The organism is Corallococcus sp. M7 (genome assembly GCF_054512695.1).
Genome location: NZ_CM137252.1, coordinates 1,940,094 through 2,168,645 on the forward strand (window position 1 = coordinate 1,940,094; position 228,552 = coordinate 2,168,645).

At 70.6% G+C, this 228,552-nt stretch carries 190 protein-coding genes and 1 pseudogene (2 of these 191 running past the window's edge); 90 read left to right on the forward strand and 101 right to left on the reverse strand.

Features of this window, described 5'->3' with window-relative positions:
- Positions 1–472 carry the final stretch of a lamin tail domain-containing protein gene (locus ACX114_RS08130; RefSeq protein WP_459296348.1) on the forward strand. 1,250 nt of this gene lie to the left of the window's left edge, so the window shows 472 of its 1,722 coding nt (coding positions 1,251–1,722); its start codon lies off the left edge, out of view; its stop codon occupies positions 470–472.
- Between the two features lie 100 nt (positions 473–572).
- Positions 573–1,193, forward strand: coding sequence for a glutathione S-transferase family protein (locus tag ACX114_RS08135; protein ID WP_459296350.1), 621 nt, complete (start codon positions 573–575; stop codon positions 1,191–1,193).
- 59 nt (positions 1,194–1,252) lie between these two features.
- On the opposite strand, the gene ACX114_RS08140 is transcribed toward ACX114_RS08135, so the two are convergent.
- Positions 1,253–3,001, reverse strand: coding sequence for a S28 family serine protease (locus ACX114_RS08140; RefSeq protein WP_459296352.1), 1,749 nt, complete (start codon positions 2,999–3,001; stop codon positions 1,253–1,255).
- A gap of 143 nt (positions 3,002–3,144) precedes the next feature.
- Between ACX114_RS08140 and ACX114_RS08145 the strand changes: the two genes are divergently transcribed.
- Positions 3,145–5,331 (forward strand): dipeptidyl-peptidase 3 family protein, encoded by a 2,187-nt coding sequence (locus ACX114_RS08145; RefSeq protein WP_459296354.1) that lies wholly within the window; start codon positions 3,145–3,147, stop codon positions 5,329–5,331.
- Positions 5,332–5,335: 4 nt separating this feature from the next.
- On the opposite strand, the gene ACX114_RS08150 is transcribed toward ACX114_RS08145, so the two are convergent.
- Entirely contained in the window at positions 5,336–6,511 is a 1,176-nt protein-coding gene (locus tag ACX114_RS08150) for an AI-2E family transporter (RefSeq protein ID WP_459296356.1), read from the reverse strand.
- A gap of 137 nt (positions 6,512–6,648) precedes the next feature.
- Here ACX114_RS08150 and ACX114_RS08155 point away from each other — a divergent pair, with 137 nt between their 5' ends.
- Entirely contained in the window at positions 6,649–7,065 is a 417-nt protein-coding gene (locus tag ACX114_RS08155) for a DoxX family protein (RefSeq protein ID WP_206798810.1), read from the forward strand.
- A 10-nt stretch (positions 7,066–7,075) separates the two neighbouring features.
- On the opposite strand, the gene ACX114_RS08160 is transcribed toward ACX114_RS08155, so the two are convergent.
- Positions 7,076–8,365 carry a threonine/serine exporter family protein gene (locus tag ACX114_RS08160; protein ID WP_459296359.1) on the reverse strand — a complete coding sequence of 430 codons (1,290 nt, stop codon included), beginning with the start codon at positions 8,363–8,365 and terminating at the stop codon, positions 7,076–7,078.
- 136 nt (positions 8,366–8,501) lie between these two features.
- Here ACX114_RS08160 and ACX114_RS08165 point away from each other — a divergent pair, with 136 nt between their 5' ends.
- Positions 8,502–9,305: a pseudouridine synthase gene (locus ACX114_RS08165; RefSeq protein WP_459296361.1), complete on the forward strand. Its 804-nt coding sequence runs from the start codon at positions 8,502–8,504 to the stop codon at positions 9,303–9,305.
- Here ACX114_RS08165 and ACX114_RS08170 read toward each other — a convergent pair.
- The 9 genes and pseudogenes from ACX114_RS08170 to ACX114_RS08210 all read right to left on the reverse strand — a co-directional run bounded on the left by ACX114_RS08170 (position 9,302) and on the right by ACX114_RS08210 (position 23,023).
- Positions 9,302–11,332, reverse strand: coding sequence for a protein kinase domain-containing protein (locus ACX114_RS08170; RefSeq protein ID WP_459296363.1), 2,031 nt, complete (start codon positions 11,330–11,332; stop codon positions 9,302–9,304). The two genes, ACX114_RS08165 and ACX114_RS08170, sit on opposite strands and share 4 nt — an antisense overlap.
- Before the next feature lie 27 nt (positions 11,333–11,359).
- Positions 11,360–13,306 carry a serine/threonine protein kinase gene (locus tag ACX114_RS08175; protein ID WP_459296365.1) on the reverse strand — a complete coding sequence of 649 codons (1,947 nt, stop codon included), beginning with the start codon at positions 13,304–13,306 and terminating at the stop codon, positions 11,360–11,362.
- A 56-nt stretch (positions 13,307–13,362) separates the two neighbouring features.
- On the reverse strand, positions 13,363–14,049 hold the full coding sequence (locus ACX114_RS08180) for a hypothetical protein (RefSeq protein ID WP_459296367.1): 687 nt from the start codon (positions 14,047–14,049) through the stop codon (positions 13,363–13,365).
- A gap of 193 nt (positions 14,050–14,242) precedes the next feature.
- Positions 14,243–15,241, reverse strand: a pseudogene (locus ACX114_RS08185) (serine/threonine protein kinase); the annotation flags it as partial.
- Positions 15,242–15,342: 101 nt separating this feature from the next.
- Positions 15,343–17,241, reverse strand: coding sequence for a protein kinase domain-containing protein (locus ACX114_RS08190; RefSeq protein WP_459296369.1), 1,899 nt, complete (start codon positions 17,239–17,241; stop codon positions 15,343–15,345).
- A gap of 86 nt (positions 17,242–17,327) precedes the next feature.
- Positions 17,328–19,286 (reverse strand): serine/threonine-protein kinase, encoded by a 1,959-nt coding sequence (locus ACX114_RS08195; protein ID WP_459296371.1) that lies wholly within the window; start codon positions 19,284–19,286, stop codon positions 17,328–17,330.
- A gap of 93 nt (positions 19,287–19,379) precedes the next feature.
- The gene (locus ACX114_RS08200; protein ID WP_459296373.1) at positions 19,380–20,282 is read right to left on the reverse strand and encodes a glycoside hydrolase family protein; all 903 of its coding nucleotides are present in this window, start codon (positions 20,280–20,282) and stop codon (positions 19,380–19,382) included.
- A 48-nt stretch (positions 20,283–20,330) separates the two neighbouring features.
- Positions 20,331–21,401, reverse strand: a complete 1,071-nt coding sequence (locus ACX114_RS08205; RefSeq protein ID WP_459296375.1) for an MBL fold metallo-hydrolase — start codon at positions 21,399–21,401, stop codon at positions 20,331–20,333.
- A 77-nt stretch (positions 21,402–21,478) separates the two neighbouring features.
- Positions 21,479–23,023, reverse strand: coding sequence for an ELWxxDGT repeat protein (locus ACX114_RS08210; protein ID WP_459296377.1), 1,545 nt, complete (start codon positions 23,021–23,023; stop codon positions 21,479–21,481).
- Positions 23,024–23,173: 150 nt separating this feature from the next.
- On the opposite strand from ACX114_RS08210, the gene ACX114_RS08215 reads away from it, so the two are divergent.
- On the forward strand, positions 23,174–24,544 hold the full coding sequence (locus ACX114_RS08215; protein WP_459300091.1) for a TAXI family TRAP transporter solute-binding subunit: 1,371 nt from the start codon (positions 23,174–23,176) through the stop codon (positions 24,542–24,544).
- 46 nt (positions 24,545–24,590) lie between these two features.
- Here the strand turns inward: ACX114_RS08215 and ACX114_RS08220 are convergent, their stop codons facing one another.
- Positions 24,591–24,929, reverse strand: a complete 339-nt coding sequence (locus ACX114_RS08220) for a TerB family tellurite resistance protein (protein ID WP_459296379.1) — start codon at positions 24,927–24,929, stop codon at positions 24,591–24,593.
- A 177-nt stretch (positions 24,930–25,106) separates the two neighbouring features.
- On the opposite strand from ACX114_RS08220, the gene ACX114_RS08225 reads away from it, so the two are divergent.
- Both ACX114_RS08225 and ACX114_RS08230 read left to right on the forward strand, forming a co-directional pair.
- The gene (locus tag ACX114_RS08225) at positions 25,107–26,201 is read left to right on the forward strand and encodes a helix-turn-helix transcriptional regulator (protein ID WP_459296381.1); all 1,095 of its coding nucleotides are present in this window, start codon (positions 25,107–25,109) and stop codon (positions 26,199–26,201) included.
- Positions 26,202–26,294: 93 nt separating this feature from the next.
- On the forward strand, positions 26,295–27,365 hold the full coding sequence (locus tag ACX114_RS08230; RefSeq protein WP_459296383.1) for a helix-turn-helix transcriptional regulator: 1,071 nt from the start codon (positions 26,295–26,297) through the stop codon (positions 27,363–27,365).
- 9 nt (positions 27,366–27,374) lie between these two features.
- Here ACX114_RS08230 and ACX114_RS08235 read toward each other — a convergent pair whose 3' ends face one another.
- A complete protein-coding gene (locus tag ACX114_RS08235) occupies positions 27,375–27,926 on the reverse strand; it encodes a hypothetical protein (RefSeq protein WP_459296385.1) in 552 nt (183 codons plus the stop codon).
- Between the two features lie 281 nt (positions 27,927–28,207).
- Here ACX114_RS08235 and ACX114_RS08240 point away from each other — a divergent pair, with 281 nt between their 5' ends.
- Entirely contained in the window at positions 28,208–29,284 is a 1,077-nt protein-coding gene (locus tag ACX114_RS08240) for a response regulator transcription factor (protein ID WP_459296387.1), read from the forward strand.
- On the opposite strand, the gene ACX114_RS08245 is transcribed toward ACX114_RS08240, so the two are convergent.
- Both ACX114_RS08245 and ACX114_RS08250 read right to left on the reverse strand, forming a co-directional pair.
- Positions 29,276–30,157: an alpha/beta hydrolase gene (locus ACX114_RS08245; protein WP_459296389.1), complete on the reverse strand. Its 882-nt coding sequence runs from the start codon at positions 30,155–30,157 to the stop codon at positions 29,276–29,278. The genes ACX114_RS08240 and ACX114_RS08245 overlap by 9 nt on opposite strands.
- A gap of 2 nt (positions 30,158–30,159) precedes the next feature.
- On the reverse strand, positions 30,160–31,122 hold the full coding sequence (locus tag ACX114_RS08250) for a TIGR01777 family oxidoreductase (RefSeq protein WP_459296391.1): 963 nt from the start codon (positions 31,120–31,122) through the stop codon (positions 30,160–30,162).
- Positions 31,123–31,402: 280 nt separating this feature from the next.
- Here ACX114_RS08250 and ACX114_RS08255 point away from each other — a divergent pair, with 280 nt between their 5' ends.
- Both ACX114_RS08255 and ACX114_RS08260 read left to right on the forward strand, forming a co-directional pair.
- Positions 31,403–32,227 carry an endonuclease I family protein gene (locus tag ACX114_RS08255; RefSeq protein ID WP_459296393.1) on the forward strand — a complete coding sequence of 275 codons (825 nt, stop codon included), beginning with the start codon at positions 31,403–31,405 and terminating at the stop codon, positions 32,225–32,227.
- 9 nt (positions 32,228–32,236) lie between these two features.
- On the forward strand, positions 32,237–32,887 hold the full coding sequence (locus ACX114_RS08260) for a hypothetical protein (RefSeq protein WP_459296395.1): 651 nt from the start codon (positions 32,237–32,239) through the stop codon (positions 32,885–32,887).
- Positions 32,888–32,891: 4 nt separating this feature from the next.
- Here ACX114_RS08260 and ACX114_RS08265 read toward each other — a convergent pair whose 3' ends face one another.
- From ACX114_RS08265 to ACX114_RS08295, 7 genes are all read right to left on the reverse strand, one after another.
- A complete protein-coding gene (locus ACX114_RS08265; RefSeq protein ID WP_459296397.1) occupies positions 32,892–33,497 on the reverse strand; it encodes a hypothetical protein in 606 nt (201 codons plus the stop codon).
- Positions 33,494–34,528 carry an SHOCT-like domain-containing protein gene (locus ACX114_RS08270; protein ID WP_459296399.1) on the reverse strand — a complete coding sequence of 345 codons (1,035 nt, stop codon included), beginning with the start codon at positions 34,526–34,528 and terminating at the stop codon, positions 33,494–33,496. Before ACX114_RS08270 ends, ACX114_RS08265 begins: the two co-directional genes overlap by 4 nt.
- A gap of 6 nt (positions 34,529–34,534) precedes the next feature.
- Entirely contained in the window at positions 34,535–34,966 is a 432-nt protein-coding gene (locus ACX114_RS08275; protein WP_459296401.1) for a DUF2089 family protein, read from the reverse strand.
- Positions 34,967–35,012: 46 nt separating this feature from the next.
- A complete protein-coding gene (locus tag ACX114_RS08280; protein ID WP_459296403.1) occupies positions 35,013–35,753 on the reverse strand; it encodes a YqjF family protein in 741 nt (246 codons plus the stop codon).
- 85 nt (positions 35,754–35,838) lie between these two features.
- Positions 35,839–36,987 (reverse strand): acyltransferase family protein, encoded by a 1,149-nt coding sequence (locus ACX114_RS08285; RefSeq protein ID WP_459300093.1) that lies wholly within the window; start codon positions 36,985–36,987, stop codon positions 35,839–35,841.
- A gap of 46 nt (positions 36,988–37,033) precedes the next feature.
- Positions 37,034–38,854 carry a fatty acyl-AMP ligase gene (locus ACX114_RS08290; RefSeq protein WP_459296405.1) on the reverse strand — a complete coding sequence of 607 codons (1,821 nt, stop codon included), beginning with the start codon at positions 38,852–38,854 and terminating at the stop codon, positions 37,034–37,036.
- A 7-nt stretch (positions 38,855–38,861) separates the two neighbouring features.
- Positions 38,862–39,479, reverse strand: coding sequence for an outer membrane beta-barrel protein (locus tag ACX114_RS08295; protein ID WP_459296407.1), 618 nt, complete (start codon positions 39,477–39,479; stop codon positions 38,862–38,864).
- Positions 39,480–39,729: 250 nt separating this feature from the next.
- On the opposite strand from ACX114_RS08295, the gene ACX114_RS08300 reads away from it, so the two are divergent.
- Both ACX114_RS08300 and ACX114_RS08305 read left to right on the forward strand, forming a co-directional pair.
- Positions 39,730–41,064, forward strand: a complete 1,335-nt coding sequence (locus ACX114_RS08300) for an amidohydrolase (RefSeq protein ID WP_459296408.1) — start codon at positions 39,730–39,732, stop codon at positions 41,062–41,064.
- Between the two features lie 112 nt (positions 41,065–41,176).
- A complete protein-coding gene (locus ACX114_RS08305; RefSeq protein WP_459296410.1) occupies positions 41,177–41,662 on the forward strand; it encodes a hypothetical protein in 486 nt (161 codons plus the stop codon).
- 11 nt (positions 41,663–41,673) lie between these two features.
- On the opposite strand, the gene ACX114_RS08310 is transcribed toward ACX114_RS08305, so the two are convergent.
- A complete protein-coding gene (locus ACX114_RS08310; RefSeq protein ID WP_459296412.1) occupies positions 41,674–42,132 on the reverse strand; it encodes a YaiI/YqxD family protein in 459 nt (152 codons plus the stop codon).
- Positions 42,133–42,330: 198 nt separating this feature from the next.
- Here ACX114_RS08310 and ACX114_RS08315 point away from each other — a divergent pair, with 198 nt between their 5' ends.
- From ACX114_RS08315 to ACX114_RS08375, 13 genes are all read left to right on the forward strand, one after another.
- Entirely contained in the window at positions 42,331–44,256 is a 1,926-nt protein-coding gene (locus tag ACX114_RS08315) for a LodA/GoxA family CTQ-dependent oxidase (protein WP_459296414.1), read from the forward strand.
- A gap of 3 nt (positions 44,257–44,259) precedes the next feature.
- Entirely contained in the window at positions 44,260–45,426 is a 1,167-nt protein-coding gene (locus ACX114_RS08320) for an NAD(P)/FAD-dependent oxidoreductase (protein WP_459296416.1), read from the forward strand.
- Positions 45,423–48,488, forward strand: a complete 3,066-nt coding sequence (locus tag ACX114_RS08325) for a hypothetical protein (RefSeq protein WP_459296418.1) — start codon at positions 45,423–45,425, stop codon at positions 48,486–48,488. The genes ACX114_RS08320 and ACX114_RS08325 overlap by 4 nt, the downstream gene beginning before the upstream one ends.
- A 49-nt stretch (positions 48,489–48,537) precedes the next feature.
- Complete coding sequence (locus ACX114_RS08330; protein WP_459296420.1) at positions 48,538–49,917, forward strand: hypothetical protein; 1,380 nt, start codon at positions 48,538–48,540, stop codon at positions 49,915–49,917.
- A 125-nt stretch (positions 49,918–50,042) separates the two neighbouring features.
- Positions 50,043–50,393, forward strand: a complete 351-nt coding sequence (locus tag ACX114_RS08335; protein ID WP_459296422.1) for a hypothetical protein — start codon at positions 50,043–50,045, stop codon at positions 50,391–50,393.
- A gap of 52 nt (positions 50,394–50,445) precedes the next feature.
- Positions 50,446–51,420, forward strand: a complete 975-nt coding sequence (locus ACX114_RS08340; RefSeq protein ID WP_459296424.1) for a metallophosphoesterase — start codon at positions 50,446–50,448, stop codon at positions 51,418–51,420.
- Positions 51,421–51,571: 151 nt separating this feature from the next.
- Positions 51,572–51,718, forward strand: coding sequence for a hypothetical protein (locus ACX114_RS08345; protein WP_459296426.1), 147 nt, complete (start codon positions 51,572–51,574; stop codon positions 51,716–51,718).
- 136 nt (positions 51,719–51,854) lie between these two features.
- Positions 51,855–53,846 (forward strand): TonB-dependent receptor plug domain-containing protein, encoded by a 1,992-nt coding sequence (locus tag ACX114_RS08350; protein WP_459296428.1) that lies wholly within the window; start codon positions 51,855–51,857, stop codon positions 53,844–53,846.
- 31 nt (positions 53,847–53,877) lie between these two features.
- Entirely contained in the window at positions 53,878–54,537 is a 660-nt protein-coding gene (locus ACX114_RS08355) for an HmuY family protein (protein ID WP_459296430.1), read from the forward strand.
- Complete coding sequence (locus ACX114_RS08360; RefSeq protein WP_459300095.1) at positions 54,537–55,619, forward strand: hemin-degrading factor; 1,083 nt, start codon at positions 54,537–54,539, stop codon at positions 55,617–55,619. The genes ACX114_RS08355 and ACX114_RS08360 overlap by 1 nt, the downstream gene beginning before the upstream one ends.
- Positions 55,616–56,497, forward strand: a complete 882-nt coding sequence (locus ACX114_RS08365; protein ID WP_459296432.1) for a heme/hemin ABC transporter substrate-binding protein — start codon at positions 55,616–55,618, stop codon at positions 56,495–56,497. Before ACX114_RS08360 ends, ACX114_RS08365 begins: the two co-directional genes overlap by 4 nt.
- Positions 56,494–57,579 carry a FecCD family ABC transporter permease gene (locus tag ACX114_RS08370; RefSeq protein ID WP_459296434.1) on the forward strand — a complete coding sequence of 362 codons (1,086 nt, stop codon included), beginning with the start codon at positions 56,494–56,496 and terminating at the stop codon, positions 57,577–57,579. The genes ACX114_RS08365 and ACX114_RS08370 overlap by 4 nt, the downstream gene beginning before the upstream one ends.
- Positions 57,580–57,739: 160 nt before the next feature.
- Positions 57,740–58,543, forward strand: coding sequence for a heme ABC transporter ATP-binding protein (locus ACX114_RS08375; RefSeq protein WP_459296436.1), 804 nt, complete (start codon positions 57,740–57,742; stop codon positions 58,541–58,543).
- A gap of 96 nt (positions 58,544–58,639) precedes the next feature.
- Here the strand turns inward: ACX114_RS08375 and ACX114_RS08380 are convergent, their stop codons facing one another.
- A complete protein-coding gene (locus ACX114_RS08380) occupies positions 58,640–59,311 on the reverse strand; it encodes a TetR/AcrR family transcriptional regulator (RefSeq protein WP_459296438.1) in 672 nt (223 codons plus the stop codon).
- Between the two features lie 70 nt (positions 59,312–59,381).
- Here ACX114_RS08380 and ACX114_RS08385 point away from each other — a divergent pair, with 70 nt between their 5' ends.
- Positions 59,382–60,266 carry an SDR family NAD(P)-dependent oxidoreductase gene (locus ACX114_RS08385; RefSeq protein ID WP_459296440.1) on the forward strand — a complete coding sequence of 295 codons (885 nt, stop codon included), beginning with the start codon at positions 59,382–59,384 and terminating at the stop codon, positions 60,264–60,266.
- Between the two features lie 17 nt (positions 60,267–60,283).
- On the opposite strand, the gene ACX114_RS08390 is transcribed toward ACX114_RS08385, so the two are convergent.
- Both ACX114_RS08390 and ACX114_RS08395 read right to left on the reverse strand, forming a co-directional pair.
- Positions 60,284–61,114 carry an alpha/beta hydrolase gene (locus ACX114_RS08390; RefSeq protein WP_459296442.1) on the reverse strand — a complete coding sequence of 277 codons (831 nt, stop codon included), beginning with the start codon at positions 61,112–61,114 and terminating at the stop codon, positions 60,284–60,286.
- A 38-nt stretch (positions 61,115–61,152) separates the two neighbouring features.
- Positions 61,153–61,872, reverse strand: a complete 720-nt coding sequence (locus ACX114_RS08395) for a spermine/spermidine synthase domain-containing protein (RefSeq protein WP_459296444.1) — start codon at positions 61,870–61,872, stop codon at positions 61,153–61,155.
- Positions 61,873–61,963: 91 nt separating this feature from the next.
- Between ACX114_RS08395 and ACX114_RS08400 the strand changes: the two genes are divergently transcribed.
- The gene (locus tag ACX114_RS08400; protein ID WP_459296446.1) at positions 61,964–62,701 is read left to right on the forward strand and encodes a tetratricopeptide repeat protein; all 738 of its coding nucleotides are present in this window, start codon (positions 61,964–61,966) and stop codon (positions 62,699–62,701) included.
- 39 nt (positions 62,702–62,740) lie between these two features.
- Here the strand turns inward: ACX114_RS08400 and ACX114_RS08405 are convergent, their stop codons facing one another.
- From ACX114_RS08405 to ACX114_RS08465, 13 genes are all read right to left on the reverse strand, one after another.
- Positions 62,741–63,925, reverse strand: coding sequence for an MFS transporter (locus ACX114_RS08405; protein ID WP_459296448.1), 1,185 nt, complete (start codon positions 63,923–63,925; stop codon positions 62,741–62,743).
- Between the two features lie 44 nt (positions 63,926–63,969).
- Complete coding sequence (locus ACX114_RS08410; RefSeq protein ID WP_459296450.1) at positions 63,970–64,431, reverse strand: carbonic anhydrase; 462 nt, start codon at positions 64,429–64,431, stop codon at positions 63,970–63,972.
- A gap of 79 nt (positions 64,432–64,510) precedes the next feature.
- On the reverse strand, positions 64,511–64,684 hold the full coding sequence (locus tag ACX114_RS08415) for a hypothetical protein (RefSeq protein ID WP_014394505.1): 174 nt from the start codon (positions 64,682–64,684) through the stop codon (positions 64,511–64,513).
- Between the two features lie 97 nt (positions 64,685–64,781).
- Positions 64,782–65,375: an RBBP9/YdeN family alpha/beta hydrolase gene (locus tag ACX114_RS08420; RefSeq protein ID WP_459296452.1), complete on the reverse strand. Its 594-nt coding sequence runs from the start codon at positions 65,373–65,375 to the stop codon at positions 64,782–64,784.
- Between the two features lie 4 nt (positions 65,376–65,379).
- Entirely contained in the window at positions 65,380–66,204 is an 825-nt protein-coding gene (locus tag ACX114_RS08425; RefSeq protein WP_459296454.1) for an aminotransferase class IV, read from the reverse strand.
- A gap of 69 nt (positions 66,205–66,273) precedes the next feature.
- Positions 66,274–68,691: a PAS domain-containing sensor histidine kinase gene (locus ACX114_RS08430; RefSeq protein ID WP_459296456.1), complete on the reverse strand. Its 2,418-nt coding sequence runs from the start codon at positions 68,689–68,691 to the stop codon at positions 66,274–66,276.
- A gap of 147 nt (positions 68,692–68,838) precedes the next feature.
- Positions 68,839–69,129, reverse strand: a complete 291-nt coding sequence (locus tag ACX114_RS08435; protein WP_459296458.1) for a hypothetical protein — start codon at positions 69,127–69,129, stop codon at positions 68,839–68,841.
- A 125-nt stretch (positions 69,130–69,254) separates the two neighbouring features.
- Complete coding sequence (locus tag ACX114_RS08440; RefSeq protein WP_459296460.1) at positions 69,255–72,590, reverse strand: ATP-binding protein; 3,336 nt, start codon at positions 72,588–72,590, stop codon at positions 69,255–69,257.
- Between the two features lie 21 nt (positions 72,591–72,611).
- Positions 72,612–73,595, reverse strand: coding sequence for a hypothetical protein (locus ACX114_RS08445; protein WP_459296462.1), 984 nt, complete (start codon positions 73,593–73,595; stop codon positions 72,612–72,614).
- A gap of 1 nt (position 73,596) precedes the next feature.
- On the reverse strand, positions 73,597–74,793 hold the full coding sequence (locus ACX114_RS08450) for a DUF559 domain-containing protein (RefSeq protein ID WP_459296464.1): 1,197 nt from the start codon (positions 74,791–74,793) through the stop codon (positions 73,597–73,599).
- A gap of 129 nt (positions 74,794–74,922) precedes the next feature.
- Positions 74,923–76,161 (reverse strand): MFS transporter, encoded by a 1,239-nt coding sequence (locus ACX114_RS08455; RefSeq protein ID WP_459296466.1) that lies wholly within the window; start codon positions 76,159–76,161, stop codon positions 74,923–74,925.
- Positions 76,151–77,092, reverse strand: coding sequence for an NAD-dependent epimerase/dehydratase family protein (locus ACX114_RS08460; RefSeq protein ID WP_459296468.1), 942 nt, complete (start codon positions 77,090–77,092; stop codon positions 76,151–76,153). The genes ACX114_RS08455 and ACX114_RS08460 overlap by 11 nt, the downstream gene beginning before the upstream one ends.
- Positions 77,089–77,916 carry a lysophospholipid acyltransferase family protein gene (locus tag ACX114_RS08465; protein ID WP_459296470.1) on the reverse strand — a complete coding sequence of 276 codons (828 nt, stop codon included), beginning with the start codon at positions 77,914–77,916 and terminating at the stop codon, positions 77,089–77,091. The genes ACX114_RS08460 and ACX114_RS08465 overlap by 4 nt, the downstream gene beginning before the upstream one ends.
- A gap of 94 nt (positions 77,917–78,010) precedes the next feature.
- Between ACX114_RS08465 and ACX114_RS08470 the strand changes: the two genes are divergently transcribed.
- Entirely contained in the window at positions 78,011–78,628 is a 618-nt protein-coding gene (locus ACX114_RS08470; protein WP_459296472.1) for a hypothetical protein, read from the forward strand.
- Positions 78,629–78,639: 11 nt separating this feature from the next.
- Here the strand turns inward: ACX114_RS08470 and ACX114_RS08475 are convergent, their stop codons facing one another.
- On the reverse strand, positions 78,640–79,029 hold the full coding sequence (locus tag ACX114_RS08475; protein WP_459296474.1) for a VOC family protein: 390 nt from the start codon (positions 79,027–79,029) through the stop codon (positions 78,640–78,642).
- A 241-nt stretch (positions 79,030–79,270) separates the two neighbouring features.
- Here ACX114_RS08475 and ACX114_RS08480 point away from each other — a divergent pair, with 241 nt between their 5' ends.
- Complete coding sequence (locus ACX114_RS08480) at positions 79,271–80,392, forward strand: catalase family protein (RefSeq protein ID WP_459296476.1); 1,122 nt, start codon at positions 79,271–79,273, stop codon at positions 80,390–80,392.
- A gap of 48 nt (positions 80,393–80,440) precedes the next feature.
- On the opposite strand, the gene ACX114_RS08485 is transcribed toward ACX114_RS08480, so the two are convergent.
- From ACX114_RS08485 to ACX114_RS08505, 5 genes are all read right to left on the reverse strand, one after another.
- Entirely contained in the window at positions 80,441–80,929 is a 489-nt protein-coding gene (locus ACX114_RS08485) for an SRPBCC family protein (RefSeq protein WP_459296478.1), read from the reverse strand.
- Between the two features lie 101 nt (positions 80,930–81,030).
- Positions 81,031–81,384, reverse strand: coding sequence for a hypothetical protein (locus tag ACX114_RS08490; protein ID WP_459296480.1), 354 nt, complete (start codon positions 81,382–81,384; stop codon positions 81,031–81,033).
- Positions 81,385–81,508: 124 nt separating this feature from the next.
- The gene (locus ACX114_RS08495; protein WP_459296482.1) at positions 81,509–82,384 is read right to left on the reverse strand and encodes a 4-hydroxy-3-methylbut-2-enyl diphosphate reductase; all 876 of its coding nucleotides are present in this window, start codon (positions 82,382–82,384) and stop codon (positions 81,509–81,511) included.
- 90 nt (positions 82,385–82,474) lie between these two features.
- Positions 82,475–84,382: a M56 family metallopeptidase gene (locus ACX114_RS08500; RefSeq protein ID WP_459296484.1), complete on the reverse strand. Its 1,908-nt coding sequence runs from the start codon at positions 84,380–84,382 to the stop codon at positions 82,475–82,477.
- Positions 84,379–84,765, reverse strand: coding sequence for a BlaI/MecI/CopY family transcriptional regulator (locus ACX114_RS08505; protein WP_014394523.1), 387 nt, complete (start codon positions 84,763–84,765; stop codon positions 84,379–84,381). Before ACX114_RS08505 ends, ACX114_RS08500 begins: the two co-directional genes overlap by 4 nt.
- A gap of 237 nt (positions 84,766–85,002) precedes the next feature.
- Here ACX114_RS08505 and ACX114_RS08510 point away from each other — a divergent pair, with 237 nt between their 5' ends.
- From ACX114_RS08510 to ACX114_RS08525, 4 genes are all read left to right on the forward strand, one after another.
- Positions 85,003–86,142 (forward strand): CgeB family protein, encoded by a 1,140-nt coding sequence (locus ACX114_RS08510; protein ID WP_459296486.1) that lies wholly within the window; start codon positions 85,003–85,005, stop codon positions 86,140–86,142.
- Positions 86,139–87,209, forward strand: a complete 1,071-nt coding sequence (locus ACX114_RS08515; protein WP_459296488.1) for a CgeB family protein — start codon at positions 86,139–86,141, stop codon at positions 87,207–87,209. Before ACX114_RS08510 ends, ACX114_RS08515 begins: the two co-directional genes overlap by 4 nt.
- Before the next feature lie 57 nt (positions 87,210–87,266).
- Positions 87,267–87,641 (forward strand): DUF3253 domain-containing protein, encoded by a 375-nt coding sequence (locus tag ACX114_RS08520; protein WP_459296490.1) that lies wholly within the window; start codon positions 87,267–87,269, stop codon positions 87,639–87,641.
- A 90-nt stretch (positions 87,642–87,731) separates the two neighbouring features.
- Positions 87,732–88,994, forward strand: coding sequence for a saccharopine dehydrogenase family protein (locus tag ACX114_RS08525; protein ID WP_459296492.1), 1,263 nt, complete (start codon positions 87,732–87,734; stop codon positions 88,992–88,994).
- A 16-nt stretch (positions 88,995–89,010) separates the two neighbouring features.
- Here the strand turns inward: ACX114_RS08525 and ACX114_RS08530 are convergent, their stop codons facing one another.
- A complete protein-coding gene (locus ACX114_RS08530) occupies positions 89,011–90,198 on the reverse strand; it encodes a bifunctional methionine sulfoxide reductase B/A protein (RefSeq protein ID WP_459296494.1) in 1,188 nt (395 codons plus the stop codon).
- Between the two features lie 193 nt (positions 90,199–90,391).
- On the opposite strand from ACX114_RS08530, the gene ACX114_RS08535 reads away from it, so the two are divergent.
- Positions 90,392–90,727, forward strand: a complete 336-nt coding sequence (locus ACX114_RS08535) for a hypothetical protein (RefSeq protein ID WP_459296496.1) — start codon at positions 90,392–90,394, stop codon at positions 90,725–90,727.
- Between the two features lie 186 nt (positions 90,728–90,913).
- Here the strand turns inward: ACX114_RS08535 and ACX114_RS08540 are convergent, their stop codons facing one another.
- The gene (locus tag ACX114_RS08540; RefSeq protein ID WP_459296498.1) at positions 90,914–92,419 is read right to left on the reverse strand and encodes an FG-GAP-like repeat-containing protein; all 1,506 of its coding nucleotides are present in this window, start codon (positions 92,417–92,419) and stop codon (positions 90,914–90,916) included.
- A 209-nt stretch (positions 92,420–92,628) separates the two neighbouring features.
- Here ACX114_RS08540 and ACX114_RS08545 point away from each other — a divergent pair, with 209 nt between their 5' ends.
- Together ACX114_RS08545 and ACX114_RS08550 are read left to right on the forward strand one after the other, a co-directional pair.
- Positions 92,629–93,471, forward strand: a complete 843-nt coding sequence (locus tag ACX114_RS08545) for a class I SAM-dependent methyltransferase (protein WP_459296500.1) — start codon at positions 92,629–92,631, stop codon at positions 93,469–93,471.
- 41 nt (positions 93,472–93,512) lie between these two features.
- The gene (locus tag ACX114_RS08550; RefSeq protein ID WP_459296502.1) at positions 93,513–93,797 is read left to right on the forward strand and encodes a hypothetical protein; all 285 of its coding nucleotides are present in this window, start codon (positions 93,513–93,515) and stop codon (positions 93,795–93,797) included.
- On the opposite strand, the gene ACX114_RS08555 is transcribed toward ACX114_RS08550, so the two are convergent.
- The 9 genes from ACX114_RS08555 to ACX114_RS08595 all read right to left on the reverse strand — a co-directional run bounded on the left by ACX114_RS08555 (position 93,785) and on the right by ACX114_RS08595 (position 103,552).
- Positions 93,785–94,855 carry a FadR/GntR family transcriptional regulator gene (locus tag ACX114_RS08555; RefSeq protein WP_459296504.1) on the reverse strand — a complete coding sequence of 357 codons (1,071 nt, stop codon included), beginning with the start codon at positions 94,853–94,855 and terminating at the stop codon, positions 93,785–93,787. The two genes, ACX114_RS08550 and ACX114_RS08555, sit on opposite strands and share 13 nt — an antisense overlap.
- A gap of 208 nt (positions 94,856–95,063) precedes the next feature.
- Positions 95,064–96,602, reverse strand: a complete 1,539-nt coding sequence (locus ACX114_RS08560; RefSeq protein WP_459296506.1) for a DUF1501 domain-containing protein — start codon at positions 96,600–96,602, stop codon at positions 95,064–95,066.
- 12 nt (positions 96,603–96,614) lie between these two features.
- A complete protein-coding gene (locus ACX114_RS08565; protein ID WP_459296508.1) occupies positions 96,615–97,274 on the reverse strand; it encodes a hypothetical protein in 660 nt (219 codons plus the stop codon).
- A complete protein-coding gene (locus ACX114_RS08570; protein WP_459296510.1) occupies positions 97,264–98,691 on the reverse strand; it encodes a hypothetical protein in 1,428 nt (475 codons plus the stop codon). Before ACX114_RS08570 ends, ACX114_RS08565 begins: the two co-directional genes overlap by 11 nt.
- Before the next feature lie 119 nt (positions 98,692–98,810).
- Complete coding sequence (locus ACX114_RS08575) at positions 98,811–99,188, reverse strand: hypothetical protein (protein WP_459296512.1); 378 nt, start codon at positions 99,186–99,188, stop codon at positions 98,811–98,813.
- 70 nt (positions 99,189–99,258) lie between these two features.
- Complete coding sequence (locus ACX114_RS08580) at positions 99,259–100,524, reverse strand: AAA family ATPase (protein WP_459296514.1); 1,266 nt, start codon at positions 100,522–100,524, stop codon at positions 99,259–99,261.
- Between the two features lie 75 nt (positions 100,525–100,599).
- A complete protein-coding gene (locus ACX114_RS08585) occupies positions 100,600–101,478 on the reverse strand; it encodes a glycoside hydrolase family 16 protein (protein WP_459296516.1) in 879 nt (292 codons plus the stop codon).
- Positions 101,479–102,225 carry a Type 1 glutamine amidotransferase-like domain-containing protein gene (locus ACX114_RS08590; protein ID WP_459296518.1) on the reverse strand — a complete coding sequence of 249 codons (747 nt, stop codon included), beginning with the start codon at positions 102,223–102,225 and terminating at the stop codon, positions 101,479–101,481.
- 10 nt (positions 102,226–102,235) lie between these two features.
- On the reverse strand, positions 102,236–103,552 hold the full coding sequence (locus tag ACX114_RS08595) for a family 16 glycosylhydrolase (RefSeq protein WP_459296520.1): 1,317 nt from the start codon (positions 103,550–103,552) through the stop codon (positions 102,236–102,238).
- Between the two features lie 90 nt (positions 103,553–103,642).
- Between ACX114_RS08595 and ACX114_RS08600 the strand changes: the two genes are divergently transcribed.
- Both ACX114_RS08600 and ACX114_RS08605 read left to right on the forward strand, forming a co-directional pair.
- Positions 103,643–106,228 carry a LamG domain-containing protein gene (locus tag ACX114_RS08600; protein WP_459296522.1) on the forward strand — a complete coding sequence of 862 codons (2,586 nt, stop codon included), beginning with the start codon at positions 103,643–103,645 and terminating at the stop codon, positions 106,226–106,228.
- Positions 106,229–106,460: 232 nt separating this feature from the next.
- A complete protein-coding gene (locus ACX114_RS08605) occupies positions 106,461–108,587 on the forward strand; it encodes an RCC1 domain-containing protein (protein WP_459296524.1) in 2,127 nt (708 codons plus the stop codon).
- A gap of 65 nt (positions 108,588–108,652) precedes the next feature.
- Here ACX114_RS08605 and ACX114_RS08610 read toward each other — a convergent pair whose 3' ends face one another.
- From ACX114_RS08610 to ACX114_RS08620, 3 genes are all read right to left on the reverse strand, one after another.
- A complete protein-coding gene (locus tag ACX114_RS08610; RefSeq protein WP_459296526.1) occupies positions 108,653–109,954 on the reverse strand; it encodes an MgtC/SapB family protein in 1,302 nt (433 codons plus the stop codon).
- Between the two features lie 131 nt (positions 109,955–110,085).
- Positions 110,086–111,321 carry an acetyl-CoA C-acetyltransferase gene (locus ACX114_RS08615; RefSeq protein ID WP_459296528.1) on the reverse strand — a complete coding sequence of 412 codons (1,236 nt, stop codon included), beginning with the start codon at positions 111,319–111,321 and terminating at the stop codon, positions 110,086–110,088.
- 81 nt (positions 111,322–111,402) lie between these two features.
- Positions 111,403–111,852 (reverse strand): OsmC family protein, encoded by a 450-nt coding sequence (locus ACX114_RS08620; RefSeq protein WP_459296530.1) that lies wholly within the window; start codon positions 111,850–111,852, stop codon positions 111,403–111,405.
- A gap of 182 nt (positions 111,853–112,034) precedes the next feature.
- Between ACX114_RS08620 and ACX114_RS08625 the strand changes: the two genes are divergently transcribed.
- Positions 112,035–113,384 (forward strand): MFS transporter, encoded by a 1,350-nt coding sequence (locus ACX114_RS08625; RefSeq protein WP_459296532.1) that lies wholly within the window; start codon positions 112,035–112,037, stop codon positions 113,382–113,384.
- Between the two features lie 5 nt (positions 113,385–113,389).
- Here the strand turns inward: ACX114_RS08625 and ACX114_RS08630 are convergent, their stop codons facing one another.
- From ACX114_RS08630 to ACX114_RS08645, 4 genes are all read right to left on the reverse strand, one after another.
- The gene (locus ACX114_RS08630; protein ID WP_459296535.1) at positions 113,390–114,892 is read right to left on the reverse strand and encodes an FHA domain-containing protein; all 1,503 of its coding nucleotides are present in this window, start codon (positions 114,890–114,892) and stop codon (positions 113,390–113,392) included.
- 2 nt (positions 114,893–114,894) lie between these two features.
- Positions 114,895–117,198, reverse strand: coding sequence for a thioredoxin domain-containing protein (locus ACX114_RS08635; protein WP_459296537.1), 2,304 nt, complete (start codon positions 117,196–117,198; stop codon positions 114,895–114,897).
- Positions 117,199–117,318: 120 nt separating this feature from the next.
- Entirely contained in the window at positions 117,319–117,696 is a 378-nt protein-coding gene (locus ACX114_RS08640; protein WP_459296539.1) for a hypothetical protein, read from the reverse strand.
- A gap of 3 nt (positions 117,697–117,699) precedes the next feature.
- Positions 117,700–118,035: a hypothetical protein gene (locus ACX114_RS08645; protein ID WP_459296541.1), complete on the reverse strand. Its 336-nt coding sequence runs from the start codon at positions 118,033–118,035 to the stop codon at positions 117,700–117,702.
- Between the two features lie 101 nt (positions 118,036–118,136).
- On the opposite strand from ACX114_RS08645, the gene ACX114_RS08650 reads away from it, so the two are divergent.
- Positions 118,137–118,913 carry an RNA ligase family protein gene (locus ACX114_RS08650; RefSeq protein WP_459296543.1) on the forward strand — a complete coding sequence of 259 codons (777 nt, stop codon included), beginning with the start codon at positions 118,137–118,139 and terminating at the stop codon, positions 118,911–118,913.
- A 56-nt stretch (positions 118,914–118,969) separates the two neighbouring features.
- Here the strand turns inward: ACX114_RS08650 and ACX114_RS08655 are convergent, their stop codons facing one another.
- Positions 118,970–121,294 (reverse strand): hypothetical protein, encoded by a 2,325-nt coding sequence (locus ACX114_RS08655; RefSeq protein ID WP_459296545.1) that lies wholly within the window; start codon positions 121,292–121,294, stop codon positions 118,970–118,972.
- On the opposite strand from ACX114_RS08655, the gene ACX114_RS08660 reads away from it, so the two are divergent.
- From ACX114_RS08660 to ACX114_RS08675, 4 genes are all read left to right on the forward strand, one after another.
- Complete coding sequence (locus ACX114_RS08660; RefSeq protein WP_459296547.1) at positions 121,287–121,772, forward strand: hypothetical protein; 486 nt, start codon at positions 121,287–121,289, stop codon at positions 121,770–121,772. The genes ACX114_RS08655 and ACX114_RS08660 overlap by 8 nt on opposite strands.
- Before the next feature lie 156 nt (positions 121,773–121,928).
- Complete coding sequence (locus ACX114_RS08665; protein ID WP_459296549.1) at positions 121,929–124,733, forward strand: protein kinase domain-containing protein; 2,805 nt, start codon at positions 121,929–121,931, stop codon at positions 124,731–124,733.
- Positions 124,734–124,868: 135 nt separating this feature from the next.
- Positions 124,869–126,131 (forward strand): sigma 54-interacting transcriptional regulator, encoded by a 1,263-nt coding sequence (locus ACX114_RS08670; RefSeq protein ID WP_459300097.1) that lies wholly within the window; start codon positions 124,869–124,871, stop codon positions 126,129–126,131.
- A gap of 59 nt (positions 126,132–126,190) precedes the next feature.
- Positions 126,191–127,126 carry a cysteine peptidase family C39 domain-containing protein gene (locus ACX114_RS08675; RefSeq protein ID WP_459296551.1) on the forward strand — a complete coding sequence of 312 codons (936 nt, stop codon included), beginning with the start codon at positions 126,191–126,193 and terminating at the stop codon, positions 127,124–127,126.
- Between the two features lie 60 nt (positions 127,127–127,186).
- On the opposite strand, the gene ACX114_RS08680 is transcribed toward ACX114_RS08675, so the two are convergent.
- The 3 genes from ACX114_RS08680 to ACX114_RS08690 all read right to left on the reverse strand — a co-directional run bounded on the left by ACX114_RS08680 (position 127,187) and on the right by ACX114_RS08690 (position 130,096).
- Complete coding sequence (locus ACX114_RS08680; protein WP_459296553.1) at positions 127,187–128,461, reverse strand: hypothetical protein; 1,275 nt, start codon at positions 128,459–128,461, stop codon at positions 127,187–127,189.
- A 25-nt stretch (positions 128,462–128,486) separates the two neighbouring features.
- On the reverse strand, positions 128,487–129,542 hold the full coding sequence (locus tag ACX114_RS08685; protein ID WP_459296555.1) for a hypothetical protein: 1,056 nt from the start codon (positions 129,540–129,542) through the stop codon (positions 128,487–128,489).
- A 284-nt stretch (positions 129,543–129,826) separates the two neighbouring features.
- On the reverse strand, positions 129,827–130,096 hold the full coding sequence (locus tag ACX114_RS08690; RefSeq protein ID WP_014394573.1) for a GlsB/YeaQ/YmgE family stress response membrane protein: 270 nt from the start codon (positions 130,094–130,096) through the stop codon (positions 129,827–129,829).
- A gap of 233 nt (positions 130,097–130,329) precedes the next feature.
- On the opposite strand from ACX114_RS08690, the gene ACX114_RS08695 reads away from it, so the two are divergent.
- Positions 130,330–131,202, forward strand: a complete 873-nt coding sequence (locus ACX114_RS08695) for a hypothetical protein (protein ID WP_459296557.1) — start codon at positions 130,330–130,332, stop codon at positions 131,200–131,202.
- 11 nt (positions 131,203–131,213) lie between these two features.
- Here the strand turns inward: ACX114_RS08695 and ACX114_RS08700 are convergent, their stop codons facing one another.
- The gene (locus tag ACX114_RS08700) at positions 131,214–132,104 is read right to left on the reverse strand and encodes a hypothetical protein (protein ID WP_459296559.1); all 891 of its coding nucleotides are present in this window, start codon (positions 132,102–132,104) and stop codon (positions 131,214–131,216) included.
- A gap of 139 nt (positions 132,105–132,243) precedes the next feature.
- Between ACX114_RS08700 and ACX114_RS08705 the strand changes: the two genes are divergently transcribed.
- Genes ACX114_RS08705 through ACX114_RS08715 form a run of 3 tightly spaced genes read left to right on the forward strand, consistent with a single transcriptional unit; the run spans position 132,244 to position 134,081 of the window.
- A complete protein-coding gene (locus ACX114_RS08705) occupies positions 132,244–132,609 on the forward strand; it encodes a group I truncated hemoglobin (RefSeq protein WP_459296561.1) in 366 nt (121 codons plus the stop codon).
- Positions 132,610–132,631: 22 nt separating this feature from the next.
- Complete coding sequence (locus tag ACX114_RS08710; RefSeq protein WP_459296563.1) at positions 132,632–133,627, forward strand: 2Fe-2S iron-sulfur cluster-binding protein; 996 nt, start codon at positions 132,632–132,634, stop codon at positions 133,625–133,627.
- Between the two features lies 1 nt (position 133,628).
- Positions 133,629–134,081 (forward strand): RrF2 family transcriptional regulator, encoded by a 453-nt coding sequence (locus tag ACX114_RS08715; RefSeq protein ID WP_459296565.1) that lies wholly within the window; start codon positions 133,629–133,631, stop codon positions 134,079–134,081.
- A 73-nt stretch (positions 134,082–134,154) separates the two neighbouring features.
- On the opposite strand, the gene ACX114_RS08720 is transcribed toward ACX114_RS08715, so the two are convergent.
- The 3 genes from ACX114_RS08720 to ACX114_RS08730 all read right to left on the reverse strand — a co-directional run bounded on the left by ACX114_RS08720 (position 134,155) and on the right by ACX114_RS08730 (position 137,941).
- On the reverse strand, positions 134,155–135,867 hold the full coding sequence (locus ACX114_RS08720; RefSeq protein ID WP_459296567.1) for a phospholipase D-like domain-containing protein: 1,713 nt from the start codon (positions 135,865–135,867) through the stop codon (positions 134,155–134,157).
- Between the two features lie 208 nt (positions 135,868–136,075).
- Positions 136,076–137,122, reverse strand: a complete 1,047-nt coding sequence (locus ACX114_RS08725) for a hypothetical protein (protein WP_459296569.1) — start codon at positions 137,120–137,122, stop codon at positions 136,076–136,078.
- 78 nt (positions 137,123–137,200) lie between these two features.
- Positions 137,201–137,941 carry an SDR family NAD(P)-dependent oxidoreductase gene (locus ACX114_RS08730; RefSeq protein WP_459296571.1) on the reverse strand — a complete coding sequence of 247 codons (741 nt, stop codon included), beginning with the start codon at positions 137,939–137,941 and terminating at the stop codon, positions 137,201–137,203.
- Between the two features lie 84 nt (positions 137,942–138,025).
- Between ACX114_RS08730 and ACX114_RS08735 the strand changes: the two genes are divergently transcribed.
- On the forward strand, positions 138,026–138,421 hold the full coding sequence (locus tag ACX114_RS08735) for a winged helix-turn-helix transcriptional regulator (protein WP_459296573.1): 396 nt from the start codon (positions 138,026–138,028) through the stop codon (positions 138,419–138,421).
- A 70-nt stretch (positions 138,422–138,491) separates the two neighbouring features.
- Here the strand turns inward: ACX114_RS08735 and ACX114_RS08740 are convergent, their stop codons facing one another.
- Positions 138,492–142,847: a carbohydrate binding domain-containing protein gene (locus tag ACX114_RS08740; protein WP_459296575.1), complete on the reverse strand. Its 4,356-nt coding sequence runs from the start codon at positions 142,845–142,847 to the stop codon at positions 138,492–138,494.
- Between the two features lie 179 nt (positions 142,848–143,026).
- Between ACX114_RS08740 and ACX114_RS08745 the strand changes: the two genes are divergently transcribed.
- From ACX114_RS08745 to ACX114_RS08755, 3 genes are all read left to right on the forward strand, one after another.
- Positions 143,027–146,098, forward strand: coding sequence for an aminotransferase class I/II-fold pyridoxal phosphate-dependent enzyme (locus ACX114_RS08745; protein ID WP_459296577.1), 3,072 nt, complete (start codon positions 143,027–143,029; stop codon positions 146,096–146,098).
- Positions 146,099–146,923: 825 nt separating this feature from the next.
- A complete protein-coding gene (locus ACX114_RS08750; protein WP_459296579.1) occupies positions 146,924–148,222 on the forward strand; it encodes an acetamidase/formamidase family protein in 1,299 nt (432 codons plus the stop codon).
- Between the two features lie 139 nt (positions 148,223–148,361).
- A complete protein-coding gene (locus ACX114_RS08755; RefSeq protein ID WP_459296581.1) occupies positions 148,362–148,937 on the forward strand; it encodes an SRPBCC family protein in 576 nt (191 codons plus the stop codon).
- Between the two features lie 10 nt (positions 148,938–148,947).
- Here ACX114_RS08755 and ACX114_RS08760 read toward each other — a convergent pair whose 3' ends face one another.
- The 4 genes from ACX114_RS08760 to ACX114_RS08775 form a co-directional block, all read right to left on the reverse strand.
- Positions 148,948–150,168, reverse strand: a complete 1,221-nt coding sequence (locus ACX114_RS08760; RefSeq protein ID WP_459296583.1) for a serine hydrolase domain-containing protein — start codon at positions 150,166–150,168, stop codon at positions 148,948–148,950.
- A 39-nt stretch (positions 150,169–150,207) separates the two neighbouring features.
- Complete coding sequence (locus ACX114_RS08765; RefSeq protein WP_459296585.1) at positions 150,208–150,837, reverse strand: 2OG-Fe(II) oxygenase; 630 nt, start codon at positions 150,835–150,837, stop codon at positions 150,208–150,210.
- Between the two features lie 73 nt (positions 150,838–150,910).
- Positions 150,911–151,849 (reverse strand): ATP-grasp domain-containing protein, encoded by a 939-nt coding sequence (locus ACX114_RS08770; RefSeq protein ID WP_459296587.1) that lies wholly within the window; start codon positions 151,847–151,849, stop codon positions 150,911–150,913.
- 28 nt (positions 151,850–151,877) lie between these two features.
- Positions 151,878–152,684: a hypothetical protein gene (locus tag ACX114_RS08775; RefSeq protein WP_459296589.1), complete on the reverse strand. Its 807-nt coding sequence runs from the start codon at positions 152,682–152,684 to the stop codon at positions 151,878–151,880.
- A 158-nt stretch (positions 152,685–152,842) separates the two neighbouring features.
- Here ACX114_RS08775 and ACX114_RS08780 point away from each other — a divergent pair, with 158 nt between their 5' ends.
- Entirely contained in the window at positions 152,843–154,186 is a 1,344-nt protein-coding gene (locus ACX114_RS08780) for an erythromycin esterase family protein (protein WP_459296591.1), read from the forward strand.
- Between the two features lie 32 nt (positions 154,187–154,218).
- Here ACX114_RS08780 and ACX114_RS08785 read toward each other — a convergent pair whose 3' ends face one another.
- Positions 154,219–154,686, reverse strand: coding sequence for a DUF6496 domain-containing protein (locus tag ACX114_RS08785; RefSeq protein WP_459296593.1), 468 nt, complete (start codon positions 154,684–154,686; stop codon positions 154,219–154,221).
- A gap of 89 nt (positions 154,687–154,775) precedes the next feature.
- On the opposite strand from ACX114_RS08785, the gene ACX114_RS08790 reads away from it, so the two are divergent.
- Positions 154,776–156,869, forward strand: a complete 2,094-nt coding sequence (locus ACX114_RS08790) for a WD40 repeat domain-containing protein (protein ID WP_459296595.1) — start codon at positions 154,776–154,778, stop codon at positions 156,867–156,869.
- On the opposite strand, the gene ACX114_RS08795 is transcribed toward ACX114_RS08790, so the two are convergent.
- Together ACX114_RS08795 and ACX114_RS08800 are read right to left on the reverse strand one after the other, a co-directional pair.
- Positions 156,844–157,959: a hypothetical protein gene (locus ACX114_RS08795; RefSeq protein ID WP_459296597.1), complete on the reverse strand. Its 1,116-nt coding sequence runs from the start codon at positions 157,957–157,959 to the stop codon at positions 156,844–156,846. The genes ACX114_RS08790 and ACX114_RS08795 overlap by 26 nt on opposite strands.
- A 4-nt stretch (positions 157,960–157,963) precedes the next feature.
- The gene (locus ACX114_RS08800) at positions 157,964–158,452 is read right to left on the reverse strand and encodes an Mpo1-like protein (protein WP_459296598.1); all 489 of its coding nucleotides are present in this window, start codon (positions 158,450–158,452) and stop codon (positions 157,964–157,966) included.
- A 140-nt stretch (positions 158,453–158,592) separates the two neighbouring features.
- On the opposite strand from ACX114_RS08800, the gene ACX114_RS08805 reads away from it, so the two are divergent.
- The gene (locus ACX114_RS08805; protein WP_459296599.1) at positions 158,593–159,465 is read left to right on the forward strand and encodes an SDR family NAD(P)-dependent oxidoreductase; all 873 of its coding nucleotides are present in this window, start codon (positions 158,593–158,595) and stop codon (positions 159,463–159,465) included.
- Positions 159,466–159,474: 9 nt separating this feature from the next.
- Here ACX114_RS08805 and ACX114_RS08810 read toward each other — a convergent pair whose 3' ends face one another.
- The 4 genes from ACX114_RS08810 to ACX114_RS08825 form a co-directional block, all read right to left on the reverse strand.
- The gene (locus ACX114_RS08810; RefSeq protein ID WP_459296601.1) at positions 159,475–160,395 is read right to left on the reverse strand and encodes a hypothetical protein; all 921 of its coding nucleotides are present in this window, start codon (positions 160,393–160,395) and stop codon (positions 159,475–159,477) included.
- A gap of 13 nt (positions 160,396–160,408) precedes the next feature.
- Positions 160,409–161,038, reverse strand: coding sequence for a hypothetical protein (locus ACX114_RS08815; RefSeq protein ID WP_459296603.1), 630 nt, complete (start codon positions 161,036–161,038; stop codon positions 160,409–160,411).
- A 12-nt stretch (positions 161,039–161,050) separates the two neighbouring features.
- Positions 161,051–164,656 carry an annexin gene (locus ACX114_RS08820; protein WP_459296605.1) on the reverse strand — a complete coding sequence of 1,202 codons (3,606 nt, stop codon included), beginning with the start codon at positions 164,654–164,656 and terminating at the stop codon, positions 161,051–161,053.
- A gap of 164 nt (positions 164,657–164,820) precedes the next feature.
- Positions 164,821–165,681: a hypothetical protein gene (locus ACX114_RS08825; protein ID WP_459296607.1), complete on the reverse strand. Its 861-nt coding sequence runs from the start codon at positions 165,679–165,681 to the stop codon at positions 164,821–164,823.
- 252 nt (positions 165,682–165,933) lie between these two features.
- On the opposite strand from ACX114_RS08825, the gene ACX114_RS08830 reads away from it, so the two are divergent.
- Together ACX114_RS08830 and ACX114_RS08835 are read left to right on the forward strand one after the other, a co-directional pair.
- A complete protein-coding gene (locus ACX114_RS08830; protein ID WP_459296608.1) occupies positions 165,934–166,698 on the forward strand; it encodes a DUF6585 family protein in 765 nt (254 codons plus the stop codon).
- Between the two features lie 21 nt (positions 166,699–166,719).
- Positions 166,720–167,217, forward strand: coding sequence for a hypothetical protein (locus ACX114_RS08835; RefSeq protein WP_459296610.1), 498 nt, complete (start codon positions 166,720–166,722; stop codon positions 167,215–167,217).
- 21 nt (positions 167,218–167,238) lie between these two features.
- Here ACX114_RS08835 and ACX114_RS08840 read toward each other — a convergent pair whose 3' ends face one another.
- On the reverse strand, positions 167,239–168,528 hold the full coding sequence (locus ACX114_RS08840; protein ID WP_459296612.1) for a universal stress protein: 1,290 nt from the start codon (positions 168,526–168,528) through the stop codon (positions 167,239–167,241).
- A 424-nt stretch (positions 168,529–168,952) separates the two neighbouring features.
- Here ACX114_RS08840 and ACX114_RS08845 point away from each other — a divergent pair, with 424 nt between their 5' ends.
- The 3 genes from ACX114_RS08845 to ACX114_RS08855 are packed head-to-tail and all read left to right on the forward strand — an operon-like array spanning position 168,953 to position 173,973.
- Positions 168,953–171,421: a cation-translocating P-type ATPase gene (locus tag ACX114_RS08845; RefSeq protein WP_459296614.1), complete on the forward strand. Its 2,469-nt coding sequence runs from the start codon at positions 168,953–168,955 to the stop codon at positions 171,419–171,421.
- A 42-nt stretch (positions 171,422–171,463) separates the two neighbouring features.
- Complete coding sequence (locus ACX114_RS08850; protein WP_459296616.1) at positions 171,464–172,501, forward strand: NAD(P)-dependent alcohol dehydrogenase; 1,038 nt, start codon at positions 171,464–171,466, stop codon at positions 172,499–172,501.
- 53 nt (positions 172,502–172,554) lie between these two features.
- Positions 172,555–173,973, forward strand: coding sequence for an MBL fold metallo-hydrolase RNA specificity domain-containing protein (locus ACX114_RS08855; protein ID WP_459296618.1), 1,419 nt, complete (start codon positions 172,555–172,557; stop codon positions 173,971–173,973).
- A 27-nt stretch (positions 173,974–174,000) separates the two neighbouring features.
- Here the strand turns inward: ACX114_RS08855 and ACX114_RS08860 are convergent, their stop codons facing one another.
- On the reverse strand, positions 174,001–175,017 hold the full coding sequence (locus ACX114_RS08860; RefSeq protein ID WP_459296620.1) for a 2-hydroxyacid dehydrogenase: 1,017 nt from the start codon (positions 175,015–175,017) through the stop codon (positions 174,001–174,003).
- 264 nt (positions 175,018–175,281) lie between these two features.
- On the opposite strand from ACX114_RS08860, the gene ACX114_RS08865 reads away from it, so the two are divergent.
- Genes ACX114_RS08865 through ACX114_RS08895 form a run of 7 tightly spaced genes read left to right on the forward strand, consistent with a single transcriptional unit; the run spans position 175,282 to position 181,463 of the window.
- A complete protein-coding gene (locus ACX114_RS08865) occupies positions 175,282–175,620 on the forward strand; it encodes a TraR/DksA family transcriptional regulator (protein ID WP_459296622.1) in 339 nt (112 codons plus the stop codon).
- On the forward strand, positions 175,617–176,663 hold the full coding sequence (locus ACX114_RS08870; protein WP_459296624.1) for a hypothetical protein: 1,047 nt from the start codon (positions 175,617–175,619) through the stop codon (positions 176,661–176,663). Before ACX114_RS08865 ends, ACX114_RS08870 begins: the two co-directional genes overlap by 4 nt.
- 22 nt (positions 176,664–176,685) lie before the next feature.
- Positions 176,686–176,982: a TraR/DksA family transcriptional regulator gene (locus ACX114_RS08875; protein ID WP_459296626.1), complete on the forward strand. Its 297-nt coding sequence runs from the start codon at positions 176,686–176,688 to the stop codon at positions 176,980–176,982.
- Positions 176,983–177,014: 32 nt separating this feature from the next.
- A complete protein-coding gene (locus tag ACX114_RS08880; protein WP_459296628.1) occupies positions 177,015–178,403 on the forward strand; it encodes a sigma-54-dependent transcriptional regulator in 1,389 nt (462 codons plus the stop codon).
- 56 nt (positions 178,404–178,459) lie between these two features.
- Positions 178,460–179,644, forward strand: coding sequence for a protoglobin domain-containing protein (locus ACX114_RS08885; RefSeq protein ID WP_459300099.1), 1,185 nt, complete (start codon positions 178,460–178,462; stop codon positions 179,642–179,644).
- Complete coding sequence (locus ACX114_RS08890) at positions 179,644–180,345, forward strand: response regulator (RefSeq protein WP_459296630.1); 702 nt, start codon at positions 179,644–179,646, stop codon at positions 180,343–180,345. The genes ACX114_RS08885 and ACX114_RS08890 overlap by 1 nt, the downstream gene beginning before the upstream one ends.
- The gene (locus ACX114_RS08895) at positions 180,342–181,463 is read left to right on the forward strand and encodes a sensor histidine kinase (RefSeq protein WP_459296632.1); all 1,122 of its coding nucleotides are present in this window, start codon (positions 180,342–180,344) and stop codon (positions 181,461–181,463) included. Before ACX114_RS08890 ends, ACX114_RS08895 begins: the two co-directional genes overlap by 4 nt.
- Before the next feature lie 6 nt (positions 181,464–181,469).
- Here the strand turns inward: ACX114_RS08895 and ACX114_RS08900 are convergent, their stop codons facing one another.
- Positions 181,470–181,994 (reverse strand): hypothetical protein, encoded by a 525-nt coding sequence (locus ACX114_RS08900; RefSeq protein WP_459296634.1) that lies wholly within the window; start codon positions 181,992–181,994, stop codon positions 181,470–181,472.
- Positions 181,995–182,079: 85 nt separating this feature from the next.
- A complete protein-coding gene (locus ACX114_RS08905; protein WP_459296636.1) occupies positions 182,080–182,997 on the reverse strand; it encodes a lytic transglycosylase domain-containing protein in 918 nt (305 codons plus the stop codon).
- Positions 182,998–183,240: 243 nt separating this feature from the next.
- On the opposite strand from ACX114_RS08905, the gene ACX114_RS08910 reads away from it, so the two are divergent.
- Together ACX114_RS08910 and ACX114_RS08915 are read left to right on the forward strand one after the other, a co-directional pair.
- Entirely contained in the window at positions 183,241–184,197 is a 957-nt protein-coding gene (locus ACX114_RS08910) for an alpha/beta fold hydrolase (protein WP_459300101.1), read from the forward strand.
- A 148-nt stretch (positions 184,198–184,345) separates the two neighbouring features.
- Entirely contained in the window at positions 184,346–185,254 is a 909-nt protein-coding gene (locus tag ACX114_RS08915) for a carboxylesterase family protein (protein ID WP_459296638.1), read from the forward strand.
- A 160-nt stretch (positions 185,255–185,414) separates the two neighbouring features.
- Here the strand turns inward: ACX114_RS08915 and ACX114_RS08920 are convergent, their stop codons facing one another.
- Positions 185,415–186,152: an SDR family oxidoreductase gene (locus ACX114_RS08920; RefSeq protein WP_459296640.1), complete on the reverse strand. Its 738-nt coding sequence runs from the start codon at positions 186,150–186,152 to the stop codon at positions 185,415–185,417.
- A gap of 152 nt (positions 186,153–186,304) precedes the next feature.
- On the opposite strand from ACX114_RS08920, the gene ACX114_RS08925 reads away from it, so the two are divergent.
- A complete protein-coding gene (locus tag ACX114_RS08925; RefSeq protein WP_459296642.1) occupies positions 186,305–187,147 on the forward strand; it encodes a helix-turn-helix transcriptional regulator in 843 nt (280 codons plus the stop codon).
- A gap of 29 nt (positions 187,148–187,176) precedes the next feature.
- Here ACX114_RS08925 and ACX114_RS08930 read toward each other — a convergent pair whose 3' ends face one another.
- Both ACX114_RS08930 and ACX114_RS08935 read right to left on the reverse strand, forming a co-directional pair.
- Positions 187,177–187,566 (reverse strand): VOC family protein, encoded by a 390-nt coding sequence (locus ACX114_RS08930; protein WP_459296644.1) that lies wholly within the window; start codon positions 187,564–187,566, stop codon positions 187,177–187,179.
- A gap of 5 nt (positions 187,567–187,571) precedes the next feature.
- Positions 187,572–189,686 carry a M3 family metallopeptidase gene (locus ACX114_RS08935; RefSeq protein WP_459296646.1) on the reverse strand — a complete coding sequence of 705 codons (2,115 nt, stop codon included), beginning with the start codon at positions 189,684–189,686 and terminating at the stop codon, positions 187,572–187,574.
- A 64-nt stretch (positions 189,687–189,750) separates the two neighbouring features.
- Here ACX114_RS08935 and ACX114_RS08940 point away from each other — a divergent pair, with 64 nt between their 5' ends.
- The 6 genes from ACX114_RS08940 (at position 189,751) to ACX114_RS08965 (ending at position 197,786) form a co-directional block, all read left to right on the forward strand.
- A complete protein-coding gene (locus ACX114_RS08940; RefSeq protein ID WP_459296648.1) occupies positions 189,751–190,218 on the forward strand; it encodes an Lrp/AsnC family transcriptional regulator in 468 nt (155 codons plus the stop codon).
- 89 nt (positions 190,219–190,307) lie between these two features.
- Complete coding sequence (locus ACX114_RS08945; protein WP_459296650.1) at positions 190,308–191,612, forward strand: phytoene desaturase family protein; 1,305 nt, start codon at positions 190,308–190,310, stop codon at positions 191,610–191,612.
- 166 nt (positions 191,613–191,778) lie between these two features.
- Complete coding sequence (locus ACX114_RS08950) at positions 191,779–192,738, forward strand: sigma-70 family RNA polymerase sigma factor (protein WP_459296652.1); 960 nt, start codon at positions 191,779–191,781, stop codon at positions 192,736–192,738.
- 86 nt (positions 192,739–192,824) lie between these two features.
- A complete protein-coding gene (locus tag ACX114_RS08955) occupies positions 192,825–194,219 on the forward strand; it encodes a hypothetical protein (RefSeq protein WP_459296654.1) in 1,395 nt (464 codons plus the stop codon).
- 106 nt (positions 194,220–194,325) lie between these two features.
- Positions 194,326–196,599 (forward strand): MMPL family transporter, encoded by a 2,274-nt coding sequence (locus tag ACX114_RS08960; protein WP_459296656.1) that lies wholly within the window; start codon positions 194,326–194,328, stop codon positions 196,597–196,599.
- Positions 196,596–197,786: a glycosyltransferase gene (locus ACX114_RS08965; protein WP_459296658.1), complete on the forward strand. Its 1,191-nt coding sequence runs from the start codon at positions 196,596–196,598 to the stop codon at positions 197,784–197,786. Before ACX114_RS08960 ends, ACX114_RS08965 begins: the two co-directional genes overlap by 4 nt.
- On the opposite strand, the gene ACX114_RS08970 is transcribed toward ACX114_RS08965, so the two are convergent.
- Positions 197,726–199,135, reverse strand: a complete 1,410-nt coding sequence (locus ACX114_RS08970; protein WP_459296660.1) for an FAD-dependent monooxygenase — start codon at positions 199,133–199,135, stop codon at positions 197,726–197,728. The two genes, ACX114_RS08965 and ACX114_RS08970, sit on opposite strands and share 61 nt — an antisense overlap.
- An 86-nt stretch (positions 199,136–199,221) precedes the next feature.
- On the opposite strand from ACX114_RS08970, the gene ACX114_RS08975 reads away from it, so the two are divergent.
- A complete protein-coding gene (locus ACX114_RS08975; RefSeq protein ID WP_459296662.1) occupies positions 199,222–200,268 on the forward strand; it encodes a phytoene/squalene synthase family protein in 1,047 nt (348 codons plus the stop codon).
- Positions 200,268–202,229 (forward strand): 2,3-oxidosqualene cyclase, encoded by a 1,962-nt coding sequence (locus tag ACX114_RS08980; RefSeq protein ID WP_459296664.1) that lies wholly within the window; start codon positions 200,268–200,270, stop codon positions 202,227–202,229. The genes ACX114_RS08975 and ACX114_RS08980 overlap by 1 nt, the downstream gene beginning before the upstream one ends.
- Here the strand turns inward: ACX114_RS08980 and ACX114_RS08985 are convergent.
- Complete coding sequence (locus tag ACX114_RS08985) at positions 202,219–202,812, reverse strand: hypothetical protein (RefSeq protein ID WP_459296666.1); 594 nt, start codon at positions 202,810–202,812, stop codon at positions 202,219–202,221. The genes ACX114_RS08980 and ACX114_RS08985 overlap by 11 nt on opposite strands.
- A gap of 320 nt (positions 202,813–203,132) precedes the next feature.
- On the opposite strand from ACX114_RS08985, the gene ACX114_RS08990 reads away from it, so the two are divergent.
- On the forward strand, positions 203,133–203,930 hold the full coding sequence (locus tag ACX114_RS08990) for a LytR/AlgR family response regulator transcription factor (protein WP_459296668.1): 798 nt from the start codon (positions 203,133–203,135) through the stop codon (positions 203,928–203,930).
- Positions 203,931–203,955: 25 nt separating this feature from the next.
- Here ACX114_RS08990 and ACX114_RS08995 read toward each other — a convergent pair whose 3' ends face one another.
- On the reverse strand, positions 203,956–204,462 hold the full coding sequence (locus ACX114_RS08995; RefSeq protein WP_459296670.1) for a DUF1993 domain-containing protein: 507 nt from the start codon (positions 204,460–204,462) through the stop codon (positions 203,956–203,958).
- Positions 204,463–204,644: 182 nt separating this feature from the next.
- Between ACX114_RS08995 and ACX114_RS09000 the strand changes: the two genes are divergently transcribed.
- A complete protein-coding gene (locus tag ACX114_RS09000) occupies positions 204,645–206,378 on the forward strand; it encodes a serine hydrolase (RefSeq protein ID WP_459296672.1) in 1,734 nt (577 codons plus the stop codon).
- A 9-nt stretch (positions 206,379–206,387) separates the two neighbouring features.
- On the opposite strand, the gene ACX114_RS09005 is transcribed toward ACX114_RS09000, so the two are convergent.
- A complete protein-coding gene (locus ACX114_RS09005; protein ID WP_459296674.1) occupies positions 206,388–207,812 on the reverse strand; it encodes an RtcB family protein in 1,425 nt (474 codons plus the stop codon).
- Between the two features lie 213 nt (positions 207,813–208,025).
- On the opposite strand from ACX114_RS09005, the gene ACX114_RS09010 reads away from it, so the two are divergent.
- The 5 genes from ACX114_RS09010 (at position 208,026) to ACX114_RS09030 (ending at position 213,776) form a co-directional block, all read left to right on the forward strand.
- Positions 208,026–208,457, forward strand: a complete 432-nt coding sequence (locus ACX114_RS09010) for a hypothetical protein (RefSeq protein WP_459296676.1) — start codon at positions 208,026–208,028, stop codon at positions 208,455–208,457.
- Positions 208,454–208,915, forward strand: coding sequence for a MarR family winged helix-turn-helix transcriptional regulator (locus ACX114_RS09015; protein ID WP_459296678.1), 462 nt, complete (start codon positions 208,454–208,456; stop codon positions 208,913–208,915). The genes ACX114_RS09010 and ACX114_RS09015 overlap by 4 nt, the downstream gene beginning before the upstream one ends.
- A gap of 83 nt (positions 208,916–208,998) precedes the next feature.
- Entirely contained in the window at positions 208,999–210,831 is a 1,833-nt protein-coding gene (locus ACX114_RS09020) for a bifunctional metallophosphatase/5'-nucleotidase (protein ID WP_459300103.1), read from the forward strand.
- An 88-nt stretch (positions 210,832–210,919) separates the two neighbouring features.
- Positions 210,920–212,401, forward strand: coding sequence for an aspartate ammonia-lyase (locus ACX114_RS09025; protein WP_459296680.1), 1,482 nt, complete (start codon positions 210,920–210,922; stop codon positions 212,399–212,401).
- A 31-nt stretch (positions 212,402–212,432) separates the two neighbouring features.
- Positions 212,433–213,776 (forward strand): DUF2254 domain-containing protein, encoded by a 1,344-nt coding sequence (locus ACX114_RS09030; RefSeq protein WP_459296682.1) that lies wholly within the window; start codon positions 212,433–212,435, stop codon positions 213,774–213,776.
- An 11-nt stretch (positions 213,777–213,787) separates the two neighbouring features.
- On the opposite strand, the gene ACX114_RS09035 is transcribed toward ACX114_RS09030, so the two are convergent.
- Positions 213,788–215,344 carry a leucyl aminopeptidase gene (locus tag ACX114_RS09035; protein WP_459296684.1) on the reverse strand — a complete coding sequence of 519 codons (1,557 nt, stop codon included), beginning with the start codon at positions 215,342–215,344 and terminating at the stop codon, positions 213,788–213,790.
- A 147-nt stretch (positions 215,345–215,491) separates the two neighbouring features.
- On the opposite strand from ACX114_RS09035, the gene ACX114_RS09040 reads away from it, so the two are divergent.
- On the forward strand, positions 215,492–216,055 hold the full coding sequence (locus ACX114_RS09040) for a hypothetical protein (protein ID WP_459296686.1): 564 nt from the start codon (positions 215,492–215,494) through the stop codon (positions 216,053–216,055).
- A 12-nt stretch (positions 216,056–216,067) separates the two neighbouring features.
- On the opposite strand, the gene ACX114_RS09045 is transcribed toward ACX114_RS09040, so the two are convergent.
- The 4 genes from ACX114_RS09045 to ACX114_RS09060 form a co-directional block, all read right to left on the reverse strand.
- A complete protein-coding gene (locus tag ACX114_RS09045) occupies positions 216,068–217,054 on the reverse strand; it encodes a type II asparaginase (RefSeq protein ID WP_459296688.1) in 987 nt (328 codons plus the stop codon).
- 16 nt (positions 217,055–217,070) lie between these two features.
- A complete protein-coding gene (locus ACX114_RS09050; protein WP_459296690.1) occupies positions 217,071–218,660 on the reverse strand; it encodes an AbgT family transporter in 1,590 nt (529 codons plus the stop codon).
- 25 nt (positions 218,661–218,685) lie between these two features.
- Entirely contained in the window at positions 218,686–219,507 is an 822-nt protein-coding gene (locus ACX114_RS09055) for a DUF481 domain-containing protein (RefSeq protein WP_459296692.1), read from the reverse strand.
- Positions 219,508–219,712: 205 nt separating this feature from the next.
- Positions 219,713–220,804, reverse strand: a complete 1,092-nt coding sequence (locus ACX114_RS09060; protein ID WP_459296694.1) for an SGNH/GDSL hydrolase family protein — start codon at positions 220,802–220,804, stop codon at positions 219,713–219,715.
- A gap of 147 nt (positions 220,805–220,951) precedes the next feature.
- Between ACX114_RS09060 and ACX114_RS09065 the strand changes: the two genes are divergently transcribed.
- The 3 genes from ACX114_RS09065 (at position 220,952) to ACX114_RS09075 (ending at position 227,903) form a co-directional block, all read left to right on the forward strand.
- Positions 220,952–223,441 (forward strand): RCC1 domain-containing protein, encoded by a 2,490-nt coding sequence (locus ACX114_RS09065; protein ID WP_459296696.1) that lies wholly within the window; start codon positions 220,952–220,954, stop codon positions 223,439–223,441.
- A gap of 270 nt (positions 223,442–223,711) precedes the next feature.
- Positions 223,712–225,739 (forward strand): WD40 repeat domain-containing protein, encoded by a 2,028-nt coding sequence (locus ACX114_RS09070; RefSeq protein ID WP_459296698.1) that lies wholly within the window; start codon positions 223,712–223,714, stop codon positions 225,737–225,739.
- Positions 225,740–225,794: 55 nt separating this feature from the next.
- On the forward strand, positions 225,795–227,903 hold the full coding sequence (locus ACX114_RS09075) for a WD40 repeat domain-containing protein (protein WP_459296700.1): 2,109 nt from the start codon (positions 225,795–225,797) through the stop codon (positions 227,901–227,903).
- Here ACX114_RS09075 and ACX114_RS09080 read toward each other — a convergent pair.
- On the reverse strand, positions 227,900–228,552 hold the 3' portion of the coding sequence (locus ACX114_RS09080) for a hypothetical protein (protein ID WP_459296702.1). The gene runs 592 nt beyond the window's last position; 653 of the gene's 1,245 nt are visible here — the last part of the coding sequence; its start codon lies beyond the right edge, outside the window; the stop codon is at positions 227,900–227,902. The genes ACX114_RS09075 and ACX114_RS09080 overlap by 4 nt on opposite strands.

Here is a 228,552-nt window from a genome sequence, read left to right on the forward strand (position 1 = left end):
CACGGGCAACGTGTTCATCAACGAGGTGCTCATCAACGAGCCGGGCTCGGACGTGAACGGCGAGTTCGTGGAGCTGGTCAACAGCGGCACGGCGGCGGTGGACCTGAGCGGCTGGACGGTGTCGGACGGCACGGCCGTGCGTCACACCTTCGCCAGCGGCACCACGGTGGCGGCGGGCAAGGCGGTGGTGGTATTCGGCGGCGCGTCCGGCATCCCCTCCGGTACGCCAGGCGCGGTGGCCGCGTCCACGGGCCAGCTGGTCCTGGGCAACAGCGGTGACACCGTCACGGTGAAGAACAGCTCCGGCACGGTGGTGGACACGGCCACGTTCGCCTCGTCGCTCGCGGGCACGGACGGCGTGTCCGCCAACCGCAGCCCGGATGCGTCCTCCACGGGCGGCTTCGTGCTGCACACGGGCGTGTCCAGCCTGAGCAGCTCTCCGGGCAAGCGCGCCAGCGGCACCGCGTTCTAGTCCTGAACACCGCTCCTCCGGACGACGCTGTTCCGGAGGAGCGACCTGGGAGAGTGTGCCCCGGAACGTCCTGCTTCCGGACGCGAGGAGCCCTCCCATCATGCTGAAGGTCCATCACCTCTCTGAGTCCCGCTCGCAGCGCATCCTCTGGCTCCTGGAGGAGCTGGGGCTGGACTACGAGGTCGTCCGCTACGAGCGAGACCCGAAGACGGGCTTCGCCCCGCCGGAGCTCAAGGCCGTCCACCCGCTGGGCAAGTCGCCGCTGGTGGAGGACGGGGGCCGGGTGCTGGCGGAGTCCGGCGCCATCATCGAGTCGCTGATCCGCAAGTACGGCCAGGGCCGGCTGTCGCCCGCGCCGGAGGACCTGGACCGGTACACGCACTTCCTGCACTACGCGGAAGGCTCCGCGATGCTGCCCATCGTGCAGCTGCTCTACGTGAAGCGGCTGGGTGACGCCGCTGCGCCCATCAAGCCGCGCATCGACTCCGAGCTGAAGAACCACCTGAGCTACCTGGAAGGGGAGCTCCAGGGCCGCGAGTACCTGGTGGGCAGCGCGCTGACGGGCGCGGACATCCAGCTCTCCTTCGTGCTGGAGGCCGCGAAGTCCTTCCGGCTCTTGGCGGAGCTGCCGAACCTCACGGCCTACCTCGACCGGCTTCACGCGCGCCCCGCGTACCAGCGGGCGCTGGAGCGGGGCGGGCCGTACAAGATGGGCCGCTGAAAAGACGACGGGCCGCCCCGGTGCATCCGGGACGGCCCGTGCCCTGTCCGACGGTCGGACTAGTTTCGCGCCGCCTCACGCAGGTGGGGCGGCACGTGGGGCCCGAAAGCGGGCGGCTCCTCCGACTGCACGAACTTCGGGGCGCGCTTCAGCGGCGAGATGCCCATCCAGCGGTTGAGGGTGGCCTTCGCCTCCGCCTGCTGGGGCGCCGGGAGCTGGCTGATGCGCGCGTTGTGGTTCCCGCCTTCCACCGTGTACAGGTAGGAGTCCTGCGAGTTGCCCAGCACGTAGGCCGCCGCCGTCCACGGATCGTAGCTGCCGTAGATGAACATCAGGCGCTGCCCCTGCGAGGACACCCAGTCCTGGATGTCCGGCATGGCCTCGGGACGGAACACGAACGGGATGCCGGGGGGCGAGTACACCTCGCCGGTGTCGGTGTCCGGGAAGTGGATGAGCGCGCCCAGGTGCTTGTCATAGGGCTGGGGCCAGCCCAGCTCCGCCGCGGCCTGGTAGTAGTAGGCGGCGTACGGGGCGAGACCGGAGTCCGCGAACGAGCCCATTCCCACCTCGTAGTCCATCGCGTCGAACAGCTGCTGATCCGTGGCGGTGGTGGGGGGGATGTTCCGATTGCAGTTCGCCGCGGAGTCGTACTGCCAGAAGGCGAAATAGGTCTCGATGGCGGCGTGCTCCAGCGCCAGCTCGAAGCCGAGCTGCGAGTACGTCAGCGCAGGTTGCTGCTCCTGCGCGTAGGACTTCAGGAGCGTGAGCATGTTGTCCCGGCGCGAGAGCACTTCACGCTGGAAGGCCCACAGCCGCTCGCGGCACGCGAGCTGCGCGTCGCCGCCCACGGTGTCCTGGAACGTCACGAAGCGCTCGTCGTTGCGCTTCGCGATGGGCGCCACGTACGCCACGGTGGCGTCCACGTCGTTCGGATGGAAGCGGCGGAAGAACACGACCGTCTCGCCGCCCTTGCTGCCGCCGGTGGACACCCACTTGCCGGTGTAGATGGGCTTGAGCGCCTGGGTGATGCGGTGGAAGTCATCCGCGGACTGGCGGATGGTGAGCTGGCTCCAGTCCGCGGGCGACGGGATGCTCGGAGGGAAGAAGCGGTGCTCCACGGCGACCTGGTTGGCGGCCAGGAGCTGCGCGGGCTCCGAGCGGCCGGTGCCGGTGGAGACGTTGTAGCCGCTGGTGGAGAGCACCATGGGGCTGGTGTCCGCCTTGTGCATCAGCGTCAGGCGCTGCTCGAAGCGCTGGCACTCCGGGTGGGCGTGGTCCGCCGGCTGGTTGTAGCGCAGGACGAAGTGCCGGTAGCCCGCGGGGACACTGCCGCCGGTCCGGTCCTGGTCCACGGTGATGCCCGGGATGGCCTCCAGCCGGGTCCGGATGTCCAGCGACGTGTTCTGGATGATGCTCAGGTCCGGGGGCGTGTCGACCCAGCCGCTCGGAGTGCACGCCGCCGTGCCACCGTCGGTGCCCGCATCGGCCTCGGTGCCCGCGTCCGCGCCGGTGCCCGCGTCCGTGCCAGCATCCACATCGGAGCCCGCATCGGCCTCGATGCCCGCATCGGCCTCGGTGCCTGCGTCCGCGTCCGTGCCCGCATCGGAGCCTGCATCGGCCTCCGTGCCCGCATCGGTGTTGGCGCCCGCGTCCGAGCCGCCATCCACGGTCTGGGTGCCGCTGTCGGGGCGTGGGTCGTCCGGCCCGTCATCGCCACAGGCGACCGGTCCTCCAAGCAGGGCGAGCAGGGGAAGAGCCAACAACAGACGGGGGAATCGAGCAGCGCGGGCCATCGGGGTCTCCAGCAAGAGGCGCCATCCTAGGGCAGGAGCCCCACACGGCGCCTCCCGCCCCATGCTCTGTCCAGCCCCGGAGGCCCGGTCGGCTGACCGCTTGAGTCCACCCCGCGCGCGGGGTAGCCACGTCCCGTCACGTCTCCTTGGAGCCCTCCATGAAGCCCCTGCTGCTGGCCGCCGTCCTCGCCGCCGCGCCCGCCACCCCGCAGAAGTCCCCGGCGCCTGACGCCGGCCTCGCGCAGGCCGCGCAGCCCTCCCTCACCGTGCCCGGAGGCAAGTTCCTCCGCGCCCGCTCCGGCAACACCGCCGTCGCCCAGATGTTCGCGCCGGGCATCGCGGAGCTGTCCCTGGCGGAGAAGCGCGTGGCGTGGCCCCTGACGCTCGCGGCGCACGCGGGCGAGGACATCGCGTTGGATCAGCTCGGCTGGAAGCTGGTGCCCGCGAAGCAGCTCCTGGAAGGCGTCTGGCTCTTCGGCCGCGACGCGCAGAGCGCCGCGTCCGGCTTCGACGGGAAGCTGGCGGACTACCTGCTGCGCTTCTACGGGCACGGCGGCAACCACGACAGCACCACCGGCCAGAAGTTCGTCCCGGCCTTCACCGCGGAGCAGCTCGCGGCCGGTGCCTCCCGCGCCCTCAAGGCCGGCGCACCCTGGACGGTGAAGGACGAGGCCGCGCTCCAGGCCTGGCTCCAGGACCTGACGCCCACGCTCTTCGACGCGAGCTTCGAGCCGCAGCTCACGTCCAAGGCTCCACCGCCGGGCCAGGACATCCTCACCGCGTCCTCCAACACCGCCTATGGCCCCGGCGTGACGGAGAAGGACCTGGTGGGCTTCAAGGAGAAGTACCCGCTCAACTCGCGCGTGGTGAAGCAGGACGGAAAGCTCGTGGAGCAGGTGTTCCGCGCGGGCACGCCGGACGGCAAGGTGAAGCCGGGGCTGTACGCGAAGGAGCTCTCGCGCGTCATCGCGCACCTCCAGGAGGCGATGAAGTCCGCCGAGCCCGCGCAGAAGGCCGCGCTGGGCAAGCTGGTGCGCTACTTCCAGACGGGCAGCCCCAAGGACTGGGACGCGTACAACATCGCGTGGCTCAAGGTGGACCCGAAGGTGGACGCCAACCTGGGCTTCATCGAGACCTACGTCGACCCTCGCGGTCACAAGGGCCAGTGGGAGGGGCTGGTCAACTACCGCGACACGGCGGAGAACCAGATCATGGTGCTCATGGGCCAGAAGGCCCAGTACTTCGAGGACCGGCTGCCCTGGCCGGAGAAGTACCGCCGCAAGAAGGTGTCGCTGCCGGTGGCCAAGGCCATCAACCTCATCACGTCCAACCCGGAGCCGCCCGCGGGCATCAACCTGCCCAACGAGCAGCACATCCGGGAGAAGTACGGCAGCAAGAGCGTGATGATCACCAACGTCATGGACGCCGCCTCCGCCGTGACGCGGCTGCCCCTGGCGCTGGAGTTCTCCCGCACGGCGGAGGACCGCGAGCAGGCCCAGAAGTACTCCGTCACCGCGCGCAAGTGGCTGGTGGCCTTCCATGAGGTGCTGGGCCACGCCTCCGGCCAGGTGGATCCGAAGCTCAAGGGCCAGTCCCCGTCCGTCTTCCTCAAGGAGTACGACAACACGCTGGAGGAGGCGAGAGCGGACCTGGTCGCGCTGTGGCACGCGTTCGACCCGGCGCTCGCGGAGCTGTCGCCGGACCACGAGGCCATCGCGAAGCAGATGTACCGGGACTTCCTGGTGGAGGGGCTCACCAACCTGCGCCGCGTGGAAGAAGGCAACGCCTTCGAGGAGGACCACCAGCGCGGCCACCACATGACGGTGACGTTCCTGGAGGAGAAGGGCGCGGTGAAACAGGTAACGGAGAACGGCCGCACGTACCTGGTGGTTCCGGACTACGCGAAGATGCGCGAGGCCGTGGGCGAGCTGCTCTCCAAGCTGATGGTCATCAAGGCCACTGGCGACTACGAGGGCATCCGCGCGCTGGTGCAGGAGAAGGGCATCCACTTCGACCCGAAGCTGCGCGACGAGGTCGCCCGCCGGGTGAAGGCCGTGGACGTGCCCACGGTGCTGCTGCTCAATTCGCCGCGCGTGGTGCCGGTGCTCGACGCGAAGGGGGCGCTGGTGGACCTGAAGGAGGACACCACCCAGGCCTTCGTGGATCAGCACCTGGAGCGCAGCCTGCTGGGCCGGCTGTCTCCCGCGGAGGCCAGCCGCGTCGCCGCGAAGGTGGCGGGCTCGCCGGACGCGGTGCGCGAGGCCTTCAAGGAGCTGGGACCGGATACGGCTCCGGCGCCGACCCCCGCGAAGAAGGGTGCGGCGCCGGTGAAGTCCACGCCCTGAGCTGTCAGTGGTTGGACGGCGTGTCGGAGTCCGCGATGGGCGTGCCGGACTCCGTGGTGAGCACGACGCGCTGGGAGCCCGGCGGCAGGGGGCCTCCCGGCGTGGCCGGGTCGCCCATCCGTCCGTTGGGCCGGCCGTAGTCGCGCTCGTAGATGCGCACCACGGAGAGGAAGAAGGCGACGATGAGGGGCCCCAGCAAGAGGCCCACCGCGCCGAACGCCGCCAGGCCGCCCAGGAGGGCGAAGAAGACGATGGCGCCGTGCTGGTTCATGCCCTTCCGGGCCAGGAGCGGCTTGACGACGTTGTCCACGAGCCCCACCACGACGACGCCCCAGATGGTCAGGAAGAGGGCCGACCAGGGGTGGCCGCTGAGGAACATCAGGCCCGCGGTGAAGAGCACCACCACCGCGGCGCCCACCGCGGGGATGAGGGCGAGGAAGAAGGTGAGGCCCGCGAAGAACAGCGGCGCGGGCACCCCCACGATGAGGAAGCCGATGAGCGCGGCCGCCGCCTGGACGCCCGCGGTGGCGATGGTGGAGACGAGCACCGACACGGAGGTGCTCTTGAACTCGCGCAACAGCTCCCGCGTCTGGCCGCGCCTCAGCGGTGACACGCTCTCGAACCACTGCACCAGGCGCGCGCCGTCGGTGAGGAAGAAGAAGAGCGCGATGAGCATCATCGTCAGCTGGAGGATGAGGGTGCCCGTGGCAGCCACCGCTCCCGTCACGGCCTTGGCGGCGGTGCCACCCTGGGTCGTCACCTGCTCCTGGAGCTTCTGGTCCAGTTGCTCCTGCTCCAGCGGGAGCCGCTCGATGAGCTTGCTCACCGGCCCCTGGATGCCGCTGGGGAGCTTCTCCATCAGGCCCGTCATCCCGTCCTTCTGCACGGCCTCCGTCACGAAGCGCGCTCCCTCGGACACCTCCGCGACGACGAAGGCGGTGAGGCCGCCCAGGGGCAGGAGCAGCGCCAGCAGGATGCCGCCGACGATGAGACCCGCCGACACGTTGCCGTGGCCTCGCAGCCGCTTCCGGAGCCGGGTTTGCAGGCCGTGGAACGCGCCCGCCAGCACCGCCGCCAGGAAGAACGCCTCCGCGAAGGGCCGGATGACCAGGCACAACAGGACGATGGACAGCAGGATGAGACCCACGAAGACGCGGCGCGCTACCTGATCGGAGGCCATGGCCTTGCGAAGTTAGGGAGCCGGACCTGTCGGCGGGAGCCTGCCCGGCCGGATTGTCTTTGGAACATTCCCCCTGGCCCGGCCGCCTGCCTGCTCACGGAGCTTGGGAGCGGCGGAGGGGGCGCTAGAGTGCGCGCATGCCGCCTTTTGACTCCGCCCGCTTCACGCTCTGGCTCCCGCAACTGCTGTGCGCCGCCTTCCTGGCCATCCTCTTCCTCCAATCCGGCCTGGACAAGGTCGTGGACTGGAAGGGGAACCTGGGGTGGCTGACCGGCCACTTCTCCAAGTCGCCCCTGAAGGGCGTGGTGACCCCGATGCTGGCGGTCATCACCCTGATGGAGCTGGCGGCCGGAGCGCTGAGCGGGGCGGGCGCGGTGGCGCTGCTGGTGAACGGCAACCCGTTCCTCGCGTACCTGGGCGCGGTGCTCTCCGCGCTGTCGCTGCTGGCGCTCTTCTTCGGTCAGCGCATGGCGAAGGAGTACGCGGGCGCGGCGGTGCTGGTGCCGTACTTCATCGTCGCGCTCGCGGGCGTGTACCTGATGCGGCTGGCCTGAGGCCGGCCCGTCAGAGCACCTTGCGCGAAGGCATGATGGCGTTGGCGGACAGCAGTCCCGCCGCCAGCGCCACCGCGACCATCAGCATGGAGAAGGCCGTGTCCACGCCGGCCACCACGTCGCGCTCCAGCAGCGACGCCAGGCTGCGGAAGCCCACGCTGCCGGGGACGAGCAGCATCAGCCCCGGCACCACGGTGGTGACGGCGGGCCGGTTGCGCAGCCGCGCCAGCGCGTTGCTCCCCATGCCCAACAGCAGCGCGCCCGCGAAGGCGCCCAGCTGAGGCCCCAGGAGCAGCGCTCCCAGCCGCGCGCCCATGAACGCGGCGGCGCCGGCCAGGGCAATCCATCCCCAGTCCCGAGGCCGGGCGCGGAAGAGCACCGCGATGGCGAAGCCCGCCACCACGAGCGCGACGATGGCGACCCCCGGGGGAAGCACGGTGGGCAGGGACGGCGTGGGCATGGGCACGGGAGGCAGCACCGTGGCCACGCGGCTGCCCAGGGCCGCGCCGAAGCCCAGCTGGAGGAACACCAGCGCGGCGTGGGTGAGGCGCGACGTGCCGGAGATGAGGTTGCGCGTGGCGACCTCGTTGACCGCGATGGTGAGCGTGAGGCCGGGCAACAGGACGATGAGGCCCGCGAGCGTGGCCACCTCGCCGTGCAGCGGGCCGAAGAAGTGGGCCGCGATGCCCGCGAACGCGGCGGACAGCACGGCCGCCACGGGCTCCAGCACGCGGGCGGTGGTGGGCTGCTTGCGCGTCAGCAGGTCCAGCGCGCCAATGGCCAGGCTGCTGAAGCCGGCGACGCCCATCTCCTTCCAGCCGCCGCCGAACAGCAGCGCCGCGGAGGCGCCCGCCAGCATCCAGCAGAGCAGTTGCAGGGCGGGACCGTAGCGCGGCGGCCGGGCGAGGATGGACTCCACGCGGGTGGCGCCCTCCGTCGGCGTGAGGCGTCCCTGGATGACATCGTCCGCGAGCAGGTCCAGGAGGATGAGGCGCTCCAGGTCGAAGTCGCCGGGCTCCACGCGGATGAGGCTGGTGCGCAGGTCCTCGGGGGGGCCGAAGGACGCGAAGATGGAGGTGGGCGTGGAGAAGAAGCGGGCCTCCAGGCCCAGCCGCTCGCTCACCCGCATCATCAGGCCCTCCAGGCGATGGGCGGGCGTGCCGTGGCGGTGCAGCGCCTGGCCCAGGCGCAGCACGAAGGCCACCGCGGGGCCGGGCGGCGGGGGCGCGAGGGAGGCGACGAGCTCGGGCGGGGCTTCAGCGATTTCGGAGGGACGCGTGGACACGGCGGGCGCGCACATGCGCAGACCCGACCGGGGGAGTCAAACGACGTGGAGTCTCCCTGCAAGCCCCCCTGCTCGTACCTATGTCCAGGGTGTTCGGGGAAATCCCCGGGTGTGACGCATCTGATACAGCGGGCGGCACACGGGAGGACGCATGGCGCGCAAGCAACGGACGCCCAGATGGCTGGAGGCCGCGAGGCGCAGGGGACCGGAGACCCCGGCGGGGCCGAACGCGGACTGGCTGGCGCGAGCGTTGGGCCGGGCCGGCGTCCTGCCCCGGACCGGGGCCGAGCAGGCGATCCGCGACGGCCGCGTGGAGGTGGACGGCCGGGTGGAGCGCGAGCCGTTCGCGCCGGTGGGGGAGGGGACGCGGGTGCGCGTGGACGGCGTGGAGCGCGCGCTCACGCGCCAGGTGCGCGTGCTGATGTTCCACAAGCCCGCGGGGCCGGTGGTGCACGGGTCGGATCCCGAAGGCGTGGGCACGGTCTTCGAAAGACTGCGCGCGGTGCTGCCGCCGGAGCTTCAAGGCTTCGAGTGGTACGCGGTGGGCCGGTTGGACCGGGACACCACGGGGCTCCTGCTCTTCACCAACGACGAGCGGCTGGTGCGGCACGCGACGGCGCCGGAGACGCACCTGCCCAAGCGGTACGTGGCGCGCGTGGAGGGGCAGCCCCCGGAAGCGGCGCTGACGAGGCTGCGAGAGGGATTGACGCTGGAGGACGGCCCCACGCGCCCGGCGGAGGCCGTGCTCCGCGCGCCCGACGTGGTGGCGCTCACGCTCACGGAAGGACGGCACCACCAGGTGAAGCGGATGCTCGCGGCGGTGGGGCACCCGGTGCTCGCGCTGCACCGTGAGGCGGTGGGCCGGGTGGCGCTGGACGTGGCGGAAGGGGCGTGGCGCGAGCTGACGGAGGTGGAGGTGGCGGAGGGGTTGGGGTTCCAGCCCGGTGCGGCCTAGAAGCCGAGGTTCTTGATCCGCTCCCTCGCCTTCGCCGGGTTCGCCATGTTCCTGGGGGACATCAGCATGTACCGGTCGTGGGCCCTCTTGGCCTTGGCCTTGTTGCCGATCAGGGTATAGGCGGTCTCCAGACCCAGCCAGGCTCGCCGGATGCCGGGGTCCTTCCAGGTGACGGCCTCCAGGAGCTTCACGGCCTCCCGGTGGTCCTTGGACGTGCCCGGCTTGAGCTTGATGAGCGTCAGGCCCAGCTCGAGCTTCGCTTCCAGCGAGTCCGGCTTCATGGCCACCGCGTTCCGGTAGGTGGTGACGGCCTCCGGGTACTTCTCGTCGCGGAAGGCCGTGCGGCCGGTCTCCATCATGTCGGCGAAGGTCTCCGGCTTCACGATGCGACCCGAAGACGACGAGAGGGCCTTCGCGTCGTCCAGGACCTGCACCACCTTCGCGCGGCTGGGATGCGTATCGGGGGCGTACTCCAGGAAGCGCTGGTAGTGCGTCACACTGGTGCGGCTGTCATGGAGTCGCGCGTACAGCATCCCAAGCAGCAGCTGGCATTCCGCTTCCTGGGGGAATTGCTTCGCGCACTGGTGCGCCAGGTCCACGGCGTCCTGGAGCGCACCCTGCTGCACGCGCGCCTGGACGCGGTCCTGGTAGCTGGCCAGCGACAGGGGCGCTTCCGGAAGCGGTGCCACCGTGAGGGGCGCGCTGCCTATCGTCTGGGGGACCGCGAGCGGCCGTGCATCATTGGGAAGGGGTTGAACCGCGCTGGAGGGACGCTCGATGGGGCGCGGGGCTCCAGGGTGCTCCGGCGGCACGGAGGAGGAGAAGAACCACAGGAGGCTGGCCCCGAGCGCCACGCCCGTGGTGCTCAATCCCACCATCCACTTGCGCGATGTCGCGGGAGCGAGCGCGGCCGGGGCCTCATTCTCTTCCACGATTTCGACGCTGGAGGATTCGGGCAGGGGAATCCGGCCGGTGTGGAGCAGCGGCCTGGGGCGCGGGGGCTTCTTCGCGAGCGCCGGTTCCTGCTCGCGCCAGGACTCCAGCTCCTCCTGGAAGGAGTCCGGGACGGACAGCTCGCGGCCGTGCGATTGCAAGTCCTGACGAAACAGCATCCGCAGCAGGTGCGCGAGGCTCAGCGAGGAGACACGCGGGTGGTTCGCGTACAGGAAGCCCGCGAGGGCCTCCGCGAAGGCGTGGCTGGATTCGAAGCGCTCGGACCGGTCCGGGTGCAGGGCCTTGAGGACGATGCGCTGGAGCGCCGCTGGAAGGTCCGGCCGTGACTCACTCAGCTGCGGAAGCTCGCCGTTCGCGATGCGCATCATCACGACCTGGGGTGGTCCCTCCAGGGGAAGCTTTCCGCAGAGCAGTTCGTACAACACGACGCCGGTGGCCCAGATGTCCGTGCGCGCATCCACGTCCTCGCCACGCGCCTGCTCCGGGGAGAAGAAGAGGTACTTGCCCTTCACCACGCCGGGCTCGGTCTTGAGGTCCCGGATGAGCTGGGCCTTGGCGATGCCGAAGTCGACGATCTTGACCTGGCCCTCGTAGCTGATGAGGACGTTGTCCGGGGAGATGTCGCGGTGGACGATGCCCAGCGGCTGGCCACTGCTGTCCGTGCGCGTATGGGCGTAGTGCAGGCCCCGGCACATCTCCATGGCGATGAAGACGGCGATGGGGACGGGCAGGGCGCCCATGCCGCTCTTCATCGCGCGCTTGAGGAAGCGGTGGAGCGGCTGGCCGTCCACGAACTCCATGGCGAGGAAGTACCCACCGTCCACCCGGCCGAAGTCGAAGACCTGGGCGACGTTGCCGTGGGACAGCGTGGCGGAGATGCGCGCCTCGCTGATGAACATGGAGATGAAGGCCTCGTCGTTGGCGTACTCCGGGAGGACCTTCTTGATGAGCACGGGCTTGGTGACGCCCGCATCGCCTACCAATTGGGCGCGCCACGTCTCCGCCATGCCGCCCTGGCCCAGCCAGGACACCAGCTCATACCGCCCGAAGGTGTCGCCTGCCTGGAGTGCCATGGGTCGGGCATCCTAGTCGCAGAACCTTTATTGGGTCATTTCGCTGACGTGCGCCCTGGCGGGATGGTCCTCGGATGCAAGCGTCAGGAACCGCAGATAGTGTTCGCGGCTCTGCTTGCGTTTGTACATCCGGTCGTAGGTGTCGCCCAGGATGAGATGGCATTCCGCATTCTGGGGGTCGAGCAGGACGCACATCCGCGCTGGGCCCAGCGCTTCCTCCCTGCGCTTTCGCTTGGAGAGTTCGGCGGCCTTCTTGTGGAAGAGCTTGCTCCACGCAAGGTCACTGCGCCCGGGTGCCGCGGGAGCGGGAGGGGCCGTCCCGGGCGGCTCCTCGAGCACCTGCAACAGCAGGAGCGCCACGTCGACTGGATTGGGTTCGAAGTCCGATGAATACAGCAGATCGATGATGCGACTGCGATGGGGGTCGCCTTCGGGAGACAGCCGCACGAAGGCTTCGTAGTGGTCGGCGCTGGCTTGCAGATTCCGGAACCTGGCCTCGACCACGCTCAGGAACAGATGGCATTGCGGCGCCTGCGGGTACCGGGCCACGCAGTCATTGGCGACGAGCCGCGCGCTATTGAAGTCCTCCTGCCTGATGAAGCCGTGGAGCTTCACCAGGAAGTCATTGATGGTGGGGGAGGCGGTGCTCGCGGCGGTCGCCGTGGGGCTGGCCGTGGCGGGAGGAGGGGGGACCGCGCGCGTGGGTGCTGGCACTTCCCGGACAGGCTGCGGAATGTTCCTGGCAGCAGGGGGAAGGGGCTGGACCTCCGGGGCATTCGCGTTCGACAGGAGCCAGAAGGACGCGCCGAGCCCCAGGAGTGTTGCCAGGGCCAGCGGGTAGAGAAGCGGACGTGGCACCTGCTGGAGGGGAGCGGGGGTCTCCGAGCCAGACGGATGGGGTTCAAGGCGTGAAGCGCGCGGCTCGCCTGGCGCGGTGGTGCCCCGCGTGCGAGGCGCCCTGGTTGGCGGAGGCGCGCGCCAGGCGCTCATCTCCTCCAGGAAGGAGTGCGGTACCGCCAGCTCCCGGCCCTCCTGGGACAACTCCGCCTTGAAGAGGGAGCGCAGCAGGTGCGCGATGGTCATCGCGGAGAAGCGCGGGAAGTTCGAGTAGAGGAACCCCGCCAGCGCATCCCCGAACTCATGACTGGACTCGAAGCGCATCTCCCGGGTCGGCGCGAGCGCCCGGAGGAGGAGTTCATTCAAGGCGTCCGGCAGGTCGGGCCTCAAGACGTTGGGCGCCGGGAACTCGCCGCGTCCGATCCGCATCATCACCGCGGGGGGCGGGCCTTCCACCGGCAGCTTCCCGCAGAGCAACTCATACAGCACGACCCCCGTGGCCCAGACGTCCGTGCGTGCGTCCACGTCCTCTCCGCGCGCCTGCTCCGGAGAGAAGAAGAGGTATTTGCCCTTCACCACGCCCGGCGCCGTCTTGAAGCCCCGGATGAGCTGCGCCTTGGCGATGCCGAAGTCGACGATCTTGACCTGGCCCTCGTAGCCCAGCAGCACGTTGTCCGGAGAGATGTCGCGGTGGACGATGCCCAGCGGCTTGCCGCTGCTGTCCGTGCGCGTGTGCGCGTAGTGCAGGCCCCGGCACATCTCCATCGCGATGAAGACCGCGATGGGAATCGGCAGGGCGCTCATGCCCTGTTTCGTGGCCCGCTTGAGGACGCGGTGCAGCGGCTGGCCATCCACGAACTCCATGGCCAGGAAGTACTCCCCGTCCACGCGGCCGAAGTCGAAGACCTGGGCGATGTTGCCGTGCGACAGCGTGGCGGAGATGCGCGCCTCGTTGATGAACATGGAGATGAAGGCCTCGTCGTCCGCGTACTCGGGGAGGACCTTCTTGATGAGCACGGGCTTCGTCACGCCCGCGTCGCCTACCAACTGGGCGCGCCACGTCTCCGCCATGCCGCCCCGGCCCAGCCAGGACACCAGCTCATACCTTCCGAAGACGTCGCCCGCTTGGAGTGCCATGGCCTGGTGCTCTTGTGTCCAGCTTCGACTGAAGGTTGAGTCGTTGGGGTGAGGGCCTATTGGGTGCTGTTCTTCAGGATCTCGATGACGCGGTCTCTCTTGGGATAGCCATCAGGAGTCAGCGCCACGAATGTTTCATAATGTTGTTCACTCCTCTTGAACTCCTTGAGCTTCGCGTAGAGCACGCCGAGCATGAGGTGGCATTCAGGAATCTTGGGGTCGCCGTCCACGCAGGCTTGTGCCACCTCCAAGGCGTCGTGAGTGCGGCCTTGCTTGTTGAGGTTGTTGACGGTGATCTGTATCTCGTTGATGTTCTTCGAGAGGGTGGAGGGGCTTGTCGGGCGGTCCGCTGGGAGCGGGGACGGCTGCTTTGGGCGTATGTCAGAAGGCGTGTTGGCGTTGGCGAGTTTTGCTTGAATGAGCTGGAGCGCGTTCTGGCAGCTTTGATTCTTGGGGTATGTTTCAAGGCAGCGCGTGGCTGCCGCTTGCGCGTCGGCGAGCCTGTTGTCCGCCAGGGAGTGGTGGATGAAGAGCAGCATGGCTCTGACCGCGGAGGCTTCTTTTTCCAAGGCGGCGGTCGGCACATCTGCATTGGCGGCCTGCACCGTCGGTTCAGGGCCTTCCTGCGTGTTGGTGGACGGGCCGGGATTGGCTCCGGTGACTGCAAAAGGTTGCTGGATGGGCGTGGGAGGTGGTGCCCCCGCGGTGGTCCCGGTCGAATGTGTATCCAACAAGAGCCACATGCACGCGCCCACGGTCAGCAGTCCTCCCGCGCTCAACCCATAGAGCAGAGGGCGCGAAGGGCCAGGAGCCGGCACGATGGACCGGGGTTGGGTCGTCGCCGTGACGGGTGATGGGGAGGTCGCCCGGATGCGCCGGGTCTGGCGCTGGGTCGATGGCGGCGGCGTCACCTCTTCATCCGGCGAGGTCCTGTACGCGCCAGGCCTTCAACTCCTCCAGGAACGAACCCGGCACGGACATCTCCCGGCCTTCCTGCGCCAGGTCCCCCCGGAAGAGCACCCGCAGCAGGTGCGCGATGGTCAAGGAGGAGAAGCGCGGGAAGTTCGAATAGAGGAAGCCCGCCAGTGCATCTCCGAAGGCGTGGCTGGATTCGAAGCGCAGCTCCCGGTCCGGAGTCAGCGCCTTCATCAGGATGTTGTTCAACTCCTGCGGCAGGTCCGGCCGGAGCACGCTCGGCGAGGGAATCTCCCCTCGCGCCACGCGCATCATCACCACGTGTGGAGGACCCTCCACCGGCAGCTTCCCGCAGAGCAGTTCATACAGCACGACGCCCGTGGCCCAGACATCCGTGCGCGCGTCCACGTCCTCTCCGCGCGCCTGCTCCGGAGAGAAGAAGAGGTACTTGCCCTTCACCACCCCCGGCGCCGTCTTGAAGCCCCGGATGAGCTGCGCCTTGGCGATGCCGAAGTCGACGATCTTGACCTGGCCTTCGTAGCCCAGCAGCACGTTGTCCGGAGAGATGTCCCGGTGGACGATGCCCAGCGGCCGGCCGCTGTTGTCCAGGCGGGTGTGCGCGTAGTGCAGCCCCCGGCACATCTCCATCGCGATGAAGACGGCGATGGGAATCGGCAGGGCGCCCAGGTCGCTCTTCATCGCGCGCTTGAGCACGCGGTGCAGCGGCTGGCCATCCACGAACTCCATGGCCAGGAAGTACTCCCCGTCCACGCGGCCGAAGTCGAAGACCTGCGCGACGTTGCCATGGGACAGCGTGGCGGAGATGCGCGCCTCGCTGATGAACATGGAGATGAAGGCTTCGTCGTTGGCGTACTCCGGGAGGACCTTCTTGATGAGCACGGGCTTGGTGACGCCCGCGTCGCCCACCAGCTGCGCGCGCCACGTCTCCGCCATGCCGCCCCGGCCCAGCCAGGACACCAGCTCGTACCGCCCGAAGACGTCGCCCGCTTGGAGTGCCATGGGGCAGACATTCTAAACCCAGATTCCAGGGATGGCAGAATCGAGCCTGTCTTTCTCCTGCCTGGCCGCTTGGGATGTCAGCGAGTGGAAAGGCTGACCACTCAATTCGCGCTGCTGGTCTGCCCGAGCAGCTCGACGACCTTCGCCCGGCGCGGGTGGTCCGCGGGCGCGAGCTTCAGGAAGGTCTCGTAGTGCTGCGTGCTCTCCCGTGGATGGTTGAGCTTCGCGTGCACGGCCCCGAGCATGAGATGGCACTCCGGCATGTCGGGGTTGTTCGCCGCGCAGTCGTTGGCTGCTTCCAGCGCCGCGTCGTAGTCCTTGCTCTGGAGCAGGCCGGAGACCTTCTGCTGGACCTCCTGCTGCTTCGTCTTCACGAGCGAGGACACCTTCTGCTGCACCTCCTGCCGCTTGGAGTCGATCAGCCCGAAGACGCCCTTCTTGGGCGCGGGCGCGCTCTCCGGAGCGGCGGGAGGCGGTTCCTGGATGGCGCTGGCCGCGACGACCGTGGGCTGCTCCTGCTCCACGACCGGAACGGGCGTTGGCTCCTGGGCCTGGACGTGTTGGGTCGCGCGGACGAGCCTGGACGACTTCCGGGTGGCGGGCACGGGGCGCGCGGGTTCTGGCTCGGCGGGACTCACGGCCGCAACCTCCGCCACGGCCTCCGGTTCCTGCACCGGACTCGGGGCGGGGGGTTCGGGCTCGACCTTCGGGGCGGGGGCTTCGACCGCGACCGTCTGGGGCACGGGAACGGGAACGAGCTGCGTGACGGGCTCTTGCGAACGGGAGCCCATGAAGAACCAGAGGCAGGCCCCGGCCACGGCCAGGCCTCCTGCCGCGCTCGCGGCGTAGAGCCCCTTGCGCGAGGGCCCCGACGGAACCGTGGGCGCATCTGGCTGCGTCGTCTCCGTGGGGGGCGGAGGCTTCGCGACGGCGCGCGCCATCCGCCGGGTCTGGACCTGCGCCGGCGGTGGGGCATCCAGGAGCTTCGCCAGCGCGGGCTCGCCCCACCTCCTCGCCTCGTCGTGAAAGGCCGCGGGCACGGGCAACTCGCGGCCCTCGTGCGTCAGGTCCGCACGGAACAGCACCCGCAGCAGGTTCGCGAGACTCAGCGAGGAGAAGCGCGGGGAGTGGTCATGGAGGAAATCCGCCAGCGCATCCCCGAAGGCATGGCTGGATTCGAAGCGCTGCTCCCGGTCCGGAGCCAGCGCCTTCATCACCAGCGCATTCAGCGCGTCGGGCAGGTCCTGCCGGAACGTCGTTGGGGCGGGGATCTGTCCATGGGCGATCTTCATCATCACCGTCTGCGGTGGCCCCTCCACCGGCAGCTTCGCGCACAGCAACTCGTACAGCACGACACCGGTGGCCCAGACGTCCGTGCGCGCATCCACTTCCTCTCCGCGCGCCTGCTCCGGGGAGAAGAAGAGGTACTTGCCCTTCACCACGCCGGGCTCCGTCTTGAAGCCGCGCAGCAACTGCGCCTTGGCGATGCCGAAGTCGACGATCTTGACCTGGCCCTCGTAGCTGACGAGCACGTTGTCCGGGGAGATGTCGCGGTGGACGATGCCCAGCGGCTTGCCGCTGCCGTCCGTGCGCGAATGCGCGTAGTGCAGGCCCCGGCACATCTCCATCGCGATGAAGACCGCGACCGGGATGGGCAGGGTCCCCAGGCCTGCCTTCTTCGCGCGCTTGAGCACCTTGTCGAGCGGCTTGCCGTCGACGAACTCCATGGCGAGGAAGTACTCGTCCTCCACCTGCCCGAAGTCGAAGACCTGGGCGACGTTGCCATGGGACAGCGTGGCGGAGATGCGCGCCTCGCTGATGAACATGGAGATGAAGGCCTCGTCGTCCGCGTACTCCGGGAGGACCTTCTTGATCAGCACGGACTTGGTGACACCGGCGGCGCCGACGAGCTGGGCGCGCCACGTCTCCGCCATGCCGCCCCGACCCAACCAGGACACCAACTCATACCGTCCGAAGGTATCTCCGGCTTGCAGTTCCATATGGGGCGCGCATCCTATACGGGAACCGGGAAACCCCGAATGCGGCCTCCCTGCCTGCCCCTCTCACGAGCGTCCCGTGTGGTTTCTCAAGGGGCGGTCGCCCGCAGCTCCACGAGCTTCCGCAAGACGGAGGGGCGCCGGGGATGATCCGCGGGCGCGAACGTCAGGAAACGCTCGTAGCTGCGCGTGCTCTCCGGGACCTGGTTCATCTTCGCCAGGACGTCCCCCTGTAGCAGGTGACACTCGGGCTCGCGAGGCAGCCGTGCCACGCATTGGCTCGCGGCGTCGAGCGCTTCCTTCAGCTGTCCTCGCGTCAGGTGCATCAGGACGGCGCTTCGGGCGGACTCCAGGTCCGCTTCGTTGGCGGGCGTGGACTCCAGCGGCTTGCGCAAGGGCAGGGCCGCCAGGCGCTCCGAGACCGCGCCTCGCCGGAGGTCCGTGGTGGGCGTGTTCTGCAAGAAGGCCCGGTAGTGGAGCGCGCTCTTGTCGAAGGCACGGAGCCGCTCGTAGGTGAGCCCCGCCGCCAGCCGGCAGTCCGCGTTGTCCGGCACGGCGTCCACGCAGGTCTGGACCAGCTTCGCCGCCCGGGTCAGCTCCTTGTTGCTCTTGTTCAGGCGATACACATCATCGAGCAGGGAGCGCACCTGGGACTCACTCCACGCAATGGCTGCCGGAGGCGAGGGTGGAGGCTCCGGCGTCACTCCCGCATCCACCTCCGCGGGCTCCTCCGGTGCGGGGGCTGGATCCGATGGAGTCACCACCACGGGAGTCACGGGGGCGCTTTCCGCTCGCGGGACTTCCGGTGCGTGCCGGAGCCGGGTCCACCAGATGCCTCCTCCCAGCGCAAGCAGCGCCGCGCTCCCCACCGCGAGCCCCACCCAGGGCACGCGGGAGCGGCGGACCGGCGCGATCTCGGCCGTGGGCACATCCGGCGCCTCCTCCTCCTGGGACTCGCGCGTGACGACGACCGGCGCGGGGGCCGGGCGGGGCGTCTGGATGGCCCGGAGGTGGGGGACCGTGGGGAGCTGATCCTGCGTCACGGGGTTCCGCCAGGCCTTGAGCTCCGCAAGGAAGTCGTCGGGAACCGCCAGCTCCCGGCCTTCGTTCAGCAGGTCTCCCCGGAACAGCACCCGCAGCAGGTGCGCCAGGCTCAACGACGAGAAGCGCGGATGATTCGCATACAGGAACCCCGCCAGCGCATCCCCGAACGCGTGGCTGGTGGCGAAGCGCTGCGCGGGGTCCGGGTTCAGCGCCTGGAGGACGATGCGGTTGAGCGCCTCCGGCAGGTCCGGCCGCAGCTGGCTCAACGGTGGAATCTCGCCGTGAGCAATCTTCATCATCACGACATGCGGCGGACCCTCCACGGGCAGCTGGCCGCACAGCAACTCATACAGCACGACGCCGGTGGCCCAGACGTCCGTGCGCGCATCCACCTCCTCGCCGCGTGCCTGCTCCGGGGAGAAGAAGAGGTACTTGCCCTTCACGACTCCCGGCGCGGTCTTGAAGCCCCGCTGTAGCTGCGCCTTGGCGATGCCGAAGTCGACGATCTTGACCTGGCCCTCGTAGCTGACGAGCACGTTGTCTGGAGAGATATCCCGGTGGACGATGCCCAGCGGCTTGCCGCTGCTGTCCGTGCGCGTGTGCGCGTAGTGCAGGCCCCGGCACATCTCCATCGCGATGAAGACCGCCACCGGGATGGGGAGCGCGGGCAGCCCACTCTTCATCGCGCGCTTGAGCACCTTGTCGAGCGGCTTGCCGTCGACGAACTCCATGGCGAGGAAGTACTCGCCCTCCACCTGCCCGAAGTCGAAGACCTGCGCGACGTTGCCGTGGGACAGCGTGGCGGAGATGCGCGCCTCGCTGATGAACATGGAGATGAAGGCCTCATCATCCGCGTACTCGGGGAGGACCTTCTTGATCAGCACCGGCTTCGTCACGCCCGCCGCGCCCACCAACTGGGCATGCCACGTCTCCGCCATGCCGCCCCGGCCCAGCCAGGACACCAGCTCATACCTTCCGAAGGTGTCCCCCGCGTCGAGCGCCATGAGACGTCTACCTTAGCCCCAGAATCCTGGGACCACCGAATAGACGTCTTCGCGTCTGTCCAACCCTGTGTGTAGGTTGGAACCTCACCCCGGTCAGGGTGATGTCTTGGCGGTCCCGGCGGCGAGCGTGACGTACAGGCGGCCCAGCTCGGTCAGCTCTCCCGAGGCGCCCAGCAGGTTGATGGAGGGGATTTCGTTGTTGCGCCCGGAGAACCACGCGTAGCGCTCGATGGCGGGCTCCGACTCCAGGTAGCCAATGGCATCCACCATGTACTGCTTCTGCACGTCCACGGTGATTTCGTTGTGCGGCCGGTCGCCGCAGGCGAACTCCGTCAGCCAGAGGGGCTTGTTGTACTTCTTGAACTGCCCCACGTACCACTTGAGCGCGCTCAGGTCGCACGCGTACCAGTGGATGGCAATGGCATCCACCTGACAGTTCGCGCAGGCCTTGAAGAAGGCATCCAGGTACACCACCGGGTCGTTGAAGGTGACGCCGTCCTCCGACACGCAGTCGCCGCAGTAGTTCACCGCCGGGGACACCAGCTCGAGCCCCTTGCGGCGGGCCACCTCCTCCAGCACGGGCCAGAGCGCCGCGGCCTGGCGGGGTGTCTTGTTCGCCTGTGATTTGAAGTTGGGCTCGTTGAACCCCAGCAGGTACTGCGCGCCCGCGGGAATCTCCGACTCGAGCTGGGCCACCGTGGGCGTTCCGCCCCAGGCCATGGGCACGAAGGAGACCTTCTCCGAAACGTAGACACTGGCCGCGCCGCTCTCCGGCTTGGGCGACCAGTTGTACCACCAGCTCATCCCCGGGGAGAGCGCCTTCAGGTCCTCCGCCGAGTGATAGCCATACCCGAGGCCCCGCTTCGCGCTCTTCGTCACGCCAGGGGCCGGATCATCCGTCTTGGAGGGCTCTCCGGCCGCGGGGTCGCAAGCCACGATTGGCGACAGCAGGACGGCCAGGGACAGCGCGACGGGGAGCCGGAGGAGGTGGCGCATGGCCAGGGACTCTACGCCCGGGTGTCGGGTGAGCGTCGAGTCCTGGCGTCACGGTGCGAGCCGGGGCACGAGGCGCGGCTCGCCCACCTCGCGCCACCACGGCGTCACGCCCTCCACGCGCGAGGGCTCCAGGCTCCGGCCCAGGCCCGGCGTGAAGAGACGCACCTGCTGCTCCGTGGCCAGCTTCACCAACGTCTCCACGGGCTCGTCCCATGCGTGCAGCGCCAGGTTGAAGGTGCCCCAGTGCACCGGCATCAGCGTGCCGCCGCCCAGCATCGCGTGCGCCTTGAGCGCGTTCTCCGGGCCCAGGTGGATGGCGCCCCAGCTCGGGTGGAACGCGCCCACCTCCAGCATCACCAGGTCGAAGGGGCCGCAGCGTCGGCCAATCTCCTCGAACTCCGTCGTGAGGCCGGTGTCACCGCTGAAGAACAGCCGGTGCTTGTCCGTGGTGAGCACCCACGACGCCCACAGCGTCTTGTTGCGGTCGCCCAGGCCGCGGCCGGAGAAGTGCTGCGAGGGCGTGGCGCGAAACGCCACCGGGCCCACGCGGTGCTCCTCCCACCAGTCCAGCTCGGTGATCAGCTCCGGCGCCACGCCGAAGGACTCCAGGTGGCGGCCCACGCCCAGCGCGGTGACGAAGGGCACGCGCCGCTTCGCCAGGGACTGGATGGTGCCGCGGCACAGGTGGTCGAAGTGGTCGTGCGACACCAGCACCGCGTCCAGGTCCGGCAGCGCCTCCAGCGGCACGGGCGTGGCGTGGAAGCGCTTGGGGCCCGCGAAGGAGACGGGCGAGGCCCGGTCGCCGAAGACGGGGTCGGTCAGCACGCGCGCCCCGTCCACCTCCAGCAGCATCGTGCTGTGGCCCAGCCAGGTGACGCGCAGGCCGGTGTCCGGCGCGCGGGCCCAGGTGCCGCGCGGATCCTCCACCGGCAGCGGCGCGGGCGGCGTGCGCTGCGTGCCGCCGAAGAAGTACTCGCCCAGCAGGGGCAGCGCGTTCCCCTGGAGGCCGGCCCCCACGGGGGCGGTGTTTCGGAAGCCGTGACCCTCGAACTGACGGGAGGCCCGGCTGCGTTCGAGGCGGAGTCCCGCGCTGCGCGCGCTGTCGCTGACGGTGGGCATGAGGCGGTTACTAACACCCACGCCTCCGCCCGGCACGGCCACCCGCCTGGAGCCCAGGCGGGGAGGCCCACCCGCGCCTACTGTGCGTCTTCCGGCGCCACGCAGGTGTTGCTGAGGGTGCTGGACCAGAGCTGCGCGTTCAGCGTTTCGTCATAGGCGCTGAAGTAGACGCGGCTGCCCAGGCGGAAGAACTCGCGCGGGTAGGAGGAGCCTCCCTGCGCCGGCGCGGCGATGTCCTTGAGGCGGCGCGTCCCGGCCCCCGTGCCGTTGGTCACCCAGGGCTCGATGCCCGCCGTGGTCTCATAGGCGCTGAAGAAGACCAGGTTGTCCGCCACCGCTTGCACCGGCGAGCTGTACTCGTCCGACAGGCTGAGCGGCCGGCGCAGCAGCGTGGTGCCTCCGGCGGTGCCGTTCGTCACCCACAGCTGCGTGTCGCGCGGCGCGGGGCCGTTACTGCCAATGGCCACGGAGAAGTACAGCCTGCTGCCCCCCGGCACCTGGCTCACGGCGTCGATGGATGGGAACGCCGAGCCCTGCGAAGCGTAGTCATTGGGCAGGGTGACCACCGGCTCCGGGTTTCCACCCGTGAGCGGCACGCGGTAGACGACCATGTACTGGGTGCTGAAGGACGTGGTCGTGACGTACGCGTACGGGCCCAGCGCGCCCAGCACGCGCATGGAGCGCGTGGAGCCGAAGGACGCCAGCCGCAGCGTGCCGCCCGCCGTGCCGTCCGTCTTCCACAGCTCCTGCAGGCCGCTGGACTCATCCAGCTTGAAGAGGGTGAGCGCGCCGATGGTGCGCACGTCGTTCGGGTACGTGTCGGGGCCCGCGTCCAGCCGCTTCAGCTGGTAGGTGCCCGCGGCGGTGCCATCCGTGCGCCACAGGGAGGTGGCGCCCTGGAGCTCGCGCACGAAGAACAGCAGCGCGTTGCCCTGCTTCGCGTCCAGGTAGCTCACGTCCACGGTGGTGCCGAAGTCGCGCACGCGCACCGTGCCCACGGCGGTGCCGTCCGACCGCCACAGCTCATAGCGCGTGGCGGACGAAGTGGCGTCGTACGTCTCCTTGAAGAAGACCAGCGTGGAGCCGGCCGCCGTCAGGTGCGTCAGGTACGAGTCCTCCACGCCCGGCGTCAGGTCCTTCACCAGCCGGGTGTTGGCCGTCGTCCCGTCGCTCACCCACAGCTCCGCGCCGTGCGTGGCGTCCGGCGCCTGGAAGAAGAGCTGCGCCGGGGTGGCGGTGAGCTGCGACAACAGCGGCGTCCCCGTGCCCGCCGTCGCCGGGAAGGCCTTCACCTCCGTGGTGCCCGCGTCCGTGCCGGTGCTGCGCCACAGGCCCCGGCGGCCATCCTCGAAGTTCACCGCGAAGTGCAGCGCCCCCTTGAAGTCCACGAAGCTGCCCGGCCCCAACGCGAAGCGCGGGATGCCCAGCTCCGAGGGCGGCAGGAGGGTCTTCACCCGCTGGGTGCCCGCGGCGGTGGGCAGGCAGAGGGCCTCCGCTGTCACCTCGGGGGCCGAGGTGGGTTCTTGTGCGAGTTCCGCCTCCGTCTGCTCCTCGGGAAGCGCCCCGCCGCAGCCCACCCCCACCACCAGCAAGGACAACACCCACCCGCCGCGCCAACCCATGCCACACCCCTTCAAAAAGGCCTGGGAGGGAGGGTGTGTCGCGCAAGGGGTTGCGCCAAGTGCCCCCGGGTCGTGACGTGCTCGCTTGCCTGGACCGACGCGGTGTACGGCGGGGCCGCGCACGGCGTGGTCGCTATACTGCGCGGCCTCATGAAGACGGACACGTTGAAGGCGCAGCTCAAGCGCACGTTGCGGCGGGACCTATGGATCGCCGTCGCTCCCGCGACGCTGCTCATCGCGGTGGCGTTCGCGGTGACGTTCTATTTCGTCAAACCCGCGCCGCCGAAGACCCTGGTGATGGCGCTGGCGCCGGAAGAGGGCGGCTTCAACTACATGGCGAAGCGCTACCAGAAGTTCCTCGCGCAGCACGGGGTGACGCTGGAGTTGCGCAACACGAAGGGCTCCGTGGGCAGCGTGGCGCTGCTCGGCGCGGAGGACAGCGGGGTGGACATCGCCTTCGCGCAGAGCGGCACCACCGGCGGCAAGGGACAGGAGGCGCCGGAGCACGTGGCGTCGCTGGGGAGCCTCTCCTACGTGCCGCTGTGGGTCTTCTACCGGGGCGAGCCCGTGGACGACGTGCGCGGCCTCCAGGGCAAGCGCATCGCGGTGGGGCCCGAGGAGAGCGGCACGCGCGCGCTGGCGATGACGCTGCTCCAGGCGAACAAGGTGGACGCGGCGCCCACGGAGCTGCTGCCGCTGGACCGGGACGCGGCCATCGACGCGCTGACGCAGGGCAAGGTGGACGCGGTGTTCCTGGTGTCGCCGGCGGAGTCGCCGCGCATCCAGAAGCTGGCCGCGGTGAAGGACGTGCGGCTCCTGAGCTTCAATCGCGCGGAGGCGTACACGCGCCGCTACCCGTACCTGTCGCGTCACGTGCTGCCGCAGGGCGTGTTCGACTTCGCGAAGAACGTGCCGGACCAGGACGTGGTGCTGCTCGCGCCCAACGCGCTCCTGCTGGCGAAGGACTCACTGCACCCGGCGCTCGCCTATCTCCTGATGCGCGCGGCCAGTGAAATCAGTGGCACGGCGGGCCTCCTGGACAAGACGGGCGAGTTCCCCGCGCCGCTCGCGGCGGGCTTCCCGCTGAGCAGCGAGGCGAAGCGCTACTACGCGACGGGCGTTCCGCTCTTGCAGCGCTACCTGCCGTTCTGGGCGGCGAACCTGGTGGACCGGCTGTGGGTGATGCTGGTGCCCATCATCGCGGTGGTGGTGCCGCTGGGGCGCGCGGTGCCCGCGGTGTTCCTGTGGCGGGTGCGCTCGCGCATCCACCGGTGGTACGCGCGGCTGAAGGAGATTGAGATCCAGCTGGAGGAGGACCCGGACCAGGAGATGCTCCAGGACATGCTCAAGCGGCTGGAGGAGGCCGAGCGCGAGGTGAACCGCATCGCCGTGCCGCTCGCCTACGCGGAGAACCTGTACTTCTTCCGCGAGCACGTGGACGTCGTGCGCCGCCGGCTCACCCGCAGGCTGACGGGCGCGCCCGAGCACAAGGACGGGCACCCGCTGCACGTGACGGCGTGACGTGAAGCGCGGTGGCCCGGGCCGCCGGGCCGCCAGCGGAGGGACTTCAGGGGGCGATGCCGAGCAGCTCGCGGATCTGCCGGATCATGGCGATCTCCGATTCGTCCAGGTGGCCGTCGCCGACGACGAGGGCATGGACCGCGTCGAGCACGGCCTTGGGGTCCTGGCGCAGGACGCTCAGGTTCGGTGGCGGGAGCGGCTGGCCTTCGTGGAGGCAGCGGGTGATGGCGCTGAGCTCCGTCAGGGGCACGCTGAAGCCGCGGGCGGTCTCGATGATGGCGTCGATCTCCTCGCGGGTGACGCGGTCGTCGCTGGTGGCCACCTGGAGCAGGAGCTTGATGACCTCGATGTGGAACAGGGCTTCAGGGGGCAGCGGGGCGGCCATGTGGGGTGCGTCCTCCAAGGATGTCCAGGCTGACCTGCCAGGGGGGGAGCCGTCCAGCCCGACGTCACCGCCTCGTCGGGGAGCGGAAAGGCGGGCGGGTGGGGGAGGGGCTTCCAAAGCCAGGGCCCGTCCGTGCCATGCTCGGGATGGATGGCATTGCCGGGGGAGGCATTCCGCATGGGCAGGGCCTTGCGATTCACGTCACGTGAGGAGTCGATTCAGCGCGAGCTGCTGACGGACCTGATCGACGTGGGCAGTTACAAGGACATCCACGACGTCCTGGAGACGCGCGTCCTCCAGTTGTGCAAGGCGGACCACTTCGCGCTGGGTTGCGCCAACCTGGATGGCTCCGTGGGGCTCCAGTGGACGAGCCGCACGACGATGCCGCTGCTCAAGCATTACTCCGAATGGGTGACGCAGGACTTCGTCTTCCAGGCCACCATCGCGCAGCCCAACCGCGTGCTGAACACGGCGCAGATGCTCCGGGGGCAGAAGCTGGACGCCATGGAGACCCGTCAGCGCAGCGTGGAGGCGGGGCTGGACCTGCGGCACGTGATGGCGACGCTGCTCATTGAAGAGCAGCAGGGGCTCAAGGGCGGGCTCGCGGTGTACAGCGAGGCCGCGCGGCCCTTCCCGGCGCGCAGCCAGCAGCTGTTGCAGCAATTGGTGCCCGCCATCCACCGCGCGGTCGGCCGGGTGCAGAAGCTCCATGCACAGGGATTGGAGCTGGACCTGCTCAAGGCCGGCGCCGTGGAGTCCGGGGCGCTGCTGGTATTGACGCCCTGGGGCCGGGAGATGGTCCGCACGAACGCGGCCACGCGGCTGTTGGAGAAGTGGTTCACGCGCTCGGAGTTGACGCCGCAGGGGATTCCCCAGGCGTGGGTGAAGCGCGTGGAAGCGTTGTCGCGCGTGAAGGGGATGTTCCCTCCGGAGCTGCTCAGGGATGAGATGGAGGAGGACGGCGAGCAATTGCAGGTGACGTTCTCCCTGTCCACCATCCTCTGGGCGGGCAATCCCCTGTGGCAGGTGCGCATCGTCGAGCGTCCACACTGGCTGCGCGAGGACTGGCTGCGATTGCTGTCGCCCCAGGAGCGGAAGGTGGCGGATGGCCTCTACCTGGGCCTGTCGAACGAGGACATCGCGCGCCAGATGCAGAAGTCGGTGCAGACGGTGAAGGATCAAGTGAAGGCCATCTACCGGAAGACCGGGACGCAGAGCCGGGGCCGGGACCGGGCCCGCATGAAGTTCCTCACCGAGGGCCGTCGCGCGTAGCCGTCGGCCACGCCCGACATCCCTCTTTAGGGGGATGGGCCCTGTTTCCCCCCTCGTAATACTTGATGGGTATTGCAAACGGGGGTCGTACCCATGGGCAAGGCACGGAAGTTCCTGTCGCGTGAGCAGGCGTTGGTCGCTGAGTTGAAGGAAGCACTGGGCAACGCCCGGACGCTGGAGGACGTCTACGAGGCCCTCTCCCGGGCGCTCCTCTCGCTCTGCGAGGCGGACCACCTCGCGGTGGGCTGCGCGAATCCGGATGGGACGGCGGGGTTGCAGTGGAGGACGGACACCGTCCACCCCCTCCTCAAGGATTACGCGGAGTGGGTGCAGGAGGATTTCGTCTTCCGCGCCACGGTGGTGCAGCCCAACCTGGTGCTCAGCGACGTCCAGATGCTGCGGGGGCAGCCGCTGGTGGAGACGGAGACCTTCCGGCGCAGCGAGGGCGCGGGGCTGAAGCTCAAGCGCGTGCTGGCGTCGCTCCTCTTCACGGAGCAGGACCTGAAGGGCGGCATCGCGATGTACCGCGAGTCCTCCCGGCCCTTCACGCTCCGGGCGCAGTGGTTCCTCCAGCAGATCATCCCGTACATCTCCCGCGCGGTGGCCCGGCTCCAGGAGCTCTACGCCATCCGCTTCGAGCGGGATTTGCTCAAGGCCATCGCGATGGGGGCGAGTCCGGTGCTGGTGCTCAACAGCCTGGGGCGGAAGGTGGTGGACACGGGGCCGGCCATTCCGCTGCTGGAGCGGTGGTTTCCGTCGCATGAATTGAGTGACGGGGTGCCCCGCGCCTGGGCGGAGCGGGTGAGGGCGCTGGCGCGCTTCGACGTCGCGGCGGATCCGCGGCTGGAGTCCCTCACGCTGGAGCGCGGCGCGGACCGGCTGGACGTGACGTTCAGTCCCTCCGCCGTCAACTGGGGAGGCCGCACCCTGTGGCAGGTGCGGATGCACGAGCGGGTTCACTGGCTGCGCCCGGACTGGAAGGAGAAGCTCACCGCGCAGGAGTCACGCGTGGCGGACTGTCTTCACGAGGGACTGGCGAACAAGGAGATCTCCTCCCGGCTCGGGTGCTCCGTGGAGACGGTGAAGGTCCACATCAAGTCGTTGTTCGAGAAGACCGGCATCCACAGCCGCGGGGAGTTCGTCGCCAAGGGCCGCCGTGAGTAGCGACCATTCTCAGGCGGAGCGCCGTCCGGGCTGCTTCCGGGGGAACGCCATCATCATCCGGCGCGGGGGGGACCGCCGGATGCGCAGCGGCGTCGCTGGAGCCGGACGTGGCCGCGGGTTGGCCAGAGGCATCGTCCTGGTGGACGGGACCGCCCCGAGCAACTCGCGGAGCTGACGCTGCATGGCCAGACCCGACGCGTTCTTCCGGCCGCCACGGAAGAGCAACATCTGGATGGCCTGGAGGACGACGGCGGGCGCCGTGCGCAGCATGCCCAGGTTCGGTGGGGGCAGGGGCCAGCGCTCGCGGACGCACCGGCAGAGGATGGTGATGTCCAGCTCGGCCACGCCCAGCGTCCGCGCCGTGGCGACCCCGTGGGCGAGTTCCACCGGGTCCACGTCATTGTCGCGGGTGATGAACTGGAACAGCGTCTTGACGACCTCGACGTTCAGCTTCGCTTCCGAAGGCGCGGTGGGGGGCGTCCGGGGCTCCGCGCTGATGGTCAGAGGCAACGCCTCGTCGTGTGGCGCCTGCTGCTCCAGGACCTCCTCCACCATGCTCATCAAGTCCACCATCTGGACAACCCCCGTTTCCTTTCGCTCCGCACACGGCAATACGTCGCGGGTCTCAAGGGGGGCTTGTTGAGAGGAATTGATCGTGGATCGCCTTGAGGGCGCTTTCCAGGAATTGGAGCATGTCTGTCCAATCCCTGGATGGATTGGGGCTCCACGCGCGACCGGCATGCCCCATGGCTTCTGGCAACCCCTCGTTGGAGGGGGTGGGGCCGGGTCCCGGTCATGTCATTCTTGAGGAGTAGAGAAACGCGGGGATGGAGGTACCCACCATGGGCATGGCCTTGACGTTCACGTCACGCGAGCTGCGGCTCATCCGGGAAATGGAGAAACGCCTTCGTAATGTCAGGACCTTCGAGGACATCTATGCCGCCATCCAGGAAGTCATGGTGCGCGTCTGCCGGGCGGATCACCTCGCGGTGGGGTTCACCCGCGCGGATGGCTCGCCGGGGTTGGAGTGGATCGCGCCGACCGTTCAGCCCCTGCTCGCGGGGTACTCGGCGTGGGCGTTCCGGTGCTTCGTGTTCCAGTACACGCTGGCCCGGCCCAATAAAGCCGCGAGGGAGCCGCGGATGCTGGCGGGACGCTCCCTGGACAGCACGGAGACCTACGAGCGCAGCCGGGCGGCTGGCTTGAAGCTGAGGCACGTTCTGGCCAGCCTGCTCTTCGAGACCCGGCAGAAGTTCCAGGGCGGCATCGCGATGTACAAGGACTCCGCCCGGTCCTTTTCAGAGCGCGATGAGGCGCTCCTCGAAGCGTTCATTCCGCTCATCAACGACGCGGTGTCCACCGTCCAATTCATCGAGGCCTACCGTTTCAAGGGGGACCTCCTGACGGCGCTGTCGATGGAGTCGTGGCCTGGAATGGTCCTGAACGCCATGGGACGCCGCATCGAGGAGACGGGCACCGCCCGGGCCATGGTGGACCAGTGGTTCACCCCCAACGAGCTCTGCCATGACGTGCCCAAGGAGTGGGTGGATTACGTGAAGTGGCTCTCGAGTCTGGACGGGCTCCTGCTCCCCCTCGAGAGACCCCTCGACAAGAAGCGCGGCCTCGACACCTTAAAGGTGAGCTTCAAGGCTTCCACGGTCCTGCGCCAGGGATGCACGCTGTGGGAGGTCCGTCTCCGCGAGGAGCTGCACTGGATGAATCCGGAGTGGGTCCCGCGGTTGTCTGACCGGCAGCTGGAGGTGGCGGACCTGCTGAACGACGGGGCGAGCGATGCGGACATCGCACGTGAGCTCAAGCTCTCCCTTCACACGGTGAAGGAGCACACAAAAGAGATCTACAAGAGGACCGGCGCCGACGGTCGTCTGGACCTCGTCACCCGGGGACAGCGCTCAGAGTGAGCGGCCGAAGAAGTCGCGCAGGTGGCGGGCGTAGCCTTCGGGGTCCTTCTGGGGGTACTCGCCGTGCCCCGCTTGGGGCACCAGCCACAGCTCGCGGGGCTCGCAGGCGGCGCGGTAGAGGCGGCCGTCCAGCTTCTGGGGGCCGTCCGGGTCTCTGCCGCCGTTGATGAGCAGCAGTGGCCGGCCTTCCAGGCGGCACATGCCGTCCACGGGCCGCACCGCGTCCACGTCGATGCCGGACCGGCGCAGCCCCCACAACACCGCCCAGGTGCTCAGGCCGTAGTGGGAGCCCATGTCCTTCGCCAGGTCCGGGAATGCTCCCGCCGCCCCCACCGCCTTCACCCGCGCGTCCTCCTGCGCCACCAGCAGGGCCGTCGTCCCGCCCATGGAGAACCCGAACAGGCCCACGCGTCCCGGGGTGACGCCCGGTCTTGCCCGCACGAAGGCCAGGGCCGCGCGCACGTCCTCGCGCTCGCTGTCGCCCCAGCCAATCGCGTCGCCTTCGCTCTCACCCTGGCCGTGCAAGTCGAAGAGCAGCACGCCGTGCCCCGCCTCCGACAGCACCTTCGCTTCGAAGAGCATGCGCGTGCGGTTGTCCGCGAAGCCGTGCACCAGCACCACCGCCGTCCCGTCGCGCGACGGGACGTACCACCCCTGGAGCTTCCGCCCCGCGGCCTCGAAGGACACATCCTCCATGCCCGGCAGCGCGTCCGGGCCGGAGGGCCGCGTCACCGGGATGCGCGCCGGGTGCACCAGCCCCTGGGCCGTGCGCAGGCCTCGCGCCGCCGTGAACCCGCCCGTGCCCAGCGCGCCCAGGGCGAGCCCCAGCGCGGCGATGCGACCCCAGCGGACGCGGTACTTCTTCGTGGACACGGTCAGCTCCGGACGGGGCCGCTCCCCGCGCGCCAGCGCTCGACGAGGTTCGTCACGGCGGTCCCCCAGTCGGGGTACTCGAAGGTGAAGCCCGCGTCCAGCAGCCGCCCGGGCACCACGCGGCGGCTCTTGAGCAGCAGCTCCGTGTCCGTGCGCATGAAGAACGCGCCCACTTCCAGCATCCACTTCGCCGCCGGCAGCCCCACGCTCACGTGCGCCGCCTCGCGCAGCTTCGCCATCAGCTCCCGCTGGGGCAGCGGGTTCGGCGCGGCCAGGTTCACCGGCCCGTCCAGGTCGTCGCGCTCCAGCAGCAGCAGCACCGCGCGCACGAAGTCCTGGTGGTGGATCCATGACACGTACTGCCGCCCGCTGCCCGCGGGGCCGCCCAGCCCCCGGCGCGTCAGGCCCAGGAGCACGTCGAAGATGCCCTCCCTGTCCGGGCTCATCACCATCGCGGTGCGCAGCGCCACCTTGCGCGTGTGGGGCGTGTCGGCTTCCGTCAGCGTGCGCTCCCAGGCCTGCGCGATGTCGATGCTGCGCTTCCAGTACGCGGGCACCCCTGGCTCGTTCCCGCCAATGATGCCGGTGGCCTCGTCGTTGGGCGCGTCCAGCCGGTGCGCGTACAGCGTCGCGGTGCTCATCTGCAGCCACACGCGCGGCGGCTTCGCGGCCTGCTGGATGGCCTGGCCCACCACCCGCGTGGAGTCCACCCGCGAGTCCATCATCTGGCGCAGGTTCTCCTCCGTGTAGCGGCAGTTCACGCTGCGCCCCGCCAGGTTGATGACCGCGTCGGCGCCATCCACCTCCTTCGCCCAGTCACCCAGGGTGCGCCCATCCCAGGACACCGTGCGCGCCTCCCCTCGGCCTCCCCGGCTGATGAGGACCACGTCATCCCCCCGCGCGGTGAACGCCCGCGCCAGCAGGGCACCCACCTGTCCCGTGCCACCCGGAATCACGACCTTCATGGACGAAACCCCCTCATGTGGTGCGACACCCGGAGGCATAGCGCGCGCCCCGTCCCGGCCGCCCGGCTCCCGCGAAAGGGCCCCCGGGCCGTCCTGGTGCCGCCGATGAGCCCCGCTTTTCCCCGGCTCCGGAGCCCGGCGCTGGGGCATTTCCCGGGATGTCCCGGGTCAGGCGGAAGAAACCAACCGGCTCGGAGGGAAAATGCGCTGCGTCACGCAACCGGGCCCGGGTCCGGACGACAATGCGTCATCCCCCCACCTCGAAGCCCGAGGGTCCGTCATGATCATCCCGTCCCGCCCGCTCTCCGCGACCCGCCCCTCGACGAACTCCGCGTCGGCCCCGGCCAACACGGCGCGTATCACCCCGAAGGCGTTCTCGTCGGTCTCCACGTTCGAGGCCGGCCCGACGGCGAAGAAGACCCAGACGACGCCGACGCCGGTTCCCGCGCCGCAGGTGCCGGTGGAGGACGTGCCGCCCAAGTCGGATCCTCGCTACGACGGCCTGAAGGACCAGGCGCTGATCAACGCGCTGCATGACGCGGTCAGCAAGCACAAGGACCTGGGCTACAACCAGGCGCGGAAGATCATCTTCACCACGCTCGACAACCACGACGGCAAGGTGAAGTGCGTCTACACGGGCAAGGAAGTGCAGACGAACAAGATTCCCAACAGCAACGTGATGAACACCGAGCACACCTGGCCCCAGTCCAAGGGCGCCACGGGCGCGGCGAAGGCGGACCTGCACCACCTGTTCCCCACGGACAGCAAGGCCAACTCCATCCGTGGCAACTGGCCCTTCGGCACGGTGAAGAACGTGAAGTGGGAGGAGAACGGCTCCAAGTTCGGCACCGACGAGAAGGGCCGCACCGTCTTCGAGCCGCCCGACGAGCACAAGGGCAACGTGGCGCGCGCGCTGTTCTACTTCTCCACCGTCTACAACAAGCACATCCCCGCGGACGACGAGTCCGTGCTCAAGCAGTGGAACCAGCTGGACAAGGTGGACGCGGCGGAAGTCGCGCGCAACGACGCCATCGAGACCTACCAGCAGAACCGCAACCCCTTCGTGGACGACGCGTCGCTGGCCGACCGCATCGCGGACTTCTAGAGTCCGGGCATGTCCCGTCCGCTCGCGCCCTTGTGGGCGCTCGTCCCTGGCCGCACCGGTGTCCCCCTGATGAAGGTGGGGGGCACGCCCGAGGCGCCGGGGCCCCTGGAGTGGCCCGCCTGCGCGATGTGCGGCGGGCCCCAGCGCTTCCTCTTCCAGTTGCCGCACGTCGAAGGACGACTGGACCTGGCGCCGCACGCGTCGGTCCACGTCTTCCAGTGCGAGAACCCCGACACGGTCTGCTTCCGGTGGGATCCGGAGGAGGGCGCCAACGCGGCGGTGCCGGTGAAGGCCGGCGCGCCGTCGGTGAGCGCGCCGCCGTCGCCGGTGAAGCCGTACGCGGAATGGACGCTCGGCTTCGAGCCCGCCACCGAGGACACCGAGGCCCTGTCGGTGGACGTCAACGAGGCCACCGAGGAGCAGCTCCAGGCGCTGGACCGCGCGCAGGCGGAGGCGCCAGAGAGCAAGGTGGGCGGCGTGCCCGGGTGGCTCAACGGCGAGGCCACGCCGGAGTGCTGTGACGCGCCCATGCGCTTCGTCGCGCAGCTGGCCGCGATGCCGTTCGGCCTGGACTTCGGAGACAACGGCCGGGGCTACCTCTTCCGCTGCACCCGGGAGGACTGCGTGCGCCCCTTCCGCTTCCTCACGCAGGGCGCCTGAAGCTTCAGGGCGAGGTCAGGTCCTTCAGGCGCTTCGCCATCAGCGTCGTGGAGTCCTCCAGCCACTGGATGCAGAGCTCCGGGTTCACGAAGATGCCCTGGGCCACTGCGTCGAGGAACACCGGCGGCACCCAGGCGATGAGGTAGTCCGCCGACTGGGTGGGGGATTCCGGATCCTCGCGGAACATGCCGACCCAGGTGTCCCACGGGGGAAGGTTGTCCACGTCGAAGTAGCCCCGGGTCGCCAGCTCCGCCGCACCGTCGCAGGTGTTGTCCTCAGGGAAGTAGACGATCAGCCGGCCCCCTTGAAGACGTCCGCCCTCGCGCGGTGGCAGGGCCCGCGGCGGCCTGCCCCGCAGGGCGTGGCGCCGCTCGCTGATGACCCGCTCCATCATCTGGAAGCGGTCGCCATCCACCATCAACCGGGGCTGGAAGCCGGGCGTGCGCAGGCAGAGGGCCGGCGTGTCCGGATCCGCTCGGGGGGCGCACCAATGGAGGGTCTCCTCAAGCACATCGAGGAGGGCCTCCCGCCCCCAGGAGCCATCCGGCACGTCGTACAGCAGGCGCGAGGGCCCGGGCTCACGTCCCGGGGGGCGGGGGATGATCCTCACCGCTGCATCGCCTTGAGCAGCTTGTGGGCGTCCTCCGCGCTGAGCTTGCCGGCTTCCACCAGGTCCAGCACGCGGCGCATCTCCTCGTCGGGGATGCCACGGGCCTGCTGCGGCGGCGGAGGCGGCTGGGGCGGCTGCGGCCGGTGGTGGTGCCGGGTGCCCGGGCCCGCCCAGGGCGGCGCGCCCCAGGAGTTCGCCCAGGCGTGGGCCCACTGGTTCGCGTGACGCTCGGCGCGGCGCTGCCAGCGCTCCGCCTGACGCTGCCAGCGCAGCGCGTCCTCCTCCCAGGCTTCCGCGTCCTCGCCGCGTGAACGGCCCGACTCGCGGATGCGCACCGAGCCCAGCTCCGTCTCCAACAGGATGGTCGTGGCCGCCTGGGGGTTGGTCGGGTAGCGCGTCTGCGTGGAGCCCAGCGACGTATGGGCGGAGATGTTCACGTCCAGCCCGGGCACCAGGCGCAGCTCCACCGCGCCCACCTGCGTCCCGATGCGGTGCTCGCCCACGTCCAGCGCGTCCACGTCCAGCTTCACCGCGCCCGCGGCGGCGTGGACGTGGAGGGTGCCACCCACGCGCTCGCCGATGATGCGGCCCGCGCCCGTGCGCAGCGTCAGCTTGCCGTGCACGTCGCGCAGGCTCGCCGTGCCCGCGTCGGTGTTCAGCTCCAGCTCGCAGTCCTTCAGCCCGGCGATGCGCACCGCGCCCGCGTCCAGCAGGAGCTTCGCGCGCACGTCGGGCGGCACGAACAGCTCCGCCTGTCCGCCGTGGCGCCAGAAGAGAGAGAGGAAGCCGGCCTCGCGCGGCACCAGCTCCACCTTCGTCACCCGGCCGTGCTCCTGGATGCGCGCCTCCACCCGGCCGTGCGTCACCAGGTAGGGCTTCTCTCCCTCCGGCAGCGGCGACACCACGAGCGTGGCGGCGGGAGCATGCAGCACCAGCTCCGCGTGCTGTCCCCACGGAATCGCGTGGCGCTGGGTGCCGTCGCGAGAAGAAGACGAGGCGTCAGAGGACGGCGTGGCTTCAGGATCCATCATGGGTGGTTACTCCCGTGCCTTCTTGAGACGTTGAGCGGCCTCGTCCGCGTCGATGAGCCCGGCCGCGAGGTCATCGAGAATCTGCGCCCGGCGCGGAGCGCCACGCTCCCGGGGCGGGGGCGGCGGCGCGGGAGGCGTGGGCGGAGTCGGGACTCCGGGCGCCTGGCCCAGGGCCTCCACCACGTCGTCCAGCCGCGCCACCACCGTCGGATAGGAGAGGCCCAGCACCTGCTCCACGTCCTTGATCTTCCCCCGGCACGCCATGAACACGCGCACGAACGCGAGCTGCTCCGGCGACAGCTGCTGCACCCAGCCCGTCGTGAAGCGCCCCTCCACCGCGGACGCGCACCCGTCGCAGCGCACCCGTTCGATGACGGTGCCGCCTCCACAGACGGGGCAGCGGGTGGGTACAGGCCAGGTGGACTTGGAGGTCGTCATGGTGGGTTCTTCAGAAAATCAATTTCGGGTTTGAGAATATTGATTTCTACGGGCTTGGCAAGGGCAGGAGTTCATTTCCAGGAAAGACGGACACTTCCGAGCCGGTGGCCACGAAGGCGGAGTGGGGCGTGCCCCGGAGGCACTCGGAGAAGGCGGGGCCATAGAAGCGGGCCACGTCGCAGTCGAAGGCGGTCTCCCGGGCTCGCCAGACGGTCCAGCGCGGGTGCTCCACGCGGTACTCGGCGCAGCCGCCGTCGCGCTGGGCGGTGTAGCCCCAGTAGTGCTCGGTGATGAACTCCTCCTGGGAGCCGGGGGCGCTCTCGGCCGGCGTGCCGAGCGTCCGGGCCGACAACTGGTGCCAGCGGCCGTGGGACTTCCAGGCGTACTCGACGTGGCCGGGCGCGCCGGTGTCCGCGCCGTCCATGTTCACGGCGTGGCGCATGGGGTGCGCGACGTAGGGCTCGTTGTAGAGGACGCGCGCCACGGTGGCGATGGCGAGCCGGGGCACGATTTCGCGCACGAACACCACGCCGCGCCGCCAGCCCTCGGGGCCCAGGCGGCGCACGTAGAAGCGCAGGTTCACCTCATCGAAGTCCCGGTGGAACGGCACCGCGAGCCCCCGCACGCGCGTGTCGAGGAAGCGGAAGCCGACCATGCTCGCGAACGTGCGGCCCTGCCACGCGTCGAGCTCCGTGCCACGGGGGACGAGGGGCCGCAGCACCGCCGGATCCACCTCGTAGTTGAGCATCAGCAGGTACTTCCACGTCGCCGTCAGGAAGGGGCGCATGCGCGAGGTCTAGCGCGCACGCGACGCCCGGGCCCAGGCCCGTCCCCTTGCGCGGCTTCTGTCGCGCAGAAGCGCGAGCCGCCGTTCAGGGGACGGAGGGCTGCGCCTGGGGCTTCCTGGCAGCGAGCCCCCGCTCCAGCCGCTCCCGCCACTTCAGCGCGGGCCGCTCCACGCCATGGTGCAGCGCGAGCGAGGCGAGCAGCACCGCCACGGCGCCGCCCAGCAACGTGACGACGTGGAACGCGTCCATGCCATGGGGTGCCAGCGCGTCCCGCACGCAGTGCTGCACGGCCTTGTGCGTGAGGTAGACGGTGAAGCTCAGCACTGCGAAGGCCTTCACGCCCGGGATGCGAGCACAGACGCGCGAGGCCGAGGGGCCCGCCAGGGCCATCAACAGCGCCGCGAAGCCCAGCGCGGCCAAGGGGAACGCCAGCAGGACATAGGGGAGGTAACGGTAGTGCTCCTCGTTGATGTAGAGCACGCCGCCCAGGCACGCGAGCCCCATGACGGCCATCCCCCATGCGCGGGCACCGCGAGTCCAGCGCTCCCAGGCCCGTGGCCGGAAGACGCGCAGGGCCGCGAGCAGCACGCCGCACGTCAGCCCGTCGAGCCGCGCGTACGTCGGGTAGTAGAGCAGCGTGTCGTATCCGCGCCAGCCCGGGTCGCCCGCTCCGAGCGTGGAGAAGTGCTGCTGCCACAGCGCACCGCGCAGGAGCATGCCTCCGCCCATCACGGCCACGGCGAGCGCGATGAGGGACGGCGCGCGAAGGCGTCCACGCAGCGCGAGCACGGTGAGCGGCAGCACCAGGTAGAAGTGCTCCTCCACGCACAGCGACCACGCGTGGGAGAAGCCATTTAGGCGCAGGCCGAAGTTCTGCGTGAAGGTGAGGAAGCGCCACGCGGGCGTCTCCAGGGGCCGCTCGGTCCAGGCCGGCACGAAGAGGTAGAGGCCCAGCACGACGAGGAAGGACGGGAGGATGCGCAGCGAGCGCCGCAGGTAGAAGCGCCGCAGCGACGGCGTCTCACCGCGCGACACCGGCTCCAGGAGCTGCGAGCCGATGAGGAAGCCGCTGAGCACGAAGAACAGCTCCACGCCCGTCCAGCCGAAGTTGGCGAACGTCTGGTAGGCCTCGTGCCCCTGGGGGCGGGGGTAGTGGAAGACGACGACGACGAGGATGGCCAGGCACCGGAGCAGGTCCAGGCCGGCCAGATGGCGCGGTTCGGTGGCGTTCAGCGAAGTCGGCTTTCAGCGGGGGGGATGCCCCCGATGCTAGCCGGGTTCAGGGCGTATGGGCATCCAGGTCCTCCACCCTCGCTCCCAGGCGCGCCGGCACTCTTGCCAGGACCCGGAACTCCCGTGCTGAACGCTCGGGGTGCGCGTCCGCGCCGTTCAGCGCGGTCGTGCACCAGGCGTGCAGCTCGCGCAGCGCTCCGGCGAGGAAGGCCTCCCGCGTGGCCCTGCGCTGCACCTTGCCGCTGGACGTCTTGGGCAGGCTCCCGGGCTCGATGAGCACCACCGCTCGGGGCCTCACCTCGTGCACCGTCGCCAGACGTCCTCGGATGGCGCCCAGCACCGGCGTCACCTCGCCGTCCCACCTGCGTGCATCCACCTCCTGCACCACGACGAGGTGCTCCTCGCCCTCCACCTCCACGCCGAAGGCCACCCCACAGCCGGGTCTGAGCGCGGGGTGGCTCTCCTCCACCACCGTCTCCAGGTCCTGCGGGTACAGGTTGCGGCCTCGCACGATGATCAGGTCCTTCTCCCGCCCCGTGACGTACAGCTCGCCGTCGTCCAGGAAGCCCAGGTCCCCGGTCCGCAGGTAGGACCCGTCTCCCTGCGCGGTCCTGGCCTGGAACACCCTCGCGGACTCCTCCTCGCGCCTCCAGTAGCCCTTCGCCACGCTGGGCCCCTTCACCCAGACCTCGCCCACTTCTCCCTCTGGGAGTACGCGGCCGGTGTCCGGCGCCACGATGCGCAGGGATTGATCCGGCAGCGTCGCTCCGCTGCCCACCAGCGTCCGGGCCGCTCCAATGGGAGCCCGCGCGCTGCCCGCCTCCAGCGCGGCGGCGTCCACGTCTCGCAGGAGGGGCACTGCCTCCTTCGCTCCACCGGAGACGATGAGCGTCCCTTCCGCCAGGCCGTAGCACGGGTAGAAGGCCTCGCGCCGGAAGCCATGCGGTCCGAAGGCCTCCGTGAAGCGGGTCAGCGTGTCCGGGCGGATGGGCTCCGCGCCGCAGAACGCCACCTCCCAACGGCTCAGGTCCAGGCCCTCCCGTTCCGCGGGCGGGATGCGCCGCACGCACAGGTCGAACGCGAAGTTGGGCCCGCCGCTGATGGTGCCTCCGAAGCGGGTGAGCGCCTCCAGCCATGCACGAGGCCGCTTGAGGAATGTCAGCGGCGACATCAGCGCGGTGTGGAAGCCCTGCGCCAGCGGCACCAGCACGCCGCCAATGAGCCCCATGTCGTGGTACGGCGGCAGCCAGATGACCCCCACGCTGTCGTCGTGCGTCTGGAACGCACGGCGGATGGCCCCCAGGTTGTGCATCAGGTTGCCGTGGCTGAGCATCACGCCCCGCGGCGTCGCCGTGCTGCCGGACGTGTACTGGAGGAAGGCCAGCGTGTCGGCCGTCACGTCCGGCCGCTTCCAGGCCGCCGCGCCGCCTTCCTCCAGCGCGTCCGTCGCCACCCACTTCAGCGCTCGCAATTCTGGCGCGTCCGTGAAGAGCAGCTCCGCCATGGACAGGATGAAGGACGTGGTCAGCACCACCGCGGCTCCGGAGTCCGCGATGAGCGCGCGCAGGCGGGGCAGGGTGCGCTCCAGCCGCGAGGGGTCTGGCGGATACGCCGGCACCGCCACCAGCCCCGAACACACGCAGCCGAAGAAGCCGCGGAGGTAGTCCGCGCCGGGGGGATAGAGCAGGACCGCCCGCTCCCCTCCGGCCGCGAGCGACTGGAGCGCGGCGGCGATGCGGTGCGCGCTCGATGCCAGCGCGCCCCGGGTGAGCGTCACCTCCGCGTCGTCCTCCAGGAAGGTGTAGAGGCGTGGATCCGCGGGACGGCGGCTTCGCTCGTCGAGGAGGTCGATCAGCGTGACGGACATGCGCACCTCAATAGCTGCCGCCAATCATCAGCATGCCCGCGTAGCGGCCATCCCCCCCGCCAATGTCCTGCGTGGGCGAGAAGTCCTGTCCGAAGAGGAAGCTGTAGGTGCCGCGCACCTCGGCCGTGAGCTGGGGATTGAACTTGTAGCGCACCCCCGCTCCCACGGGCGCGTAGCCTCCGGTGTCGTCGAAGAACCGGAAGAAGTTGCCCTCGCGCACCGAGTAGCGCTCGACGCCGATGCCGCCGAGCACATAGGGCTGCGCCCGGGTGTGGGTGAAGCCGACCGTGAGCGCCGCCTGCGCTCCGTTCCGCACGATGTCCGGGGTGCCGAAGAACGAGCCGTTCGCGACGGACAGGTTGCTCACGCCGCCGCTGTAGCCCAGCTCCACGCCCAGGTAGTCATTGGCGCGGTAGCCCACGAGGACGCCATACGACGGCCCTGGATCCAGGTTGGGCGCGAGCTTGCCCGTGTAGCCCTCCACGCCCACTCCGAGGAGGAAGTAGGGGCCCTGCCAATCCACCCGGTCCACCCGCATGGGCGCGTCCGACGGTGGATCCTGGGCCCTGGCGGCGCCACCCGTCAGTCCCGCCAGGCAGAGCCCCAACGCGATGCTTCGCCTCATGACCGCTCCCTCCATGTGTCTCCTGCGCAGCCAGAAGGTGACCTCCGGGGGAGGGGCGGACAACGAACGGACAGGCGGTACCCCGGAGGCCCACGGCGCCCCGGAGGGTGGGGGAGGCGGCGCACAAGGCCGGGCCCCTGGCCGCTTCCCTGCCTGGCCCCTGTGAACCGCCGCGCGCGGCTTCCACCTTGAGCCGTACCCGGGCGCCCGTGGCACCTCCTCCTTGCGTCCGGGCCGGGAGCACTCCGCCATGCACGACGCCGCCCCCTCCCCGTCCGTCGCGGGTCTGTCCTCTCCTTCAGACATCCGTGCCCGCGCCCGGCGCGTCCTCGCGCACCTGGACGCGGTGCTGCCGGACGTGGACGCGCTCTACCGGGACCTGCACGAACATCCGGAGCTGTCCGGCGAGGAAGCGCGCACGGCCGCCGAGGTGGCGCGCCGGTTGGAGGCGGAAGGTTACGAGGTGAGCCGGGACGTAGGCGGCCACGGCGTGGTGGGCCTGCTGCGCAATGGCGACGGGCCCACGGTGCTCCTTCGCGGGGACATGGACGCGCTGCCCGTGGAGGAGAAGACGGGGCTGCCCTACGCGAGCCGCGTGCGGACAGAAGACGGCGAGCCGGTGATGCACGCGTGCGGGCATGACGTCCACACCGCGTGCCTGGTGGGCACGGCGGCGATGCTGGCGCGCTCGCGCGACGCGTGGCGCGGCACGGTGATGGTGGTGGGGCAGCCGGCGGAGGAGACCCTCCAGGGCGCGAAGGCGATGCTGGACGCCGGGCTCTACTCGCGCTTCGGCACGCCGGACGCGGTGCTGGGGCAGCACACGGCGCCGCTGCCGGTGGGCACCTTCATGCACCGCGAGGGCGTGACGATGATGGGCTCCGCGCACGTGCGCCTGCGCCTCTTCGGCCGGGGCGCGCATGGAGCGCAGCCGGAGCTGTCCGTGGACCCCGTGGTGCTGGGGGCCAGCGTGGTGATGCGCCTGCAGACCATCGTGTCGCGCGCGCTGTCGCCGCTGGAGCCCGCGGTGGTGACGGTGGGGTCCTTCCAGTCGGGGACTCGCGCCAACGTGATTCCAGACGAGGCCGTGCTGGAGCTGACGGTGCGCACGGAGGACGACGCGGTGCAGGCGCGGGTGCTCGCCGCCATCGAGCGCATCGCGAAGGGCGAGGCCGCGGCGGCGGGCGCGCCGAGGCCTCCCCTGGTGGAGGTGCTCAACCGCGGGCCGGTGAACCGCAACGACCCGGAGCTCATCCGCCGCGTCCGGGACGCGCACGCGGAGTGGTTCGGCCACGCCGCGCTGGTGCCCGGGGTGCTCGCCAGCGCGAGCGAGGACTTCCCCTTCTTCGCCCAGGGGCCGGAGCATCCGGTGCCCATCGCGTACTGGTTCATGGGCATCACGCCGCCCAAGGCCTGGGAGGATGCGCCGGGCACAACGCCGCTGCAGAAGGCGGCGCACCTGCCGGGGCCGCACTCCAGCCACTACGCGCCGGAGCGCGAGGGCTCGCTGCGCACGGGCTGCGAGTCACTCACCGTGGCGGCCCTGGCCTGCCTGCCTGGGGGCGCCGCGTCCGTGGACCACTGAGAGGGCCCCCGGCCTGGAACGGGGCCGCTGGCCCGGCTGGCTCCCCGTCGCTTGCCCCCGACGCGAGTGCCTCCAAGTTGAAAGGCGGACGACACTTCTGGAGGACACCCCGATGAAGCTTCCGCTCATGGCCTCGATGACCGCGCTCCTCTTGGGCGGCTGTGCCACGCAGACCGCGTCCGTTCCACAGGAGTCCCCGTCCGAGGCGTTCGCCAGCGACGAGATGTCCTGGGACGCGGAGGAGTCTCCTCGCACGCAGGAGATGCTGCGCGAGCACGGCATGAACTTCTATGGAGACGTGGGCGCCGAGGCCCAGGCCAACGCCGAGGCCACCGGCGGCACGGGCATCCAGAAGTCCTCGGACCCGGCGGACTACCAGTGCGTGGACATCAACGAGGTGGGCACCGGCGGCTCGGGCAGCATCGACCTGCGCGACGTGGACACCCTGGCCCCGGCGGCCGCGCCGTCGCAGAACCCCGGCGCGCGCCTGGACATCACCCCGGAGGCCTGGAACCGCAACAAGGGGATCGGCACCAGCCCCGTGGCGCCGTCCACCGGCACGCCTCCCGCGGAGGGCAGCGGCGGCGCCGGCCATTAGGCGCTCACGCCTCAGCCCTGCTGCTTCACCAGCCGGGTCAACTCGCGGTCCAGCGTGGCCGCGAACTGCTGGCGGTCCTGCGGTGAGAAGCCGCCGGGGCCGCCCGTGTTCACGCCGCTGTCGCGCAGCTCCTGCATGAAGTTCCGCATCGACAGGCGCTCGTCGATGGTCTCCGGCGTGAAGAGCTCTCCGCGCGGGTCCATCACCACCACGCCCTTGGGCACGAGCAGCGCGGCCAGCGGGATGTCCTGCGTGACGGCCAGGTCCCCGGCCTCCGCGGACGTGGCGATGTGCCGGTCCGCCACGTCCAGCCCCGCGCCCACCTGCACGGTGGATACGTACGCCAGGCGCGGCAGCGCCAGCGGCTTGTTCGCCACGAAGACGATGGGCACCTTCGTGCGCTGCACGGCGCGCAGCAGGATGTCCCGCACCGGCCCCGGACATGCATCGGCATCGACCCAGATTTTCATGCGCGCCATCCTCGCTGATTGACCCGCCCGGGTCAGGCGCGTTGACGCGTCATCCCCCGCGCTGACACGTCATGGCCAGGCCCCTGACGCGTCCGGCGGCCAGGGCGCCCGCGACCACTCCCCGCAACCCCCAGGAATCATTTACGGCTTGTCCAGGTATTTCATGGTGTGCGGCTTGCAGTGGGGTGGGGCATGCCCATGAGCCCGACCTACCGAATCCACCCTGCCATTGGCATCGCACGCGTTGGCAACAGCGAGGACTACTACCTGGGGCCGGTGACGGCCGGAGGACTGCCGCTGGAGCAGGATGGCCAGACGGAGGTGAAGGCCTTCCGCGACGCCCAGGGCGGCATCCGCCGGCAGGCGGCGCGCTTCCAGGTGTTCGTCTATGACGACAAGAGCCCTCAGGGCCGCCCGGTGGCGCTGGGGCAGGACGTGCAGGACGTCGTGTGGACCGTGCACGTGGCCAACAAGAAGGCGGCCTGGTACGAGTTCCAGCAGCTCTCCGGCGTGGATGGCAAGCACGCGGGCCAGCCGCTGCGCAACCCCAGGGTGGCGAGAGGGTTTCGCAATGCGCTGATCATCGACCCGGGGCCGCGCACCGTGGCGGCCCGGGGCTACACGGGGCTGCCGTCCCAGTCCGCCTTCGACGCGGCGCACGCGACCCAGGGCTATCCGGTGAACTTCCCGCCCGGGGGCCTGGTGCCGGAGCAGAGCGACATCACCACGCTGGGGCAGCTCTCCGTGGATGCCCAGGGCCGCATGGACTTCCGGGGCGGCTACGGGCGCTCGGGGTGCTCCACGCGGTGGATGATCACCACGGCGCTGCTCAACACCGTCAACACCACCCACAGCGACAAGCCCGACTACCTGTCACCCGACACCGTCAGGCGGCTGCGCGAGATCGCCGACATCGGGTACCCCACGGAGGCGGCGTTCCGGGCGGGCATCATCGGCGTCCTCGGCCAGACCATCGGCACGGCCCTGGTCCCGACCGTGGAAGCGATTGCGTACGAGCAGCCGCGCATCGACAACTACGCCAACAACAACAACTGGTGGGACGACACGTCGGACGGTCCCGTCAGCGCCCGCGTCGTCCTCCCGAACGGCACGCCCGTGGAGGCCACGCCCGCATGGGTGATGGTGGCGCCGCCGGCCTACGCGCCGCAGATCCTCAACATGGTGACGCTCTACGACACCATCTACGACGCGCTCGTGCGCGCGCGGAACCTGGCGCCGGACCTCTACGGCCCCAACGGCTTCAATCCCAACTACGTGCCCAACTTCCAGGCGGAGATCCGCCCCATCCTGGCGCGGCCCTCCATCTACCAGTGGGTCGCCAACATCAACTCACAGGGCACGGCGGGACATGACGGGGTGGTGCGGCAGGACGGGTCGCCGTCCAACTTCTTCGGCTACCTGCGCCAGCCGGGCCACGAGAACGACCCGACGCCGGGCCTGATGCCCAAGCTGGCCGGGGATGATCCGCTGCAGGGCGAGGCCAACGTCATCCCCAGTCCGGAGAGCAAGTACCTCACGCTGACGCGCACGCAGTACTTCCTGCTCCAGCAGTTCAGCCAGCAGGTGTACTCCAAGGCCGCGCCGCCCGCGTCCACGCTGGGGCCCGGCGAGCAGTGGGACCGCGGGGTGCTGGAGAACTGCGTGGGCGGGCCGTTCTGCCCGGGCATCGAGATGACCTGGCTGTGCCGCGACCCGGCCATCTACGAGGAGCCCTTCCGCATCAAGCCCATGCCGTCCACCGGCAACGCGGGCCTCCAGTGGGACACCGAGCCCACCGCGGGCCACGGCCTCCAGCCTGGAGACGCCACGAAGTACATGGCGCTGCCGTGGCAGGCGGACTTCAACGAGTGCTCCAACCAGACCACGGACTACACCAACCTCTGGTGGTGGCCCGCGCAGCGCCCGTACTTCGTCTCGTACATGGAGGGCGGCCAGGTGAAGCAGGACTACTGGACGCGTCCGGCCGGCGCCAACTTCGTCTTCGACGAGACCATGGTCTTCAACTGGAAGGACCTGGGCTTCATCCTCAAGCAGTCCGGCACGGGCCCGCTGTTCCTGGAGGTCGAGCGCCGGCCGCTGGAGCACAAGGACGGGACGGCCTGAGCCGTGGGCGACCTCCGGTTTGACGTCGCCGTGCTGGGCGGCGGTCCCGCGGGCGCGGCGCTGGCGCTGGCGTTGCGCAGGCACTCGGGCCTGCGCGTCGTCCTGTTCGAGCGCTCCACCTATGCCCAGCCCCACCTGGGCGAGACGCTGCCTCCGGACAGCCGGCGCTTGCTGGCGCGGCTGGGCGTCTGGGAGGCCTTCGCGCGCCAGGGCCACCTGCGCTCCATGGGCTCGTGCTCGCGCTGGGGGGACTCCGCGCTGGGCTACAACGACCACCTGCGCTCGCCGTGGGGCACGGGCTGGCACCTGGACCGGGCCCGCTTCGACCGGATGCTCGCGGACGAGGCCTCGCGCCACGGCGTGGACGTGCGCACCGGCGCGGCGGTGACGGACTGGATGCCCCTCGCGCACGGCGGCCACCGCCTCTTTCTTCCCATCGAAGGGGATGCGCCCCGGGCCTTCGTGGACGCGCGCTTCGTGGTGGATGCCACGGGCCGCGGCGCGGTCTTCGCCACGTCGCGGGGGGCCCGGCGCCATACGGTGGACCGCACCTTCGGCCTGTGCGGCACGTTCGCGCTCCATCCCGGCCGCACCGTGGACGCGCTCACGCTGGTGGAGGCGTGCGAGGACGGCTGGTGGTACTCCGCGCGGATGCCCGGCGACCAGGTCGTCTTCGGGCTGATGGGCGACCGGGATTCGCTCCAGGGTGTGTCACCGAAGGACGCCGGGGCCTGGCGTGCGCGGATGGAGCGCGCCCCCGAGACACTCCGCCGTCTGGAGGCCTGTGACTCCACCGGCGGGCCCCTGCGCGCGGTGTCCGCGAACATCGCCTGCCTGGACCGGCTGCACGGTGAGGACTGGCTCGCGGTGGGGGACGCCGCGTGCACGTTGGATCCGCTGTCCTCGCAGGGCACGTCCCAGGCCCTGCGCTCCGCGCATCATGCCGCCGAAGCGGTGGGCCGGCATCTGCGCGGCGACGTCACCGCGCTGCGCCTCCACGAGGTGCGGACGCGGCACGAGTTCCAGGAGCACCTGCGCATCCGCGAGGGCTACTACCGCCTGGAGCGCCGCTGGCCCCAGGCGCCGTACTGGCGCAACCGCCAGCAATCCCACGCACCCCTTCCTTTCATGGCTGCCTTGAACCCCCTCTCCGTTGGGAAGAACGCATGACAACCGGACGTCTTCGACCGTCGCGTCACCTGCTCGCCGCCGCGGGAGTCCTCGCGCTGGGCGCGTGCACCTCATGGGAGCGCGCCTCCGACGTGCCTCCGACCCAGGCCGTGGCCGCGGTGGACGGCTACCTGTCGCCGCCATTCCCGGTGTTCCCGCACGGCAACACGCTCACGTCATCGCTGGCGGACAACCACCCGTCGGTGCAGCAGTTCCTGACGTACTACAGCCAGCGGGCGGGCGTGCAGCTGCCCAACCTGACGCGCGCCTCGCTGTTCGCGCTGCCCAAGCGGTCGCTGGACATCGCGCACAACGGATTGGACCTGGCGTCGGGCAACTTCAACTCGTCGCTGGTGTGCCAGTCCTGCCATGACAGCGATTGGAAGGCGTCCCGCACGGACCTGCCGCAGATGTCCTTCTGGGCGCAGCCCGGCGTGGCGCAGGTGGACCCCTCCGGCAAGATGGATCTCGCGTCCAACTGGTCCCTCTTCGGGGACTGGAGCGGCTCCATCAAGGCGCTGGCGGCGCGCGACCCCGTCTTCCTGGCGCAGGTGGAGAACACGCGCGCCCTGTCGCCGAACCAGCCGGAGCAGGTGGACAACCTCTGTCTGCGCTGCCACTCGCCGCTGGGCCAGCGGCAGGCGAACCAGCAGGGGAAGCTCTTCAGCCACTTCATGCTGTATTCGACGCCCGAGGGCTCCGGCTACACGAGCCCCGTCCACGACCCGAACGCGAGCCCCGCCAACGCCACGCTGGGCGCGCTGGGCCGCGACGGCGTGTCGTGCGCCGCGTGCCACGACGTGGCGCCCCAGCAGGGCCTGCCCTGGGACGGCAAGGACTTCACGACGTTCTACGGCAGCGAAGCGAACAGCGTGTTCGGCGGGAACCTCTCCAACCGCCTCAAGGACGCGGGGGACCCCCACCAGCCTCCGGCGTTCCCGTTCACCTCGCACATGAACACCCGGCCGGGCTCCGTGGTGGGGCCGGACACGGGGCTCAACATCGCGCCCATGGCCGCGGCGGGCCTGGGGCTGGAGACGGCCACCAACGCGGCGGGAGGCCAGCCGTACCTGCGCGACGCGACCGTATGCGGCTCCTGCCACGTCGTGGTGCTGCCCAAGGTTCCGGACCGGTACAGCAATGCGCTGACCATCCAAGAAGCGCAGTCGCGCGGCGGCTACGTGAAGCCGGCGAGCTGCCCGACGGGCCAGAAGAACTTCACCGGCGACTTCCTCACGGACCCCTGCGTGGGCCTGGCCTACGAGCAGACGACGTACTTCGAGTGGCTCAACAGCGGCTACGCCACCCAGACGGCGTCCTGCCTCACGTGCCACATGCAGTTGGCCAGCGTGTCCACCAACGACGGCTTCGAGCCGGTGGCGCAGGTGAACGCGGACCTGGCGAAGTTCTACCAGGGCAACACGGGCACGACGCCGCGCCAGTACAACCGGCACTCGCTGCTGGGCGTGAACCTCTTCGTCCACGAGATGTTCCAGCAGTTCCCGGACGTGCTGGGCATCGAGTACTACCCGTCGGAGAACTCGGTGGTGCCGCCGTTCCTCCAGTCGGCTCCCATCCGCAGGCGCACGGGCAATCTCATCCTCAACCCGGGCGCGGAGAACGGCGACACGCAGGGCTGGAAGGTGAGCGCGGGCCCCAAGATGCAGGCCGTCAAGAGCGAGGGGAACGTCAAGCCCGCGCACGGCCAGTACTTCTTCACCGTGCGCAGCGACGCCTTCGGGGATGAGGGGGCGACGCTGACGCTCGACGTGTCGCAGTACGCCCAGTACATCGACCGGAACGGCGGCGAGGTGGAGCTGAACTGGGGCGCGAGCGTGTTCTACCGGAACGCCTTCGAGGCCCATGGTCCCATCCAGCTCACGTTCGGGGGCTCGAGCCACATCCCGGACATGCCCGAGTTCAGGAACCCGGCCTACAGCACGTGGCTCCCCTTCAACCGGAACGTCCATCTGAGCCCGGGGACCCGCTCCATCACCGTGGTGCTGCCGGCCAACATCGGGGTGGATGACCTGTTCCTCTCCCTGACGCTGCCGGAGTCCGCCGCGCCCCTGCTGACGGACGCGAGCCGGAATTACGCGGTGGCGAAGAACCTGCTCAACGCGGAGCAGTCCATCCTGGACCTGGCGGTGAACACGTCGCAGGGCGTCTTCAACCCGCTGAAGCCCGCGGTGCAGGTGTCCGTCGCGCCGCCCACCAACGCAGGCGCCACGCAGGACTTCGCCGTCACCGTCACCAACAACGTGGGGCACAAGTTCCCCAGCGGCGCGGGCTTCCGCAGGGCCTTCGTGCAGTTCGAACTGCTGGGTGACGGAGGCCGGGTCCTCTGGGCCTCCGGTCAGCCGAACGCCTGGGGCGCCATCTGCCAGGGCGCGTGCAACATCGCGGGGAGCAACACGCTGCCCTCCGAGTTCGCCAGCACCGCCGGCCAGCTCCAGCCCCACCGCCAGGCCATCACCGACGAATCGCAGGCGCAGATCTACGAGCTGCGCGTGGTGGACGACTACAACCAGCTCACCTCCACGGAGCTCCAGCAGTTCCAGGCGGTGAAGGACAACCGCATCCTGCCGCTGGGCTGGGTGCCGCCTTCGGCGCGCAATCCCTCGGAGGCGTTGCTGGGGCTCAAGCTCCAGGAGCTCGCCACGCTGACGGAGCCGCTGAGCACGGTGCTGGGGACTGGCGACACGAGCGTCACCAGCGATCCGGACTACAGCGCGAAGTCCGCGCCGGGCGTGGACCACATCACGTACCGCATCCCCACGAACCGGACGGCGGGCTGGAAGTCCGCGCGGGTGCGGGTGAACTACCAGACCATCCCGCCCTTCTACCTGGCGGCGCGGTTCAAGGAGGGGCTGACGAACGTGCAGGGCCAGCCGAAGACGCCGGGCCCCGCCATGTCGCGGCTCATCTACATGACCAGCCGGCTCAACAACCAGTCCGGCCTGTCGTACGCGCCGGACCCCAGCAAGCCGTCCCAGAAGGTCGACTTCCTCAGCAACTGGACGATGGTCATGGGTGAGTGGACGCAGGTGTCCACGCCGTAGGTGACATCAGGGCGCGCAGGGTGGACGGGGATTCGCTAGAAGCGGCGTCATGCTTCCGGCGTCCTCCCCGTCCCCTCGCGGCTTCGCGGCCTCGGCCCTCGCGGCCTGGCTGCTGTGTCTGGGCTTGTTCGCGGTCTACACCACGAGCCAGGTGCAGATGCAGACGGACTCGCTGTGGTCCATCCCCTCGGCGGCCAGCATCCTCCACGAGGGCAACGCCGACCTGGATGAGTACGCGCCGTCGTTCACCCCGGCGACCGCGTACGCCCGAGGCGTCTACGGCGGCCACACCTATTACGAGTACCCGCCCGGGGTGATGGTCTCCGCGCTGCCGTTCCTCGCGGCCGCGGAGGGGCTGTTCTCGCTGGGCCGGCCGCTGCTTGGGCACCTGGGGGCTCCCGGCGCGGATGCGCTGGCGTGGCTGGAGTTGTTCCGGAGCACCGGCAAGGTGGACCTGGGCTCCTTCCACCGCACCGAGAACCTCATCGCGTCGTTCTACGTGTGCGCCGCCGCGGGCGTGCTGCTCGTCGCGCTGCGAAGGCGCGTGTCCGCCCGCGCCGCGCTCGTCACCGTCCTGCTCTTCGGGCTGGGGACGACGGCGTACTCCACCGCCAGCCGCGTCCTCTGGCAGCACGGCCCCGGGCTGCTCGCCATCGCCTGTGTCGTGCTGCTGCTGTCGAGGCCCGCGCAGACACAGCGCACCGCGTTCCTCGCCGGGCTCGCGGTGGCGCTCGCGTATGTGTGCCGGCCCACGCACTCCCTCACCGTGGTCGTCGTCACGGCGTACTTCGTCCTGCGCTTCCACCGGCTGCTGCCCGCGTACTTCGCGGGCGCGGCGCTCGTGGCGCTGCCGTTCTGCGGGTACAACCTCCGCCTCTACGGATCGATTCTGTCGCCGTATTACACGCACCCGCTGGATGTCATGGGCTCGCGCTTCTTCATGGCGCTGGCCACGAACCTGGTGAGCCCGTCGCGCGGGCTGTTGCTGTATTCGCCGTTCCTGGTGCTCGCCGGGGTGGGGTTCGTCCAGCGCTGGAGGAGCCGGGAGCTGGAAGCCTCCGAGAAGGCCTTCGCCGTCATCGTGCTCCTGCATTGGGTGGCCATCTCCGCGTTCCCCGTCTGGTGGGCGGGGCACTCCGTGGGGCCGCGCTTCTTCACGGACGTGCTGCCCTATCTCATCGTCTTTCTCGCGTACCCCGTGCAGCTCGCGGTGGATGCGCCCCGGCGGCATCGCGCCCTGGTGGGCGTGCTCGCCGCGACGGCCGCGTTCAGCTTCGTCTTCCACTGGCGCGCTTCCACCTCCTACGACGTGCACGCGTGGAACTCCGTGCCGGTGGACGTGGACAGCGCGCCGGAGCGCGTCTGGGACTGGAAGGATCCGCAGCTCCTGCGCGCCATTCCGGCCCGCTTCCGCGGCAACGCCCCGTAGGGCAGGGGCTCCGTCGCCTGCCTGCCTTCCTGCATGCATCCGCGCCTGGGCGGCCAGGGGTCTTGGCGTGCGCCGGGGACGCCTCCAGCTTTCCACCGGACCTTTCTGTTCGAGGAGGCGGTGTCATGGCGAAGGCGATGAGCAAGCTGCCGCGCGCGCTGGGCTGGTTCAGCGTGGGCCTGGGCGTCACGGAGCTGTTGGGTGCGTGGAACCTGCTCCGATTCTTCGGCATCTCGCGCGGGGACAAGTGGGTGCGGGCCTACGGCGCCCGGGAGCTCGCGGCCGGTGTGGCCCTGCTGAGCCCCGCGAAGAAGCGCCCGTGGCTGTGGGCTCGAGTGGCCGGTGACGCGCTCGACCTGGCCACCATGGGCAAGGGCCTGCGTGAGCCGGGCGTGCGCAAGGGCCGCCTGCTCGCCGCCACCGGCGCTGTCGCGGGCATCACGCTGCTGGACATCTACGCCGCCGCGAACGCGTAGGCCCACGCGGGACGTGCGCTAGGCTTCCTCCTTCTTCGAAGGAAGGAAGCCCGTGCGTCCCGTTCTCCTGTCCCTGCTGCTCCTGCCCGCGCTCGCGGGTGCCGCCGCCCCGAAGCCCCAGGACCCGTTCGTCTTCACGGGCGTCGAGCGCATCGTCGCCGTGGCGGACGTGCATGGCGACGTGGAAGCGCTGAAGGAAGTGCTTCGGCTCGCGGGCCTCATCGACGCGAAGGACCGCTGGATTGGCGGCAAGGCGCACCTGGTGCAGACCGGGGACATCCCAGACCGCGGCGACCACACCCGCGACGCCTTGGAGTTGCTCATGCGCCTGGAGACCGAGGCGCGCAAGGCCGGCGGCCGCGTGCACCCGTTGCTGGGCAACCACGAGCTGATGAACATGCGCGGCGACCTGCGCTACGTCACGCCCGGCGAGTTCGCCTCCTTCGCGGATCAGTCCTCTGTCGCTGACGGCCCGGGCGAGCCCAAGGGACTCCACGGCCACGCCGCCGCCTACGCCGCGGACGGACGCTACGGGAAGTGGCTGCGCTCGCACCCCGCGGTCATCCGCATCAACGACACGCTCTTCCTCCACGGCGGCCTGGCGCCCACCGTCCCCGGCACCACGTTGGAGGAGGTGAACCGTTGGGTTTGGCAGGACCTGACGCCAGGACAGGCGCCGGGTGGCGGCGTGGATCCGCAGGGCCCGGTGTGGTTCCGCGGCTACGCCATCGATGATGAAGCGAAGTGGGACGCGGGCCTCACCCAGGTGCTGGAGCGCTTCGGCGCCCGCCGCATGGTGATGGGCCACACGCCGTCCAAGGATGGCCGGCTCTCCATCCGCTTCGCTGGCCGCGTCATCGTCATCGACACGGGCCTCAGCACCCACTACGGCCGCCACCTGGCCGCGCTGGAGCTTCGCGGCGACCGCCTCACCGCGCTCTACCCGGATGGCCGGGTGCCCCTGCTCACCGCCCCCAAGGCCGCCACGCCCGCCCCGCGCCCCGAGGCGAAGACGGGCACGAAGTAGCCGGTCCTCCTCCGGACGCCCACTTGGAGGGTTCACTGGAAGTCTTTTGACTTTGATAGTCAGTATCAATATCGTCCGGCCCCATCGAACGCAGGGAGCCGCGATGCACGAGGGATGCGGGCCACAGGGAAGTGCCGGAGAGCTGCGCTGCATGTGCGGCAGCCTGCTGGCGCGACTGGTGCCGGGCGGCGTGGAGCTGAAGTGCCGCCGGTGCCACCGGACGCAGGTGGTGCCCCTGGAGGCCGGGCCTTCGGCGGAGCCACGGGGTGGCGGTGCTTCCCGGGGTGAACGCGGCTGAGACGCTTCGCGGGAACGGGCCTTCGGTAAGGGGCTCGCGGCAGTGTGTTTCCTGAGGCCCGAGGCCCCTGAGCCCAGCGCCCGACAGGCTTCCGGTGAGCGGAGGCCGCCCGGCTTTCGTGCCGGGAGGACGCGGGATGTCCGGGCGTTGGTGGCTGTGCGCGCTGCTGTGGAGTGCCCTGTCCGGCCTGGCCCGGGCGGAGGATGTGCCGTCCGCGGATGGAGGCGTGGCGCAGGCCGCGTCGCCGTCTGACGCGGAGGCCGTGCCCGCGAAGCCCGCGCCTCCGGTGGAGGAGCCTCCCGCGCTCCAGACGGTGGTGACGGGGTCCCGCACGCAGGAGCGCCTGCGCGAGACGCCGGTGGCCACCGAGGTCATCACCCGTTCGGAGATTGTCGCCAGCGGCGCGCGAGACGCGTCGGAGCTGTTGAACGCGCGCCCGGGCTTCGTGGTGCAGCAGGGCTTCTCCGGCTCCGGGCTGTCCATGCAGGGCCTGGCACCGGAGTACGTGCTGGTGCTGGTGGACGGCGAGCGCGTCACCGGCAAGGTGGACGGCGACGTCGACCTGTCGCGCCTGTCACTGGAAGACATCGAGCAGGTCGAGATCGTGAAGGGCCCCGGCTCCGTGCTCTACGGCAGCGACGCGGTGGCGGGCGTGGTGAACTTCATCACGCGCCGCGCGCAGCGCACCCTGGGCGCGAACCTGCGCGCCGCGTACGGCACGCTGGGCCGGCTGGACCTGGACGCCACCGGTGAGACGCGCGGCGACGCGTGGGGCCTGCGCATGAGCGCCGGGCTCCAGCGGCGCGACGCCTACGACCTGGACACCTCGGACATCGGCACCACGGGCAGCACGCTGAGCGGCTACGACCTGTCCGCGCGCGGTGACTGGCGTGGCTCGGAGACGATGACGCTGGAGGGCACCGCGTCCTACTCACACCGCATCCAGCGCGGCGTGGATTTGGGCGCCGCGGGCGCGGTGTTCGACCGGGCCACCCGCGACAACACCTTCACCTCGCGCCTGTCACCGACCTGGCGGCTGGGAGAGAAGGTGTCGCTGCGCACGGACGTGTCCTACGGGCACTACGAGCGGCGCTATCTGCGCGACCAGCGCAACGCCTCCGCGCTGGACAGCGTGGAGGACACGCGCGACCAGCAGGCCCGCGTGGGCGCGCAGATGGACGCGCGTCCTGGCGGCGGCCACGCGCTGGTGGTGGGCACCGAGTACCTGGGCGAATGGCTCCAGTCGGACCGGCTGGACGGCGGACGCGGGCGGCGCGGGCGCGGCTCCCTGTACGCGCAGGACAGCTGGACGCTGTGGGAGCGCCTGGGGCTGGTGGCGGTGCGCGGCGGACGCGTGGACGTGGATTCGCAGTTCGGGCTCGCGCTCACGCCCCGCTTCGCGCTGAAGGTGGACCCGCTGTCGTGGCTCACCGTGCGCGGCAGCTACGGCTGGGGCTACCGCGCGCCCAGCTTCCAGGACCTGCTCATCGACTTCGAGAACCCGTCCGTGGGCTACACCGTGCGCGGCAACCCGGACCTGAAGCCGGAGCGCTCGCGCAGCTTCAGCTTCAACGTGGAGACGCGCCCCACGCGTGACTCCGTGGTGTGGGTGGGCGTGTTCCAGCACTCGCTGCGCGACATGATCACCGCGTCGCTCCAGTCCGAGGGCGACTTCCTGCGCTACTCGTACATCAACATCGCCCGGGCCCGCGTACGCGGCGGCGAGCTGGGTTTGCGACAGACGCTGCCCGGCCGCATCCAGGTGGAGCTGGGCTACACGCTCACCGACGGCACCGACCAGGAACTGGACCGCGCGCTGGAGGGTCAGGCGCGGCACCGGCTCACCGCGCAGGCCACGTGGCGCCACCGCCAGTGGGGCCTGGAGGCCAACGTGCGCGGCGCGCTCACCGGCGAGCGCCCCTTTTATCCCGATACCAACGGAGACGGTGTGGCGGATTCCTACCGTGCCAGCCCCACCGTCTCCCTGGATGCCCGAGTCGCCTGGCTCATGCCAGCGGGCGGGCTCCAGCTTTTCGTAGTGGGCAGCAACCTCACCGGTGCGGGCAATCCGACGGACCTGCCCATCCCGCCCCGCACCCTCCAGGCCGGTGTCTCCACCCGGTTCTGATTCTTCACCCCAGCACACTGAAGGAGTCCGCATGTTCCCCATTCCCTTCCGTCCCGGCTTCCTGGGCCGCGCCTGCACGGCGCTGCTCATCGCGGGCCTGGGCACCGCGTGTGGTGACGACCTCCAGCCCACGCCAGGGCCCGAGGAGGACGAGGACCCCGTCGTCACGCCGCAGGACGGCGCGAACCTGAAGCACCACGACAACGGCGATGGCTCGTTCACCTCCGTCGTCGACGCGACCGACGGGGCGGTGTGGATTGGCCTGGACCTGGACACGGGCAAGCAGGTGAGCGCGACGGAGGACGCGGTCTGGGACCTGGCCTTCCAGCGCTACACGGTGAAGGCGCGCGGCGGTGTCAGCGGCACGGGCAATGTGCAGGTGGCCATCGTGCCGGGCACGACGTTCGCGGCGCTCACCCAGGCGCCCGCTTCCGGCTACCTGACGGACGCGGCGGACGGTCCGGACACCGGTGACAGTCCGGACACCGTCTTCAACCTGGGGGACGGCTGGTACGTCTACGACCTGCCGACCCACACGCTCACGCCGCGCGACCAGCTCTACGTCGTGCGCTCGGACTCCGGCGCGTACTTCAAGGTGCAGGTGCAGGCCTATTACGACGCCGCCGGCACGCCCGCGATGATGAAGCTGCTCTGGGCGCCGGTGGCCGCGCCGGCCGGGGGGCAGCCGTGATGGGCCGCACGGAGGAGGTGGCAAGCCCGCTCGCCGCGCTGCGGGAGCGCTGGCAGGCCCTGCGTGAAGCCGAGCCGCGCCTGCGCATCCGCGACGCGGCGGACAAGCTGGGCGTGAGCGAGGCGGAGTTGCTCGCCACCGGCCTGAGCGGTGAGCTGGTGCGGCTGGAGCCGCGCCTGGACGTGCTGCTGCCCCGGCTGGAGTCGCTGGGCCGGGTGATGGCGCTCACGCGCAACGCGTCCGCGGTGCATGAGAAGAAGGGCATCTACCGCAAGGTGGAGCTGCACGGCGCCCGGGCGCTGGTGCTGGACGAGGACATCGACCTGCGGCTGTTCCTGTCGCGCTGGTGCTTCGTCTTCGCGCTGCGCGAGGACCTCTCCGGCCAGGTGCGCCGCAGCTTCCAGGTGTTCGACGCCGCCGGCACGGCGGTGCACAAGATATACCTCCAGGACGACGCGAACGTCGCCGCCTTCGAGGGGCTGGTGCGCGAGCTCCAGCACGAGGACCAGGGCCACGTGCTGGACGTGATACCGGCGTCTCCTCCCGCCGAGCCCCGGCCGGACTCGGAGATCGACACGCCGGGCCTCAAGGCCGGTTGGCGCGCGCTCCAGGACACGCACGAGTTCTTCGCGCTGCTCGGTAGGTTCAAGGTGGCGCGCACGCAGGCGCTGCGGCTGGCGGGGACGGAGTTCGCGAAGCCGGTGGCGCCGGACTCGCTGGGCTGGACGCTGGAGCGCGCCGCGGCGAGCGAGCTGCCCATCATGGTGTTCGTGGGCAACCCGGGCGCCATTCAAATCCACACCGGCCCGGTGCGCACGGTGCGCCCCATGGGCCCGTGGATGAACGTGATGGATCCGGGCTTCAACCTGCACGTGCGCGCGGACCACGTCCACACCGCCTGGGTGGTGCGCAAGCCCACGCGCGATGGCGACGTCACCTCGCTGGAGCTGTTCGACAAGGCGGGAGAGAACATCGCGCTGCTGTTCGGCAAGCGGAAGCCGGGCGAGCTGGAGTCCCCTGCGTGGCGGACGCTGATGGAGGAGTTGGTCCGGACGCTGCCCGCGGTGGAGGTGGCGTCATGAGGCGGACGGCCTCGAAGTGGGGGCTCGTCACGGCCCTGTTCGCGCTGGCGGCGCACGCGGCGCCTCCGGTGGCGAAGCCCGCGCCGAAGCTCATCACCATTGGACCGGCTGTCACCCAGACGGTGTTCGCGCTGGGCGCGGGCGACCGGGTGGTGGGCGTGGACGACTCCAGCGCGGCGTTGCCGGAGGCGTCGAAGGTGCGCACGGTGGGCTACCAGCGCGCGCTGTCCGCGGAAGGAGTGCTGTCGCTGGGCGCGGGCCTGCTCCTGGGCTCCGCGGAGGCCGGACCTCCGCCGGTGCTGGAGCAGCTCAAGCAGGCGGGCATGGCGGTGGAGACGTTCGCCAACGAGCCCACGGTGGAGGGGGCGCGCGCTCGCATCCAGGGCATCGCGGAGCGGCTGGGCACGCCGGAGCAGGGCAAGGCGCTGGTGGCGAAGCTGGACGCGGACCTGAAGAAGGCGGCGGACCGCGCGGCGCGGGTGAAGGGCGTAAAGCCGCCGCGCATCCTCGCCATCTACGCGCGCGGCGCGGGGACGATGATGGTGGCGGGCTCGGGCACCGTGGCGGACACGCTCATCCGTCTGACGGGCGCGGTGAACGCGGCGGACTCGCTGCCGGGCTACAAGCCGCTGGGCGCGGAGGCCGTGGTGGCGGCGGCGCCGGAGTTCGTGCTGTTGCCCGCGAGCTCGGTGTCGGCGGTGGGCGGCGCGGAGGGGTTGGCGAAGCTGCCCGGGCTGTCGCAGGTGAAGGGCTGGAAGCTCGTCACCGTGGAGGACGTGGACTTCATGGGGCTGGGGCCCAACCTGGGCCAGGCGGTGGCCCGCGTGCAGGACGCGGTGGCCCCGGTTCCGGCTTCGGCGAAGGGCGGCGCCAAATGAGCGCGTCGGAGGCCATGCCCGTGCCCGCGTCGCGTCCGGTGCCTTCCCGGGTGCCGGGCGTGGGGCCCTGGGTGACGCTGGGACTGCTGCTGGCGTTGATGGTCCTGGCGTCGCTGGCGGTGGGCTCCATGACGGTGCCGCCGTCCGCCATCCTCGGAAGTCTCTGGGAGGCGCTGGGCCTGGGCGAGGCCTCCCACCAGATGGACGCCAGGCAGCGCGCGGTGCTGTTCACCTTGCGCCTGCCGCGCGTGCTGATGGCCGTGATGGTGGGCGGGGTGCTGGCGACGACGGGCGCCGCGCTCCAGGCCCTCTTCCGCAATCCGTTGGTGGAGCCCGGCCTGCTGGGCACGTCCAGTGGGGCGGCGTTGGGCGCGGTGCTGGCCATCGTGCTGGACGTGACGCTGGCCGCGCACGTGGGGCCCCTCCGGATGCTGGTGGTGCCGGGGGCGGCCTTCCTGGGCGCGTTGGCGGCGACGGTGCTCGCGCTGCGGCTGGGCACGGGAGGAGGGCGCACGGACACGCCGCGCGTGCTGCTGGCGGGCGTGGCGGTGAGCGCGGGCGCGTTCGCGGGCATGGGCCTGCTCACGCACAGCGCGTCGGACGCGCAGTTGCGCACCATCACCTTCTGGAGCCTGGGCAGCCTGGGAGGCGCGTCCTGGGAGACCGTGGGCGCCGCGGCGCTCCCGCTGGCCGTGACGCTGGGGGTGCTCCTGAGCGAGGCGCGCGCGCTCAACCTGATGCTCCTGGGCGAGCGTGAGGCGTGGCACCTGGGCGTGGACGTGGAGCGGCTCAAGCGCAAGCTCATCCTCGCCGCCGCGCTGGGCGTGGGAGCCGCGGTGTCGTTCTGCGGAATGATTGGCTTCGTGGGCCTGCTGGTCCCGGCGCTGCTGCGCATCGCGCTTGGCCCGGACCACCGCAGGTTGCTGGCCGCGTCCGCGCTGTCGGGAGCGTCGCTGCTGCTCGCGTCGGACCTGCTCGCGCGCACGCTGGCGTCTCCTTCCGAGCTGCCGGTGGGCGCGCTCACGTCCGTGCTGGGCGTGCCCGCCTTCATCGCGCTGCTCGCGCGCAAGGGGGCGGCATGAGCCGCGAGGCACATGAAGCGGGGCGCTCCGCGCCGGGTGATGGCGCCGTCGTGTGGCCTGCTCGCGCGCAAGGGGGCGGCATGAGCCGCGAGGCACATGAAGCGGGGCGCGCCGCGCCGGGTGATGGCGCCATCGTGTGGCCTGCTCGCGAGGAGGCGGCATGAGCCTGGAGGCGCGCGGCATCGAGGTGTGGCGCGGGCGGGGCAGGGTGGCCGGTCCGCTGTCGCTGGAGGTCCAGCCCGGAGAGGTGCTCGCCGTGGTGGGGCCCAACGGCGCGGGCAAGTCGTCCCTCATCGCGGCGCTGTCGGGCGAGCTGCGCTGCAAGACGGGCGACGTGTACCTGGAGGGCCGCGCGCTGCACCAGTGGCCCTACGTGGAACGCGCGCAGCGGCTGGGCGTGCTGCCTCAGGAGTCCTCGCTGGGCTTCGGCTTCACCGCGCTGGAAGTGGCGGTCCTGGGCCGCAGCCCGCATGTCCGCCGGGGCGGTGACGCGTCCGACCTGGACATCGCCCGCGCGGCGCTGGATGCCACCGACACGCAGCACCTGGCCTCGCGCGCGTACACCACGCTCTCCGGTGGCGAGCGGCAACGCGTACAACTGGCCCGCGTGCTGGCCCAGTTGTGGACGCCGCCCGTGCATGGCCACCGCTACCTGCTTCTGGACGAGCCGACGGCGAGCCTGGACCTGTCCCATCAGCACCTGGTGCTGGAGCGTGCACGCGCCTTCGCGCAGGAGGGCGGCGCGGTGCTCGCGGTGCTGCATGACCTGAACCTGGCCGCGCGGTACGCGGACCGCATCGCGGTGTTGGACCAGGGCCGGTGCGTGGAGACGGGCACGCCTTCGGGCGTGCTGACGCCCGGCCTCATCGCGGGCACCTTCGGGTTGCAGGTGGAGGTGGTGTCGCGGCCGGACCTGCCCGGGCCGCTGGTAATTCCCCTGGGCCGCGCACCCGCGCCGTCCTGACGCACCGCTTTCCTCCCGCGAGGAGGGTGTCCACGCGCGCGAATGCCCCTCCAAGGCCACGCGTCGGACCCTCCTCGCGGAAGGACGTTGTGCCCGTCACATGCGGGCCACGCGCTCCCGCGTCGCGCGCCGGGGACGCGCCAGGGCCGGCTCCGGCCGCAGGTACCCGACCGCGAGCGCCGCGATTTCATCCACGAACGCGTCGTCCTCCACGTAGTCCGGCCGGTCCGTCAGCGCCGTGTGGCACAGCGCCTCCACGGTGTTCACCAGGATGAAGACCGCCATGTCCAGGTTCCGGGGGCGCAGGTCCTCGATGCGCGGCGCGAGGAACGCCCGCACCAGCCGGTGCAGCCGCTGCGAGTACGCATCCGACAGGCCCCACTGCTTCATCCGCGGCATCAGCTCGTGCAGCGCCTGCTGGAGGCGGGGGTTCTCCCGCTTCACCGCGAGCACCTGCCGGATGATGGCGCGCATCGCCACCGGGAGCGGCTGCCCGGCGAGCGGCACCAGCCCGGCCTCGAAGTCCGCCAGCGACCGCGCGCGGTGCTGCTCCATCAGCGCCGTCACCAGCCCCTCCTTGCTGGGAAAGTACTGGTAGAGCGAGCCCACGCTCACCCCTGCCTCCTGGGCGATGCGGTTGGTGCTCGCGGCCTCATAGCCATCCCTGAGCAGAACGCGAGCAGTCGCGGTGAGGATGGCATCCACCGTGGCCTGCGCACGCTCCTGGCGGGGCGCCCTGCGACGGGAGGGAAGGGGACGGCGGGGCATGAGGCCTCCTCAAGGAAATGTGAGCACCACGCGAGTTGAGAACGTGAGCGACCGCTCACATTCTAACCCCATGCAAACGACCTCGTCCCAGTCCCCTGTTCGTTCGTCCGTCGCTCCGGCCGCCCCTCGGGGCAAGGCCTTCCCCTACGCGGGCCACCGCGCGCTCGTGACGGGCGCGTCCTCCGGCCTGGGAGAGGTGTTCGCCCGAGAGCTGGCGGCGCGAGGCATGGACCTCATCCTGGTGGCCCGCTCCGAGGACCGGATGCGCGCGCTGGCGGCGGAGCTGAAGGAGGCCCACCACATCCAGGCGGAGGTCATCGCGTTGGACCTGGGCCGCGAGGGCGCGGGCCGCGAGCTGTACGCGCGCTGCCAGGAGAAGGGCCTGCGGGTGGACCTGCTGGTGAACAACGCGGGCTTCGGCACGCACGGGGCCTTCGACGCGGCGCCGTTCGCGCGGCAGCACGAGCAGGTGATGCTCAACGTCACGTCGCTGGTGGACACCAGCCACCTGTTCCTGCCGGACATGCTCGCGCGCGGCGTGGGCGGCATCCTCAACGTGGCCTCCACCGCGGGCTTCCAGCCGGTCCCGTACATGGCCATCTACGGAGCCACCAAGGCGTTCGTGCTGTCCTTCACGGAGGCGCTGTCGGAGGAGACGCGCGAGCGCGGCGTGCGGGTGACCGCCCTGTGCCCGGGGCCCGTGAAGACGGCGTTCTTCGACGTGGTGGGCACCCAGCAGGCGGCCGTCGGCCCCATGGCGACGGCGGAGGAGGTGGTGCTGCGGGGCCTCAAGGCGCTGGACCAGGGCCGGGCTTCGGTGGTGCCGGGGTGGCGCAACTGGCTGCAGTCCAACGTGACGCGCTTCACGCCGCGCTGGCTGGGCCTGCGCGTGACGGCCGGGATGATGCGGCCTCCGGAGGTGGTGGGGACCGGCACCGCGCGGCTCGCGCCGTAGCGGCGGGCTCTACCTGCTCAGGGGACGGCCTTCGTGGTGGAGGTGGGCGCGAAGGCCTCTCGCAGCACCTTGGCCTCCATCGAACGGTAGATGTTGGCGTGGCGCAGGTCGGGCCGGGGCTCGTACCTCCACTTCAGGCCCGTGGGCGCGTTCGCGCGGAATGTCTCGGCCAGGCGTCCGGCCTCGGACGCGACGTCGTCACCGGCGGAGGCCATGTAGAGCGTGGCCTTCAGGTCCGGCTTCGCCTTGAGTGTGTCGCCGGCCTTGCGCACCCACTCCTCGTTGTTCCACCAGAGGCTGGGGCTCAGCGCGATGGAGGTGCCGAACATCCCGGGCTGGAGGAAGAGCGTCTCCATGATGAACAGCCCCGCGAGCGACTCGCCGATGATGGCCGTCTCGTCGGTGACGCGGTACTTGCGGCGGACGTGGGGCATCAACTCGTCGCGCAGGAAGGCGCGGAACGCCGCGGAGCCTCCGACGCGCGGGGCGATCTTCTTGTCCTCCTCGACCTGCGTGGGCCCGGTCATGTCCCGGCGCCGTTCGGTGTTCTCGATGCCGACCAGGATGACGGGCCGCATCTCCCCGGCGCGGATGGCGGTGTCCACCGTGGTGGCGACGTGCGGGAAGTCCTCCTGCTCGCCGCCGTCGGGCATGTAGAGGACGGGGTAGCGCACGCCCTTCGCCGCGTCGTAGCCGGGCGGCGTGTAGACGTTGATGCGCCGCGTTTCCTTCAGCTTCTTCGACGGCAGCGTGAACGTCGTGTGCGGAGGCATCGGCTCCGTTTCAGCGGCATGACCCACGCCGCTGACGAGGATGACGGCAAGCAGGAACAGTTGGACGCACCGCATGGGCTGCCACCTCCGGAGGGGAAGAATGCTCGTGTGCCTCAGCGCTTTCGAGACGGCGGCCGGGACGACGATGATGGCGACTTCGCCTTGGGCACGCGCCGGGCGACGAAGAGGGTGTGCTTCGGTCCCTTGGTGCCGTGCGCCGAGGGGTGGAGGAGGTTGACGGAGAAGCCCACCTCTTCCAGCAGCTTCACGTACGCGACGGAGGGCCCCGCGCTCCACACCACCAGCGTTCCGTTGGAGCGCAGGGAGTTGTAGGCATGCGACACGCCGGTGAGGTCGTAGAGGCTGTCGTTGTCCGGGTGGGTCATGGCCTTCGGGCCGTTGTCCACGTCGAGCAGGATGGCGTCGAAGGCGCCCTGCTGCCTGCGCATCACCTTGCCCACGTCACCCTCCACCACGGTGACGCGCGGGTCCTCCAGCGGCGCCTTCGCCAGCGGCGCGAGCACGCCCCGGTTCCACTCCACGACCGGGGACATCAGCTCCGCGACGACGACGCGGGCGCCCGGCCCCAGGCGGTCGAGCACCGCGCGGACGGTGAAGCCGAAGCCCAGCCCGCCCACGAGCACCCGGGCGGGCGCGTCCGCCGTGAGGTTCGCGCAGCCGGCCTCGGCCATGGCCATCTCCGAGCCATGCTGGCGGCTGGACATCAACGTCTGGCCTCGCACGCGCAGCACGTACTCTTCGTCCCGCCTGGCGAGCACGACCTCGCCCACGTCCGCTACCTGCGCTCGCTCCACTGTTTCCCAGGGCTTCATGCCAGCGCTCTTCGCGCGACCGGGCTTCCGGGTCAAGTCGCTGCCTTGACACCCCGGGATGTGCCTGCGAAATCCCGGACGACCGCCCCCCATGGAACGCAACGGACGACAGGCGTGGCCCCCGGAGCTCTCCGAGCCCCTACGCGAGGTAGACCGCCTGCGCCGGGGAGGCCGCTACACGTCGGCGCTCGCGCTGGCCCGGACGCTGGCGGAGGCGCATCCGACGCAGGTGCGGGTGCTGGTGGAGGTGGGGCTGACGCTGGGCGTATGGGGCGGCCAGCCAGCGGAGGCGCTCCCCTGGTACGACCGCGTGCTGGAGCTTGCGCCGGGCCACGTGGCCACGCGCTACCACCGGGCGCTCACGCTCGCCCGGCTGGGCAGGCACGCGGAGGCGGTGGAGGAGTTCGCGCAGGTGGAGGCGGCGGGGTTCCGCAAGGCGCTGGTGCTGCACATGAAGCGCGCGGAGTCGCTGGAAGCGCTGGGCCGGCTGACGGAGGCGGAGGCGGACTGGACGGCGGCCCTGGCGGAGGACCGGGGCAATCCGTGGCTGCTCCAGCAGCGGGCCCGGTGCAGAGCCCGCGCGGGCCGGAAGGACGCCGCGGAGCAGGACCTCACGGAAGCACTCACGTCCCAGCAGGGCGACGCGGTGGACCCCGAGCTGCTTCACGAGCGGGGTGTGCTCCGGCTCCAGCGCGGTGATGTCGCGGGTGCTCGCGCGGACTTCGACGCGGGGCTCCAGGCCTTCCGCGTGGGAGACCCTCCGTCACTGCTGGACGCGCTCCGGAGCGGGCTACAAGACGTGGTGGCCCGTGAGGACAGGGCGCGCTGAGCGCTGCTGTCCTCGCGACTGCCGCGCCGTCTTGCATGGCTACGCGTGCTCGGCTCGTGCCGGGGCGGGACTGGGAGCGCTTCGGTTCGCGACCGCGAAGAGCGCGGCACCGACCAGCGTGAGCGCGACGGCGGCCCAGGCCGGCGCGAGGTAGCCATACCCGGCCGCGATGACCAGGCCGCCCAGCCACGCTCCCGCCGCGTTGGCGATGTTCAGGGCGGAGTGCGACATCGACGCGGCCAGGGAGGGCGCGCCGGGCGAGGCCTCCATCAGCCGCACCTGCACCGCGGGCGCGAGGAACTGCGCCGCGATGCCGATGAGGAACACCAGCGGGACCGCCGCCCAGGGCGATTGGGCCGTGAGCGCGAACAGGCCCATCACGACCGTCGTCGCGCCGAACCCCACCCACATCGCGAGCGACACCGAGTGGTCCGTGAGGCGGCCTCCCAGGAATGCCCCCACCGTCATGCCCACGCCGAAGAGGGCGAGCACCCACGGCAGCCCCGACTCGGGCAGGCCCGACACCATCGTCAGCGTCGGCGCGATGTAGCTGTAGACCGCGAACAACCCCCCGAAGCCCACCGCGCCCACCAGCGACGTCCACCACACCTGCGGCTGCTTCAGCGCGGACAGCTCCTGACGGATGCTGCTTCCTCCCAGTGACGCCACGTGCGGCACCCACAGCCAGAGGGCCGCGAGCGTCACCAGCCCGATGGCACCGACCAGCAGGAACGTGCTCCTCCAGCCCAACTGCTGCCCCAGGAACGTCGCCAACGGCACGCCGACGATGTTGGCGACCGTGAGCCCGGCCATGATCAGCGCCACCGCCCGGCCCTTGCGCCCGGCTCCCAGCAGCTCCGCTCCCACGACGGAGGCCACCCCGAAGTAGGCCCCGTGTGGCAGGCCCGCCATGAACCGGGCCACGATGAGCGTGTCGAGCGTGGGCGCCAGCGCCGACGCCGTGTTGCCCAGGGTGAACGCCACCATCAACAAGAGCAGCAGCGCCCGGCGCGACATCCGCGCGGTCACGATGGCGACCAGCGGCGCTCCCACGACCACGCCCAGCGCATAGGCGGCGATGACATGCCCGCTCAGCGGAATCGTCGTCTCCAGCCCGCTCGCGATCTGCGGGAGGATGCCCATGGTGGCGAACTCGGTCGTCCCGATGCCAAAGCCACCCAGGGACAACGCCAGCAGCGCCCTGCCTACGTCATGTGTCTTCACGCGCGTCCCCGTATCAGGTCGGCGGACGCCTGTCGCTTCGGGCCTCAGCCCTCGCGGGGGATGGGCTCGAACTCGATCGTCTTGCCGTGGGGGCGCACGTAATAGAGGTGGATGCGCAGGTGTGGGTACGCCGTCTGCAGCTCCTTCGCGCCGAAGTGCAGGTCCTTCAGTTGCTGCTCCACGGCGATGTCCGGCCCCAGCGCGCCGTGCTTCGCGTGGTAGTAGCCGCACCCCGCGTGCGCCAGCATCAGCACGTCCTCGATGTGGTGGCCTTCGATGAGGAAGCGGGCGGCCTTCGTGAAGCCCTCGCTCTCCAGGTAGTCGGACGCCCAGCGGTTGAGGAGCGCGGGGCCGCCAGGGATGGTGAGCGTGTCGATGCGTGGGTGGCCCAGGTGGCGGGCCAGGTCCTCCACGGCCTCGGTGAAGCGCCCGTCCGAGCAGTACACGGCCAGGGTCTTCGGGTGGACGGACTCGAAGGGGACGCGGGAGACGTAGGGAGCGCTCATGCGCCCCAGGTTAACGGCTTCCGGCTCCCACGAAAGCGGCTTCGGGCCGTTCCGTGGGAACCGGTGAGGTCCCCGCGCGTCAGTTGTGCTCCGGGAACGCCGCGGGCTGCCCCGTGCCGCCGTTGCCCTCGGGCTTCGGGCCCGCGTGCCGGTCCGCCTCGGACTCGCGCCCACCGCCCTTGTGCCGCAGGTTCTCGTCCTCGCTCATGCCCTGGCGCTGGACCTGCTTCTCGTCTGGCTTCTTCGTCTCCATGTCGAGCCCCCTGTCGTTGAAGGAAGTCCTTCCAAGTGGCTCAAAGATGGGGGTGCTCGCGAAAATTGCCATGTCCGGTGCCTGCCCGGCCGGCTGCTCAGCGTGAGGCGCCGAAGCACTCCTGGAGCGTGGCCAGCACGGCGGGCTCCTGGGGATTGTTGAAGTGGCGTCCGCCGGGGACGAGCCGCACCTCGGCGCCCAGGCGCTCCTCGAAGAGGCGCGTGTTGCGGCGGAAGTCGGACGTGAAGGGGTCCGAGTCCGACAGCACCACCACGCAGCGGCGGAGCGCGGCGCGGATCCGCTCGAAGTCCATGGGCGTGTCCAGCCAGGGCCGCAGCGTGTCCCAGGGAGTGTCGACCTCGAACCAGCCCGCGACGAACACGGCGCCCTCCACGGTGTGTCCCGGAGGCAGCGCGGACAGGTAGCGCATCACGGCCTGACAGCCGACGCTGTGGCCCAGGAGCACGGTGGAGGGCGCGGGCACCGGGCCCACCTCCGCGCCAAGCGTGGACACCCAGCCGTCGATGGTGGGCGCTCCCGGCGTGGGCATGGCCAGCGTGCGGACGTCGTCGAAGAGGGGCGGCGGCGTGCGCAGCTTCGCGGTGAGCCAGGGATAGAAGTCCGTGTCGGGGCTTCCGGCCCAGCGGGGGACCATGACGAGCGAGCGGTTCATGGCCGCCGAGTGTGCCACGGGCTCAGCCCTCGCGAATGGCCCGGGCCTCCAGCGCGGCGCGGGCCCGCTCCGCGAGCCGCAGGCTGTCGGGAAGCTCCCGGCCCAGCAGCCTGGGGACGCCCACGGCCAGCGCCACCGCGTTGCTGTAGAAGCACGCCTGCGCGCGGGCCAGGTCCGCGAGCGGCAGCACGCGCTCCACCACCGGCAGGCCATCCACGGACGCCATGGCCAGCAGCACCGCTCGCGCGATGCCCGGCAGGCACGGCGCGGACAGCGGCGGGGTGACGAGCGCGCCGTCCAGTTGCACGAAGAGGTTGGCGGTGGGCAGCTCGCAGACCTCCTCCGCCTCGTTGGTGAGCAAGGGCATCCACGGCATCAGCGCGTGCTGGCGGAAGTACGCCAGGCCCTTGTGGTTCACCGTGCGCTCCGCGCGCCGGTACGCCCCGGCCTCCACGCCCTCCAGTTCGCGGCCCTGCCGGTGAAGGGCTTCGAGCTCCGTGAGGAGGGGACGGAAGGTGCACAGCACGTGTCCGTCACTGACCGCGAGCTTGCCCACGCCGGTGAAGCGGGGACCCATCGCCGCATCCGCGGTGAGACAGCGGCGCAGGGCTTCCCTCACGGCGTCCTCGCGAAGCAGCGAGGGAACCGGAGCGCGCACGGCGGTGGGGAACGCGTCCAGGCTTCCGCGCAGGCGGGACAGGTGCCGCGCGAGGAACCGGGGCTGCCCGGCGTCGATGCGGAACGTGGTGAAGAAGCCCGCGCCGAAGAAGAAGCCCTGGGAGAAGTCGTGCAGGCGCAGGTCCTCCCAGCGCTGGACGACGCCATCGACGGAGACGGTGGAGAACATGATCAGGCCTGGCGGGAAGCGGACGGCACGGGCCCATTCTAGACCCGCGCCAGCGCTCCGCGAGTGACGTCACGGGCTGGCTGCGTCGCCCTGGGTCTGGCCCGCGGAGGCCGCCGGGATGCCGGGCAGCGTGAAGAAGAACGCGGCGCCGTGGCCTGGCTTGCTCTCCACCCAGACGCGGCCACCGTGGGCCTCCACCAGCCCCTTGACGATGGCGAGCCCCAGGCCGGCGCCCGCCTTGCGCGTGTGGATGGCCTGCCAGAAGCGGTCGAATACGTGGGGCAGCGACTGCGCGTCGATGCCCGGCCCCGAGTCCACCACGCGGAAGCACACCTGGTCCCCCCAGCGCTCGGCCTTGAGCAGGATGTGGCCTCCGGCCGGGGTGAAGCGGATGGCGTTGCCCACCAGGTTCTGGAAGACGCGCATCAGGCGCGCCCGGTCCGCGCGCACCCGCGGGAGGTCCGGCTCGGCCTCCACTTCGAGCCGCAGCGCCTTGTCCGCCGCCAACAGCTCGTTCAAGGCCTGCACCTGGTGCAGCAGCCGGGGCACGTCCAGCGGCTCCACGTCCAGCATCGTGCGCCCCGACTCCACGCGCGCCACCTCCAGCAGGTCGTCGATGAGCCCCTCCATGTTGCCCACCACCAGGCGCACCTTGCGCAGGGCCTCCGCGGCGTTCGCCTCCTCGTGCGTCCGGACCAGGCTGCGCTCCGCGGCGCGGGACAAAAGGGAGATGGTGTTCAGCGGCGCGCGCAGGTCATGGGAGACGATGCCCAGCGTCTCGTCGCGCGCGGCGACGGCCTGCTTCGCGGTGCGGTACAGCCGCGCGTTCTCCAACGCCAGCGCGGTCCGCCGCGCCAATTCCTCCACGAGGGGGAGGCTCTCCTTGCCGTAGCGCAGGCCCGGGTGCGCGGACACCAGCAGCAGCACTCCCAGGGAGTGGTCCTGGAGGATGAGCGGCACGGCCACCGCGGACTCCACTCCGGGACTGTCCGCGGCGGGCCCCGGCTGGAGCACCCCCGCCTGCGCGCGCAGCGTCCGCGCCACGGTCCGCCCCAACGGGGTCTCGGACCCTGGGGCGCATGCCGCTCGCAGCGCGTCCGCCAGCCCGGGCGTCACGGCGGCGACCTCGGTGGAGGACCCCTCATCAAGACAGCCGCCCCGCGTGGCGATGGCGCAGCCGTCCGCGAGCGTGGGCACCGCGAGCGTCACCACGGTGCGGACCACCTCACCGCAGTCCAGCGTGCGCGTGCTGGCGGCGCCCATGTCGGAGAGGAAGCGGCCCCACAATTCAACGCGCCGCTTCTCGGTGATGTCGCGGAAGTAGACGGAGAGCCCCTCCGGGGACGGGTACGCCACGACGCGCAGCCAGCGGTTGTCCATGATGGAGGGTTGCTCCTCCTCCACGGGGAGCTGCGCCTCCGCCGCCCGGCGCACCAGGGTCGCCATGGCCGAACCGTGGTCGCCGGAGAAGACCTCCTCCAGCCGCCGGCCCAGCAGCACCTCGCGCTTGAGGCCGAAGTGCGTCTCCGCGGTCCGGTTCACATAGGTGAAGCGGCCGTCCCGGTCGAACGCGGCGAAGCCGTCGGTGATGCGCTCGAGCACCGCGTTCAGCCGCTCGCGCGCGGCCTCCGCCTCCTCGCGGGCAGCCTCTTCCCGGATCAGTCGGGTGTGCGCCTCGTCGGCTTCGTGGCGGGCGGTGATGTCCTCGTGGGCCATCACCACGCGCAGCGGGCCCGACCCGATGAAGCGCGTGGCGCGCAGCAGGAACCAGCGCTGCCTGCCTCCCGAGGGCTCGTGGCACGGGTACTCCAGGAGGAACGACTCGCTGCGGTCGGAGAGGATGTCGCGGATGCCTTTCGCCACGGCTGCGGCCTCTTCGGCGTTCTCTCCCTGCGAGGCTTCCGTCACCTCCAGGTAGTTCGCGCCCACGCCACAGCGCGCGTCGTCGTCCGCGCAGCCGTTGTCGCTCGCGAAGCGCTTCCATGCGGCGTTGACGGCGAGGATGGTGCCCTGGCCATCCAGGATGGCGATGTGCGTGGACAGCGAGTCGAGCGTGGAGCGCAGGAACTTCTCCGACTCATGCAGCGCGTATTCAGCGCGCTTGCGGGGGCTCACATCCCGGAAGCAGACGGTGAGGCCTTCCGAGGAGGGGTACGCCCGCACGTCCAGCCAGGCATCGAGGGGCTCGTAGTAGGCCTCGAACGCGACATGGACCTGCTCCCGGAGCGCCCGCTGGTACTCCTGCTCGAACATGGAGCCGCGCGCTTCGGGGAACTCGTTCCACACATTGCGCCCGAGGAGCTCCTGGCGCGGGCGGCGCAGCAGCCACTCGCTGCTCGTGTTGAGGTAGGTGAAGCGCCAGGAGCGGTCGAGCGCGAAGACCGCGTCCGAGATGCGCTCCAGGGCATCGAGGGCCTGGATGGACGAGCAAGGCTCGGGCGCGGGACGCCCGGGCGATGTCCGTTCCTGGCCCTGTCGCACGGCCATTCCTTCGCTCTCCTCATGAAAGACACCAGGAGGAAGTATGGGAGTCGCGGCCGCGCGAAGCCGCGCGAGGCTGGCTCCCCGCTCGTGGGCCGGTTCCACCCGCGGGAGGGGAGCGCCCCCCTGCCCGCGGGCTCCGGTGTCGGAGGGCTACCGGGCCGCCGGCGCGAGCCCGGGGCATTCCTCACTGAATCCCGTGAGCGCGTACGGGGAAAACTGGCCCGTTCGCAAGGGAGTCCTGCCGCAGAAGCACCGATCCGAGCCGACCTCCGTCGTGTACGTGGCGTCGCTGTAATAGATCGTCAAGGAGTCGGTCGTGCAGCGGTAGAGCGCGTCCACGCGCCGCTCCGGCTCGGAGGCCGCGCGCTGCTCGGCTTCGTCCATTCCACAGCCAAACTGAAGTCCGACGACGGCAAGGCCCAGCATCAATGAACGGCGCATGGTGACTCCAAGGAGAGAGGGGCGCTGCCCGGGCATGATGTCATGGAGGCGCGAGCGAAGGTCCGTGGCAGGGCGCAAAGGCTCTCAAATGCCCGGGGTGTGTTGGATGTGTGACCCGATTGGACTCACACCGTGTCGTCGCTGTCTGGCGGGCGCGTGCGGTGCGCGAGCTGGAGGATTTCGTCTTCGGAGAGCTGGTCTGCCTTGACGATGTTCCGGTCCGCCTTGAGCTGTTCCACCTGTCCATCCCGCAGGACGTGGAACTGGCCTGTCTTCTGCGCGGGGAGACGTGTGGCGGGATCCACGCGCGCATCCGAGAACATGGGCCGGAGCTTGCCGAGCGCGCGGTCCTCCCTCACGCGGCCAATGAACCAGCTGCGCACGTTCTCCCGGCACTTGTAGTCCAGGTCGCCCGGGCTCTGGGTCGCGAGCATCACCCCGATGCCCGCCGAACGTGCGCGCTTGAGCAGGTTCTCCATGGGCTGCTTGGTCGCGGGGATGCCCACGGCCGGCAGGTACATGTCCGCCTCGTCGAACATGAGGATGGCCTGGAGCTTGGAGGACGGATGCTGGCTGGCCCAGCGATTGGCCTCCACGAGCAGCTGGGACACCCAGAAGAGCGCGCCCTGCGTTCCCCCGAGGAACTTGGTGCTGATGATGGAGAGCCGCGTCTTGCCCGGCACCTTCGCGCTCCCCAGCCCGAGCAGCTCCTCCATGTTCAGCTTCTCGCCCTGGGAGGCCAGGAGGCTTCGCGCGTTGAGCCGCAGCGTCGCCAGGTCCTGGGCGAGCTTCGGGAACACCTTGAGGTCGATGCCGCTGGTCTCCTGGACCAGGGTGACGTCCTCGGACGCGATGAACTTCTGGACCAGATCCAGGGTCAGCTCCTGTCCGATGGGGCGCTCCACCAGCAGCCGCAAGGCCTGGGCGAGCAGCGCCTTCGCGGCCTTGTCCTTCGCGCTGTTGCGGTACTCGAGCATGCTCGAGATGGCGTCCGCGGCCTGCTGCACGCTCTGCTCGCGCTCCTCCGGCGGCAGTGACTCCAGCCCACGGGGGACCACGGGAATCGCGAGCGCGCGCCCGTCCGTGCGGCCCGGGGTGTAGAGGGCTACGTCCACGCGCTCCTTCAGCAGGCGCCGGCGCTCCTCCATCGCGGGGTCGTTCAGCTCCTCCTCCCACGCCTCGTCGCGCGCGAACGCGGCGAGGTCGCCCTTGCGGTCCACCAGCAACGCGGGAATGCCTTGCAGGAGCAACTGCTCGATGAGGTTCAAGGCGAGCGTCGTCTTGCCGCTGCCGGAGCCGCCGAGGAACGCGCTGTGCTTCGTCAGTTCCTCCGTCTGCACGAAGACGGGACGGGTGAAGACCCCCTCGGAATCACCGAGCCGCAGCGCGCCCGGCTTCGTGTCACTCGCGGCCTTCGCGGCCGTTTTGATCTGCGGCACTTCCTTGGGCGTCTGGGTTCTGCCCGAGGTCTTGCTCACCAGCGGCTCGCTGATGGACTGGATGCGCCGTCCTTCAAGCTCGACTTCTTCCTGGGACTCGCGTGTGCCGGACGAACCCCGCTCGGCGGGAGCGTCCGAGCGTCGTGCACTCGCTGGCTGCGCGGTGCGGCGCTCCCCCTGGGCTGGTTGCTGGAGCGCCGGTGGGGTTTCACGCGCAGGCGGGGGAGGGGGCGGGAGCTTCTCGAGCGCGAGCACGTCCGAAATCACCTTCAACCGGGTAAGGGGCCTCGCCGACCGGCTCCACTCGCGGAACGCGGACTCCGGATGTTCCTTCCGGAAGGACTGAAGGGCCACCACTTCGCGCAGGTCGCTGTTGCTCACCACCGCGCGCCTGCCGCCCCTCTTCAGGAGCGCGCCGACCTGCTCCGCGACGAGCCCATTGGGATTGCCGGGGAACTCCGCGGTGCGGAGGATGACCGGCAGCTTGCGAGCGGCGGACCGGAGCGCTTCGGCCATCTGCCGGCCGAGACCTCCACCCCGGGGAGAGCGATTGCAGAGGGCCACGAACAGCCCCTGGGCACTGGTGGGGAGGCTGACGTCGAGGGACGCCTCCGTGCGCGACCTGACCTTGTATTGCTCCGCCGCCCCCAGCTCGTCTCCCCCCGCTTCAATGGCCCAGGCCAGCAGGGAGACGATCTCGGCATCCTCCTCCGGGACGATGCCATTGAACTTCGCCCGGAAGTCGGTCCACTTCTGGTCCATGGTGGTGTGCTGGACCTGCTTGATCTCCTCGCCGGCCTTCTTCTTCTCCTCTCCGGGAAGAGGGAGCTGCCGAGGCAGCTTTCCGTCCTGGCAGGCCTGCTCCTGGAAGCGGCGGCAGGCATTGAGCGCGTCGCGGACGCGCAGGCCGCTGAACCGCTCGAGCTCGGCGCGGGGAATCGGGTACGTCGGATCCTCGGGGTCCACTTCGAGCCCGTGATGGCTGAAGAGCACGCGCATCCGCTGGGCGACCATGTCCTGCGCGGTCTGCTCCGTGAGCAGATGGTCCAGGGTGACCGGCGGGGGGTCTTGCTCGATGCGGTCCAGCATTGCCTGCGTGAGCTGCTTGCGCATCTCCGTCCAGAAGTCGGACAGGCAGCAGACGACGATGACCGCCGTGGGAACGTTGCCCGCGAACGCGACCAAGCTGTTGATGGCGCGCCGGAACGACGGCTCCATGCCGGGGTTCTTCTCGAAGTCGCTGATGTCCTCGACCTGATCCACGCAGAGGACCAGCGCCTGCTCCATCGCGCCCATGAGCCTGCCCAGATGGGTGAGCATGCGCATGGGGTCGCTGTCCGCCGTGCGGGGCACGATGTCGCCGAGCACCTGCCGGTCCGCGGGCACCATGTCCTCGCAGCGCAGCCACTGCAGGACGCGGTGGTGGTACTTGGCCTCCCGGCGTTGCAGGTAGATGAGGGCGCGCAGGAGTTGGACGTCGACGTGGCGGAAGAGCGGGTTCCCGTGAAGCTCGTCCGCCAGCGTGCGGATCATGTCGTGAAGCTCGTACTCCTCCAGGATGCCCTCGTCGTGGATGAGCGGCTCGAAGGCGCTCTTGCAGTACTTCATGAGTGCGCTGGACAGCCGGGTCAGCCCCGTGTCGTCCTCGTCCACGGTCACGTCGTAGGTGCGGTCCAGCGTGTCGATGAGGTTCGACAGGATGTAGCGGTCGTAGCTGGAGGCATCCACCGTCATCGGCAGGTAGCCGACGTAGCCCAGCTTCCGGGAGTGCACGCTGTGACGGAAGGCGCGGACCAGGTGCGTCTTTCCGCTGCCGGACTCACCCTTGAGCAGGAACAGCTTGCCGGAGTCGGGGCTGCGCGTGGCGCGCTTCACCAGCAGTTCGAAGGTCCGGCGGGCGGGAACGTTGATGGTCGCGACGTCGAAGGGGTCTGGCTTCCAGAATGACTGGGCCTGCTGGACGCTGGCGAAGACCTCGGGGCCATCCGCCAGGAATGCTTCGAGACGTTCGTCGGTGGGCATGGAGGCTCTCTCGGAAGCGGACTAGACGACGACGAAGTGGAAGGTGGCGCCGTAGAAGCGGACCTCGGACTCCGCCACGTCGGCGGGGTTCATCACCGACACGAGGTCCGCGCGGGTCAGTGTCAGGTGGCGCTTGCGGTTGGCTTCGAGCAGCGCGGAGTCGAAGGACTCCCGGTTGGCCCATCCGGGCTGCATCGCCTTCCACACGTGCGAGATGAAGACCTTGTCGTCACCGAAGCGTCCGGTGGGAAGGGCCCTCGCGACGCGCAGCACGTTCTTCGCGAAGGAAGCGGGGTCCGACGGCTCCGCGGGCTTCTTCGCGGACTCCGGCGCCTGCTCCGTCAGCACCCATTGGCGCAGGGTGGCCAGCCGCAGGGCCTCCGCGTCCACACGGGAAGCTCCCACCGCGCGCGCCGTCAGTTGCTCCAGGCCGCGCTTCGGGTCGCTGACCTCCTGCTCCAGCAGCTTGCCCAGCAGGTGGACCTGGACGGCGCGCAGGGTGAACCTCTCGTGCGTCTCCACGCCCAGCTTCCGCCACAGCAGCCGGTCCCGCACCTGGGCCAGCGTCGGGAGGTCGGGCCCATCGACCTGATGCGCACGCTTGAGCAGCAGGGCGCGCATGCCATCCGCGTTCGAGACCCGGCCCAGGGCCGCCTTGGAGGTTGGCAGGCCCAGGTCCTTCGCGAGCAGGTACTGCTGCCGCACCCGCTTCCAGGTGAGCCCCTTGGGAGACTCCACCCGCAGGAACTTCAAGGCCTGCTGGCGGCCACTCGCGGTCAGCGCCAGCGAGGCGCTGGAGCGCTTCTGCACGAGCCCCGCGTCCAGGAGCCGCTCCACCAGCGAATCGAGCCGCCCGGTCCACTCGCCCCGGCTCCAGCGGTGCTCCACGAAGGCATGCAGCGTCGTCGCCAGCGCGTTGCGTGTGCCCGGCTTCTTGTCCGCGCGGGTCGCCAGCCATGCGAGGGCCAGGCCCTGGAGCCGTGTGTCGGGGGTATCGGTGGTCATGTCAGCGCTCCCGCCCTGCAAGCTCGCGCCTGCGGGCATCAATCAGGGTGTCGAGGGTCTGGAGGATTTCTTCGAGTCGGGGCAGCAGGTCTTCCCAGTGGATGCGGTAGACCCAGTAGCCAGCGCGCTGCAGGTCCAGGTCCTTGCGCCGGTCGCGCCGGAACCGTTCCCGGTCGCCAAAGTGGTGGTACCCGTCGAGCTCCACCGCGAGCTTCAATTCGCGGCTGAGGAAGTCCACCACCCACGGACGCGGACCTCCGGTGTCGACCGGTGCATTGAGCTTGAAGACGCCTGCCGTGGCGGGGTGGTCCGCGAGCCTGTCGCGGAGATAGGTCTCGTAGGTGCTTCGGGCCTTCTCCTCGGACAGGCTCCTCGCGCTGGTATGCGCCGCCAGCGCCACCTCGGCGGCCTGGGCCCGCCGCGCCTCGGAGGCCCCCTCCCGCTCCAACTCCGCGAGCGTCGCCACCGCCCCCGCCGCCCCGGACGCCGGCTCCGGCACCTCCACCACGCCCTCGCGCACCAGCGCCTTCAGCCGCGTCTCCCCGCCCGCCAGGAACGCTCCCAACGCCTCGCTGGACACCACGCACGCCACCGCGAGCGCTGGCACCGCGTTGCTCAACGCCGCCGCCACCTGGAGCCCCCGGTACGATGGCGCCTCCCCCACCGCCATTCGCACCACCGGGGCCTGTCCGGGCGGCACCAGCGCGTGCAACGCACGCAGCCCCGCGCCCGGGCTCTTCGCGAACGCCGTGCGCACGGCCTCCGGGAGCGTTCCTGGCACCACCGCCTCACGGCCCATCACCAGCTCACGGCACAGCGCCCACGTGGCGTCCGCCAGCATCGCGGGCGGCGGCAGCGCATCCAGCAACACGCGCCGCTCATGGGCTGTCTTTCCCCGGAACACCGGCGTGTGTCTGGGATTCGCCGCCGTCAGGCTGAACGTCGCCAGCGCCTCCGCGTCCGCCCCCAGGTCCCGGGTCGCCGCCAGCGCCCGGGCCCAGCCCAGCGCCGCCTCGTGCGCGTCCTCCCCGGACACCTCCACCACCGTCAGCCCGTGCCTCGCGGCCCACTGGCTCCAGAGGGCCTCTCCCAGGGCCTCCGGTCCCTCCAACACGCTCAGCGTCGCGATGCCTTCCGCCCGGCGCCGGCCGTGACGGTCCAACGCATCCAGCAGCGCGACTTCCCCCGCCAATGGCAAGCACTACCCCCCGGGAGTGATGGCTTCACCGCCCCCTCGTGAGCAAAAGCCTGCTCCCACGGGTCGGGTGAAGACAAGCCCCCCAAAGGAGGTATGGGGTTGCCGGGAAGGAAGCGACCCGGGTGGGTCTTAAAGGCTTGAGCGCCCCGCGTCGTCGCTGGTTTCCCGATGGAGCAGCAGCCCCAATCCGGCCGCCGCGAGCGCTGACACCATGCCTGTCAGGAAGGGGGCCTGGGTGCTCCACGACGCATACATCCAGCCGCTCGCCACCGGACCCACCGTGCGGGCCAGCCCACCGCACGACTGCGCCAGACCCAGCACGGCGCCCTGCTGCGACGGCGGGGCCACCTGGGAGGCCTGGCTGGAAATCAACGGCTGCAGGAAGCCCGTCCCCACGCCCACCAGCACCACGGAGACCATCATCGGAATCGCCTGCCACGACACCGCGAGCCCCGCCATGCCGCACGCGAGCAGGAGCGCGCCGCAGATGAGCAGCTTGAACTCACCCGCCGCGCGGGACAGCGGGCCAATCAGCCCACCCTGGATGACCATGCCCAGGCCGCCCACCACCGCGAAGGTGTAGCCCACCTCCTTGGAGCCCCAGCCCAGCCGCGCCTGCACCAGCAGCGCGAACGCCACCTGGAGCGTGGTCATGGACAGGAACACGGCGAAGAACAACCCCAGCACCATGCCCAATGCCTTGCGCCGGGACGGGTCCTGCAACGCGGCCCAGCGCGTCTGGGATTTCGCCGCCACGCGCTTCTCCACCGGGTGCGTCTCCGGCATCGCGAAGAGCGCGCCCAAGAAGCCCACCAGCGCCAGGCCACCGGCGAGCAGCGGCGGAACCCACGGCCCCAGGCCGGAGAACAGGCCGCCCAGCGTGGGCCCCAGCACCATGCCCAGGCCGATGCCCGCGCCAATGCGCCCCATGGCCTTCGCGCGCGTCTCCTTCGTCGTCACGTCCGCGAGCGCCGCCTGGCATGCGGCGATGTTGCCGGACGTCGCCCCCGCCAGGATGCGCGACGCGAAGAGCAGCGGCAGCATCCGCTGGTGGCTGGCCAGCGCGAACAGCGCCATGGCCGCCGCGTTCGCCAGCAGGCTCAGCAGGATGACCGCCCGCCGCCCGTGCCGGTCCGAATAGCGCCCGAGCAGCGGCGTGGCGAGCAGCTGCGTGAAGCTGAAGCACCCCAGCAGGATGCCCACCGTGCGCGCCGAGCCGCCCATGGACTGGACGTAGAAGGGCAGCATCGGGATGACGATGCCGAAGCCCACCAGGTCCAGGAACACGGTGAGGAACACCACCGCCTCCACCCGGCGCAGGAGGCCCGGCGAGGCCGCGGGCGCCGCGCCCACGCTCTCAGCCACCATGGCCCGCCCGGTCCACCGGCAGCGCGTCCGCGTAGGCGCGCAGGATGCGGCCCTCGTCGTAGGTGTACTGGAAGCCCGTGGCCTCCAGGAAGCGCTTGTTGTCCACCACGATGGGGTAGCGCAGGTGGTCCGTGGCCCCCACGGACAGCCGGGGGAAGCCCGCCCGGCCGAGCAAGAGCGACAGCACCGGCGACGGCAGCGGCACCGGCGTGCGGCCCGTGCCCTTGATGATGACGGACAGCGGGATGGGCGCGGGCCCCGCGACGTTGAAGAGGCCGCGCACCTTCTTCTCCAGCGCCAGTTGCAGCGCCGTCACCACGTCCTCCTCCTGGAGCACGTGGAAGAGCGGGTCGTAGCCCAGCACCATGGGCACGCGCTTGCCGCGCAGCAGGTTCGCGAGCGTGCCCGTGCCCGGCGTGCCCAGCGTGTACACGAGCCGCAGCACCGCGGTGGTGACGTCCGGCAGGCGCCACAGCGCCGTGGCCGCGTACAGGTCCGCGGCCACCAGGTCCGCCAGCTCCGGGATGGCCTCCAGCGCGCGCGGGGGCTCGTCCTCGCTGTGGTACAGCGGCGAGTCCGGCGCCGCGCCGTAGAACGTGTGCCGGCCCACGAAGAGCACCTGCTTCACGCCGTGCGCCGCGCAGTGGTCGAACAGCGCCTTGGTGCCGTCCAGGTTGATGCGGCCTCGCTCGTGGCCCTGCACGGTGAACGCCGTCACCGTGGCCATGTGGATGACGGCCTCCGGCTTCCAGCGCCGGAAGACGTCCTCGGCCGCGCGCTTGCGGATGTCCACCGGGTGGACCTCGATGCCCTTGGGCGCGTCCCGCCACGGGCGGACGTCGATGCCCGCGACCTCATGGCCGCTGTCGCGCAGCTTGAGCGCCAGCCTGCGCGCGATGCCGCCGGAGATGCCCGCGATCAACACCCTCATGGCAACAGCCTCCGGGCCCGGCGCAGGTTGCGCTCGGCGCGGTTGTCTTCGATGAGCCGCTGGATGCTCGCCTTCACCTGGTCCACGTAGCCCTGGATGATGTGGTCCTCCTCGTCACCCGTGCCCTCGAAGACGAGCGGCTCGCCGTAATGGATTTCCAGGCCGACGGGCAGGGGCAGGGGCAGGAGGTACGGCGTCAGCGGGACGTACGGAACGCCCAAGAGCTTGCCCAGCGCGTACGCGTTGGTGACCGTGGGGATGGCCGCGCCGCCGCCCAGGAAGGCGAAGGGGATGATGGGCGAGCGCGTCTGGAGCGCCAGCCGGATGAACCCCGTGCCGAAGTCCACCAGCGAGTAGCGGTCCGGATAGAGCTTCGCGGTTCCCCGCGCTCCTTCCGGGAAGATCATCAGGAGCCGGTCGTCCTCCAAGAGGCGCACGGCGTGCTCGGGCAGGCCGGTGAACTGGCCGGTGCGGCTGGCCCACAGCGAGGCCACGGGGAACTTGTGGATGAAGCGCTCCACCATGCCCTGCGCGAGCCGGGGCGGGTCCATCTCCAGCAGGGTGGAGGTGAGCACCATCATCCCGTCCACCGCGACGCCGCCGGAGTGGTTGCCCACCAGCATGCCGCGGCCCTTCTTCGGGATGTGCTGCACGCCGGTGCAACGCACCCGGAAGTAGTTCCGGTAGAGGAAGGCGAAGAACTCCAACGCCAGCTTCAGATGCTTCTTGGAGATGCCGTACGGGTCGACACCGTACTCGTTGAAGGGCAGCTCCAACCGCTCCACCCGCTCTGACAGGGACTCGCTCTGGGGCACGGGGCGCACCGTAGCACCGCGCGTGCGCTTTGCACGGGGGGCCCGCGTCCCCCATTGTGCACCCGACGGGTGCCCCGGCCGGGGCCCCAGGGAGTGACGCGTGATGGCGGGGCAGCCGTGGACGGGAATGCTGGACGGGGTGCTCGCGTGGGCCAGGGCCCTGCCGGCGGGGCTGTCCAACCAGGTGGCGGTGGACGTGGCGGGCCGGCGGGTGCGCCTGTCGCACGCGCGGGTGGAGGCGCTGTCCCGCGGCGTCCTGGGCCGCGTGAAGGGGCTCACCCTGCGCTCCTGGGACTGCACCCCGGCCGTGTACGACCTGCGGCTGGACGTGCGCGGCTGGAAGCTGCGGGTGGAGACCACCCCCCAGCGCGTGGAGCTGGCCCAGGGGCGCTACACGCTGTGGCTGTCCACGCCGGGCCGGGTGGAGCTGGAGGAGTCCCCCGGCGCGTCCTCGTTTCTGATGGGCGCGCTGCGCACGGGGGCGGGGAAGGCCGCGCTCCAGGCCCTGGCGCGCAAGCTGCTGCCGCCGGGGCTGGCCTGGGATGGACAGGTGCTCCGGGTGGAGGGGGCGCTGCCGAAGGAGGGCGCGCTGGCGGCCCGCCTCTTCGAGTCCTCCTCCCTGCGGATGACCGCGGAGCACGCGCCGGAAGGGCTCTGGCTGTCCGCGGAGGAGTGGCCGGGGCTGTTGGATCTGCTCCAGGCCGCGCTGGGCCCGGGGTAGGGCGGGCGCTGCTAGCGGCCCTCGCCGTCCCACACGTTGGCGCGGCCCTCCAGGGGACCGCGCTGCGGGCGGACGATGCAGAAGCGGTGGCCCGTGGGGGCCTCCATCACCCACCAGCGCTTCACGTACGCGACGCGCTTCGCTCCCAGGGCCTCCAGCCGCTCCAGCTCCGCGTCCAGGTCATCCGATTCGATGTCCAGGTGGATGCGGCTCTCGTGCTCCACCTGCTGGAGGAGCAGCGAGGGCTCGGCGTCCGTCGCCTCCAGCTCGCGGTAGTTGGGCGAGTCTGGATCCACCGGCTTCGCCTTCCGTCCCAGCGCCGCGCTCCAGAACCGGGTGGCGGCTTCGATGTCCTCGACCTTGCAGTCGATGACGAACGTGCTGAGTCGGCTGTGATGCATGGCTGCGCTCCTGATGGGCCGGGCAGGGGGGAAGCCCGTTGAGGGGGAGCCAGGGATACACCGAAAAGCGGGTGGAAGGTACGACGGATTGAAGGGTGGGCGGGATGTGTGGCGCGCACCACTTCGCGCCGCCGGAGCATCCAGCAGCGGACCTTCCAGCCGCGGAAAGTCGAGGGGCTCCTGCCGGATGAAGGAAGGGCGCCTACCTCCAGCCGCTCATCATCCAGGACGGTTCTTCCGCATGAGCGAGTCCGCGTCGAAGCAGGCGTCGCGCACCTATGTCCGCTACAGCGACGACGTGGAGGTGGTGGAGCCCGGCGAGGGCGAGCTCATCCAGAAGGTCATCGCCGCGATGATGAAGGGCATGGCCCTGACGCGTCCGAAGCACGGCCGCTCCGTGCGTCCCGCGCACGCCAAGTCCCACGGGCTGCTGAAGGGCGAGTTGCGCGTGCTGGAGGACCTGCCTCCGCACCTGCGCCAGGGGCTGTTCTCCCAGGCCGGCACGTATGCCGTGGTGGCGCGGCTGTCGCACGTGCCCGGGGACCTGGACGATGACCGGAAGGTGTCCGGCCCGCGCGGGATGGCCCTCAAGGTCCTGGGCGTGGACGGGCTGGGCCCCATGCTGCCCGGCCACGCCGGACAGACGACGCAGGACTTCACGCTGGACACCGGCAAGGTGTTCAACGCGTCAAACGTGAAGTCGTTCCTCGCGCAGATTACGCCCGTGGAGATCATCGCGCCCCGGACGCCGCAGGCCGTGAAGGGCGCGGTGTCCGCGGTGTCGCTCGCCGCGAACAAGGGGCTGCACGCGGTGGGCTCGGACAGCTCCATCCTGGACTTCTTCGGCCACCCGTTCCTGCACCCGCTGGGCGAGCCGTACTACAGCCAGGTTCCCTTCCGGTACGGCGACCACATCGCGAAGCTGAGCGTGACGCCGGACTCGCCGGGCCTGCGGGCGCTGAAGGACGTGAAGCTGGACGTGAGGGACTTCGACGGCCTGCGCAAGGAGGTGGTGGCGTTCTTCCGCGCCCACCCGGCGGAGTTCGTGGTGGGCGTCCAATTGTGCACGGACCTGGAGCGGATGCCGGTGGAGGACGCGAACGTGGAGTGGTCCGAAGAGGAGAGCCCCTATCAGCCGGTCGCGCGGCTCGTGTTTCCCGCGCAGGACGCGTACGACCCGGCCCTCCAGGACGCGGTGGACGAGGCGATGTCGTTCAGCCCCGCGCACAGCCTGGCCGCGCACCGGCCCCTGGGCGGCATCATGCGCGCGCGCATGGCGGTGTACGAGGCCGTGGGCCGCGCCCGGAGGGAGCAGAATGGCCAGCCCGTGAAGGAGCCGCGCGGCGCTGGCGACCTTCCCTGAAATCCCGGCGGGGGCGGGAGACGTGGCGCCTCCCGTCCCGGGCCCGGCTCAATGAGGCAGCACGAGCAGCTTGTCCAGGGCCGCGTAGCTCTGGTTGATGCCCTGCTCCATGCCGGCCTGGACCATGCCCTTCAGGTCCTCCACCGTGTGGAACAGGGAGACGCTGACGAGCTTCGTGCGGCCGTCGCCCAGGTCCTCCAGCGTCGTCCTGTCCACCGAGACATGGCCGGGCTCGCCGTCCCACTCGAAGGTCTGCTCGATGAGCTCCGGGGGCTTCAGTTCGCGGAAGCGGCCCTCGAAGCCATACGTGCCGTCCTCCGCGTGCTCGATGAAGCGCCAGTGGCCGCCGCGCCGGACGTCCATGCGTTCAATGACAAGCTTGTTGCCCCGGCCCCACCATCGGGCAACGAGCGTGGGGTCCGTCAGGGCCTTCCACACCCGCTCGCGGGACGCGTTGAAGATGCGCTCGATGCGAACCTCCCGCTCGGAGGTCTGCGTGATGAGGGCCTTGGGTGAGCTCGTGACCTGGGTTGTCATGGCATTCCTTTCGTGACGGGCTCCGTCTCCTCCAGGATGCGCACCCAACGTCCAGGTCCCGCCCGGCCGTGCTTTCGGCCGGGCGGGGTCCTGGCTGTGGGTCAGTTGAGCTCGCAGACCTGACAGACCGGTCCGATGAGCTTCCAGGTCGTACAGCTGCCGCCCGGGGGGCAGCAGCGCTTGTACTTGGTGCCGGGCAGGCCATAGCCGCTGTAGGTGGTGTTCGGCTCGTCGTACCCGGCGGTGTTCGAGCAGGGCGTGCGGCACTCGGCCTGCCAGGTGATCATCGACTGCATCTGGGAGATGGGGCAGTTGGGGTCCGTGCCGATCTCCTGCTCCACCTGGGCCTCGCCGCCAGGCATCTCGGCTTCGTCAGCCCCGGTGGCGGGGCCACAGGCGGTGAGGACGCCCAGGGAGAGGCTCATCAGGAACCACGCTTTCACCATGCTTCGCATGCGCAACGCTCCGGTCGGTGCAAGGCGGCAATGCCTTGCATCGTGGGATTGCGGCATGGCCGCGTTCGCATGACAAGCGGGGGAGGCCGGATGACGTAGGGGAAACCCACGACACCGTGCCTGGCTACTTGCGCTTCTTCGACATGGAGCGGACGAAGATGGAGTCGATGCCGTGGATGCGCAGGGAGATGAAGTCCTCCGCGGTGGCGTTCTCGTAGCCCGCGTCGCGCATCTCCTTCACGAACGCCGGCGTGACGCCGTGGATGCGCATGGACACCAGGTCATCCGCGCCCAGGTCCTTGAAGCCCAGGCCGCGCATCTCGCGGATGAAGTCCGGCGTCACGCCGTGGATGCTCATGGCCAGCAGCGAGTCCAGGGGCAGGCCCTTGAAGCCCAGCGCCGCGAAGCCCTGGATGCGCTCCGGCGTGACGTTGTGGATGCGGCAGCTCACCAGCTGCTCGAGCGTCAGCTTCGGGTAGCCCTCGGCCGCCATGGCCCGGACGTATTCCGGGGTGACACGGAAGAGGCCCACCTGGACCAGCTCATCCACGGTGGTCACCTTCTGGCCCACGGCCGCGAGCGCCTGGACGCGCTGCGGGCCGACGTTCACGCTGGCCATCAGGAACTGTTCGTCCGCGTCTGGCTTGGGGATGCCCAGCTCCGCCAGCTTCTTCGTGAAGCTGGCGTCCGGGCTGAAGCGCCAGGTGCCCACGCCCTGGCCGTCGTTGAAGCGGCCCTCGAAGTCGAACGTCCCCGCCTCGCGCACCAGCTTGAAGGGGGCGCTGCTGCCGTCCGCGGTCGACAGCCCCTGGAAGTCGGCGAGCGGCGCGGAGAAGCCGTGGTGCGAATCAGGGCGGTCCTTGGGCTGCAATGACAACTGCAACTGCTGCTCCTTCACATACGCGCCCCACGTGCCGGTGCGCTGCGCATCGGCGGCGAGGACGGGGAGGGTGAAGAGCATCACGGCCAGGGTGAGCCACGGAGACAGGCGCGACGTCATGACGGCGACTCCTTTTCGGACAAGGCGCGGCCTGTCCGCGCGCCCGGGAAGGCGCGCGCGGTGGGGCCGCTTGGGAGAGGAAGGGAGGGGTTACTTCCGGGGCTTCTGCATGCGGCGGATGAAGTCCGCGTCCACGCCGCCAGCGCGCAGGCGCACCAGCTCATCCACGGTGGCGGGCTTCACGCCCGCGGCGTCCAGCTCGCGCAGGAAGTTGGCGTCGACGGACATCGCGCGCAGCTGCAGGGCCTCATCCAGCGTCAGGTTCCCGAAGCCCGCGGCCTTCAGCTCGTTGAGCCACGCGGCGTTGATGTCCAGGGCCTTCGCGGCCAGCAGGTCGTCGGAGTCCTCCTTGCCGAAGCCCAGGGCCGTCATCTGCCCCAGCCACTCCGGCGTGACGCCCATGTGCTTCATGGCGATCAGCTGCTCGGCGGGGATGGAGCGGCCGAAGCGGTCCGTCATGGACTTCGCGTAGTCCGGCGTGACGCCCGCGTGCTGGAAGCCCACCAGCGTGTTCACCGTGGGCTCGTAGCCCATGGCGGAGATGCGCTCGACGACCTCTGGCGTGACGCCCGCGATCTTCAGCGCGACCAGCTGGTCCACGCTCAGCGGGTCCACGCCCACGCGGGTCTTCTCGTCGGCGTCGTCCGACTCCTTCCTCGCCGCGCGGGCCTTCTCCTTCGAGGAGGGCGCGGGGTTCGGAGCCGGCGCGACGACCGGCGCGGGCGCCGGGGGCGGAGGCGGGGGCGCCGCGAGGACCGCGAGCGGCATCGGCTGGGGGACCGCGAGCGCGGCGGGTGCCACGGCAGTGCGCGCGGCGGCGGGCGCGGGCATCGCCGCGGTGTGCGTCCGGTCCCCGGACACGGCGGCATCGGTACGGGGGCTGGCGTTCACGGCGGGCGGCGCCAGGGCCTTCTCCTCCTGCGCCTTCGCGGGCTGCACCGCGAGCGCCGTCAGCGGCACCGCCAGCGCCAGGCTGCTGGCCAGCGTGACGATGGACACCCCCGCCGCCCAGCGCGACGAGCACCGCGAGTTGGGCGCCACCACCAACCGCCGCACGCGGTCCTTCAGCGAACCGCCCAGCGCGGACATCGCGGGGCCTTGGGCGTCCATGCCCTGCAACCGCAGCGCTTCGAGGGCGGTGAGCGCTCGGGCGTAGGGGAGGGCGCCGGGGCCCTGCCGCACCGCGAGGTCGTCACAGCAGTTCTCGCGCTCCACGCGGATGACCTGGGACATCCACCACACGGCCGGGTGGTAGAAGAGCAGCGTCTCCACCAGCGTCTGCACCACGTTCACCGCGAAGTCGTGACGGCGGATGTGGGCCAGCTCGTGGGCCAGCACCAGCTCCAGCTCCCGCACGGCCAGCCCGGTGAGCGTGGCGGTGGGGACCAGCACCACCGGCTTCAGCCAGCCCAGCGTGGACGGCACGTCCAGCTTCGACGACACCAGCAGGCGCACCGGACGCGTGAGGTTCAGCCGCCGCGCCAGCACCTCCAGCCGCTGCTGCCATTCCCACGACGCGTGCACCGCCTCGTCCACCTGCCGGCGCAGCCCCATCCAGCCCTTGAGCAGCCGCAGCGATGACGCCGCCACGCCCAGGCCCCACGCCAGCACCAGCCAGGGCAGGTGTTCGCCCACCTGCTGGAAGACCCCGTCCAGCCGGGGCAGCGTCGCGGTCTCCTTCACGGACAGGGGGCGCGAGGCGGGCTGCCGCGTCAGGGCGGGAGCCACCGGGGCCGCCATGGGCGCCACGGTCCGGGTGATGGCCGCCGTGCGCGCCACCGGACGGGACTCCGCCGCGCGCGAGGCATGCCGCCACGCGGTGGCCACCGGCAGCGCCAGCATGATGCCCAGCGCGCCGCACGCCAGCGCGTAGCGCAGGTTCGCCGAACGCCGCCCCACCCACCGGAGCGCCAGCGCCAGGGCCACCGCCACGAGCGCGCCCTGCCACACCAGGTGCACGAGCGCCCAACCCACCGCTTCCAGGACGAGACCGTTCATGACTCCGACTCCTTCTCGAGCGAATCCAGCAACTGGCGCAGCTCCGCCAGCTCCTCGGGGGACGTCTTCTTCGTGGACAGGGCCTGCAGGGCGAGCCGCGCCGGAGAGCCGCCGAACACGCGGTCCACCAGGTCGGTGACCAGCTGCTGCTGGGTGCTCTCCCGGGGGAGCCGGGCGCTGTAGACGTGCGCGCGCTGGGACTCGTCGCGCGTCACCAGCCCCTTCTCCGTCATGATCTGCATCGTCTTCAGGACGGTGGTGTAGCCGCTCCCGTCCTGGAGCGTCTCGTGGACCTCGCGCACCGTGCGCGCGCCCCCGTCCCACAGCACCCGCAGGATGGCCAGCTCGGCATCCGTGGGTCGCGGCAGCTTTCCTCGGCTCATGGCTTCCTCTCTCCTCACCGCTTCCTACGCATAGTTATACGAACGATTTCGTAGGTGTCAACGAAGCCTTTCGTACTTCACGGGCAAGGCGCCCCGTGGGGAGGGGAAAGGGCGTCCCCGAGGGCTGGCGCCCAGACAAGCCATCAGGGAGGGGTGAACCGGACGGCGGGGTGTTTACCGTTTTCCCGACCGGGCCCATGACCACGCGGCGGGGGAGCCCGAGGAGCCTGTCCATCCATGCGTGTCATCCTCTTCTGTCATTCCCTGCTGTCGGACTGGAACCACGGCAATGCCCACTTCCTGCGCGGGGTGGTGACGGAGCTGGCCGCGCGAGGCCACTCCGTGCGCGTGTTCGAACCCGAGGACTCGTGGAGCTTCCAGTGCCTGCTGGAGGAGCCCTACGGCGTGGCCGCGCTCAACGAGGCCCGTGCGCTCTATCCGCACGTGCGTCCGGAGCGCTACACGCCCGGCACGCTGGACCTGGAGGCCGTGCTCGAAGGCGCGGACCTGGTGCTGGTGCACGCCTGGACGCCGCCGGACCTGGTGCGCCGCATCGGAGCGCATCGCGGTGACGGCGGCCGCTTCCGCCTCCTCTTCCACGACACCGGGCACCGGAGCGTGAGCGCGCCGGAGGAGATGGCCGGCTATGACCTGTCCCGCTACGACGGGGTGCTCGCCTCCGGAAACGTGCTCCGGGAGCTCTATGTGGAGCGAGGCTGGGCCCCGCGAGCGTGGACCTGGCACGAGGCCGCCGACGTGCGCGTGTTCCACCCGCACCCGCGCAACCGCGAGGTGCGGGACCTGGTCTGGATTGGCAACTGGGGAGACGACCAGCGCACGAAGGAGCTGCAGGAGTTCCTCGTGGAGCCGGTGCACGAGCTGGGGCTCACCGCGCGGGTGCATGGCGTGCGCTACCCGGCCCCCGCCCTGCGAGCCCTCTTCGACGCCGGCATCGAGTACGCCGGCTGGCTGCCCAACCACCGCGTGCCCCTGGCCTTCTCCCAGGCGCGCGTCACCGTGCACATCCCCCGGCGGCCCTATGCCACGCTGCTGCCCGGCATCCCCACCATCCGCCCCTTCGAAGCGCTGGCGTGCGGCATCCCGCTGGTGTCTTCCCCCTGGGAGGACTCGGACGGGCTCTTCACCCCGGGCCAGGACTTCCTCGTCGCCCGGGACGGGGCGCGGATGCGGCGCCACCTGTCCGCGCTGGTCGCGGACGCGGAGATGCGGCACGCCTTCGCGGAGGCTGGCCTGCGCACGGTACTGTCGCGCCACACCTGCGCGCACCGGGTGGAGGCGCTGCTGGTCATCTGTCAGGAGTTGGGGATGTCCGGCGACGTCCTCCATCCGCTGTCCTCGGAAAGAGTCCTCGCATGAGCCCCGGCCTGCGCATCGCCTTCTTCGGTTCCAGCCTCGTGTCCACCTGGTGGAATGGCGCGGCCACCTACTACCGGGGGCTGCTCCGCGCCCTGCACGCGCGTGGGCACCAGGTCACCTTCTATGAACCGGACGCCTCCGGCCGGCAGGAGCACCGCGACCTCCAGACGCCGGACTGGGCCCGTGTCGTCGTCTATTCCAACAACCTGGGCTCGGTGGACGAGTGTCTGGATGACGCCTTCGGCGTGGACGTGGTGGTGAAGGCCAGCGACGCGGGGTCACTCGACGCGTATCTGGATTCCCGCGTGCTGGAGCTGCGCCGCTCCGGCACGCAGGTGGTGTTCTGGGACATGAGCGCGCCCGCCACGCTGGAGCACGTGGCGAAGGACGCCCACCACCTCTTCCGTCAGCTCATCCCGCGCTTCGACCGCATCCTCACGTCCGGCGGCGGCGCGCCGGTGGTGAACGCGTACCGCGAGCTGGGCGCGAAGCAGTGCGTGCCCATCCTCGCCGCGGTGGATGCGGACACGCACCACCCCGTGGCGCCCGAGCCGCGCTTCGCCTGCGACCTGGCCTTCCTGGGCAACCGGTTGCCGGATCGCGAGGCGCGCGTGAATGACTGCTTCTTCAAGGTCGCGCAGGCGCTGCCCCGCGCACGCATGCTCCTGGGAGGCAATGGTTGGGAGGAGCGCGTCGTGCCCGCCAACGTCGGCCGCCTGGGCCACGTCTACACGCAGGACCACAACGCGCTGAACTGTTCCGCGCGCGCGGTGCTCAACCTTCACCGCGACAGCATGGCGCGCTTCGGCTTCTCACCCTCCACCCGCGTCTTCGAGGCCGCGGGCGCGGGCGCCTGCCTCATCACCGACGCCTTCGAGGGCGTCGAACAGCTCCTGGAGCCCGGCCGCGAGGTACTGGTGGCCCGCTCCGGTGAAGAGGTCGCCGAGCACATGAAGCGCCTCACCCCGGAAGACGCGCGGCGCATGGGACAGGCCGCGCTCCGGCGCGTGCTGGCCGAGCACACGTACGCGCACCGCGCCCTGGAGGTGGAGGCGGCGCTGGGCTGAAGCATCGACATGGCCGGGGTTGAAACCCGGCGCGGCGGGACGCATGGATGGGAGGGCATGACCTCCCCGCCGCCTCCCAAGCCCTGCGCCGTCTGCGGCCGCGCCATCACCTGGCGCCGCAAGTGGGCGCGCGACTGGGAACAGGTGCGGTACTGCTCGGATGCATGCCGGGGGAAGCGGACCGGGGCACGGGATTCCCCCTGGGAGGCGCGCATCCTGGAGCTGCTCTCCCAGCGGGCAGGCGGCGCCACCGTGTGCCCCTCCGAAGTCGCCCGCGCGTCCGGCGGCGAGGACTGGCGCGCGTGCATGGAGCCGGTGCGCGAAGCGGCGCGCAGGCTCGTCGCTCGCGGGGTGTTGGACATCGTGCAGGGGGGAAGGGTGGTGGACCCGTCCACCGCGCGCGGCCCCATCCGGTTGCGCCTGCGCGCCTGACGCCCCGAGGTGTAGCGCCCCGCACAGGGCATTCACGGGCGGTGGAATCGCGCTTGCGCTCACATGGAGGGTCCGGCTACGCGCCGCCCCATGGCCCACGACAAGAAGCCCGCGTTCGACATCATCCTGTGGGGCGCCACGGGATTCACCGGCCGCCTGGTGGCGGAGTACCTGGCTCGCAACCAGGACGCGCACCGCGCGAAGTGGGCCATCGCCGGGCGCGATGAAGGCAAGTTGGATCAGGTCCGCTCGGAGCTGGTGAAGGTGCGGCCGGAGTTCGCGGACCTGCCGGTGGTGATTGCCGACGCGAAGGACGCGGCCTCGCTGGACGCGATGGTGGCGCGCACGCGCGTCATCATCTCCACCGTGGGCCCCTACAACCGCTACGGCAACGAGCTGGTCGCCGCCTGCGTCCGCGCCGGCACGGACTACTGCGACCTGACGGGCGAGGTGCAGTGGATGCGCAAGACCATCGACGCCCACGACGCGCGGGCGCGCGAGACGGGCGCCCGCATCGTGCACACCTGCGGCTTCGACTCCATCCCCTCCGACCTGGGCACGCTGATGGTCCAGGACTACATGCGGGAGAAGCACGGCGGCCACTGCGACCAGGTGCGCTTCCACCTGACGCGCATGCGCGGCGGCTTCAGCGGCGGCACCATCGCCAGCATGATGGACACCCTGGCGGCGGTGAAGGCGGACCCGTCCCTCAAGAAGGTGCTGACCAGCGCCCACGCGCTGGACCCGGAGCCCTCCCGGGGCACGAAGGAGGAGCGCGACCTGGCCACGGTGAAGAAGAGCCCGGACACGGGCACGTGGACCGCGCCCTTCGTGATGGCCTCCGTCAACACGCGCGTCGTGCGGCGCTCCAACGCGCTCTTGGGCTACCCGTGGGGCCGCGACTTCTTCTACTCGGAGGTCTCCGACTTCGGCCCCGGGCCCAAGGGCCTGGCGCTCGCCACGGCGACCACCGCGGGGCTGGGCGGCTTCATGGTCCTGTCCAACGTGGACCCCGTGCGGGAGCTCCTGGAGAAGCACGTGCTGCCCGCGCCGGGTGAAGGCCCGTCCGCCACCGTGCGCGAGCGCGGCCTCTTCGAGGTGCGGCTCTACGGCGAGGGCCACTCGCCCAAGAGCGGCCAGCGCGTGAAGGTGGAGGGCAAGGTCGCGTCGAAGGGAGACCCGGGCTACGCGGCCACGGCGCGCATGCTCGCGGAGTCCGCGCTGTGCCTCGCCTTCGACACCATTCCCAAGCGGGGTGGTGTGCTCACCCCCGCGTCCGCCATGGGCATGGTGCTGGTGGAGCGCCTGCGCAAGGCGGGCATGACGTTCGAGGTGCACGACCGCGCCGCGTGAGGGCGCGGCGGGCGCTTCAGTCGCGCAGGTAGTGGCAGGTGTAGCCGCCGGGGTTCTTCACCAGGTAGTCCTGGTGGTAGCCCTCGGCGGGCACCCACTCGCCGGCGGCGGTGATTTGCGTGACGACGGGCCGGGACCACTTGCCGGACCTGCCCACGCGGGCCTTCACCGCCTCCGCCGTCCGGCGCTGTTCGTCCGACAGATAGAAGATGGCGGAGCGGTACTGCGAGCCCACGTCATTGCCCTGGCGGTTGAGCGTCGTCGGGTCGTGCATGCGGAAGAACCACTTCTCCAGCAGCGCCTCGTACGTCAGCAGCTTCGGGTTGAAGACGACGCGCACGGCCTCCGCGTGCCCCGTCTCCCCGGTGTGCACGTCCTCGTAGGTGGCGCCCTTCAAGGCGCCGCCCGTGTAGCCCACCTCCGTGTCGATGACGCCCGGGATCTTCCGGAGGATGTCCTCCATGCCCCAGAAGCACCCGCCCGCCAGGTACGCCGTCTCGCGAGTGGCCTCCGTGGGAGCCGCCGCCTTCGCCAGCACGACGGCGCCCGCGGCGGGGGCGAGAGAGCCCTGGGGCTCGGGCTCGCTCGGGGCCGCGCGGCCGAAGGTGGGCAGCCACGCGCCATAGCCCTTCGCGGCCAGCTCGTTCACGGGGATGAAGCGCAGCGACGCGGAGTTGATGCAGTAGCGCAGGCCCGTGGGCTTGGGGCCGTCCTCGAAGACGTGGCCCAGGTGCGAGTCACCGTCCTTCGAGCGCACCTCCACTCGCTCCATGCCCAGGGTGCTGTCGCGCTTCTCCACCACGTGGGCCTTGTCCAGGGGGCGGGTGAAGCTGGGCCAGCCGGTGCCGGACTCGAACTTGTCGCGCGAGGAGAACAGCGGCTCGCCGCTGACCACGTCGACGTAGAGCCCCTCGTCGTGGTTGTTCCAGTACGCGTTGCGGAAGGGAGGCTCGGTGGCTTCGTGCTGCGTCACCTGGTAGGCCAGGGGGGACAGGGTGCGCTTCAGCTCCGTGTCGGACGGCTTCGCGTACTTGCGGCCGTCCTGCACGGGGGCGGACGCGGTGGCCGAAGGCTTCGCGTCGGGTGGAGCGCCACGCGCTTCGGTGCACGCGCTCAGCACGGTGGCCAGCACCAGCACGGCGGGCCACAGCCTGCGCGTCAGCGACAGCCGGGTGGGAGAAGACACTGCTCGGGCGGACGACATGGGTCGCGAAGCCTCCGGCGCCGCCGGAAGAAGGGCGCCTCCTCTCCTTACGCGCGACGCCGGGGGGCGGTTACAGCGGGGCCGCGAGGACCTGCCAGCCGGGCGGGCCTCCCCGTGGCTCGCCGGAGGGCCGGGCAGTGGCCGGCGGAGGGCGGAGGGGCTACCGTTCCTCGCGAGGACCGGGAGGAAGCCGATGAGCCGGGCACGCGGGCCGCGAGGTCCAATCGGGCGGGTGACGGGCATCTCGCGCGCGGAAGGCGCCAACGTCATCCTTCGCATCCGGGCCCTCCAGAGCGTGGAGGGCGCCGCGCCGGTGGCGGAGCGCAACGCGCCCCGGCGCTCCTTCGCGGAGGTGATGGAGCGCCACGCGCAGGGGCTGAACAGCGCGGAGCCCCTGCCGTTTCCCGTGGCGCCCAGGCCCCTACCGCCGCCCGTGCGCGGTCACGAGGACGAAGAGTTGATGTCCGCGGAGCCCGCCCCCGACACCTTCGTCGGGCTCATGTGGTCCAAGCTGAAGCGCTCCCGCTGAAGCGCTCCAGGCAGGCCGCTACCACGACGTCACGGTGGGCCCACCCAGGGACACGTAGTCCTGGCTCGCGGCGTCGTTGGCTGAAGCGCTCCAGGGAAGCCGCTACCACGACGTCACGGTGGGCCCACCCAGGGACACTCAGTCCAGTCGCGCCACGTCGTTGGCTGGAGCGCTCCAGGCAGGCCGCTACCACCAGGTCGCGGCGAGCCCTCCCAGGGACACGTAGTCCTGGCTCGCGGCGTCGTTGGCGGAGTGGGGATCCGCGGGGACGCTGTGCGTCCGCGTGGCGGTGATGCGGTAGGACAGGCCCACGCTGGAGCGCGGCAGCGGCGCGGAGAAGCGCAGGACGGTGGTGTCGCCCACGGCCAGCGGTCCCACGTCGCACTGGAGCATGCCGGCGGCCATGAGGCAGTCCCGGGTGCTCGCCTGGAGGCCCGGGGGCAGGGCCACGGTGATGACGGCCCGGGCCAGCGGATCCGGCCCGTGCTGCGTGACGTTGAGCGTGTAGTCTATGCGCGGCATGGACACGCCCGGCCTGGGGACGGCGGTGAGCGTCACCTCCACGTCCGCGGACGCCGCGGCCCGGAGCACGGACACGTCATGTCCCCGGGTGTTGGCGGTGACGACGTCCGGCTTCAGGTCGCCATCGAGCAGGCCCACCGCGACCGCCGCGGGGCCTTCTCCCGTGGGCAGGCGCGTGGGTGCGCCGAAGGAGCCGTGGCCCTGGCCGGGCAGCAGGGACACGGTGTCCTCGTTGAAGTTCGCGGTGACCAGGTCCAGCATCCCGTCGCCGTTGAAGTCGCCGGGCGCCACGAAGTACGGCCCGCCCTTCACGGCGAAATCCACGCGCACGGGGAACGTCCCGGTGCCGGTGCCGCGCAGCACGGACACGCTCTGGCCCCGGAAGTTCGCGGTGACCACGTCCAGCTTCCCGTCTTCATCCACGTCCACCACCGCGACGGAGTAGGGCGCGTTGCCCGTGGCGAAGTCCATGCGCGGCCGGAACGTCCCGTCCCCGTTGCCGAGCAGCACCGACACCGTGTCCACGAAGTTCGCGGTGACCAGGTCCGCCATCCCGTCGTGGTTGACGTCGGCCACCTTCACCGCGAACGGGTTGGTGCCGGTCGTCACGTCCTTCTGGGGCATGAACCGTCCGGAGCCCCGGTTCAGCAGCACCGACACGGAGTCATCCAGCGAGTTGGCCGTCACCACGTCCAGGCGGCCGTCGCCATCCAGGTCGCCCACGTCCACGGCCGAGGGCTCCGCGCCCACGGAGTGGTCGGTCCGCGCGCCGAACGTCCCATCTCCGCGCCCCAGCAGCACGGACACCGTGCCCCCGAAGTGGCTGGTGACCGCGTCCAGGTGGCCATCTCCGTCGAAGTCCCCCACCGCGACCGCGCCGGGCAGCGGGCCGGTGGGCCGCTCCATGCCGGGCGCGAACGTCCCGTCCCCCTGGCTCCGCAGCACGGACACGGTGCCCGCGGTGTGGTTGGCCGTGATGACGTCCACGCGCCCGTCCTCGTTGAAGTCACCCAGCGCCACGGAGCGAGGCCCCATCCCCGTGGGTGAGGCGCGAGGCCCATCCAGCAGCGGCCGGGCCGGGGTGGTCGCCATCCGCGGCAGCGCCATGGCGATCAACACCGCGACGCTGAACAGCATCACGCCCGCATGGGTCATTCGTGGGTGTCTCATGTTCGTCCCCCTCTTCATTCACGATTCACGGCCCTGAACCGGCAAGGCCGTATGAACGCGGTTTCCATGACATCCCCGCGTGGTGTCGAAGAAGTAAGAAGGGGGGCCTGGCGGGGCCATGCGTCCCGGGGGAAGGTGCGGTGACGGGCGGTGGACAGGCGCACGTCCCCGGAGGGACGGGTTGCGCGCGGAGTAGGCTGCGACGTCCCATGTCCCTTCCGTCAGAACCCCCGCCTTCCTCCCGCCAGCCGTTGGTGGTCACCACGTCGGACCGGGTGGACGTACAGCTCGCACAGCGTGCGCGGAGTGCGGCGGAGGCGGTGGGCGTGCCGTATGTGGAGCGCCACCACAAGCTGCCCCTGAAGAAGCTGCTCACCGACATGGCGGACGCGCTCATCGTCTTTGAATCCACGGCGGTGTCGCTGGTGGACGCGCAAGGGACGCTGCGCTTCTCACCGGGGCTGGCGCACCTGCGGGTGAAGCAGCTGGACGCGGGCGTGATGGAGGACCAGCTCGTGCGCGTCGCGGGCCTGCGCGAAGGGGAGCGCGTGTTGGACTGCACGCTGGGCCTGGGCGCGGATGCGCAGGTGGCGGCGCGGCTGGTGGGGCCGGGCGGAAGCGTCGTCGCGCTGGAGAAGAGTCCGGCGCTGTATCTCCTGGCGCGGCACGGGCTCGAGGGGCTGCCGCGCCACCCGGCCGCCTGCGCGGTGAGCGCGGTGTACGCGGACGCGGCGGAGTTCCTGCGCACGTTGCCGGACGGTGCGTTCGACGTGGTGCTCTTCGACCCGATGTTCGAGCGCGAGCGCAAGTCCTCCGCCGCGTTCGAGGCGCTGCGCCGCCACGCGGACTACTCACCGCTGACGCGAGAGACGGTGGATGAGGCCCGGCGCGTGGCCCGCCGGGTGGTGGTGCTGAAGGGCTCGCGCTACTCGAAGGACTTCAAGAAGCTGGGCATCACCCCGGAGCCCGCCCGGCCCAACGCCACGGTGTTGTGGGCCCGACTGCCGGGTATGGGCAACCCTGGAAATCCTGGTGGGTCCAGGAACACTTGATACCGTCCCGGATGGCTGTGACTCACCACCGGGAGCGACACATGAAGACGCTGAAGCGGGGACTGTTGCTGATGGGCTGCCTGCTGGGGACCGTGGGCTGTGGCGTGGAGGCGCCGGAGGAGGGCGCGCCGGTGCAGGAGGACACGCAGGAGGTGTCCGCGCAGGCCAGCTGCATCCCCGGCCAGACGCGCACCATCAAGGTGGGCTGCTGCACGCCCACGCTGGAGCGCCGGCAGAACCAGATCTGCACCAACTCCGCGGGCTCCTGGAGCAACTCCGGCTCCAGCTACTGTGGCGGCTCGACCCTGAACTGCTACGGCGGCTGATCAGGAGGCCCGAGGTGCGTTGATCCATCCTGCGCGCAAGCAATCCTCGCGCAGGGTGGTCTCCAGGAACCGGTGGCTGGAGCGTCGATGTGCGGGAGGCCGCTCTCCGGAGATGAACCGTCCCCATCAGCCCGACAGTCGGCGCGCGCTCCATCCATCTCAGGGGGCGTAGGCCCCGGAGCTGTTGGAGGCAGCGGTGCCTCGCTGGCCGGAGCCACGGAGGAGGTCGCTGCCTGAGGGCACGGCGCAACCCCGGGCGCCTCGGTGTCCACCATCCCAGTGGCTGCCACGGGTGCACCGACGAGGTCCTCCTGGGTGCATGGGGCCTCGGGGGACGCAGGCTTGACGGGGATGGGAGCGAAGGCATTCAGCACCAGCTCATCGCGAGCCTTCAGCAGTGCCGGCAGCTCGTGCTGAAGTGCCTGCACGTCGCGCTCGTGCAGAATCGCCATCGCGCGGAAGGCCCACTCGCGCAGCGCGTCTCCGCCCATGAGCGGCAGCAACTGGGCGGCTCCTCCCAGGAAGGCCCGCTGCAGGGACTGAACAAGGAGCACGTGCCCGGGACGCGCCGCCACCCGCGCCGCATGCCGCAGCAACTCGAACTCCGCCTGTGCGCAGGTTGCCCCCGGCTCCCAGCGCGCCGCGTCCTGGAGCTGGAAGCACGTGCTCCCCAGCCGGTCCAGGTCGAGGTCCGAAGCCTTCGCACAGCAGTCGGCCAGCAACTCCAGCAGCACCTGCCGCTTGAGGTTGAAGTAGCCCTCCAGAAGCCACCGGGCATCCGGGTTGCTCGCGTCATGCAGCGCCAGGCCCAGGTTCTCCAGCGTCAGCGACTCATCCAGCGGAACCGCGCGCGTCTTGCGTCCGGGGCGTTGCACCACCAGCCCCCGCGCCGCCAGCCGTCGCAGCGCCTCGCGGATGGTGCCCCGACTCACCTCATAGCGGCGCGCCAGCTTCGCTTCGGAGCCGAATTGCCCGCTCGGGTGCAGCCGGCCCAGCGCGATATCGCGCTCGATCTGCGCCTCCACGTAGGCCACGAGTCCTCGCCGTTCCATCCCCATTCCCCTTCCTCGTCCCAGCATCGCCATCCAACCACAGGGGTCTGACATGGACGTGCGGCCCCATCCTCCGCGTCGCTTGCCGGGCCAGCGAGCCCCCGGGCCGCATGGGCTGAAAACCTGTCCGACAGTCGGACAGGTTTTCAGGCAACCGGGCCCGGGCGGGTGCCTCTGCCCGTTGCCCGATTCGGGAGGCTCCGGACCGGGGGCTTCAGGTCCGCTTGAAAGCGCTGGCGTCCGGTAGGCCGCTGCCGCTCAGGTCCGCGCCCATGGCGGTGAGGACTCCGGAGAAGATGTCCGGTTCGTTGGAGGTCACCTTGCCCGGCTGGGGGGCTCCGGTGCGCGCGTCGAAGCCGTAGGTGAGGGTGGTGTTTGGATCCACGCCTCCCAGCACGGTGTTTCCCTTCACCATGGGCGACAGCAGCAGGAAGCCGTTGTTGAGGTCGTGGCCCGAACCGAACTCCGTGGCGCCGGAGGGGCGCGGGCGCGTGCGGCCGAACTCCGTGGCCACGTAGATGAGCGTGCGGTCCCACATGGACTCGCCCAAGTCCGCGTCGAAGGGCTCCGCCTTGAGCAGCGTGATCAGCGCGTCCACCGTGGACAGGATGCGCGCCCACATGAAGGCCTGTCCGCCCCGGTGGTCGTTGTGGCTGATGTCGAACGCGAGCGGCGGATTGGCGATGCCGTTGGGCCCGCCCACCGCGACGTTGAAGTCCGGCCCCAGCGTCACCGACACGGACACCCGGTACTTGAGCAGCAGGAACGCGAGCGCCGCCTGGCCCTGCACGGGGTCCGTGAAGAAGCCGGGGAACACCTCGCGCAGCCGCGCTCCGTCCGGTGAGCTCTCCAGCCCATACTTCGACAGGGGAATGGCTGGCAGGTCCGGCAGGACGTTGAGCTTCGTGATGAGGTCCAGGGCCTCCAGCTTCGGCTGCTGCACGCCGCGCTGTTCGCTCCAGCGCTTCAGCGCGCCGCTGTCCTGGAAGGTGCGGCCGAAGATGGACTTCTGGTCCAGGGCGTCCCGCGTGCTCCGCGCCAGCGCGATGACGTCCTTCGACGGCGCTCCGGCGATGCCTCGCGAGCCATCCAGGCCCAGGGGCCACAGGGACGGATTGACCACGGGCTCCCCGAAGCAGGACAGGGGCAGGCTGTCGTCGGTGCCTCGCTCGGCGTAGCCGCCCGTGCCCATGTTGACGTTGGGCAGCGGCATGCCGCCTCCCCACTGGAGCGCGACGGCCTCCTGGAGCGTGCGGCCCCGCCATGCGCCGTTGCCGGTGAGCGAGCGCTTCTGCGCGATGCCGTGGTTCACGGACGTGCCCACGGAGGTGGCCACGAGCATCTCGCTCGCGTGCTTCTTCACGAACGCCAGTTGGTCGGTGTTGACCGGGATGTTGATGCTGCCCAGGCGCGAGTTGCTGTACTTCACCGCGCGGAAGGGGCTGTCCGCCACGCCCTGCACCTGCGTGTCCGGGAAGGTGTTGAGCGCGGCGGCGTTGGCGGACTCGGATTGGCGCACCGCGAGGAAGCTGTCCACGATGGACGCGCCCCCCGCCGCCCCGATGACGATGAGGAACTTCGGCTTGCCGTCGAGCGCGGCGCGCTTCCGGCCCAGCTTCTCCAGGGACTCGGGTGTCTGGAGGGAGTCCCGGCAGCCGGAGAGGAAGGGCGCGAGCGTGGTGCCCGCCGCGCAGAGTGACAGTGCCCGCAGCATCTCCCGGCGTGACAGCCGGCCCGTGGTCTTGAGGGTCATGGGAGGGGTTCCTCAGTAGAAGACGGCTTCGGCGGAAGAGAAGACGGCGAGACACGCGGCCTGCATCCACGCGACACCTGGCGTGGCCACGCCGGTGGCTTGTACGTCGGCGGACAGCCGCACCAGCGTGTCGCGCTCGTCCCGGGTCGGGTCCCGCAGCCACGCGCGGCGCACCAGTGAGGTCACCGCCGTGGCGACCGCGGGGCTCGCGGCATCCGCCAGCCTGCCGTCCGCGGTGAGGACCACGTCCTTGAACACCACCGCGGCGGCGGGCGTGTTCACGTCCAGCGCGATGCGCGCGTTGCACGCGGAGAGCACGGTGCGCTCCACGGCGATGGGCGTGGTGGCGCCCGTGACGGGGGCGGTCTCGTAGACGCTGTGCTGGTAGGGATCCACGCCGCCCAGCGCCACGCCATGCACGTTCTGGCAGGGGTACTGGCCCAGTTCGTTGCACACGGACGACGCGGGCAACTCCAGCGCCTGGGACAGGTCGAGCGACAGGCGCTCGGGGCCCTTGAAGCGCAGGTTTCCCTTCTGGGACTTCGCGACGCCGCCGTCCCATTCGGGTGTCACGCCGGGGTTCGCGTCCGGTCCCAGGTCGACGGCGGTGGGGAGCTTGTCGGAGCAGCCCGTGAGCAAGAGACAGGTCAACAGCAGGCGTTCAGGGCGCACCGTAGGCCTCCGTGCGGATGAGGTCGTGAAGCATCTTCTGCACGCGGTACGCGTGCGTCGTGCGGAAGGCCTGCCAGGTGCGGACGAACTCCTCGTTCTCCTCCGGCAGCGGCGGGTGGCCGACGAGCAGCTTCCAGTAATCCGTGACGGTGGAGATGGCGAAGGCGTCGCTGTTGGCGGCGACCCGGGCCCACTCCATCAGGTTGTTCACGGGCTGGCCCAGGATGACGCCCTGCTCGGGCGTGTTCTTCAGCGTGGCCGCTTCGTTGGGGAACAGCAGTTCCAGCCGGTTGGGGATGTAGCGGTTGGGCAGCCCGCCCAGGCCGTTGTAGTTGCGGTACGGATACGACAGCGGATCCAACGTCGCGTGGCACGCGGCGCACTGGGGCGCCTGGACGCCCTTGGCGTCGTAATCGCGCGGCTCGTTGGGGACGCTGTGCAGGCCCTCCTGCTTCGCGATGTCCAGGCCCAGGTACGCGCGGTACATCTGCGACGCGGCGTTGCGCGGCAGCGCGGTGAACATGACGAACGAGGTCAGCGTCCACGCGCTCGTCATATTGCCGGCGCGCCGCGAGGCCTCCACGAACTGGGAGGAGAGGGTGTTGGTGGCGGTGTACGTGGTGGGGCCCGAGCCCGAGCGCTTCACGTAGAAGCTGGCGGTGAGGACGTCGCGCGCGTCGTGGTCGTCCGTCTGGGACCAGGTGAAGAGGGCGTAGTCATCGTAGTAGTCCGCCAGGGGGATGATGCCTGCGTCCTCGCCGGACTTGATGGAGCCGACGGGGCGGATTTTCGGGTGGGCCACCTTCCAGAGCTGTCCGTGCTTGCCGCGCCAGAAGTCGGACTGGAGGCAGCGGTCCAGCTCCTGGTCGATGAAGGCGCGTTGCTTCTCCTCGCTGCCCAGTTCCAGGAAGGTGACCACCTGGGCGTAGGTGGGGGACGTGCCGCAGAAGTCGCTGAGCATGCGGCGGTACGCGAAGCGCGGGTCGTACTGGCAGACCTTGAACCGGGGATTCTCTCCGCCGCCGCAGACGCCGCTGGGCGGGACGCTGGAGGCATCGCCGGGCAGGGAGCCCTGCTCGACCTCGAACTGATTGGGGGCACCGTCGCCGTCGGTGTCCTCGGTGGCGACGGCGCGTAGCGCGGCGGGGAGGGCGGCAGCGAAGTCCGCGTCGGAGAGGGGGCGCGGCTTGCCGGGGGCGAGGTGCGGCTCCAGCGCGGCGCCGTAGCCGTTCCGCTGGGGCGGGGCCACGTGACAGTACGTGCAGGCGGGCTGGGTGCCCTGGCACGCGGGCGCGGTGGGGTACTCGGCGCAGAAGGTGCCGGGGCCGGTGGGCATGGCCACGGCCGGGGGCGCGAACCCGAGCAGCAGCAGCCCGGGCAGCAGCCATCGGCGTGGGGGTGGAGAAGGGTAGGGCACGCGGGCTCCGGGAACGGGTGCTGCTGTACGGACACCCCAACCCGGAAAATCAGAAAAGGTTTCGGAGATTCGTGTGCGCCCTGCTCATCACGGCCGCCGTTCGATGAGGTGGCGGGCCTCTAGTGCTTCACCAGCGTGGCGCAATGCATTCCCTTCGCCTTGAGTGTCTCGATCATCTTTCCAATCGTCTTGTCGTCCAGGTTCGGCAGTTCCTTGTGCGAACAGTCTTTGATGTCAGTGATGATCTTCGCCTGCTCTTCCGTCGTCTTCTTGGCGAGAGATTCCTTCATGAGCTCTCTATCGATGATGTCCGTGAACTTCTTCAGGTCCGCGTCTTTGAGCTTCCATTCCGAGTTCGCCGCGGTGATGTCCTTGTTGATGCAAGCGACGAGTTTCTTCCTCGTCTCCGTGTCATCCTTCGCTGAGGCGGGGGTGGCGAGGATGAGCAGAAGCGAAGTCATCGTCAGCAGTGTCGGGAACAGCGGGCGGGATGCCATGTGAGTCCTCCGGTTCCGAGGAAGCTTAGCTTTCAATGCCCTGGCTCCCTGGCGCTTCGTGTGCCCCGTTTCACCACGGCCGCCGCTCGATGAAGTGGCGCGCCTCCAGCGAGGGGGCGAGGAAGGACACGGGCGCACCCGCGACGCGCTCGAACTCTTCCAGATGGTGACGGGCCGAGTCGGTGAGCTGGTCGAAGCGCCGGACGGACCAGTTGGTCGCGGCCAGGTCCCCCGCGAGCGTGAGCGCCAGATCCGTGGGGGCATTGAGGGACGCGGCCTCGCGCAGCCCCACCCAGTCGAACGCGCGGCCTTCCGAGCGGCACGCCAGGACCACCCGCCGCACCCGCCCCGGTGCGATGCCCGCTGCCTGGATGCAGCCGCTCGCGGAAGGTTCGGCGCTCACGACGAGCACGCGGTGACCCCGGGCGAACGCGTCCTCCAGTTCCTCGCGTGAGGGGCCCGCGCTCGGCTGGAGCAGGATGGCGTAGTGAGGGGCGAGCTGCGCCGTGAGAGGGCGCATGTCCACCCCGCCATGCGGCCCCGGGACGATGAGGTCCACCAGCCGTTCGCCAGAGCGCCCATACAGCCCGAGCCGGCTGGCCACCCGCACGAGCACCGCGTCGGGCGATGTCTTCGCTGTGTCCACCACGAGGTCTGACAACGAGGCCAACGCGTGCACCGCGCGCTCGGCGGGATGCGCCCAGGCCGCCTCGAAGCCGTCCTGCTCCGCATCCGTGCAGGGCGTGCACGAAGGCTCCTCGGACGGTCTGGCCGCCTTGCCGTTATCCGGCCTCGCGTCCTCACGCGGTGCGTGTGGCAGCGGCTCAATGGGGTGGGCGCTGGCCACCCCGGTAGGGGCAAACCCTGCGTCTTTTCGCGGTGCGTGTGGCGGCGGCTCAATGGGGTGGGCGCTGGCCACTGCGACCGTGGCAGGCTCTTCGTGCTCATGCGTGGCGTGCGAACGACGCTCCTCATCGCGCAGTGCCTGCTCCGGCTCGGGAGCCTCCAGGTGGACATGCACGACGCGAAGCCCCGGGCTTCCGCGCAGGCCGACCAGCTGCGCCTCGCTGCTCACGGCATCCACGATGATCAGGCCATGCGTGTCCAGCCCATGCAGGACCGTGAGCACTCCGTCCGCCAGCCAGCGACCCGCCGTTTCGCGGTCCAGCGTGAGGAGCCGGTCCTGGCGCGAGCGCCGCGAGCCTTCACCCCCTTGCTCCTTCAGCAGGTCTCGCGAGCGGAGATGCAGCGCGCCGAACCGCCGCGCGAGCCCCTGCGCGAGGGTCGTCTTCCCCGCGCCAATGGGCCCCGACACCACCACCACCGTGACCGCCATGGCTTGTTCCTCCCGAGGAGGAACACCCTAGGAACCCTGTCGCAGTGGGAACCATCCCCCGTTGGAGGGAGGGCCTCAGCGCTTCTCGGAGACGCGCACCCAGTCCACTTCCATCGTCTGCGGCGCGTCGCGCACCAGGTCGACCGTGGCCTGCGGCACGCCGAAGTACGGCTCCTTCGTCTTGTTGACGCCCTCCGGGTAGCCGCCGCCCACCGCGAAGTTGAAGATGATGAAGAGGGGTTTGTCGTAGGCCCATGCGCCGTGGCGCTCCACCTCCTCACGGGTGGACGTCTTCACTCGCTCCCCATCGATGTACCAGTGGATGGCCTCCGGCGACGTCTCCACGCCGTACTCGTGCCAGTCGCTCACCGGCGTGCGCGGAAAGAAGCGGCCGTTGATGGGCGTGTTGCCGCTGTAGCCCGGCCCATGCAACGCGACGGACACCCAGTCGCCGTAGCCGACGTTCTCCATGATGTCGAGCTCGCCGCATGCCGGCCACCCCGTCGTGTGGATGTCGCTGCCCAGCATCCAGAACGCCGGCCAGAGCCCCACGCCCACCGGCAGCTTGATACGCGCCTCGACGCGGCCGTGCTTGAACTCCCGCTTGCCCGCGCTCTCCACCCGGCCCGACGTGAACGGATACCCGTTGGCCGTCTGCATCCGCGCCGTGAGCTTCAACGTGCCGCCGCTCACCGACACGTTGTCCGGTGACGTCGTGTACTGCTGCTGCTCGTTGTTCACGTGCACGTCGGTCTGGATGCGCCAGTTGCCCGGGTCCACCTCCATGCCGTTGAACTCGTCGCTCCACACCTGGACCCAGCCGGCCTCCCTGCCCGTCACCGCCTCCGCGCGCTTCGGTGCCCCCGCGCACGCCGTCAGCCCCGCCACCAGCGCCCACGCCGTCGCAGCCCTGCCCGTGCTCATCGCCATCGTCGTTCCTCGAAAGGGAGCCATCTACTGGAGCGTCCGCCGGTCCACCGGCGCTTCGGGGGATTCACCCCGGTACGGCGTGGCCGGAGGCATGAGCAGCGATTCGTGCAGCCGCCCCTCCACGTCCACCGTCACGTCCACCACGGTCTGCCGCACGGGCTCCACGCTGCCGTCCGCGTGCAGCAGCACGCCGCCCCCCTGCGGGATGCCCAGCCCCCGCGTGGGCAACCCCATGCGCTGGAGGGCGAGCTTGAGGCCGGGCCACTCGGGCGGTTCGTGCACGCCGATGAGATAGGGCGCCAGGCCCAGCACCGGGAAGGGCTCGCCTTCTCCGGGCAGATCCTCGCACCACGCGCCCAGGCCCAGGTGCATGGCCCCCGCGGACACGCCGATCAGCACTGCGCCGGCCTGATGCCGTTCACGCAGGATCGCGTCCACGCCGTGGGCCTGGAACGCGTCCCAGCCCACGCGCGGGTCTCCGCCCGCCAGGAGGATGACGTCGGCGGCCTTCAGCCACGCCAGGTCCTCGCCGGACGGTCTGGCCGGGATGCTCCGGCTGCGCTGGATCCCGATGCCCTCCATGGCCGCGACGAAGATGTCGTAGAACTCCGGCACGTCTCCGTTGGATGCGCCCAGGTACGCGGCCTTCACCGGCGGCACGCGCAGCTCCGCGCCGGTAAGCACGCGCACGTAGTCCAGGAAGGGGCGCCCCTCCACGCGCCAGAACAGCGGCGCGCTGTCAGCCAGCAGGAGGAGGGGCGGGAGCGTCATGCCCTTCAGCCTATCGCCACTGGTAGGCGCGCACCCAGTCCACTTCCATCGTCTGCGGCGCGTTGCGCACCAGGTCCACCGTGGACTGCGGCACGCCGTAGTACGGCGTGGAGGCGCCATTCACGCCGAAGGGATAGCCGCCGCCCACCGCGAGGTTGAGGATGATGAACAGGGGCTTGTCGTACACCCACGCGCCATAACGCAGCACCTCCGTGCGCGTCGTGGTCTTCACCAGCGCCCCGTCGATGTACCACTTGATGTCCGAGGACGAGTACTCCGTGCGGTACACGTGCCAGTCGCTCACGCTGGACGACGGGTAGAAGCGGCCGTTGATGGGCGTGTTGCCGGAATAGCCAGGGCCGTGCAGCGCCCCGGACGTCCAGTCGCCGTAGCCGACGTTCTCCATGATGTCGAGCTCACCGCACGCGGGCCAGCCGATGGTGTTGATGTCATTGCCCAGCATCCAGAACGCCGGCCACAGGCCCGCGCCCACGGGCATCTTGATGCGCGCCTCGATGCGGCCGTGGCTGAACTCGCGCTTGCCCGCGCTCTCCAGACGGCCGGAGGTGAACGGGTAGCCGTTGTTCCACTGCAGGCGAGCGGTGAGCTTCAGCGTGCCGTTGCTCACGGAGATGTTGTCGCCGGAGTTCGTGTACTGCTGCTGCTCGCTGTTCACGTGCACCGTCGTGTTGGGCGTCCAGTTGGCCGTGTTGACGCTGTTGCCGTCGAACTCGTCGCTCCAGATCTGCACCCAGCGGTCCTCGCCGCCACCCACGATGCCGAAGGAGAACGCCTCCCAGCAGCCCGCCGCGGCGCGGTTGGCGTAGAGCGGCGCGCTGGCGCCCTGGTTCGCGTCCGCGGACACGTACTGGCCGGTGCTCTTGGCGCGCAGGCCCACGGAGCCGTCCGCGAAGGGCACCCAGGTGAAGCGCTCCCAGTCGCCCACCGCCGTGCGGAAGCCCGTCACCTGGCCGTTCGCATTCGGATCCGCGGACACGTACAGGCCCGTCTCCACCACGCGCAGCGAGATGAAGTCGTTGCCCGCGTCACCCACCTGGAACTGCTCCCACCCCTGCGCGCTGTCTCGGTTGGCGACGAGCGGCGCCGTGGCCCCCAGGTTCTTGTCCGCCGACACGAACTTCTGCGTCGCGCACGCCTTCAGCCACACCGTCCGGCCCAGCGGCGCCGCCGTGGCGGACTGCTCCCGCTCCGCCACCACCGGCGTCGTCAGCATGGCGTCCTGCGCGGGCGCGGCACCCCCACCACAGGCCGTCAGTCCCAGCACCGCCGCCAGCGCCCACAGCGTCTTCCCGGCTCTCGTCGCCATCGTCTTCCTCGAAGGTGCGTCCAGCTCCGACAGGGAGCGGAGACCGCCCCACTTAGACCAGAGAAGTCAAAATGGCTTAACCTTATTTCCATGAAAAAGTTACTTAGTGGGACCCTGGGTGTGATGCTCGGGACGGTGCTCGCGGGCATGCCCGGGGCGGCGTTCGCGGAAGGCCGGCCGTCGCTGGTGAACACGCGCATCGGGACGCCCTTCGGAGCGAACGGGCACTCGTCCACGGTGGACGGGCGCATCTTCGTGGGCAACATCCGCGAGGACCAGGCGACCACGACGACGACGTGGATTGCCCGGGTGTTCCGTCCGGAGGCGGTGACGTACGACGCGGCGGGCAAGCCGTCGTTCGCGCAGGCCTTCTCCGCGGGCAAGACGGTGGCCGTGCGCAACGGAGAGAACGCGCTGGCGTTCTGCTTCACCAACCCCGCCCAGCCCTACGCGCTGTCGAGCGGCGTGGCGGTGTACCAGCCGTACATCTTCGACTCGATGATGTTCAACGGGGACAACGTCTTCCGGCGGCGCACCACGGACATCCGCGTGTCCCAGCCCTTCACCACGTCAGCGGACATCGCGTCGTTCAGCACCGGTCCGCTGGAGACGCTGCGTACTGTCACTGGCGCCACGATTCGCGGCATCGAGCCCACGATGACGTCCGACGGCCGGTTGCTCATCTGGCAGGGCGGGCCCGCGAACAACGGCGTCATCGACCACATGATGTACGCGTACAACCCCACGCCGTGCGCGGCCACGGGCTGGAGCAACCCGCGTCCGCTGTCCATGATGTTCAACGACACGAACGCGGGCGTGAAGCGCTACCCGCTGTCGTGGAAGCGGCTGAAGGCGGCCACGGGCGAGGACTTCGGTGACACGACGTCCGGCGCGCTCGTGCGCGGCGCCTACGCGTGGGTGGACCACGAGGGCCGCAACCTCCTCTACATCGCCGTCACGTACACGGACGGCGCGCGGCGCGAGGCGGTGAGCCTGGTGGGCGCGGACACGAACTGGACCGCGTACCACATCGACGGGGCCATCAACACGGACCGCATGGACATCGCGCACCTCTTCTATTCAGGGCCCATGTGGAACTTCGAGCAGGAGCGCCTGCCCTCGCAGAGCTTTCCGCCCGGCCAGAGCAACGCTGCGCACTACCTGCCGGTGACGAAGACGCACGACGTGCTGGCCCTCTTCGGCAGCAACACCGCCGACTACAACGAGGTGGATCTGGGCGAGCTGATGGACCCCTTCCACCTGCTCTTCCTGCCCATGAACGAGCTCGTCACGCGCGCGGGTGCGTATGACCTGACGCGCACGCCGGACCTGTCCGGCCGCTTCTTCACGGGCACGCTGGTGGGGACCGCCTCCATCTCACCGGGCAACGCGCTAACGCGCTCGTCGCCGGACTCGCTGTGGCAGCCGCACGGCAAGGGCAAGGCGCTGGTGGTGCCCGGTGGCGGCGCGCTCGCGGTGAACCTGACGGACCCTTCCGGCACGGTGCCCGGCGTGGGCGCGTTCGTGCGCGGCCTGTCGGTGGAGTTCGCGGTGCGGCCGGACGCGGACATCCAGCAGGGGTGCACCACCGGCAATCCCTACCGCTACCTGATGCACAAGTCCGGCGGGCTGGACATCATCTACGAGGCCAGCAACCAGGTGCAGTTCTCCCTGGTCGTCAACGGCCAGCGCGTGCGCCTGGGCGGCGGCCCGGTGCTGCCCGTGGGGCAGTGGAGTCACCTGGCCTATACGTGGGACGGGACCAGCGGCGTCTTCAATGAATACCTCAACGGCGTGCCCACGAACCGCGCGCTGCCCGTCGCGCCGGGGACGGCCCGGCTGGGCACGGGGACGCTCTACATCGGCGCGGGCGCGAATCTGGACACGCAGCGCTGCCCGGCGAACGGCGAGGGCTCGTTCCGGGGCGCCATCGACGAGGTGCGCGTCTTCACGCACGCGCGCTCCAACCGCAGCATCTGCATGACCGCGCATGGCGCCAACTGCCGTGAAGAGGCCATCCAGCACACGCCCTCCGCGGGCCAGTTCGTGCTGAGTGCCCAGGCGCCCGCGTGCAACGGCACCAGCGCGCTGAACTCGGCGGCGTGCCTGTCCGCGATGCACCGGGCCTGCGCGCAGCGGGGCGCGGGCGACGCGCTGGCGAACAGCTCCAACACCTGGGACACCATCCTCCAGCTCGTCAGCAACCGTCCGCCCATCTCGCTGGCGGGCGTGCCGGTGGCGTCCACGGCCACGGACCTGACGGTGGCGTGCGCGCCCATCCAGCATGAGAGCGTGGCCGTGACGTTCGAGGAGCTGACGCGCATCCACGCGGGCTGCACCGACGAGCGCGGCGTGACGAGCACCCACTGCACCGCCGCGGCGCACCGCTTCTGCAACAGCCAGGGCTGGACGACGGGGCAGGTGTTCGAGGTGACGTCCCGGCCGTGGGTGGGCTGCTTCAACTCCGGGCTCCAGACGAACGTGGAGAGGTCCGCGCTGGGGCCGGTGTCCAACCTGGGCGACTACACCGCCCCGGGTTCGCGCCTGGAGGTGAGCCAGTGGTGCCGCGCGCGGGGCTACGGGGCGGGCGTCGTGCAGGAGATTCCCAGCGCCACCCAGGCCCACGTGCACTGCTTCCAGCCGTCCGTGACGGCGCCGTGGCGGTACCTGCCGTAAGGCATTGCCGGCCTGACGGCCCCCGGAGTTTGGAATCAGACAGGCTTTGCTGTCATGGTGCGCCTGTTTGATTCCAATCCCTTGCAGGGGGGATGTCATGTCAGCGGTGCGCAGCGGTGGCCGGAACCGTTTCGTTCTGGGGCTGGTGTTGTGTCTGGGTTGGCTTTCGGGCTGTGCCGGCCCGGTGGCTCCGCAAGAGGAGGCCGCGGACCCGGGAGTGGCGCGGGCCGCCGTGACGGCGCCCACATGGACGGTGGTGCGGGCCGGACGGCTGCACTCGCTGGGGCTCCAGGCGGATGGCACCGTGTGGGCCTGGGGTTACAACCGGTACGGCCAACTGGGGAACAACACCACCACGGACCGCCTGGCGCCCGTGAAGGTGACGGGGCTCACCGGCGTGGTGGTGGACATCGCCGCGGGCAATGAGCACTCGCTCGCCTTGAAGGCGGACGGCACGGTGTGGGCCTGGGGGCTCAACGACCTGGGACAGCTGGGGGACAACTCCACCACCCAGCGCCTCAAGCCGGTGAAGGTGTCCGGACTGACGGGCGTGAAGGCGGTGGCCGCGGGCTACCGGTATTCGCTGGCGCTGAAGACAGACGGCACGGTGTGGGCCTGGGGCGACAACGATTCCGGCAAGCTGGGAGATGGCACGCGCGTCCGCAAGCTCAAGCCGGTGCAGGTGGTGGGGCTGACGGATGTCGCGGGTGTGTCCGCGGGGTATGGACACTCCCTGGCCTTCAAGACGGACGGCACCGTCTGGGGTTGGGGCAGCAACAGCGTGGGCGCGTTGGGGGATGGCACGAATTACTTCGAGCGGCTGACGCCCGTGCAGACATCCGGCCTCACCGGCGTGGTGGCGCTGGCGGCGCGCAGCAGCCGGTCGTTCGCGCTCAAGTCGGACGGGACGGTGTGGGCGTGGGGAGCGAACTTCGGCGGGGAGCTGGGGGATGGCACCACCGTCAACCGGCTGACCGCCGTGCAGGTGCCGGGCCTCACGAATGCCGTCGCGCTGGGCACGGGCGACGGCGTGACCCTGGTGGCCACGGCGGATGGCACGGTCTGGAGCTGGGGCTACAACAGCCAGGGCGCGCTGGGCGACGGCACCACCACGTCCCACATGACGCCGGCGCCGGTGCTGGCGCTGACCGGTGCCGTGTCCCTATCCAGCGGCCAGGAGCATGCGCTCGCGGCGAAGGGGAACGGCTCGCTGTGGGCGTGGGGCGGCAACTTCACGGGCCAGCTGGGCGATGGTTTCCCTGAGAAGTACGTGAGCCGGACCGCGTCGCTCTTCACCGGCGCGCAGGCCGTGGCGGGCGGGGACTTCTTCTCCGTGGGCCTGAAGACGGACGGCACCGTGTGGACCTGGGGCCGCAATGAGAAGGGCCAGCTGGGCGACGGCACGACGCAGGACCATTGGGCTCCCGCGCAGGTGCCGGGGCTCGCGTCCGTGGCGGCCGTCTTCGCGCGGGGCTCGTCCGCGCTGGCGCTGAAGACGGACGGCACCGTGTGGACCTGGGGCGACAACGCGGACGGACAGCTGGGCGACGGCACGACGGTGTCCCGCGCCTCGCCCGCGCAGGTGCCCGGGCTGACGGACGTGACCGAGCTGGCCGCGGGGGAAGGCTTCGTGCTGGCCCGCCGGACGGACGGCACGGTGTGGGCGTGGGGGAGCAATGACTCGGGGACGCTGGGGGATGGCACCACCACGAGCCGCGCGACGCCCCAGGCCGTCCCTGGCCTCACGGACGTTCGGGCCGTCGCGGCGGGCGGCGGCTTCTCGGTGGCGCTCAAGACGGACGGCGCCGTGTGGACCTGGGGCAGCAATGGCGCGGGCCAACTGGGCGACGGCACGAACTCGTATTGGCCGCCCCGGACCTCGCCGGGCCTGGTGCCCGGGTTCGGGGACGTTGCTTCCGTGGCCGCGGGCACCAGCCACGTCGTGGCGCTCAAGACGGACGGCACGGTGTGGGCGTGGGGCGACAACTACCGGGGGCAGCTGGGAGATGGCAGTGGCGCCATGGGGCGCTCGCCGGTGCAGGCCCTGGGCTTCACGGGCGGCACGGCCATCGCGGCGGGGAGCGCGCACACGCTTGCGCTCCAGTCGGACGGCACCGTGTGGGCGTGGGGCTACAACGGCAACGGGCAGCTGGGGGACGGCTTCACCGGCGACCAGGGTGCGCCCGCGCAGGTGCCGGGCATCATCGACGCGACGGCCATCGCGGGGGGCATCTATCACTCGTTCGCGCGCCGCGCGTCCGGGGCTGTGTGGGCGTGGGGCCTCAACAGTGAAGGACAGCTGGGCACCGGCAACGCCGGCTACCGCGTGGTGCCGTACCAGGTGTCGCCCACGCCCTGAGCGGCATGGCCGTGGAGGCTCCCGCTGAAGTGGATGCAGCGGGGGCCTTCACGCGACGCGCGGCTTCAGGCCGCGTGGAGGAGGGCGTCGAAGACCATCAGGTTGAGCCCCACGCCCACCAGCCCCATCACCGCCACGGCCAGCAGCGCGGTGGACACGCGGCGCCGGAAGGACGCCTCCTGCGCCATGCTCCGGATGAGCGGGATGTTCACCACGATGCTGGTGAGGCTGGAGAGGATGACGCCGTTGACGCCCGTGACCGCGGAGATCTCATTGTGGCTGATGAGCGTGGCGGCGGAGGCGATGGAGGACGCGCTCGACAGGAAGCCGCCCAGGATGCTGACGAAGTAGAAGCTCGCGGACCCGAAGTTGCGCTGCGCCAGCGCGCCCGCGACGTTGAGCGCCAGGAACACACCGCCGAACTTGAGGGCCGCCATCAGGCGGAAGGGCGACTCCAGCGCCAACTGGGGCGAGCCCTCCGTGGACGCCTGCGCGGGAGAGCGGCGCCACAGCACCGCGCTCACCAGCAGCATCAGCGTGAACGGGATGGCGCAGTGCACGGCCGCCTGCGACGCGAAGATGATGACGATGAGGCCGTTGCGCAGGAGCATCGCGCCGGTGGCCAGGAGGATGCCCCGGTAGGCGGAGGGAAGCAGCGGCGCGCCCACCTCCTTCAGGCGCGTGGCCAGCTCCACGATGACCTTGCGGCTGTTCACCAGCCCGCCGAAGAACGCGGTGACCTCCATGCCCCTGGGCCCCAGCGTCTTCAGGAGCATGTAGTTCACGAAGCCCACCGCCGCGATGATGATGACGCTGGCCCAGTTGGACTGGGGCTCGATGAGGCCCCACGGGTCCACCGGTTGCGCGGGCAACACGGGGAACACGACGAACGTCAGCACCGCGAGCAGGATGGCGGATCTCAGCTCCTTGTCGGACAGGCCGCCCACGAAGCCCGCGATGGACTGCTTCCAGGCGAGCAGCGCCGCCGTCAGCACGCCCACGACGATGGGCGTGAACGTGTGGCCCATGCCGCACAGGATGCCGCAGAAGGCCACCACCATCAGGGCGGTGGAGGTGGTGAGCGCCAGGCGCCGCTGGAGCAGCAGCTCCCGGCCGTTCATCAACAGCACCAGCAGCATGACGAAGCCCGCCGCCACCAGCGCGAAGGCCTGGCCGGTGAGCCCGCCCAGGCAGCCCATCAGCGCGGTGAGCGCGAACGTGCGCACGCCCGTCTTGCGGCTGTGCTCGCGCTCCAGGCCGATGAAGAGGCCAATGGCGATGGCCAGCCCCACCCGCGTCAGCACGGGCACCACGGGCCAGTGCGACGCCTGGGCGAGGAAGGTGGGCAGGTCGGCGGGTGCATCCATGGGGCGCTCCAGTCACTGGCTTCACGGCCAGCGAAGACGACTGGACCGCGCGCCCCGGTGCCTCCAGGAGCGACATTCTTCCATGTCGGAGTCGGTGACTCCTGTCAACGCGTCCGCCCGGACGCGGGGCGCTAGACGCGCTCGATGATGGTGGCGATGCCCTGGCCACCGCCGATGCACATGGTGATGAGCGCCGTCTGCTTGCCCGTGCGCTCCAGCTCATCCAGGGCGGTGCCCAGGAGCATCGCGCCGGTGGCGCCCAGCGGGTGGCCCAGCGCGATGGAGCCGCCGTTGACGTTCACCCGGTCCGGGTCGATGCCCAGCGCGCGCGTCGTCTGGAGGACGACGGCGGCGAAGGCCTCGTTGATCTCCCACAGGTCGATGTCACCGGCCTTCATCCCGGCCATGCGCAGGGCCTTCTCGCTCACGGGCGCGGGGGCGGTGAGCATGATGAGCGGCTCGGTGCCCAGCGTCGCCATGGCGCGGATGCGGGCGCGGGGCTTGAGCCCCTTCTCCTTCACGTAGCGCTCCGACGCCAGCGCCACCACGGCGGCCCCGTCCACGATGCCGCTGGAGTTGCCCGCGGTGTGCACGTGCTGGATGCGCTTCGCCTGGGGGTAGGCGGACAGCGCGATGCCGTCCAGCGTCTCGCCGTTCGGGCCCACGGCCGTCTCACCCATGGCGACGAACGCGGGCTTGAGCGCGGCCAGACCCTGCGCGGTGGTGTCCGGGCGAGGGTACTCGTCACGCTCCAGCAGCACGGCGCCGGTGGCCGGGTCCTTCACCGCGAAGAGGGCCTTGGCGAAGCGGTTCTCCTCGATGGCGCGGGCCGCCTGGCGCTGCGAGCGCAGGGCCCACGCGTCCACGTCCTCGCGGGTGATGCCCTCCAGCGTCGCGATGAGGTCCGCGCTGATGCCCTGGGGCACCTGGTAGACGCGCTCGCGCAGCCGCACGTTGCCGCCATCCTGGCCGCCGCCGTCCGCGCCCAGCGACAGGTGCGACATGCTCTCCACGCCGCCCGTCACCACGAAGTCCATGGCGCCGGAGGCCACACCCATGGCGCCGAAGTTCACCGCCTGGAGCCCGGAGCCGCAGAAGCGGTTGAGCGACACCGCGGACACGTCCTGCGGCCACCCCGCCGCGAGTACCGCGTTGCGAGCGATGTTCGCGCCCTGCTCATTCACCTGCGACACGCACCCCGCGATGACGTCGCCTACCTCCCGGGCATCCCAACCGCCACGCCGCTGGAGCGCGTTGAGCGTCTGCGCGAGCAGCTCCTGCGGATGCAGCCCCGTCAGGGCCCCCTTGCCCATCTTCCCGCGCCCACGCGGGGTCCGGACGGCGTCGATGATGTAGCTGGCGGTCATGTGTGGCTCCTTTGATTTCGATGGTAATATTATCAGCGTAATTCGAAATCAAGGCGGCCTGGGGACCGTTGAGGAGCGGACCTAGGCTGCGGGCAGCATGGAGAGGTGGATGGGCGTGGCGTGGGCCAGGTTGTCGCTGACGGGGCAGCGCGTCTCCACCTCGCGGAGCAGCCGGGCCAACTGCTCCTGCGTGACGTCGCCCTTCACGTGGATGGTGGCGGTGAGGGACTGGTAGCCGGCGCGCACCTCCCGGTTGGTGCCGGCGAACCTTCCAGGGTCCAGCGAGCCCTGCACGGTGATTTCAGTGCCGGTGACGGGGATGCCCAGCTCGCGCGCGATGAAGAAGGTCATGTAGTTCAAGCAGCCCGCATGGGCCGCGAGGATGAAGTCGAGCGGGCTGGGCGCGCCATTGCGGCCTCCCAGCTCCACGGGCTCATCCATGAAGATCTTGAACGCCTGCGCCTCCGTGGTGCTGCGGGCCATGCTCTCGCCCACGGTGCGGACCTGTCCGGTGTACAGCGGCTGTGCCATGACGTTGGCCTCCTGCGCTTCATACGGAGGCAGGCCGCTGGATGGGTCGGCCGAGCAGTGTTGATGACCTGGAAGTCCTCGGCGTCCGGGGCAGACAGCGAGGCGGGAGGCTCGCTACAAGACGTTGAGCGTCCCGACCTCCCCGGGCGCGCGGGGGCACCCCTTGGGAGACGGCGGATACCGTGACGCCTCCACAGCGGCTGGTCCTGGGAATCGCCGTGCTCGCCTCGCTCGTCACGTTCCTGGACGGGGCGATCATCAACGTCGCGCTGCCCGCGATGGTGCGGGACCTGGGCGGTGGGCTCAAGCTTCAGCAGTGGGTGGTGGATGCCTACCTCATCACGCTGGGCTCGCTGATGCTGGCCGCGGGCTCGCTGTCGGATGTGTTCGGGCGCAAGCGCATCCTGCGGCTGGGGCTGTTGGGCTTCGGCGCCACGTCGCTCCTGTGCGCGGTGGCTCCGACGGGCGCGGTGCTCGTCCTCGCGCGGGCGCTGCAGGGGGCCACGGGCGCGCTCCTGGTGCCGGGCTCGCTGGCGCTCATCCTTTCGTTCTTCTCCGGCCCCGAGCAGGCGAAGGCCATTGGCGCGTGGACCGGGTGGACGGGTGGGGCGTTCATCGCGGGACCGCTCGTGGGCGGGCTGCTGGTGGACACGGTGGGCTGGCGTTGGATCTTCGCCATCAACGTGCTGCCCATCGGGCTGACGCTGGCGCTGCTCGCGCGCATGGAGGAGCCCTCCCGTCCGGAAGGCGCGCGTGTCGACGTGCTGGGCGCCGTGCTCGCGTGCGTGGGATTGGGCGGCCCGGTCTACGCGCTGATTGAGCAGGGGACGGTGGGCTGGACGCATCCCACGGTGCTGGCGTCGCTGGGCGTGGGCGTACCGGCGTTCATCGCGTTCCTCTGGCAGGAGCGGCGGTCGCCGTACCCGATGATGCCCCTGGGGCTCTTCCGGGTGCGGAACTTCTGGGCCGGCAACCTGGCCACGACGCTCATCTACGGAGCGCTGGCGCTGAGCGAGTTCCTCATCACGCTGTTCCTCCAGCAGGTGGGAGGCTTCCGCGCGACGCTGGCGGGGCTGTCGCTGTTGCCGACGACGATCATCATGTTGCTGCTGTCGTCGACGTTCGGCGGGCTCGCGGGCCGGTTCGGTCCGCGCCTGTTCATGGCGGTGGGCCCGTGCATCGCGGGCGCGGGGTTCCTGCTCATGCTTCGCGTCGGCACGCCGCTGGACTTCTGGAGGCAGATGCTGCCGGGCGTGCTGGTGTTCGGGCTGGGGCTGACGACGACGGTGGCGCCGTTGACGTCGGCGGTGCTCGGGTCCGTGCAGAAGGCGCAGGCGGGCATCGGCTCGGCCATCAACAACGCCATTGCCCGGGTCGCGGGGCTCATCGCCATCGCGTTCGCGGGGCTCATCGTGGGCCCGCGACTGGACGTCGCGGGCTTCCACCGGGCGATGCTCGTCTCCGCCGTGCTGCTGGTGCTGGGCGGAGTCACCTCCGCCCTGGGCATCCGGAATCCGCCGCGGAAGGCCTGAGCGCGTCAGTCCTCGGAGGGCTGGAGGGAGAAGTACACGGCTTCGGTCCCCAGGTTGAAGGTGTCCCCGTCCGCGATCTTCTGGCGCTTGATGCGCTGGTGGTTGATCCAGGTCCCGTTGGATGAGCCCAGGTCCTCGATGAAGTAGTCAGCGCCCTCGCGCGTGACGACGGCGTGCTCGCGGGAGACCCTGCCGGACTTCACGACGAGGCTGCACTGCGGGCCGCGTCCCAGCGTGAAGCGCTCCACGTCCACGCGCGTGGCGTCACCGTCCGGGCTCAGCCTCACGAACAGGTCCATGCGCGTGGGGGCCCGGGCAGCGGGGGCGGGCTTGCGGCTCCGGTTGGGTTCCGGGGGCGCTTCGTCCTCGGGTTCGGATTGCCGGAGCACACGGCCCTGCCTGCGGGCGGCGGGGGCCTTCGCGGCCGGAGGCGCCACGAAGGGCAGGTCCTGCTCCTCGGGTTCGCTGGAGCCCGAGTCCTGCGCTTCGTCGTCGGCGGCCTCCTCGTTGTCCTCGCTGGAGGAGGCGGCCTGCGCATCAGGCTCTTCGGCCGCGTCGTCTTCCTCGGAGCCCGTGGCCTCCTCGCCCGTCTTGGCCTCTTCGGGCCCGGAGTCATCGGGCCCGTTGGCGCCGGGGAGTTCCTCGGAGCCGATCGCCGCTGCGATGTCGGCCGCGGCGGCGTCGTCTTCCTCGGAGTCCTGCGCCGCGTCCTCGTCGTCCGAGCCCTGGTCCTCGGCGGCCGCGGCCTCGTCGTCCGAATCCTCAGCCGCCGCCTGGGCGGCGCCGGAATCGTCGTCGTCCGAGGCTTCTTCCTCGGACTCCTCGTCGTCCGAAGATTCGTCGTCCGAGGATTCGTCAGCCGCTTCTTCTTCGGACTTGTCGTCGTCAGAAGATTCATCAGCCGCCTCATCGGACTCCTCGTCATCAGAAGACTCGTCCGCCGCATCATCGGACTCCTCGTCCGAGGATTCGTCAGCCGCTTCGTCGTCAGACTCGTCGTCGTCCGAGTCCTCGGCGGCGTCGGATTCTTCCTCCTCGTCGTCGGACGCCACCGGCACGTCTCGGGGCTGCGCGACCGCATCCACCGCCGCGAGGACCTCCTGCATGCGCGCCCGCGCTTGAGCGGCCTCGTCCACGGAGGACCGGGTCTTCACCGGTTCGGGCACCGCTGCTGCCGGAGCGGCGGCCACGGCCTCGGTCGCGGGGGCAGCGGCTGCCGCGGGGACAGTTGCCGCCGCGGGGACAGCGGCTGCCGCGACAGCGACAGGGAGCTCCGCCGGGCGCGCCACGGGCTCCGGGGCCCGGGCCGCCGGCGCCCGCACGGGCTCACCGGCGCCCGTCACCCCGAGCGCCACGGGCGTGGGCGACACGTAGCCGTTCTGTCTCGCGAGCATGAACAGTGCCTGAGCGACCAGGGCATTCCGGTCCACGCCCAGGTCGTGGCTCATCTGCTCCAGCGCGCGCCACAGGGGCTCCGCGACCTCGATGGTTTCACGAATCCGATTCATGCCTAGCTGCCCCTCAGATTGCTCTGCCACGGAGAGACGTTGTCCGGGTCATTGAGCCAATAGAACATCGCTTGCGTCTCCGCGTACTGCCGCTCCGCGATGGACACCAGGTTCGGGTGCAGGTCGCCCAGCGCCACGCCCTCGAACAGGAACCCCTGGCCGGGTTTCGTCGTGCTGGCATTGCCCCGGAACTTGCGGTCCCGGCTCTGCCACAGCCGCTGCGAGGCCTGTCCCGCCGCCTGTCCGTAGTCCGCCGGCGGCGCGATGCGCGTGGGCATCTTGAACGTCGTCTCACCGCACGACCACAAGAGCCACGACAGCGCGCTCCAGTCCCCGCGCAGCATCAGCGTCAGGTCCGCGAACCCCATCTCCAGGTTGAGCGTCTCGTCGATCTCCACCTGCTCGTCCTCGTCCCACTCCACCTCTTCCTGCTTCAGCTCCACGGGCCCATCGCCCAGCAGGCCGGACAGGTCCGGCGGCATCCAGGACACCGTGGCGCCGGGCTTGTACCGCTGGAGCAGCGCGCCGCGCATCGCCTGGAGCCGCGTGGCGTACTTGCGCACCAGCTGCTGGATGGCCTCCAGGGACTGCTCGGGCTTCTCCGGCAGGCCGTCGTAGGTGCAGCGCGGAGGCTCCTGTCCCGCCCAGAAGTCGAACCGGGGGAACGACGTCCGCGCGTACGTGGCCAGGAACCGGGCGGTGTCCGGCTCCACTTCCGCGAGCTCCTCCGCGTCCTTGTGCACCTGATCCGCCACGCCCAGGTTCAGCAGGATGAGGCCGCGCGTGAACAGGTACGCCTTGCGCTCCGGTGCGAGCAGCATCGCCGCGTGCAGGAAGTCCAGCGCCGCGCGAGGCCGGTCCGTCTGGTCCAACAACACCGCGTACGCCCGCAGCAGTGTCGCCGCCTCACCGCCGCGCATGAGCGCGTCCGCCATGGGGGCCCACGCCTGGCCCGCGCCCTCCACCACGCTGTGCGCGACCTCGCTCGCGGAGTCCTTCGTGCGCGGCAGCGTCAGCTCCTCCAGGCCCTGCTTCAAGGGCTGGATGTCCAGCGACGTGGCGCACGCGCGCGCCGTGGCCAGCAGTGCCTCGCGGTAGCGCCGGTCCGCGCGGGCCTCCTTCGCCAGCTCGCGCCAGCCCTCCGCGCTCCGGGGGAGGTTGGAGAACACCGGCGAGCGCGCCAGCGTCTGTTCATCCATCGCCCGGCCCAGGTCGCGTTTGATGACCACCGCCCGCTGCGCGTCCATCAGGGACCACTCGCCACACGCGAAGTCGCTCTCCGCCTGGCCCTCCTCGAAGTGGACGCGGAAGTCCGCGTAGCTGTCCTCCGCGCGCGACCAGTAGCGCCCGTGCCGCCGTCCGTCTTCGAACTCGGCCTCCCAGAGCAGCTGGCCCTGCGCGTCCCAGAAGCGGGTGAGGCCGTGTCGCTCGCCGTCCGCGTTGAGCGTCACCTTGGCCCACTGGTTCAGGTCCTCGCGCAGCTCCGCGTCCTCGGGCAGGTGGGCCGGACGGGTGGGGTAGGGCTCGCCGGTGGAGGGCACCACGCGCTGGCCCTGGGCGTTGAAGTGCTCCACCTGCCGCACGGTGCCGTGGTCGTAGTGCATCACCGTCCTGCGCACGCGCTCGCTCACGCCGCCTTCGTGCATGCGCTCGGTGGTGAAGCGCTCGGAGGCAATCCAGGTGCGGGGGCCGTGGAGCTGGCCCTGCTCGAAGGCGCCCTCCTGGGACACCGAGCCGTCCTCGTGGAAGCGCTTGAAGGGGCCGTGCGGCCGGCCCTGCTCCATGATGCATTCGTTGCAGAGGGTGCCGTCGGCGCGCCAGTACCGCCACGTGCCGTGCGGCCGGCCCTTGGCGTCCTTCGGTCCGAAGGACCACTCCTCGTCGCCGTCGTCCCAGGTGGCGCCCTCGGGGACGCCGGAGGGGGGCTGGCCCGCCTCGGTCCGCTCGCGGTTCGCCTGGCGGGACTTCTCCTCGGTGACGTTCACGGCGCGCAGCGCGTTCAGCAGCCGGTCCAGCGCCTCGGTGGACAGCGCCTCGGAGACGCGGCGGATCTCCAGCCCGTCCTTGTACGCGACAAGGGTGGGGAAGGAGTCGACGCCCATCGGTTCGGCCACGGCCTCGTGGGTCTCCGCGTCGAGCCGGGCGAAGGTGATGTCCGGGAACCGCGTGGCGGCCTCGGCGAAGACCGGCGCGAACACATGGCAGGGCTCACACCACGACGCCCAGAAGTCCACGACGCACATGCCGGGCTTCTGGGTGACTGCCTCGAAATCCTCCGGGGTCAATTCGACCGGGACACCTGCCAACGGGAACTCCTGCTCAAGGGGAGAGGCAGATAAGAGGGGCGCCGGGGGCGCGCGTCAACCGGCGCGTCATGGGGCCGCCTGCTGGGGGCGCCAGGACGGTCCCTGGAAGAGGGCTCGCGCTCACGGTGAGTCGGCCCAGGGAAGGGGCTCCAGGCGGAAGTAGAACTGGAATCCCGCGTCCTTCAGCGCGGCGAACTTCTCCGGCAACCCGTCATCCTCCCAGACGATTCCCAGGGCCTTGGGGTCGACCCGCTCGGGGGCGATGACGTGCGTGTTGAAGTCCCAGGGGTCCACGCCCAGGGCCTGGCCTGCGTCCCGGAGCTGCTCCGGGTCGTGGAGGTCGAACATCAGCGTCACGATGAACCGTGTGCCCTCGCGCGTGTTCGCGTAGCGACTCGCGTCGTATTCGAGGAACGGCACCAGGCTGCGGCGGAAGAGCCCGATGGCGATGACCCCCGCGACCGCGACAGGGGGTGGGACTGGCTTGGGCTTGGGCATGGGCTATCCGTTTGGTTGGAAGAAGAACGCGAAGCCCGCGTCCCGCAGGCGCAGGAAGCACTCCAGCCGGTGCTCCTCGCCGGGGTACAAAAACCGCCGCACCGCCTCCACGTCCACACGCCAGGGGTCGAGCGCGTGCGTGTTGAAGTCCCACGCCTCCGCCCCCATGCACCCGGCCAGCTCCCGGCTGCGGGAGCTGCCCTCCGGCGCGGAGAACACCGGGACGACGATGATGGCTCCCTCGCGGGTGCCCTGATGCCACGCCTCCGGCTGCTGGAGGTACGGCACCAGCTCCCGGCGGAACGGGCCGATGCCCAGGACCTCTCCGTACATGCCCATGCGCCTGAACCTCCCCACGTGTCAGGCCCCGGCGGACGCCCGCGTCCCGCGAGCCTGACGGGGGCTTTTGCTACCGTCGCCCCGCATCCATCGAGGCCGCCATGACCTTCTCCGTCCGCACCGCCAACCTGCGCACACTCAACTCGCTGACGAAGTACCCGTCCATCCCGACGTACCACACGCTGGGCGACAAGGGCCGGCTGGGCGAGCCCGCCATCGTGTTCGACGGGCCCGTGGTCGGCACGGAGAAGGTGGACGGCACCAACGCGCGCATCGTGTTCCTGCCGGACGGCACGTACCTGCTCGGCAGCCGCGAGGAGTTCCTCTACGCGAGCGGAGATCTCATCGGGAACCCGGCCCTGGGCATCGTGGAGCACCTGCGCCCGGTGGCGGATGCCCTGCGCGAGAAGCGGCTCGACGCGGGCGGCATCACTGTCGTCTTCGGCGAGGTGTACGGCGGCAACGTCACCGCCCACAGCAAGCAGTACACGGGCGAGAAGCGCGTGGGCTACCGCGTCTTCGACGTGGTGCGCCTCACCGACTACGAGACGCCCCTCACCTGGTCCGCGGAGCAGCTCTCCGGCTGGCGCGAGTCCGGAGGCCAGCCCTTCGTGACCGAGGACGCGCTCCAGGCCTTCACCCGCGAGCACGGGCTGGAGACCACGCCGCGCATCCTGGAGCAGGACGGCGCCACGATGCCCAGGGACCTGGAGGGCGCGTTCGCCTGGCTGCGTGAGCACGCGCCGTCCACGCGGTGCGCGCTGGATGGCGGAGCGGGCAAGCACCCGGAGGGCATCGTGGTGCGCACCCGCGACCGGCGCACCATCGCGAAGCTGCGCTACGAGGACTACGAGCGCACGCAGCGCGTGAAGCGCTGAAGCCGAGGAGGTGGCGGTGGCTCCGATTCCACCGCCGCCCTGCTCCGTGCTTCGCGTCAGGCGATCTGCAGCTCGGCGATCTGGTGCGGCTTGTCGCTGATCAGGTCCATGAGCCTTCCGAAGCCGAAGGTCAGCAGGCCGATGCCCGCGCCAACGGCCATGCCTGGCGGGCCTCCCATCGCGCCCACCGCCACCGCGCCGCCCAGGGTGCCCGCGATGCCAACGGCGCCCTTGGCGATCTGCGGCCCGTCGTTCGTCTTCGCGCCGTTGACGATGTCCATCACGCAGCTGGTCGCGCCGCCCACCACGCCCAGCAGTGGGGCCGGGCCGCCCGCCGCCTTGAGCGCGAAGAGCCCCTTGCTCCCGAGGCGCGCCGCCGTGCCGGCCACCTTGCCAATGCCGCGCAGGCCCTTCACCGAATCCAGCACCGTGCTCGTGAGCGCGCGGCCCACCTTCGGATTCGCCAGGGTGCTCGCCCAGGGGATGCTCTTCGCCGCGTGGGCCGTGCTGGAGGGCGGGGTGAGCGCGTCCGCTTTCGTGAAGCCCTGGAGGGTTTCCGTGAAGGCCTTGCCGCCCGTGTAGAAGATCGCCGCGCCGCTGGCCGTGTCCGCCACGCCCTTCACGATGTCCGGCATGTGGTTCTCACGGATGCCCCGCGCCAGCCTCATGCCGCCTGACACCACGCCCGCCACGCCGCCCAGCGCGCTCGCGCCACACTGCGCCGCGCTCAGACCCTGGGAGACGGTGTCCCTGCCCAAAAGCTCCGTCGCCTTCGCCGGCAGCTGGCTTCCGTCCTGGCTCAGCCCCTGGAGGAGGGCCAGCGCCTTCGCGCCACCGCTGTGGGCGAACTGTTTCACCGTGGTCGCGGTGGAGATGGACGCCTGCTCCAGCAGCACCTTGCCGAACGCGTCGTCCTGGAAGGCCTCCGCGTTGGTGACGTCGCGCAGGTCGACGCCGCCCTTGCCGGACAGTTGCAGCCGCTCGCCGTCCTTGCCCACCTCGTGGATGCCCTTGCGGCCGTCCGCGTCCGTCACCGTGGTGCGCGAGCCCATCAGCCGCGCCCCCTGATCCGACAGCAGCGACGTGTCCTCCTTGAGCGCGCTCTGCGTCCTGCCGTCCTTCGTGCGCCTCGTCTCCAGCGACTCCTGGAGCTCCAGGCCCTGGTCCGTGGCCTTGCGGCGGCTCCAATAGTGCTGCTCCAGGTCGGAGCCGTCCGGCTCGTGGCACCGGCTGTCCAGCTTCTCGAGGGAGCCGTCCTGGCCGTACGTGGCGCGGGACGCTCCGCTCACCGGCACGCGCTTGGAGGAGTCCGCCGTCTCGAAGGTCCTGCCCTCGAACCTCTCCCTCACGGTGCGGCCCTCGCGCGTCTTCCGCGTCTTGAGGGTGGCGTCCGGATAGCCCTCGATGAAGGTCTGCGAGTCCAGCCGGTCCGCGCCCTTGCGCAATTCCACCGTCCAGCGCTTCGGCGGGCGGCCATCGCCCGTCTTGTCCGCGTCGTAGCCCTCGCCGCCGTGCTGGGCGTATGCGTCGCGGACGCGGGCCAGGTCCTCGTACGTGTGCGGGCCTTCGCCAGCGAACTGGGAGTAGCCATCCAGCGTGCGGTCCACGTAGGACGTGGCCTGCACGTTCTTCTGGGAGAAGTTCTGCACGCGGCTGTACTGCGGCGCGGCCTGCTTGCCGTCCGCGCCCGGTGCTGGGATGGAATACGAATACGTGTCCGAGCGGTCCACCGGCTTGTCGAAGTCGAACGGGCCCTGGAGCTTGTTGTCGATGCCACCGCCGCCCCTCTGCGGGTAGTACGAGGTGCGGCTGCCCTCGGCGTTGCCGTTCACCTGCGCGTACGCGTCGGTGTGCAGCCGGTCGCCGTCCTCGTGCTCTTCGAGGGAGACCTCGTTGCGCGTGTACGTCAGCCCCGCGTCGCGCGTCCGGGAGATGTCGCCGAAGGACTTGAGGTCCGCCGCCTCGTTCCTGTCGCCCGTCCACTCCGCGCGCTCCACCCGCGTGGCGCCGTCCGCCTTCATCTCCAGCCGGTCGCGTGTGTTGACGCCGTCCTCGTTGATGGCGCTGTCCATGACCACCGCGCCGTCCTTCTTCGTCGCGACGGAGCGCTCCACCACTTCCTGCTGGTCGTTGACGCGGGTGAGCTCCACCTCGCTGTCGGACATGCGCTTGACGCGGGCGTCTTCGGGGACGGGCGACTTGCCGTCCGCCATGGCGAAGAGCCGGTCGGCCTCCTGGGTCGTCCTCTCCCGCAGGGCCTTCTGGGCGTCCGCCGTCTCCTGGCGGCTCTTGCCCACCGTCTCCAGGTCCACCGCCTGCTTCGCCTTTTGCTCGCCGGACACCGCCTGGCGCTCGGGCGGAGGGGGGCGGGGAATGAGCATGGGGATTCCAGAAGGGGAGGACCGCGAGCACCGCGATACAACGGTGCTCACGGACGATGATGGAGAGAAGCGCGCGGGCTACCGCGTCTTCGACGTCATCCGCCTCACCGACCATGAGACGCCGCTTACCTGGTCCGCGGAGCAGCTCTCCGGCTGGCGCGAGTCTGGAGGCCAGCCCTTCGTGACCGAGGACGCGCTCATGGCCTTCACCCGCGAGCACGGGCTGGAGACCACGCCGCGCATCCTGGAGCAGGACGGCGCCGCGATGCCGAAGGCCCCAAGCGCTGAAAAGCAAGAAGGCGGCGGTGTCTCCGTTCACCGCCGCCTCCATCCGAGCCACGCATTCAGTTGCGATGCGGCCCGGCGATATTCATGTGGCCTGTCGCGGATGAGGTCTGGCTGCACCCCGAACTTGCCCGCGTGCTCCGTACCCATTGCGTCTGGCGTGCCAGCCTCCGGCCGGCCGGGCCCTCCCTGATTCCAGGGGTTTGTGGCCCACGCCGGGGGCGGCCCCTGGTGACCGCGGTCCTCTTCCTGATGACGACTGTCACCAGGCAGGCGGCCTGCGTTGACGCGTCGCGGAAGGATGTTCGGAGCGGGCGAGGGCCGGCGGTAGACTCGCGGGCAACGGCCCATGACGAAGAGAGACACCGGAAGGCGAAACACAGGCACCGGCTCCGTGGACTCCGGGCGCTCGGGCGCGGGGACGGGCCGGGGCTCGGGATACGGAACGGGCCCCCGTCCGCGCCGCGCGGAGGACGTCCCGCCCGTTCCCCAGGTGGGCCGCTACCTGCTCCTGCGCAAGCTGGGGCAGGGCGGCATGGGCGTGGTGTACGCCGCCTATGACCCGGACCTGGACCGCAAGATCGCCCTGAAGCTGCTGCACCCGAACGCCAACCGGGACAACGAAGAGGCGCGCTCGCGGCTGTTGCGTGAGGCGCAGGCCATGGCGCGCGTCTCCCATCCCAACGTCATCCCCGTCTTCGACGTGGGCATGTGGGGCGACCAGGTCTTCGTCGCCATGGAGTTGGTGGAAGGCGGCACGCTGGGCTCGTGGCTGAAGGAGGCGAAGCCGTCCTGGCGCGAGGTGCTGGAGCGCTACCTCCAGGCGGGCCGAGGCCTTCAGGCCGCGCACGCGGCGGGGCTGGTGCACCGCGACTTCAAGCCCGCCAACGTGCTGGTGAGCCACGCGGGCCGCGTCTACGTGACGGACTTCGGGCTCGCGCGGCAGGTGGGCGAAGGGCCGGAGGCTCCGGCCTCGCCGGAGGAGGCGCAGGTCCTGGAGTCCTCGGACCGGCGCATGCTGGACACCACGCTCACCGAGGCGGGCCTGCTGGTGGGCACGCCCAACTACATGTCCCCGGAGCAGTTCCGCGGCACGCAGCTGGACGCGCGCACGGACCAGTTCAGCTTCTGCGCGGCGCTCTACGGCGCGCTCTACGGCACGCGCCCCTTCGACCCGGGCAGCATCAAGGCCTACGCGTCCGCCAGCCGGAGCGCGGAGCTGGAGGCCACCGGCACGCAGTCGCTGGGCGGCACGCAGTCGCTGAACGCCGCGCCCGTGAAGGCGGCCCCCGTCATCGCGCCGCCGCCCGCGCTCATCCGCGAGCCCCCGCGCGAAGTGAAGGTTCCCGGCTGGGTGCGGCAGGCGGTTCTGCGCGGGCTGGCGCTGGACGCGGACGCGCGCTTCCCGTCCATGCAGGCCCTGCTGGACGCGCTCTCCCAGGAGCAGCGCCACGGGCAGCGCAAGCGCTGGCTGGGCGCGGCGGGCGCCATGACCACCGCGCTCGCGGTGGCGGGCGGCGTGGCGTGGCAGCAGTCCCAGGTGTGCGCGGACGCGGGCGCGCTGATGGACAGCGTGTGGACGCCGGACGCGAAGGCGAAGCTGGAGTCCGCCTTCCGCGCCACCGGGAAGCCCTTCGCGGAAGGCATGGCCGCGCGCGCCACGCAGGTGCTGGGGCATTACGCGGACGCGTGGAAGCACCAGCGCGTCCAGGCGTGCGAGGACGCGCGCGTGAGCGGCGTGAAGCCGGAGGAGCAGTTGGACCGGCAGGTGGTGTGCTTGGAGCGCCGCCGCAAGGACCTGCGCGCCACGGTGGACCTGCTCGCGAGCGCGGACGCCGCCATGGTGGTGAAGTCCGTGGACATGGTGCACGCGCTGCCCGCGCTGCACGAGTGCGAGGACGTGGAGGGCCTGGCCGAGCAGCAGCGCCGCCCCTCCGACCCCGCCCTGCGCGACGCCATCGAAGCGCTGGAGGACCAGTTGTCGGAGGTGCGCGCGCAGGTGGACGCGGGCCGCTACCCGGCGGCGCTCACGGCGGTGAAGGCGCTGGAGGCGCCGGTGGAGAAGACGGGCTACCTGCCGCTGAAGGCGGAGATGCGCTTCCACCTGGGCTGGCTCCAGGAGCAGACGGGCCAGTCTCCGGAGGCGTCCCGCCTGCTGTCGCGCGCGGTGTTCGACGCGGAAGCCGGCAGGGCGGACCGGCTGAAGGTCGCCATCCTCAACAAGCTCCTCTACGTGGAGGACGGCCAGAAGCACTACGACCCGGCGGCGAACTGGGGCGAATTGGCGGAGGCCACCCTCCAGCGCCTGGGCGGCGAGCCCGTGCTGGAGGCCGACGTGAAGGTGAACCAGGCCAACCTCGCCATGTCCCAGGGCCACATGGAGGAGGCGCGCGAGCGGCTGACGGAGGCGAGCGCCCTCTACGACAAGGCGCTGCCACCCGGGCACCCCAAGCGCGCGCGGACCCTCTTCCTGCTGGGCCGGCTGGCGCTGGGCACCGGCGACGCGAAGGGGGCGGTGCCGCTGCTGGAGGCGTCGCTCGCGAAGACCGAGGCGGCGGTGGGCCCGGTGCACCCGGACATGGCCAACCGGCACGGCCTCTTGTCCCTGGCCCTGCGCGACGCCGGCCAGCCCGAGCGCGCCCTGCCGCACGCCCAGGCGGTGGTGGACCTCTACAAGACCCTCCACGGCGAGAAGAGCGCCCAGGTGGCGGAGGCGCTGGATGAATTGGGCATGTGCCAGCTGGGGATGAAGCGCTACGACGACGCGCTGAAGACCTACGAGCAGGCCGTGGCCCTCAAGCGCGAGCTGCTGCCCGAAGGGGACGAAGGGCTCCAGCCGTCCTACGACGGCGTGGGCCAGGCGCTGCTGGACCTGGGCCGGGCGCGCGACTCCGTGGCGCCGCTCCAGTTGGCCGTGTCCTTCGCGTCCGCGCCCCCGGATGCGCTGGCGGAGTCCGGCTTCGCGCTGGCGCGGGCGCTGTACCAGACAGGGCAGTCGCCAGAAGCTCGGGGCGAGGCCACCCGCGCCCGGGCGCGCTTCAGCGAGTCCGGCATGGACGAGCGCGTGGGCGAGGTGGACTCGTGGCTGGAGACCCTGCCCAAGGAGCCCCCGCGCCCGCCTGCCCGCAAGCCGGGGCGGGGCCGTCGCAGGTAGGACGTCACGCGCGGCTGCTGGCGACCCTGGCGGGGCGTGCTACCGTCCCGCGCCGTGTCGCTGCCACCGGATGACGACGAGGCGCTCCTGGATGCCACGGCCACCCTGAACCGGGGCCGTGCGGGACAGGTGCGGATGGTGCTGCGGGTGCTCTCCGGCGCGGAGGCCGGCAAGACGCATCCGCTCAAGCAGGGGACGTACACGGTGGGAAAGAACCCCACGTGTGACATCGTCCTCACCGACAAGGCCGTCTCCCGCCAGCACCTGAAGCTGGAGGTGCACGACGAGCACGTCGTCGCCACGGACCTGGGCTCGCACAACGGCTCGTTCGTGGAGGGGCTGCGCTTCACCTCCATGGAGCTGCGCCCCGGCGCGGTGCTCACGCTGGGCACCACCGAGCTGAAGCTGGTGCCGGAGGACACGCGCGAGCGCTCGCTGCCGCTGTCCTCGCGGGACCGCTTCGGCGCGCTCGTGGGCCAGAGCCGCAAGATGCGCGAGGCCTTCACCGTGCTGGAGCGCCTGGCGCCCGGCGGCGCGGACGTGCTCATCCACGGCGAGACGGGCACGGGCAAGGACCTGTGCGCGGAGGCCATCCACCAGCAGAGCCCGCGCGCCAAGGGCCCCTTCGTCATCGTGGACCTGGCGGGCGTGCCCTCCACCCTCATCGAGTCCGAGCTCTTCGGCCACGTGAAGGGCTCCTTCACCGGCGCCCAAGCCGACCGCGCCGGCGCCTTCGAGCGCGCGCAGAACGGCACCGTCTTCCTGGACGAGATTGGCGAATTGCCCCTGGACCTGCAGCCGCGCCTCTTGCGCGTGCTGGAGCGCCGGCAGGTGAAGCGCGTGGGCGGCAACGACTACTTCACGGTGAACGTGCGCGTGGTGGCCGCCTCGCACGTGAACCTGGAGCAGGCCGTCAACCAGGGGAAGTTCCGCCGCGACCTCTTCCACCGGCTCGCCGTGCTGCGCGTGACGCTGCCCGCGCTGCGCGAGCGCCCGGAGGACATCCCGTTCCTCATCGACCACATGCTCAAGCAGATGGGCCGGCCGCAGAGCGCGCTGTCGGACCAGACGCGCGCGCTGCTCATGCAGTACCCCTGGCCCGGCAACGTGCGCGAGCTGCGCAACGTGGTGGAACAGGTCGTCAACCTGGGCGAGGAGGCCCTGCCGGACCTGGAGGCGCCCCCGGGCGCGGACGGCCGCAAGGGGCCGGACCTGGACCTGCCCTTCAAGGAAGCGAAAGAACACCTCATCGAAGTGTTCGAACGTGACTACCTGAAGAACCTCATCGAGCGCTGCGAAGGCAACATTTCGAGGGCTTCTCGCGAAGCTGATATCGACCGTGTCTACCTCCGGAAACTCCTGCGCAAGCACGGGCTGGATCCATCCGGGGAGCCTTAACACGGGGCGGCATCACAGGTAGGATGGCATCCCCCCTCCCCCCCTCCGGAGCCAAGACCGTGAGCGTGAATCTTTCCTCCAATCTCCTCCGTACCTTCCAGCAGCTGGCGGAAGTGAAGCCCGCCGCCGTCCCGCAGCAGACCGCGCAGCAGGTCGGGTTGCCGGAGGAGAAGGTCGTCTCGCAGGTGGAGGGTGCGCCCACCCCCGTGCAGACTGAGCAGGCCACGGACGCCTTCGCGGCGATCCAGGCCCTCAACCAGGCGTGGGCGAACCGCTTCCAGCCGGTGTCGGGCGCTTCCGCGCAGGACCTGGGCGTGAACGGGACGCTGGCGAACGCGCCCCAGGCCCCGGAGATTGGCGGCTGGGACGCCGCGGCGGCGACGGACCCCGGCGTGGTCAAGCAGGCCAACGCGAACGACTGCGGCGCCGCGGTGGCGGTGATGCTGGGCAAGGAGCTTGGCACCAGCAAGACGCAGCCCGCGTCGGACAAGGAGAAGATGGCCGCGCTGGAGTCGCGCTTCACGCAGGGCCAGGGCACGTCGCCGCATGAGCTGTCCAACATGCTGGCCAACCAGGGCACGAAGGTGACGCACACGTCGTCCAAGCTGGACACGAAGGCCCTGGATGACGCGCTCGCTCGCGGCGCCAAGGGCGCGGTGATGGTGGACTCCAGCCTGGTGGACCCCACCACGAAGCCGGGCGAGACGGGCCGCGCGCACTGGGTCTCCGTGGAGGGCAAGGACGACCAGGGCCGCTACCTGCTCAAGGATCCCAGCACCGGCTCCAAGATTCCGGTGGACGCCCAGCGGCTCGCGGACTCCGTGGAGATCTCCTGGAACCGGCACCAGGGCGGCGGGCAGATGATCGTCGAGAGCGCCCAGGGCATGTCCGAGGCCCAGGCCGCGCAGGAGGGCGGCCTGAAGGCCGTCACGCTGGGCAACACGGACGGTGGCGGCTCCCGCGCCATGTCCAACTTCGGCCGCGAGTCCTCATAGGCCTTGAAGCCGTAACGCCTGACGGCGGATGGATTGGAATCCATCCGCCGCGCGCAAGCTTCAGACGACGAGGTGCTGCACGGCCTGGAGCCGCAGCAGCTGCCGCGCGAGCTCCTGCACCTGCTCCACCTCCTGCAGGCCCATCACCTTGCGCAGCGCGAGCCGCTTGTCCGTGGAGGCGCGAAGCAGCAGCGCGCGCAGCTGCGGATTGCTGAGCAGCGGGTTGAGCTGGCGCAGGTGGCCCACCAGCGCGCCCAGCTGGGGCAGGGTGAGGCCCGCCACCATCACCTGCGTCGCGGAGCCCTCCTCCGGGCTCTGGCTGGTGGCCAGCATCCACGGCGAGAGCAGCAGCGAACGGGTGAAGTCCGCCTCGCAGGACAGGCCCAGCCGCGCGCACTCCTCCACCACGGGGCCTGAGTCGTGGCCCGCGATGATGGGCTGGATGCGCGCGGCCTCGTACTTCTGGAGGACGGCGTCGTAGAGCTTCCGGGCCTCCACGCCCTGCGGCGTGCGCGGGAACTCCGCGAAGGCCAGCGCGACCTCCGTGCGCAGCGTGTTCAGGAGCGTGGCGTCGTCCGCCGTGCCGGGCTCGCCCAGGACCTGGGCCAGGTAGGCCCGGTCCTCGGGGACCGCGTTCGCGGACTTCCACCACTCGAAGGTGACGCTGCTCACGCTCAGCACCACCGGCAGGGTGACGACGCCCTGGCGGCCGGGGTTGGCGAGGAAGGCGCTCATCTTCCCCTCCACCTCCGTGAGGCCGCGGTGGAGCCGGTTGAGGACGGCGATGCGCAGCTTCGCGCGGCCCTCCAGCGCCTGCTTCGCGGCATCCGACGACTGCCCGTCCGCCGCGGTGCGCTCCCGGGGGGATTCGGAAGCGCCGGGCCGGCGCTCGAACTGGGGCGCCACCGGCACCTGCGTGGGCGGGGGCTGGGGGAGCGCCGGGGCCTGCTGAGGCGTCTGGGCCGCGAGGGCAGGGGGCTGCTCCAGGCTGCTCAGGGGGGCGGCGCCCTGCGACGTGCCGGCGGCCATCCCCTCCTGCTGCTGGGCGCCCCGGGCACCACCGCCACCGCCGGCTTCGTTGCGCTCCGCCTCGCCGGAGCGGCCGAAGTCCATGCCGTCCTGGGGGCCGGCCTGCTCCAGGCCCCCCTTGGCGGAGGCGCCCTTCGCGGAGCCGCCCTTGACGGCGACGCCTCCCTTGCCGGTGCCGCCCTTCCCGGTGGCCTTGCCCGATGACTTTCCTTCACCGGACTGCTGCGCCTTCTCCTCCTTCTCCTGCGCGGGGCTCTGCAGGGGCAGGCCCGGGCGGGGAAGACCAGACGGAAGGCGGACACTCATGGATGGGGGCCTCGGTTGAGGGGAATCAGGCCAGGTCCTTCAGGTGGACGACCAGGTTGCTGTTCTTGCTGCCCAGCGTGCTCGCGTCATCCGTGGGGATGACGTAGCCCTGATCCGCTCCCACGTGCTTGCGGAAGAAGTCTACCACCTCCGGATCCTGCACGTTGGACGTGGTGCTCTTCTTGATGCCGTACGCGGTGCCGTCCGCTCCCTTGGCCTTCACGGAGTCAGGCGCGGAGGCCAGCAGGTCGTCCATCGTGCCCGACAGGCGGCCGCCGCCCTCCGGCTGGATGGTCATCGAGGTGTTGTGGCCCTCGATGTAGCTGACGTCGTAGTAGGTGTTCCCGAACCCGCCGTCGAACTTCACTTCACCAAGCGTCGCGTTCTTGCCATCGCCGTTGTCGCTGCGGAAGTTGCCGGACCAGTTGTCCGGGAACTGCACCGTGCGGCTCTCACCGGGCTTCAGCGTGACGGAGTCGATGGCCTTCTCGCCCGCGTTGGGGGTGAAGTTCACCGTCATCGGCTTGTCGCCGTCGTTGTTGAGGGTGATGGTGTTCTTGCCCTTCGCCGCGCTCGCGTCGCCCACGGACTGGGGACCGGCGACGGCCGCGTTCTGCTGGGGGGCCGCCGGGGCCGGGGCACCCTGCGCCGCCGGAGCGGTCTGCGCCGGAGCAGGCGCCGCGGTCTGGGCGGGAGCCTGCGGCGCGCCACCCGCGCCCGGAACCGCGCCCGTGCTGCCCGCCGCGCCCTCGATGCCCGGAGCGGCGGCGCCCTGCTGCGCACCGGCGCCGTTCATTCCACCGAGCATCTGCACCAACTGCGTCAGCATCTGGACCATCTCGGCCAGCTGCTCCATGGGATTGCCGCCCTGGAGCGCGCCCTTCTTGCCCACGCCCGCCGGAGCGTCGAAGCCATCCGCCTGGAACATCCCCTGGAGCGAACCCGGGCCGCTCTTCGCCTTCACCGCGTCCGCCGTCACCGCCGAGGGGCGCGCCACCGGGCTGGAGAGCTCCGTGGCGGACGTGCGGGGGGAGAAGGAGGAGCTGGCAACGGACGACTTCGACAGGGGGGAGAGCGCCATGGCGGTGTTCCTCGGAGATTGGATGGGGCGGCCGGGAGAGGCCGTCCGGTTCAGCGATGTGGGGGGCTAGAGCACGGCGCATGCCACGCGCCCCACACGCTGCTCGACGAGGTAACCGCTTGGAATTGCTCAGGGGGTGGACGGGTCGGAGGGCGCTGAAGGCCGCCTCCCTGATGACTGCCGTCAGGCCCTGGTGTCTGGCGTCATCAGGCCCGAAAGCACGACTCGCGCGGGACGCATGCGCCCCGCGCGAGAGGTCACCCGCGGCTTTCAGGCCGCGCGGATCAGACCCTTCGGACCGTGCTCGAATGGATGAGCCGCAGTATCAGTAGCAGCACCACCGCTCCGATGAACGCCACGAAGATGGTGCCCGCGATGCCGCCGAACGGTGCTCCCGTGCCGAGCGCCCGGAGGATGAAGCCTCCCAGGAACGCGCCCACCACGCCCACGACGATGTCGCCAATCAGGCCGTAGCCACCGCCGACCACCGCGGACGCGAGCCATCCGGCGATGAGGCCGATCACCGCCCACAACAGGATTGTCTCCAGCGCCATGTCTCCTCCTCCCATCGAGGTGCTGGAGGAAACATGGGCATGATTCCCGGCCGCGCTTGCCCCTCCCGCAAGGGTGACGGCAGGGCGGCCAGGCAGGCGGCACGCTTCAGAGGAGAGCGGGGCAATTTGCCCCACGGAAGCACGGGGCAAAACGCCCCAATTTGAACGTGCGTTCGCGCTCTGTTGCCATGGCGTGATCACCTGTCGCCACGCGCGACAAGGAGCTCACATCCGTGAAGCGCATCTTCGAGTCTGTCGGGTCGCCGTTGCAGTTCGACCGTGAGTCCTTCCGGTGCCGTCACACGCTCCTGGGACATCCCGCGCTGGAGTTGGAGAACCTGGCGGGCGTGGTGCAACGGCTGCCCTCCGCGAACGTGTTCTTCAGCTCCGGTCTGGTGCCCAAGGACGCGGACTTCGACCGCGCGCACGTGGACTACCGCACCGGCCTGTCACTGAAGGACACCGTGGAGAACATGATGACGAGCAACTCGTACATCATGCTGCGCGCGCCGGAGCAGGACCCCAGCTTCCATGACCTGTACCGCGCGCTGCTGTCGGAGGTGGAGGACCTGATGCGCGCGCAGGGCGTGGGCACCCACGCCGTGGATCCGATGCTCTACCTGTTCATCGCGTCCCCCGGCAGCGTCACGCCCTTCCACCTGGACCGCTACTCCACGCTGCTGATGCAGTTCCGGGGCAGCAAGGCGGTGCACATCTCGAAGGCGTGGGACGAACAGGTGGTCCCCGCGCCGGACCTGGAGGCCTTCGTCGCGCGCTCCGGCTCCAAGGTGAACTACCGCGAGACCTTCGATGCCACGGCGGCGCGCTACGCCTTCGGACCCGGGGACGCGCTGCACATCCCCTTCGTGGCGCCGCACTACGTGAAGAACGGCCCGGAGGATGTCTCCGTGTCGCTGTCCATCATCTTCAACACCCGCGAGACGGCCCGGCACCTGCGCGCGCTGCGCGCCAACCACGCGCTGCGCAAGCACCTGGGGCCCCTGGGCTACCGGCCCATGCCCGTGAACCGCTTCCTGCCGCTGGACCACGTGAAGAGCGGCATGGAGCGCGTGGTGCGCCGGGCGCGCGGCCTGCTGCACGCCTGAGGACGGCGCGCCTATTGGCAGATGGGCACGCGGGGCGGCTGGGCGGGGTCCCAGCTCGCCAGGTCCGGAGGTGGAGGGATGTCCAGGGACCCTCCGGCGTGCGGAGCGTCGAGCTTCGCCCCCACGTCGTACTGGACGAAGCCATCCCGGTAGCGGCGCAGCAGCGCGAAGCCGTGGTTGTAGACCTCCAGGCCCACGCGCCGCAGGGGAATGCCATCCACGTCGTAGAGCCGGGGGTCGCCCTCGCCGCAGCAGGCCCCGTGGCCCTGGCGCTGGCAGACGCGCGGCGGTGACGCGCTGGCGAGCACCGCGCTGCCCCGGACGTGGACGATGGTCCCTTCGGGCAGCCGCAGCGCCTGCTCCAGGGACAGCCTGGGCGCAATGTCCTCGCGCGGCTCCTGGGTCCAGGAGGGGAGCGGCTTCTGGGGGATCCGCCGCCACGCGCCCCGGATGGGAGCGCCCACGCGGATGCGCGCGGGCGCTCCCTCCAGCCGCTCCACCTGGAAGCCATCCAGGTCCCGGGCCGCGTCGGGCAGGTCGTCTTCGTCGGGGCATTCACCGGTGCAGCCATCCCAGCCCTGGATGCCCACGACCGTGCCCGTCTCATCCCAGACGAAGCCGCCCGAGAAGCGCCGCATCGTGGGGACCCAGTGGATGAGCCCCACGGAGGCCGAGTCGTCCGTGCGCGGGGTGATGGCCGAGAAGACAGACACGGTGCCGTCGTCCCGGTGCACCAGCCACAGCGGCATGCCGTCCCCCAGCGTGGCCGGCACGACGGCGCCGCGCGCGGGCAGCTCCAGCACCACGGAAGGCTCGATGCGAGGCAGGTGGATCTCCTCGCGAGGCACGGCCTTGACCCGCCAGGCAGGCGTTCCACAGCCCGCCAGGACCAACACAGCCACGACGGTGAGCATCAGGCGTTGGCACATGCGCGAGAAGTTAGCCCGATGCGCGAACCCCCGGGGTGTTGACGGCGGTACCCTTAAAGATGCATTCAGGATGCATCTTTTTGGGGCGTGGGCCCGGAAAGGCAGCGAAGCCATGACGAGCGTGTACGAGAAGATTGGCGGAGAGCCGGCGATGGCGGCGGCGGTGGACGTCTTCTACCGGAAGGTGCTGGCGGACGAGCGCATCAGCCACTTCTTCGAGGACGTGGACATGGAGCGCCAGGCCGCGAAGCAGAAGGCGTTCCTGACGATGGTGACCGGCGGGCCGGCGAGCTACTCGGGCAAGGACATGCGCGCGGGGCACAAGCACCTGGTGGAGCGCGGGCTGAACGAGATGCACTTCGACGCGGTGGCGGGGCACCTGAAGGAGACGCTGGAGGATCTGGGCGTGCCCGCGGACCTGGTGGGCCAGGTGATGGCCGTCGCCGAAGGGGCGCGCGCGGACGTCTTGAATCGCTGAAGCAGCCGTCAGGAGGCACGCCATGGCGAAGGTGCGGCATGAATCCGAGTGGTATCCGCTGGAGCCCGGAGAGACGGTGCTGGACGGACTCTTGCGCCAGGGCGTGCGCGTGCCGCATGCGTGCCGGGCGGGGGCCTGCCAGTCCTGCCTGATGCGGGCCACCTCGGGCGCGGTGCCCGAGGCGGCGCAGGTGGGGCTCAAGGACACGCTGCGCGCGCGGGGCTACTTCCTCGCGTGCACGTGCCGGCCCCAGGCGGGCACCGCGCTGGAGGTGGCGGGGGCGTCGGAGCTGCGCGTCCCCGCGCGCGTGGTGGACCTGGAGTCGCTCAGCGGGGACGTGTTCGCGGTGCGGCTGGAGGTGGAGTCCCCGCTCGATTATCGCGCGGGGCAGTACGTCACGGTGGTGCGCGCGGACGGGCTCGCGCGCAGCTATTCGCTGGCGAGCCTTCCTCGCGAGGGACGGCTGGAGCTGCACGTGCGGCTGGTGCCCGGGGGCGCCATGAGCGGTTGGTTCGCGCGCGAGGTCCGGCAGGGTGACCGGGTGGAGCTGCAAGGGCCGGCCGGGGATTGCTTCTACGTGCCCGGTCAGCCGGAGGCGCCGCTGCTCCTGGCGGGGACGGGCACGGGGCTCGCGCCGCTGTATGGAATCCTGAGGGACGCGCTGGAGGCGGGCCACACCGGCCCCATCCACCTGTTCCACGGGGCCAGGGAGCCGGGCGGGCTGTACCTGGTGGACGCGCTGAGGGCGCTGGCGGCGCGCCATCCGAACCTCACCTACCGGCCCGTCGTGCTGGCGGGAGGAGGTGGGGAGGTGGAGGAGGGGGCCCTGGAGGCGAAGGTCCTCACCTGCCTCCCGAAGCGGCCGGTGGGCTGGCGAGCGTTCCTCTGCGGCAACCCCGAAGCGGTGCTATCCCTGCGCAAGAAGCTCTTCCTCGCGGGGTTCTCGCTGAAGGACATCCACGCGGATGCCTTCCTGCCGAGCGTTCCGCGAGCGGGGCCTGTCGCAGGAGCCGCCTGACTTGCACCTGACCCTTCACGCCGACTACTCGCTGCGCGTCCTCATGTACCTGGCGGCACGTCCCGGGCGGCCGTCGTCCACGCAGGAGATGGCGGATGCCTACGGCATCTCCAAGCACCACCTGGTGCGCGTGGTGCAGACGCTGGCGCAGGAGGGACACGTGGAGGTGAAGCCGGGGCGGGCTGGCGGCGTGCTCTTGACGAAGGCCCCGGGAGACATCCGGCTGGGCAAGGTGGTGCGCGCGGCCGAGCCGGACTTCCACCTGGTGGAGTGCTTCGACAAGGAGCGCAACACGTGTCCCATCGCGCCGGCCTGCGGCCTCAAGGGCGTGCTGGCGGAGGCGCGTGACGCGTTCCTCGCCACGTTGGACAAGTACTCGCTGGAGGACCTGCTGCGGCGCTCCAAGCCCGGCCTGTCGGACCTGCTGCTGACGCCGGCCGCGCCCCAGGGATAGGCGCGGCCGGAAGGACGCAGCCTGCCCCTGGGGGTGGTATCGGGCATCGAGGGCTTCCCCGCGCCATGGCGGCTCAGACGGCGGCTTCGGCGAGCATCGTGCGCAGGCGGAACTTGGGGTGGTCCTTCTTGAAGAACGGCCTGGTCCACTCGGACGTCTCGTCGAGGTATCGCGGGCCCCTCACCTCGCCGGTTCTCTCGGCGATCCTGTTCACGATGGCTCGCGTGCGGTGGTGCCGCCACAACCGCATGAACTCGCCAGCGTAGATGTCGGCGACGCGGCGGTCGCCGCGGATGATCAGCATGTTCTCGTCGTTGCCGCTCGTCGATGCATCACTGAAATTGGCGGAGCCTGTGATCACCGTCGGGTCCGGGCCGAATGCGTCGAGCAGGATGAACTTCAAATGGACGTGTTTGACGTTGGTGCTGAGGGTGTTGTCCTGCTCGTGGAGCCAGCGGAGGAGCATGTCGTCCTTCATGCCGGTGCCGACAGCGACCATCACGTCAGGGTCGATGCCGAGTTTCTCGCGGGTCTCGGCGGCAACCTTGGCGTTCATGCCCCAGCGCTCAAGGAACAGGTAGCGCAGGTAGTCGCGATCCTCCTGATACTTGACGAGCAAGCACTTGTTCACGCCGAACGCGCCAGTGAAGCAGCTCAGGGTGCTGGCGCTGTCCATCTCGTCGGCGTACCACTGCAACTGCTTGATGCCCTTGCGCGGGCTGAAGAGCGGAGTGATGCCTGGGCTGCAAGGGTGCTCCGCTAGCGTGGGCGTCGCGTCCTGGTTCTGTTTGCGCAGGTCGTCGATGGCGGGGTCCTTGGCAAGCCGGTTCCAGTAATCGAGGTACGCCTGCGCGATGTCGCGATCGCGGACGAGGTGGCCGACGTTTGCGTGACCAAACACACCGGATTCGGTGAGGTTTGTCGAGCCGGTCCACACCGCGACCGGCTGGCCGCGCTGGAGCAATACGATGAACTTGTTGTGCGAGATGTTGTTGGGATCCGACCTGCGCGGCGTGGCGTCGAGCTCGTACTTCTCCAACAGCGCCGTCGCCTTCCTGACCCGGCTGACCGCGCTGGGGTCAGGACGGCCGTCTGCATCGGTCCTGATCCGGCCGTCGTAGACGATCTTGACGTCCTTGCACACCTTGGCGGTGGCGGCGAAGGCGGCAGCGAACGGTTCGTGGCTGAACTCATAGAGCGCGGCACGCAATCCGGCGCCCGGCTTCTTCGCCTCGCCAATGAACTCGATCAGCGCCTCTTCCAGCCTGCGGGAGAGCCACTTGTACGCGTCCGCCCGTTCCTGCCCCTCGAGCTTGTTCGGCGGCTGCGTCCACTTGCGCGAGTACGCCTGCGAGCCAATCACCGCGCGGTTGAACCAGATCGAGTGGCCGGGCTGGTTCGCCGGAAGGCGTTCAGGCTCGGTCATGACCTCGATCCTGGTACCCGGATCGTACCGCAGGTTCTTCGGCCGACCGCGGACCGGCATCACCTCGTAGGTATAGGACCGCCCTGGCTTGGCGGAGAAGTCGCTCCAGAAGAAGTCTTGCACCGGGTGCTCCAACGTAGTCGCAAGCACACCCGCCGGCGGATTGGAGTACGACGCTTCGAACGTGCGCATCCCTTGGAGGTAGTAATCCTCGTTCTCCTCCGGGTCCACGCGCCGGATGGCAAAGCCAAGCAAGCCCTTTGCCTTCGCTGGCGGCAAGTCGATGCCAAGCATGACAACGTGGGTGCCGGTGATTGCGGTGATGATCAGGCCGTCGCTGTTGCTTTCCCTGAAGCGCATCGGTTCACCTCCTGTTACGGCTGCGGTTGCGCCTGCCCCTCTTGCCGCGACCGCCGCTCGGCATGCACCTTCCGCCGCCGCGTTTGCCGCGAGTATAGCTTTGGGCGCCGGTCTCTGCGCGTCCTGGAGGATGCCGTTGTCGAGGTTGAACTTGACGTTTGGTAATGGCCGTCGTCCGGCCTGCTCCGGCATTGTTTCCCTGGCTCATTCAATCGCCGACGAATGCCGCCCAGTCGTATGGGTTCAGCTCCACGCCTGCCCACTTCCGAAAGGCGGTGACCTCCGCCTTCCACGCCGCGGCGCCTCCTCGCAGGGGGAAGGCGCGCGTGACCGCGAGCCGGTGAACCGTTTCGTGGTCGCGCAGGAGGCCGCGGTTGACCGCGTCGACTTCACTGGGCCTCGCGCGCAGGCGCAGCTCCGCCGCCTTCATGGCGCCGTCCTGACGGAACAGCGTGGACAGGTCCTCCACCATGGGGATCTCGGTGACGGGCCAGAGGCCGAGCAGTGGCGGCTCGCGGCCTTCCAGCAGCGCCGCGTGCAGCCGGTCGTGGCCGTCCACCACCAGCCAGCGCTCGACCAGGGCGAAGTAGGTCATCAGGACCGGCGGAAGCGTTCCGTCCCGGGCGTGCTTGCGCCAGGCCTTCACCCGGCCGTCGTCCTGGGGGGACGGTGCGCGCAGCGGCATCACCCCGCCACTGCGCTCCGGGAGCGCACCGGCTTCCGCCCAGGACCAGTCCTCCGCGCGGAAGGGCGGGAACCGCAAGGCCGCGTCGAGCCCGCATGGAGGTTCCGGGAGAACGCCCGTTCCGATGATGGGAACCGTGGAGTAGCCCTGGGCCTTCGTGACAGGCGCTGTCTGGAGCGGCCTCAGGCACCAGCGTCCCGCGTGGAGCAGGGAAGGCTCGGACGCCTCGAACTGGTGGACCCACCACCGGTTCCACGCGGCCCACCACCCGGGCGAACCTGGGTCCGCGGGGCGCCGGGCCTCCTCGGCCGTGATGTGTGGGAACGCGCCCGCGAGCTTCGCCGGGCCGCGCAGCCACGCGCACCCGTTCCACCAATCATCCACCCGCATCCAGAACAGCGGCTGCGCGCCCAGCATCGCGCGCAGCAGGTAGGGCCGGGTGGCCTCGACATGGAGCAGGGGGCGCCGCCGCCAGTGTCCCCAGGACGGAACGGTCAAGAGCATCCCGGGGCCGCCCACCGGCATCCGCCAATCCGTGTCATCCGCCGTCACGGCGATCCGCGTCTGCATCAGGCGTCCTCCTGGGCCTGACACTCCATCTCACGCCTCTGGCCCCGCGGCGTCCAGCGTTGAGGCCCGCTCACCGTGTCAGACCGCCATGAACCCGCCATCCACGAAGAGCTCGATGCCCGCGACGAAGCTGCTCTCGTTCGACGCCAGGAACAGCACCGCGTTCGCGACATCCTCCGACTGACCGAGCCGCCCGAGCGGTGTCATCTGTTTCATCACGTCCTCCATCCCCGCATTGCGCTGGAGGTACGTCTGCATCGCGGGCGTCTCAATCATCCCCGGTGAGACCACATTGACACGGATGCCTCGGCTCTTCAGATCGGTCGTCCAGGTTCGCGCGAGTGAGCGAATCGCGGCCTTGGTCGCGTTGTAGACCGACAGGGCTGGGAAGCCTCTGCTGCCACTGGCCGATCCGGCGAGGATGACCGTCCCTCCGTCGGTCATGAGCGGCAGCGCCTTCTGCACGCTGAAGATCATGCCCTTCACGTTCGCGCTGAACACGCGATCGAAGTGCTCCTCGTCGATCTCACCGAGCGTCTTGGTTTCGGAGATTCCCGCATTGGCGAAAACGACATCGATCCTGCCGTGGTCGCGCTTGACGCGCTCGTAGAGCCGGTCGAGGTCGGAGAGCTTTCCAACGTCCCCTTGGATGCCCACGGTGGCACCGCCGATTTCGGTGACTGCCTCGTCGAGCCTCTCTTGCCTTCGTCCGGTGACGTAGACCTTGGCCCCCTCCGCGGCGAAGGCCCTGGCGGTCGCGAGCCCGATGCCGTCACTTCCGCCGGTGACGACCACGACTTTGTCTTTGAAACGCGTCATCTCGATTCATCTCCTTCAAGAATGGCGCATTGAAGGTATCCGTTGAATACCAGGGATCAAGAGCGTACCTTCAGCATCCTAGGTATGCCGAGCGATACTGAAGACGAACTCATCTACCGAGCCGACTGCCCCACCCGCCCGATCCTCGATCAGATTGGCGACAAGTGGTCGATGATGGTCCTTGCCGTGCTCGTGCCCGCGCCGAGGCGGTTCAACGCCATCAAGCGACAGCTCGAGGGAATCACCCAGCGCGTGCTGACGCAGACGCTGCGAAAGCTCGAACGCAACGGGATGATCCGCCGACGCGTCCTCGGCGGTTCGCCGCCGGGCGTCGAATATGCGCTCACCCCGCTGGGCAGGTCGCTCCAGGAGCCGTTCGCGGCACTGTACGATTGGACCCTCGCGCACATCGACGCGATCCAGAAACACCAGGAAGCCTACGACCGCGAGGCGGTGGCCACCGCTCGCCGTTCAGACTGAGCCGGGGTCCTCCGCGGTACCTCGACGGCGGGCCCGGCCTCCAGGCCCGCCGCGAGGTGTCTTCAACGGCTCAGCGCCACGTGTCGTTCACGGTCGAGGTGCCCGTGGCCGGCGTCGTCAGGGTGCGGTTGGCGCCGCTCTCCCAGGTGACGTTGTTGGCGGCGTCCTTCTTGATGAACTTGTACTCAATCGCCGTGGAGCCCGGCAGCCCGACCGCCGCGGTCCACGTGGGGTAGTTGGCCGCGGACAGCAGGACGGCACTGGCCGGAGCCCAGCTCCCCAGCGCGGCGACGTTGCCCACCACGTACACGTTCTGTCCCATCACCGTGCTCGCGGTGACGTTGAACGTCACCGTGGCCCCGCTGGTGGACGTGGTGACGGAGAGCGCGGAGGACTGCGCGGACGCATTGCCCGCCGTGTCCCTCGCCCGCACGGTGTAGCTGTAAGCGGTGCCCACCGTCAGCCCCGTGTCCGTATAGCTGGCCGTCGTGGGCGAGCCCACCAGCGAACCATTGCGATACACGTCATAGCCCGCGATGCCGCTCGCGTCGGTGGACGCCGTCCACGTCAGCGACACGGTGGTCGCCGTCTTCGACGCAGCCATCAGCCCCGACGGGACCGAGGGCGCCGTGGTGTCCTGGGACGGCGCACCCGCGGAGATGGTCCCCGCGTTGAACGTGGAGGTGCCCGCGGGGAAGAAGTAGTTGAGCCCTCCGTTGTTGTCCCACGTGCCGCTGCCGTTGTTGAAGACGGCTTCCAACTGCGTGGCCGAGCCCAGGCTCACCGTGTACTTCGCGTAGCCCGAGACCTCCGCCGTCGCCATGGCCGCGCCCGGAGACGTCGTCCACGTGCCGCCCGCTGGACGGTAGTGGATGTACGGCGTGGCATAGCCCTTCTTGTAATAGACGGTCGCCGTGTTGCCCGTGCTGGTGGTGACGGAGAGCGCGCTGCTCGCCGCGGACGTGTTGCCCGCCGCGTCCCGAGCCTTCACCGTGTAGCTGTAGGCCGTATTGGAGGACAGCCCGCTGTCCGTGTAGCTCGTGGACGTGGGCGTGCCCACCTGCGTGCCATTACGGAACACCAGGTAGCCCGTCACGCCGACGTTGTCCGTGGACGCGGTCCAGCTCAGCGACACCGTCGTCGCGGACTTCGACGGTGACGTCAGCCCCGAGGGCACCGACGGCGCCGTGGTGTCGCTCACCGGCGCGCCCGCCGTGATGACGCCCGCGTTGAACGTGGAGGTGCCCGTGGGGAACAGGTAGTTGCCGCCGTTGTTGTTGTCCCACGTGCCGCTGCCGTTGTTGAACACGGCCTCCAACTGCTGCACGGAGCCCAGGTTCACCGTGTACTTCGCGTAGCCCGTCACCTCCGCGTCCGGCATCAGCACGCCCGGCGCCGTCGTCCACGTGCCACCCGCGGGGCGGTAGTGGATGTACGGCGTGGCGAAGCCCTTCTTGTAATAGACCGTCGTCGTGTACCCCAGGCCGGTGGTGACGGAGAGCGCGCTGCTTGCAACGGAGGTATTCCCCGCCGCGTCACGGGCCTTCACGGTGTAGCTGTACGTCGTGCTCGAGGACAGCCCCGTGTCCGTGTACGTCGTCGCCGTGGGCGCGGCCACCTGCGTGCCATTGCGGAACACGAGGTAGTCACTCACGCCGTAGTTGTCCGTGGCGGCCGTCCAGCTCAGCACCACCGACGAACTCGTGACGCCCGACGCGGAGAGCCCCGAGGGCGCCGACGGTGCCGTGGTGTCCGGGGGCAGGGTGGTGACGGAGAGCGCGCTGCTCGCCGCGGACGTGTTGCCCGCCGCGTCCCGCGCCCTCACCGTATAGCTGTACGCCGTGCCCGCCGTGAGTCCGCTGTCCGTGTAGCTCGTCGTGGAGGGCGAGCCCACCTGCGTGCCATTGCGGAACACCTGGTAGCCCGTCACGCCCACGTTGTCCGTGGAGGCCGTCCACGTCAGCGTCACGGAGCGGTCCGTGCGCGTCGCGGCGAGCCCCGTGGGCACGGACGGCGCCGTGGTGTCCACGCGGAGGAACGGATAGGTGCCCGTCACCGAACCGTTGAGGTCCTCGACGTACTTGCCGCCCTCCAGCCGGTACTTCCCGGCGCCTACATAGACGGATTGGATCTCGCTCCGGGTGACGTTGCCGCGCGAGTCGGTGGCCTCGATGTAGTAGTCGAGCAGCTGGTCGCGGTAGGCGCCCAGATAGACGTAGTAGAGGTCGCCAATCTCCTGCGCGGCCACCTTCTGCATCACCGGCAGGTGCGCCGGCTGCCACGCCACGCCGTTCATCACCGGCCGCAGCTCCCGGCGCTGAAGCGGGTAGTCCACCCAGGCGCCCACGCGCGACGGATCGATACCGGGCACGCCCGCGGCCTTCAGCGCCACCGGGTCATAGACGCGAGGCGTGTTGTCCAACGGGTCGATGCTCTTCGCCGTGTGCACGCGCACGCGCGCCTTGATGCTGGTGATGCCGCTCACGTCGAACGCGTAGGTGTACAGCGCGAAGTTGTTGTCGAAGTGGTGCAGCGTCCAGCCTTCGGACTTGTCCGTGTTGGCGCTGCCCGGGTTGTACGGCCAGCGCTGCGGCCACCAGACGGACGGGCCCGTGCGGTCCTGCGTCAGCCGGTCCTGCACGTATGGCTTGGAGAAGTAGAGCGACTGGTTGAAGGACAGCGTGGGCTTCACGTTGTCGTCCACGTTCTCGTCGTAGTAGCCGAAGCCGGAGTCCATGGCCGGCAGGAGGAAGTACCAGGCCAGCTCCGCGGGGTTCGCGCCGCCCGCCCAGTCGTTCGCCGCGTCGCCCTTCACCGGGTAGGACAGCATCCACGGGTTGAGCTGGTTGCCCGCGTGCGTGACTTGCGAATCCAGCGCAGTGGTGGGCTTCCAGTGGTTGGGGTGCGCGTCCAGCCAGACCTGCTCGGCCGTCTTCGCGTAGTTCATCGCGGCCTGGAGCAGCGCGAAGTTGCGCTCCAGGTAGTGCCAGCCGTGCTCCAGCGACACCGTCATCCCCTCCTGCACGCCGCTCAGGTTCGTCTTGGGCGCCAGGTTGAGGCCGGTGGCGGAGTTGAAGGCCGGGAACTGCCCCTTCCAGATGCCGAAGGGCAGCCGCCAGTGGTGCCACTGCGGGTCGGACGAGGAGTCGCGCGTGTCCACCCACGAGCCGTCCTGCACGTGCACCACGTCCGTGGAGACGGGCGTGTTGTTGACCAGGTACTCGTCGATGCCCAGGCACTGCACGCCGCCGGTGCAGGTGACCGCGCGGCCGTTGAGCCACGTGTCGAGCGAGCCCGCGCGCCCACCGGAGTTGTCGCCGTCATGCGCGAGCACGAAGAACTGCTTCTGGGACACCAGCCCCTCGAAGTTGCGCAGGCCCACCACGTCCACTGTGGCCTGTCCCTCCCAGCCCTCCAGCCAGGAGCCGTTCTGGTTGACGGGGATGCCCACGACGCGCGACTCGGCGCCCGTGGCCGGGTCCACGTAGCGCACCCAGTGAGGCGTGGAGGCGAAGGGGTACTTGTTGCGGATGACCTGCTGCTCGTGCGCCATGGACTCGCTCACCCAGGCGCCCACGGTGCTGGTGTTCTGGAGGTCCGCGCGGTTGGGAGGCGACACCAGCGTGTCGGAGCCCGGGTCGTTGAGGAACGGGTAGTCCTTCAGCGTGCGGGAGAAATGATTGTCACCGATGACGGACCACTTCACGCCCAGCTTCGCCAGCGTGGGGATGAGCCGCTCGCTGAAGCCCAGTTCCGTGGGGAAGAAGCCCTTGGAGGCCGTGAAGCCGCTGCCCAGGAAGTACGACTGGGACAGCGTGGCGCTCTGGTAGATGAGGTCCTTGAGGAAGTAGTCCGGCCCCACCAGCGGGCCCATGGAGTGGTGGCCCGTGAAGTGGATGAGGTCCAACGAGCGGTTGCCCGCGGGCGTGCGCAGGTTGGCGTAGCGATCCCGCCAGGTGGCGCCCCAGTTGGCGTTGTCGTAGCCGGACACGTTGCGGCGGGTGACCAGGTCGTTGACGTTGTTCACCACCGCGCCAGACATGGTGACGTGAATCTGCCCCGTGGAGGCATTGGCCTTCATGTCCGCGGCCACGTCCGGCGGCCAGTACTGATACGCGCCCACCTTCGCGTGGTGCGAGTAGTACGTCACCAGGTCGTCGTGCGGCATGGGCGCGCCCGACGGCAGGAAATAGGTGTAGTTGGCCGGAGGTGACTGCTTTATCTGGATGACCTGCCCGTCATACGCGTAGCGGATGGGGCCACCCACCGGCGTCGCGTTGTATTGGGTCAGGTCGTAGTACGCCCAGAAGTTGGGCATGTGATTGTGATACACGTGCGCGGCGGCGATTTGAGCCTTTGCCAGTGGCGCGTGTAACAGGATGACGGCGAACACCGCGAGCAAGGCCAGTTGCGGCTGTCTTTTCATGGGGCGTCCTCACCGGACGAGAGGGGCCGTCCGGTGGGCGCTGCTTACTGGCGTTTGACTCAAGATTTCCCATGTAAACTGGGAATGACAATCTGTAAATCGATACTGCGCCGCGTCAGTCATTCACGGACAGGCGGTCGTTGACAGGGGACATGCGGGCCCGGACAGTCGGGCGCGCCATGGCCACCTATCCCGCCTCAGCCCGTGAAGCCTTTGTCCAGTTGCGTACGCTTTCGGAGGCGCTGGCCCGGCCGGAGGAGCGTGCGCGGGCGCTGGCGGAGCTGCGTGAGCTGGCGGAGCTGTCGCGAGACCAGCCGGAGGGCGCGCCGCTGCGGCTGGCGTCGGTGGTGGTGGCGGTGGGCGCGTCCCAGGAGCGGCTGGAGTTGTTGATTCCACCGTCCATCTTCGCGCCCGAGGCGTGGGCGTTCACGTTCCTGGAGGGGCTCCTGAAGGTCCCGCTGGACGAGTACGCCGGCAAGAAGCTGGTGGAGGTGGGCTCCGGCTCCGGGTGGATCTGCATCGCGCTGGCGAAGTTCACGGGGCTGGCGCGCATCCGGGGGCTGGACCTGAACCCGCAGGCCCCGGCGGTGGGGCTGTGCAACGCGTGGCTCAACGGCGACGAGGCGCTGGTGTCCCGGCTGTCCTTCGGTGAGAGCGACCTGCTCTTGGGCCTGCCGCAGAAGCCGGAGTGGGACTTCATCGTCGGGTGCATCCCGCAGGTGCTGCGAAGCGACGAGCTGCCCGCGGAGCTGGCGCAGGCGGATGAGCAGGCGCTGTTGGACCTGTCCAACTACACCTCGTTGCAGAACGTCTACGAGGACCACTTCGGCCTGGGGCTCATCGCGCGCCTGCTCAACGAGGCGCCGGAGCGGCTGCTGCCGGGAGGACGGCTGCTGCTGAACCTGGCGGGCCGTCCGGGCCGCGCCATCATCGCGCGGATGTTCACCCGGCGGGGTTTCACCACCCGCGTGCGCGTGGCCCGGCGGGTGATGCAGGCGGCGGACACGGACATCCGCCCGCTGGTGTCACTGGAGCAGCGCACCGGGCGGGAGTTCGAGTTCTTCATGGAGGCCCACAGCCCGGAGCCCCTGCGCGCGGCGACGGCGCTGGGCTGGCTGCAGTCAGGCCAACCCATCTGGCACGAGGTGGCGGTGTGGGAGGCCCAGTTGTCGCAGCCCCGGGAGACGCTGGCCCTGCGCGCCGCGCTGCGCTCGCTGGGCATCGCGGCGCTCCAGGAGGAGCTGGACCTGGGGGCGGCGTCCGCGGAGCAGCTGGGCTTCGTCACGGCGCTCGCGGAGCGGCTGTCCCAGGCGCCCTTCCTGCCCTACGCGCACGAGGCTGGCGACGCGTCCTTCCGCAGGCTCGTGGCCCGCTACCTGGACCGCCACTTCGGTCTGAGGTTGTCGGAGGACTCGCTGTTCGTCGCTCCGGAGCGCGAGCAGGCCGTCTATTCCTTCCTGCTCGCCACGTGCGACCCCGGGGACACGGTACTGGTGTCGCGCAGCCTGCACCCGCTCTACGCGCGAGCGCTGGACAAGGCGGGCGTGCGCGCCACCGTGACGCACAACACGCTGGGGGAGATCCGCCGCCTGCTGAGCGCCTTCGACGTGAAGGCCGTGCTCCTGACGGTGGAGCCGGGCGAGCGCACCAACCTGGCGGTGCTGCGCGACATCGTGGCGGAGGCCGCGCGGCGGGGCATCTGGGTGGTGCTGGACGAGAGCGCCTTCTTCAACATCACCGGGGACGTGGAGCCGCGCACCCTCTTCGAGTTCCTCGCGCGGACGCAGCACGCGCCCAACCTGGTCATCCTGTACGGCCTCATCAAGAACGCGGTGTGGCCGGACCTGGAGCTGACGCTGCTGCTCCCCGTGCCGGAGCCGCTGCGTGCGGACCTGGAGGTGGCGGCGGAGGTGACGTACTCGCGCATCAGCGTGCTGGCGGAGTGGTTCTACGAGCGCACCTTCTCGGAGCTGCTCGCCTTCCGCATGGCCTTCGCGGAGCCGGTGCCGCCCTCGCCGCACCGGGCGCCGGAGGTACCGCTGCCGCGCTCGAACCGCATCGCGAGGCTGTCGGAGCTGCCAGCGTTCGCGCCGAAGTTCTTCCGCGAGGACGACCCGGAGCTCGTGCGCCTGGACTACGGCGAGAACGAGGGCCCCATGCCGCTGCCGCTGGTGGAGGGGCTCATCGCCGCGGGCGTCGCGCCGCGCGCGGACGGAGCGCAGACGGGGCTGGCGGAGGCCGTGGCGGCCTTCCTGCTGGAGACGCGAGGCGCCCGCTATGCCCCCGAGGACGTCGTGGTGGCGCCCGGCGTCTGGCCGCTCATGCACCACCTGGGCGTGGCGCTGCGCCAGCGGCTGGGCCGGATGCCGCGCGTGTTCCTGGTGACCCCCTGTTACGGCGTGCTCGAGCCTACGTTCCTCGCGGCGGGGTGCGAGGTGGAGTCCGGCCCGTTGGGCACGCTGCTGTCGCGCCGCGCGCGGGGGACGACGCCGGACGCGGTGGTGCTGTCGCAGCCGGCGAACCCCACGGGCCACTACCTGTCGCACGAGGAGTTGATGGCGCTGGCGACGTTCGTGGTGGAGCAGCGCTGTCTCTGGATCTCGGATGAAATCTTCGGCTTGGTGAACCTGACCAATCCCACGGCGGAGACGGTGCACAGCCCGGTGACGCTGGAGGGGGCGGTGCCCGGCATCGGCGCGCGGACGGTGCTGCTGGGCGGTCTGTCCAAGGAGTTCGCGGCCGGGGGCCTGCGCGTGGGCTGGGTGGCCACGAAGGACCGGGCGCTGGTGGCGGCGCTGCGCGACAGCGCCCCGGGAGTCCTGCACACGCCCACCGCGCGCGCGGCGGCATACCTATACGCGGCCCATGCACGCGGGCCGGATGGACAGTTGCTCTACGCCGCGCGGCACAAGGCACTGAGGAACTACCTGGCGAGGATGCGGCGCGACCTCGCGGAGAAGCGGGCATTGATCGCGGAGGCGCTGCCCGATGACGGCCGCGCGGAGGCCACGGAGGCGGGGGGCCTGTTCCTCGCGCCGCCGATGACGGCCTGGCTGGGGCGCTCGGTGGATGGGGTGAAGCTCACGCCGGAGAACCTGCCGCGCATCGTCTACGAGCACACGCACGTGGTGCTCAACGGCGGCGCATGGTGCGGCGACCCGGAGCGCGTGCGCGCGGTGTTCTCCATCCCCCGGGAGAAGTTGTTGAAGGCCCGCGACCGCCTGCGGACCTTCGGTCAGAGGCTGCGCTGACGAAACGGCGCGGCATCAAGTGATGACCCAGTCGGCCGGGGTGGAGCGGGCCAAAGCTGTCCGACAGTCGGACAGGTTCGCGCCGGCCGGGCACGGAGGGAGCCTCCGGGCCGCGCGGTTCCAAACCTGTCCAACAGTCGGACCGGATTCCGCCGTCCAGACGAAGCGGCCGCCGCCGGCCGCGCTGGGCCAAACTTGTCCGACAGTCGGACCGGTTTCGGAGACTCGGATGGAAGCGGCGCGTCCCTGCCGCGCGGTTCCGAACCTGTCCGACAGGTTTCTGCTGCCTGGACGAACCGGCCTGGCCCGACCGCGCCGCTCCGAACCTGTCCGACAGCCCGACAGGTCACCGCCTCTCGGAAGTGGACGCCTGAGCCGTCCGACCGCGCCGCTCTGAACCTGTCCGACAGTCCGACAGGTTTCCCCCCTCCGGGTGGTGGACGCCTTCCGACCACGCCGTTCCGAACTTGTCCGACAGTCGGACAGGTTTCGGCCACCCGAACGAGAAATGGGCAGACCCCGGCCGCGCCGTTCCGAACCTGTCCGACAGGGTTCGGTCGCCTGGACGCGGCGAGGGCCTCCCCAGCCGCGCCGTTTCAAACCTGTCCGGCTGTCCGACAGGTTTCGACCGGCTGGGCGAGGCGGGCACCTTCCGGCCTTGTTCTTCAAACTTGTCCGACAGTCGGACAGGTTTTGGCTGTGCGCCGCCGACGGGGGCGTCCCTGGAGCGTTCTCGTGTTCTCAGCCTTTTGGATGGCGGCTGCTGGATGCACGAGGGCTGCGGCGACGCGGATCCGGGACCGTTCCTCTACACTGCGTCGGCCCATGATCCGTTCCCTCGCCGTCCTCCTCTGCTGTCTGCCTGCTGGGGCGCTCGCGGCCTCCGAGTCCTGGCTCGTGACGACCAACCTTTGGGGCAACCCCGCCTACCAATTCCTCGCGTTGGAGCGCGATGGAAAGCGTCTCTCCGGAGTGCTGGACGGGGATCCGCTGACGGGGGAGCGCACGGGGAACGCCGTCCACTTCGTCGTCACGGACTCGCGCAAGCAGACCTATGTCTTCGACGGCAAGGTGAGCGGTGAGTCGCTGCGTGGCACCGCGGACTACCCGGACAGCAACAACCCGAAGGCCCGCGCTTCCCATGCCTTCACGGCCCGGTTGCTTCCCTCGCGCCCCTCGGGCGCTCCTCGCGTGCATGACTTCACGCCCACCTCGTGGTCCAACGAGTTCACCGCGCACCGCGCGCCGGTGCTGACCGTCTGGCCGGGTGACACGGTGCGGACCTCGACGCTCGACTCTGGCGGCATGGATTCGAAGGGCGTCACCCGTGCGCTCTTCGGCAATCCGCAGACCGGGCCCTTCTTTATCGCCACCGCGAACCCGGGCGACACGCTGGCCATCCGCATCCGCCGCCTCTCGTTGAACCGCTCGTTCGCGGACAGCCTTGATGTCATCGTGGGCCGGGCTCTCACGCCGGGGCTCGCCGCGAAGGCGACGGAGCTGGGCAAGCCCGTTCGCTGGAAGCTCGACCTCGCGCGCGGCGTCGCGACCCCGGAGAATCCGACAGAGCGCCTGAAGGCCTTCACCGTGCCGCTGCGGCCCATGCTGGGTGGCCTGGCCGTGGCGCCCGGCTTCGGCTCCGCGCCCCTGTCCACCGGCGACACGGGCCGCTACGGCGGCAACATGGACTTCAACGAGGTCGTGGCGGGCAACACCGTCTACCTGCCCGTGGCGCAGCCCGGTGCGCTCCTGTACCTGGGCGACGCTCACGCCGCCCAGGGCGACGGCGAGACGTCGCAGTACGCGCTGGAGACCTCCATGGACGTCGAGTTCACCGTGGACGTCCTGCACGGCAAGCCGCCGCCCTCCACGCCTCGCGTGGAGTCCCCCACGCACCTGATGACGCTGGGGCAGGGGGGCTCACTGGATGACGCCCTGCGCTCCGCGACGCAGGGCATGACGCAGTGGCTGGAGCAGGACTACGGGCTCACCCTGTCGGAGAGCGCGCAGGTGCTGGGCAGCTCCGTGCAGTACGTCGTCGCGAACCTCGCCGGGCGCAGCGTGGGCGTCGCCGCGAAGCTGGACAAGGCGCGGCTCCAGGCCCTCCGTCCCCCGGTGAAGTGAGCTGTACTCCCGGGTGCGTCCGCGGCCCTGGAAAATCAGGCGGAAAATAGCGTGTCGATTCCGCGGCCCCTCGTTCGACGTGGAGATGAACCCTCCCGGTCACCCGGGAGCACTTCTTCCATCGAACCGGGAGCCTCCCATGGCCAGCAAGATCGCAATCGCCGTCCTCGTCCTCGTCGTCGCGCTGGGCGCCTTCATCGCCACCCGCCCGGACCACTTCCGCATCGAGCGCAACGCGCACGTGGCCGCGCCCCCGGCCACCGTCTTCGCGCAGATCAACGACCTGCGCCGGTTCGACACGTGGAACCCGTTTCACGCGGAGCCCGCGCCCGGCGTGACCGCGGTCTTCGACGGGCCCAACGAAGGACCGGGTGCACGCTTCACCTACGGCGGCGGTGAGGCCGGGGATGGCCGCATGACCATCGTGGAGAGCCAGCCCGGCGCGCGCGTCGTCCTCAAGCTGGAGTTCTTCAAGCCGTTCGAAGCCACGAACCAGGCCACCTTCACGCTCACGCCGGAGAACGGCGGCACCCGCGTGAGCTGGGCGATGGAGGGCGAGAACACCCTGATGGGCAAGGCGATGTCGCTCGTCGTGAACATGGACACGATGCTCGGCAAGGAGTTCGAGCGCGGCCTCGCGAACCTGGACACCGTCGCGCGAGGCGCCACCCCGCCTTCCAGCGCGAGCGCCCAGGCCGACACCGTGACGCGCTGAAGCGCGTGCCTCAGTCCTCCAGCGCCCGGTAGGCGCCCTTGGAGAACTCCAGGGCCAGGGCCTCGTCATCGGGGCCCTGCATGAGTCTCTGGGTCAGGAGGATGGCCGTCAGGTCCTGCTGGGGGTCGATGAAGAACGTCGGGCCGTAGCCTCCGGCCCATCCGTAGCGTCCAGCGGAGGGGGAGACGCCATCCGGCCTCGTGCATACGGAGCCCCCGAAGCCCCAGCCGGATGCATCCCAGAAGCCGGGATAGAAGGGCGAGGCGGCCTTCTGCTCCTCCGGAATCTGATCCGTCATCATCTCCTGGATGCTCGTGGAGGACAGCAGGCGGGTGTTTCCTGCCTGACCTCCGCCCAGCAGCATCCGGCAGAAGGCGAGGAGATCATCGGCCGTGGACACCAGCCCTCCCTGGCCTCCTCCCGAAAGAAACGCGGGCGTCCGCGACCAGTCGCTGTCCGCCGGCGTGTCCCACGCTTCCAGCCTCCCCGTGGCGTCGTCGAGCGCGTAGGCCGTCGTGAGCCGGTCGAGCTTCCCCGCGGGCACGGTGAACATCGTGTCCTTCATGCCCAGCGGAATGAAGAGCCGCTCGCGCAGGAAGTCATCGAAGCGCATGCCTGAGGCCCTCGCGACCAGCACCCCCAGGACCTCGTAGCCGGTGTGATAGCTCCACCGCTCGCCCGGCTGATGCATGAGCGGCAGCGTGCCCAGCCGGCGCATGAATTCGTCGGGCGGATCCGTGAGCGCGTGGGGGCCGGGCGCCACCCGGGCCTCGTTCATGGCCCGCTGGATGGGATGCGTGCCGGGTGGCGCCATCACGGCCCCCAATCCCCAACGCAGCGTGAGCAGGTCCCGCACGGTAATGGCCCGCTTCGCGGGAACGGTGTCATCGAGCGGGCCGCCGGGAGTGCGCAGGACGCGGCGGTCCGCCAGCTCCGGCAGCCACGGGTCGACGGCGCCGTCGAGCGACAGCTTCCCGTCCTCCACGAGCATCAGCGTGGCCACCGCCGTGATGGGCTTGGCCATGGACGCGAGCCGGAAGAGGCTGTCCCGCCGCATGGGCGGATCGGAAGGCTTGAGGCCCTGCGTGCCCAGCACGTCGACGTGCACGGTCTCGCCGCGAGCGACGAGGGCGACGACGCCGGGGAGGTCGCCGCGCTCGACGTGGCCTCGCAGGGCGGACGTCATGGCGGCGAGCCGGGGCGGGGAGAGCGTGGCGGAGCGTGGGGGCATGGCCCCGAGTCTAGCCCCGCGCCGCCGCCCGCGAGTGCCTCAGCGCTTCGCGAGGATGAAGGCGGTGACGGAGTAGCGCTGGTGGCCCCGGGCCTCGGACGTCCATTCCGTCACGCGGTGGGGGGCGCCCTTCGCGCGGAAGATGAACACCGAGTTGAAGAGCGGCGGGACGCGCATCATGTCCGCGTCCACTTCGGGGTGCCGGAAGGTGAGGACGCCGCCGAAGCGGTCCTCCCACGGGCGCGTGAAGTTGTAGACGACGGCGAGCCCCTCCTCGTCCGTGTCCCGGTGCTCCGGGAAGAACTCGCCCACCTCCATGCGCGACACCTGCACCTGCCGCGTCTCCAGCGGCTCGGGCCAGCCCACCAGCGCCGCGTGGAAGGCCGCGCCGTCAGAGCTCTTGAGCCACGCGCAGAAGTCCGTCAGGGCGGAGGGCTCCTGCTGAGGCAGTGGCGCGATGTGCAGCGGATAGGGGCCGTGGTGGTGGCGCACGAAGCGCGCGTCGCGCAGGGCCTGGTGCAGCGCCTCGGCGCGCTCGGGGAAGAGGGCGTCCGTGAGGCAGAGGTGAGGCACCCGTCCGCCGTCGATGAACTCCTGGCGCAGCGTGGCGTGCAGGGCTTCGGAGACGGAGGCCAGGCGCGTCCACGCGGTCGCGGACGCCGGGAACACCTCCGGCTTCGGAGGCGGGACGGGGCCGAAGATGCTCTCGGCGTAGTCCGTGATGAAGAACCCGCTCGGGCGCTCAGGCCTTGGAGACGAGGTAGCTGGCGAGCCGGGAGATGACTTTGCCGTCGCGCGGGTCATCGAAGAAGGAGATGGCGGGAGTAGGGTTGAATTCAAGCGCCACGAAGGCGCCGTCAGGTCCGCGCCGCAGGTCCACCGCCGTGAAGACCATGCCCAGCGCTCGGGCGCCCTTGAGACACACCGCCCAGGCCTCCTTCGGCAGGCGGGCGGGCTTCACCCGGTGCAGGTTCTGCCTCGCGTCCACCACGCCGTCGGTGGGGATGTGGAAGGCGGACACGGGCTCACCGTCGAGCACGTAGGCGCGGAACTCGTCGCCCTGGATCTGCTCCTGGAACAGCACCGGACAGTTGGCGAGCAGCTGGAGCCGTTCCTCGGTGAGGTCCGCCTCCTCCACCTTGCGCACCAGCGCGCCGCCGCTCAGGGGCTTGTAGATGACGGCCCGGTGGCGCGCGACGAACGCGCGCACCGCGTCCGGCGAGGCGGTGGCCAGGGTGCTGGGGACGGGGACGCGGTGGCGGCGCAGCAGGGCCAGCTGTTGCAGCTTCAGGTAGTGCAGCTCCACCGCCTCCAGCGGGTTGACGAAGGAGCCGCCGCGCCGGTGGAGCGAGCGCAGCACGGAGTGGAGGAACGACTGGCGCTCACGCTCCGCCAGGTACTGCTCCTGCCAGCGCGGGAAGTTGCGCTCGGACAGGGCCTCGGCCTCGGGGACCGGGAGCGAGAGGCGCACGAGCTTGAGGTAGAACGAGCGCAGGTCGCTGAGACATTCACCGTCCCAGTGCACCTCGCCGTCCTCCCAGCTCAACGCGGCGGAGTCCGGGACCCGGTCCGTCTCCAGGACGATGGCTCGCGCGCGGCGCCGCTCCACCGCTTCGGCGACGAAGCGGGTGGCGTCATCCGAGCGCGAGCCGATGACCACGACCTTCTTGCGAGACGTCATGGGGTCCCTGACTTCACCCGCCCGGTGTTCAGACCGGGCTGTCCATCTTGACCTTCACGATGCCGCCATCCAGCGGCTTGAAGTCCGGGAGCTTCAAGCCACCGGTCGGGTCGTCCATCCGGATCTTCACCCGGCCACCGTCCGGCGGCGTGAAGTCCGGCAGCTTCGAGCCACGCGTGGGGTCATCCATCATGACCTTCACCACGCCGGTGTCCTCCGGCGGCTTGAAGTCCGGCAGCTTCGAGCCACGGGTCGGGTCATCCATCATGACCTTCACCATGCCGCCGTCCTGCGGCTTGAAGTCCGGCAGGTTCAAGCCACCACCCGTCGGATCATCCATGCGGATCTTCACCCGGCCACCGTCCGGCAGCGTGAAGTCCGGCAGCTTCGAGCCACGGGTCGGGTCATCCATCATGACCTTCACCATGCCGCCGTCCTGCGGCTTGAAGTCCGGCAGATTCAAGCCACCACCCGTCGGATCATCCATGCGGATCTTCACCCGGCCGCCGTCCGGCAGCTTGAAGTCCGGGAGCTTCGAGCCACGGGTGGGGTCGTCCATCATGACCTTCACCATGCCGCCGTCCTTCTGCGGCTTGAGGCCGATGCCGTCGCCCACGAACTTGTCCGCGAGCTCGCGCGCCTTCGGGGTCAGCTTCACCTGCTCGAAGGCATCGCGGACCTGGTTCTTCTGCTGGGGGCTCAGCTGGCTCGCGTCAGCGCCCTGGAGCGCCTTCTTGAGCACCGGGGCGCCCACCGCCTTGCCCGCCGTGCTGGCGGTCTTCAGGGCGGTCTGCAGCGACGAGACGAAGCCCATGGGGGATTTGATCTGGGTCATAAAGATTCCTTTGGGAAGGTTATCGGCAGGCCCAGGCAGGAGTTGCTTGTTTCTCTAAGGATGAGAGCGCCGGTAGGACGGGCCGTAGGCTGGCCGCCCGCTGCCTTCCATCAGGTGTGCGCGACCCAACCCTTGAAGAAAAGGGGAGGAGACACACCATGGCGCACCGAGACGACGGACTGCTGGTGCGAGCGCTCGCGGAATCCGTGCGGCCGCTCCAGGGGACTCGGGAGGACTTCGGCCCCCTGATGGACCTGGTGGGGGACGCGACGTGCGTGCTCATTGGCGAGGCGACCCACGGCTCGCACGAGTTCTACCGGCTGCGCGCGCTCCTGACGCGGAGGCTCATCGAGGAGAAGGGCTTCAACGCCGTCGCGGTGGAGGCGGACTGGCCGGACGCGTACCGCATCAACCGCTACGTGCGGGCCATGGGCACCGACGTGGACGCGGTGGAGTCGCTCTCCGACTTCCAACGCTTCCCCGCGTGGATGTGGCGCAACGCGGACGTGCTGGACTTCGCGGGCTGGCTGCGGACGCACAATGACCGTCACTCGGCGCGGGAGAAGGTCGGCTTCTACGGGATGGACCTCTACAGCCTCCATGCCTCCATGGGCGCGGTGCTGAAGTACCTGGACCGGGCGGATCCAGAGGCCGCGAAGCGCGCCCGGAACCGCTACGCATGCTTCGAACACTTCGGTGAGGACCCGCAGGACTACGGCCACGCGACGTCCCTGGGCCTGTCGCCGGATTGCGAGCGGCAGGTCGTCGACCAGCTCCGGGAGCTGCAACGGGAGCGCGAAGCGCTGCTGCGCCGGGACGGGTTCATCGCGGAGGACGCGCAGTTCGAGGCGGAGCAGAACGCGCGGGTCGTCCAGAACGCGGAGGAGTACTACCGGTCCATGTTCCATGGGCGCATCTCGTCCTGGAACCTGCGCGACACGCACATGGCGGACACGCTGGATTCGCTGATGGGCTTCCTGAAGCGGCGGATGGGGGCCGCCCGCATCGTGGTCTGGGCGCACAACTCGCACGTCGGGGACGCGCGCGCGACGGAAATGGGGGAGGCGGGCGAGGTGAACCTGGGACAGCTGACGCGCCAGCGGCACCCGCGAGCGACGCGGCTCATCGGCTTCAGCACGTACCGGGGCACCGTCACCGCGGCCTCCAACTGGGGCGGGGCCGCCGAGCGCAAGCAGGTCCGCCACGGGCTCGCGGGCAGTTGCGAGTCCCTCTTCCATCAGGTCGGCCTCCCGGGCTTCCTGCTGGACCTCCGCGACCTGGGCGAGGCCGCCGGAGCGCTCCGCGAGCGGCGCCTGCAGCGGGCCATCGGCGTCATCTACCGGCCCGAAACGGAGCGCAGGAGCCACTACTTCCACACGCGGCTGCCGGAGCAGTTCGACGCGCTGTTGCACATCGACGAGACGCGCGCGCTCGAACCGCTGGAGCGCACCGCCGGATGGGAACGCGGCGAAGCGCCGGAGACCTATCCGACGGGCCTGTAGCGGCACAGACCTGCCATTCACAAGCGCCGCGGCTATCTCCGTGGCCGGCTGGTCGCCTTGCGGGTGGCCGCCGCCTTGCGGGCGGACGTCTTGCGCGCGGTGGTCGTGCGCTTGCGCGCGGCGCCCTTCGCCTGGGCGGACAGGGCCTGCTTGGAAGCCGCCTGACGGCCCTCCCGCTTGAGGGCGCCTTGCGTGGCCTTGCTCCGCTTCTTCGACGGTGCCCGGGGCTTGCGCTCCTGCTGACCCACCTCCAGGTCCTGCTTCGCCGAGCGCCGTGTGCGCGCGGAGGCCTGCTTCTCCTTGGGAGGTTTCAGCGGGACTCCCGCGCGGCGCGCCTTCGACAGACCAATCGCGATGGCCTGCTTCGGAGAGCGTGCGCCGTGCTCGCCTTCGCGGATGTGCTCCAGTTCCTCGTGCACGAACTCACCCGCGGCGGTGCTAGGGCTCTTGCCCTCGCGCAGGTCCTTCTTCGCTCGTTCAACGGTGGCCTTGTCGGGCATGGCTTCCTCCCATTCAGGTTACGGTCCTGGCACAAAGGTGCGGACGCTCCGCGCCCAGGCAAGCCGTGCCCGTGTCCGGAGGAAGCCCCATGCGGTGGTGGTGCCTCACGCTGTTGCTTGCTTCCTGCTCGGCGCACCGGTCCTCCGGTGACGGCATGCCGGACGAAGCGAACGCGCGGGACCTGCGCGCCCGCATCCACGAGGCCCGGGGCGAAGCAGCCACCGAGTCCCGGCAGTGGAGCGTGGCGGCTGCGTCATTCGCGCTCGCCCGGGCCTCGCGGGATTCGCTCGCCGCGCGGTGGGGACAAGGGCAGGCGGTGGACCGCGCCTCCACGCTGCGCTGGTCGAAGCGCATCCAGGGGTCGGTGCTCGCCCTGGCGTTCACGCCGGAGGGCCGCGTGCTGGCGTCCGGGCATTACGACTCCGTCGTCAGGCTCTGGGACGTGGAGCGCGGTGAGCTGCTGGCGGAGCTCAAGGGCCACACGGCCGAGGTCCACGCCGTGGCCTTCTCGCCGGACGGCCGCTGGCTGGTCTCCGCGGGAAGACCCGGCGAGCTCCGGGTCTGGGACTGGCGCCAGGGCAGGCCGCACGCGGTGATTCCCGGCCACACCGATGTCGTGCTCGGACTGGCCTTCTCGCCCGATGGCAGGCGGCTGGCCTCCGGTGGCCTGGACAAGGCGGTCCGTGTCTGGGACTTCGACACAGGCGCTGAACAGCCGCGCTTCGAGCACGACGACAACGTCACCACCGTCGCCTTCTCTCCGGACGGCAGGCGGCTGCTCTCCACGAGCGCGGACCGGAGCGCGAGGGTCTGGGACCTGGAGTCGCGCAAGGAGGTCCTCCGCCTCGTGGGGCATGCGGAGAAGGTGGAGTCGGGCGCGTTCTCCTCGGACGGACAGCGCATCATGACGGCGGCGGCCGACCGGGCCGTGCGCTTCTGGGACGCCCGCTCGGGACTGCTCACTGACGTGTTTCGCGGCTCCGGCGACGTGACCGTGGCCGCCATCGACGGCGGGTTCCGGCTCCTGGTCCAGGGCGGATGGGACGGGCGCGTGCAGCTCGTGGATGGCCATGAGGGCGCGCTGCTGGATCGGATGGATGCGCATCACGCCGCCGTGATGAGCGTGGCCTTGTCGCCGGACGGGCGCACGTTCGCTTCGGGCGGGATGGATGGCGTCCTCGACGTGTGGCGCCGGCCGGAGGTCCCCGCACAGGTGCTGCTTCGCGCAGACGGCGCCTGGGTGGAGGCGCTCGCGTTCTCCCAGGACCGCGAGCTGCTGACGGGCGGTGAGGACGGCTGGCGGCGGTGGCGCATCGCGGAGGGAAGGGACCTCCGTCCGGAAGCGGGAGGAACGGAGTCCGCGGTGTCCCTGGCGGTGAGCCCGGACCGCGAGCGCATCGCGGTGGGCACGCTGAAGGGGAGGGTGCTCGTGCTGGAGGCGCGTTCTGGGCGGGTGCTGCTGGAGTTGCCAGGATCGAAGGGCTCCGTGCGCGCGGTGGCCTTCAGCCCGGATGGAGCGCTCCTCGCGGTGGCGGGCGATCCGGACATCCAGCTCTGGTCCGTGTCCGAAAGCAGGCCCGTGGGACTGCTCCAGGGACACACCGGCAAGGTCTGGGCCCTGGCCTTCGACAGCACGGGGCGCAGGCTCGCGTCAGGCAGTACGGACAAGACGGTGCGGACCTGGGACGTGGAGCGGCGTCAGCCCCTCTTGCGGCTCGACATGGGCGAGCCTGTGCACGCCGTGGTTTTCACTCCGTCCGAACCCCACCTGGTGACGGCGGGAATGCGGCAGCCCCTACGCATCTGGGATGTGACGGAGGGCCGGCTGTTGAAGACGCTGGATGCGCAGGCCGTGGGCGTGCTCGCCCTGGCCGTATCGCCGGATGGCCGCTTCCTGGCCTCGTCGGGCGTGGAGGCCGGGGTGAAGGTCTGGGGGCTGCCCTCCGGCGAACAGGTGGGGACGCTCGCGGGCCAGCAGGGTTTCGTGGCGGCCCTGGCCTTCTCACCGGACGGAGCGCTCCTTGTCTCCGCGGCCTCCGACCGGACGCTCCAACTGAACCGGTTCGACTCCATCGCCCATCCGTCCCCGGCGGGAGCGGGCATCGACGAGCTCCTGCGCCGCTACGGGCTCGTATGGGACGAGGCGCGGTTCCGCCTCACACCAGCCGCAGGAAGCGATTGAGATCGCGGAACAACCAGAGGGGATTGCCGTGCCACACGGCCATCTCCAGCACCCCCGCCCAGACGACAAGGCCCAGCCGCACCGCCGTGGGCCAGCGAGGAACACGCAGCACGCCCACGCACAGGGGCACCAGCAGCAGCGCGGACGCATGCCACCAGTGGCGCGTGTCGATGACCGCGAGCAGCACGCCCAGCCCCACCGACGCGGTCACCAGCCCGTCCGCGCCACGCCACGACAGCGCCAGCACCGCCGCGCTCAAGCCCATCACCAGGGCGACGGTGCCGGGCTCGCCCAGGATGGAAGGCGTCGCCGCATCGGTTCGCGCGGCCAGCGGCGCCATCCACAGGAACGTGCGCACGCAGAGGACCCCCGCCGCCGCCACCCCGAGCAGCGTGCCCCACGGCCACTGACGCACCGGCCGCCCCTGCACCCCGCGCCACAGCGCCACCACGCCCACGGCGACGAGGACGAGCGCCCGGTAGTGCAACAGCGCCGCGAGCGCCAGCCAGCGCAACGCAATCACCGGCCGGTCCTTCGCGAGCGCCGCCAACGCCAGCACCCCGCAGACGAGCCACGCGCCGTCGTACTGGCCATGGAGCGCCAGCCGCATCAGCACCAGCCAGCAGAGAAGCCCCACCGCCCAACGTCCACCCGCCGGAAGCCCATCCAAGAGCCGCAGCGCCGCGTAGAGCGCCACATGCGCGAAGGCCAGCAGGTAGAGCAGGCACACCTGCCCGAAGGCCTGGGGCGACAGGGGCACCCACTCGCCCACGAGCGCCAGGGGCAGGAAGAGCACCAGCGTGCCGGGCGGATAGACGTACGGCACCTCCAGCCACTGGTCGATGGCCTGGCGGTAGGGGACGCCCTCGCGAAGCTCGCCCAGCGACGCGGTGTAGAGGGGCTGGAGCCCGCGATGCAGCCCCACCCAGACCACGTACGGATGGCGCACGTGGTCCGTGTAGCCCTCCTTCAGCGTCCCCCGCGACGTCACCCCGGACAGGGGCACGGCGGAGAGCACGAGGAGCGACAGCAAGGTGAGCAGTCCCCACCGCGCGGCGGGATGCCGGACGAGGATGCCGGGGCCTTCCATGACGTCAGGCGCTGGGGGCCGCCACGCGCGCGCGCAGGTCCTGCTTGAGGCCCAGCGAGAAGAGCACCAGGGTGAGCAGGTACACGGGCTCGATGAAGAAGAGCTGCGGGCCGCCCAGGGACAGGCCGTGGGTCTTCTTCTCGAAGAGGACGTGCGCGCCCACCACCATCGCGAAGCGGAACACCATCACGCCCACCGCGATGCCCGCGGCCGTCCCCGTGGGGAGCTGGGCCACCGCCTCCGCGGCGAGCAGCGTGGGCACCAGCGGCAGGGCCATGAGCAGGCCGGCGGTCCACTCCAGCGTCAGGGCGTACACGGCCACCGCGGCCACCAGCAGGTGCGCGGCGGTGAGGGGCGTGCCGGGAATGCGCACCCAGCACAGCGGCACCAGCAGGGCGAACGTGAAGAGATAGGCCCCCACGAAGTGGGCAGCGCGGCTGACCCCGTTCTCGTGCAGGGGCATCCAGGCGCGCATCTTGTCGGCGAAGCTCATGGACCCCCACCGTAGGCCATCCGCGCGCCGGTTGCCTCCCCCCGTGCAAGGACGGGGGCCCCGCGCTCCAGCCCGTGTGAAACCCGGAAGGCCGCCGCGCATCAGGGGGGCGCAACCTGAACCGGAAGACGGGGTGGACCATGAGAATCCTTGTGACGGGCGCGACGGGCTACATCGGGGCGGCGGTCGTGGATGCGCTCAAGCGTGCGGGGCATCAGGTGGTGGGGCTGGCGCGGTCGGACGAGGCGCGGAGCAAGCTCACGGCCAAGGGCGTCCAGGCGGTGCAGGGCGACCTGAAGGACACGGCGAGCCTGACGGCCGCGGTGAAGGACGTGGACGCGGTCATCTGGACCGCGACGTCCAATGACAAGGACGTGGACACGCCGGCCGTGGCGGCGATGCTGGGCGCGCTCCAGGGAATGAACAAGACGTTCCTCTACACGAGCGGCGTCTGGGTGCACGGCCACACGCAGGGCGTGGCCACCGAGGACACCTCGCTGAACGCGACGCCCATCGTCGCGTGGCGCCCCGCGGTGGAGCAGCGCGCGCTGAACACGCCGGGCGTGCGCGGCATCGTCCTCCGCCCGGGCGTCGTCTACGGGCAGGGCACAGGCATCCCCGCCATGCTCACCCGCTCCGTGAAGGACCAGGGCTCCGTCACCTACGTGGGCACGGGGGAGAACCACTGGGCGGTGGTGTTCGTGGAGGACCTGGCGGACCTCTACGTGCGCGCCGTGGAGAAGGCGCCCGCGGGCAGCGTCTTCCTCGCCACGCAGGGCCCGGGCGTAAAGGTGAAGGACGCCGCGCAGGCCGCCAGCGAAGGCGCGGGCGTGGCCGGCAAGACGGTGGCGTGGCCGCTGGAGGAGGCCCGCAAGCAGTTCGGCCCGTTCGCGGACGCGCTGGTGTTGGATCAACGGTTCACGTCCGGGAAGGCGGAGAAGCTCCTGGGCTGGGCGCCCAAGGGTCCCAGTCTCCTCGAAGAGCTGCGCACCGGCTCCTACGCGCGCCGCTGAAGCGGCGGCTCAGGCGGAGGCGTTCAGGGCCGCGTTGCGCGCGTCACACGCGGCCTTCGCCAGTCGCTCACCCACCGCGAGGTAGCCGGGGTGGCGCACGTAGTCCGGAAGCGTCTCCTCCGACGTGCGCTCGTGGCGCATGTTGAGCGGGTAGAGCCCGGTCGACACCAGCGCCAGCCGCTGCGCCCGCCAGGACAGCCCCGCCTCCTCCATGACGCGCGCGAAGTCCATCATCCGCTGGACGCGGTCCGCCTGCTCCAGCACGCCCGGGCGCATCGCCTTCGTGTAGCCGGGCTGGGGCTTGTAGTCCTTGCGCAGCTGATGCAGCTGCGCCTTGCGCCGCTCGGCGAGCAGCTCCTGGAAGCGCGGCTCGGGGGCCGTGAGCTGCTCCAGCACGTCGCGCCCCATCTTCTCGTAGAAGACGGCGGTTGAATCGTCGCGCCGGACCTTGCCCTCCAGGAACCGCACGTAGCCGCGCGTCGCCTCCAGCAGCTCGCGCTCCGCCGCGTCCACGGCTGGAACGGCCACGTGCCGGGGGATCTCCACCGGCACGAAGACCTCCCGCGTGCCCGTGGGGCCGGTCTCGAAGTGGAACGCGTACCCGGTCTCCCGGTCCCCGAAGACGAGCACGAAGTCCGGCAGCCGGGGCAGGGGAGGCGGGGGCGTGGTGAGGATCCAGTCCGCCGGGTCGCTGTCCGTGAGCACCCGCAGCGCGACGAGCCCCCGCGCCTTCATCACGTCCAGCCAGGCGTAGAAGGACGGCTCGAAGCCCCCGTCCGGCAGGGCGAAGCCCCCGAAGTCGTCCGGCCCCCGCACGAGGGCCGCGCCTCCAGGGTCGTCAATCACCTGCGCCCGCAGGTCGCGCCCCCTCAGGCGCGCGTTGCCGACGATGGCGAGCTGCGGGACGTAGTCGTTGCGCGGCAGGGGCATGGTGTCGCGAAGGTCAGCTCCGGGACGTCTTGATCACCTTCGCGATGAGGCCCGCGTCCGTCACGCGGTCGTACTTGAAGGGCTGTCCCGGCGCCGACTGGTAGCGGTAGACCGTGAAGGGGCCCTTGTCCTCGCTGGCGTGCTCCGGCACGAGCACCGCGAAGCTCTCATTGCCCACGCCCACCATGTCGATGCAGCGCAGGCGCTCCAGCTTCCCGGCCGGGTCGCGCAGGTTGTAGACGTCGTCGATGCCGAAGCCGGCGACGCCTTCGACCTCGGGCTCCTTGGGGAGGTACTTGCGCAGCACGCCCAGCACCTGCTCCAGGTACTGGCGGGCCGCCGTGGGGGTCGCCGGCAGCTCCTGGCGCTTCGCGTCCTCACGGACCAGCGAGACCAGCGTCGCGGACGGCAGGCGCGTGTCGGCGAGGACGGCCTCCAGCCCGTCGATGCCCGTGTACAGGGGGATGCTGTTGAAGCCCAGCGCGTGCCGGACCTGGTCCTCCACGTCGGCCAGGGTCGAGTTGGGCGCGCAGTAGGTCTTCAGGAAGGTGCGCGCCTTCTCCAGCGGGGGCGCGCTCTTGAGGGCGTTCATGCGCGCCTGGAGCTCTTCGAGGCGCGCGCTTGTCTTGGGGTCGGCGGTCATCGGAAGGGAGCCTCAGGGACCAGGGAAGGCGGTCAATACCATCACCTGCGGCGGCGTGCCGTCGATGAGGCGCAGCTTGACGTTGTAGCTGCCCGCGTTCGCGGGGACGGCCCTGCGGGTGCCCGCCGAGTCCACGGTGGCCGTGAAGCCGTTGCCCACCGTCGTGCCGGGAGGCACGGGGATGCTGAGGTGGTCGCTGTGGCCGTACAGCGCCAGGTTCGTCTTGATGGTGTCCCAGTTGTCCGCCACGTACTTGTTGATGGTGGCATCCATGGTCGCGTCGCTGGACCACTGGAAGGAGTTGTTCTCCACCTTGCCCCAGCCGGCGCCGTCAGTGACGCGGCTCTCGATGGTGCGCGCTCCCGGGGGCGCGTCCGCGATGTTCGTGGGCACCGACGCGCCGTGCCGGTCGATGGTGTGCGCGTTGTGGGCCGCGCCGTGCGCCGCGTCGTTGGCGGCCACGTTGAGCGTGGGGCCGTTCGGGAAGGCCGCGGCCAGCTGCTGCTCGCGGATGACGCCGCGGCGCAGGATCTCCGTCTGGGTCCGCTCCGCGCGCACCTTGGCCATCTGCTGCGATTCGATGGGGACCTTGTTCCCCGCCGAATCCAGCTGCGTGAAGACGGCCGGGTCCGCGTCGCGGTTGAGCTCCGCCTGGGTCCGGGTCTTCGGGTCGTAGGTGCGCTCCGAGTACACCCGGCGCCCCTCGGCCTGGCGGGCCTTGAACTGCTGCGGCGTCTCCGTCGCGGCATTGCGCGGGCCGTTGATGGCGGCGTCCTCCGCGGCCGTCATGGGCACCTGCGGGGGCGGCGTCACCTGACCCACGGTGTTCACCGTCGTGCCCACGCCCGCCCAGTCCGGCGTCGTGGCGCCCGGCGTGCCATGCATGGCCACGGAGCCCGTGCCCGGCGCCAGCGACTCCAGCCGCCTGGCGTGGAATTCAATCTGGAACTCCACGTTGGCGATGTCGCGCTGGAGCGCCGCGCGCTCGGCGACGGTGGCCGCGGTGGGCTTGCCGCTCATGCCCGCGATGCTGTCGTCGATGCGCTTCTGCGCCGCCTCCAGGCCGCCCAGGATGTTCTTGAGCTTCTGCACCTCCAGCTTGGACTCGAAGCCCTGCGTGCCGTAGCCCGGCGTGCGGGTGAGGGCCTGCTGGATGCGGTCCTTGAGCTGGCGGATCTGCCCGGTGGGCCCCTCGTACTTCTGGAGCAGGCGCGCCGTCTCCTGATGCGCGGCGATGTCCGCGGGCGTGGCGTGCGGCCCGGCCTCGATGCGCACCTGGCCGTTGTCGTAGCGGACCTTGGTGGTGTTGCCCGGCAGGTCCGGGTTGTGGATCACCGGGATCTCGCGCGGCTTGAGCATGTCCGCGCCCTTGGCCAGGCCGCCGCTCATCACGCCGCCCGTCACCGCGCCCACGGTGCCGTCCGTCACCGCGCGGGTGGCCACGCGGCCCACGCCCGTGAGCGCGCCGTCCTTCCACGTCTCGGACTGGGTGGCCGCGTCCATGGCGCCACCGGCCGCGCCGCCGTAGGCCCCTTCCTTGATGCCCTGCTTGATGGCGGTGCGCACGGTGCCCTCCGCGGTCTCCCGCACGGTCGTGCGGACCGCGGCCTCCGTGGCCTGGGTGGCCGCCACGCGCGTGCCGCCCGCGACGGCGGAGGCGCCCTTGCCAATGGGAATCACCGCCGTGCCGCCCTCCACGGCGCCGATGAGCGCCTGGCGGCTCAGGTCCTGCGCCCCGGCGGCGCCGCCCTGGATGGCGGCGTACGTCGCCGCGCGCGTGGTGGCGCCCACCGCCGCGTACCCGGCGATGGCCAGGGGCGTGGCCGCGCCGCCCGTCGCGACGACGGCCACGGTGGTCGCGGCGACGACGGCCACGGTGGCCGTGGTCTCCGCCAGCGAGTCCTTGGCGGATTGGAGCGCCTTCACGTCCTCGGTGGCGTAGCCCGTCAGCGTGTTCGCGCGCTGGGTGTCACCCGTCGCGATGGCCTGGTCGGCGCGGCCCAGGTTGCGGTTGAGGATGTCGTTGTCCGACTCGCCCTTCGTGAGGTGCTGGATGCCGTCCAGCAGGTTCACGCCGAAGCCGGACTCGTTCTGCTGGACCTCGCGCAGCCGCCGCACGCGCTCCTGCGCGGCGTTGGGGTCGTTGGGGTCGATGGCGCCCAGGTCGTAGTCCTGCTTGAGCAGCTCCAGCTCGTCGCGGCCGTCCAGCTCGCCGTCCAGCTCCGCGCGCAGGTCCTTGCCGTACTTCTGCTGGTAGGCGGCGGCGATGGTGTCCAGCTGCGCCTTGGACTTGCCGGCGAGCTCGGAGCGGATGGCGTCCTCGTCCGTGCCCATGCCGTCCATGGCCAGGAACAGCCGCTCCGCGGAGGCCTCCGCCTGCCCCTTCGCGTCGTCCGCGGCGGGCGGGTTGAGCATGCGCAGCGTGACGTCCCGGTCGCCGCCGTCCCAGCCGCGCACCTGGGTGTCGAGCGACTGGCCCGTCTGCTTCTGGTACTCGGCCTTGATGGCGTTGATCTGATCCGGCGTCTTGCCCTGGAGGATGTCGCGCACGCCGCTCTCGTCCGCGCCGAAGAAGCCGTTCATGGCCTCGCGCAGCCGGGCCGCGTCCGCCTGGGCCGGGTTGCCCTGCATCAGGCCGATGGCGCGGTCGTACTCCTCGGTGGACAGCTCGTCCTTGAGCTTCGCCTTGAGGCCCTCGTCCTGCGCGAGGATGGCGCGCTGCTCCGGCGTGGCGCGCTCCAGGCGCTCGAAGATGCGGCCCTCATCGGTGCCCCAGCCCGCCATGTCCTCTTCCAGGCCGGCCTTGAGCGCCCGGGTCTCCAGCGCGGTGGCCTCCGCGGGCGTGGACGCCTGACCCGCGTTGAGCATGCTCCGGGCGCGCTCCAACTGGGCGCCGTCCATCTCGCGGCCCATGCGGGCGAGCAGCACGTCCTCGGGCTTCTGGCCCGCGGGCACGCCGCCGTTCATGTCCGCGTACTGCTGCGCGATGGCGTGGCGCTCCGCGGGCGAGCGCTTCTCCAGGATCTTCAGCATGTCCTCGTTGGAGCCGAAGACGCTGTCCATCTCGGACTGGAGGTTGACCGCGTCGCTCTTCGCGCCGTTGCCCTGGAGCAGGCCCTCCGCGCGCTGCAGGTCGGAGCCACCCAGCTCGTCCCGGATCTTCGCATCCAGGTTCTTGCCGTAGTGGTCCTGGTAGCTCTGGCGGATCATCGCGATCTGCTCGGGCGTCTTGCCCTCGAGCGTCTGGAAGATCTTGTCCTCGTCGGTGCCCCACCCGGTCATGCCGCCGTCCATGGCCTCGCGCAGGGCGCTGGCGTCCTTGTCCGCCTGGGCCTGGGTGTACGTGGGCGCGGCCGGAGCGGGAGCAGGCGCCGGGGCCTGCGGGGCGGGAGCGGGCGGTGCCGGCGGGCCGGCCACGGTGTTGCGCGTCGTCGCGACGTTCGTGGGCGTCCCCAGCGACGGGCCGGTCCGGCCCTGCGTGCTGTCGAAGCTGGAGCGGTCGCGAGGCGCGGGCTTGGGCGCGGGAGGCGGCGGTGGCGGAGGAGGGGGCTTGGGGGCCGGCGGCTGCTGCGGGAGCGTGCGCGGGAGGCCGTTGTTACGAGGTCCGTCGATCGCCATCGTCTGTCTCCGAAGACTTCTCTGCCCTCGGTGGGTCCAATACTGGCGCCCTGGAACCGCAGCGTCCCCCGCCACCGGGTGCAATCCTTTTCCCCATTATCGCATCAACCCGTCCCGGGTTGCCTGTTGACCCAGGGGGACCGGAATTTCAGGTAGGCATTGGCCTACACTGTGCGGGCGGCGCGCAGGCGGGGCGGGGTGAAGGACAGCTCACGGACCTGGAGCCGGGAGGTGGTGAAGCCGTCGAAGCGCTTGGGGGCGTCCGGCTTGCCCGCTCGGACAGCGACGTGGGACTCCACGTCCATCTCCAGGCGGATGGGCCACAGTCGGTCCAGGGACAGCAGGCAGCCGCCGTGGCCCTTCGCCTCGGTGTGCATGGTGGTTTCGCCCTTTTCACCCGGAGGAGGGCGGAGCGAGGCGGGGACGGGCTGGGGCGTGCGCGGCGTCTCCATCTGGAGGCGCAGGCCCACGGACTGGCCCTCCAGGCTGCGCAGCTCCACGCGCGTGTTCGCGCCGGTGAGGGCGCCGCTGCCCGCGCCCTTCTCCTCCCAACGGGCTCCGATGCCCACGGGTTCTGCGGGCAGGAAGGTGCCCAGGTCCTTGAGCATCCCCGCAAGCTGCTGCATCTGGCCGCGCACGGGCGCGGACAGGTCCGCGGGCAGCTTCCACTCGAAGCCGGTGGAGCGGCCGTTGGGGGCCACCTGGCCTTCGCCCTTCAGGCCGGGCAGGGGTGTGAGCTGCGCGCGGGCCGCCTCCACGGTGCTCACGGGCGTGCGCGCGGCGACGAGCAGGTCCACCTCCTCCAGCGTGAAGCGGTAGCGCGCGCTGCCATCCGGGAGCACGCGCAACACCTCCACGGCCATCACCATCTGCACTCCCGGCATCGCGGGGCCGGGCTTGCCGCGGCCCGCGTCGCGAAGCGTGGTGGTGGTCTCCGACCGCATGCCGATGCGCTGCACCCCGCCGAACAGGGGGCGCAGCAGGAGGGGCTTCTGGGGGGCCTGACCGCGATGCAGGACGTGCATGGGCCGCGACTCTAGCCCCGCCGCGCCGCTTGTGAATCCGGGCGGTGGAACCTGGGTCCCGGCGGGGACCGTGGATGTCTGCGATTGCGCTCCGGGGCCACTGTGCTCGTCGCGATACACCAGGACTGTGTTGCTTTTGGAAACGGGAGATTCCAGGCAAGGCCAGACAACGCTGTCTCGGTGTGTGAGATGTGTTTTTCCCAGGCCGCGAGAACGTACTTCCGAGGGGCGAAACACGTCGCGGAGACAGGATTGATTGTTTATAGACGTGCCGCCCAGGCCCGTCTGGAGGCAGCACTGAAGCGCTCGCACCACAAGATCCTTCCAACCCACTCGGTGTATTGGTTCCTCGCGGGCCTGGCTTTGCTCTACGTGGAGCTGGCGGCGCTGCTGGACCCCCTGGGCGTGCCCCTGCTTCCGCACCCGGTGGTCCAGGACGTGCTCCGGAGCGGGTTCGGCTTCTACCTGCTGCTGGTGTGCATCCCCTGCTGCCTCTGGATCCTGATCTGGCGGGCCAACGACCTCTACGCCTGGCTCCTGGCGCCGCACACCCTCACGGTGGACGACGAGGGCCTGCGCGCGGACGGCACGCGGCTGCGGTGGCGGGACGTGCGGGAGGTCATCGAACGGTACGGGGACGACTGCCTCATCCTGCGCCACGCGGGGGGAACGCTGCGGCTGCGGCTGTACCTGTGGAGCGACCCGGACGTCCTGCACGCGGCGGTGCTGGAGCAGGTCGTGTCGCGCCTGCTGGAGCGCGTGAACCACCAGGTCTCCGCGGGGAAGCCGGTGCGCTTCGGGCCGCTCGTGCTGGGCGAGGCGGGGCTCATCCACCGGGGCAAGCTCTGGCGCTGGGACGACATCGAGAGCATCCGCCTCCAGGAGGAGGTGGAGCAGGGCGCCGCGTCCCGCGACCTGGTCATCGTCGCCCAGGGCCAGGCCCGGAAGTTCGACGAAGCGAAGGTCATCAACTCGCCAGTCCTGCTGGCCTATCTCTCAGACCGGCTGGCCGGCTGACGCACCCACGGGCATCCCGACATGGAAATCTACCGCTCCCCCCAGTCCAAGAAGCAGGCGGACAAGCCGCGCGCCATCTACTACTCGCGGGGCAAGCTCATCGCGGGCGTGGTCATCTGGGTGGTGGCCACGCTCGGCTTCGGCGCGCTCACCGTGCATGCGCTCCCGGTGAGCAACCTCTGGATCGCCATCGCGCTCATCACCCTGTCCTCGGCCTGGATGCTCTTCAACTGCATCCGCGCGCTGGGGAAGCTGGACAGCCCCGTGCTGCTCATCGGCCGGGACGGCATCCGCTTCCCGGATGGCGTGCTCATCGCCTGGGGGGACATGGAGGAGAACGTCTATTACGCCCAGTCGTACATGGGCCTGCCCATCCTCAAGATGGTGCAGATCAAGACCACGCTCGCGAAGCCCCGCGTGAAGAAGCTGCGGGTCGCCGCGCTCGCCATGGACAGCGACGAGTACCTGGCGATCTGTGACAGCTACAGCCAGCGCGGCGGGGTTCCCGCCGCGCGCTGACGCAAGGCCGCTTCAGCGCTTTCAGCGCAGCGGGGGGCGCAGCACCAGCACGGGCCGGCGGCTCAGGGCGAGCACCTTGCGCGCCACCGACCCGAGCAGGGCTTCCCTCACGCCCCCGTGGCCGCGCGAGCCCAGGCAGAGCAGCTCCGCGTCCATCCGCTCCGCGGCCTGCACGAGCGCGAGCGCCACGTCCTCGCCGTGGAGGACCTCCAGCCGCGTGGTGACCTCCCGGGCGTCCAGTCCCCTCGGCACGCGCTCCAGCAGGCGCTGCTTCAGGTCGCGGTGGAGCTCCGCTCCGGCGCGCTCGGGAATCACCGTCACCAGGTGCACCTCCGCGCCCGCGGGCGCCAGCGCGAAGGCGAAGGGGAGGGTCTCGTCCGCGAGCGGTGACAGGTCCGTGGCCACCAGCAGCCGCCGCACCTGGGGCAGCGGCACCTCGCCCCGGGAGGCCGCGGGGCTCACCGGCACCACGGCCGCCGACATGGGCGCGAGCCGCAGGGCGTGGTGCGCCACCGAGGCCAGGTTGCCCAGGGCGTTGTGCGGGTGCGTGCCCACCACGAGCAGGTCCACCTCCTGCTCCCGGGCCAGGTCCACGAGGTGGTCCGCGGCGCGGCCCACCGCCATGCGCAGGTGCACGCGCGGCGCGGTGCCCTGGCCCGCGTCCGCCAGCGCCGCCACCTCGCGGTGGAGCACGGCCTCGATGCGGGGCGCCACCTCATCCAGGTTCATGGGGGTGGGCAGTCCCAGTCGCCGGCACTGCTCGAAGGCGTAATAGACATGGCCCGCCAGCAGCTCGATGGGGCCATCCGCGCCCAGCTCCTCCAGCCAGCGCCGGGCGGCCTCGCTGCCCCGTGAGCGGTCCACCCCGAACATCACCCGCAGGGGCCGCGCGCCCGTGAGCCAGGCCTCGAAGGGGGCGGCGTCACGCACCCGCAGCAGCGGCACGGCGCAGTTGCGCGCGATGCGCTCCAGGCTGATGCCCGAGCCCAGGGCGGCGGGCTCCTCGCGGGGCGTCCCCACCACCAGCAGCCGCGCCTCGTGCGCGTCGCAGAAGACGGCCAGGGCTCGCGAGGAGCCGCTCTCCAGCAGGGAGGACTCCACCCGCGCCCCCAGCGGCTCCAGCCGCCGGACCTCCTCGCGCAGCAGCGCCTTGAGCCCTTCGCGCACGGGCTCGGCCGCGACCCGGAGCTGATCCGGGTGGACCTGGTGGACGAGCCAGAGCGGCAGGCCCCGGCGGGCGGCGATTCGCGCGGCCACCTCCGCGGCCTGACGGGAACCTTCGGAGAGGTCGGTTGCGCAGAGGATGGCCATGGCGGGGCTCCGGACGGGGGGGAAGGCGCCACACCGGGACGTTCCGGTGGTGGGCTCGCGCTGGGAGCGCGCCCCGCTGTTGCCGTCAGGCCTCTTCAGGATGCGTGCCGTCCCGTCCCCTCCGGCGTCCCCGGCCCGCCCCGCGCAAGGGTTGCGGCGCCCGGAGGCGCGGGCGCAAAAGCTGCGCCTCCCGGGGGACCCGGCCCCCGTCTCCCTTGACGGCATGGGCTTCGCAACCCGGCGCGGGCATCCCTGGCGCAGGAGCAACCGCAATGACTCTCCATGGTTGGCTGGACCCCGAGCGAGGCCACCGCGTGGCGCGCCGTGGCGAGTGTGGCGCGTGTGGCCACCGCGTAGGGGGCCGTGGTGGGCATGGCGCTCGTGGCCACCGCGTGGCGCGGCGTGGCGCGTGGGCGGTGTCTCGATGAGCGCGGTGGGGGGCGCGGCGGCGGCGGTGGTGGCGGCTCCGGAGCCACGCTGGGGCCTGGACCGGCGGGAGGCCGAGGCGCGCCTGCGCCGGTACGGGCCCAACACCCTGACGCGCGAGCAGCCCCGCTCCGCGTGGCTCTTCCTGGGGCGCCAGTTCCGCTCCGGCATGGTGTGGCTGCTGCTGGGCGCGTGCGGCGTGGCGGCGCTGCTGGGCGAGGGCGCGGACGCGGTGGCCATCGCCACCATCGTGGTGCTCAACGCGCTGGTGGGCTTCCTCCAGGAGTACCGCGCGGACCGCGCCGTGCTGGCGCTGCGCGCGCTCACCGCTCCCAACGCGCGGGTGCTGCGCGACGGCGTGAGCGCCGTGATTCCGGCGTCCCAGGTGGTGCCGGGGGACGCGCTGGTGCTGGAGGCGGGGGACGTGGTGGCGGCGGACGCGCGGCTGCTCTCCGCGCATGCGCTGCTCACGCTGGAGGCGGCGCTCACGGGGGAGAGCACCCCGGTGGACAAGCAGGTGGGCGCGCTGCCGGACTCCACCCCGCTGGCGGAGCGAAGGGACCGCGTCTTCATGGGGACCTCCGTGGCGGCGGGCACGGCGGTGGCGGAGGTGACGGCCACCGGCATGGACACGGAGCTGGGCCGCATCGCGCACCTGGTGCGCACGGCGCAGGAGCCCCAGACGCCGCTGCAACAGCGCTTGGAGGGCGTCACCCGCATGCTGCTGGTGCTGTGCGTGGCCGTGGGCGCGCTGGTGGCGGGCCTGGGGCTGGCGCGGGGACAGGCGGGGGTGGATCTGCTGCTCGCGGCGGTGGCGCTCGCGGTCGCGGCGGTGCCGGAAGGCCTGCCTACCGTGGTGACGCTCGCGCTCGCCGTGGGCGTTCAACGGATGGTGAAGGGGCACGTGCTCGTGCGGCGGATGCAGGCGGTGGAGGCGCTGGGGGCCGCCACCGTCATCTGCACGGACAAGACGGGCACGCTCACCCAGGGAATCATGGAGGTGCGCGAGGTGTGGCCCCCGGAGTCCACGCAGCGCGTGCTGGAGGTGGCGGCGGCGTGCTGCGACGCGGAGCTGGGGCAGGGGCAGGAGCCCGGCGCCGGCGACCCCACGGAGCTGGCGCTGCTCGCGGCGGCGCGAACCCGGGGCGTGGAGCGCTCGGACGTGGAGCGCGAGCGCCCCCGGGTGTCGGAGCAGCCCTTTGATTCGGACCGGCGGCGCATGAGCATCCTGCGCTCGGACGGCGTGCTCTACGTGAAGGGCGCGCTGGAGGTGCTGCTTCCGCTGTGCCGGCAGGTGCCTCCGGGCGTGGCGGAGGCCCTGGCCTCGCTGGCGGGGCGCGCCCTGCGCGTGCTGGCCGTGGCGGAGGGGAAGGGCCCTGACGAGCGGGACCTCACGCTGGTGGGGCTGGTGGGGCTCGCGGATCCGCCCCGGCCCGAAGCGGTGGAGGCCGTGCGCGCGGCGCGCGAGGCCGGGGTGCGCACGGTGATGATCACCGGCGACCACCCCGCCACGGCGCTGGCCATCGCGAGGGAGCTGGGCCTGCTGCGCGAGGGCGAGTCGCCGGAGGGCGTCGTGCACGCGCGGGCGACGGCGGAGCAGAAGCTCCACATCGTGCGCGGGTGGAAGGCGCGCGGGGAGGTGGTCGCCATGACGGGCGACGGCGTGAACGACGCGCCCGCCCTGCGCGAGGCCCATATCGGCATCGCCATGGGCCGCACCGGCGCGGAGGTCACCCGCGAGGCGTCCGACCTCATCCTCACAGACGACAACTTCGCCAGCATCGTGGCGGCCGTGCGCGAGGGGCGCGGCATCTACGAGAACATCCGCAAGACGCTCGTCTACCTGCTGGCCGGCAACGGCGGAGAGCTGGTGCTGATGCTCGGCGCGTCGCTGCTGGGGCTGCCCCTGCCGCTGTTGCCCCTGCACCTGCTCTGGGTGAACCTCGTCACCGACGGGCTGCCGGCCCTGGCGCTGGTCATGGACCCCGCTCCTCCGGACGTCATGCGGCGGCCGCCGCGCCGGCCGGAGGCGCCCATGCTGGGCCGGCGGGAGTGGGCGGCGGTGCTGGCCACCGGCCTGCTGGACGCGGGCGTCACCCTGGGCACCTTCCTCTGGGCGCTCCGGCACCTGTCGCTGGAGGAGGCACGCACCCTGACGTTCACCGTGCTGGTGTTCTGCCAGGTGCTGCGGGCCTTCGCCGCGCGCAGCGCCGGGATGCTCCACTGGCAGGTCGGGACGTTCACCAACCGGGCGCTGCTCGCGGTGGTCGCCGGCACGCTGGCGCTCCAGGTCGCCCTGCCGGAGGTGCCCCTGCTCGCCGCGTTCTTCTCGCTCGTCCCGCTCGCCCCCGCGCACCTCGTGCTCGCCCTGGGCCTGGGGCTCATCCCGGTGAGCGTGCTCGAGCTGCGCAAGCTGCTGCCGCGCGGCGAGGCGTCAGGCCGTGGCGCGCCCCATGCCCAGGTTTGACTTCACCCCATGGGATGGGGCGCCCCATCCAAGGAGCCAATCATGAAGGCCTATTCGCTCATGCAGTGGCGGCAGCCCGCCGCCTTCCGGGAGGTGGAGGTGCCGGAGCCGGGCCCCGGCGAGGTGTTGATCAAGGTGGGCGGCGCGGGCCTCTGCCACTCGGATCTGCACCTGATGGACTGGGAGGCGGGGACGCTGGACTACCGGCTGCCCTTCACGCTGGGCCATGAGAATGCGGGCTGGGTGGAGAAGACGGGCGCGGGGGTGGCCGGCCTGCGCCCGGGGGACGCGGTGCTGGTCGCGGGACACTGGGGCTGCGGCCGGTGCCACCGGTGCCGGCAGGGGATGGAGAACTACTGCGAGCGCCAGGGCCAGATGCCGTACGCCGGCGGAGGTCTGGGGCGTGACGGAGGGCTCGCGCCCTACCTGCTCGTGCCGTCCTCGCGCCTGGTCGTGCCGCTGGCGGGGTTGGATCCGCGTCAGGCCGCCCCGCTCGCGGACGCGGCCCTCACGTCGTACCACGCCATCAAGCGCTCGCTGCCGCTGCTGGGCGCGGGCTCCACGGCGGTCGTCATTGGCGTGGGCGGGCTGGGGCAGATGGGCGTGCAGGTGCTGCACGCGCTCACGGGCGCCCGTGTGGTGGCGGTGGACACGTCCCCCCGCAAGCTGGAGATCGCCCGGCGCGACGGCGCGGACGAGGCCGTGCTCGCGGACGCCGCCGTCGAGCGCGTGCGGGAGCTCACCCACGGCAAGGGGGCGGACCTGGTCGTGGACATGGTGGGCACCGACGGCACGCTCCAACTGGCGGCAGGGATGGCGCGCACGCTGGGGCACCTCACCGTCGTGGGGTTGGGTGGGGGCTCCCTGCCGGTGGGCTTCTTCCGCGTCCCCTACGAGTGCTCCGTGGCGACGACGTACTGGGGCTCCATCCCGGAGCTGATGGAGGTCGTGGCGCTCGCGGAGGCGGGGCGGATCCGCACGGAGGTGGAGCTGGTCCCCCTGGAGCAGGTGGAGGACGCCTACCGGCGCCTGCGCGCGGGCGTCATCGCGGGCCGCGCGGTGGCGACGCCGAACGGCTGAGGCGTGGCGGCGGATGGCGGAGTCCTCGTGACGCGAAGGAGAGGGGCATGCACATGACGGAAGAGGGAGAGGCCACGGCCTCGCTGCGGTTCCTGGGGGCGGCGGGCACGGTCACCGGCTCCCGGTTCCTGCTGGAGCGGGAGGGCCGTGGAAGGTGCCGCGTGCTGCTCGACTGCGGCCTGTTCCAGGGGCTCAAGGGCCTGCGCCTGCGCAACTGGGCGCCGCCGCCGTTCGACCCGGTGACGGTGGACGCCGTGGTCCTCAGCCACGCCCACCTGGACCACTCGGGCGCCCTGCCGCTGCTGGCCCGGGGGGGCTTCCGCGGCCCCGTCCACTGCACGCCGGGCACGGCGGACCTGCTGGAGCCGCTGCTGCTCGACGCCGCGTACCTCCAGGAGGAGGACGCGGAGCGGGCCAACCGCCACGGCTACTCGCGGCATCAGCCCGCGCTGCCGCTCTACACGGTGGAGGACGCGCGGCGCGCGCTCGCGCTCGTGCGCACGCACCCCTACGGCGCGCCCTTCGCCGTGGGCGAGGGGCTGGAGGTGACCTTCCGGCGCGCGGGCCACATCCTCGGCTCGGCCACGGTGGACGTCGCGTGGGGGCGAGGGGGCGCCGCCCGCCACCTGGTCTTCTCCGGCGACCTGGGGCGCCCGGGCCGCCCCATCCTGCGCGACCCGGAGCCGGTGCCCGGGGCGGACGTGCTGCTCCTGGAGTCCACCTATGGCGACCGCGTGCACGCGGCATTCCCGGAAGAGCACCTGGCGCGCGTCATCACGCGCACGGTCCACCAGGGCGGCGTGGTGGTCATCCCCGTCTTCGCGGTGGGGCGCGCGCAGGAGCTGCTCTGGACGCTGCACCGCCTGAGGGACGCGCAGCGCCTGCCGAGCGTCTCCGTGTTCCTGGACAGCCCCATGGCGCAGGACGTGACGGCGCTCTACTGCCTGCACCCGGAGGACCATGACGTGGACATGCAGCGGCTCGTCGAGCAGGCGCGCTGCCCGCTGTGCGCCTCGGAGCACCACTGGGTGCGCACCGCGGAGGCGTCCCGGGCGCTCCTGGCGAGGACGGACCCCCGGGTCATCCTCGCGGCCAGCGGCATGGCCACCGGCGGCCGGGTGCTGCACCACCTGAAGCACCTGCTGCCGGACCCGCGCAACACCGTGGTGCTCGCGGGCTACCAGGCCGCGGGCACCCGGGGGCGCGCGCTCCAGGACGGCGCGGCCACGGTGCGCATCCACGGGGAGGACGTCCCCGTGCGGGCAGGGGTGGAGACCGTGGACGGCCTGTCGGCGCACGCGGACCGGGAGGAGCTGCTCGACTGGCTGCGCACCTTCCCGCGCCCGCCGCGCGAGACCTGGCTCGTCCACGGGGAGCCTGCCGCCAGCGAAGCGCTGGCGACGAGCATCCGCGAGCGGCTGGGGTGGCGCGTGCGGGTGGCGCGCGACGGCGAGCGCGTGACGCTGGAGTAGGCAGGCCCGCCGCGCACGGCCGGACCTTCAGCGCGGGAGCACCTGCTCGGCCCGGACCTCCGTCGCCTCCAGGGGCTCGCCCCGCTCGAAGCGGCGGATGCTTTCGAGCGTGGTGCGGGCGATGGCGCCCAGGGCTTCACGGGTGAGGAAGGCCTGGTGCGCGGTGATGAGCACGTTGGGGAAGGTGAGCAGCCGCGCGAGCACGTCGTCCTGGAGCACCTGGTCGGAGAGGTCCTGGAAGAAGACGCCTTCCTCCTCCTCGTACACGTCCAGCCCCGCGGCCCCCAGGTGGCCCGACTTGAGCGCCGCCAGCAGGGCCTGGCTGTCGATGAGCGCCCCGCGGCCGGTGTTGATGAGCATCGCCCCAGGCTTCATCCGCGCGAGCGCCGCCGCGTCGATGAGGTGGCGCGTGCCGGGCGTGAGGGGCACGTGCAGCGAGAGGATGTCCGCCCGGGCCAGGGCCTCCGGGAGCGCCACGGGCTCCAGGTGCAGCCGCCGCGCGTCCTCGTCCTTCAGCTGGGGATCCACCGCGAGCAGCCGGCAGCCGAAGCCGTGGAAGATGCGGGCCGTGGCGCGACCGATGCGCCCCAGCCCCACCAGGGCCACCGTCTTGCCGTGCAGGTCGAACCCCACCAGCCCGTCCAGCGAGAAGTTCCACTCTCGCACCCGCGCGTAGGCGCGGTGCACCTTGCGGTTGAGCGCGAGCACGAGCGCCGCGGTGTGCTCGGCCACGGACTCGGGTGAGTACTCGGGCACGCGCACGACGGTCATCCCCAGCCGGGCGGCCTCCGCCAGGTCCACGTGGTTGAAGCCCGCCGAGCGCAGCGCCACCAGCCGCGTGCCCCCTTGCGCCAGCGCCTGGAGGCACGGGCCGTCCAGCCGGTCATTCACGAAGGAGCACACCCCGGGGAAGCCCGCCGCCAGCCCCACCGTCTGCGGCGTCAGGCGGGGCTCGAACCAGGTGAGCTCGTGGCCGAACGCGGCGTTGGCCTCCTCGAAGGCGGTGCGGTCGAAGCGGTGGGTATCGAAGAAGGCGATGCGCATGGCCGGCTCCCTTCGCGGCGCGCGAAGGCGGCCGCGGGCTTTTCGCCGGACGACTCTGCATCCGCCATGCGCGGCGGGGACACCGGTTCCCGGGGCGGGGTGGGCGCAAGCGTTGCGCGGTGCACGGGGGCCTGCCTGCAACTCCTGCGGGGCGCACCGCGCACGGCCCGGGACAAGACTGGCATGCATCCTGTAGAGGAACGGACGTGGGCCGCGCGAAGTGGGGGGCCCGGGACGCGATACGGGAGACGGAAGGACGCTTTGATGAATGCCACGCGTGAAGAGGCGGACCGGCGGTTGCGTCAGCGGTGGCGGGCCTTGCTGGAGCTGAGGCGCAAGAACCGGGAGCTGCTGCGCGAGGTCACCGGCGCCGGGGCCCCGGAGTGGGTGGACCGCGCGGTGGCCCTGGAGGAGACGCGGCTGCTCGACGCGCTCGACGCTCGCGAGGCGCGGGCCCTGGAGGTGCTGGAGCGCGCGCTGGAGCACCTGCCGCCGGACGGCCTGCCCCGGTGCGAGGACTGCGGCGCCCTCATCGAAGCCGAGCGGCTCCAGGTCGTGCCCGAGGCCCGGTGCTGCCCCGGGTGCATGGCGGACGGACGATGAGCGCGCCTCCCAAGGCCCCGGTCGCCATCGGGTGGTTCGCGCTGGGGTACTTCGCCTGCTACCTGCCCTACAGCGCGCTGACGAAGGCGCTGAGCCTGGGCGCCCTGCCAGGGATGGGTGAGGGGCTGCCGGGCTTCGTGCTGCTGCCCTCCACGGCGCTGGCCACGCTCGTGGGGATGTTCGCGTACCTGGCGTGGAGCGGCGCCTTCCAGCACGCGGGACGCCGGCGCTTCGGGCCGGTGAGCCTTCCCTGGCCGGGGCGCTGGACCTTCCTGTCGGGCCTGTGCACCACGGGCATCATCGCCACCACCACGCTGGCGTACACCTTCGACGGGACGTCCATCGTCTTCATGATGCTGCTGATGCGCGGCGGCGTGCTGGTGCTCGCGCCGCTGGTGGACGCGGTGAGCGGCCGTCACGTCGCGTGGCCCTCCCGCGTCGCGCTGGGGGTGAGCCTCCTGGCGCTGCTCGTCGCAACGGGGCCGGGCGCGGAGCCGCGCCTGTCGCTGGTGGCGGGGGTGGACTGGGCGGTGTACGTCGTCAGCTACTTCGTGCGGCTGCGCTTCATGAGCCGGCTGGCGAAGAACCACGTGCCCGGCGCGCGCGAGCGCTACTTCGTGGAGGAGCAGATGGTGGCCGCGCCCGCGCTCGTCGTCCTGCTCGCGCTGTGGGCCCTGGCGGGCGTGGGGGGCGCGGCGGCGCAGCTGCGCGAGGGCTTCACCGGGATGTTCACGCGGCCCACGCTGGCCGTGGAGCTGGCCGTGGGGCTGCTCTCCCAGGGCGGCGGCATCTTCGGGGGGCTGGTGCTGCTGGACGCGCGGGAGAACACCTTCACCGTGCCCATCAACCGCGCCTCCAGTGTGTTCGCGGGCGTGGGCGCGACGGCCGTGCTCGCGGCGTGGCTGGGGCTCCCCGGCGTGAGCGTCCGGGAGCTGGCGGGCGCCGCGCTGGTGACGGTGGCCGTCGCGGTGCTCGCGGTGCCGGGCGTGCTCGCGGCGCGGCGCAGGCGCTCCGCCTCCCTGTCACTTCCCCCTGCCTCCTGAAGCCCGCGCGGACGAGGACTTCATGCACGGTGACTCCATGACGACCCTGGCGCGGCGGATGCTCCTGTCCCGCCGGGACGCGCTGCGGACGGTGCGGGCGGACGTGGCGGTGGCGGCCCGCCCGCCCGCCCGGGGAGCGCGTCCGCCGCCGCGCGAATTGGAGGAGGTGGAGGCGGCGCTCGAGCGCATCGAGCAGGGCCGCTTCGGCTGTTGCGAGCGGTGTGGGGGCGCCATCGGCCGGCAGCGGCTGCTCGCCGTCCCGGAGGCGCGCTGCTGCCTGACGTGCGCGGACGCGCGGGCCCGGGACGCGGACGCGTGAATGCCCCCGGTTCAGGTCTGGTAAGGGGGGACATGGCCCCAGAACGCATCCTGGTCGTGGATGACGAGGTGAACGCGCGGCGCGCCCTGGCCACCCTCCTCTCGGAGGAGGGGTACGAGGTCCGGCAGGCCGCGGACGGCGCGGAGGCGCTCGCCGCGCTCCCGGACTTCTCACCCGCACTGGTGCTCACCGACGTGCGGATGCCGCGCATGGATGGCGTCACCCTGCTGCGCCGCGCGAAGGAGGACGGCAGCGACGCGGCCTTCGTGATGATGACGGCGTTCGCCACGGTGGAGGCGGCGGTGGAGGCCATGCGCCTGGGCGCGGAGAGCTACCTCACCAAGCCGCTGGACCTGAACGCCGTGCTCGTCGTGCTGGCCAAGGCGCTGGAGACGCGCCGGCTGAAGCAGGAGACGCGGCAGCTGCGGGAGCGGGTGGCGGAGCGCTTCCGCGTGGGCAACATCATCGGGGACGCGCCCGAGCTCCAGGGGGTCTACTCCCTCATCCACCAGGCGGCCCCCACGCGGGCCACGGTGCTCATCCTGGGGGAGAGCGGCACGGGCAAGGAGCTGGTGGCCCAGGCGCTGCACGAGCTCAGCCCGCGCAAGGCGCGCCCCTTCGTGAAGGTGCACTGCGCGGCGCTCAGCGAGGGCCTGCTGGAGAGCGAACTGTTCGGCCACGAGCGGGGGGCCTTCACCGGTGCCCTGGCGCGCAAGGAGGGCCGCTTCGAGCTGGCGGACGGGGGCACCCTGTTCCTGGACGAGATTGGCGAAATCTCCCCGGCCGTGCAGGTGAAGCTCCTGCGCGTGCTGCAAGGCCGTGAGTTCGAACGCGTGGGCGGCACGCAGACGCTGAAGGTGGACGTGCGAATCGTCGCGGCCACCCACCGCGACCTGGAGGCGGAGGTGAAGGCGGGCCGCTTCCGCGAGGACCTCTACTACCGCCTCAACGTGGTGGCGGTGACGCTGCCGCCCCTGCGCCGGCGCAAGGCGGACATCCCCGCGCTGGTGAGCCACTTCATCGAGCGCTGCAACGGGGTCCATGGCAAGGCCGTGAAGGGGCTGGCGCCCGGCACCCTGGAGGCGCTGATGAGCCACGACTGGCCGGGCAACATCCGCGAATTGGAGAACGCGGTGGAGCGCGCCGTGGTGCTCGCGCGAGGCGAGGAGCTCACGGCGGACGACCTGCCGCCCGTGCTGCGAGGCCCCCGCCCCAGCGCCGGGGGCGGCGACCGGCTCATCCCTGGCGCGACGCTCGCTGTCATCGAACGCGAGGCCATCCTCCGCACGCTGGAGATGGTGCAGGGCTCCACCACCCGCGCCGCGGAGGTGCTGGGCATCAGCGTGCGGAAGATTCAATACAAGCTCAAGGAATACGGCGGCGGTGGCGCTGGCCCGGACGAGGAGCCGGCCGCGTCTTGAGGCCCCGCGCGCAAGGAAGGGATTGAGGATTCGCCATGGAAGCCGGACCTGGAGGCGTGACGGACGACATCCTGGAGGAGCTCCAGCGCTACGTGGGGTTCTCCGCCATTGACGGGGAGGCCCTGCGAGAGCTGCACCCCATCGCCTGCGCGCACTTCGAGCGCATCGCGGACGTCTTCTACCGGCGCATCCTCGAACACCCGGGGGCGCGCGAGGCGCTGGAGGGGGGCGAGAGCCGGGTGGGGCACCTCAAGGTGACGCTCCAGGACTGGATGGGGTCGCTGCTGCTGGGGCCGTGGGACCAGGCCTACTTCGAGCGCCGCTGCCGCATCGGGCGGGTGCACGTGCGCATCCACCTGCCGCAGCACTACATGTTCGGCGCCATGAACCTGCTGCGCCAGGAGCTGACGGCGGTGCTGGAGGAGGCGCTGCGCGGCGACCCCGCCCGGGCCGCCCGCCTGGACCGGGCGCTGGGGAAGATCCTCGACCTGGAGCTCGCCATCATGCTGCACACGTACCGCGAGGACCTGCTGGCCCAGGCGGCCCGGGCCGAGCGGCTGGCGACGTTCGGCCAGCTCGTGGGCTCCATCGGCCATGAGCTGCGCAACCCCCTGGGCGTCATCGAGACCTCGCTCTTCATCCTCAAGGGCCGCCCCGCCGCGAAGGAGGACGCGCGCGTGACCAAGCACCTGGACCGCATCGGGGAACAGGTGGAGGTCGCCAACCACATCGTCACCAGCCTGCTGGACATGATCCGCTCCCGCCCGCTGGTCCGCGCGCCGCTGCGGCTCACGGAGGTCTGGGCCTCCGCGCGGGAGGCCGTCGCGCCGCCCCCTCATGTGCGCGTGCATGACGAGGGGCTGGAGGCCCTGCCCCCGCTGGAGGGGGACGCGGTGCAGCTGCGGCAGGTCTTCGTGAACCTGCTGCAGAACGCGGTGCAGGCGCTGGGCGAGCGCGAGGGCGAGGTGCGGCTGACGGCGGACGTCCCGGAGGACGGGGCGCGGCGGGTCCGCCTGGTGCTGGAGGACAGCGGCCCGGGCCTGGACCCGGCCATCCGCGCGCGCGTCTTCGAGCCGCTGATGACCACGAAGGCGCGCGGGCTGGGGCTGGGCCTGGCGCTCGTGCGGCGCATCCTCGAACGGCACGGCGGCGGCATCGCGTACGCTCCCTCCGAAGCCGGCGCCGGGCCGGGAGGGGCCCGCTTCGTGGTGGAGCTTCCCCTGACGCCGGAGCCTTCCTGATGGGCCGCTTCCTGTTGGTGGATGACAACCGCGCCTTCGCGGAGAACCTGGCGGAGATCCTCGAGGACCAGGGCCACTCGGCCACCGTGGTGGACCGGGGCGAGGCCGCGCTCCAGGCCGCGCGCGAGACGCGCTACGACGTGCTCATCACCGACATGCGCATGGCCGGGATGAGCGGCGCCGCGCTGGTGCACCACCTGCGTCAGCGGGACCCGGGGCTCGCGGCCATCGTCGTCACCGCGCACCCCGGCGAGGCCGAGCTCGCGCGGGCTCGCGCGGAGGGCGTGCTCGCGGTGCTGCCCAAGCCGGTGCCGGTGCCCGCGCTGGTGGAGCTGCTCGGGCGGGCCCGCCGCGACGGGCTCGTCGTGCTGGTGGAGGACGACGCCCAGCTCGCGGACAACCTCACGGAAGCGCTGCGCGAGCGCGGCTTCACGGCCGTGGTCGCGCGCTCGGTGCCGGACGTGGCGGGGCTGGAGTCCGTCCACCCCTTCGCGGCGCTCGTGGACCTGCGCGTGCCGGGCGGCCCCGACGGCGAGGCGCTGCGCCGCGTGCGGGAGCGCTTCCCCGGAACCACTCCCTTCGTCGTCACGGCCTACCCGGAGGCGCTGCCCGCGGACTTCGAGGGCCGGTGGATCCGCAAGCCCTTCGACACCGGGGCGCTGCTCGCCGCGCTGGAGCGCGTGCACGGAGACCGCGCGTGACGGGGACGGGGAGCACGAAGGAGGAGCGGCCCCGGGTGCTGGTGGTGGATGACAACGCGGCGTTCCTGGACAACATGAAGGAGCTGCTGGAGGACCAGGGCTACGTCGTCTCCAGCGCGACGAGCTGCGCGGGGGCGCTGGAGCGGGCGCCGGCGGGCTTCGACGTGGCGCTGGTGGACGTCCGGCTGCCGGACGGAGAGGGCTCGTGGCTGGCCCCTCGGCTCAAGGCGCTGGTGCCGGACGGAGAGGTGGTGCTGCTCACGGGCCTGGGCATGCTGGAGGCGGCGGTGGCCGCGGTGCACGCGGGCGCGTGCGCGTACCTCCTCAAGCCCTGCGCCACGCCGGAGCTGCTGGTGACCCTGGAGCAGGCGCTGCGCCAGGTGCGGCTGCACCGCGAGAAGCAGGCGCTGGCCCGGCGCGCGCAGATGTCGGAGAAGCTGGCCGCGGTGGGCACGCTGACCGCGGGCCTGACGCATGAAATCCGCAACCCCCTCAACGCCGCCGGCCTCCAGCTCACCGTCCTGGAGCGGCGGGTGCGCAGGCTGGAGGCGTCCGTCCAGGGGCCGCTCTTGGAGCCGCTCTTGCTGGTGCGGGATGAGATCCGCCGCCTGGACCACATCCTCGAGGACTTCCTCCAGTTCGCCCGTCCCCGTGAGTTCAGGTCGGGCGCCGTGGCGGTGGCCCCGCTGTTCGAGCGGGTGGGCAGCCTCCTGGCCTGGCAGGCCGAGCAGCGCGGCGTGACGCTGGAGGTGGAGCCGCCGGGCGCGTTGGAGGTGTGGGGGGAGGAGGAGCGGCTGCGGCAGGTGCTGCTGAACCTGGCGCTCAACGCGCTGGAGGCGACGCCCGCGGGAGGCCGGGTGCGCTTCAGCGCGAGCGCGCGCAGGGAAGAGGTGGTGCTCTTCGTGGACGACAGTGGGCCCGGCGTGCCGGTGGAGTCGCGGGCGAGGCTCTTCGAGCCCTTCTTCACGACGAAGGCGAGCGGCAGCGGCCTGGGGCTCTCCATCGTGCACGCCATCGTCACCCAGCACGGCGGCACCCTCCTGGTGGAGGAGGGGCCGCTGGGCGGCGCGCGCTTCAGCGTGCACCTGCCCGGAGCACCGGAGACGGAGTCGCGCTGACGTGGCTCAAGGCTCGGCTGGCGCGGGCGTCACGCCGACGGTCCGCGCCTTGCCGTCCTTGTCCACCTCCAGCTTGAGGCGCGGGGTGCCCTGGGCGTCGTGGATCACGATGCTCGCCACGCCATCCACCACGCCCATCGTGATGCGCTCCTTCCAGTCGTGCCGGAAGGTGACGGTGGGCTTTCCCTGCTCCAGGCCCATGCACATGGCCTCGTAGCCCTCCTCGCTGTCGAAGCAGAGCCCGCGGATGCCAATGGAGTCCAGCATCCCCAGCCCTCCAATCTCCTGCCCGGTGGGACTGAGGAACTGGATGCCGTGGGCGATGACGGCGCGCTTGAGGCCCTGGGGGTTGGGCATGGGCGACGCGATGCGGATGCGCGTCTGGCCATTCTCGTCGACGATGTTCAGCTCCCGGACGGAGAGGGACTCCGCGGGGCGGGTCGCGGCGGCGCCGCCAGCACACGCGCCCAGGACCAGCGTGGAAGAGGAAACGGCTGCCAGGACGAACGGACGGAGGAGGGCAGAGGTCATGAGGGGGGAACCTAGACGCCGGCTCCGCCTCTTTCCCCCGGGGGATGCCATCCTTCCGTCACGAGTGCGTCATGGGCACGGCGTCCTACGCGGGCAGCGTGCCCTGGCCGGTGGCCAGCGTGTTCATGAAGGACTTCACCTTCTGCACGTAGGTGGCGTCGCCGGTGCCGGCGGGGATGGCGTCCGGGTTGCTCTTGTCCACGCCATTGGGGCCGGAGTTGTAGGCGCGCAGGGCCAGCTCATCGCTGCCGAACTGCGCCTTCATGTCCTTCATGTAGAAGGCGCCCGCCAGGATGTTGGTCTCCGGGTCGGAGAGGTTCTTGCCCTGGAGCTCCGGGTGCTTCGCCTGTAGCTCCCCGTAGGTGTTGGGGTTGACCTGCATCAGGCCGGTGTCCGTCAGGCCGTTGCCGCCGTTGGTGGAGACGGCCTCCAGGTTGCCACGCGACTCCTGCCAGATTTGCGCGGCCAGCATCTCCGCCGGCATGCCCGTCTTGGCGGAGGCGGACTCGATGGCGCCCCGGAACTTCTCCAGCGCCGGGGGCAGGTTGCTGCCCAGCTTCGTGCCGCCGCCCGGGGACTGCGACGACGCCGGGCCCACCACGCCGGTGTTGCCGTTGAGCGCCACGGGAGGACGCGACGCGTCCTGCGGCGTGAAGCTGCTGTCGGAGAAGGGCTGCGAACCCGTGCCGCACCTGCCGCCCGCCGCGCCCTGGGCTCCCTGGGCTCCGGAAACCGCCTGCGCGCCGCCCGGCACGGCCTGCGCCACCAACTGCGCGATGGACGTCAGCGCGGACAGCGTGTCCTGCAGCAGCTTGCCCAGCTCCGCGCCCTTGCCGGAGCCGATGTCGAAGCCGTCCTGCTGGAACGCCGCGAGCCCCGGCTTCTGGCTGGAGGAGAACCCGTCCACGCCACCCGGACGACCCGCGAGGCGGGGAGAGGCGGCGTCCTGCACCGGCAGGCGGGACACGGAAGCGGAGGGGCTGCGGAGGGGCGAGATGGCCATGGCGGGGGACCTCGAAAGGGATTGGGTTCTTGTTGATGCGATGCAGGACCCCATAGCAGCCGGTGTGCCAGCCCCCTGGGACGCGGCGGCCGTGGGCAACCCATGGATTTCACGGGCAACGCGGAGGGCTGCCGGGACGCGAGCCTGGTGACTCGTGTCACCGGCCCGATGCCCTTCGTCATCAGCCGAACCCACCGTCACGCGTGGAATGACAGGAGCCGGTGCGTCGTGCAGAACGCTCCCATGGCCGACATCACCCACCGCACCGTCCGGACGAATGGCATCCACCTGCACCTCGCCGAGGCCGGCCAGGGCCCGCTCGTCCTGCTCCTCCATGGCTGGCCGGAGTCCGGGTACTCGTGGCGCCACCAGCTCCGGGCGCTCGCGGACGCCGGCTACCACGCGGTCGCGCCCGACGTTCGCGGCTACGGCCAGAGCGACCGGCCGGAGCCCATCGAGGCGTACAGCATGAAGAACCTGCTGGCGGACTTCGTGGGCCTGCTGGACGCGCTGGGAGAGAAGACCGCCGTGGTGGTGGGCCACGACTGGGGCTCCGCGATGGCGTGGACTCTCGCCGCGCTGCACCCGGACCGCTTCCGCGCCGTCGTGGGCATGAGCGTGCCGCACCTGGGCCGCACGCCCATGCCGCCCACCCAGCTCTTCCGGCACGTGTTCGGGGACAAGTGGTTCTACATCCTCTACTTCCAGGAGCCGGGCATCGCCGAGGCGGAGCTCGAAGCGGACATCCCGAGGACGCTCCGCATCACGCTGGGCGGCACCCCCGGCTTCGACACGCAGGCCGAGGCCGTGAAGTCACGCCGCAAGGGCGACGGCTTCCTCACCGGCCTCCAGGTGCCGGATCCGCTGCCCGCGTGGCTCACGGAGGCGAACCTCGCGCACTACGCGAAGGAGCTTCAGCACAGCGGTTTTCGCGGCGGGCTCAATCGCTACCGCAACATGGACCGCGACTGGGAGGAGCTGCCCGAGCTGGCGACGGCCATCATCCAACAGCCCGCCCTGTTCATCACCGGGGAGAAGGACCCGGGCCGCGCCTTCGCTCCGCTGGACGCCATGAAGGCCCTGGTGCCGCGGCTCCAGGACGTGCTCGTCATTCCGGGCGCGGGCCACTGGGTTCAGCAGGAGCGCCCCGCGGAGGTGAACGCCGCGCTGCTGGCGTTCCTGAAGTCACTGCCCGCCTGAGCCTCCGCGCATTGCCACTCAACCGGAATCCTGTGACGGTGCTGCGCATTCGCATTGAAATGTGATTATTCACGCAACCGAGGCTTTCCTATTTTTATCCGCAATCGCAGACTGTCCGTGCGTCAAACCCAGACCCGGAGAAAACACCATGCGGATGCAATGGATTGCGCTGGTTGTCGCGTTGGGAGCCGTCGCCTGCGGAGGGAGCTTCGAGCCGGGGGAGGCGGAGACATGGGGAACGCACGAAGCGGGGCTCACCATCACCACGGAGGACCAGGTCGTGGCCCGGCTGCCCGCGAGCACGGGCGCCGGCTATGGCTATGGTGAATACCTGCCTCCGGGCTACCTGACGTCCACCACGGTCTATCCGGTCATCATCCACCTGAACGGGAACGGCGAGTTCGGCACGTCACCGACGGAGGCGGACCTGCTGAACGTGGTGACCCGCCACGGGGCGCTGAAGAACATCCGCTACACGACCCAGGGCAAGGCGTACTTCGGGCAGCACCAGGTGATGGTCTTCACGCCGCGCGCGGCGACGAGCTGGCAGCCGGCGGAGATCGACGCGTTCGTCAGCTTCATCGTGGCGAACTACCGCGTGGACACGACGCGCATCTACCTGACGGGGATCAGCTTCGGTGGTTACGGCGCCTGGAAGTACGCGTACACGTACGGCAGCCGTCTGGCCGCGCTGGCGCCCATGGCCACCAACATCGGCGCGCCGGGCCCCACCATCACCCAGCTGAAAAACGTGCCGGTGTGGGCGGTGCATTCGTTCGTGGACGGCAGCTCGCTCTCGGCGGACACCTCCTGGCTGACGGGCGTGACGAAGAACTACGGCCTGTTCCAGTCGGTCCAGGTGACCGCACCCGCGCAGACGGTGACGTACCTGTTCCCGGGCTCCAGCAGCCCCGTGTGGACGTCACAGCCCGGCGTGGTGGCCACCGGGAGCTACATCGCGCGGCTCACCGTGCTGCCCGGCGGCGCGCATGACTGCTGGACGCAGCAGTACGACAACTACGCGTTCTGGGATTGGCTCCTCGCCCAGCACCGCTAGTTCTTCCGGCTCGCGGCCGCGAGGACGTATCGGGGCAGCAACTCCTCGCGGACGCGCTTCCACAGCGCGAACTGGCCATGGTTGGCGCCCGTGGATCCGCGAAGCCGAGTCGAAGGACATCGCCTACAACATCCAGGTGATTGGCGGGTAGCCGGGGCCCTCAGTCCTGCGCCGTGGGACGGACAATCACCTCGCCCACGTCCACGTCGGCGGGCTGCTCGATGGCGTAGGCCATGGCCCGGGCAATCGCATCCGGTGAAATGGCGAGCTTGTCCCGGACCTCCTCGAACCGGGCCCGGAGCTCCGGGTTCTTCACGTGCTCGAGGAAGTTCGTCCGGGTCATCCCGGGCGAGATGACCGTCACCCGCAGCTTGGGGCCCGCCTCCTGGCGCAGGCCTTCGGAGATGGCTCGCACGGCGAACTTCGTCCCGGCATAGACCGCCTGGCCGGGCACGAGCCGGTGCGCCGAGGTCGACGCGGTGTTGATGAAGTGCCCGAAGCCCTGCTGCCGGAAGACCGGCAGCGCCGCGGCGATGCCGTACAGCACTCCCTTGATGTTGGTGTCGATCAGCTCCTCCCAGTCATCGACGCGCAGGTCGTCCAGCGGAGAGGTCGCCAGGCTGCCCGCGTTATTGATGAGCACGTCCAGCCTGCCAAACCGCTCACAGGCCAGGCGGACGAGCCCGGTGACGTCCTCGCGCCGTCTCACGTCGGTCCGTGCGGAGAGGGCTTCTCCTCCCGCCTTCGTGATGCGCTCCACCACCGGCCCCAGCCGCTCCAAGCGGCGCGCGCCAAGGACGACCTTCGCTCCACGCCCGGCGAGCAGCAGCGCCGCCGCTTCGCCAATGCCGCTGCTGGCTCCGGTGATGGCAATGACCTTGTCCTGGATGCCTGACATGACGCCTTCCTGCCCGGCCAGGTGAGGGGAGGGCCGGGCGTGCAATGCAAGACTTGGCCATGCCGGGGTGCGCCGGGCTTGGGCGTTGTTGACACGCCGTGCAGGTCAACTTCGCCCAAGCCAGGGGGAAGGCCCGTCCCTAGACTCCAACCGTGACCGCTCCCTCTCACGCCGTCGTGGATGGTCCCCTGTCCATCCAGACCTTCCTGTTCCCGGAACTGCCGGGCCTGCGACTGGTGCGCTACCGGACCGACGGGCGGCTGCTGCGCTCCGTGAAGGAACGTTTCTCCGTGATGCTCACGCAGCGGGGGCACTCGGAGTGGTGGGGGCGGGGCAAGGTCCATGCCTCCTCGCCCCGAACGGTCGACCTCAAGCAGATGGGCGAGGTGCACCGGGACCTGCGCCGCGACGGGCCTGCCCGGTTCCAGGTCATCGCCTTCGACGAGTCCCTCGTCGCCGAGGCCCGCGAGGCGCTGGGCGCGCCGGCCTCCGCCCGGCTTCGCCAGCTCCAACTCGAAACGTCGCAGCCCTCGGCGGCCGACTTCGTGCGGCTCCATGCCGTGCTGGATGCGGGCCTGGAGGGACGCTCCAGCGCGCTCGCGCTCCAGACGGCCCTGGCCGAAGCCCTCTCCTCGCTGATGGGATGTCTGGAGCACTCAGGCGCGGTGGTGCGGCGCTACCGCTGGCCCATCCGGCGCGTGGTGGAGGCCCTGCATGAGGCCATTCCGGAGGGCATCACCCTGGAGGCGCTGGCCCATCAGGTGGGCTGGAACCGGTTCCACCTGTGCCGCGCCTTCCGCGAGGAACTGGGCATGCCTCCGCACGCGTACCTCACCCACCTGCGCGTCTCGCGAGCCCAGCGGCTGCTGTCACAGGGGCTGGCACCCGCGGAGGTCGCGCTCCAGGTCGGGCTCTGTGACCAGAGTCAGCTCAACCGGCACTTCAAGCGCATCGTCGGCATCACTCCGGGGCAGTACGCGCGCGCCGTGCAGTGAGGCCGCCGTCACGGGCCCTGGGGGCGGCTCTACCGGGAAGGCTCCCGGAAGACCGCTTCGATGTTGTTGCCGTCCGGGTCCAGCACGAAGGCGGCGTAGTAACCGGCGGGATAGCCCCTGTCGGCGCCGCGCAGTCCGGGCGGCCCGTTGTCGGTTCCGCCCGCCGCCACCGCGGCCGCGTGGAAGGCGTCGACCTGGGCGCGGCTGGTGGCGGCGAAGGCCGTGTGTTGCTTCACCCCGTGAGGATGGAAGCGGTCGATCCAGAAGATGGGGTAGTCCCGGCCATAGCCAATGCCATCCGCCCCGGTGTCCTGGGGAAGCTGCATGGCGCGGCGCAGGCCGAGCGCCCCCAACGCCGCGTCGTAGAAGGCCGCCGAGCGGGCGACGTCCGCGACGCCAATGCCGGTGTGATCGATCATGGCCCTCAGTGTATGGGCGCGAAGCCGCGCTCGCGCATCAGCGCGTCGAGGCTCGCGTCCTTTCCACGAAACTTCCGGTAGCCCTCGAACGGGTCGACGGTGTTGCCCACGGAGAGCACGTGCTCGTACAGCCGCGCGGCCACCTTCGCGTCATAGGGACCTCCGGCTTCCTGGAAGGCCTCGAAGGCATCCGAGGCCAGCATGTCCGCCCAGAGATAGCGGTAGTAGCCCGCCGCGTACGCGTTGCTGGCGAAGACGTGGCCGAAATGGGGCATGCGGAAGCGCATGCCGACCTCCACGGGCGCGCCCACCTGGCGGAGCACGTCGCGCTCGAAGGCGTCGGGGTCGATGCGCTTCGCACCCGCCAGGTGCATCTTCATCTCCACCAGCGCGGAGGTGAGGAAGTCGACGGTGTAGAAGCCCTGGTTGAACGTCGCCGCCTTCTGGATGCGGGCCACGAGCGCCTGGGGCATGGGCTGCCCCGTCGTGTGATGCACCGCGAATCGGCTCAGCACCTCCGGCGTGGCGAGCCAGTGCTCGAACAGCTTGGACGGGAACTCCGCGTAGTCGCTCACCACACGGCCACCGCCGAGCGACGGGTACGTCACATCCCCGCTCAGCGTATGCAGCGCGTGGCCGAACTCGTGGAACAGCGTCTGCGCGTCGCGCCAGCCGAGCAGCGCGGGGCTGCCCGCTCCCGGCTTCACGAACGGCATGCTGATGGCCACCAGGGCCGGCACCTCGCCACGGAAGCGCTCCTGGATGCGGTACGCCTCCGTCTGCCCTCCGTTGTATTTGCCCTCGCGCGCGTAGGGGTCGAAGTAGAGGAGCCCGCGCTCCCGGCCACTCTCCCGGTCCTTCACCGCGAAGACGCGCACGTCCGGGTGGTAGACGGGCACGTCCGGCGCGGGCGTGAAGGTGTAGCCGAAGAGCTGGCCCGCCACCCAGAACATGCCATCGCGCAGGGTCTCCAACTGGAGGTAGGGCTTCACCTCGCTGTCGTCGAAGTCATACGCCTGCTTGCGCACCTTCTCCGCGTAGTAGCGGTAGTCCCACGGCGCGATGGGCTCCTCCTGGCCCTGGCTCCGGGCAATGGCGGTCGTCGCGGCGACCTCTTCGCGCACGCGCGCGACCGCGGGCGTCCACATCGTCTCCAGCAGCTTCATCGCGCGCTCGGGTGTCTTCACCATCGCGCGCTGGAGCTGCCGGTGCGCGTGCGTGGGAAAGCCCATGAGCTTCGCCTGCTCCGCGCGCGCCGCGAGGATCCGCGTGATGACGGCGTTGTTGTCATGCGCGTCGCCGTGGTCGCCGCGGCTGTCATAGTTGCGCCAGACCTTCTCGCGAAGCGCCCGCCGCTCCGAATACGTGAGGAAGTCCGCCACCACCGAGCGGGTGTTGGCCACGGCCCACTTCCCCGGCTGTCCGCGCGCCGTGGCCTCCGCGGCCGCGGCCTTTCGCAGTGGCTCCGGCAGGCCCGCCAGGTCCGCCTCGTTCTCCAGGAGGGTGTAGCGCTTCTCGTCGGCGAGCACGTTCTGGTTGAACGTCGTGTAGAGCGTGGCGAGCTTTTGATTGAGCGCGGTCATGCGCTTCGCCCCCGCCGCGTCCAGCAGGGCGCCCGAGCGCACGAAGTCGTCGTAGTAGTACGCCACCAGGCGCTGCTGCTCTGGCGTCAGCTTCGCCTTCGCGGCCGAGTCCCGGACCGCCTTGATGCGGCGGAAGAGCTTCCGGTTCTGGGAGTCCTCATCCCAGAACGCGGACAGCCGGGGCGCCATCTCGCGCTCCACGGCCTGGTACTCCGGTGAGCTCACGAACGAGGACCACGCGTTGTAGACCTCGTAGACGCGATTGAAGGTCCGTCCCGAATCCTGGTACGCGGCGATGGTGTTCTCGAAGGTGGGAGGCTCCTTCGAGTCCACGATGGCGGCGACCTCGCTGCGTGCCTGCGCCATGGCGGCTTCGAGCGCTGGAGCGAAGTCCTCCACCCGCGCGCGGTCGAACGGCGGGACGCCACCATGCGGCCCGGACCAGGGCGCGAGCAGGACATCCGGCGGCGAAGCGGGGGCCGCGAAGGCCGAGCCCGCCAGGAGGACGAGGCATGCTGCGATTCTGTGTCGTGGCATGCGGACAGAATACGGGCCAGGATTGAGCGGCATCCATCGAATGGAATTCGCCCGGGAGCTTCGAATGGCCGCACTCGACCGAATTGATCGCACGATTCTGGAGGCCCTCCAGAACAATGCACGGCTGTCCAACAAGGAGCTGGCCGCGAAGGTGGGGTTGGCCCCGTCGTCATGCCTCGCGCGGGTGAAGCGGCTGGAGACGGACGGGGTCATCCGCTCCTATCGGGCGGAGCTGGATCCGCGCCCGCTGGGGCTGGGGCTCCAGGCGCTCATCGGCGTGCAGCTCCGGCTCCACGTGGGAGAGCACTTCGGCAGCATCGGAGACCACCTGCGTTCGCTGCCGGAGACGGTAGCGGTCTACTGCCTGGGGGGCACGACGGACTTCCTGGTGCACGTCGTGTGTCGGGACACGGAGCACCTGCGCGTGCTCACCATCCAGTCCTTCACCAGCCGTCCGGAGGTGAGCCGCATCGAGACGTCGCTGGTGTTCTCCTTCGCGCGCTCGGGGCTGCCGGTCGACCGGGGCGCCTGACGGAGCCGGCGCTGTAACCTTTTTTCATCCTCGTTCGTGGTGGCCGTTGGAGGCCCGGAATGCGCCGGGCGCCGGGATGGAGGACGGACATGCAGGCGACGAAGGTGGCCGTGGTGGGCGGGGGACTGGGCGGGCTCACGGCGGCGGCGCTGCTGGCGCGCGGCGGCTGTGAGGTGACGGTGTACGAGCGCTCCAAGCACCTGGGAGGCCGGGCGAGGACGACGGAGGTGGAGGGCTTCCGCTTCAACCTGGGCCCGCATGCGCTGTACCGGGCGGGCGCGGCGTTTCGGATTTTGGAGCGCCTGGGCGTGAAGCCCACGGGAGGCATTCCGAATCAGACGGGCTCCCATGCGCTGGTCGGAGGTCGGCTGCACACGCTGCCTCGGGGCGCCGTGACGCTGATGACGACGGACGTGTTGTCGCTCGCCTCGAAGCTGGAGGTGGCGAAGTTGCTGGCGGGGCTGGCCCGAATCGACACGCAGCCGTTGGGGGCCATGTCGATGCGGGAGTGGTTGGAAACACACCTGACGCGCAAGGACAGCCGGGCGCTCGTCGGGGCGCTGATCCGCGTGTCCTCGTACTGCGCGGACTTCGAGGCGCTCAGCGCGGAGGCGGGGCTGAAGCAGCTCCAGTGCGCGACCGCAGCGAACGTGCTGTACGTGGACGGAGGCTGGAGCACCCTGGTGGACTCGGTGGAGCGGCTGGGGCGCGAGGCGGGTGCCCGGCTGGAGCTGTCCGCGAAAGTGGAGGCCGTCGTTCTCCAGGAAGGGGGCAAGCGGGTCGAAGGCGTGCGGCTCGCGGATGGGACGGTGCACCGCGCGGACGCGGTGGTGATGGCGGGGAGCCCCGCGGACGTGGCGGCGCTCATGCCGGGAGACGCGGTGCTCGCCCGGGAGGCCCGGGAGGCAGTGCCCATCCACGCGGCGACACTGGAGCTGGGCCTGTCGGTCCTGCCGAGGCCGGACGCATTGTTCGCGCTGGGACTGGATGGGCCCTGGTACGCGTCGGTGCATTCGGCCTCCGCGAAGCTGGCCCCGGAAGGGGGAGCGATGGTGCACGTGGCGAAGTACCTGGGCGGCGCGGACACGGAGGCGAGCGAGGCGGCACTGGAAGCCGTGATGGACGCGCTCCAGCCGGGATGGCGCGAGAAGGTGGTGGCGCGGCGCTACCGGCCCTCGCTCACCGTCAGCGCAGGGCTGCCCCGGGCCGTGAACGGAGGGCTGGCCGGGCGTCCCTCCGTGGAGGTGCCGCACGTGGGCGGACTGTTCCGAGTAGGGGACTGGGTGGGCGCGGAGGGAATGCTCGCGGACGCATCCCTGGCGAGCGCCGAAGCCGTGGAGCAGGCCCTGGTGCCGCACACCGCGACGACTCAGCGCCGCGCGGCGGGAACTTGAGGCGGATGGGCATCCAGGCCAGGGGCCCCTCCCGGCGGAGCGGAGCCGGAACCTGTCGGACAGTCGGACAGGTTTCGCGCGGTCCGGTCCCGGAGGGGCTTGGGGGCCGGGCATTGTGGGTTCCGATGGTGCTCTTGGATTGTTGGAACGTGAGGGCTTGAACGGGATGGATGCACAGGCGCGAGGGGCACTGGGGCAGGCGGCGCGTGAGCATGAGCGCTTCCTCTGGGGGCTCTGCTACCGGATGACCGGCGTGGCCGCGGACGCGGACGACCTGGTGCAGGAGGTCTATGCGCGCGCGCTCGCGACGCCACCGGAGCGGTTGGACACGCTGCGCCCCTGGTTGACCCGCGTCGCGGTGAACCTGGCCCGGGACCACCTGCGTCGGCGGCGGCGTGAGGACTACGTCGGGCCCTGGCTGCCCTCACCCGTGGAGACCGGGGACGAGGAGGTCCTTCCCTCGGTGGAGGCGCGGCTCCCGGGCGGCGGTTCGACCGAGGGGCGCTATGAATTGCTGGAGAGCGTCTCCTTCGCCTTCCTCCTGGCGCTGGAGGCCCTGTCGCCCAAGCAGCGGGCAGTGCTGTTGCTTCGCGATGTCTTTGATTACTCGGTGCTGGAAGTGGCCGAGGCGCTGCGCATGAGCGAAGCGAACGTGAAGGTCGTGCACCACCGCGCGCGAGCCGCGATGGCCGCGTATGACCAGTCACGTTGTATTCCTACTCGCGACGTTCAGGCCCGCACGCGGGCCTCGCTGGAGGCCTTCCTGGGCGCGCTGGTGACGGGAAACGTGGCCGCCGCCGAGGCGCTGCTGGCTTCGGATGTGCGCGCACTGTCGGATGGGGGCGGTAAGGTGCGCGCAGCCCTGGTGCCCATCGTGGGCCCCCAGCGCGTCATCCTCTTCATTCGCCGGCTGATGGAGATGCGGGGCCCGCCCGTGGCGTGGGAAGCGCGGATGATCAACGGCCTGCCCGCCGTGGTGGCGGTGTACCCGCCGGGACGGGACCCACTTCTGGCCCTGCACATGGTGCTTCGCGTGGACGTCGACTCCAGCGGACGCATCCATGCGCTGCATTCCGTGTTGGTGGACCGCAAGCTCACGGGGGTGCGCATGCCCGTGCCGGAATGACACGGACTTCATGGAGAAATGGTTCTGATAAATCTTTGAAAAAGCGCATCCGTTCGAGTGGCCTCCCCCGGAAGAGAGGAATTCGAATGTCGATGCGAAAGATGTGGGTCCCCAGGCTCTTGATGTTGGGGGGGCTGACGTTGCTCGCCGGTTGCGGCCGTGAGCCCCGTCCCGTGGAGGTCATCCAATCCCGAGGCGCTGCGGACGTGGCGCTGCTGATTGAACGGGAGGACGGCGCGGGCCCCTACGTCGAGAGTACGGCGGAGCGCTTCCGGGTCGTTGCCTCGGGTGAAACCATCAAGTCCGTGCGCTGGAGCGCCGACGCGGGAGCGATCGAGCCCTCCCAGGAGCGGGTCACCTGGACGCTGCCCACGGCGGGGACGGCGTCCCTGTCCGTCACCGTCGAGACGGAGTCCGGCAAGACGGCGGAGGGTGCGTTCCAGTTCAATGTCGTGGCCGCGCCGCTCGCCTCCAGCTCCGTCATCGACACGGGGCCGGATGTCACCGGCAGCAGCTGCGACATCGTGTTCGACAGCACGGGCAAGGGCCACGTCATCTACACGAACGACACCCACAACAGCCTCTGGTACGGGAGCTGGGACGGCACGTCCTGGACGACGGAGCTGATTGACGGCCCCGGCTTCAACAACGGGGGCGTCTTCGTCGTGAAGAGCCAGTTGGTCATCGACCCGGTCACTGGCGCGCCGCACGTCGCCTATTCCAAGGGCACCGGCACCATCAACACCTCGCCGATGCGGGTGGGCTATGCCACGCGCGTCAATGGCGTCTGGGTTCGCGAGGACGTCGACGCCTCGGTCGTGACCCGCATCAGCATCGCGCTCAACCCGGCGCAGGCGCAGCGGCCGGTCATCGTCTTCAGCAGCGGCAACGGAGGGAGCGTCAAGATCGCGACCCGGACGGCGGCGAACACGTGGTCCTCCGTGCCGCTCTCCGTCGCCTCCCAGGCGCTCACGAGCGACGCCCTCTTCGACGCGGCCGGAGCGCTGCACTTCATCACGCACCAGCCCTTGAGTGGCTACGTCAGTCAGTCGCTCCAGGTCCTGCGGGGCTCGGCCGTGGAGTCCTTCCCGTTGAAGACCAGCTCCTCCGGGTCCTGGCTCTCGACGGTCTGGTCACCGGACTCGCATCTGCTGGCGCTCTCCAACAGCATCTCCGAAGGCGAATGGAACGCCATCGAGGACATCACGGTGGGGACGCCTGCCTCGGCCAGCACCCGGAGGGTCTCGACGGTGGATTACAAATACTCCGCGGCGGACCTGACCTACGGCGGAGGCAAGCCGGTCATCGCCCTGCGCAATGGGACGTCGCTGGCGCTCGGAACGACGGACGCGCAGGGCTTCTGGACCTATACCCAGCTCGGGTCGGTGCAGGACAACTCCCGTCCCAGCGTGGCGATCCGTCCCACCGATGGCGTGCCTCATGTCTGCTACCAACGGGACGGCAAGGTGACCTTCCAGTAGGCCGGTCCACCTCCGGATTGCCCCCAAGGGTGAAGCCCCTGTCCAAGCGCTCCCTCCGTCACCAGTTCCCTGGTGACGGACGGGGCGAGCGAACGGGGGAACGTGCATGGAGGGGCGGGGGGACGACTCACCGGTGGGGGGCGAGCCGTCCCTGTTCGCCCGGCTGGCGATGGGCGTGTTCCGGCACCGGGGCCGGGTGCTGGTGGGCGCGCTGCTGCTCCTCGCCGCGGCGGTGTGGGCACTGCTCCGGGGCGGAAACCTCACCACCGGCACCATCGAGGGCATCGAATCCGCCACGGCCGAAGCGCTCGCGCGCGGTGCCGCCGCGGGGTCGAACGACCAGACCCTGGCGGTCATCTTCCATCACGACACCTGGACCCCGGACGAGCCGCGCTTCGCCCAGGCGGTGACGTCCGTGCTGTCGCGCGTGGAGCGCCTGCCGGAGGTCGCCTCGGTGGTGTCGCCCATGGGTGCACCCGAGGCCTTCCGGGCCCGCTTCGTGGCGAGGACCGGCCACGACCTGCTGGCGCTGGTGAGGCTCAAGGGCGGCGAGCGCGAGGCCACCGCCGCGTTTCCCGCCGTGCGCGCGGCGCTGGAGAGCCCGGACCTCCGGACGACGCTCACCGGCAAGGTGGCCTTCCTGGCCGCGCTCAATGAACTGCTGGAGCACGACCTGCTGCGCGCGGAGTTGCTGTCATTCCCGCTGGCGCTGGTGGTCCTGCTGTGGGTGTTCCGCACGGTGGTGGCGGCGATGCTGCCCCTGGTGGTGGGCGGCCTGGCGGTGCTCTGCGGCGTGGCGGGCGTGATGCTGCTGTCGCACGCCACGAACATGGCCCAGTACACGCTCAACGTCGTGTCGCTCATCGGGCTGGGCGTGGCCATCGACTACTCGCTCTTCATCGTGAGCCGCTTCCGCTCCGAGCTCGCCCTGGGCCTCTCCACGGAGCACGCCCTGACGCGCACGCTGGACACCGCCGGGCGCGCGGTGGCGTTCTCGGGGCTGGCCGTCACGGTGGGGTTGGGAGGCCTGCTCTTCTTCCGCGGCTCGTACCTGAGCGCCATGGGATTGGGCGGGGCCCTGGTGGTCGCCTTCGCGGTCCTCTTCGCGCTCACCGTGCTGCCCGCGCTCCTCGCCTGGCTGGGACCCCGGGTGGACCGGGGACGGTTGCCCTTCGCCCGGAAGGAAGGGCGCGGCGGCGCCTGGCACGCGCTGGCCACCTGGGTGATGCGCCATCCCTGGTGGGTGCTGTTGCCCACGCTGACGCTGCTGCTGGCCATGGGGCTGCCATTCCGCCGGCTGCAACTGGCGGCCACGGACATCACCGCGCTGCCCGAGGGCACCGAGGCACGCCAGGGCGCGGAGACCCTGGCCCGCCTGTTCCCCCGCGAGGCCGCCACGCGCGTCCTGGTGGCGGTGGAGTTTCCAGGGGGCAATCCCCTCACGCCGGAGCGCGCGGGCGCCCTCTACGACGCCAGCCGCCGCGTGGCCTCGATGCCCGGCGTGGTCGGCGTGGAGAGCGCGGTGGACCTGGGCCCCGGCATGGACCGGGCGACCGTCCAGCGCATGGCCGCCGCGCCACCCCAATTCCTTCCACCGGAGCTCCAGGCCGCGCGGGCCGCGTACGTCACCGGCAACGTGGCGGTGATGCAGGTGCTGACGTCTTCGGCGCCCAGCAGCGTGGAGGCGCGCGACCTGGTCCGCGCGCTGCGCGAGGACCGCACGGTGGGCGACGGCCGGTGGTGGGTGGGTGGGCAGACCGCGACGGACGTGGACGCGGCGGCCTTCGTGAAGCACCACACGCCCGCGGCGGTGGGGTTCGTGATGGGGATGACGTGCATCGTCCTCTTCGTGCTCCTGCGCTCCGTGGTGCTGCCCTTGAAGGCGCTCCTGATGAACCTCTTGTCGCTGGCCGGTTCGTTCGGCGCCCTGGTGTGGATCTTCCAGGAGGGGCACCTGCACCGGCTGCTGCGCTTCGAGCCCGGGCCCATCGAACCGTCGCTGCCCATCCTGTTGTTCTGCGCGCTGTTCGGCCTGTCCATGGACTACGAAGTGCTGCTGCTCAGCCGCATCCGCGAGGAGTACCTGCGCACCGGCGACAACACCCACGCGGTGGCGGAAGGGCTGGAGCGGACCGGCGGCCTCATCACCAGCGCGGCGGCCATCATGGTGGCCGTGTTCGCGGCCTTCACGCTGGCGTCGGTGGTGGTGGTGAAGGCCATGGGCCTGGGCATGGCCATCGCGGTCGCGCTGGATGCGACGCTGGTCCGGGTGCTCATCGTCCCCGCGATGATGCGGCTGATGGGGGACTTCAACTGGTGGGGGCCTGGCCACTGGAGGCGCTCGCATCCCCGGGCGCAGGGGTCGGAGGTGCGGCCATGAACGCGCGGAACCTCGCATGGACAGCGGCGGCGCTGGGCGTGCTCGTGCACGGGCATCGGGAGCTGATGGCCGGCCTGCGGCGGCGCGCGGCACCCACCATGAGACGCTTCGAGCCACCCACGGTGACGGTCATCCGGCCCATCCGGGGCCTGGACGTGGACGCGCGCGAGAACGTGCGCGCGCTGCTGGACCTGGACTATCCCGGCGAGTGGGAGGTGCTCTTCGTCTTCGACAGCGAGGACGACCCGGCGTTCCTCCCCACCCGCGAGGAGGTGGCCACCCGGCCGACGCGCGCGAGGCGGGTGGAGCTGCTGGTCGCGGGTGAGCCCCCGGCGGGGATGACGGGCAAGCTCAACGCGATGCACGTGGGCGTGGCCCGCTCCCGGGGACAGTTGCTGGCCTTCAGTGATTCGGACACGCGGCCCTCGCCCGGGGTGCTCACGGCGCTGGTGGGCGCGCTGCTGGAGGATGGCGGAACAGGCGCCACGTTCGCGCCCATCTACGCGGCGGCGGACGCGCCCCTGGCGGGCGACGTGGGCTACGGGCTGCTGGTGAACGCGTGGTACGGCGCGTCGGTCGCTTGCACCGCGGAGCCGGATGGCTCGCTGCCCTTCATCATGGGGCAGTTGATGGTGTTCCGGCGCCAGGCGCTGGAGGCCATCGGGGGCGTGCGCTGCGCCGCCGGGCAGTTCGTGGATGACATGTACCTGGGGCGCCGGCTGTACCTGGCAGGGTGGAAGAACCGCGTCGTCCACGCGCCCCTGCGCGTCGTCACCGGGCACCTGGGGCTGGGCGCCTTCCTGCGCATCTTCCGGCGGTGGATCCTCTTCTCGGAGGCGGGCATCCCCGGCTCCTTCGCGCGGCCCCACTGGGTGCGTGGCGCGGTGAGCTGGCTGTCGTGGGGCGCGCTGGCGACGTCGGTGGCGCGAAGGGCCTGGGGGCCGGCGCTCCTGTCGGCGGTGCCCATCGGCTTCTCCGTGTGGAGCCAGCTGCGGCTCCAGCGGGCCTGTCACGGGCCCCAGGTCGCGCCCCGGCACTACTGGGTGCCGGCGGTGCTTCCGCTCTTGGGGGCCGGCGTCGCGCTGTCCGCGCGGGTGTCTCGCGAGGTGGACTGGCGCGGCCGAGGCTACCGGTTGGATGCGAAGGCGCGCCTGGGTGAAGCCCAGCCCGCCCGGGCCAGCGTGTAGACGGGACGGCGGACGCGACGATGCAGCCAGCTCCCCACCTGTTCCACCGCGCTCGCCACGGTGCCTCGCAAGGGCGGTCCGGCGGAGCGCAACAGCGGCGCGGCGGACCGCAGGCTGCCCCCCGTTCCGTTCGGAGAGAGCATCGCGGCGAAGGCGTGGGCGACGACGCGCAGGTACTCGCGGGCCATCACCCGCATGCGGGGCTCCTCGGAGGACAGCAGGGCCATGGAGGCGCGCGCGCCGCCGGGGCTGTGCTCCCAGTAGTGCAGCAGGCCCATGCGCAGCGCGTGCATGCCCTCGTCCTGTCTGGCGAAGGCGCTGTAGAGCGCGGACGCGAGCGCGACGCGGGTGCGCTGCGCGGGCCGCCGTGCGTGCGCGTAGTGCTCCAGCGCGCGGGCGACGTGGCCCGGATGGCGGTCCAGCGACTCCTGGAGGGCGCGGGCATCGTGGAAGCACGACGCCATGCCGCTGGCCGTGAGCGGATGGCAGCACGCGGCGGCGTCGCCCACGAGCACGGCGCTCCCCATCCAGATGGTCTCCGCCAGCCAGTCGTCATTGGAGGCCATGCGCACCGCGGGCCGCTCTTCCAGCGCCTGCCGGACGGCCTCCCTCAGCCGCGAGGGCAGGGCGAGCAGCAACTCCGGTTGCTCCTTCAGCGTCTGGGCCGTGCTGCCCAGCGGCAGGTCCACCATCACGCGCGCCACGCCGGGTTGGATGGTGTACGCCAGTGCGTGCACGGCGCCGCCCACGAACTGGTGGCCGTGCTCAGGGTGGGTGAGGCAGTCGCTGTCCACCGTCACGCCCAGCATGGTGGACAGGCGCTGGTGGTGCTCGGCGATGCCCAGCATCCGCCGCACGGGCGACGCGCGTCCGTCCGCGGCCACCAGCAGCCGGGCATGCACGGTGTGCTCGGTGCCCCCGTGCGAATAGCGCAGGCGCACGCCGCGCTCGCAGTTGTGCTCCACGGCCGTCACGCGCGCCCGGGTGCGCACGGTGACGCCGCGCCGCCGCGACACCGACTCCTGCAGCGGCAGGGTGAGGGCGGCGTGCTCCAGCGACACGCCCGTCACCCCGCGACCGTAGGGCAGGACGAGCGTGCGGGCGGGGGCATGGAAGCGCACCGCGAAGCCCCTCACGGGATGGGCCTTCCAGCCATTCACGACGTCCGCGAAGCCCAGCGCGCGCAGGTCCCGCACCCCGGGCGGGTGGAGCAGCTCGCCCGCGAGCTGCTTGTGCCGGTCCACGCCCGCGTCCAGCAGCAGGACGGACCATCCCAGGTCGGAGAGCGCCGCCGCCACCGCGCAGCCCGCGGGCCCGCCCCCGGCTATCACCACCTCGGTGTCCCCCACGTCGCCCTCGCTCGGTTCGCAGACACCATGTCTGGCATTGACGACTTATCCATTGAGGCGCGGCGCCGCACGCGAAGGAGGCAGGCATGAAAGTGCAGGGTGCATCATTCTGTCGCACGCAATTGCCCCAGGTCTCCCGGACCTTCGCGCTCAACATCCCGCTGTTGCCCGAGCCCCTGGACCTGGCGGTGACGGTGGCCTACCTGCTGTGCCGCATCGCGGACACGCTGGAGGACGAGGCCGGCGGGGCGCTCCACGGTGCGTTGCTCGACGAACTGGGATGTCTCGTATCGCTGGAGCCGGGCTGGGAGGCCCGTGCCCGCTCCTTCGCGCGAAGGGCGCGGCTGGCCCTGCGGGACGAGGCGCCGCGAGCAGAGGCCGAGCTCGTTTCCGAGACACCGACCGTGCTCGAAACCCTGGCCTCGCTTCCCTCCTGGGTCCACCCGCCCATCGCGCGATGCGTGCGAACGATGGCTGGCGGCATGAAGCAGATCCAGCGGATGCATGGAGGGGGCGGGCAGGTGATGGGGCTGCCCGACCTCCAGGCGACGTTCATGTATTGCTATTACGTGGCGGGCGTCGTCGGCGAGATGCTGACCGGCCTCTTTGTCGCCAGCTCACCCCGGGTCGCCTGGCGCGAGGAGCGGCTCCTGTCGCGGGCGCCTGCCTTTGGCCGGGCTTTGCAGCTCACCAACATCCTGAAGGACGTGCGCGAGGACCTGGACCGCAGAAGCTGCTGGCTGCCCAGGGACCGCATGGCCGCGCATGGCCTCACGCCCGCCACGCTGGCCCTGCCCTCGCTCCGCGCGAACGCCGTGGCGCTGATGGAGGAACTGGTGGCGGTGGCGCGCCGCGAGCTGGACGTCGCGCTCGAATACTCGCTGGCGCTGCCCGTGGAGGAGCCCGGCCTGCGGCTGTTCTGCCTCTACCCGCTCTTCTTCTCGGCCGCGACGCTCGACGCGGTGGAGGGCAACCCCGCGGTGTTCGAACCCGAGCCCGTGAAGATTCCCCGGGAGACGGTGGCGACGCTGATGCGGCTCACGCAGGAGCGGGTGGGCTCGGATGAAGCGCTGCGGGCGCTCTACGCCCATGGCTCACGGGCATCCCAGGGCGGCGCGGAGGCCTGGTCCTGATGCGGCGGGCCCGGGACATGCTGGCCGGGACGCAGGCGGCGGACGGCTCCTGGAAGGGGGACTACAGCGGTCCGCTGTTCCTGGGGCCGGTGTACGTGGCCGGGCTGTATGTGATGGGGCGCATTCCAGATGCGTCCGTCCGCGACGGCATGGTCGCCCACATGCGCGCGCACCAGAACCCGGATGGGGGGTGGGGGCTGGACGTGGAGTCGCCCAGCCTCGTCTTCACGTCGGTGCTCAACTACGTCGCGCAGCGGCTGCTGGGCATTGGCGCGGATGACCCGGAGCTCATCCGAGCGCGGGCGTGGTTCCTTCCCCGGGGCGGCCCCTTGGGCAGTGCGTCCTGGGGGAAGTTCGTCCTCGCCCTGCTGGGGCTCTACGAATACGAGGGCCTGGCGCCCGTGCCTCCCGAGCTCTGGCTGTTGCCGCGAGCGCTGCCGTTCCATCCCTCCCGGCTCTGGTGCCACTGCCGCATGGTGTACCTGCCCATGGGCTGGCTCCATGGCCGCCGGGTCCGCGCCACGGAGACGCCGCTGTTGGCCGAGCTGCGGCGCGAGCTGTACCCCCAGCCCTACGAGGACGTGGACTGGAAGGCGGCGCGCGGGCGCGTGGCGAGCACGGACGCCTACAGCCCCCACGGTCTGGGATTGCGCGCCGTGCACCGCGTGCTGGGCCTGTATGAGCGCTTCCATTCGAAGCGGCTGCGGAAACGCGCGCTGGAGGAGGCCCTGGCGTTGATCCGCGGCGAGGACGAAGCGACGCACTTCGTCTGCATCGGGCCCATCAACAAGGTGCTCGACATGGTGGTGTGGCACGTGGCGCGGCCGGACGGCCCGGAGGTGCAAGCCCACCTGGAGCGCCTGCCGGACTATCTCCAGCGGACGCCCGAAGGCATCACGGTCAACGGCTACAACTCCTCCCAGCTCTGGGACACCGCCTTCGCGGTGCAGGCGCTGGTGGCCTCCGGCGAGTCCGCCTGGGCGCGCGACACGCTGGAGCGCGCGGGCCGCTTCCTGGAGGCGCAGCAGGTGCTGGAGGATTCGCCAGACGCCGCGCGCCACCACCGGCATCCCAGCCGGGGAGGGTGGCCCTTCAGCACCCGCGCGCACGGCTGGCCCATCAGCGATTGCACGGCGGAGGCGCTGAAGGCGTGTCTGTTGTTGGAGCCGCTCGGGCTCAATCGCGTGTCACGCCAACGCCTGGAATACGCCGTGGCGTTCATCCTGTCGTTGCAGAACCGGGACGGCGGCTGGGCCACCTACGAGCGGCAGCGGGGGCCACACTGGCTGGAGCGGTTCAACCCCTCGGACGTCTTCGCCGGCATCATGGTGGACCCCAGCTACGTGGAGTGCACGTCGGCCTGCGTGCAGGCGCTGGCGGCGTGGCGCAAGGCATTCCCGGAGGCTCCGGTGGGCCCGGCCATCGCGCGGGGCGCGGACTTCCTTCGCCGCCAGCAGCGGCCGGACGGCGGCTGGGAGGGCTCCTGGGGCGTCTGCTTCAGCTACGGTACGTGGTTCGGCGTCACCGGCCTGGTGGCCTCGGGCGCGGGGACCGCAGACCCCGCCCTGCGCAAGGCCGTCACGTTCCTGAAGGCCCACCAGCGCGAGGATGGCTCCTGGAGCGAGACCCTCCAGTCCTGCCGCGAGCGCCGCTGGGTGGAGGGGCGCACGGGCCACGCGGTGACGACGTCCTGGGCCGTGCTGTCCCTGGTGGCCGCGGGCGAAGCGAACGCGGAGTCCACGCGCCGGGGCGCGGCATGGCTGCGCGCGATGCAGGACGCGGACGGCCAGTGGCCACGAGAGCCCCTGGCCGGTGTGTTCAGCCGCACCTGCGCCATCCACTACGACACCTATCTGCGCATCTTCCCGCTGTGGGCGTTGTCGCTCGCGGAGCGCCAGGCCGGAGCCAACGGCCCGGACGCTCCACGTTACGCCCACGTCACGGAGGGGCTCAGAAGGTGATGGTCAGGTCATGCAGGACGGCCGAGCAGCCCGTCTTCGTCCCCGCCTCGTCGCCGGACGTGTCGCCCACGCAGGTGATGTTCTGCACGATGCGCGTGTTCGAGCTGAGCTGCGGGAAGCCGTAGACGTCCTGCGCGTGCCCATAGTCCGTGTACCCGAAGTGGAACTCGGGCCCGATGTAGAAGTCCGCGACGGGCACCGGAGACGGCGAGAGGCTCACGATGGGCGTCGCGGTGGTGGCGATGTGGTACCACTGGTGACCCTCGACCCTGGTGGTTCCTCCCACCTCGTAGCCCCAGATGAACATCCCGATCCAGAGCTCGTTCCCGTTGCGCACCTCCAGCTCGAAGTCGATATCCATCTTCGGGCCGTTACCGGCGAAGTCCGCGTCCCCACCCACCCTGGGCGGAACGAAGAACCCCAGCGGGAAGTCGTTGATGGTGATGGTGGACAGGCCCTGCTTCGTCGTGGCCACGGACTGCTCCGCCGGGGCCTCCGTCGCATCGAGGGTTTCCGGACCACCGCAGGCCCCGAGCAACAGCGCGGCCACCGGCAGGGCGTAAGACACGAAACGACGCATCATGGGCTGACTCCTGTTCGTGGTGGAGAGACGGTGTGAGGAGTACGGGGCCCCGCGAAACGAAGGCATCCGCCTGACGCCAATGGCTCCCAACGCGGGACGAAGTGGCCTTTCCCGGGGGTGAGCTGGCCAGGACGGCAATGAATGGCATCCCGTGAGGGTGGCGGATTCCAGGCATGCGGAAGTCCTGTTCGCCTCGGAATTCTGAGAGTGCCCGGGATTGAGGTGGCCTTCGTATATCCAGGGTCAGAGGCGGGGTGTGCGTGGCGTCATGCGCTCGGGACGGTGGATGGGCCGTCTGGCATTGGGGAAAGGTGCAAGACGTGGCGATTGCCGACGCATTGTTCGGGTCCGCGCCCATTCGGGTGATGGTGGTGGAGGGCGAGGCCGGGAGCCGGAGGCTCCTGGGCTCCCTTCTGGACGCCGACGCCGAGGTGGCCATCGCGGGCGTCCACGAGGCGGGAGTCCGCGCCGTGGAGGCCCTGCGGCGCGAGCCCGTGGACATCCTCTTCCTAGACGTGGACCTGGAGGACGTGGACGGCTTCCAGGTGTTGCGCGAGGCGGGGACCGCCTGCGCGGGCGCCGTGGTCCTCACGACCGCGAGGGAAGGGCACGCGTTGCGCGCCTTCGAGGCGGGCGCGCTGGACTACCTCCTCAAGCCATGGACGCCGGCGCGGTTCCGGCAGGCGTTGGCGCGGGCGAAGGAGCACGCGCGCCGGGAGCGCATCCAGTCCCTGGTGCGGCGGTTCCCGGGGCTCGTGGGTTCGCGGCGGGAGCCCTTCGGGGCGCCGCGCTACCTGGAGCGGCTGGTCATCCGCGAGGTGGGGCGGGTGACGTTGCTACCCGTGTGCGACGTGGACTGGATGGCGGCGGAGGACAACTACGTCCACGTGCACGTGGGCGCCAGGAGTCACCTCCTGCGCCAGCCGATGCGGGAGCTGGAGGCCCGGTTGGATCCGGAGCGCTTCGTACGAATCCACCGCTCCACGCTCGTCAACATCCAGCGGGTCCATGAGCTGCGCCCGCTGCTCCATGGTGAGTACCAGGTCATCCTGCGCGACCGCACCACCCTGAAGCTCAGCCGTGGCTATCGCGAACGGCTGAGCCTGCTGCTGGCATAGGGCTGCCTTGCTGCCCGGGGAGACGTCAGGGCGCGCGAAGGCTCTGCGACCCCAGGTAGTCCGCCTTGCCCAGGTTGACGCCGTTGTGACGCAGCAGCGCGTACGCGTGGGTGACGTGGAAGAAGAAGTTGGGGAGCGCGTTCTCCAGGAAGTAGTCCGCGCCGCTCATCACCTGGCCCTCCCAGCGGGGGTGGGTGACGACGCGTCCGGCGGCGCCCTCGAAGTCCTTCGCGGTGAACGTGTCCAGGTACGCGATGGTGGACCGGACGCGGGCGCTGAGCTCCTCCAGCGTCTGCTCCGTGTCCGGGTTCGACGGCGCGGCCTTGCCTGACAATCGCGAGGCCGCGAGCTTCGCGGCGTCACAGCCGATCTGCACCTGCCGCACGAACGGGAGTTGATCCGGCGCCAGCCGGAAGTTCAGGTAGAGGTTCGGGTCGAAGGGCTTCGCCTTGGCATGGGCCGCGGCCGTCTCCAACCACTTGCTCAACTGCCCCAGCTGCTTCTTCATCTGCGAAAAGAGCTCGAAGTACATGGGCGCGCAAGCTAACGGGACAGCAATTGGCGCGCGAGCCAATCCGCGAGGCGTCCGGCCCCCTCAAGCCGGACGCCCTGCGTCATGCCCGTGACGCCGGCTGCTCCGTGCATGGGATGAAGCGGCTTCTGGACGGGGTGAACGGCCGAGCCAACGACTGGCGTGGAATGAGCGCCCGGGGCATGAAGGCGTCGCGACACCAGGCCCGGTGGCGCCACGAACACGAAGGGGTCTCCGTGCGGTCAAAATCCTCTCTCTCCTGCCTGCTCGCGGCGCTGATCCTCTGGATGGCGTGGCCTTCCGTCGCCCACGCCCAGCCGGCGGCGCGCCACGCCCGGGTGGATGCGCTGTTCGCCCTGTGGACCGGCGATGCGACGCCCGGCTGCGCGGTGGCGGTCTCCCGCGACGGCGTCGTGGACTACGCGCGCGGCTACGGCATGGCGAGCCTGGAGTACGGCGTTCCCATCACGCCGGAGTCCATCTTCCACGTGGCCTCCATCTCCAAGCAGTTCACCGCCTTCGCGATGGGGCTGCTGGAGCAGGAGGGCAAGCTGTCGCGGGACGACGACATCCGGAAGTACCTGCCGGAGCTGCCTGACCCAGGGAAGAAGGTCACCCTCGCGGATCTGGTGCATCACACCAGCGGCCTGCGGGAGCAGTTCCACCTGCTGAACATGGCCGGCTGGCGCGGCGATGACCTGATGACCGTGGACGACGTGCTGTGGGTCATGGCCCGGCAGCGCGGGCTGAACTTCGAACCGGGCACGGAGTGGAGCTACAACAACACCGGCTACACGCTGCTGTCGGTCATCATCCAGCGCGTGGCGGGAAAGTCGCTGCGGGCGTTCGCGGAGGAGCGCATCTTCCGGCCCCTGGGGATGCGCGACACGCACTTCCACGACGACCACTCGGAGGTCGTGCCAAAGCGCGCGTCGGCCTATTCACCGCGCGAGGGCGGTGGCTGGAGCATCAGCGTCCCGGTGTTCGACTACTACGGCTCCACCAGCCTGTTCACCACGGTGGGGGACCTCCTGAAGTGGGAGGCGAACCTCCTCCAGCCCCGCGTGGGTGGACAGGCGCTGGTGGACTGGCTGCGGACCTCCGCCACGTTGAAGAGCGGCGAGGCGACCGGCTACGGCGCGGGGCTGACGCTGGGCACCTATCAAGGCCAGCGGACGTTCGGGCACAACGGCGCGGACGCGGGCTACCGCTCGAGCGTCGCCGTCTATCCGGACTCGCGCCTGGCCGTCGCCGCGTTCTGCAATGCCTCCACGGCCGTGCCCTCCGAGCTCGTGCGGAAGGTGGCGGACGTGTACCTGGGCACCAGCCCCCAGCCCGTGAAGGCGCCCACGCTGACGGTGCCGGAGGCGGCGCTGAAGGAGCTGGCGGGCGTCTACTGGAGCGCGGTGACGGATCAGGTCGTGAGGCTGGAGGTGAAGGACGGAGCGCTGCGCGGCGTCGGTTCGTCCACGCCGCTGGTGCCGGTCGAGCCAGGCCTGTTCCGCATGGGTGAGTCCACGGAGGTGTGGCGCTTCCCGGCGCAGGCCGCCAGGACGCCGCGAGAGGTCCACGTCCGGGACACGACGAGCGCGCTGCCCGCACGCGTCTACACGCGCGTGGACGCACGGCCGCCGTCCGCGCTGGAGACGCTCGCGGGCCAGTACCACAGCGACGAGGTGGACATGACCTTCACGGTGCGCGTGGAGGACGGCAAGCCGCGAGTGCGCTGGCAGCGCCAGAAGAGCACCGTGCTCGAAGCCGTCGGTGGGGACCGCTTCGTCAGCGACGCGCTGGGGACGGTCACCTTCACGCGCGCGAAGTCAGGCCAGGTGGATGGGCTGACCCTCAGCACGCTCCGCGCCCGCCGCGTGCTCGCGGAGCGGCTGCCCGCGCCGCGGAAGGCGCAGGGCCGTTGAGGGACGCCGTCAAGCCTTGAAGGTCATCAAGGGCCGCAGCCGGGCCACCTCCCGGATGATGTCGGCGTCCACCTGGGAGGCCACCACCGGGCCAATGGGCTTGTAGGCGGCGGGGGCCTCCTCGATGCGGCGCTCGGCCCGCATCGCGATGCAGTCCACCCCCGTCAGCCCCAGGTCCTCCTCCCGGTGCTTCGCGCCACCCCGTGACATGGAGAAGCGCGAGTGCGCCCGCCCCGCGCCATGCGAGGCCGACGCCAGGGCCTTCGCGTTGCCCAGGCCTCGCATCAGGTACGACGTGGCGCCCATGGAGCCGGGGATGATGACCGGCTGGTCTTCTTCCGCCGGGCAGGCCCCCTTGCGCGCCAGCCAGCCACCCTCCCAGGGCAGGGTGATGTTGTGGGGCACGTCGTAGACGAGCGGCGCCTCCACGTCCCCGAACAGCTCCCGCAGCGTCTGCCGCACCAGCTCCGCGAGCAGCAGCCGGTTGAGGAAGGCGTAGTTGGCCGCCGTGGCCTCCGCCCTCAGGTACTCGCGCACCTTCGCGGGATCCGCGAGCGGGAAGATGCCGCTCGCCGGGTGCGAGGCCCCCGTGGGCCACGCGGCGCGCGCCCGCTCCTGCCAGGTGCGCCCCACGTGCTTGCCCATGTCCCGCGAACCGGAGTGCACCATGAACGCGAGCTGCCCCTCCCGCACGCCCCAGGCCCACGCCCGCGCGCGGTCCACCACCGCCTCCACCCGCTGCACCTCCACGAAGTGGTTGCCTCCGCCAATGGTGGCGAGCCCCGGGTCGCGCACCACGCCCTCCCGCCGGAGCCCGGTGGGCGCCCAGGCCGGGTCGCCCTCCAACGCACCGCCAAGATGGACGCGGCCGGACTCGCGGTGAAGCTGGCCCAGGTCCATCCGGGCCGACATGCCCAGGGGCTGTCCTTCCGTCTCCAGGAGCCAGCCGGGCAGGCCGTCCCGCAGCAGCGCCTCCAGGGCGCGCGAGCCCTGGGCGACGTCCCGCGTGCCGAAGAAGTAGTGCCCCTTCATCCGCTCGACGAAGGCGTCGCGGCGGGCGAGGAAGGCGTCCACGGGGATGTCCGCGACGTGCAGGCGCATGCCGCAGTTGATGTCCGTGCCCACGGCGCCGGGGACCACCAGCCCCTCCGTGTGGACCACCGACCCGATGGCCACCCCGGAGTCGCCTGGATGGAAGTCCGGCGTCGCGCGCACCTGCTTCACGCGGCCGCCGTCGGGGTGATGGAGCGCGGCGAGCGCCGCGAGCTGCTGGAGCGCCTTGCCCTCCACCGGCAGGTCCGGCGGAAGGAGGACCTCGGCGGGGGGAGCATGGGGATCCGCCAGGAGGCGGACCGTGTAGACACGACCGTCGTAGGCAACGTCGAGCCCCTCGCGGGCAAGCGCCCGCAGGAGCCGGTTCAGTTTCGGCTGCATGACCTTCTCGGAATCTGACCCGGGCGGAAGTCCGGCCCGGGGGACGTGAGCGATGGATTCGAGACCTCGGGTCAGCAGCCGCGGTCGGGACGCCGGAGCGTCCGCGACCCCCTGGACGATCCAACACACCGCGCCTGACGGGCTCGCGTAAATGCCCGCTCCAGTCGAGGATGGGCCCATGGACGTGTCGAAGCAGGGGAATGGAGTGGTGTCATGACGGTGGCGGTCCTACGGGCCCAGGCCCCGGAGTTCGATGTGGCGTCCGTCCTGGACCGCTTCCCGGAGTGCCACCCGGATGCCGTCTGGCTCCAGGGGGAGCAGCACCAGCGCCAGGGGAGGCACTCGACCTCTGGCTTCAACCTCACCCTGGTGGAGGACGGCGAGGGCACGCTGCACGGCCCCGTCGCCGCCGCCCGCAGGCAGCTGGAGGTGCTGGCCCCGCTGCTCGCGGAGCTGCGCCAGCAGGCCGTCCCCTGCGTCGTGGACTTCGGGCTGTTCGTCGGCACCGCGCGGCACTTCACCAGCTCCATCCACTTCCCTCCCGACGACGTCCGGTGGTTCGCGGACCAGGGCATCGCGCTGGCCGTCTCCGCCTACCCGACGGCCGAGGAGGAGTCGGAGGACTCCTCGGGCAACCTCCAATGAGCGCGAAGTCCGCCCCCCGCTGGGACCCCGAAGCCGTCCCGACCTTCTGGATCAACCATGCGTCCCGGCTGCTGATGCGCCACTTCGAGCAGCGGCTGCGGCCGTTGGAGTTCGGGATGGCCTACCTGCCGGTGGTCATCGCGCTGGAGGAGCACGGGCCGCTCCTGCAGAAGCAACTGGCGGAGTACGCCCACGTCGAGCAGCCCACCATGGCCGCGCTCCTCACGCGCATGGAGCGCGACGGGCTCATCCAGCGTCAGCCGCACCCGGACGACAGGCGCGCGACCCGCATCCTGCTCTCGGCCAAGGCCCGGGAGCGCCTGCCCCTGGCGAAGCAGCAGCTGGGGGAGGTCGCGGAGCAGGCGACCGCGGGCCTCAGCGAACGCGAGCGCGCCACGTTCATGTCGCTCCTGCGCCGCGTGGTGGCCAACCTGGAGCCCGAGACGATGTCAGATTGACCATGTAGGGTGCGCGCCCCTCCGGAAGATTCCCTTCCGACCTGGCACAAGGTCGAGGCCCCTTGAACCGCTCCTCCTTCCTGATGCGCGCGCTGCGCACCGGCACTTTCTGTCTCGTGGGCGCAAGCTCGCTGATGACCGCCTGTGATTCCAACGATGATCCCCCCGTCGACCCGACCCCGGTGGACCGGTCGCCGCGCACGCTGACGCTGCTGCAGACCAGCGACCTGCACACCAACATCTTCCCGTGGGACTACTTCACCGGGAAGCCGGACGCGAAGCGCGGCCTCTCCAAGGTGGCCACGCTCATCAAGCAGGAGCGGGCGAAGAACCCGGACTGCACGCTGCTCGTCGACACGGGTGACACCATCCAGGGCTCGCCGCTCGGCACCTACTACGCCCAGGTGGACAACGCGTCCAAGCACCCCATGGCCGCCGCCATGAACGAGCTGGGCTACGCCGCCATGGCCATGGGCAACCACGAGTTCAACTACGGCCAGGACGTCCTCAACAAGTTCAAGGGCGAGGCGAACTTCCCCCTCCTCGGCGCCAACGTGCGCAAGAGCTCGGACGGCTCCGAGGCCTTCACCCCGTACATCATCACCACGGTGTGCGACGTGAAGGTCGGCATCCTCGGCCTGGTGACGCCGGGCGTGGCCACGTGGGAGCGCAAGGACAACATCACCGGCCTGCGCTTCGATGAGCCGCTGGAGATCGCGAAGACGTACGTGCCGAAGATGAAGGCGGCTGGCGCGGACGTGGTGGTGGTGGCCATCCACGGCGGCCCGGACAAGCAGCCGACGGGCAGCGCGAGCAGCCCCGAGTCGTGGCTCGCGGACTACGCGGACCCCACGAAGTGGACCGACCGCGGCAACCTCGCCGCCGAGAACCAGGCCGTGCAGATTGCCCAGCAGGTGGCGGACGTGGACGTGCTCCTCACCGGCCACACCCACCAGCCCATCCCGAAGATGCTGCTGAAGCAGCAGGATGGCCGCGAGGTCCTCCTCACCCAGCCCAACCGCTGGGGCAGCCACCTGGCCGACGTGCAGCTCAACGTCACCTGGAACGGCGAGCGCTGGGGCGTGGACGCGCACGACTCGAAGCTCCACGCGGTGGACGAGACGGTGGCGGAGGACCCCAACGTCAAGCAGCTCACCCAGGCCGCCCACGACACCACGGTGGCCTACGTGAACCAGAAGATTGGCAGCACCACCGCGGCCTTCACCGGCGGCTTCCCCGGCCGCTACGTGGACAGCGCCCTGGCGGACCTGCTCAACATCGTGCAGGAGGAGGCCGCGAAGGAGGCCGGCTTCCCCGTGGACCTGTCCGCGACCGCCCTGTTCTCCAATGACGTCGCGCTGCCGGCGGGGGACGTCACCCTGCGGGACGCCTACAGCGTCTACATCTACGACAACACGCTGTACGTGATGGAGATCAACGGCTCCATCCTCCGGCGCGCGCTGGAGATGAACACGCTGTACTTCAAGCAGCTGGACGCGGCCAACCTCCCCGCGAAGCCCGCGGACGCGAAGGCCACCACGCCCGTGGTCGCGGACTACAACTGGGACCTCTACTCGCACATCGAATACGGCTACGACCTGACGAAGCCCGCGGGCTCGCGGCTCACGCACCTGCGCTTCCAGGGCCAGGACGTGAAGGACGACCAGGTCTTCCGCATCGCCGTGAACAACTACCGCGGCGGTGGCGGAGGCGGGTACAGCATGTTCAAGGAGGGCACCCTGCTGTGGTCCTCCGCGGACGGGGTGCGTGACTACGTCGCCAGCTACATGCAGGCGCACCAGAACCTGTCGCCGGACGTGGTGAACACCTGCAACTTCACGCTCACGCCGGACCTCTACGCGCACTACTTCCAGGCCACGCTCGGCCCGGCGAAGTGCGCGCCCTCCGTGCCGTGACGTAGGCGTCTCAAGGACGCCCGGTGGACAGCCCTCTTCCCCGGAGGGCACGTCCCACCGGGCGTCCCGCGTCCCTACGTTGCCGGCGATGGCCGACCCACGCGCGGAAGAGACGTTCCAGAAGAGCATCCACACGCTGACGGCGGACGGCGCATCGCCCCGGACGGAGACGGACAGCCTGGGCTCCCGGCGGCTCCCGGCGGACGCCTACTGGGGCATCAACGTCAGCCGCGCGCTGGACAACTTCGCCATCAGCGGGCGCCCCATCTCCGTCTATCCCGACCTGCTCTTCGGCTACGCCTGCGTGAAGCAGGCCGCGGCCCGGGCGAACGCGGAGATTGGCGTGCTGGACGCGACGCGGGCCTCGCTCATCGACCAGGCCTGCGAGGACATCAAGGCCGGCCGGCTGCACGACCAGTTCGTCGTGGACGTCATGCAGGGCGGGGCCGGCACCTCCACCAACATGAACTTCAACGAGGTCATCGCCAACCGGGGCCTGGAGCTGGCCGGCCATCCCAAGGGCGACTACGCGCACCTGGACCCGAATGACCACGTGAACCGGAGCCAGAGCACGAACGACACCTACCCGACGGCGCTCAAGGTCGGGTTGATGCTGTCCGTCGAGCGCCTGCTGGGAGAACTCCACCTCCTGGAGCAGGCGTTCCGCGACAAGGGGCAGGAGTTCGCGGGCATCGTGAAGATTGGCCGGACGCAGCTCCAGGACGCCGTGCCCATGACGCTCCAGCAGGAGTTCGAAGGCTTCGCCGTCACGCTGGCCGAGGAGCACGTGAGCCTGACGGAGGTCTCCCGCCGCCTGGGGGAGATCAACCTGGGAGCGACGGCGATTGGAACGGGCATCGCCGCGGATCCGCGCTTCGCGGAGGCGGCGCGGGCGCACCTGGCGGACATCACCGGGCGCCCCATCGTCACCGCGCCGGACCTCATCGAGGCGACCACCGACGTGGGCGTCTTCATGGAGGTGTCCGGCACCCTCAAGCGCACCGCGATGAAGCTGTCGAAGATCTGCAACGACCTGCGGCTGCTCGGCTCCGGCCCGCAGGCGGGCTTCAACGAAATCAACCTCCCGCCCATGCAGGCGGGCTCCAGCATCATGCCGGGCAAGGTGAACCCGGTCATCCCGGAGGTCGTGAACGAGGTGGCGTTCGTGGTCGCCGGGGGAGACGTGACGCTGACCATGGCCGCCGAGGCGGGCCAGCTCCAGCTCAACGCCTTCGGGCCGGTCATGGCCCACGTGCTCTTCGAGAACCTCAAGTACATGACCGCCGCCATGGCGACGCTGCGCGTGAACTGCGTGCGGGGCATCACCGCCAACAAGGAGCGGCTCGCGCTCCAGGTCGAGTCCTTCGTGGGCGTCATCACCGCCCTCATGCCGCACATCGGCTACGCGCCCGCGGCACGGCTGGCGCGGGAGGCCCTGGCCACGAACGCCAGCATCGCGGACCTGGTGGTGTCCGCCGGGCTCCTGACCCGCGAGCAATTGGCCGAGCTGCTCTCACCGGAGCGGTTGACCCGGGGCCAGGCGGTGGAGGCCCGGGACGACGAGGGCTAGCCCCCGGCGGCCCCTTCCGCGCGAGCTCCGCATGTCCATCCGCCGCCTGCGCAGGTTCTTCCGCGAGCCCTACTGGCTGGTCCTGGGCGGTGTCATTGTCGTGGGCGTGGTGGCGGGCATCGGGCTTGCCCGCATGGAGACGGACACCGCCTGGGGCGTGTTCGGGCATGCGTGGCCCGGGGATGTCGACGACACCCGGGGCGCGCTGGGGACGCTGCTCGGGTTTCAAATCACCGTGCTCACCATCGTCCTGTCCCTGAACGCGCCGGTCATCCAATCCGCCGCGAACCAGTACTCACCCCGGCTGGTCCCCATCTACCTGAAGAGCGCGCCGCTGCGCCGGGCGCTGCCGTTCTTCGCCCTTTCCAGCAGCTTCATCCTCGCGGCCATCCGGGAGCTGGGCATCATCGAGGACCACGGCGTCAGGCCCCGGCCCGTGCTGTCCGTGGCCATCTTCCTGGTGGTGGTGGCGCTCTGCCTGCTCATCGTCTTCCTGGTCCGCACCTTCCGCTTCCTGCGGGTGGAGCGCGTGCTCGGGCTGGTGCAGGACCTGATTGTCTCCGCGACGGAGCGCCGCATCCAGGCACGCCTGAAGCGGCTTCCGTTGGACCCCGGGGTGGTGCTGCGGCTGCCCGCGGATGCCACCTCGCTCCTGGCCGCAGCGTCGGGCTACCTGGCGGACGTGGACCTCCAGGACCTCACGCGGCACGCCCGGAAGTGGGGCGTGCGGGTCCGCATCTGCATCACCGTGGGCGAGTACATCGACCAGGAGGACGTCATCGGCTGGGTGGTGGCGGATGGAGGCGGCGCCGTGGACGCCCACGTGCTCGACGACCTCGCCGCCACGCTGAGCATCCAGTCCGCGCGCGAGCCCGGCTGCGACCCCGCGCTGGGGCTGCGCATCCTCGTCGACGTCGCGAACCGGGCCCTCTCCTCGTCCGCGAACGACCCGTACACGGCGCGGCAGGCGCTCCATCAGATCCGCTCCGTGATGCGCCGGCTGGCGGGCCTGCCGCTGGGGGACTGGAACGTCGTCGACCCGGATGGCAGCGCGCGCGTGTCCCTGGTGGCCATGCGGCTGCGCGACTACCTCTTCCTCGCCGTGGATGGCCCCCTCCACTACGCGGGGGGCGACCCGGAGGTGCTGGAGGAGGTGCTCCAGATTGCCCTCACCGTGGGCCTGCTCGCGCGTGACGCCCAGGACCGCGCCGCGGCGCACGCGCTGTTCGCGCGCGTGCTCGCGGACGTCCAGGGCTCCACGGAGAAGGACCGCTTCCACCGCCTGCTCGCCCAGGCGGAGCGCGTGCGGGCCTCCTTCCAGGGCGAGCGCCGCACGCGCATCGAGCGGGGACGCGCGGACTGGCTTCCGGACTGAAGCGCCGGCCTTCAGTGGCGGGTTTCGCGGGTGGGCTTGAAGCCCATCACGAAGTCGATGAGCAGGCGCGTGCCGTAACCCGTCGCGCCCTTGCTGCGCCACGCGTTGTCGCGCTCGGCGCGCGCCGTCCCCGCCATGTCGATGTGCGCCCAGGGCAGCCCGTCCACGAACTCCTCCAGGAAGAGCCCCGCGGTGATGGCCCCGGCGTTCTCGCCGCCCACGTTCTTCAGGTCCGCCACCTCCGACTCCAGCTCCTGCCGCAGGCGCCGGTCCAGCGGCAGTTGCCACACGGTGTCGCCGGTGCGCTCCCCCGAGTCCTTCACCTGGTCCACCAGGGACTGGTCGTTGCCCATGACGCCCGCGCTCAGGACGCCCAGCGCGCGCTGACACGCGCCGGTGAGCGTGGCGATGTCCACGATGGCGTCAGGGCGGGGATCCTGCTCGGTGGCCAGGACGAGCGCGTCCGACATCACCAGGCGGCCCTCCGCGTCGGTGTTGATGACCTCCACCGTCTTGCCTCCGCGCACCGTCAACACGTCCCCCAGCTTCATGGCGGTCCCGGAGGGCATGTTGTCGGTGCACATCAGGTACGCCGTCACCGCCGTCCTGCAGCCCAGCGGCTTCAGCGCCGTCATCGCCGCGAGGATGGCGCCCGCGCCGGACATGTCGCCCTTCATGGTCGCGTGGACCAGGTCGTTGGGCTTCAGGCCCAGGCCGCCCGAGTCGAACATGATGCCCTTGCCGACCAGCGAGATGCGGCCCACGGGCTGGACGGCCTCGCCCCGGCTGCCTTTGGGCGTGTACGTCAGCTTGATCATCCGAGGCGGCTCCGCGCTGCCGGCGTTGACGCCCAGCAGGCCGCCGCAGCCGAGCCTGGCCAGGGCCTCACCGTCGAAGACTTCAATCTCCAGGCCGCAGCGCCTGGCCAGGGACTCGGCCACCTCCGCCAGCCGCGCGGCGGTCAGCAGGGTGGCGGGGGAGTTGGAGAGGTCGCGCGCGAACGCGGTGGCGCGGGCGTGGATGCCTCCGCGCATCATTCCCTGTTCCACCTCGTCGGTGTTTCCCGAGCCCGAGACGAGCGTGAGGTGTTCGAGCGGCGGCTCCTGCTCCGAGTGCCGCTTGTAGGGCCGGTAGCGGTAGCGGGCGAGCAGGACGCCTTCGGTCAACGCCTGCGCGGCGAGGTCCACCGGGACGCCCCCGGTCTCCGGGACCTGGAGCGCCACGCGCTTCTGCTGGCCCACGGCCCGCGCGAACGCGGCGGCGGCATCCCGGAGCTTGCCTGCATCCAATTGGGCCCGCGCCCCCAGGCCGACGGCGACCAGGGGCGGGCCGTCCTTGCGGGGAATGAGCAGCGTCTGGCCGGCCTTGCCCTCGAAGCCCGCCGCCTTCAGGAACGCGCGGTCGAGTCCGGGGGCCTTCACCTCTTCGTCCGCCCCCACGAACGTGCCAACACAGCCGGCGTCGCTGGGGACGGCGTCGGATGCGGCGAGCTTCGTCTCCTCCGGGGATTCGATGGAGGGAGCGGGGTGGAACTCGGCCTGAGCGCGCGAATGAAACGAGGTCAACATGGAAGCCTCCTGATGGAGGAACTGGGCACGGCCCGAGGAGGGTGCAACATCCAGAAGGCCACTCGCCCCTGCCTCCGGGAGCGGTTTGCCGGCGGATGGAAGGTGTGGATGTTCCGCAACGCAATCCATCCCATGAGGGGGAAGCCCATGCGCACACTGCCGTCGAAGCGGATGTCACTGCTCACCGAGCGCGAAGCCCAGCTCGTCCTGTCCAGCGCCCCACGCAACCTGGCCGAGCTTTCGCCACGGGAGCTGCGAGGCCGCATCCTGAGAGCGCGCCGCCTGATGGAGAAGTACCAGGACCAGGCGCAGCGGCAGCGCAGGGAGGCGCTGCGCAAGGAGGTGCCCGCCCGCTCCCGCCGCGCCGAGGGCAACCGCAACACCCTGCGCAAGGCCGAGTACTTCGCCCTCACGCTGGAGCGCTTCGAGAAGCGGCTCGCCCTGCTCGAGCGCAAGGCGCGCATCCGGACCCGCGCCGCGAGCCGCCCGAGCGCCACCCGGCGGACGACGCGCGTGGCCACGGGAGGACGCAAGCCCGCGCGCCGGACGCGCGCCGCCGGACGCACCGCGAAGGTCACCGCCACGAAGCAGGCGTCCCGCCAGAAGCGGGGAGGGGCCCTGAAGCAGGAGCGCTTTCCCGCCCTCAAGAGACAGTCCCACGCCTCGGCCCGGGGCCGCCGGACCCAGACCCGGCGCGACTCGCGGCGCTGAGCGCGCGGCACCCTAGTGACGGTAGAACGCCTCCTGTACCGCGAGGCGCTCCATGCCCTGTGCCAGACAGAGCTGCAGGAGCACGCGGCTCTTCTGCGGGTTGAGCTGGTCCGCGGCGACGAAGCCCAGGGCGTCGTCGTCCATTTCGATGTTCCGGCCCACGTCGCCGCTCACCACCCGCGTGCTGCGCACGACGACGACGCCCGCCTTCGCCGCCTCCGCGAGCGCCGCCGCGGCCTCCGTGGAGACGTTGCCGTTGCCCATCCCCGCCACGACGATGCCGCGCGCCCCGTTCACCACGCTGGCGCGCACCAGGTCCGGCGGCATGTGCGCATGGGCATAGAGGATGTCGACCCGGGGCAGGCTTTCGAGCCCGTCCACGGAGAACCCGGACGCGGCGGAGTGCCGGTGCGTGGGCTGGCGGAAGTAGCGGATGCGCCCGTACCGCGCGGTGCCCAGCAGGCCCGGCCCCGGTGAGATGAAGGTCTGCACGTCCGTGGTGCTCGACTTCGTCACGTCGCGCGCGCAGTGCAGGTCGTCGTTGAGCACGACGATGGCGCCCCGGCCGTGGGCCTCCGGGTCGGCGGCGACGGCGACCGCGTTGTAGAGGTTCAGCGGCCCGTCCGGGCTGAGCGACGTGGCGGGCCGCATGGCGCCGGTGAGCACCACCGGCCGCGCGCTCCGCACCACCAGGTGGAGGAAGTAGCCGGTCTCCTCCACCGTGTCCGTGCCGTGCGTGATGACCACGCCGTCGGCCTCGTCACCCTCGAAGAGCGCGTTCACCCGGGCCGCCAGCCGCAGCCAGAGGCCGTCGTCCATGTCCTGGCTGCCCACCTGGGCCACCTGCTCGCCCCGGAGCGTCGCCAGGGCGCGCAGGCCGGGGACGGCGTCGATGAGCGACTCGACGGTGACCTCGCCCGCGCGGTAGCCCGGCTCCACGCCGGAGCCGGCCCTCCCCGCGATGGTGCCGCCCGTGGCCAGAAGGTGGACCCTCGACATGGTGTGTCTCCCGCGCCTACCCGAGCCCCCAGGGCAGTCCCAGCACCTGCCAGGCGACCAGGAGGGCAATCCACACGGCGAAGACCACGATGACATACGGGAGCATCAAGGCCACCACCGTCCCCACGCCCGCGTCCTTCTGGTACTTCTGGGCGAAGGTGACGATGAGCGCGAAGTAGGCGTTCAGCGGTGAGATGGCATTGAACGGACCGTCGCCCACGCGGTACGCGGCGAGCACGGCCTCCGGGTCCACGTTCAGCCGCATCAGGAGCGGCACGAACACCGGCGCGAAGATGGCCCACTTCGGAATGGCGCCCGTCATGATGAGGTCCAGCACGGCCACCACCAGCACGAACCCGATGAGCAGCGGCAGCGCGCCCAGGTCCGCGTGCTCCAGGGCGTCCCCCACCTTCACGGCCGCGATGGTCGCCATGTTCGTGTAGGTGAACAGGGCGATGAACTGGCTGATGATGAACAAGAGGAAGATGAGGCCGCCCAGCCCGGCGACCGCCTTCTCCATGGCCTTGATGACGTCCACGCTGTTCTTGAGCGTCCCGGCGCCAACGCCATAGGCGGCCCCCGTCACCAGGAACAGCACGGTGATGGCGACGATGAGTCCGTTCATGAACGGCGAGTCCCCGATGAGCGCGCCCGTCTCCGGATTGCGCAGCGGAGCCCCGGGGGGCAGCGCCAGCAGGCCGAAGAACACCAGCACGCCCACGAGCCCCCAGAACGCGAACTTCAGCCCCCGCGACTCCTCCGGGGACAGCTTCGCGCCCACCGTGGCCGGCTTCTCTCCCTGGTACGCACCCAGCCGGGGTTCGATGAGCTTGTCGCTGATGAGCGACACGATGATGGTCAGCATCACCACCGACGCGACGGAGAACCAGAAGTTCGCCGTCAGGTCGATGGAGCGGTCCGGCGCCATGATGTGGATGGCGTCGTTGGTGATCTCCGTCAGGATGCCGTCCAGCGGTTTGATCAGGATGTTGACGGTGAAGACCGCGGCGACACCGGCGAACGAAGCCGCCAGGCCCGCGAGCGGATGCCTGCCCACGGTGAGGTAGGCGGCCGCCGCCAGGGGAATCAGCACCAGGTAGCCGGCATCCGCGGCGATGCTCGACAGGATGCCCACGAACACCAGGATGTACGTGAGCAGCCGCGCCGGAGCGACCGCCACCAGCTTGCGGATGAGCGCGCCCACCAGGCCCGCCGCGTCCGCGACGCCCACGCCCAGCATGGCGACGATGATGACGCCCACCGCGTTGAAGTCCATGAAATGCTGGACGACGCCCGCGAACATGAAGCGCAGGCCCTCGCCCGTCAGCAGGCTCTTCGCGGCGGTGGTCGTCTCCTCCAACTGGTGCGTGTCCGGGTTGATGGTCTCGTAGGTGACGCTGGCACCCATCCTGTAGAAGATGTGGGAGAGCACCATCACGATGGCGATCAGCGCGACGAAGATGACCGCGGGGTGGGGGACCTTGTTGCCCACCCGCTCGATGGCGTCGAGCACCCGCTCCATGCCCTTCTTCTTCGGCGGCGTGCGCTGTTTCTGCTTCGTCTCGCCCGGGACCTGGATGTCGTCGAAATGAGCCGCTTTGCCCATGGGAGTGCTGCTCCTTTCCAATCCCTCAGATCTCCAGCTCACCGCCCACCGAGAGCGAGGTATCCGTCTTGACCTTGCCTGCCGCGGGTGCGCTGTCGTGTTGCAACTCGAAGAAGGTGGTGAGCGCGAAGCGGTCCGTCAGGTGCACGGACAGCTTGGTGGTGGAGTCCAGCAGGACGCGCGTGTCGCCGAAGATGTCTGGAAGGAGGATGGCGTCCTCGCGCAGGTGCACCCGCTCGTTGATGTCGTAGCGGAACGCCAGGCCCACCGCGGGCGACCACAGGGTCACGTTCGGCAGGTCCTCGCGCGTGGGGATGTACTGGAACCGGCGGTCCTTCGCGTAGCTCGCGCCCAGGTACGTGCGCAGGAAGAGCTCCTTCGACTTCTTCTTGCGCTCCAGGAACGTGAAGCCGGCGCCCAGCTCCACCTCGGTGCGCAGCTCCAGGCTGGCGGGGTGGTCGGTCTCCAGGCCCAGGAAGGAGTAGGCGCTGAGCAGGCGCGTGAAGCGGTAGTCACCGCGCGCCCAGCCGCCGAGCGTCAGGGCCGTGACCTCCCGCTCCTCCTCGTCCTCCGCGGCCGCGTTGCCGTAGGCGCCATCCGCCTCCAGCGTGAGCGCCCACACCGGAGACTCGTACTCCGCCATGGCGTCGCCCGTGATGGTGAAGGCGCGGCTGTTGCCGCTGAAGAAGGAGGCGCCCAGCCCCGCCGTACCCGTCCAGGGCCCCTCGTCCTCCTCCTCGTCCCCGGCTGCCGCCGAGACGGCAGCCGGTGAGGGGGCATCCTCCGCTTCGGGAGAAGGCGTGGGCGTCTGGGCCATGGCCGCGAAGAGGATGAAGAGTGGACTCATACGTGCCCTGGGGAGGGAGAAGAGCCTGCCTGTCCCGGTGAAGAGGGAGGGGCGGCCTCGGTGGTGCTCGAAGGCCTTCTCGCGTTCCACGCAACCTTCGACACGCACCGCGCGTACGGCAATCACAGGCGGGCATGACAGGGGATGGCCCCCTCGTGCCTCTGCCTGTCGGAACATGATGAGGGATTGGTTTCGCGGGCCCGGCTCAGGGGCGCACGACGTCCTGGATGAACCGGCTCAGCGACTCCGCCATCTTCTGGTGCGTGGCGGCGGAGGGATGCCAGTCCTCGCCAACGCCGTCAGCGAAGGGGTTCTGCATGGCCATCACGTGGCGGTGGATGCGGGCGTCGCCCAGGCGCTGGCGCTCCGCCACGAGCTGGGAAATCCAATCCCCGACGTGCACGGACGTCACCACGCCCTGCTGCTCCTGCCGCTTGAAGCCATCCGTCATGCTGCCCAGCGTGCAGACGATGTGCGCGCGGGGATGCAGCGCGCGGAGCCGCTCCAGGAAGGTCCGGTAGGCCGCCTTGAAGGCCGCTTCATCCGGAAGGAACGCGGCGGTGCCCGAGCCCGCGAACGTGTCGTTGGTGCCGGCGTTGAGGACAATCACGTCCGGCGAGTCGTTGGAGAAGTCCCAGGCGGCGGGATGATCCGCGACGGCGCGCTCGTAGACGGCGGGGATCAACCCGGACGTGGACAGGTCCAGGTTGCGGTACACGCCGTGGCCCGAATAGCAGACGAACACGGCCTCCGCGCCCAGGCGCTGGGCCGTGAGCCAGCCATAGGCGCGTCTGGGATTCTGGTGCCTGGACGTGAACGAGGGCACCTTCGAGGAGGCCGTCTCCGGGACGAAGGTGGCGTCGGTGCCATAGCCGCAGGTGATGGAGTCACCGACGAACTCCAGCTTGAGCCCCGGGTGCCGCTGGGGCGGCTCCCGGAGCTCGCCGTGCACTTCGAGCGACAGGAGCGTGCTGGCGCCCACCAGGGACTCGGTGCGCTTGAAGAGCTCCACCGTGTGCAGGCCCACGGGCAGGTCGCTGGCGAGCAGGTAGCTGCCCGGACCGGGATTTACCGCGAGCAGCCTGGGCGCTGCCCCGTCCACCGCGACGTCGAAGTGGTTGGTCCCCACGTCGCCACCCAGGCCCGCGTCATCGAGCCGGATCCGCACGGCGTCTCCCCAGAAGCGCGCGCGCATCGTCACGCCCGGATGGGAGAAGACCCTGCCCGTCTCGGAGCGATACGTCCGGCCCACGTACCGCACCCGCGCGTCGGTGGCGGGAATGTTCACCCAGTTCATGGAAGGGCTTTCCGGTGTGGGGGAGGGCGCCTTGCACGCGGCCAGCGACAGGCCCATGCCAAGGCAGACGCCAGCGATGCGGGAATGGTCGGGCACGCAGCCCATGCTAAATGACTCCTCTTTCCTGTCATCTCAAGGGGGATTCCCATGAACCGATTGATTCAATTCCGCTTCCAGCTGGCATTGCTGGCGGTGCTGGCGCTTTGGGGCACCGGCTGTGGCTCCGACCCGGAGCCGCCACCGCCGCCCCAGCCGAAGTCCCCCACGCTCGTGGAGAGCACGCAGTCCGCCGTCAACCTGATGGCCAACGAGACGGTGGCGTTTCACGTCGCCGCGAAGGATGACGCCCAGCGGACCCTGAAGTTCAGCTGGGAGGCCAGCATGGGGGGCCTGGAGCAGCCGCAGAGCACCGCGACGACCAGCGACGTGCGCTGGAGGGGCCCCGAATGCCTGCCCGCGGGAACGCGCGTCACGGTGACGGTGACCATCACCAACGACGTGGCGCCCGCCATCACCCGGAGCTTCGGGCTCTCCGTCGTCGCGTGCCCGGACGCACCGCTCGTCGCCGGAGGCCGCTACCACTCGGTCATGCTCCTCCGTGACGGCACGGTGCTGGAGTGGGGCTCCTTCTCCCCCCGCGTCGACGGCTGGATCCAACCGGTGCGCGGACTGGGTGGCGTCCGCGCGGTGGCGGCGGGTTTCCGCCACTCCCTGGCCCTGCTCACGGATGGCTCCGTCTGGACCTGGGGGGACAACTCCGAGGGCCAGCTTGGAAACGGAAGGACCGACACCTCGTCCACTCCGGTGCGGGTGGTGGGGCTGACGGAGGTCATCGCCGTTGTCGCCGCGGGTGACTTCTCGCTGGCCCTGCGCAGGGACGGCACGGTCTGGGCCTGGGGGGAGAACGTCGACGGCCAGCTCGGTGACGGAACGAAGGAGCGGCGCCTCACTCCGGTGCAGGTGCCGGGATTGGCCAAGGTCACCGGTCTTGCCGCGGGCAGGGAGCACTCGCTGGCCGTGCTCGCGGATGGGACGGTCCGGGCCTGGGGAGACAACTCCTCCGGTCAGCTTGGCAATGGCGAGAACGGCGTGGATGCCAGCAGCCTCCGCCCGGTCGCGGTGTCCAGGCTGACGGACGTGGTCTCCGTCGCCGCGAGCTACGCGCTCTCGTTCGCCGTGCACTCGGACGGCACCGTGTCGTCGTGGGGCACCAACGTGGACGGGGCCCTGGGCAGTGAGCAGCGGAGGAACTGGTACCTTCCCGGCAAGGTGCCCGGAGTGACCGACGCGGCCGCCGTCTCCGCGGGCACCTTCTATGCGGTGGCCCTGATGGGGGATGGCACGGTCTGGAGCTGGGGAAGCAACCCCGAGGGCCAGCTCGGGGATGGGACGTACACCCAACATGAGCCCAAGCAGGTGCCGGGATTGGCGGAGGTCACGGCCGTGTCGGCGGGTGACGATCACGTCCTGGCCGCGCTCGTCGACGGGAGCGTGCGGGCCTGGGGCGACAACCAGTACATGCAGCTGGGCAGGCAGCCGGACACCGTGAATCGCAGCGCGCCCGTGCACGTGGAGGGGCTGACGGATGTGACGAGCGTGGCCGCGGGCGAAACCCACTCCCTGGTCCTGCGCGCGGATGGCACGGTCTGGGCCTGGGGCGACAACCGCAATGGCGACCTGGGGATTGGGGAGGGAGCCAACCGCAGCGCGACGCCCGTCCAGGTGCCGAAGCTCTCCGGGGTGAAGGGCATCGCCGCGGGCATGAACTTGTCACTGGCCGTGCTCACCAATGGCACCGTCATGTCGTGGGGCTACGATCTCTACGGGCAGTTGGGGAACGGCTCCGGGAACTCCGCCTACTCCCCCGAACCCATCCCCGGGCTGAGCGGCGTCACGGCCGTGGCCGCGGGCCGAGGGTATTCGCTGGCCCTGCGCGAGGACGGCACCGTCATGTCGTGGGGGAACAACTCCGAAGGCCAGCTCGGCGATGGGACGACCACCGAGCGCTCCACGCCAGGGCAGGTGGCGGGCCTGACGGGGGTCGTCGCCATCTCCGCGGGCGCACGTCACGTGCTGGCGGTGCGCTCGGATGGCACCGTCTGGGCGTGGGGGGACAACTACTTCGGGGCCCTGGGGGATGGAACGACGACGGCCCGCTCCACGCCAGGGCAGGTGGCGGGCCTGACGGGAGTCGTCGCCGTGGCCGCGGGGCGGTATCACTCCCTGGCCCTGCGCGAGGACGGCACCGTCTGGTCCTGGGGGCTCAACAGCGACGGTCAGCTCGGCGACGCGACGGCCTCCAGCCGCCTGTCCCCGGCGCAGGTGTCCGGCCTCGCGGGCGTCCAGCGCATCGCCGCGGGCGAATACCACTCGCTGGCGGCGATCGAAGGAGGCTCCCTCGTCACCTTTGGCGACAACACCTCCGGACAGCTGGGGCTGGGCGAGGGACAGGAGCAGCAGTCGCGCGGAGAGCTCCCCACGCTTCGCAATCTCCTCGCCATCGCGGCGGGCTCCACCCACACCCTGGCCGTGGCGAGCACGGGCATCGTCTACGCCTGGGGCGGCAACGCCGCGGGCCAGCTCGGCAATGGCGAGGCGGCGAACAGCCCCCGGCCCACCCAGGTGACGCTGCCGTAGCAGCAGGAGGGCACTCGAGGCGCATCCGGGGCCGCCAGGCCGCAGCGGCGTGCCCCGGGAGCGCTCATCCGCCCATGAGCGCCGGGGCGCGCCGCCGGGACATGCCCACCGCCACGGCCGCGAGGACGGCGAGCCCCATCGCCGCGACACCCTCGCGCCGTATGTGGGCCAGACGCTGCGGCTGCGTCCGCCCTGGCCCGTGGGTCGGGCCGTGACGCACGCATTCGGAGGGGCTGCCTCGGGCAGCGGGGCGGCGGTATCATCGGTCCAATGCCAGGATCCTTCGGCAACCCCTCGCAGTGGACGGACTGCTCCGACGCGGAGCTGGAAGCGCTGGTGGAACAGGCCGACTTCAGCGGCTTCGAGCCCGGCCGGGACCTCGCGCCGCTGCGAGAGCGGCTCCTCCGGTTGGAGCGCGAGCGCGGCATCACGGAGGTCCACCGGCGCCTCTCCGACAAGGTGCTGGCCGCGGGAGCACGGCTCGTGGAGACCCCGCGCTACATCGGCACGCAGAGCGCCTTCGCGCTCAGCCCGGATGGACGCCATCTGGCCATCGCGAGCAACCGGTTCGACGGATCGCACGGTGGAGACGTGCGCATCTGGGAGCTGGCGACTGGGCGCTTGGTTGACGCCGTCGGGTTCGAAACGACGAGGGTCGGGTCGGGGGGGGATCCCTCCTGTCTCCAATGGTCGCCGTCGGGGCAGTGGCTCGGCGTCATCCTGGACGGCGTCATCGTCGGCGTGCTGCGAGCCTTCGCCGGAGCCCCGCCTTGCTTCACCGCCGACGTCACCCGGCGCTGGGGCTCGCCGCCCGCGTGGGCTGTCATCAATCCCGAACACTCGAAGGACCGGGGGCACCTGCCCGCGTGGTGCTGGTCTCCGGATGAAACCCGGTTGTTCATCTCCACCCCCGGGCCGGACGGCGCGCTGGGCTGCATCGTCCCATTCCGGGAAGGGGCCCGGATCAACGAGGACAGTGAGGGCCTTCGCTGGTGCCCGGCCCGGTTGGACGGACGGCCTTCGAGATCGCAGCCGCATACCTGGGTGCGGTGGAGCCCGGATGGCTCCCGCATCCATGGCTATTGCAAACACGAGTACGTGCTCGAGCCGCACCCCGACTCGGGCCAGGACGCCCATCCGTCCGCCTCCGTCATCGACGTGCGAAGCGGCGACCTCCAGTACCGCTTCGATGAACTGAAGCTGCCGGTGGCGTTCTCGCCGGACGGTGCCCGCCTGGCCTACGGAGAGGACCCGCCCCGGCTCGCCAACGGCCACACGGGCCAGACGATGGCCAACCTGGCCAGGCGCGCCCGTGTGCACATCCACTCGGTCGCTGAATGCGTCTGGTCCCGTGATGGCCGGCGACTGGCCGTCCTCGTCAACGAGTACGACCACCCCAAGGCCCTCATCTTCGAGGAGGGCCAGCTTCTGTGCGTGGTGGACCTGAAGGGCCGTTATCTCGGGCGGTCCTCCTGGAGCCATGACCTGCTCCGCTGGGCCTGGTCTCCGGATGGTTCCATGGGCGCATGCCTGACGAGGGAGAACAACCCGTACAGGGAAGAGACCCAAGGGGGGATCGAAGTGTGGAAGGTGGGGCCCGCGCCCGGGTTCCTCCGGAGGCTCGAGTACGCCGGCCTCATCAACGGACTGGCCTGGGGCGCGGACGACACGCTCGTGGCGACGGGCCAGGATGACATTGCCTTCTGGGACGTGACGACCGGACAGCCTCGCTTCCGGGCTTCGTCCGAACTGGAGCCGGGACGCGTGCCGCCCCCGGACGCCTGGAACCCCTGGCCGGACGGAACCGCGCGGTTCATCCCGACCGAGCGCGGCTGGGACTTCACGCGGGTGGAGCCGGACGGCACCGTGGTGTGTCCCCCGGGCTCGCGGGCGGAGCTCGCGACGCGGCTGATGTTCTCCGTGGAGGGGCGCCATGCCTGGCCCTGGCGCTGGGCCGTCGGGACCCGGCATGCGCGGTGGGAGGACAACGCCCCCGCTCCCGTCGCGCCCCAGGTCCCCGACAAGCAGCCAGGCCTCTACCGGGCCGAGCCAGCCTTCATGTTTCTCTCCGCCATCCGCCGCGACAACCTCGCGCCGTATGTGGGCCAGACACTGCTGCTGCGCCTGCTCGGGTCGAGCAATGCCATCGGGGTCCTGCGTGAGGCCACGGAGAAGGGACTCCTGCTCGACCCTCCTTGCCCTTCGCCCAGGTCAAACCGCGATCCGGTGCTGCCCTACGACGAGATTGCGTGGGTGGGGCCGGCGGTGGCGCTCGAGGGCCCGGCGACCGGGCCGTGACGCATGCACTCGGAGGGGCTGCCGCGGGCAGGGTGGCGGCGGTATCGTCGGTCCAATGCCAGGACCCTTCGCGAACCCCTCCCAGCTGGTCCAATGCTCCGACGCGGAGCTCGAAGCGCTGCTGGAGCAGGCCGACTTCGGAAACTTCGAGCCTGGCCGGGACCTTGCGCCGCTGCGCGAACGGCTCCTCCGGCTGGAGCGCGAGCACGGACTCACGGAGGTCCACCGGCGCTTCTCGGAGAAGGTCCTGGCCGCCGGGGCACGGCTCGTGGAGACCCCGCGCTACATCGGCATGCAGCGCTGCTTCGCGCTCAGCCCGGATGGACGCCATCTGGCCATCGCGAGCAACCGGCTCGACGAATCGCACGGCGGAGACGTGCGCATCTGGGAGCTGGCGACGGGGCGCGTGGTCGACGCGGTCGGGTTCGAGACGACGCTGGTCGGCTCGACGCGGGAGCCCTCCTGCCTCCAGTGGTCGCCGTCGGGGGAGTGGCTTGGCGTCATCCTGGACCAGGTCGTCATCGGCGTGATGCGGGCCTTCGCCGGAGCGCTGCCTTCCTTCACCGCCGACGTCACCCGGCGCTGGGGCTCGCCGCCAGCGTGGTCCGTGATCAATCCCAAGCACGTGGAGAACACGGGGCACCTGCCCGCCTGGTGCTGGTCTCCGGATGAAACCCAGCTGTTCGTCTCCACCCCCGGGCCGGACGGCGCGCTGGGATGCATCGTCCCGTTCCGGGAGGGCGCCAGGGTCAACGAGGACAGTGAAGGGCTTCGCTGGTGCCCGGCCCGGTTGGACGGACAGCCCTCGAAGTCGCGTCCGCATACCTGGGTGCGGTGGAGCCCGGATGGCTCCCGCATCCATGGCTATTGCAAACATGAGTTCGTGCTCGAACCGAACACCAGCACGGAGCAGAAGCCCCATCCGTCCGCCTCCGCCATCGATGTGCGGAGCGGCGACCTCGAGTACCGCTTCGATGCGCTGACGCTGCCGGTGGCGTTCTCGCCGGACGGGGTCCGCCTGGCCTACGGGGAGGAGCAGCCCCGGCTCGCCAACGGACACACCGGCCGCCCGGTGTCCGACCTGAGCAGGGACGCCGAGCTGCGTGTTCACGCGGTCGAGGAATACGTCTGGTCCCGCGACGGCAAGCGTCTGGCCGTGCTCGTCAACAACTACGAGTTCCCCCAGGTCCTCATCTTCGAGGGCGGCAAGCGCCTGTGTCAGGTGAACCTGAAGCGCCGTTCGTTCGGGTCGGCTTCCAGGAGCGGCGACCTGGGCCGCTGGGCCTGGTCGCCGGATGGCTCCATGGGCGCATGTCTGCTGCGTGACGAGGGAGGAACGGTCGAGCTGTGGAAGGTGGGGTCTTCGGCCAAGATGGTCCGGCGGCTCGAGGGCGCCAGCGGCATCGACGGACTGGCCTGGGGCGCGGACGACACGCTCGTGGGGACGGGGCACCATGACATCGCCTTCTGGGACGTGAACACCGGTCAGCTGCGCTTCCGCTCCTCGTTGGAGTTGGAGCCGGGCCGCGTGCCACCCCCGAGCGACTGGAACCCCTGGCCGGACGAGGACGGACGGTTCATCCCGACCGAGCGCGGCTGGGACTTCACGCGAGCGCAGCCGGACGGCACCGTGGTGTGTCCCCCGGGCTCGCGGGAGAAGCTCGAGCCCCGGCTGATGTTCTCGGTGGGGGGGCGCCACGCCTGGCCCTGGCGCTGGGCCGAGGGGGCCCGGCATGCGCGTTGGGAGGACGCAGCCCCCTGGCCCGTCGAGCCTCAGGCGGAGGCCGCGTTCGAGGAGCGGCACGTCCCCGTGCCCGAAAACGAGACGCTGGCGGCCAGAGACGACCGGCACGGCAAGTGGGGATTCCTGAAGCAATACCAGGCCCCCACGCGGCCCCTGAATCATTACAAGGCCGAACCCGTGTTCACGCACGGCCCCGCCATCAACCGCGCCAACCTCACGCCGTATCTTGGCAAGGGGGTGATGCTGCGCCAGACGCAGTACGGGACGTGGTACGCGCTCGGGGCCCTGCTCGAGGTCTCCGACGAGGGAATCCTCATCCACCCGCGCGCGCCCATCGGCTCGTACCGCGAGCGGCTCCTGTCCTTCCGGGACATCCTCTGGATTGGACCGGCGGTGCCGCTCGAACCGCCGGAAGGCTAGTGCCAGGTCCCCACGCCGAAGCCCCAGCCGAAGTAGAGGCGGGACACATCGGCGAAGCCGCTGACGCGCCACGAGGTGTCGGGCGAGAACAGACCGAAGACGGACCACTGGAACAGCCGCAGCTCCGCGCTGGCGGTGCCATGCAGGCGGGCCCCGACGGTGTCGAAGCGGCTGGGCTCCAGGTAGCTGCCCGCGCGCAGCTGGAGCCGGTTCTCAAGCGGCTCCCACTCCGCGCCGACGCGGGGTGAAATCGAAAGGCTCTGCCCGGAGCGCTCCAACTGCTGCGACAGGAAGGAGTCGAAGCCGATGGCATTCGGCACGGAGCCGCTGATGAGCACGGAGCCGGTCAGCAGCAGCTTCGCGCGTGGCAGGGCCCTGTAGCGCTCCGCGCGGTCGGGCCCCCACGGTATCTGGAGCGGGCGGTCTCCGAACTGCCAGGCGACGCCTGCTTCAATCTCCCAGGGCAGCCGGACGGAGGTGGGCAGGTAGAGGCCGGCGACCTTCACGTTGCCCTCCTCGTCCGCGGTGGTCGGTCCGCCCGGGGTCAGTCCTCCCTGGACGGGAGCGCGGAGGGTCAGCGCGGCGCGCAGCGGCAGGCCCATGGGCGTCCAGAGGGCACCGGCCTCCACGTTGCCGCCGAACATGCTGG

Bases quoted from the DNA above. Each gene is read 5' to 3' on its own strand.
- ACX114_RS08135 (WP_459296350.1), top strand. From the start codon at position 573: ATGCTGAAGGTCCATCACCTCTCTGAGTCCCGCTCGCAGCGCATCCTC.
- ACX114_RS08145 (WP_459296354.1), top strand. From the start codon at position 3,145: ATGAAGCCCCTGCTGCTGGCCGCCGTCCTCGCCGCCGCGCCCGCCACC.
- ACX114_RS08150 (WP_459296356.1), bottom strand. From the start codon at position 6,511: ATGGCCTCCGATCAGGTAGCGCGCCGCGTCTTCGTGGGTCTCATCCTG.
- ACX114_RS08155 (WP_206798810.1), top strand. From the start codon at position 6,649: ATGCCGCCTTTTGACTCCGCCCGCTTCACGCTCTGGCTCCCGCAACTG.
- ACX114_RS08160 (WP_459296359.1), bottom strand. From the start codon at position 8,365: ATGTGCGCGCCCGCCGTGTCCACGCGTCCCTCCGAAATCGCTGAAGCC.
- ACX114_RS08165 (WP_459296361.1), top strand. From the start codon at position 8,502: ATGGCGCGCAAGCAACGGACGCCCAGATGGCTGGAGGCCGCGAGGCGC.
- ACX114_RS08170 (WP_459296363.1), bottom strand. From the start codon at position 11,332: ATGGCACTCCAGGCAGGCGACACCTTCGGGCGGTATGAGCTGGTGTCC.
- ACX114_RS08175 (WP_459296365.1), bottom strand. From the start codon at position 13,306: ATGGCACTCCAAGCGGGCGACGTCTTCGGAAGGTATGAGCTGGTGTCC.
- ACX114_RS08180 (WP_459296367.1), bottom strand. From the start codon at position 14,049: ATGTGGCTCTTGTTGGATACACATTCGACCGGGACCACCGCGGGGGCA.
- ACX114_RS08190 (WP_459296369.1), bottom strand. From the start codon at position 17,241: ATGGAACTGCAAGCCGGAGATACCTTCGGACGGTATGAGTTGGTGTCC.
- ACX114_RS08195 (WP_459296371.1), bottom strand. From the start codon at position 19,286: ATGGCGCTCGACGCGGGGGACACCTTCGGAAGGTATGAGCTGGTGTCC.
- ACX114_RS08200 (WP_459296373.1), bottom strand. From the start codon at position 20,282: ATGCGCCACCTCCTCCGGCTCCCCGTCGCGCTGTCCCTGGCCGTCCTG.
- ACX114_RS08205 (WP_459296375.1), bottom strand. From the start codon at position 21,401: ATGCCCACCGTCAGCGACAGCGCGCGCAGCGCGGGACTCCGCCTCGAA.
- ACX114_RS08210 (WP_459296377.1), bottom strand. From the start codon at position 23,023: ATGGGTTGGCGCGGCGGGTGGGTGTTGTCCTTGCTGGTGGTGGGGGTG.
- ACX114_RS08215 (WP_459300091.1), top strand. From the start codon at position 23,174: ATGAAGACGGACACGTTGAAGGCGCAGCTCAAGCGCACGTTGCGGCGG.
- ACX114_RS08220 (WP_459296379.1), bottom strand. From the start codon at position 24,929: ATGGCCGCCCCGCTGCCCCCTGAAGCCCTGTTCCACATCGAGGTCATC.
- ACX114_RS08225 (WP_459296381.1), top strand. From the start codon at position 25,107: ATGGGCAGGGCCTTGCGATTCACGTCACGTGAGGAGTCGATTCAGCGC.
- ACX114_RS08230 (WP_459296383.1), top strand. From the start codon at position 26,295: ATGGGCAAGGCACGGAAGTTCCTGTCGCGTGAGCAGGCGTTGGTCGCT.
- ACX114_RS08235 (WP_459296385.1), bottom strand. From the start codon at position 27,926: ATGAGCATGGTGGAGGAGGTCCTGGAGCAGCAGGCGCCACACGACGAG.
- ACX114_RS08240 (WP_459296387.1), top strand. From the start codon at position 28,208: ATGGGCATGGCCTTGACGTTCACGTCACGCGAGCTGCGGCTCATCCGG.
- ACX114_RS08250 (WP_459296391.1), bottom strand. From the start codon at position 31,122: ATGAAGGTCGTGATTCCGGGTGGCACGGGACAGGTGGGTGCCCTGCTG.
- ACX114_RS08255 (WP_459296393.1), top strand. From the start codon at position 31,403: ATGATCATCCCGTCCCGCCCGCTCTCCGCGACCCGCCCCTCGACGAAC.
- ACX114_RS08260 (WP_459296395.1), top strand. From the start codon at position 32,237: ATGTCCCGTCCGCTCGCGCCCTTGTGGGCGCTCGTCCCTGGCCGCACC.
- ACX114_RS08270 (WP_459296399.1), bottom strand. From the start codon at position 34,528: ATGATGGATCCTGAAGCCACGCCGTCCTCTGACGCCTCGTCTTCTTCT.
- ACX114_RS08275 (WP_459296401.1), bottom strand. From the start codon at position 34,966: ATGACGACCTCCAAGTCCACCTGGCCTGTACCCACCCGCTGCCCCGTC.
- ACX114_RS08280 (WP_459296403.1), bottom strand. From the start codon at position 35,753: ATGCGCCCCTTCCTGACGGCGACGTGGAAGTACCTGCTGATGCTCAAC.
- ACX114_RS08290 (WP_459296405.1), bottom strand. From the start codon at position 38,854: ATGTCCGTCACGCTGATCGACCTCCTCGACGAGCGAAGCCGCCGTCCC.
- ACX114_RS08295 (WP_459296407.1), bottom strand. From the start codon at position 39,479: ATGAGGCGAAGCATCGCGTTGGGGCTCTGCCTGGCGGGACTGACGGGT.
- ACX114_RS08300 (WP_459296408.1), top strand. From the start codon at position 39,730: ATGCACGACGCCGCCCCCTCCCCGTCCGTCGCGGGTCTGTCCTCTCCT.
- ACX114_RS08305 (WP_459296410.1), top strand. From the start codon at position 41,177: ATGAAGCTTCCGCTCATGGCCTCGATGACCGCGCTCCTCTTGGGCGGC.
- ACX114_RS08310 (WP_459296412.1), bottom strand. From the start codon at position 42,132: ATGAAAATCTGGGTCGATGCCGATGCATGTCCGGGGCCGGTGCGGGAC.
- ACX114_RS08315 (WP_459296414.1), top strand. From the start codon at position 42,331: ATGAGCCCGACCTACCGAATCCACCCTGCCATTGGCATCGCACGCGTT.
- ACX114_RS08325 (WP_459296418.1), top strand. From the start codon at position 45,423: ATGACAACCGGACGTCTTCGACCGTCGCGTCACCTGCTCGCCGCCGCG.
- ACX114_RS08330 (WP_459296420.1), top strand. From the start codon at position 48,538: ATGCTTCCGGCGTCCTCCCCGTCCCCTCGCGGCTTCGCGGCCTCGGCC.
- ACX114_RS08335 (WP_459296422.1), top strand. From the start codon at position 50,043: ATGGCGAAGGCGATGAGCAAGCTGCCGCGCGCGCTGGGCTGGTTCAGC.
- ACX114_RS08345 (WP_459296426.1), top strand. From the start codon at position 51,572: ATGTGCGGCAGCCTGCTGGCGCGACTGGTGCCGGGCGGCGTGGAGCTG.
- ACX114_RS08350 (WP_459296428.1), top strand. From the start codon at position 51,855: ATGTCCGGGCGTTGGTGGCTGTGCGCGCTGCTGTGGAGTGCCCTGTCC.
- ACX114_RS08355 (WP_459296430.1), top strand. From the start codon at position 53,878: ATGTTCCCCATTCCCTTCCGTCCCGGCTTCCTGGGCCGCGCCTGCACG.
- ACX114_RS08360 (WP_459300095.1), top strand. From the start codon at position 54,537: ATGGGCCGCACGGAGGAGGTGGCAAGCCCGCTCGCCGCGCTGCGGGAG.
- ACX114_RS08365 (WP_459296432.1), top strand. From the start codon at position 55,616: ATGAGGCGGACGGCCTCGAAGTGGGGGCTCGTCACGGCCCTGTTCGCG.
- ACX114_RS08370 (WP_459296434.1), top strand. From the start codon at position 56,494: ATGAGCGCGTCGGAGGCCATGCCCGTGCCCGCGTCGCGTCCGGTGCCT.
- ACX114_RS08375 (WP_459296436.1), top strand. From the start codon at position 57,740: ATGAGCCTGGAGGCGCGCGGCATCGAGGTGTGGCGCGGGCGGGGCAGG.
- ACX114_RS08380 (WP_459296438.1), bottom strand. From the start codon at position 59,311: ATGCCCCGCCGTCCCCTTCCCTCCCGTCGCAGGGCGCCCCGCCAGGAG.
- ACX114_RS08385 (WP_459296440.1), top strand. From the start codon at position 59,382: ATGCAAACGACCTCGTCCCAGTCCCCTGTTCGTTCGTCCGTCGCTCCG.
- ACX114_RS08390 (WP_459296442.1), bottom strand. From the start codon at position 61,114: ATGCGGTGCGTCCAACTGTTCCTGCTTGCCGTCATCCTCGTCAGCGGC.
- ACX114_RS08395 (WP_459296444.1), bottom strand. From the start codon at position 61,872: ATGAAGCCCTGGGAAACAGTGGAGCGAGCGCAGGTAGCGGACGTGGGC.
- ACX114_RS08400 (WP_459296446.1), top strand. From the start codon at position 61,964: ATGGAACGCAACGGACGACAGGCGTGGCCCCCGGAGCTCTCCGAGCCC.
- ACX114_RS08410 (WP_459296450.1), bottom strand. From the start codon at position 64,431: ATGAGCGCTCCCTACGTCTCCCGCGTCCCCTTCGAGTCCGTCCACCCG.
- ACX114_RS08415 (WP_014394505.1), bottom strand. From the start codon at position 64,684: ATGGAGACGAAGAAGCCAGACGAGAAGCAGGTCCAGCGCCAGGGCATG.
- ACX114_RS08425 (WP_459296454.1), bottom strand. From the start codon at position 66,204: ATGTTCTCCACCGTCTCCGTCGATGGCGTCGTCCAGCGCTGGGAGGAC.
- ACX114_RS08430 (WP_459296456.1), bottom strand. From the start codon at position 68,691: ATGGCCGTGCGACAGGGCCAGGAACGGACATCGCCCGGGCGTCCCGCG.
- ACX114_RS08435 (WP_459296458.1), bottom strand. From the start codon at position 69,129: ATGCGCCGTTCATTGATGCTGGGCCTTGCCGTCGTCGGACTTCAGTTT.
- ACX114_RS08440 (WP_459296460.1), bottom strand. From the start codon at position 72,590: ATGCCCACCGACGAACGTCTCGAAGCATTCCTGGCGGATGGCCCCGAG.
- ACX114_RS08445 (WP_459296462.1), bottom strand. From the start codon at position 73,595: ATGACCACCGATACCCCCGACACACGGCTCCAGGGCCTGGCCCTCGCA.
- ACX114_RS08455 (WP_459296466.1), bottom strand. From the start codon at position 76,161: ATGGTGGCTGAGAGCGTGGGCGCGGCGCCCGCGGCCTCGCCGGGCCTC.
- ACX114_RS08460 (WP_459296468.1), bottom strand. From the start codon at position 77,092: ATGAGGGTGTTGATCGCGGGCATCTCCGGCGGCATCGCGCGCAGGCTG.
- ACX114_RS08470 (WP_459296472.1), top strand. From the start codon at position 78,011: ATGGCGGGGCAGCCGTGGACGGGAATGCTGGACGGGGTGCTCGCGTGG.
- ACX114_RS08475 (WP_459296474.1), bottom strand. From the start codon at position 79,029: ATGCATCACAGCCGACTCAGCACGTTCGTCATCGACTGCAAGGTCGAG.
- ACX114_RS08480 (WP_459296476.1), top strand. From the start codon at position 79,271: ATGAGCGAGTCCGCGTCGAAGCAGGCGTCGCGCACCTATGTCCGCTAC.
- ACX114_RS08485 (WP_459296478.1), bottom strand. From the start codon at position 80,929: ATGACAACCCAGGTCACGAGCTCACCCAAGGCCCTCATCACGCAGACC.
- ACX114_RS08490 (WP_459296480.1), bottom strand. From the start codon at position 81,384: ATGCGAAGCATGGTGAAAGCGTGGTTCCTGATGAGCCTCTCCCTGGGC.
- ACX114_RS08495 (WP_459296482.1), bottom strand. From the start codon at position 82,384: ATGACGTCGCGCCTGTCTCCGTGGCTCACCCTGGCCGTGATGCTCTTC.
- ACX114_RS08500 (WP_459296484.1), bottom strand. From the start codon at position 84,382: ATGAACGGTCTCGTCCTGGAAGCGGTGGGTTGGGCGCTCGTGCACCTG.
- ACX114_RS08505 (WP_014394523.1), bottom strand. From the start codon at position 84,765: ATGAGCCGAGGAAAGCTGCCGCGACCCACGGATGCCGAGCTGGCCATC.
- ACX114_RS08510 (WP_459296486.1), top strand. From the start codon at position 85,003: ATGCGTGTCATCCTCTTCTGTCATTCCCTGCTGTCGGACTGGAACCAC.
- ACX114_RS08515 (WP_459296488.1), top strand. From the start codon at position 86,139: ATGAGCCCCGGCCTGCGCATCGCCTTCTTCGGTTCCAGCCTCGTGTCC.
- ACX114_RS08520 (WP_459296490.1), top strand. From the start codon at position 87,267: ATGACCTCCCCGCCGCCTCCCAAGCCCTGCGCCGTCTGCGGCCGCGCC.
- ACX114_RS08525 (WP_459296492.1), top strand. From the start codon at position 87,732: ATGGCCCACGACAAGAAGCCCGCGTTCGACATCATCCTGTGGGGCGCC.
- ACX114_RS08530 (WP_459296494.1), bottom strand. From the start codon at position 90,198: ATGTCGTCCGCCCGAGCAGTGTCTTCTCCCACCCGGCTGTCGCTGACG.
- ACX114_RS08535 (WP_459296496.1), top strand. From the start codon at position 90,392: ATGAGCCGGGCACGCGGGCCGCGAGGTCCAATCGGGCGGGTGACGGGC.
- ACX114_RS08540 (WP_459296498.1), bottom strand. From the start codon at position 92,419: ATGAGACACCCACGAATGACCCATGCGGGCGTGATGCTGTTCAGCGTC.
- ACX114_RS08545 (WP_459296500.1), top strand. From the start codon at position 92,629: ATGTCCCTTCCGTCAGAACCCCCGCCTTCCTCCCGCCAGCCGTTGGTG.
- ACX114_RS08550 (WP_459296502.1), top strand. From the start codon at position 93,513: ATGAAGACGCTGAAGCGGGGACTGTTGCTGATGGGCTGCCTGCTGGGG.
- ACX114_RS08555 (WP_459296504.1), bottom strand. From the start codon at position 94,855: ATGGGGATGGAACGGCGAGGACTCGTGGCCTACGTGGAGGCGCAGATC.
- ACX114_RS08560 (WP_459296506.1), bottom strand. From the start codon at position 96,602: ATGACCCTCAAGACCACGGGCCGGCTGTCACGCCGGGAGATGCTGCGG.
- ACX114_RS08575 (WP_459296512.1), bottom strand. From the start codon at position 99,188: ATGGCATCCCGCCCGCTGTTCCCGACACTGCTGACGATGACTTCGCTT.
- ACX114_RS08580 (WP_459296514.1), bottom strand. From the start codon at position 100,524: ATGGCGGTCACGGTGGTGGTGGTGTCGGGGCCCATTGGCGCGGGGAAG.
- ACX114_RS08585 (WP_459296516.1), bottom strand. From the start codon at position 101,478: ATGGCTCCCTTTCGAGGAACGACGATGGCGATGAGCACGGGCAGGGCT.
- ACX114_RS08590 (WP_459296518.1), bottom strand. From the start codon at position 102,225: ATGACGCTCCCGCCCCTCCTCCTGCTGGCTGACAGCGCGCCGCTGTTC.
- ACX114_RS08595 (WP_459296520.1), bottom strand. From the start codon at position 103,552: ATGGCGACGAGAGCCGGGAAGACGCTGTGGGCGCTGGCGGCGGTGCTG.
- ACX114_RS08600 (WP_459296522.1), top strand. From the start codon at position 103,643: ATGAAAAAGTTACTTAGTGGGACCCTGGGTGTGATGCTCGGGACGGTG.
- ACX114_RS08610 (WP_459296526.1), bottom strand. From the start codon at position 109,954: ATGGATGCACCCGCCGACCTGCCCACCTTCCTCGCCCAGGCGTCGCAC.
- ACX114_RS08615 (WP_459296528.1), bottom strand. From the start codon at position 111,321: ATGACCGCCAGCTACATCATCGACGCCGTCCGGACCCCGCGTGGGCGC.
- ACX114_RS08620 (WP_459296530.1), bottom strand. From the start codon at position 111,852: ATGGCACAGCCGCTGTACACCGGACAGGTCCGCACCGTGGGCGAGAGC.
- ACX114_RS08630 (WP_459296535.1), bottom strand. From the start codon at position 114,892: ATGAATCGGATTCGTGAAACCATCGAGGTCGCGGAGCCCCTGTGGCGC.
- ACX114_RS08640 (WP_459296539.1), bottom strand. From the start codon at position 117,696: ATGCCCAAGCCCAAGCCAGTCCCACCCCCTGTCGCGGTCGCGGGGGTC.
- ACX114_RS08645 (WP_459296541.1), bottom strand. From the start codon at position 118,035: ATGGGCATGTACGGAGAGGTCCTGGGCATCGGCCCGTTCCGCCGGGAG.
- ACX114_RS08650 (WP_459296543.1), top strand. From the start codon at position 118,137: ATGACCTTCTCCGTCCGCACCGCCAACCTGCGCACACTCAACTCGCTG.
- ACX114_RS08660 (WP_459296547.1), top strand. From the start codon at position 121,287: ATGAGCATGGGGATTCCAGAAGGGGAGGACCGCGAGCACCGCGATACA.
- ACX114_RS08655 (WP_459296545.1), bottom strand. From the start codon at position 121,294: ATGCTCATTCCCCGCCCCCCTCCGCCCGAGCGCCAGGCGGTGTCCGGC.
- ACX114_RS08665 (WP_459296549.1), top strand. From the start codon at position 121,929: ATGACGAAGAGAGACACCGGAAGGCGAAACACAGGCACCGGCTCCGTG.
- ACX114_RS08670 (WP_459300097.1), top strand. From the start codon at position 124,869: ATGGTGCTGCGGGTGCTCTCCGGCGCGGAGGCCGGCAAGACGCATCCG.
- ACX114_RS08680 (WP_459296553.1), bottom strand. From the start codon at position 128,461: ATGAGTGTCCGCCTTCCGTCTGGTCTTCCCCGCCCGGGCCTGCCCCTG.
- ACX114_RS08685 (WP_459296555.1), bottom strand. From the start codon at position 129,542: ATGGCGCTCTCCCCCCTGTCGAAGTCGTCCGTTGCCAGCTCCTCCTTC.
- ACX114_RS08690 (WP_014394573.1), bottom strand. From the start codon at position 130,096: ATGGCGCTGGAGACAATCCTGTTGTGGGCGGTGATCGGCCTCATCGCC.
- ACX114_RS08705 (WP_459296561.1), top strand. From the start codon at position 132,244: ATGACGAGCGTGTACGAGAAGATTGGCGGAGAGCCGGCGATGGCGGCG.
- ACX114_RS08710 (WP_459296563.1), top strand. From the start codon at position 132,632: ATGGCGAAGGTGCGGCATGAATCCGAGTGGTATCCGCTGGAGCCCGGA.
- ACX114_RS08720 (WP_459296567.1), bottom strand. From the start codon at position 135,867: ATGCGCTTCAGGGAAAGCAACAGCGACGGCCTGATCATCACCGCAATC.
- ACX114_RS08725 (WP_459296569.1), bottom strand. From the start codon at position 137,122: ATGCAGACGCGGATCGCCGTGACGGCGGATGACACGGATTGGCGGATG.
- ACX114_RS08730 (WP_459296571.1), bottom strand. From the start codon at position 137,941: ATGACGCGTTTCAAAGACAAAGTCGTGGTCGTCACCGGCGGAAGTGAC.
- ACX114_RS08735 (WP_459296573.1), top strand. From the start codon at position 138,026: ATGCCGAGCGATACTGAAGACGAACTCATCTACCGAGCCGACTGCCCC.
- ACX114_RS08740 (WP_459296575.1), bottom strand. From the start codon at position 142,847: ATGAAAAGACAGCCGCAACTGGCCTTGCTCGCGGTGTTCGCCGTCATC.
- ACX114_RS08745 (WP_459296577.1), top strand. From the start codon at position 143,027: ATGGCCACCTATCCCGCCTCAGCCCGTGAAGCCTTTGTCCAGTTGCGT.
- ACX114_RS08750 (WP_459296579.1), top strand. From the start codon at position 146,924: ATGATCCGTTCCCTCGCCGTCCTCCTCTGCTGTCTGCCTGCTGGGGCG.
- ACX114_RS08755 (WP_459296581.1), top strand. From the start codon at position 148,362: ATGGCCAGCAAGATCGCAATCGCCGTCCTCGTCCTCGTCGTCGCGCTG.
- ACX114_RS08760 (WP_459296583.1), bottom strand. From the start codon at position 150,168: ATGCCCCCACGCTCCGCCACGCTCTCCCCGCCCCGGCTCGCCGCCATG.
- ACX114_RS08770 (WP_459296587.1), bottom strand. From the start codon at position 151,849: ATGACGTCTCGCAAGAAGGTCGTGGTCATCGGCTCGCGCTCGGATGAC.
- ACX114_RS08775 (WP_459296589.1), bottom strand. From the start codon at position 152,684: ATGACCCAGATCAAATCCCCCATGGGCTTCGTCTCGTCGCTGCAGACC.
- ACX114_RS08780 (WP_459296591.1), top strand. From the start codon at position 152,843: ATGGCGCACCGAGACGACGGACTGCTGGTGCGAGCGCTCGCGGAATCC.
- ACX114_RS08785 (WP_459296593.1), bottom strand. From the start codon at position 154,686: ATGCCCGACAAGGCCACCGTTGAACGAGCGAAGAAGGACCTGCGCGAG.
- ACX114_RS08790 (WP_459296595.1), top strand. From the start codon at position 154,776: ATGCGGTGGTGGTGCCTCACGCTGTTGCTTGCTTCCTGCTCGGCGCAC.
- ACX114_RS08795 (WP_459296597.1), bottom strand. From the start codon at position 157,959: ATGGAAGGCCCCGGCATCCTCGTCCGGCATCCCGCCGCGCGGTGGGGA.
- ACX114_RS08800 (WP_459296598.1), bottom strand. From the start codon at position 158,452: ATGAGCTTCGCCGACAAGATGCGCGCCTGGATGCCCCTGCACGAGAAC.
- ACX114_RS08805 (WP_459296599.1), top strand. From the start codon at position 158,593: ATGAGAATCCTTGTGACGGGCGCGACGGGCTACATCGGGGCGGCGGTC.
- ACX114_RS08810 (WP_459296601.1), bottom strand. From the start codon at position 160,395: ATGCCCCTGCCGCGCAACGACTACGTCCCGCAGCTCGCCATCGTCGGC.
- ACX114_RS08815 (WP_459296603.1), bottom strand. From the start codon at position 161,038: ATGACCGCCGACCCCAAGACAAGCGCGCGCCTCGAAGAGCTCCAGGCG.
- ACX114_RS08820 (WP_459296605.1), bottom strand. From the start codon at position 164,656: ATGGCGATCGACGGACCTCGTAACAACGGCCTCCCGCGCACGCTCCCG.
- ACX114_RS08825 (WP_459296607.1), bottom strand. From the start codon at position 165,681: ATGCACGTCCTGCATCGCGGTCAGGCCCCCCAGAAGCCCCTCCTGCTG.
- ACX114_RS08835 (WP_459296610.1), top strand. From the start codon at position 166,720: ATGGAAATCTACCGCTCCCCCCAGTCCAAGAAGCAGGCGGACAAGCCG.
- ACX114_RS08840 (WP_459296612.1), bottom strand. From the start codon at position 168,528: ATGGCCATCCTCTGCGCAACCGACCTCTCCGAAGGTTCCCGTCAGGCC.
- ACX114_RS08845 (WP_459296614.1), top strand. From the start codon at position 168,953: ATGAGCGCGGTGGGGGGCGCGGCGGCGGCGGTGGTGGCGGCTCCGGAG.
- ACX114_RS08850 (WP_459296616.1), top strand. From the start codon at position 171,464: ATGAAGGCCTATTCGCTCATGCAGTGGCGGCAGCCCGCCGCCTTCCGG.
- ACX114_RS08855 (WP_459296618.1), top strand. From the start codon at position 172,555: ATGACGGAAGAGGGAGAGGCCACGGCCTCGCTGCGGTTCCTGGGGGCG.
- ACX114_RS08860 (WP_459296620.1), bottom strand. From the start codon at position 175,017: ATGCGCATCGCCTTCTTCGATACCCACCGCTTCGACCGCACCGCCTTC.
- ACX114_RS08865 (WP_459296622.1), top strand. From the start codon at position 175,282: ATGAATGCCACGCGTGAAGAGGCGGACCGGCGGTTGCGTCAGCGGTGG.
- ACX114_RS08870 (WP_459296624.1), top strand. From the start codon at position 175,617: ATGAGCGCGCCTCCCAAGGCCCCGGTCGCCATCGGGTGGTTCGCGCTG.
- ACX114_RS08875 (WP_459296626.1), top strand. From the start codon at position 176,686: ATGCACGGTGACTCCATGACGACCCTGGCGCGGCGGATGCTCCTGTCC.
- ACX114_RS08880 (WP_459296628.1), top strand. From the start codon at position 177,015: ATGGCCCCAGAACGCATCCTGGTCGTGGATGACGAGGTGAACGCGCGG.
- ACX114_RS08890 (WP_459296630.1), top strand. From the start codon at position 179,644: ATGGGCCGCTTCCTGTTGGTGGATGACAACCGCGCCTTCGCGGAGAAC.
- ACX114_RS08900 (WP_459296634.1), bottom strand. From the start codon at position 181,994: ATGACCTCTGCCCTCCTCCGTCCGTTCGTCCTGGCAGCCGTTTCCTCT.
- ACX114_RS08905 (WP_459296636.1), bottom strand. From the start codon at position 182,997: ATGGCCATCTCGCCCCTCCGCAGCCCCTCCGCTTCCGTGTCCCGCCTG.
- ACX114_RS08910 (WP_459300101.1), top strand. From the start codon at position 183,241: ATGGCCGACATCACCCACCGCACCGTCCGGACGAATGGCATCCACCTG.
- ACX114_RS08915 (WP_459296638.1), top strand. From the start codon at position 184,346: ATGCGGATGCAATGGATTGCGCTGGTTGTCGCGTTGGGAGCCGTCGCC.
- ACX114_RS08920 (WP_459296640.1), bottom strand. From the start codon at position 186,152: ATGTCAGGCATCCAGGACAAGGTCATTGCCATCACCGGAGCCAGCAGC.
- ACX114_RS08930 (WP_459296644.1), bottom strand. From the start codon at position 187,566: ATGATCGATCACACCGGCATTGGCGTCGCGGACGTCGCCCGCTCGGCG.
- ACX114_RS08935 (WP_459296646.1), bottom strand. From the start codon at position 189,686: ATGCCACGACACAGAATCGCAGCATGCCTCGTCCTCCTGGCGGGCTCG.
- ACX114_RS08940 (WP_459296648.1), top strand. From the start codon at position 189,751: ATGGCCGCACTCGACCGAATTGATCGCACGATTCTGGAGGCCCTCCAG.
- ACX114_RS08945 (WP_459296650.1), top strand. From the start codon at position 190,308: ATGCAGGCGACGAAGGTGGCCGTGGTGGGCGGGGGACTGGGCGGGCTC.
- ACX114_RS08950 (WP_459296652.1), top strand. From the start codon at position 191,779: ATGGATGCACAGGCGCGAGGGGCACTGGGGCAGGCGGCGCGTGAGCAT.
- ACX114_RS08955 (WP_459296654.1), top strand. From the start codon at position 192,825: ATGTCGATGCGAAAGATGTGGGTCCCCAGGCTCTTGATGTTGGGGGGG.
- ACX114_RS08960 (WP_459296656.1), top strand. From the start codon at position 194,326: ATGGAGGGGCGGGGGGACGACTCACCGGTGGGGGGCGAGCCGTCCCTG.
- ACX114_RS08965 (WP_459296658.1), top strand. From the start codon at position 196,596: ATGAACGCGCGGAACCTCGCATGGACAGCGGCGGCGCTGGGCGTGCTC.
- ACX114_RS08975 (WP_459296662.1), top strand. From the start codon at position 199,222: ATGAAAGTGCAGGGTGCATCATTCTGTCGCACGCAATTGCCCCAGGTC.
- ACX114_RS08980 (WP_459296664.1), top strand. From the start codon at position 200,268: ATGCGGCGGGCCCGGGACATGCTGGCCGGGACGCAGGCGGCGGACGGC.
- ACX114_RS08985 (WP_459296666.1), bottom strand. From the start codon at position 202,812: ATGATGCGTCGTTTCGTGTCTTACGCCCTGCCGGTGGCCGCGCTGTTG.
- ACX114_RS08995 (WP_459296670.1), bottom strand. From the start codon at position 204,462: ATGTACTTCGAGCTCTTTTCGCAGATGAAGAAGCAGCTGGGGCAGTTG.
- ACX114_RS09000 (WP_459296672.1), top strand. From the start codon at position 204,645: ATGAAGGCGTCGCGACACCAGGCCCGGTGGCGCCACGAACACGAAGGG.
- ACX114_RS09005 (WP_459296674.1), bottom strand. From the start codon at position 207,812: ATGCAGCCGAAACTGAACCGGCTCCTGCGGGCGCTTGCCCGCGAGGGG.
- ACX114_RS09010 (WP_459296676.1), top strand. From the start codon at position 208,026: ATGACGGTGGCGGTCCTACGGGCCCAGGCCCCGGAGTTCGATGTGGCG.
- ACX114_RS09015 (WP_459296678.1), top strand. From the start codon at position 208,454: ATGAGCGCGAAGTCCGCCCCCCGCTGGGACCCCGAAGCCGTCCCGACC.
- ACX114_RS09020 (WP_459300103.1), top strand. From the start codon at position 208,999: ATGCGCGCGCTGCGCACCGGCACTTTCTGTCTCGTGGGCGCAAGCTCG.
- ACX114_RS09025 (WP_459296680.1), top strand. From the start codon at position 210,920: ATGGCCGACCCACGCGCGGAAGAGACGTTCCAGAAGAGCATCCACACG.
- ACX114_RS09030 (WP_459296682.1), top strand. From the start codon at position 212,433: ATGTCCATCCGCCGCCTGCGCAGGTTCTTCCGCGAGCCCTACTGGCTG.
- ACX114_RS09035 (WP_459296684.1), bottom strand. From the start codon at position 215,344: ATGTTGACCTCGTTTCATTCGCGCGCTCAGGCCGAGTTCCACCCCGCT.
- ACX114_RS09040 (WP_459296686.1), top strand. From the start codon at position 215,492: ATGCGCACACTGCCGTCGAAGCGGATGTCACTGCTCACCGAGCGCGAA.
- ACX114_RS09045 (WP_459296688.1), bottom strand. From the start codon at position 217,054: ATGTCGAGGGTCCACCTTCTGGCCACGGGCGGCACCATCGCGGGGAGG.
- ACX114_RS09050 (WP_459296690.1), bottom strand. From the start codon at position 218,660: ATGGGCAAAGCGGCTCATTTCGACGACATCCAGGTCCCGGGCGAGACG.
- ACX114_RS09055 (WP_459296692.1), bottom strand. From the start codon at position 219,507: ATGAGTCCACTCTTCATCCTCTTCGCGGCCATGGCCCAGACGCCCACG.
- ACX114_RS09060 (WP_459296694.1), bottom strand. From the start codon at position 220,804: ATGAACTGGGTGAACATTCCCGCCACCGACGCGCGGGTGCGGTACGTG.
- ACX114_RS09065 (WP_459296696.1), top strand. From the start codon at position 220,952: ATGAACCGATTGATTCAATTCCGCTTCCAGCTGGCATTGCTGGCGGTG.
- ACX114_RS09070 (WP_459296698.1), top strand. From the start codon at position 223,712: ATGCCAGGATCCTTCGGCAACCCCTCGCAGTGGACGGACTGCTCCGAC.
- ACX114_RS09075 (WP_459296700.1), top strand. From the start codon at position 225,795: ATGCCAGGACCCTTCGCGAACCCCTCCCAGCTGGTCCAATGCTCCGAC.